The sequence below is a fragment of the Sediminibacterium sp. genome, assembly GCF_051860225.1.
Taxonomy (GTDB): Bacteria; Bacteroidota; Bacteroidia; order Chitinophagales; family Chitinophagaceae; genus Sediminibacterium.
Genome location: NZ_JBHYEI010000003.1, coordinates 346,029 through 537,571, shown reverse-complemented (window position 1 = coordinate 537,571; position 191,543 = coordinate 346,029). Strand labels below are relative to the sequence as shown.

At 35.9% G+C, this 191,543-nt stretch carries 167 protein-coding genes and 4 tRNA genes (1 of these 171 only partly in view); 82 read left to right on the top strand and 89 right to left on the bottom strand.

The window, feature by feature from the left end:
- Nucleotides 1–726: 726 nt before the first annotated feature.
- The 4 genes from ACTIEI_RS12940 to argS form a co-directional block, all read right to left on the bottom strand.
- Complete coding sequence (locus tag ACTIEI_RS12940) at nucleotides 727–1,908, bottom strand: tyrosine-type recombinase/integrase (RefSeq protein ID WP_439506713.1); 1,182 nt, start codon at nucleotides 1,906–1,908, stop codon at nucleotides 727–729.
- 193 nt (nucleotides 1,909–2,101) lie between these two features.
- Nucleotides 2,102–3,466, bottom strand: coding sequence for a M60 family metallopeptidase (locus ACTIEI_RS12935; protein WP_439506712.1), 1,365 nt, complete (start codon nucleotides 3,464–3,466; stop codon nucleotides 2,102–2,104).
- Between the two features lie 331 nt (nucleotides 3,467–3,797).
- Nucleotides 3,798–3,881, bottom strand: a tRNA-Leu gene (locus tag ACTIEI_RS12930).
- Between the two features lie 35 nt (nucleotides 3,882–3,916).
- Nucleotides 3,917–5,704, bottom strand: coding sequence for an arginine--tRNA ligase (gene argS / locus ACTIEI_RS12925; RefSeq protein WP_439506711.1), 1,788 nt, complete (start codon nucleotides 5,702–5,704; stop codon nucleotides 3,917–3,919).
- Between the two features lie 59 nt (nucleotides 5,705–5,763).
- Between argS and ACTIEI_RS12920 the strand changes: the two genes are divergently transcribed.
- Nucleotides 5,764–6,264 (top strand): GtrA family protein, encoded by a 501-nt coding sequence (locus ACTIEI_RS12920; RefSeq protein ID WP_439506710.1) that lies wholly within the window; start codon nucleotides 5,764–5,766, stop codon nucleotides 6,262–6,264.
- Between the two features lie 164 nt (nucleotides 6,265–6,428).
- The gene (gene dnaK / locus ACTIEI_RS12915) at nucleotides 6,429–8,324 is read left to right on the top strand and encodes a molecular chaperone DnaK (RefSeq protein WP_439506709.1); all 1,896 of its coding nucleotides are present in this window, start codon (nucleotides 6,429–6,431) and stop codon (nucleotides 8,322–8,324) included.
- A gap of 53 nt (nucleotides 8,325–8,377) precedes the next feature.
- On the opposite strand, the gene dnaG is transcribed toward dnaK, so the two are convergent.
- Complete coding sequence (gene dnaG, locus ACTIEI_RS12910; protein WP_439506708.1) at nucleotides 8,378–10,306, bottom strand: DNA primase; 1,929 nt, start codon at nucleotides 10,304–10,306, stop codon at nucleotides 8,378–8,380.
- Nucleotides 10,307–10,405: 99 nt separating this feature from the next.
- On the opposite strand from dnaG, the gene ACTIEI_RS12905 reads away from it, so the two are divergent.
- The 5 genes from ACTIEI_RS12905 (at nucleotide 10,406) to ACTIEI_RS12885 (ending at nucleotide 17,609) form a co-directional block, all read left to right on the top strand.
- A complete protein-coding gene (locus ACTIEI_RS12905) occupies nucleotides 10,406–11,152 on the top strand; it encodes a DeoR/GlpR family DNA-binding transcription regulator (RefSeq protein ID WP_439506707.1) in 747 nt (248 codons plus the stop codon).
- Nucleotides 11,153–11,334: 182 nt separating this feature from the next.
- Nucleotides 11,335–14,463, top strand: coding sequence for a SusC/RagA family TonB-linked outer membrane protein (locus tag ACTIEI_RS12900; protein WP_439506706.1), 3,129 nt, complete (start codon nucleotides 11,335–11,337; stop codon nucleotides 14,461–14,463).
- 18 nt (nucleotides 14,464–14,481) lie between these two features.
- Nucleotides 14,482–16,119: a SusD/RagB family nutrient-binding outer membrane lipoprotein gene (locus ACTIEI_RS12895; protein WP_439506705.1), complete on the top strand. Its 1,638-nt coding sequence runs from the start codon at nucleotides 14,482–14,484 to the stop codon at nucleotides 16,117–16,119.
- 23 nt (nucleotides 16,120–16,142) lie between these two features.
- Nucleotides 16,143–16,877 carry a hypothetical protein gene (locus ACTIEI_RS12890; RefSeq protein WP_439506704.1) on the top strand — a complete coding sequence of 245 codons (735 nt, stop codon included), beginning with the start codon at nucleotides 16,143–16,145 and terminating at the stop codon, nucleotides 16,875–16,877.
- A gap of 21 nt (nucleotides 16,878–16,898) precedes the next feature.
- Entirely contained in the window at nucleotides 16,899–17,609 is a 711-nt protein-coding gene (locus ACTIEI_RS12885; RefSeq protein WP_439506703.1) for a DUF4397 domain-containing protein, read from the top strand.
- A gap of 48 nt (nucleotides 17,610–17,657) precedes the next feature.
- Here ACTIEI_RS12885 and ACTIEI_RS12880 read toward each other — a convergent pair whose 3' ends face one another.
- Nucleotides 17,658–18,299: a J domain-containing protein gene (locus ACTIEI_RS12880; RefSeq protein ID WP_439506702.1), complete on the bottom strand. Its 642-nt coding sequence runs from the start codon at nucleotides 18,297–18,299 to the stop codon at nucleotides 17,658–17,660.
- 11 nt (nucleotides 18,300–18,310) lie between these two features.
- Nucleotides 18,311–18,724: an STAS domain-containing protein gene (locus ACTIEI_RS12875; RefSeq protein ID WP_439506701.1), complete on the bottom strand. Its 414-nt coding sequence runs from the start codon at nucleotides 18,722–18,724 to the stop codon at nucleotides 18,311–18,313.
- Nucleotides 18,725–18,811: 87 nt separating this feature from the next.
- On the opposite strand from ACTIEI_RS12875, the gene ACTIEI_RS12870 reads away from it, so the two are divergent.
- Nucleotides 18,812–21,367: an ATP-dependent Clp protease ATP-binding subunit gene (locus tag ACTIEI_RS12870; protein WP_439506700.1), complete on the top strand. Its 2,556-nt coding sequence runs from the start codon at nucleotides 18,812–18,814 to the stop codon at nucleotides 21,365–21,367.
- 79 nt (nucleotides 21,368–21,446) lie between these two features.
- Here the strand turns inward: ACTIEI_RS12870 and ACTIEI_RS12865 are convergent, their stop codons facing one another.
- The 3 genes from ACTIEI_RS12865 to ACTIEI_RS12855 form a co-directional block, all read right to left on the bottom strand.
- On the bottom strand, nucleotides 21,447–22,007 hold the full coding sequence (locus ACTIEI_RS12865; RefSeq protein ID WP_439506699.1) for a UbiX family flavin prenyltransferase: 561 nt from the start codon (nucleotides 22,005–22,007) through the stop codon (nucleotides 21,447–21,449).
- Between the two features lie 85 nt (nucleotides 22,008–22,092).
- On the bottom strand, nucleotides 22,093–23,745 hold the full coding sequence (glgP, locus tag ACTIEI_RS12860) for an alpha-glucan family phosphorylase (RefSeq protein ID WP_439506698.1): 1,653 nt from the start codon (nucleotides 23,743–23,745) through the stop codon (nucleotides 22,093–22,095).
- A gap of 71 nt (nucleotides 23,746–23,816) precedes the next feature.
- Nucleotides 23,817–24,782, bottom strand: a complete 966-nt coding sequence (locus ACTIEI_RS12855) for a hypothetical protein (RefSeq protein WP_439506697.1) — start codon at nucleotides 24,780–24,782, stop codon at nucleotides 23,817–23,819.
- Nucleotides 24,783–24,885: 103 nt separating this feature from the next.
- Here ACTIEI_RS12855 and ACTIEI_RS12850 point away from each other — a divergent pair, with 103 nt between their 5' ends.
- From ACTIEI_RS12850 to ACTIEI_RS12840, 3 genes are read left to right on the top strand one after another with little or no spacing between them, the layout of a single operon-like run.
- The gene (locus ACTIEI_RS12850) at nucleotides 24,886–25,566 is read left to right on the top strand and encodes a metal-dependent transcriptional regulator (RefSeq protein WP_439506696.1); all 681 of its coding nucleotides are present in this window, start codon (nucleotides 24,886–24,888) and stop codon (nucleotides 25,564–25,566) included.
- On the top strand, nucleotides 25,547–27,445 hold the full coding sequence (locus ACTIEI_RS12845; protein WP_439506695.1) for an Nramp family divalent metal transporter: 1,899 nt from the start codon (nucleotides 25,547–25,549) through the stop codon (nucleotides 27,443–27,445). Before ACTIEI_RS12850 ends, ACTIEI_RS12845 begins: the two co-directional genes overlap by 20 nt.
- 47 nt (nucleotides 27,446–27,492) lie before the next feature.
- Entirely contained in the window at nucleotides 27,493–28,725 is a 1,233-nt protein-coding gene (locus ACTIEI_RS12840) for an NADP-dependent isocitrate dehydrogenase (RefSeq protein ID WP_439506694.1), read from the top strand.
- Nucleotides 28,726–28,795: 70 nt separating this feature from the next.
- On the opposite strand, the gene ACTIEI_RS12835 is transcribed toward ACTIEI_RS12840, so the two are convergent.
- The 3 genes from ACTIEI_RS12835 to ACTIEI_RS12825 are packed head-to-tail and all read right to left on the bottom strand — an operon-like array spanning nucleotide 28,796 to nucleotide 31,961.
- The gene (locus ACTIEI_RS12835) at nucleotides 28,796–29,587 is read right to left on the bottom strand and encodes a DUF2452 domain-containing protein (protein ID WP_439506693.1); all 792 of its coding nucleotides are present in this window, start codon (nucleotides 29,585–29,587) and stop codon (nucleotides 28,796–28,798) included.
- A 6-nt stretch (nucleotides 29,588–29,593) separates the two neighbouring features.
- Entirely contained in the window at nucleotides 29,594–30,118 is a 525-nt protein-coding gene (locus tag ACTIEI_RS12830; RefSeq protein WP_439506692.1) for a DUF2911 domain-containing protein, read from the bottom strand.
- A gap of 40 nt (nucleotides 30,119–30,158) precedes the next feature.
- The gene (locus tag ACTIEI_RS12825) at nucleotides 30,159–31,961 is read right to left on the bottom strand and encodes a hypothetical protein (RefSeq protein ID WP_439506691.1); all 1,803 of its coding nucleotides are present in this window, start codon (nucleotides 31,959–31,961) and stop codon (nucleotides 30,159–30,161) included.
- Nucleotides 31,962–32,207: 246 nt separating this feature from the next.
- On the opposite strand from ACTIEI_RS12825, the gene ACTIEI_RS12820 reads away from it, so the two are divergent.
- Both ACTIEI_RS12820 and ACTIEI_RS12815 read left to right on the top strand, forming a co-directional pair.
- Nucleotides 32,208–35,489 carry a response regulator gene (locus ACTIEI_RS12820; RefSeq protein WP_439506690.1) on the top strand — a complete coding sequence of 1,094 codons (3,282 nt, stop codon included), beginning with the start codon at nucleotides 32,208–32,210 and terminating at the stop codon, nucleotides 35,487–35,489.
- A gap of 20 nt (nucleotides 35,490–35,509) precedes the next feature.
- On the top strand, nucleotides 35,510–36,619 hold the full coding sequence (locus ACTIEI_RS12815) for a sensor histidine kinase (RefSeq protein ID WP_439506689.1): 1,110 nt from the start codon (nucleotides 35,510–35,512) through the stop codon (nucleotides 36,617–36,619).
- A 6-nt stretch (nucleotides 36,620–36,625) separates the two neighbouring features.
- On the opposite strand, the gene nhaA is transcribed toward ACTIEI_RS12815, so the two are convergent.
- Genes nhaA through ACTIEI_RS12795 form a run of 4 tightly spaced genes read right to left on the bottom strand, consistent with a single transcriptional unit; the run spans nucleotide 36,626 to nucleotide 41,457 of the window.
- Entirely contained in the window at nucleotides 36,626–37,804 is a 1,179-nt protein-coding gene (gene nhaA / locus ACTIEI_RS12810; RefSeq protein ID WP_439506688.1) for a Na+/H+ antiporter NhaA, read from the bottom strand.
- A 6-nt stretch (nucleotides 37,805–37,810) separates the two neighbouring features.
- A complete protein-coding gene (locus ACTIEI_RS12805) occupies nucleotides 37,811–39,457 on the bottom strand; it encodes an OstA-like protein (protein ID WP_439506687.1) in 1,647 nt (548 codons plus the stop codon).
- A gap of 9 nt (nucleotides 39,458–39,466) precedes the next feature.
- The gene (locus tag ACTIEI_RS12800) at nucleotides 39,467–40,465 is read right to left on the bottom strand and encodes an MlaD family protein (RefSeq protein WP_439506686.1); all 999 of its coding nucleotides are present in this window, start codon (nucleotides 40,463–40,465) and stop codon (nucleotides 39,467–39,469) included.
- 50 nt (nucleotides 40,466–40,515) lie between these two features.
- Entirely contained in the window at nucleotides 40,516–41,457 is a 942-nt protein-coding gene (locus tag ACTIEI_RS12795) for an N-acetylmuramoyl-L-alanine amidase family protein (RefSeq protein ID WP_439506685.1), read from the bottom strand.
- A gap of 72 nt (nucleotides 41,458–41,529) precedes the next feature.
- On the opposite strand from ACTIEI_RS12795, the gene ACTIEI_RS12790 reads away from it, so the two are divergent.
- Nucleotides 41,530–44,172, top strand: coding sequence for a putative LPS assembly protein LptD (locus ACTIEI_RS12790; RefSeq protein WP_439506684.1), 2,643 nt, complete (start codon nucleotides 41,530–41,532; stop codon nucleotides 44,170–44,172).
- 5 nt (nucleotides 44,173–44,177) lie between these two features.
- Here ACTIEI_RS12790 and ACTIEI_RS12785 read toward each other — a convergent pair whose 3' ends face one another.
- Together ACTIEI_RS12785 and ung are read right to left on the bottom strand one after the other, a co-directional pair.
- Nucleotides 44,178–44,918 (bottom strand): lysophospholipid acyltransferase family protein, encoded by a 741-nt coding sequence (locus tag ACTIEI_RS12785; RefSeq protein ID WP_439506683.1) that lies wholly within the window; start codon nucleotides 44,916–44,918, stop codon nucleotides 44,178–44,180.
- 40 nt (nucleotides 44,919–44,958) lie between these two features.
- Complete coding sequence (gene ung, locus ACTIEI_RS12780) at nucleotides 44,959–45,630, bottom strand: uracil-DNA glycosylase (protein ID WP_439506682.1); 672 nt, start codon at nucleotides 45,628–45,630, stop codon at nucleotides 44,959–44,961.
- A gap of 110 nt (nucleotides 45,631–45,740) precedes the next feature.
- Here ung and ACTIEI_RS12775 point away from each other — a divergent pair, with 110 nt between their 5' ends.
- The 7 genes from ACTIEI_RS12775 to ACTIEI_RS12745 all read left to right on the top strand — a co-directional run bounded on the left by ACTIEI_RS12775 (nucleotide 45,741) and on the right by ACTIEI_RS12745 (nucleotide 51,521).
- Entirely contained in the window at nucleotides 45,741–46,190 is a 450-nt protein-coding gene (locus ACTIEI_RS12775; RefSeq protein WP_439506681.1) for a KTSC domain-containing protein, read from the top strand.
- 373 nt (nucleotides 46,191–46,563) lie between these two features.
- Entirely contained in the window at nucleotides 46,564–48,150 is a 1,587-nt protein-coding gene (locus ACTIEI_RS12770) for a hypothetical protein (RefSeq protein ID WP_439506680.1), read from the top strand.
- 8 nt (nucleotides 48,151–48,158) lie between these two features.
- A complete protein-coding gene (locus tag ACTIEI_RS12765) occupies nucleotides 48,159–48,341 on the top strand; it encodes a hypothetical protein (protein ID WP_439506679.1) in 183 nt (60 codons plus the stop codon).
- Between the two features lie 18 nt (nucleotides 48,342–48,359).
- Nucleotides 48,360–48,524: a hypothetical protein gene (locus ACTIEI_RS12760; RefSeq protein WP_439506678.1), complete on the top strand. Its 165-nt coding sequence runs from the start codon at nucleotides 48,360–48,362 to the stop codon at nucleotides 48,522–48,524.
- Between the two features lie 402 nt (nucleotides 48,525–48,926).
- The gene (locus ACTIEI_RS12755) at nucleotides 48,927–49,634 is read left to right on the top strand and encodes a PKD domain-containing protein (RefSeq protein WP_439506677.1); all 708 of its coding nucleotides are present in this window, start codon (nucleotides 48,927–48,929) and stop codon (nucleotides 49,632–49,634) included.
- A 23-nt stretch (nucleotides 49,635–49,657) separates the two neighbouring features.
- Nucleotides 49,658–50,296, top strand: coding sequence for a hypothetical protein (locus ACTIEI_RS12750; RefSeq protein WP_439506676.1), 639 nt, complete (start codon nucleotides 49,658–49,660; stop codon nucleotides 50,294–50,296).
- A gap of 19 nt (nucleotides 50,297–50,315) precedes the next feature.
- Nucleotides 50,316–51,521, top strand: a complete 1,206-nt coding sequence (locus ACTIEI_RS12745) for a thioredoxin family protein (protein WP_439506675.1) — start codon at nucleotides 50,316–50,318, stop codon at nucleotides 51,519–51,521.
- 85 nt (nucleotides 51,522–51,606) lie between these two features.
- Here ACTIEI_RS12745 and ACTIEI_RS12740 read toward each other — a convergent pair whose 3' ends face one another.
- The 9 genes from ACTIEI_RS12740 to ACTIEI_RS12700 form a co-directional block, all read right to left on the bottom strand.
- Nucleotides 51,607–51,879, bottom strand: coding sequence for an HIRAN domain-containing protein (locus ACTIEI_RS12740; RefSeq protein WP_439506674.1), 273 nt, complete (start codon nucleotides 51,877–51,879; stop codon nucleotides 51,607–51,609).
- 39 nt (nucleotides 51,880–51,918) lie between these two features.
- The gene (locus ACTIEI_RS12735; RefSeq protein ID WP_439506673.1) at nucleotides 51,919–52,593 is read right to left on the bottom strand and encodes a recombinase family protein; all 675 of its coding nucleotides are present in this window, start codon (nucleotides 52,591–52,593) and stop codon (nucleotides 51,919–51,921) included.
- A gap of 172 nt (nucleotides 52,594–52,765) precedes the next feature.
- Nucleotides 52,766–52,948, bottom strand: coding sequence for a hypothetical protein (locus ACTIEI_RS12730; protein WP_439506672.1), 183 nt, complete (start codon nucleotides 52,946–52,948; stop codon nucleotides 52,766–52,768).
- The gene (locus tag ACTIEI_RS12725; protein ID WP_439506671.1) at nucleotides 52,945–53,292 is read right to left on the bottom strand and encodes a hypothetical protein; all 348 of its coding nucleotides are present in this window, start codon (nucleotides 53,290–53,292) and stop codon (nucleotides 52,945–52,947) included. Before ACTIEI_RS12725 ends, ACTIEI_RS12730 begins: the two co-directional genes overlap by 4 nt.
- A 143-nt stretch (nucleotides 53,293–53,435) precedes the next feature.
- Nucleotides 53,436–54,014: a hypothetical protein gene (locus ACTIEI_RS12720; protein ID WP_439506670.1), complete on the bottom strand. Its 579-nt coding sequence runs from the start codon at nucleotides 54,012–54,014 to the stop codon at nucleotides 53,436–53,438.
- Complete coding sequence (locus tag ACTIEI_RS12715; RefSeq protein ID WP_439506669.1) at nucleotides 54,014–54,265, bottom strand: hypothetical protein; 252 nt, start codon at nucleotides 54,263–54,265, stop codon at nucleotides 54,014–54,016. Before ACTIEI_RS12715 ends, ACTIEI_RS12720 begins: the two co-directional genes overlap by 1 nt.
- Before the next feature lie 142 nt (nucleotides 54,266–54,407).
- Nucleotides 54,408–55,277 (bottom strand): hypothetical protein, encoded by an 870-nt coding sequence (locus ACTIEI_RS12710; protein ID WP_439506668.1) that lies wholly within the window; start codon nucleotides 55,275–55,277, stop codon nucleotides 54,408–54,410.
- Between the two features lie 8 nt (nucleotides 55,278–55,285).
- Complete coding sequence (locus ACTIEI_RS12705) at nucleotides 55,286–56,551, bottom strand: tyrosine-type recombinase/integrase (protein ID WP_439506667.1); 1,266 nt, start codon at nucleotides 56,549–56,551, stop codon at nucleotides 55,286–55,288.
- A gap of 171 nt (nucleotides 56,552–56,722) precedes the next feature.
- Nucleotides 56,723–56,796 (bottom strand) — tRNA-Arg (locus ACTIEI_RS12700).
- Between the two features lie 108 nt (nucleotides 56,797–56,904).
- Here ACTIEI_RS12700 and hutH point away from each other — a divergent pair.
- Genes hutH through ACTIEI_RS12685 form a run of 3 tightly spaced genes read left to right on the top strand, consistent with a single transcriptional unit; the run spans nucleotide 56,905 to nucleotide 60,618 of the window.
- Nucleotides 56,905–58,416 (top strand): histidine ammonia-lyase, encoded by a 1,512-nt coding sequence (gene hutH, locus ACTIEI_RS12695; protein WP_439506666.1) that lies wholly within the window; start codon nucleotides 56,905–56,907, stop codon nucleotides 58,414–58,416.
- The gene (locus ACTIEI_RS12690; protein WP_439506665.1) at nucleotides 58,413–58,934 is read left to right on the top strand and encodes a hypothetical protein; all 522 of its coding nucleotides are present in this window, start codon (nucleotides 58,413–58,415) and stop codon (nucleotides 58,932–58,934) included. The genes hutH and ACTIEI_RS12690 overlap by 4 nt, the downstream gene beginning before the upstream one ends.
- A gap of 19 nt (nucleotides 58,935–58,953) precedes the next feature.
- On the top strand, nucleotides 58,954–60,618 hold the full coding sequence (locus tag ACTIEI_RS12685; protein WP_439506664.1) for a glutamine--tRNA ligase/YqeY domain fusion protein: 1,665 nt from the start codon (nucleotides 58,954–58,956) through the stop codon (nucleotides 60,616–60,618).
- A gap of 3 nt (nucleotides 60,619–60,621) precedes the next feature.
- Here ACTIEI_RS12685 and ACTIEI_RS12680 read toward each other — a convergent pair whose 3' ends face one another.
- Nucleotides 60,622–60,843, bottom strand: coding sequence for a PspC domain-containing protein (locus ACTIEI_RS12680; RefSeq protein ID WP_439506663.1), 222 nt, complete (start codon nucleotides 60,841–60,843; stop codon nucleotides 60,622–60,624).
- A gap of 151 nt (nucleotides 60,844–60,994) precedes the next feature.
- Between ACTIEI_RS12680 and ACTIEI_RS12675 the strand changes: the two genes are divergently transcribed.
- The 6 genes from ACTIEI_RS12675 (at nucleotide 60,995) to ACTIEI_RS12650 (ending at nucleotide 67,646) form a co-directional block, all read left to right on the top strand.
- A complete protein-coding gene (locus tag ACTIEI_RS12675; protein WP_439506662.1) occupies nucleotides 60,995–63,262 on the top strand; it encodes an aconitate hydratase in 2,268 nt (755 codons plus the stop codon).
- 120 nt (nucleotides 63,263–63,382) lie between these two features.
- Entirely contained in the window at nucleotides 63,383–63,790 is a 408-nt protein-coding gene (locus tag ACTIEI_RS12670; protein WP_439506661.1) for a hypothetical protein, read from the top strand.
- 35 nt (nucleotides 63,791–63,825) lie between these two features.
- On the top strand, nucleotides 63,826–64,641 hold the full coding sequence (locus tag ACTIEI_RS12665; RefSeq protein WP_439506660.1) for an N-acetylmuramoyl-L-alanine amidase: 816 nt from the start codon (nucleotides 63,826–63,828) through the stop codon (nucleotides 64,639–64,641).
- Nucleotides 64,642–64,659: 18 nt separating this feature from the next.
- Nucleotides 64,660–65,724, top strand: a complete 1,065-nt coding sequence (locus ACTIEI_RS12660) for a hypothetical protein (protein ID WP_439506659.1) — start codon at nucleotides 64,660–64,662, stop codon at nucleotides 65,722–65,724.
- Between the two features lie 71 nt (nucleotides 65,725–65,795).
- Nucleotides 65,796–66,950, top strand: a complete 1,155-nt coding sequence (locus tag ACTIEI_RS12655; RefSeq protein ID WP_439506658.1) for an acyl-CoA dehydrogenase — start codon at nucleotides 65,796–65,798, stop codon at nucleotides 66,948–66,950.
- 24 nt (nucleotides 66,951–66,974) lie between these two features.
- Nucleotides 66,975–67,646: a YggS family pyridoxal phosphate-dependent enzyme gene (locus ACTIEI_RS12650; protein WP_439506657.1), complete on the top strand. Its 672-nt coding sequence runs from the start codon at nucleotides 66,975–66,977 to the stop codon at nucleotides 67,644–67,646.
- A gap of 32 nt (nucleotides 67,647–67,678) precedes the next feature.
- Here ACTIEI_RS12650 and ACTIEI_RS12645 read toward each other — a convergent pair whose 3' ends face one another.
- Nucleotides 67,679–69,589: an alpha/beta fold hydrolase gene (locus tag ACTIEI_RS12645; RefSeq protein WP_439506656.1), complete on the bottom strand. Its 1,911-nt coding sequence runs from the start codon at nucleotides 69,587–69,589 to the stop codon at nucleotides 67,679–67,681.
- 3 nt (nucleotides 69,590–69,592) lie between these two features.
- Nucleotides 69,593–70,888, bottom strand: a complete 1,296-nt coding sequence (locus tag ACTIEI_RS12640) for an amidohydrolase (RefSeq protein ID WP_439506655.1) — start codon at nucleotides 70,886–70,888, stop codon at nucleotides 69,593–69,595.
- Between the two features lie 122 nt (nucleotides 70,889–71,010).
- Between ACTIEI_RS12640 and ACTIEI_RS12635 the strand changes: the two genes are divergently transcribed.
- On the top strand, nucleotides 71,011–71,430 hold the full coding sequence (locus tag ACTIEI_RS12635; RefSeq protein WP_439506654.1) for a YqaE/Pmp3 family membrane protein: 420 nt from the start codon (nucleotides 71,011–71,013) through the stop codon (nucleotides 71,428–71,430).
- Nucleotide 71,431: 1 nt separating this feature from the next.
- Here the strand turns inward: ACTIEI_RS12635 and ACTIEI_RS12630 are convergent, their stop codons facing one another.
- Together ACTIEI_RS12630 and ACTIEI_RS12625 are read right to left on the bottom strand one after the other, a co-directional pair.
- Nucleotides 71,432–72,994 carry an acyl-CoA mutase large subunit family protein gene (locus tag ACTIEI_RS12630; protein WP_439506653.1) on the bottom strand — a complete coding sequence of 521 codons (1,563 nt, stop codon included), beginning with the start codon at nucleotides 72,992–72,994 and terminating at the stop codon, nucleotides 71,432–71,434.
- Between the two features lie 15 nt (nucleotides 72,995–73,009).
- Nucleotides 73,010–73,510, bottom strand: a complete 501-nt coding sequence (locus tag ACTIEI_RS12625) for a hypothetical protein (protein WP_439506652.1) — start codon at nucleotides 73,508–73,510, stop codon at nucleotides 73,010–73,012.
- A gap of 111 nt (nucleotides 73,511–73,621) precedes the next feature.
- On the opposite strand from ACTIEI_RS12625, the gene ACTIEI_RS12620 reads away from it, so the two are divergent.
- A complete protein-coding gene (locus ACTIEI_RS12620) occupies nucleotides 73,622–73,972 on the top strand; it encodes a HesB/IscA family protein (RefSeq protein WP_439506651.1) in 351 nt (116 codons plus the stop codon).
- A gap of 127 nt (nucleotides 73,973–74,099) precedes the next feature.
- On the opposite strand, the gene secDF is transcribed toward ACTIEI_RS12620, so the two are convergent.
- The 3 genes from secDF to ACTIEI_RS12605 all read right to left on the bottom strand — a co-directional run bounded on the left by secDF (nucleotide 74,100) and on the right by ACTIEI_RS12605 (nucleotide 78,050).
- Nucleotides 74,100–77,165, bottom strand: coding sequence for a protein translocase subunit SecDF (gene secDF / locus ACTIEI_RS12615; RefSeq protein ID WP_439506650.1), 3,066 nt, complete (start codon nucleotides 77,163–77,165; stop codon nucleotides 74,100–74,102).
- Nucleotides 77,166–77,232: 67 nt separating this feature from the next.
- Nucleotides 77,233–77,688, bottom strand: a complete 456-nt coding sequence (locus ACTIEI_RS12610) for an FKBP-type peptidyl-prolyl cis-trans isomerase (RefSeq protein ID WP_439506649.1) — start codon at nucleotides 77,686–77,688, stop codon at nucleotides 77,233–77,235.
- A 14-nt stretch (nucleotides 77,689–77,702) separates the two neighbouring features.
- On the bottom strand, nucleotides 77,703–78,050 hold the full coding sequence (locus ACTIEI_RS12605; protein WP_439506648.1) for a hypothetical protein: 348 nt from the start codon (nucleotides 78,048–78,050) through the stop codon (nucleotides 77,703–77,705).
- Between the two features lie 70 nt (nucleotides 78,051–78,120).
- Between ACTIEI_RS12605 and ACTIEI_RS12600 the strand changes: the two genes are divergently transcribed.
- Together ACTIEI_RS12600 and ACTIEI_RS12595 are read left to right on the top strand one after the other, a co-directional pair.
- The gene (locus tag ACTIEI_RS12600; RefSeq protein WP_439506647.1) at nucleotides 78,121–78,810 is read left to right on the top strand and encodes a lysoplasmalogenase; all 690 of its coding nucleotides are present in this window, start codon (nucleotides 78,121–78,123) and stop codon (nucleotides 78,808–78,810) included.
- 31 nt (nucleotides 78,811–78,841) lie between these two features.
- Entirely contained in the window at nucleotides 78,842–81,016 is a 2,175-nt protein-coding gene (locus ACTIEI_RS12595) for a TonB-dependent receptor (protein ID WP_439506646.1), read from the top strand.
- Nucleotides 81,017–81,070: 54 nt separating this feature from the next.
- On the opposite strand, the gene groL is transcribed toward ACTIEI_RS12595, so the two are convergent.
- Both groL and ACTIEI_RS12585 read right to left on the bottom strand, forming a co-directional pair.
- Nucleotides 81,071–82,705: a chaperonin GroEL gene (groL, locus tag ACTIEI_RS12590; protein ID WP_295189899.1), complete on the bottom strand. Its 1,635-nt coding sequence runs from the start codon at nucleotides 82,703–82,705 to the stop codon at nucleotides 81,071–81,073.
- 34 nt (nucleotides 82,706–82,739) lie between these two features.
- Nucleotides 82,740–83,021: a co-chaperone GroES gene (locus ACTIEI_RS12585; RefSeq protein WP_349254898.1), complete on the bottom strand. Its 282-nt coding sequence runs from the start codon at nucleotides 83,019–83,021 to the stop codon at nucleotides 82,740–82,742.
- Between the two features lie 254 nt (nucleotides 83,022–83,275).
- Here ACTIEI_RS12585 and nusB point away from each other — a divergent pair, with 254 nt between their 5' ends.
- From nusB to coaE, 3 genes are all read left to right on the top strand, one after another.
- Nucleotides 83,276–84,196 carry a transcription antitermination factor NusB gene (nusB, locus tag ACTIEI_RS12580; RefSeq protein ID WP_439506645.1) on the top strand — a complete coding sequence of 307 codons (921 nt, stop codon included), beginning with the start codon at nucleotides 83,276–83,278 and terminating at the stop codon, nucleotides 84,194–84,196.
- Between the two features lie 37 nt (nucleotides 84,197–84,233).
- Complete coding sequence (gene yajC, locus ACTIEI_RS12575; protein ID WP_439506644.1) at nucleotides 84,234–84,572, top strand: preprotein translocase subunit YajC; 339 nt, start codon at nucleotides 84,234–84,236, stop codon at nucleotides 84,570–84,572.
- 80 nt (nucleotides 84,573–84,652) lie between these two features.
- Nucleotides 84,653–85,234 (top strand): dephospho-CoA kinase, encoded by a 582-nt coding sequence (gene coaE, locus ACTIEI_RS12570; protein WP_439506643.1) that lies wholly within the window; start codon nucleotides 84,653–84,655, stop codon nucleotides 85,232–85,234.
- On the opposite strand, the gene ACTIEI_RS12565 is transcribed toward coaE, so the two are convergent.
- Nucleotides 85,224–86,174 carry a class I SAM-dependent methyltransferase gene (locus tag ACTIEI_RS12565; protein WP_439506642.1) on the bottom strand — a complete coding sequence of 317 codons (951 nt, stop codon included), beginning with the start codon at nucleotides 86,172–86,174 and terminating at the stop codon, nucleotides 85,224–85,226. The two genes, coaE and ACTIEI_RS12565, sit on opposite strands and share 11 nt — an antisense overlap.
- Before the next feature lie 94 nt (nucleotides 86,175–86,268).
- On the opposite strand from ACTIEI_RS12565, the gene ACTIEI_RS12560 reads away from it, so the two are divergent.
- Together ACTIEI_RS12560 and ACTIEI_RS12555 are read left to right on the top strand one after the other, a co-directional pair.
- Nucleotides 86,269–87,843 carry a M14 family metallopeptidase gene (locus ACTIEI_RS12560; RefSeq protein WP_439506641.1) on the top strand — a complete coding sequence of 525 codons (1,575 nt, stop codon included), beginning with the start codon at nucleotides 86,269–86,271 and terminating at the stop codon, nucleotides 87,841–87,843.
- Between the two features lie 10 nt (nucleotides 87,844–87,853).
- Nucleotides 87,854–89,587, top strand: coding sequence for a M14 family metallopeptidase (locus ACTIEI_RS12555; protein WP_439506640.1), 1,734 nt, complete (start codon nucleotides 87,854–87,856; stop codon nucleotides 89,585–89,587).
- Between the two features lie 82 nt (nucleotides 89,588–89,669).
- Here ACTIEI_RS12555 and ACTIEI_RS12550 read toward each other — a convergent pair whose 3' ends face one another.
- Both ACTIEI_RS12550 and ACTIEI_RS12545 read right to left on the bottom strand, forming a co-directional pair.
- Entirely contained in the window at nucleotides 89,670–90,860 is a 1,191-nt protein-coding gene (locus ACTIEI_RS12550; protein ID WP_439506639.1) for a pyridoxal phosphate-dependent aminotransferase, read from the bottom strand.
- 23 nt (nucleotides 90,861–90,883) lie between these two features.
- Entirely contained in the window at nucleotides 90,884–92,065 is a 1,182-nt protein-coding gene (locus ACTIEI_RS12545; protein ID WP_439506638.1) for a serine hydrolase, read from the bottom strand.
- A gap of 84 nt (nucleotides 92,066–92,149) precedes the next feature.
- Between ACTIEI_RS12545 and ACTIEI_RS12540 the strand changes: the two genes are divergently transcribed.
- The 4 genes from ACTIEI_RS12540 to ACTIEI_RS12525 are packed head-to-tail and all read left to right on the top strand — an operon-like array spanning nucleotide 92,150 to nucleotide 96,754.
- Nucleotides 92,150–93,580: an L-serine ammonia-lyase gene (locus tag ACTIEI_RS12540; RefSeq protein WP_439506637.1), complete on the top strand. Its 1,431-nt coding sequence runs from the start codon at nucleotides 92,150–92,152 to the stop codon at nucleotides 93,578–93,580.
- Nucleotides 93,581–93,623: 43 nt separating this feature from the next.
- Complete coding sequence (locus ACTIEI_RS12535; protein ID WP_439506636.1) at nucleotides 93,624–95,627, top strand: FAD-dependent oxidoreductase; 2,004 nt, start codon at nucleotides 93,624–93,626, stop codon at nucleotides 95,625–95,627.
- 8 nt (nucleotides 95,628–95,635) lie between these two features.
- Complete coding sequence (locus ACTIEI_RS12530) at nucleotides 95,636–95,998, top strand: glyoxalase (protein WP_439506635.1); 363 nt, start codon at nucleotides 95,636–95,638, stop codon at nucleotides 95,996–95,998.
- A gap of 51 nt (nucleotides 95,999–96,049) precedes the next feature.
- The gene (locus ACTIEI_RS12525; protein ID WP_439506634.1) at nucleotides 96,050–96,754 is read left to right on the top strand and encodes a hypothetical protein; all 705 of its coding nucleotides are present in this window, start codon (nucleotides 96,050–96,052) and stop codon (nucleotides 96,752–96,754) included.
- Here the strand turns inward: ACTIEI_RS12525 and mqnE are convergent.
- The 4 genes from mqnE to dnaE form a co-directional block, all read right to left on the bottom strand.
- Complete coding sequence (mqnE, locus tag ACTIEI_RS12520) at nucleotides 96,735–97,886, bottom strand: aminofutalosine synthase MqnE (RefSeq protein WP_439506633.1); 1,152 nt, start codon at nucleotides 97,884–97,886, stop codon at nucleotides 96,735–96,737. The two genes, ACTIEI_RS12525 and mqnE, sit on opposite strands and share 20 nt — an antisense overlap.
- Nucleotides 97,887–97,915: 29 nt before the next feature.
- Nucleotides 97,916–99,145: a NupC/NupG family nucleoside CNT transporter gene (locus tag ACTIEI_RS12515; protein WP_439506632.1), complete on the bottom strand. Its 1,230-nt coding sequence runs from the start codon at nucleotides 99,143–99,145 to the stop codon at nucleotides 97,916–97,918.
- 45 nt (nucleotides 99,146–99,190) lie between these two features.
- Nucleotides 99,191–99,508, bottom strand: a complete 318-nt coding sequence (gene trxA / locus ACTIEI_RS12510; RefSeq protein ID WP_439506631.1) for a thioredoxin — start codon at nucleotides 99,506–99,508, stop codon at nucleotides 99,191–99,193.
- Between the two features lie 133 nt (nucleotides 99,509–99,641).
- Entirely contained in the window at nucleotides 99,642–103,316 is a 3,675-nt protein-coding gene (gene dnaE / locus ACTIEI_RS12505) for a DNA polymerase III subunit alpha (RefSeq protein WP_439506630.1), read from the bottom strand.
- A gap of 94 nt (nucleotides 103,317–103,410) precedes the next feature.
- On the opposite strand from dnaE, the gene ACTIEI_RS12500 reads away from it, so the two are divergent.
- The gene (locus tag ACTIEI_RS12500) at nucleotides 103,411–104,106 is read left to right on the top strand and encodes a C40 family peptidase (protein ID WP_439506629.1); all 696 of its coding nucleotides are present in this window, start codon (nucleotides 103,411–103,413) and stop codon (nucleotides 104,104–104,106) included.
- On the opposite strand, the gene ACTIEI_RS12495 is transcribed toward ACTIEI_RS12500, so the two are convergent.
- From ACTIEI_RS12495 to msrA, 3 genes are read right to left on the bottom strand one after another with little or no spacing between them, the layout of a single operon-like run.
- On the bottom strand, nucleotides 104,107–105,597 hold the full coding sequence (locus ACTIEI_RS12495) for a lipopolysaccharide biosynthesis protein (RefSeq protein ID WP_439506628.1): 1,491 nt from the start codon (nucleotides 105,595–105,597) through the stop codon (nucleotides 104,107–104,109).
- Nucleotides 105,598–105,602: 5 nt separating this feature from the next.
- Nucleotides 105,603–107,303 (bottom strand): M1 family metallopeptidase, encoded by a 1,701-nt coding sequence (locus ACTIEI_RS12490; protein WP_439506627.1) that lies wholly within the window; start codon nucleotides 107,301–107,303, stop codon nucleotides 105,603–105,605.
- A gap of 32 nt (nucleotides 107,304–107,335) precedes the next feature.
- Entirely contained in the window at nucleotides 107,336–107,992 is a 657-nt protein-coding gene (gene msrA / locus ACTIEI_RS12485; protein ID WP_439506626.1) for a peptide-methionine (S)-S-oxide reductase MsrA, read from the bottom strand.
- Between the two features lie 194 nt (nucleotides 107,993–108,186).
- Between msrA and ACTIEI_RS12480 the strand changes: the two genes are divergently transcribed.
- From ACTIEI_RS12480 to ACTIEI_RS12460, 5 genes are read left to right on the top strand one after another with little or no spacing between them, the layout of a single operon-like run.
- Nucleotides 108,187–108,663, top strand: coding sequence for a hypothetical protein (locus ACTIEI_RS12480; protein ID WP_439506625.1), 477 nt, complete (start codon nucleotides 108,187–108,189; stop codon nucleotides 108,661–108,663).
- A 45-nt stretch (nucleotides 108,664–108,708) separates the two neighbouring features.
- A complete protein-coding gene (locus ACTIEI_RS12475; RefSeq protein ID WP_439506715.1) occupies nucleotides 108,709–110,817 on the top strand; it encodes an endonuclease MutS2 in 2,109 nt (702 codons plus the stop codon).
- A 42-nt stretch (nucleotides 110,818–110,859) separates the two neighbouring features.
- A complete protein-coding gene (locus ACTIEI_RS12470) occupies nucleotides 110,860–112,785 on the top strand; it encodes a gliding motility-associated C-terminal domain-containing protein (protein WP_439506624.1) in 1,926 nt (641 codons plus the stop codon).
- Between the two features lie 3 nt (nucleotides 112,786–112,788).
- The gene (locus ACTIEI_RS12465; RefSeq protein WP_439506623.1) at nucleotides 112,789–113,244 is read left to right on the top strand and encodes a YhcH/YjgK/YiaL family protein; all 456 of its coding nucleotides are present in this window, start codon (nucleotides 112,789–112,791) and stop codon (nucleotides 113,242–113,244) included.
- 42 nt (nucleotides 113,245–113,286) lie between these two features.
- On the top strand, nucleotides 113,287–114,807 hold the full coding sequence (locus tag ACTIEI_RS12460) for a sulfatase family protein (protein WP_439506622.1): 1,521 nt from the start codon (nucleotides 113,287–113,289) through the stop codon (nucleotides 114,805–114,807).
- A gap of 108 nt (nucleotides 114,808–114,915) precedes the next feature.
- Here the strand turns inward: ACTIEI_RS12460 and ACTIEI_RS12455 are convergent.
- Nucleotides 114,916–115,003: transfer RNA gene (locus ACTIEI_RS12455), tRNA-Ser, on the bottom strand.
- Nucleotides 115,004–115,086: 83 nt separating this feature from the next.
- On the opposite strand from ACTIEI_RS12455, the gene ACTIEI_RS12450 reads away from it, so the two are divergent.
- Nucleotides 115,087–116,913 carry an ABC transporter ATP-binding protein gene (locus tag ACTIEI_RS12450; protein ID WP_439506621.1) on the top strand — a complete coding sequence of 609 codons (1,827 nt, stop codon included), beginning with the start codon at nucleotides 115,087–115,089 and terminating at the stop codon, nucleotides 116,911–116,913.
- A 123-nt stretch (nucleotides 116,914–117,036) separates the two neighbouring features.
- Complete coding sequence (locus ACTIEI_RS12445; protein WP_439506620.1) at nucleotides 117,037–117,495, top strand: DUF3276 family protein; 459 nt, start codon at nucleotides 117,037–117,039, stop codon at nucleotides 117,493–117,495.
- 73 nt (nucleotides 117,496–117,568) lie between these two features.
- Here ACTIEI_RS12445 and ACTIEI_RS12440 read toward each other — a convergent pair whose 3' ends face one another.
- Together ACTIEI_RS12440 and ACTIEI_RS12435 are read right to left on the bottom strand one after the other, a co-directional pair.
- Nucleotides 117,569–120,004, bottom strand: coding sequence for a sodium-translocating pyrophosphatase (locus tag ACTIEI_RS12440; RefSeq protein ID WP_439506619.1), 2,436 nt, complete (start codon nucleotides 120,002–120,004; stop codon nucleotides 117,569–117,571).
- A gap of 96 nt (nucleotides 120,005–120,100) precedes the next feature.
- The gene (locus ACTIEI_RS12435) at nucleotides 120,101–121,306 is read right to left on the bottom strand and encodes a serine hydrolase domain-containing protein (RefSeq protein WP_439506618.1); all 1,206 of its coding nucleotides are present in this window, start codon (nucleotides 121,304–121,306) and stop codon (nucleotides 120,101–120,103) included.
- A 122-nt stretch (nucleotides 121,307–121,428) separates the two neighbouring features.
- On the opposite strand from ACTIEI_RS12435, the gene serA reads away from it, so the two are divergent.
- Nucleotides 121,429–122,667: a phosphoglycerate dehydrogenase gene (serA, locus tag ACTIEI_RS12430; protein ID WP_439506617.1), complete on the top strand. Its 1,239-nt coding sequence runs from the start codon at nucleotides 121,429–121,431 to the stop codon at nucleotides 122,665–122,667.
- Nucleotides 122,668–122,697: 30 nt separating this feature from the next.
- On the opposite strand, the gene ACTIEI_RS12425 is transcribed toward serA, so the two are convergent.
- Nucleotides 122,698–123,414, bottom strand: coding sequence for a copper homeostasis protein CutC (locus tag ACTIEI_RS12425; protein ID WP_439506616.1), 717 nt, complete (start codon nucleotides 123,412–123,414; stop codon nucleotides 122,698–122,700).
- Between the two features lie 2 nt (nucleotides 123,415–123,416).
- A complete protein-coding gene (locus ACTIEI_RS12420) occupies nucleotides 123,417–124,430 on the bottom strand; it encodes an isoaspartyl peptidase/L-asparaginase family protein (protein WP_439506615.1) in 1,014 nt (337 codons plus the stop codon).
- 159 nt (nucleotides 124,431–124,589) lie between these two features.
- On the opposite strand from ACTIEI_RS12420, the gene ACTIEI_RS12415 reads away from it, so the two are divergent.
- A complete protein-coding gene (locus tag ACTIEI_RS12415) occupies nucleotides 124,590–124,760 on the top strand; it encodes a hypothetical protein (RefSeq protein WP_439506614.1) in 171 nt (56 codons plus the stop codon).
- Nucleotides 124,761–124,766: 6 nt separating this feature from the next.
- Here the strand turns inward: ACTIEI_RS12415 and ACTIEI_RS12410 are convergent, their stop codons facing one another.
- Both ACTIEI_RS12410 and ACTIEI_RS12405 read right to left on the bottom strand, forming a co-directional pair.
- A complete protein-coding gene (locus ACTIEI_RS12410) occupies nucleotides 124,767–125,057 on the bottom strand; it encodes a GlsB/YeaQ/YmgE family stress response membrane protein (protein WP_439506613.1) in 291 nt (96 codons plus the stop codon).
- A 505-nt stretch (nucleotides 125,058–125,562) separates the two neighbouring features.
- Nucleotides 125,563–125,976 carry a hypothetical protein gene (locus tag ACTIEI_RS12405; protein WP_439506612.1) on the bottom strand — a complete coding sequence of 138 codons (414 nt, stop codon included), beginning with the start codon at nucleotides 125,974–125,976 and terminating at the stop codon, nucleotides 125,563–125,565.
- A 266-nt stretch (nucleotides 125,977–126,242) separates the two neighbouring features.
- Between ACTIEI_RS12405 and ACTIEI_RS12400 the strand changes: the two genes are divergently transcribed.
- A complete protein-coding gene (locus tag ACTIEI_RS12400; RefSeq protein WP_439506611.1) occupies nucleotides 126,243–126,821 on the top strand; it encodes a hypothetical protein in 579 nt (192 codons plus the stop codon).
- A gap of 2 nt (nucleotides 126,822–126,823) precedes the next feature.
- Here the strand turns inward: ACTIEI_RS12400 and ACTIEI_RS12395 are convergent, their stop codons facing one another.
- The 3 genes from ACTIEI_RS12395 to gyrA are packed head-to-tail and all read right to left on the bottom strand — an operon-like array spanning nucleotide 126,824 to nucleotide 132,074.
- Nucleotides 126,824–127,978 (bottom strand): PQQ-dependent sugar dehydrogenase, encoded by a 1,155-nt coding sequence (locus ACTIEI_RS12395; RefSeq protein ID WP_439506610.1) that lies wholly within the window; start codon nucleotides 127,976–127,978, stop codon nucleotides 126,824–126,826.
- Between the two features lie 21 nt (nucleotides 127,979–127,999).
- Nucleotides 128,000–129,367 carry a hypothetical protein gene (locus ACTIEI_RS12390; protein ID WP_439506609.1) on the bottom strand — a complete coding sequence of 456 codons (1,368 nt, stop codon included), beginning with the start codon at nucleotides 129,365–129,367 and terminating at the stop codon, nucleotides 128,000–128,002.
- Nucleotides 129,368–129,389: 22 nt separating this feature from the next.
- A complete protein-coding gene (gene gyrA, locus ACTIEI_RS12385; protein WP_439506608.1) occupies nucleotides 129,390–132,074 on the bottom strand; it encodes a DNA gyrase subunit A in 2,685 nt (894 codons plus the stop codon).
- A gap of 211 nt (nucleotides 132,075–132,285) precedes the next feature.
- On the opposite strand from gyrA, the gene ACTIEI_RS12380 reads away from it, so the two are divergent.
- Together ACTIEI_RS12380 and ACTIEI_RS12375 are read left to right on the top strand one after the other, a co-directional pair.
- A complete protein-coding gene (locus ACTIEI_RS12380; RefSeq protein ID WP_439506607.1) occupies nucleotides 132,286–133,578 on the top strand; it encodes a saccharopine dehydrogenase C-terminal domain-containing protein in 1,293 nt (430 codons plus the stop codon).
- The gene (locus tag ACTIEI_RS12375; protein ID WP_439506606.1) at nucleotides 133,578–133,991 is read left to right on the top strand and encodes an EVE domain-containing protein; all 414 of its coding nucleotides are present in this window, start codon (nucleotides 133,578–133,580) and stop codon (nucleotides 133,989–133,991) included. The genes ACTIEI_RS12380 and ACTIEI_RS12375 overlap by 1 nt, the downstream gene beginning before the upstream one ends.
- A 2-nt stretch (nucleotides 133,992–133,993) precedes the next feature.
- Here the strand turns inward: ACTIEI_RS12375 and ACTIEI_RS12370 are convergent, their stop codons facing one another.
- Entirely contained in the window at nucleotides 133,994–135,253 is a 1,260-nt protein-coding gene (locus ACTIEI_RS12370; protein ID WP_439506605.1) for a nucleoside recognition domain-containing protein, read from the bottom strand.
- A gap of 60 nt (nucleotides 135,254–135,313) precedes the next feature.
- On the opposite strand from ACTIEI_RS12370, the gene ychF reads away from it, so the two are divergent.
- Genes ychF through ACTIEI_RS12355 form a run of 3 tightly spaced genes read left to right on the top strand, consistent with a single transcriptional unit; the run spans nucleotide 135,314 to nucleotide 138,377 of the window.
- Nucleotides 135,314–136,417, top strand: a complete 1,104-nt coding sequence (gene ychF, locus ACTIEI_RS12365) for a redox-regulated ATPase YchF (RefSeq protein ID WP_439506604.1) — start codon at nucleotides 135,314–135,316, stop codon at nucleotides 136,415–136,417.
- A 2-nt stretch (nucleotides 136,418–136,419) separates the two neighbouring features.
- Nucleotides 136,420–137,553 carry an NAD(P)/FAD-dependent oxidoreductase gene (locus ACTIEI_RS12360; protein WP_439506603.1) on the top strand — a complete coding sequence of 378 codons (1,134 nt, stop codon included), beginning with the start codon at nucleotides 136,420–136,422 and terminating at the stop codon, nucleotides 137,551–137,553.
- A 20-nt stretch (nucleotides 137,554–137,573) separates the two neighbouring features.
- Entirely contained in the window at nucleotides 137,574–138,377 is an 804-nt protein-coding gene (locus ACTIEI_RS12355) for a glutaminyl-peptide cyclotransferase (protein ID WP_439506602.1), read from the top strand.
- Here ACTIEI_RS12355 and ACTIEI_RS12350 read toward each other — a convergent pair.
- The 4 genes from ACTIEI_RS12350 to ACTIEI_RS12335 are packed head-to-tail and all read right to left on the bottom strand — an operon-like array spanning nucleotide 138,374 to nucleotide 144,731.
- Nucleotides 138,374–139,273: a class I SAM-dependent methyltransferase gene (locus ACTIEI_RS12350; protein ID WP_439506601.1), complete on the bottom strand. Its 900-nt coding sequence runs from the start codon at nucleotides 139,271–139,273 to the stop codon at nucleotides 138,374–138,376. The genes ACTIEI_RS12355 and ACTIEI_RS12350 overlap by 4 nt on opposite strands.
- A gap of 15 nt (nucleotides 139,274–139,288) precedes the next feature.
- The gene (locus ACTIEI_RS12345; protein WP_439506600.1) at nucleotides 139,289–139,876 is read right to left on the bottom strand and encodes a hypothetical protein; all 588 of its coding nucleotides are present in this window, start codon (nucleotides 139,874–139,876) and stop codon (nucleotides 139,289–139,291) included.
- Nucleotides 139,877–139,887: 11 nt separating this feature from the next.
- Nucleotides 139,888–141,681: a hypothetical protein gene (locus ACTIEI_RS12340; RefSeq protein ID WP_439506599.1), complete on the bottom strand. Its 1,794-nt coding sequence runs from the start codon at nucleotides 141,679–141,681 to the stop codon at nucleotides 139,888–139,890.
- Between the two features lie 17 nt (nucleotides 141,682–141,698).
- The gene (locus ACTIEI_RS12335; RefSeq protein ID WP_439506598.1) at nucleotides 141,699–144,731 is read right to left on the bottom strand and encodes a tetratricopeptide repeat protein; all 3,033 of its coding nucleotides are present in this window, start codon (nucleotides 144,729–144,731) and stop codon (nucleotides 141,699–141,701) included.
- A 152-nt stretch (nucleotides 144,732–144,883) separates the two neighbouring features.
- Here ACTIEI_RS12335 and ACTIEI_RS12330 point away from each other — a divergent pair, with 152 nt between their 5' ends.
- From ACTIEI_RS12330 to ACTIEI_RS12315, 4 genes are all read left to right on the top strand, one after another.
- Nucleotides 144,884–145,300 (top strand): acyl-CoA thioesterase, encoded by a 417-nt coding sequence (locus ACTIEI_RS12330; RefSeq protein ID WP_439506597.1) that lies wholly within the window; start codon nucleotides 144,884–144,886, stop codon nucleotides 145,298–145,300.
- Between the two features lie 10 nt (nucleotides 145,301–145,310).
- Nucleotides 145,311–146,567, top strand: a complete 1,257-nt coding sequence (locus tag ACTIEI_RS12325; RefSeq protein WP_439506596.1) for a competence/damage-inducible protein A — start codon at nucleotides 145,311–145,313, stop codon at nucleotides 146,565–146,567.
- 95 nt (nucleotides 146,568–146,662) lie between these two features.
- Nucleotides 146,663–148,537 (top strand): dihydrolipoamide acetyltransferase family protein, encoded by a 1,875-nt coding sequence (locus tag ACTIEI_RS12320; protein WP_439506595.1) that lies wholly within the window; start codon nucleotides 146,663–146,665, stop codon nucleotides 148,535–148,537.
- Nucleotides 148,519–149,256 carry a DUF2490 domain-containing protein gene (locus ACTIEI_RS12315; RefSeq protein ID WP_439506594.1) on the top strand — a complete coding sequence of 246 codons (738 nt, stop codon included), beginning with the start codon at nucleotides 148,519–148,521 and terminating at the stop codon, nucleotides 149,254–149,256. The genes ACTIEI_RS12320 and ACTIEI_RS12315 overlap by 19 nt, the downstream gene beginning before the upstream one ends.
- Here the strand turns inward: ACTIEI_RS12315 and ACTIEI_RS12310 are convergent.
- On the bottom strand, nucleotides 149,253–149,795 hold the full coding sequence (locus tag ACTIEI_RS12310) for an RsmD family RNA methyltransferase (protein WP_439506593.1): 543 nt from the start codon (nucleotides 149,793–149,795) through the stop codon (nucleotides 149,253–149,255). The genes ACTIEI_RS12315 and ACTIEI_RS12310 overlap by 4 nt on opposite strands.
- A complete protein-coding gene (locus ACTIEI_RS12305) occupies nucleotides 149,792–150,634 on the bottom strand; it encodes a DUF3822 family protein (protein WP_439506592.1) in 843 nt (280 codons plus the stop codon). The genes ACTIEI_RS12310 and ACTIEI_RS12305 overlap by 4 nt, the downstream gene beginning before the upstream one ends.
- A gap of 92 nt (nucleotides 150,635–150,726) precedes the next feature.
- Here ACTIEI_RS12305 and ACTIEI_RS12300 point away from each other — a divergent pair, with 92 nt between their 5' ends.
- Nucleotides 150,727–152,082, top strand: coding sequence for an MATE family efflux transporter (locus tag ACTIEI_RS12300; protein ID WP_439506591.1), 1,356 nt, complete (start codon nucleotides 150,727–150,729; stop codon nucleotides 152,080–152,082).
- Here ACTIEI_RS12300 and ACTIEI_RS12295 read toward each other — a convergent pair.
- The 6 genes from ACTIEI_RS12295 to ACTIEI_RS12270 form a co-directional block, all read right to left on the bottom strand.
- Entirely contained in the window at nucleotides 152,079–152,336 is a 258-nt protein-coding gene (locus ACTIEI_RS12295; RefSeq protein ID WP_439506590.1) for an acyl-CoA-binding protein, read from the bottom strand. The two genes, ACTIEI_RS12300 and ACTIEI_RS12295, sit on opposite strands and share 4 nt — an antisense overlap.
- Nucleotides 152,337–152,345: 9 nt before the next feature.
- The gene (locus ACTIEI_RS12290) at nucleotides 152,346–153,107 is read right to left on the bottom strand and encodes a tetratricopeptide repeat protein (protein WP_439506589.1); all 762 of its coding nucleotides are present in this window, start codon (nucleotides 153,105–153,107) and stop codon (nucleotides 152,346–152,348) included.
- Nucleotide 153,108: 1 nt separating this feature from the next.
- The gene (folB, locus tag ACTIEI_RS12285; protein ID WP_439506588.1) at nucleotides 153,109–153,471 is read right to left on the bottom strand and encodes a dihydroneopterin aldolase; all 363 of its coding nucleotides are present in this window, start codon (nucleotides 153,469–153,471) and stop codon (nucleotides 153,109–153,111) included.
- A gap of 3 nt (nucleotides 153,472–153,474) precedes the next feature.
- The gene (trxB, locus tag ACTIEI_RS12280; protein ID WP_439506587.1) at nucleotides 153,475–154,419 is read right to left on the bottom strand and encodes a thioredoxin-disulfide reductase; all 945 of its coding nucleotides are present in this window, start codon (nucleotides 154,417–154,419) and stop codon (nucleotides 153,475–153,477) included.
- A gap of 9 nt (nucleotides 154,420–154,428) precedes the next feature.
- Complete coding sequence (locus ACTIEI_RS12275) at nucleotides 154,429–155,304, bottom strand: DUF4249 domain-containing protein (RefSeq protein ID WP_439506586.1); 876 nt, start codon at nucleotides 155,302–155,304, stop codon at nucleotides 154,429–154,431.
- Nucleotides 155,305–155,413: 109 nt separating this feature from the next.
- Nucleotides 155,414–156,271, bottom strand: a complete 858-nt coding sequence (locus ACTIEI_RS12270; protein WP_026751778.1) for a sigma-70 family RNA polymerase sigma factor — start codon at nucleotides 156,269–156,271, stop codon at nucleotides 155,414–155,416.
- A 188-nt stretch (nucleotides 156,272–156,459) separates the two neighbouring features.
- Here ACTIEI_RS12270 and ACTIEI_RS12265 point away from each other — a divergent pair, with 188 nt between their 5' ends.
- From ACTIEI_RS12265 to ACTIEI_RS12255, 3 genes are read left to right on the top strand one after another with little or no spacing between them, the layout of a single operon-like run.
- Complete coding sequence (locus ACTIEI_RS12265) at nucleotides 156,460–157,476, top strand: threonine aldolase family protein (RefSeq protein WP_439506585.1); 1,017 nt, start codon at nucleotides 156,460–156,462, stop codon at nucleotides 157,474–157,476.
- A 43-nt stretch (nucleotides 157,477–157,519) separates the two neighbouring features.
- Complete coding sequence (pgi, locus tag ACTIEI_RS12260) at nucleotides 157,520–159,187, top strand: glucose-6-phosphate isomerase (protein ID WP_439506584.1); 1,668 nt, start codon at nucleotides 157,520–157,522, stop codon at nucleotides 159,185–159,187.
- Nucleotide 159,188: 1 nt separating this feature from the next.
- The gene (locus ACTIEI_RS12255) at nucleotides 159,189–159,677 is read left to right on the top strand and encodes a GNAT family N-acetyltransferase (RefSeq protein WP_439506583.1); all 489 of its coding nucleotides are present in this window, start codon (nucleotides 159,189–159,191) and stop codon (nucleotides 159,675–159,677) included.
- A gap of 2 nt (nucleotides 159,678–159,679) precedes the next feature.
- Here ACTIEI_RS12255 and ACTIEI_RS12250 read toward each other — a convergent pair whose 3' ends face one another.
- From ACTIEI_RS12250 to ACTIEI_RS12240, 3 genes are all read right to left on the bottom strand, one after another.
- Nucleotides 159,680–160,705, bottom strand: coding sequence for a PorP/SprF family type IX secretion system membrane protein (locus tag ACTIEI_RS12250; RefSeq protein WP_439506582.1), 1,026 nt, complete (start codon nucleotides 160,703–160,705; stop codon nucleotides 159,680–159,682).
- Between the two features lies 1 nt (nucleotide 160,706).
- Nucleotides 160,707–165,176, bottom strand: coding sequence for a PKD domain-containing protein (locus ACTIEI_RS12245; protein WP_439506581.1), 4,470 nt, complete (start codon nucleotides 165,174–165,176; stop codon nucleotides 160,707–160,709).
- Between the two features lie 77 nt (nucleotides 165,177–165,253).
- Nucleotides 165,254–165,880, bottom strand: coding sequence for a WbqC family protein (locus ACTIEI_RS12240; RefSeq protein WP_439506580.1), 627 nt, complete (start codon nucleotides 165,878–165,880; stop codon nucleotides 165,254–165,256).
- A 263-nt stretch (nucleotides 165,881–166,143) separates the two neighbouring features.
- On the opposite strand from ACTIEI_RS12240, the gene ACTIEI_RS12235 reads away from it, so the two are divergent.
- Complete coding sequence (locus ACTIEI_RS12235) at nucleotides 166,144–166,593, top strand: LEA type 2 family protein (protein ID WP_439506579.1); 450 nt, start codon at nucleotides 166,144–166,146, stop codon at nucleotides 166,591–166,593.
- A gap of 2 nt (nucleotides 166,594–166,595) precedes the next feature.
- Here ACTIEI_RS12235 and ACTIEI_RS12230 read toward each other — a convergent pair whose 3' ends face one another.
- A complete protein-coding gene (locus tag ACTIEI_RS12230; RefSeq protein WP_439506578.1) occupies nucleotides 166,596–166,997 on the bottom strand; it encodes a hypothetical protein in 402 nt (133 codons plus the stop codon).
- 11 nt (nucleotides 166,998–167,008) lie between these two features.
- Nucleotides 167,009–167,638 (bottom strand): orotate phosphoribosyltransferase, encoded by a 630-nt coding sequence (gene pyrE, locus ACTIEI_RS12225; RefSeq protein ID WP_439506577.1) that lies wholly within the window; start codon nucleotides 167,636–167,638, stop codon nucleotides 167,009–167,011.
- A gap of 62 nt (nucleotides 167,639–167,700) precedes the next feature.
- On the opposite strand from pyrE, the gene ACTIEI_RS12220 reads away from it, so the two are divergent.
- Nucleotides 167,701–168,126: an NUDIX hydrolase gene (locus ACTIEI_RS12220; RefSeq protein ID WP_439506576.1), complete on the top strand. Its 426-nt coding sequence runs from the start codon at nucleotides 167,701–167,703 to the stop codon at nucleotides 168,124–168,126.
- Here ACTIEI_RS12220 and ACTIEI_RS12215 read toward each other — a convergent pair.
- Genes ACTIEI_RS12215 through pyrR form a run of 4 tightly spaced genes read right to left on the bottom strand, consistent with a single transcriptional unit; the run spans nucleotide 168,092 to nucleotide 170,484 of the window.
- On the bottom strand, nucleotides 168,092–168,523 hold the full coding sequence (locus ACTIEI_RS12215; RefSeq protein WP_439506575.1) for a hotdog fold thioesterase: 432 nt from the start codon (nucleotides 168,521–168,523) through the stop codon (nucleotides 168,092–168,094). The genes ACTIEI_RS12220 and ACTIEI_RS12215 overlap by 35 nt on opposite strands.
- Nucleotides 168,520–168,996: a pantetheine-phosphate adenylyltransferase gene (gene coaD / locus ACTIEI_RS12210; RefSeq protein ID WP_439506574.1), complete on the bottom strand. Its 477-nt coding sequence runs from the start codon at nucleotides 168,994–168,996 to the stop codon at nucleotides 168,520–168,522. Before coaD ends, ACTIEI_RS12215 begins: the two co-directional genes overlap by 4 nt.
- Nucleotides 168,997–169,015: 19 nt before the next feature.
- Nucleotides 169,016–169,942: an aspartate carbamoyltransferase catalytic subunit gene (locus ACTIEI_RS12205; protein ID WP_439506573.1), complete on the bottom strand. Its 927-nt coding sequence runs from the start codon at nucleotides 169,940–169,942 to the stop codon at nucleotides 169,016–169,018.
- Between the two features lie 20 nt (nucleotides 169,943–169,962).
- Nucleotides 169,963–170,484 (bottom strand): bifunctional pyr operon transcriptional regulator/uracil phosphoribosyltransferase PyrR, encoded by a 522-nt coding sequence (pyrR, locus tag ACTIEI_RS12200; RefSeq protein WP_439506572.1) that lies wholly within the window; start codon nucleotides 170,482–170,484, stop codon nucleotides 169,963–169,965.
- Between the two features lie 83 nt (nucleotides 170,485–170,567).
- Here pyrR and recF point away from each other — a divergent pair, with 83 nt between their 5' ends.
- Complete coding sequence (gene recF, locus ACTIEI_RS12195; RefSeq protein ID WP_439506571.1) at nucleotides 170,568–171,653, top strand: DNA replication/repair protein RecF; 1,086 nt, start codon at nucleotides 170,568–170,570, stop codon at nucleotides 171,651–171,653.
- 21 nt (nucleotides 171,654–171,674) lie between these two features.
- Nucleotides 171,675–171,956, top strand: a complete 282-nt coding sequence (locus ACTIEI_RS12190; RefSeq protein WP_439506570.1) for a DUF721 domain-containing protein — start codon at nucleotides 171,675–171,677, stop codon at nucleotides 171,954–171,956.
- Nucleotides 171,957–171,963: 7 nt separating this feature from the next.
- Here ACTIEI_RS12190 and ACTIEI_RS12185 read toward each other — a convergent pair whose 3' ends face one another.
- Genes ACTIEI_RS12185 through ACTIEI_RS12175 form a run of 3 tightly spaced genes read right to left on the bottom strand, consistent with a single transcriptional unit; the run spans nucleotide 171,964 to nucleotide 174,087 of the window.
- Nucleotides 171,964–172,377: a CBS domain-containing protein gene (locus ACTIEI_RS12185; RefSeq protein ID WP_439506569.1), complete on the bottom strand. Its 414-nt coding sequence runs from the start codon at nucleotides 172,375–172,377 to the stop codon at nucleotides 171,964–171,966.
- A 55-nt stretch (nucleotides 172,378–172,432) separates the two neighbouring features.
- Complete coding sequence (locus ACTIEI_RS12180) at nucleotides 172,433–173,539, bottom strand: BT_3928 family protein (RefSeq protein ID WP_439506568.1); 1,107 nt, start codon at nucleotides 173,537–173,539, stop codon at nucleotides 172,433–172,435.
- A 2-nt stretch (nucleotides 173,540–173,541) separates the two neighbouring features.
- Complete coding sequence (locus tag ACTIEI_RS12175) at nucleotides 173,542–174,087, bottom strand: DUF1599 domain-containing protein (protein WP_439506567.1); 546 nt, start codon at nucleotides 174,085–174,087, stop codon at nucleotides 173,542–173,544.
- 46 nt (nucleotides 174,088–174,133) lie between these two features.
- On the opposite strand from ACTIEI_RS12175, the gene folP reads away from it, so the two are divergent.
- Entirely contained in the window at nucleotides 174,134–174,958 is an 825-nt protein-coding gene (gene folP / locus ACTIEI_RS12170) for a dihydropteroate synthase (protein WP_439506566.1), read from the top strand.
- A 106-nt stretch (nucleotides 174,959–175,064) separates the two neighbouring features.
- Here folP and ACTIEI_RS12165 read toward each other — a convergent pair whose 3' ends face one another.
- Both ACTIEI_RS12165 and ACTIEI_RS12160 read right to left on the bottom strand, forming a co-directional pair.
- Complete coding sequence (locus ACTIEI_RS12165; RefSeq protein ID WP_439506565.1) at nucleotides 175,065–175,988, bottom strand: FKBP-type peptidyl-prolyl cis-trans isomerase; 924 nt, start codon at nucleotides 175,986–175,988, stop codon at nucleotides 175,065–175,067.
- 1 nt (nucleotide 175,989) lies between these two features.
- Complete coding sequence (locus tag ACTIEI_RS12160; protein ID WP_439506564.1) at nucleotides 175,990–176,997, bottom strand: DHH family phosphoesterase; 1,008 nt, start codon at nucleotides 176,995–176,997, stop codon at nucleotides 175,990–175,992.
- 129 nt (nucleotides 176,998–177,126) lie between these two features.
- On the opposite strand from ACTIEI_RS12160, the gene ACTIEI_RS12155 reads away from it, so the two are divergent.
- Both ACTIEI_RS12155 and ACTIEI_RS12150 read left to right on the top strand, forming a co-directional pair.
- On the top strand, nucleotides 177,127–177,543 hold the full coding sequence (locus ACTIEI_RS12155) for a nucleoside-diphosphate kinase (protein ID WP_439506563.1): 417 nt from the start codon (nucleotides 177,127–177,129) through the stop codon (nucleotides 177,541–177,543).
- 175 nt (nucleotides 177,544–177,718) lie between these two features.
- Nucleotides 177,719–180,976 (top strand): S41 family peptidase, encoded by a 3,258-nt coding sequence (locus ACTIEI_RS12150; protein ID WP_439506562.1) that lies wholly within the window; start codon nucleotides 177,719–177,721, stop codon nucleotides 180,974–180,976.
- Nucleotides 180,977–181,075: 99 nt separating this feature from the next.
- Here the strand turns inward: ACTIEI_RS12150 and ACTIEI_RS12145 are convergent.
- Nucleotides 181,076–181,149: transfer RNA gene (locus ACTIEI_RS12145), tRNA-Pro, on the bottom strand.
- Between the two features lie 86 nt (nucleotides 181,150–181,235).
- Here ACTIEI_RS12145 and ACTIEI_RS12140 point away from each other — a divergent pair.
- The 7 genes from ACTIEI_RS12140 to ACTIEI_RS12110 are packed head-to-tail and all read left to right on the top strand — an operon-like array spanning nucleotide 181,236 to nucleotide 187,218.
- Entirely contained in the window at nucleotides 181,236–182,498 is a 1,263-nt protein-coding gene (locus ACTIEI_RS12140; RefSeq protein ID WP_439506561.1) for a dihydroorotase, read from the top strand.
- A gap of 6 nt (nucleotides 182,499–182,504) precedes the next feature.
- A complete protein-coding gene (locus ACTIEI_RS12135; protein WP_439506560.1) occupies nucleotides 182,505–183,041 on the top strand; it encodes a DUF4199 domain-containing protein in 537 nt (178 codons plus the stop codon).
- Between the two features lie 6 nt (nucleotides 183,042–183,047).
- Nucleotides 183,048–183,998 (top strand): glycosyltransferase family 2 protein, encoded by a 951-nt coding sequence (locus ACTIEI_RS12130; protein WP_439506559.1) that lies wholly within the window; start codon nucleotides 183,048–183,050, stop codon nucleotides 183,996–183,998.
- A gap of 9 nt (nucleotides 183,999–184,007) precedes the next feature.
- A complete protein-coding gene (locus tag ACTIEI_RS12125; protein ID WP_439506558.1) occupies nucleotides 184,008–185,150 on the top strand; it encodes a glycosyltransferase in 1,143 nt (380 codons plus the stop codon).
- Between the two features lie 9 nt (nucleotides 185,151–185,159).
- Nucleotides 185,160–185,735, top strand: a complete 576-nt coding sequence (locus ACTIEI_RS12120) for a D-sedoheptulose-7-phosphate isomerase (protein ID WP_439506557.1) — start codon at nucleotides 185,160–185,162, stop codon at nucleotides 185,733–185,735.
- 1 nt (nucleotide 185,736) lies between these two features.
- Nucleotides 185,737–186,300 (top strand): D-glycero-alpha-D-manno-heptose-1,7-bisphosphate 7-phosphatase, encoded by a 564-nt coding sequence (locus tag ACTIEI_RS12115; protein WP_439506556.1) that lies wholly within the window; start codon nucleotides 185,737–185,739, stop codon nucleotides 186,298–186,300.
- 51 nt (nucleotides 186,301–186,351) lie between these two features.
- Entirely contained in the window at nucleotides 186,352–187,218 is an 867-nt protein-coding gene (locus tag ACTIEI_RS12110; RefSeq protein ID WP_439506555.1) for a hypothetical protein, read from the top strand.
- A gap of 19 nt (nucleotides 187,219–187,237) precedes the next feature.
- On the opposite strand, the gene lepA is transcribed toward ACTIEI_RS12110, so the two are convergent.
- Entirely contained in the window at nucleotides 187,238–189,022 is a 1,785-nt protein-coding gene (gene lepA, locus ACTIEI_RS12105) for a translation elongation factor 4 (protein WP_439506554.1), read from the bottom strand.
- A gap of 69 nt (nucleotides 189,023–189,091) precedes the next feature.
- Between lepA and ACTIEI_RS12100 the strand changes: the two genes are divergently transcribed.
- Entirely contained in the window at nucleotides 189,092–190,078 is a 987-nt protein-coding gene (locus ACTIEI_RS12100; RefSeq protein ID WP_439506553.1) for an L-threonylcarbamoyladenylate synthase, read from the top strand.
- On the opposite strand, the gene tpiA is transcribed toward ACTIEI_RS12100, so the two are convergent.
- Together tpiA and ACTIEI_RS12090 are read right to left on the bottom strand one after the other, a co-directional pair.
- The gene (tpiA, locus tag ACTIEI_RS12095) at nucleotides 190,062–190,823 is read right to left on the bottom strand and encodes a triose-phosphate isomerase (protein ID WP_439506552.1); all 762 of its coding nucleotides are present in this window, start codon (nucleotides 190,821–190,823) and stop codon (nucleotides 190,062–190,064) included. The two genes, ACTIEI_RS12100 and tpiA, sit on opposite strands and share 17 nt — an antisense overlap.
- 2 nt (nucleotides 190,824–190,825) lie before the next feature.
- On the bottom strand, nucleotides 190,826–191,543 hold the 3' portion of the coding sequence (locus ACTIEI_RS12090; RefSeq protein ID WP_439506551.1) for a putative sugar nucleotidyl transferase. It continues 467 nt past the right edge of the window; only the last 718 of its 1,185 coding nucleotides appear in the window; its start codon lies off the right edge, out of view; it ends in the stop codon at nucleotides 190,826–190,828.

The following is a 191,543-nucleotide window of genomic DNA, read 5'->3' as shown; positions in this document are numbered from 1 at the left end:
AAATGTTGTGTCATCAAGTTTTAATGAAAGCGTTTTCATATACATTTAAATTTATACAAAAGTATATACTAATTGTATATACTGCAAAATCTTTTTGAAATCAAGCTTAATCCCGTTACAGCTAACGTAGAGCATTGATGCTGTCGGCTAAAATTAGTTAATTGTTTTCTTTAGGCTTCGCCGATAGTATCAATGCATTGTTGAGCGAAGGTCGTTTGCGGCTGTTTATTTAGTTCATCTTATCTGACGACCGGAGTTCGTCAGCTGATTTACTGTTCTGTTTCTGCTAGTACTACTAAAGCAATGACGTAAAAGAAGTTTACGTTGTTGCTTTAGTAGATATGTGACATCGAATATCATTGGGTGAAAAAACATTAACTGCAAGTATTTTCCCATTCTAAAATTTCGGAATTCTAAAAATATATCTTGTAGCTTCATGCAAGCCTTTTTGCCTTCGGCGCTTCACTAGCAAGCTCGCGGCGCCTTCGCCTAAAGGCTTGCAGGTATAGTTCGTCTCGTTATTCGTTTTAACTCTTTGAATTTAAAAAAGTAAACAATTATCGTTACATTTTAATCAGCTGACGAATTTCGCCTCAACACTTAAATATACGCTACTCAATCATTGAAAACAAAAAATGGTGGCGTTATAAATGAGTGGTTTATCATTATAGTTTTTGAATTGTTGTTGCGGCAATGCACTTATACATTTTGAATTGTCGATTGAAATTACCAGTCAATTTGATTTCTTTTAAATAACTCATCCAAGGGGCTAATGATATTTACCAATTGATGTTTTGATACATGCAAGTATCTTTCTGTTGTTCTAATATCAAAATGTCCAAGAAGGTCTTTTATATAACGTATATCTGTACCCCTGTCTAATAGATGCGTTGCAAAACTATGCCTAAGACTATGTATTCCAACATCCTTTTGTATTCCAGCTGCATTTTTTGCATTAGAGAATATTTGTTGTGCTGTTCTAGTTGGGTAGGCATCTCCAGTTTGTTCTGACTCAAATAAATAAACTCTTGGTCTGGGAAAATATTGTTTAATATATGCCCTTAATATGTCTAGTAATATTGGACTTAAATTTACATATCGGTCTTTTTTTCCTTTTGCATTCTCTACCAAAATTTGCATCCGCTGACTATCAATATGAACTATTTTTAAAGCAACGATTTCGCTTACTCTTAAACCAGCACTATAAGCTGTAAATAACATTGCCTTGTGTTTTTTATTAGTCAAGGCATTAAATAGTCTACTTAATTCGTTTTCATTTAAAAGTTTGGGTAACTGCAATGGTTTTTTGGGTCTTGGTATCTCCCAGAAAAATCGATCCCGATTTAATACTTGCTCGTAATAAAATTTAAGTGCATTAATTCTGCTATGTAAAGTATTTTCAGACAATCGCAGTTTTTCAAAACAGAAAACTAAGTATTTTTTTAAATGTTCTGGTTTCAATTCATCTGCCGAAATATTTCCTAGCCTATATAAAAACTGATGCATTTCATTTAAATAAGTTTTCATTGTACTCTTACTATAAGCTTTGAGTATTAAATGATCCCTCATTAATTCAATAACATGAAGATTGATTGGGTTTATTATCTGTTGAAATGTACTATGCGCAATGACGGGCTGTTTCGGCAGTGTACTTATTTTGTTTGAATTCAAATGAAGCACTTCTTCTTTATCAAGATCTTCTACTTTAAAATGCTTATTTTCTAAACTCCTTTTAAGTTTGGTTTTAATTATTGAATCATAATATATATGCCAACATTTTAAAGATTGACTCCATAATGCATTGTACTCATTTTTTAAAAACAGATTCAAGCCTTTATTATGGTCGTAATAAAGACCAATCCTAATTTGCCCTTTATATTGCAGGGTTTTAATTCTTATTAATTGCATAACAACAGTTAGCCATTTTACGGGCTTGGTTTTTGTGGGGTTACTGTTGTTTTTCTAAAAGCAAAGCTAACTAAGTCCCATGCACTAGCTAAGATTAAGACTTTGTCAATTAAAAATTTAAATTACGGAAATTAATAATAAGTCTGCGCCGTTTTTTCACTTTTTTTATAATAAGATTGTTGGCCACTTTTCTTTAATCCTTCAATAATGTAAGATCTTGTGTAGGTGCCGGTAATCCTAAAGAAGCTATATCTGTGTGAACACCATCTGTTGCCGATTGCGAAGATAAATTCATACCCCATTTTTTAAAAAAGATAGATAGATTTTTACCACTTATACTACAAGCTTTTAGCATGAACCAACGCATTTTAGCATCTGTAGTGGTAGGCTTTATGGTTTCCCTTCTTGCTTGGCGATGTAGTTCTTGATAAAAATTTTCACCAAAAGCCAATTTTAATTGTTGAAACATACATAATCGTACCCAAACACTGGTACTTGATGCATTATAATTACGCACCCCTTCCGCACTTGCTAAATAAGTGGCAGTATTGTTCCATTCATTCTGACTGGTTAATCTTGTAGGAGTTATGCCAAATGCTTTTTCAACTGCAATACTATATATATTCACCGTTACCTCAGTTAATTCACTCCAAGTCCATGCACCTTGTTGGTGCATATGGCCAAGTTCATGCCATGGCCCCCAAGTTAAATTGTCTGCTTTTAAAATAGATGGAACGCCACCTGTTGTGCTTCCATACCAAGTTCTGTAAAAAGTTGCTGCCATAAAGTATCCAGGATGATCAGATTCAGTCATTAAATATTTATGAACATTTGGTTGATCAATCGGATCAGTTCCTATTAAACCACTAATGCTATCCTCAATAGCAATTACCCTATCTGCTTTTCTAATTAATGCTTCTTGATCATCATTTTTATACACTTTAGCATTGGCAAGTGAAAAAGTAATAATCGTTTTCTTTCCTACTAATTGTACATCTGGTACATCGGTTATATTATCAATCATTTTAACCCAATCAGCTTGTAAAGTTTTTCCTAATTGAAAATAGGGGATGGGCTTCATGCCTCTAATAAACTTAACTTTTACTTTGCTCGACGGATTGTCATTGTTGAAACGCAAATAGATGATGCCACCAGATGCATCCGTTATGGTGTTTATTCCATTATTTAATGTATGTGAAGTTGGGTCCCATTTGGATTGATACCTTGAGTAAGTGCCTACTAATAAAGTTGGCAGCCTGTTCCCATTTATTTGGGTTACTTCAATTTCCATAGGGGTAAATGCGGGTAGATAAAATCCAGTTGTGCTAAAGTCAGAAGCTCGAAAATTTTGAGCAAGTCGTTCAGCTTCTTTTGTACCAGAAACTGTTTCATTAATTTCTACTGTGCTATCGGCTGTTTTTAATTCTGGTTTTACTGTTGGTTGTACAGGAGTTACAGGAGCTACTGGTGTTACTGGAGTTACAGTTGCTGGTGCTGTTGTTTTTTTGCAAGAATTGAATAACAATAGGATCAATAAAAAACTAGAGAATGCTTTCATAGGTGCAAGAATATTTTTATATGTATTATGTATGACATAATAAAAATAGAAAGAAAATTATATTCGACAAAAAAATTAAAAAAAAAGTATAGTAGCTGTTGAATTTAATTTTTTTATGCTAATCGAATAATCGGAATTTTTGATTATTTGGGTTTAATAATCATGATTGTCGGCTCTGCTTCGCTGCGCCGACTTCCTTGGATGGGGGGGGCTTACCCAAAGACCCTGCCGCGCCTTCGGCGCTGCTGGGGTTTCCCATTTTCGAGCTTTCAAAAGCAAGCTTTTGACGCCCTCAAATAGAAAACCCCGACACTTCGTGTCAGGGTCTTTGTGCCCGAGACTGGATTCGAACCAGCACGCCGTTTCCAGCACCACCACCTCAAGGTGGCTTGTCTACCAATTTCAACACCCGGGCGCCTATAGATAGGATGCAATATTAAAATATTTTTCTTACATCCGCTCGGGTACTTGAATACCCAATACCTTCATTCCATTTTTAATGGCTGTTGCAGTAAATACCGATAACATAATGCGCAATTGTTGCTTTGTATTGCTTTCTGCATTAGCAATGGAATGTTCATTATAAAAGGAACTAAATGTCTTTGCTAAATTATATATATATATAGCCACTTTAGATGGATCTTGCTCCGTTCCTGCATCTTTTAATACGGTTGGAAACTGCTCCAACGTTACAATTAATTCTTTCTCTAATCGTAACCAGGTGTCATTCGCATCAACGGATAATTCCATAGAAGCTTGATAATTCAACTTCCTTAAAATACTGCTGATTCTTGCATAGGTATATTGAATGAATGGCCCCGTAAATCCATGAAAGTCGATACTCTCTGCTGGATTAAACACCATTTTTTTCTTTGGATCTACCCTTAACAAGAAAAATTTTAATGCGCCTAAACCAATGGTATCATACAATTCAGCCCTTTCATCTTCCGTAAAATCATTCACTTTACCCAATTCTTCTGTTTTTGCTCGAGCAATGGTGATCATTTCATCTACTAAATCATCTGCATCTACCACCGTTCCTTCTCTGCTCTTCATTTTACCTGTTGGCAATTCAACCATTCCATAACTCAAATGATCAATTCCATCTGCGGATGGAAGTTTTAGTTTTTGACAGATTAACTTCAATACTTTAAAATGATAATTCTGTTCATCGCCCACCACATAAATACTTTGATTGGCATTGAACTCTTTTTGCTTTTGTTCTGCCAATCCAATGTCTTGTGTGATGTAAACGGATGTTCCGTCTTTTCTTCTTACCAATTTTTCGTCTAGTCCATCGCCTGTCAAATCAATCCAAACACTATTGTCTTCCTTCTGATAAAATACTTTTTCATTTAACCCTTTATCTACTAAATCCTTACCCAACAAATAAGTATTGCTTTCATAATAAATTTTATCGAAGTCAGTACCGATTCGTTTATAAGTAGCATCAAATCCTTCATACACCCATCCATTCATATTCTTCCACAACTCCATTACCTCGGGGTCTCCAGCTTCCCAGTCCAACAACATTTGCTGGGCTTCTTTCATAATGGGGGCTTCTTTTTCTGCTTGTTCTGCTGTTAATCCTTTGGCCGTCAAATCAGCAATTTCTGCTTTATACGCATCATTAAATTTTACATAATAATCACCCACAAAATGATCGCCCTTCATTTGCGTACTAGCTGGGGTTGCTCCATTCGCATATCGCTTCCAGGCAATCATGCTTTTGCAAATATGGATGCCGCGATCGTTTACTATACAAGTTTTCACAACTTCATTTCCAGTCGCTTTTAAAATTTCGGCTATGCTTCTTCCCAAAAAATTATTTCTCAAATGCCCTAAATGCAAGGGCTTATTGGTATTGGGAGAAGAATATTCTACCATTACCGTATTACCGGTAGGAGCAGAGTGGCCAAATAAAGAGTCATTAAAATGATTCATTAAGAACCCCTTCCAATATGCGCCATCAATCGTTAAGTTCAGAAATCCCTTTACCACATTATAAGAAGTAAACAATTCAGGAAAACGCGCAACCATTTCAGTGCCCAATTCTTGTCCTAATTGTTCAGGTGATTTTTTAAGTTCTTTTACAAATGCGAATAAGACCACCGTGTAATCGCCTTCAAATTCTGGTTTGGTTTGATTCACCAACACTTGTTCGGGTTGTACCGAAGTGCCATATAATTGATGGATACTGCTTGCTGCTGCTTGTTTAATCCTATTTACCACGCTCATAATCTTAACAATTTCGGGATGCAAAACTAACTATTTATAAGCTACCTTCGCCGCCAGTTATGCAAAAGCTGCACAAATACATTCGTCATTTCATCCTTTCGGTGGTGGATTGGTTCTATCCAATGTTCCAAAAGCTAATGCCCAAACAAACTTATCGTTATGCGGCTTGTGGTGGTTTCAACACGGTTTTAGACATAAGTCTTTTTTTTGTTGCTTATAATTTTGTGCTTCATAAAAGCACTATAAACCTTGGATCACTCATTATTAGCCCCCATATTGCTTCCTTCATGATGAGCTTTGTTGTCACATTTCCAATCGGTTTTTATTTAAGTAGGTATGTCGTTTTTCAGGAAACTTCGGTTGCTAAAAGAGAACAATTGGGTAAATATTTTTTAGTGGTTTTTGGTTGCATTCTACTGAATTATATCTTCCTCAAAATTTTTGTAGACAGTTTTGGATGGTACCCAACACCCTCCAAAATGTTAACCACTGTTTTTGTAGTGATGTTTAGCTATTTCTCTCAAAAGAACTTTACTTTCAAGGCAAAGTCAATAAAATAATGTCATTGCAACCGCTAAAATGACCTTAAAATTGGGTTGAAACAGACTTTTTGGTAGCTAAAATGTCCCTAACAGTTCAATTTCCTCCATAGTATGACAATATTTCACGTTTACTACCCGTGGCATAATCATTGAATAATAAGCTGTAATAGAAAACAAATATTATGGCAAAAATTATTGGAATAGACCTCGGAACCACCAACAGCTGTGTATCCGTTATGGAAGGTAATGAGCCTGTAGTCATTGCAAATGACGAAGGACGTAGAACTACGCCATCGGTAGTAGCATTCTTAAAGAATGGAGAAAGAAAAGTGGGAGATCCTGCTAAAAGACAGGCTATCACTAACCCTCAGAACACTATTACCAGTGTTAAGCGTTTCATGGGTCGTCGTTTTGACGAAGTAACCGAAGAAATTAGCCATTGGAGCTATCAAGTTGCCAAAGGCGATAACAATACAGTGAGAGTACAAATTGAAGACCGTATGTACACTCCACAAGAAATTTCTGCGATGATTTTGCAGAAAATGAAAAAAACTGCTGAAGACTATTTAGGTCATGAAGTAAGCGAAGCAGTGATTACTGTTCCTGCTTATTTTAATGACGCACAACGTCAAGCAACCAAAGAAGCGGGTGAAATTGCTGGCTTAAATGTTAGAAGAATTGTGAATGAGCCTACTGCTGCGGCTTTGGCTTATGGTTTAGATAAAAAACATGCAGACCAAAAGATTGCCGTGTTCGACTTAGGGGGTGGTACTTTCGATATTTCTATCCTTGAACTAGGAGATGGCGTATTTGAAGTAAAATCTACCAATGGCGATACGCACTTAGGGGGTGATGATTTCGATAAAGTGATCATGGATTGGTTAGCTGATGAGTTTAAATCTCAAGAAGCAATTGATTTACGTAAAGACCCTATGGCTTTACAGCGTTTGAAAGAAGCTTCTGAAAAAGCAAAAGTAGAGTTGAGTTCTTCTTCTGAAACTGAAATCAACTTGCCTTATATCACTGCAGTAGACGGTGTTCCAAAGCACTTAGTTTTAAAATTAACTAGAGCTAAGTTTGAAGCTTTAGCAGACAACTTATTTGCTCGTTGCTTAAAGCCTTGCGAAGCTGCACTAAAAGATGCTGGTTACAGCAAATCTGAAATTGATGAAGTGATTTTAGTGGGTGGTTCTACTCGTATTCCTAAAGTGCAAGAAATTGTTGAAACCTTCTTTGGCAAAAAACCAAACAGAAGTGTAAACCCTGATGAAGTAGTTGCTTTAGGTGCTGCTATTCAAGGTGCGGTTTTAACTGGTGAAGTAAAAGATGTATTGTTATTAGATGTTACTCCTTTAAGCTTAGGTATTGAAACCATGGGTGGAGTAATGACTACAATGATTGCTTCAAACACGACTATTCCTACCAAGAAAACAGAAGTATATTCTACTGCTAGCGATAACCAACCGGGTGTACAAATCCATGTTTTACAAGGTGAGCGTCCAATGGCCAATCAGAATAAGAGCTTAGGTATGTTTAACTTAGATGGAATTCCTCCAGCTCCAAGAGGCGTACCTCAAATTGAAGTAACTTTTGATATTGATGCAAACGGTTTATTAAACGTAAGTGCAAAAGACAAAGGAACTGGTAAAGAGCAAAAAATCAGAATTGAAGCGGGTAGTGGCTTAAGCAAAGAAGAAGTAGAGAAAATGAAAGCTGAAGCTAAGGCCAACGAAGCAGCAGATAATGAAGCTAGAGCTCGTGTAGAGAAATTAAACCAAGCAGATAGCTTGATCTTCCAAACAGAGAAGCAATTCAAAGAATTTGGAGACAAGATTCCTGCTGATAAAAAAGGTGCAATTGAAACTGCTTTAGCTAAATTAAAAGAAGCGCACAAAAATCAGGATATCCCTGCAGTTGATGCTGCAATGGAAGAAATGAATACTGCTTGGACTGCAGCTAGCGAAGATATCTACAAAGCGCAACAAGCTGCTGGTGGTCAACCAGGTGCTGATGCGGGTGGAGCTGAACAGCCTAAGTCTGATACAGTAGAAGACGCTCAGTTTGAAGAAGTAAAATAAGCTGAATAATTAATCTAAAAGCCCTGAGTGAATTTATTTACTCAGGGCTTTTTTTATCGTATAATCACCGTACCTAATTGTTGTGTTATTGCAATTTCAAATTCTTTTAATTGCTTGTGCAATTGTATTAATTTAATTTGCTCTTCATAAGTAGCAAACTCCATATCGCGTTGATTTTGCTCAAACATTTTTTTGATCTTACGGAGTTTAAAATAATTTAAACTCATTTCTGTATCTGCAACAGAAATATCTTTATTTACAATATTCATATTGGGCAATATTTCATCCCAACGATTACTCAATTCAAAGGGGAACATCGAAATATTAATTAACAATTGTCTTACCTGTTCATCTTCATGATACAGCATCGACTTGGTAGTGGGCTCTAATCCTTTATTGTACCAATCCTTGTATAAATCAATTAGTTTTTCGTAGTCTGGATTTTCTAATGGATAATTTTCTAGTTGCTCAAATATATATGCAGCAATGGTTTGCGATTCGTTGTAGTTTTTTAATCCATACTCAAACAATACCCGAATCACATTTTTTTCTACCTGATCATCTTGTTGTAAAAGCAATTGCCCTTCATCAAAAGATTGATCTGTTTGAAATGAATCTTGTTGAATAAACGCCGCTTCATCAAAAGGTAATTTTTTCTCTTCCTTTGATATTTTATCGCGTTTAAATTTATTGACCAAGTTGGTAAACCCAGCTTCATCAACCTTCAACAATGAAGCGCATTGTTTTATATAATCTTGTTGACGAGTAAAATCTTCGGCCTTACTAATCTTACTAAGCGTTTCTGCAATTTGATTTACAATGCTGCTCTTTTTATTAACGTCATTGCCCGCTTCTTTTAATAACACTTCTAATTGAAAGAGGATAAAGTCTTTCTTAGATTGTGCAATAAATTCATTGAATGCAGTAGTACCCACTTTATTTACATAACTATCGGGGTCTTCTCCGTCAGGAATCAATACCAGCCGAACGTTGAGGCCTTCTTCAATAGCCAGGTCTAATCCACGCAGTGCTGCTTTGATTCCTGCACTATCACCATCATAAATAATCGTCAGATTATTGGTATATTTTTTTACCAACCTTAACTGATCCATGGTTAATGAAGTACCCCCGCTGGCCACCACATTTTCGATGCCTGCTTGGTGTAAGCTCACCACATCGGTATAACCCTCTACCAATAAACATTCATCTGCTTTATCAATCGCTTGCCTTGCAAAATAAGATCCATATAAAATTTTACTTTTACTATAAACTTCATTCTCAGGAGTATTGATGTACTTAGGCGCTCTATCTGCTTTACCAATCACGCGTGCGCCAAAGCCAATAATTTTGCCAGAATTATTATGGATCGGAAAAATAATTCTACCCCTATAATTATCTACCAACTCTTCGTTTCGTAAAGCAACCAATCCTGTTTTGGGTAAAAGCTCTTTATTGAATTGATTGGCCACCAAAGCCTTAGTTAATGCGTCTTTTCCTTCGGGATTATAACCAACTTGAAATTTTCGCAACACTTCTTCTCTAAAGCCTCTTTCTTTTAAGTAGGAGTGGGCAATCAGCTTCCCTTCCTCTGAATCAAATAACTGTTCAGCAAAAAACTTCTGAGCAAATGAATTAATCGCATGTAAACTCTCGGCCATTTGCACCTGCTGCAATTGTTCGGGTGATTGCTGCGTTTCTTCTACTTCTATATTATATCGAGTAGCCAACCATTTGAGCGCTTCTACATAACTGTATTTCTCGTGCTCCATTAAGAAAGTAATGGTGTTGCCACTTTTGCCGCATCCAAAACATTTATAAATTTCCTTTGCTGGGGAAACCGTAAAAGAGGGTGATTTTTCACCATGAAAAGGGCAGAGTCCTAAATAATTGGTGCCCCTTTTTTTGAGTTTTACAAATTCACCTACTACATCTATGATGTCTATTCTACTCGTAATCTGTTGTATGGTGTTGGGCGATATCATATTGCGGGCAACAAAATTAGGTAAGCGAGGTCGTAAAGGGATTATTGAGCCAAAATAAAAATTTTTGCGTGTTTATGCGGGAACTCATTAATTTTAGAGATGCTAAAAAAAGAACGCCAAGCTTTCATCATACAACAAATTAATATTCACAATAAGGTTCTTTCCTCCGATTTGTGTGCACAATTAGATGTTTCTGAAGATACAGTGCGCAGAGACCTGCAAGAATTAGCCGAAGAAGGAAAGTTGATGAAAGTGCATGGCGGCGCTTTGGCAAAGTCTTTCCATTTTACCATTGAAAGCAAGCAAGTATACTCTTTACCAGAGAAAAAAATAATTGCCCATAAAGCCATCGACCTCATCAAAGATGGTATGTTGGTGGTTATTTCTGGCGGTACCACTATGCGTGAGCTAGTGAATATGCTCCCCCAAGACCTTACGGCTACTTTTGTTACCACCAATGTTCCCATTGCATTAGAACTTTTAGAACACCCCAATGCGGAAGTCATTTTCTTGGGTAACAAACTATTAAAAAGTGCCCAAATGGCTGTTGGGGCAGAAGTAGTTCAACGTTTGGGACAAATTAAAGCAGATTTATGCCTTTTGGGCACCAATAGCATCGATTTAAACTTTGGCATATCAGATCTAGAATGGGAAATCATTGAAGTAAAGAAAGCCATGATTGCCTGCGCCCAAAAAACAGTTTCCCTTGCCATCTCCGAAAAACTCAATTCTACCCAACGTTTACAGGTTTGTACGCTAGATCAAGTAGACGTTTTAATCACTGAATTAGCGCCTACCGATGAGCTTTTATCCCCTTATGCAAAGAAGGGAATAACAATTCTTTAACATAATGTAAAGCATGCACTTAAATACCCGCAAAAAATTCTGCAATATTTTGCTGACTAATTTGTGGTTTTAACAGATGATTAACCATATATTTATACCACCAATTTATTAGACTAACGATTAGCTAAATTCATTTGCTGTTTTATGCAATAAATTTTGTTGATCAACCAAACACTGTAGTTATGAGAAAACTCGCTTATGCCTGGAGGATCGCGTTCATGCTATTCTTCCTTGTTATGAAAGTCTCTGCACAGGATATTACCGTTACTGGTAATGTATCTGATTTAGAAAAGGGCTCTGCTTTAGAGTCGGTTTCTATACGTGTAGCAGGCAAATCGGTTGCAACCAAAACGGATGCGAAAGGTAATTTTACCATTAAAGCAGCCAAGGGTCAAACTTTATTAATCACTTCGTTGGGGTTTGAATCGCAGCGAGTATTTGTAAAAGATGATCAAAAAATCATTGTCCGTTTAAAAGCGGAATCTTCTGAACTAGAAGATGTAGTGGTAGTTGCAATGGACCAGAAAAGAAAGCCTCGCGAATTGGGTTACTCTACTCAACAAGTAAAAGGAGCAGAGTTACAGGAAACTCAACGCGATAACTTTGTAAATAGTTTACAAGGTCGTGTTGCTGGTTTAACAGTGAACCCTACTTCCGGAACAGTAGGCGCTTCTTCTCAAATTGTACTTCGTGGATTTAACTCGCTGTCTTTGAGTAACCAACCGCTGTTTGTGGTGGATGGGGTAATCATGGATAACTCTTCTTTTGATGAAACTTCAGATGGAGGTAGAGGAATCGGGTTGGCTTCTGATAGACCTAATAGAGGTAGTGATTATAGTAATAGGGTTTCCGATTTAAACCCCAATGATATTGAAAATGTTACTGTATTGAAAGGGCCTGAAGCTACTGCATTATATGGTAGCCAAGCAAGCTCTGGGGCAATTGTTATTACCACTCGTAAAGCAAAGACCAGCAAATTAGCTATCCAATACGATAATGCTTTCAGAGTGCAAGTGTTGAATCGTTTTCCTCCAACTTTTGATGGATATACCAACGGTACCAACAATACGCCAAGCAATATCTTCCGCTATTTTGGCCCTGCTTATCCTGCCGGTACTAGATTATTCGATAATATCGGCTCTTTCTTTAGAAATGGAAAATCTCAAACACATAACCTTGGAGTAGATTTTGGTATTAAAAAATCAATATTCCGTTTCTCTGCTACTTACTTGAAGCAGGAGGGGGTAGTTCCCAATAATGATCAAGAAAAAATCAATTTGAGTTTAAGAAATACCACTAAAATTGGTAAGTATATTGAAATCACTCCGTCAATTGCCTATACCAGAACCAATACCGCGAAAGTATTGCGTTCTGCAGGAGGATATTTACTTGGTTTAATGCAATATCCTAATACTATTGATGTGAATAATTCCGAAGACGATGGTGGAAATAAACTACCATTATTTTCTGCGAACGCAAATGGAGAAGTAGACAATCCACTTTGGAATGTGGCCAATAACAGAGGTCGTGATCAAACAGATCGTTTATTCTCTTCTCTAGGAGTAAATATCAATCCTACTAAATGGTTAAGCATTACTGGAAGATTTGGTTATGATACCTACAAAACAATTGGATACCAAAACTACCACCCACAATCTTTCTTTGTATCTAGTGCGTTGAGAGGTTCCCAAGATAATTTCTGGAATACATATAAAGGATACAATCATACCATTAATGCTACCGCCAAGAAAACAGTTGGAGATTTTAGTTTAAGATTAATGGCTGGTACCATGTGGCAGGATTATAGAACAGAGGGATATGCGGTAAGTGGCAACAACGTGGCAGATCCTAATAGAACCGATTCAAATAATACCGCTCCTAATACAAGAGTTCGTTTGTTACGCAACAATTTTGGTGAACCGAACTTACGTTTATTAAGACAGATTGCTTTCTTCGGTGAATTTGCGGTGAGTTATAAGAATTTAATTTTCTTCAACTATTCACATCGTTTTGAATCTGCATCTACTCTACCGGCTCAAAATAGAAATTACAACTATCCTGGGATGAGCTTGAGTGCGATCATGACCGATATCTTACCAGGGTTAAAAAAAGGAGGTGTATTGAACTATTGGAAACTGAGAGGTTCTATGGCTAATACAGCTCGTTTAAATACCCCTTATTCAACACAGTCGGTATTTGTGAACAATTTCGGTAGTGCTAACGGTCCTGCTTATTCTTATGGTTTTACCAATAACAACCCAGACTTACAACCTGAGCGTCAAAGCACTTTTGAAATTGGTACCGAATTCAAATTCTTAAAGAACAGATTAAGCATTGATGCAACCTATTATAATACACTAACCAAAGGTCAAATCATAGAGAATATGCGTTTGAGTTATGGTACTGGATTTGTGTTGAATACACAAAATGCGGCCAGCACCAGAAACGAAGGTGTTGAAATTGCCATCGATTATCAAGTAGTACAAAAGAAAGATTTCGGTTGGAACACCCGTTTGAACTTTAATAAAATGTGGAATGCGGTAGTAGGTTTCCCTGCAAACGTTTCTGAATTTTATATTTCTGATACCTGGTTATATGGTAACGCTCGTGCAAGTGTATTGGGTATTGGTAGCCCTACTACAGGTATTGCGTCATGGGGGTATGCTAGAAACAATGCTGGTCAAATATTAATCAATCCTTCTAACGGCCTTCCTTTAACTGATGGTTTATTTAAATTAAGAGGGGATAGAAATCCAGCGTTTACGCTAGGTATTCAAAATTCATTCCGTTATAAAAACTGGCGCTTAAGCTTCTTATGGGATTTGAAAATTGGAGGAGATATATTTAATGCAAACGAAATGTTCTTGACTAGTATCGGTAGAAGTAATAGAACCATTGATCGTTTTGTTCCTAGAGTAATTGATGGGGTATTAAACGACGGATTTGCAAATACAGCAACACCAACTAGAAATACGATTTCAGTTATCCCAGCTTTCAATGATGCTTATTATACTGCATCTAATATGCCTGAAGAAGCGTTTATTCAAAAGAATGTTAACTGGCTAAGAATGCGTGACATTACTTTAAGCTATTCTTTAAACGAACGCGCTTTAAGAAATTTGAACGGCGTAAAATCTGCCAGCATTTTTATTACCGGAAACGACTTGTTCTTAATCACCAATTATATGGGTGCTGATCCTCAGGTAAGTGGTAACACTGCAGCAACTAGAGGCGTTGGTGCATTTGGTTTTGATTACGGTACCCTTGCTACCCCAATTGGTGTAAACTTTGGTGTTAGAGTAGGTTTTTAATTTGAAAAATTAGCTATCATGAAAAAATCATATATAAATATTAAAACACTGTTAAGCATTGCTTTTGCAGGTTTACTATTTTCTTCTTGTCAGAAGAAATTGGACGAAGCTTTTCCCAATCCAAATGCAGGTGTGCGAGTGCCTGTAGAAAGCTTATTGCCAGGTATCATAAGCAATATGGGCGGAAGTTCAGCCGCAGCAGGTTCTGCTTATGGCCTTCAAAATGATGGTATGCAAGTTGGACGTTATATTCAATTTTGGGCTACCAATACAACAGGTAATACATTCGACCAAATGGGGGGAGCTACAGGGGCAAGTGATTTAATGGGATCTATTTGGGCCATGCATTATTTTGGTATGGGTCAGAACCTTAAACGCATGATGGAATGGGCTGCTGTTGAAAAGAAATGGGACTATGTAGGGGTAGGGGAAGCTATTTCGGCATGGAGCTGGTTAACCACCGCTGAAATGTACGGGGATATTATAGTGCGCGAAGCTTTTAGAGCAGACCAATTGGTGTTTAAATACGATGAACAGTCTTTGGTTTACGATACAGTAAGACAAATTTGTAGAAGAGCCATCGTCAATTTAAACAATACCGGAGATAGTGCCAGCCCAGCTAATTTGGCCAGAGGAGATGCTTATTTTTACAATGGGGATGTTAATAAATGGAAGAAATTTGTTTATGCAGTAATGGCTCGTTCTTTCCATCATTTAAGTAATAAAGCATCTTATAACGCAGATTCTGTTATTTTCTATGCCAATTTGGCCATGAACGTGAATGAGGATAATGCTACGATGCGTTTTGCCAATACAGGTATAACAGGAACTTCTAATTTCTTTGGCCCTGTAAGAAATAATGTGGGCACAATGAGACAAACCGAATTTATCGCTAATTTATTAACTGGTGTTAATAGCAGATTTCCTGGCGCAGTTGATCCAAGAGCAGCTTATATTATACGCGAAAATCCAAATGGGAATTACAGAGGGATTAGACCTAATGGAGGCGCAAGCGGTTTAGTAGTTGCTGATCAACCCGCTAATTTCTGGGGGAGTGCATTTGCATCTACTGCTGCACCTACTTCAGATGCAGACGCAAGATATATCTTTAAAAATGGTTCTCCTTTCCCAATCATTACTGCAAGTGAAATCAAATTCATGATTGCAGAAGCACAATATAGAAAAGGAAATAAAGCAGCTGCTAGAACTGCGTATATAGATGGCATTCGATTAAGCTTTGATTTATTAATGAGTAATTATGGTTCAGCAGTTCCTTCGAATAGAGTTATTACAGATGCTGTAAGAGACAATTATTTGGCAAACCCAGTAGTAGTACCGGCTGCAAGTGATTTAACCCTATCTCATATTATGTTGCAGAAATATATTGCTCTTTATGGGTATGGTATTCAAGAGACTTGGACAGATATGAGAAGGTTCCATTACACTGATGTAGAAGCTGGGCAAACAACACCTGTTTATGCAGACTTAGTAGTTCCAACTGGTATTAACTTATTTGCCAATAATAACGGGAAATTGGTGCAAAGAGCTAGACCAAGATATAATTCTGAGTACTTATACAACGTAAGTGAATTAACCAGAATTGGAGCGATTGCTTTAGATTACCATACTTTAGAACAATGGTTTTCTAAACCCTAATTACTACTATTAAAATGAAAAATATGAAAATGAAATACTTATATATTTTGGCAGTAATTGGTTTATTCACTGCCTGTAAAAAAGACTTTGATGGCAGAACCACCGAGTCTGTTGGAACAGAAAACAAAGCATTTATTCGATTTGTTCCTGGCAGTGTAGGTGCAGCAAGGAATTTTATTTCTGTAGATGGAGCTTTATTAAATGGCACCCCTTTAGCAATGGGCGGAATTTTCCCTGGAGCATCTACGGTTACCGCTTTTGCAACAATCACCCCGGGCGCACGTACTTTACGTGTGTTTGATAGTGCAGCAGTGCCTATGCAAACGCCATTAAGTATATCTGCAACATTTGATGCAGGTAAATTCTATTCAGTTTATACTTATGATACCAGCAATGCGGTGAAAGCCTTAATTCAAAATGATGTATTTACCATTCCTTCTGACTCTACGGCCAATGTAAAGTTTGTAAATATTATTTACAGCTCTTCAGCCATTCCAAATGTGGATTTATATTCAAGAAGAAAGCGTGCAAATATTGCATCCAATATTGCACCATTAGGTTCTTCTAACTATATACCACATTTAACAGGTCTTACTGATACATTAGAAGTGAGGTCAACTGGTACAACTACAGCTTTGGCTGTATTCAATGGCCATACTTTTAATGCGAAACGTACTTATAATGTTGTATTCAGAGGCAGGTACCAATCTACAGCTGGAACAATGTCTAGAGGTATTACTATCATGGCTACTTATTAATTGATTTATCAAATGATTTTTATGAAAAAAAATATGCTATTCATAGTTGGGTTATTTTCAGCATTTCTTTTCACTAGCTGTGCAAAGGATCCTGCAAACCCAGGATATGCTCAATATATGTTTATCAATGCAGCACCTGATGTGGCTGCAGGATTAGACTTTTATGTGGGAGATTTAAAACAAAATATTTTGCCTATTGCATTTGGATCAAATACCATTTACAATAGTACTACACCAGGCGATAAACCAATAACAGTAAGAGTTGCAGGTCAACAAACGGTTTTTTCTGCAAATCGTTATAATGTGTCTGATTTAAGAGATCAACCTGCTCGTTATACTTTATTAGCTGTGAACAAGATTCAAAATGCTGAATTAGTTTGGATTCAAGATAATCTTACTATTCCTGCTAGTAATAAAGCACATTTGAGAATTATTCATGCAAGTGAAGATGCACCTGCTGTAAATGCTTTCGTTGGTACAGCCACAACCGCATTATTTCCAACAGCAATATCATTTAAAGGTTCAACCAATTTCATTGCACTGGACGCTACTTTGTTAGGTACTTCATATAGTATCCAAATTAGAAATGCTGCTACCAATGCAATCGTTAGAACACAACCTATGACTGCTGTTGCAGGTAAAATTTATACCATCGTAGTGAGAGGTTCCGTAACCCCTTCACCATGGGTGCCTAACAACACTGTTTCTTCAACATTGGTTGCCAATAACTAATATTGAATACCAATATATTAATCCTGGTTGCTTTGCAGCCAGGATTTTTTATTTAGATAGTAAATAAATTCCTAAACACAATAAGGCACTCAAAATACCAACTAAAGGAATGGTAAACTGATCCCAGATTGATTCAATTTTTTTCTCTTTAATCAATTGGTTGATATAGAAAATATGATGTTCTTCAAAAAAACAAAGCATTAATTTTTTTTGATAGGGTTGTATTTCATGATAGGGTAAAAAATGTAGAATATATCCTATCTGCTTCAATAACTTTTGTTGTACCTGAAAGTTTCCTGATTGTATTATTTCTTGAATAAGCGGTAAAAAAAGTGGGTAGTTGAGTTTCCATTTAATACGATCATAATTGATAAACCGAATATCAGTTTGCTGCATTTCCCTTTCAAACAAATGGAAATAGTTTACTAAATCCTCTACCGTTTGAATAGTTGGCTGTGAGGAGGTTGATTTCCCTTCAAGTTGAATACTTTTATCGTACAATCGCTTTGAATCTGAATTCCCTAGTATTTCATATGCTTTTTGAATCTGTTTAAACTGCTCAAAATAAACAGGATTATTGTGTTTATCTGGATGATAAATATGTGCCAGTTTTCTAAACGCACGTTTAATGTCAGTACTTGAGGCTGTTGCTGTTAATCCCAAAACTGCATACCAATTCTGCTCAACCATTCTTGACTATTTTATGCAGGCTCTTCTGGATGATTTTCAAAATTAATATCATCTCCATCCAACAATTCTCTTTCTATTTCTTCCATTTGCACAATGTCCCATGCTTCTGATTCGGTTGGGGTAATATTCCACATTTCTAATACTTCTAATTGATCTAAATAATCTTCTAATTTTTCATTAATGCCACAAATCACAAATGAAGCACTATTCTCATAAAAATTTTGTTGGGATGTTGTTAAAGCATTTACAATTTCTTCATCCATTGATTCTACATTAACCAGATTCAAAATCAAGTTTTTTTGTGGAGAATTCAAGACCGTTTTGCAATGATCGGTCAAACTTGCTGACATATTTGCAGTAATATCGGCCGTTTCCAGTGTTAGAACTGCGAATTTTTCCTTGGTATCAATTTTGACATTTAGCATATAGCATATATATTAACATACTGTGTACAATAACTGCACAACTTCACTCAAAAATATTCGTTATAATTGTATAAATCCAAATAAGATATGGATAATAATTTTTCAGCTCAGGTAAAAGAGATCATTTCCTTTAGTAGGGAAGAAGCGCTTAGATTAGGAAACGACTTTATTGGTACAGAGCATTTATTGCTAGGTCTCATTAGAGACGGGGACAATACGGCTATCAAAGTATTAAAACAGCTAGATATTGACCTTTACGAACTAAGAAAAGAAGTGGAATTGGCTGTTAAGGATAAAACAGGCAAGAACATTGCAAATATCAACAGTTTGCCTTTAACTAAACAGGCAGAAAAAGTGATTAGGGTAACTGTTTTAGAAGCCAAAGCTTTGAAAAGCCCATTGGTAGAAACAGAACACTTAATGTTGAGTATTCTTAAAAACAAGGAAAATATTGCAACGCAAATCCTGAATCAGTTCAATATTGATTACGATTTGTTCCGTAATGAATTGGGTATGGTAGGCACTTCTAATCCTCCACCCCGAAGTGAATTTCCTGAAGACAATGACGATGATTTTGATGAAGAGAAAAAGGGATCAGGATTCCAACAATCAAGAACAGGCAAACAAGCCACTGGTGCTGCAAAAAGCAAAACACCTGTATTAGATAATTTTGGAAGAGATATTACCAAAATTGCAGAAGCGGGTAATTTAGATCCGATTGTAGGTAGAGAAGCAGAAATTGAAAGAGTTAGCCAAATCCTTAGTAGAAGAAAGAAAAATAACCCCATATTAATTGGTGAGCCTGGTGTGGGTAAAACAGCCATTGTAGAAGGGTTGGCATTAAGAATTGTTCAACGCAAAGTAAGTCGGGTATTATTCGATAAAAGAGTCATTTCATTAGACTTAGCTGCTTTAGTTGCTGGTACCAAATACAGGGGCCAGTTTGAGGAACGGATGAAAGCCATCATGAACGAGCTAGAGAAAAATAGAGATGTAATCCTATTTATAGATGAAATCCATACGATTGTTGGTGCGGGAGGCGCAAGCGGCTCATTAGATGCTTCTAATATTTTTAAACCTGCATTAGCTAGAGGAGAGTTGCAATGCATTGGAGCTTCTACCTTAGATGAGTATCGCATGTACATTGAGAAAGATGGTGCTTTAGATCGTCGTTTCCAAAAAGTATTAATTGAGCCTCCTAGTGTAGAAGAAACGATTTTAATTTTAAATAATATCAAGTCTAAATATGAAGATTTCCATAATGTACATTATGGAGACGATGCTATTGATGCTTGCGTTAAATTAAGTGATCGCTACATGACTGATCGATTGTTGCCAGACAAAGCAATTGATGTAATGGACGAAGTAGGAGCTCGTGTTCACTTGAAAAACATAAATGTTCCTGATGCCATTGTAGAATTAGAAAAGCAAATAGAAGAAGTCAAAATTGAAAAGAATAAAGTTGTTAAAAGTCAACGATTCGAAGAAGCGGCTTCTTTAAGGGATACAGAGAAAAGATTGGGTGAAGAATTAGAAAGAGCTAAAATTCAATGGGAAGAAGAGAGTAAGAACAAACGTTACCCAATCACTGAGGAAAACATCGCAGAAGTCATTAGTATGATGACTGGTATTCCTGTAAAACGCATGGTTCAAGCAGAAACAGAGAAACTGCGTAGAATGAGCGAAGACATGAAAGGTATGGTGATTGGACAGGATGAAGCTATTCAAAAAGTAGTTAGGGCCATTCAAAGAAATAGGGTAGGATTAAAAGACCCTAAAAAACCTATTGGAACCTTTATTTTCTTAGGTCCTACAGGAGTTGGTAAAACAGAATTAGCCCGTTCTTTGGCGCGTTATATGTTCGATTCAGAAGATTCTTTAATTAGAATTGATATGAGCGAATACATGGAAAAATTTACCGTAAGTAGATTGATTGGAGCGCCTCCAGGATATGTAGGTTATGAAGAAGGTGGTCAATTGACCGAAAAAGTAAGAAGAAAGCCATACTCTGTTATCTTACTAGATGAAATTGAAAAAGCACATCCTGATATTTACAATATCTTATTGCAAGTATTAGATGATGGGCAATTAACGGATGGATTAGGGCGTAAAGTTGATTTCAAGAATACCATGATCATCATGACTTCTAATATTGGCGTAAGACAATTGAAAGAGTTTGGAGATGGGGTAGGATTTGCTACGGCAACGAGAATACAGAATGCAGAAGAAAACAATAAAGCTGTTATTGAGAAAGCTTTAAAGAAAACATTTTCTCCTGAATTTTTAAATAGAATCGATGATGTGGTAGTCTTTAATTCTTTAACAAAAGAAAACATCTTCAATATCATTGATATCTTGATGAAGGGTGTTTCTAAGCGATTACAAAACCTTGGATTTGAGTTAGAATTAACTGCTGAAGCCAAAGACTTTATTGCAGAGAAAGGCTACGATGTGCAATTTGGTGCAAGACCGCTCCATAGGGCCATTCAGAAATACTTGGAAGATCCTTTGGCTGAAGAAATCATGAAAATGGCTATCAAGCAAGGAGATATTTTGATAGCCGATTTAAATAAAGAAACCAGTTTGATTCAATTTAGTTTTAAATCAAGAATTGAAGAAGAAGAAGCAAAAGCTGAATCTTAAATTCATCTTTGTTTAACAAAATTAAAAGCCCGATAATATACTTTATCGGGCTTTTGAAATTTAGATATATAAATAATTGCTACTTTCCCCAACGATAACTTTTTACATTAATTCCTGCTAAATCTAATACGCGATCTACCACTGTAGCGGCAACTTCTTCTATGGTAGTTGGTTTACTATAGAATGAAGGTGTTGCTGGGCAAATAATACCACCCGCCAGTGTGATGGTTTCCATATTACGAATATGAATTAAACTATAGGGGGTTTCTCTAGCAACAAGAATCAATTTTCTTCTCTCTTTCAAAATAACATCGGCAGCTCTAGTGAGTAAATCATCACTTATTCCAGCAGCAATCCTACCCATAGTACCCATACTGCAAGGCACTACAATCATAGTTTTATACTGTGCTGATCCTGATGCAAATGGAGCAAAAAAGTCTTGTTTTTCGTAAAAAGAAAATGGATAGTTTTTATAGGACTGATTTTCCAATTCTGTTTCCCAAACATCTTTGGCATTTTTGCTCATAACAATTCCTACCGCTTCAATTTGATCCATGCAATGCACTAATTTATCCAATATACCTTTGGCATAAATGGATCCACTTGCTCCTGTTATGGCTAAAATTATTTTATGCTTCATCTAATACTAACAAAACTAAGTGGGAAAGGTTAAAAAAATACCCTCCGTTTTGGGGAGGGTATTTTTTTAACGTATAGGAAACGGATTATTTGTACATAATCTCATAGTACTCATGTGCCATTCGATTACTATCAAATTGGAAACGCACATCTCTCATACCATTTTTCATGATTTGTCTCCAAGTATCATGGTCTTCATAATACAATGGAATGATTTGTTGTTCAAGTATTTCATATGCTTTATTCAAATCATATTCATCCTGATCATGAGTAGTCATATTTGCATAATCTGCCTTTGGTACCACAAATCCATTGTTGCCATGGTTTACAAATTCTGGTATCCAACCATCATCTGTTGAAAAGTTAACCGCCCCATTCATTGCAGCAGTCATACCACTGGTTCCGGAAGCTTCTCTTGGTACTCGTGGATTATTTAACCAAATATCAGAAGCTTGTTTTAATCGCTTACTTAAGGCTAATTCGTACCCAATAACCACAGCAACATTTTTATAATTCTTACTTAAATGCACTAAGTTATTGAATTGAGAAATCGCTGGATAATCTACAGGATAAGGCTTTCCTGCCCAAATAATTTGAACAGGGTATTTGGTATTGCTTAACATTCTCTCAAAACGCTCCATATCATAGGTAAGCATGTCTGCACGTTTATAGCCAGCAAAACGTCTAGCCCATACTATGGTTAACACGTTAGGGTCAAATACTTTACCTGTTTGGTCTGCAACAATTTCAAAAGCACGCTTCTTTAAGAATTTTTTTCGATCATCATATACTTCGTCATTGCCTTCTTCCATTGCCTTATACATCTGCTTATCGGCCCAATAGCGCCAGTTTTGTGCATTGGTAATTGAAGTGATAGGGCAAATGCCTTCATAATTCTTCCACATTTCTCTACTTACTTCTCCATGTAAAGCAGATACTCCATTTGCTTTTCTTGCAAACCTTAAAGCTGCTAATGAGTGATTAAATTGGTCATCTGTTATACCAGTTAACTTTCTAACCTCATCAATACTTAATCCGCAGAAATAACTCATTTTATGACACAAATAAATATCATGTTTTTCATTACCTGCTTCTTCTGGAGTATGTGTCGTGAATACTAAATGTTCTTTTACTTTTTGTACACTTTTAAATTTATTCAACAAATAAAATGCGGAAGAAATACCATGCGCTTCGTTGAGGTGATAAACGTCTGGATTGAAGCCTAATTCATCTATCAGCTTTGCTCCACCCACACCCAATAAAATAAATTGTGCCACTTTAGTTGCAACGTTGGCATCATATAATCGATGGGTAATGGTTTGAGAAACATAATCGTTTTCAGGTAAATCTGTACTCAATAAAAATAGGGGAGCACTATTAAATGTTTCAGGATTTAAATAATACGCTTTAACCCAAACTGGATGTTCATGAATTAAAATTTGAAATTTAATGCCAGTGTCTTCTAGGAAACTATAAATTTTTTCCATAAAAGTAACTTGCAATGTTTGATCTTGATTTCTAGCTTGATCATAATAACCGTACTTCCATAAGATACCTACTCCAATCATGTTTTGACGAAGCTCGTAAGCACTGCGTAAATGAGAGCCGGCTAGGTATCCAAGACCTCCGCTGTATATTTTTAAAGGTTGATGTATGGCGAATTCCATAGAAAAATAAGCAGCTTTTTTAGCGTACTGCTCATTAATTTGATAAGGGACGTGGTAACTTCTAAAATTCATTTGTACTTGTTTAGTTAAAAATTGGTAAGGCAATATAAGGCTAAAATATGATAATGTAAATTTTACACTAACTAACGTTTATTCATTTTCTTTTTTTTGGGTTCCCGCTTTTTGGTATAACGATCATCAAAATAACATTTAATACCTCTGTGATTACCACAACTTCCTTGTTCTTTAATTTTTAATTGATTACTGGTAAAAAGGAAATCGATTAAACAGGGATCTCCATTTTTAGAATACAAGCCTTCTGCTGGTTTTATTAATTTAAATTCTCCTTTTAATTCTCCTTTGCAAGCGCCATTCGATTTTTCGAACAAAATAAAAAACTGATAGGTGTTTTGATCTTTCCCATCTCTTATGGAAACATAGTTATTTTTGTCTTTGACATAATCCCCACTGTATTTATTCATTTTTGGAAGGGTATCCAAGGGATTAATCACAGCTGTTTTTGTGGGGTCTTCATTTGAATCATTAATCACTACCATAAAAAATCCTGCATCATTATAAACCCATCCTGCACGTGTAAAAAGCATCTCACTTGCTTTGCCTATTTTCTCTCTACTAATTAAGAATGTGGGTTCTTTATTAATTGATAAAGAGCGATGATATTCATTTCCTTCATAATTATTTAATAGTTCTTTACTCGCTAAAAATTGATTGTTTTCATTTGTAACCAATACCACCAATCTTTTCTTTCGTTTATTCTCTTTTATAAGGAGTAATAAATATTTTTCTTTCTCCTTATCAATTAATCCAACCGGTTGTATAGTATACACTTTTGTTTTCCCCATGATATTACTGAATGCACTATCTGGATAGAATTGTTTAAATACTTCTTTTCCAATTAATAAAGTATCTGCTCTTGATTCAATATTGGTATCTGATACTGAAAAAGGCAAAGGCAAAGGCTTGAAAGCTGCAAGAAAATCCTTTTCCTTGACTGCTGTTTTACTAGACAAATCTACAGGTGACGAATTACAGGCCGATAATCCAATTGCCAACAAGCAGAAGATTACTACATAATTAGCAAGTTTCATTGCATTTATATTTTTATAAAAGTAAGTCTTTTGGTTATTAGGTCACTATTTGTTTGATAATACCCTGCTTATTTTTTAGATTTGTCTAAAATTTATTTTAAACATGGCTTTTAGTACTGCAGAAGAAAATTATATCAAAACCATTTACCAATTACAAGCCCATGATAAAATGGTTAATACCAATTCGGTAGCAGTAGCATTAAATACTTCAGCTGCATCTGTTACTGATATGTTGAAGAAATTAAAGTTGAAAAAATTACTAGTATACGAAAAGTACAAAGGATTTAAATTAAATCAGGAAGGGAAAAAAACAGCATTGAGCATCATACGAAAACATCGATTATGGGAAACTTTTTTAGTGAATATTCTACAATTTAAATGGGATGAAGTACACGAAGTGGCAGAGCAGCTTGAACATATTCAAAGTAATCAACTGATTAACCACCTTGATGACTTTTTAGGGAATCCAAAATTTGATCCACACGGTGATCCTATACCTGATGCCAACGGTAAAATGCCCGTTCAAGAACAAATTAACCTCACCAAATTTCCGATGCATACCATTGGGGAAATATCTGCGGTTGGAAGTCAATCTGCCGATATGCTTGCACTATTGAGGCATAAAAATATTGAATTGGGATCGAGCATTATAGTAGAGCAAATATTCCCTTTCGATGATTCAATTGAAGTAAAAATTAACAATAAAATTTTAGTAAATATTAGTGCTAAACTGGCACAGCATTTATTCGTAAAACAAACTAACTATGAGAGTAAGCAATGCTGAACAGTCGTTAAGTGAGGTTCACGAAACCGTTGATACCACTGTTCCTAGAAAAGGGTGGAGAAGAATACTGGCTTATATTGGGCCTGCATATTTGGTAAGTGTAGGATATATGGATCCCGGCAATTGGGCCACCGATTTGCAAGGTGGTGCTAAATTTGGATATCAATTAATTTGGGTGCTGTTAATGAGTAACTTAATGGCATTGCTATTACAGAGTTTGAGTGCTCGTTTAGGTATTGTAAGAAGAAGAGATTTAGCACAGGCCAATCGAGAAACCTACCCACCACTAGTAAATTTTTGTTTATACATTTTAGCCGAGCTGGCCATTGCGGCTTGTGATTTAGCTGAAGTATTGGGCATGGCCATTGGAATTCATTTATTAACTGGATTGCCCATTATTTGGGGTACGGCTATTACTGTATTAGACACATTTTTATTTCTTTTTTTACAACGCTGGGGTATTAGAAAATTAGAAGCGTTTATTATAGCATTGGTTGCAATCATTGGAATGTCTTTTTTAGTGCAAATATTAATTGCTAAGCCTGCAATGGGAGAGGTAGTTGGAGGTTTAGTTCCTGGAATGTTAGACAACGGGGCATTGTATATTGCAGTGGGGATTATTGGAGCAACCGTAATGCCACATAATTTGTATTTACATTCTGCACTTGTGCAGACCCGAAAGATTAATCCAGATAAACAAGGCATTAAGTCGGCTTTAAAATATAATCTGATCGATAGTACTATTGCACTAAATGCTGCGTTTTTAGTAAACACAGCTATATTAGTGTTGGCTGCTACTGTTTTTTACAAAACGGGTAACACTGAAGTAGCCAAAATTGAAGATGCGCATCGTTTATTAGAACCTTTATTGGGGTCTTCTCTTGCACCTATTTTATTTGCAGTAGCGCTCATTGCGGCAGGTCAAAGTTCAACTATAACGGGAACTATGGCTGGTCAAATAGTGATGGAAGGCTATTTACATTTAAGGATTAATCCATGGTTAAGAAGATTGCTAACCCGTTTAATTGCAATTGTTCCAGCAGTTTTTGTAATCTTAATTTACGGCGAAGACAAAGTAGATGATTTGTTGATTTTTAGTCAAGTTATTTTAAGCTTACAATTAGGATTTGCGGTGATTCCATTGATTCATTTTGTTAGTAATAAAGCCACAATGGGCGATTTTGCTATTGGTACTAAAACAAAAATTGCTTCTTGGTTAGTAGCCATTATCCTTGTTTTTTTAAATGTTAACCTGGTCGCAGATGAAACATTATCCATTTTTAATACCGATATTCATTGGATTGCCAAGGGTGCAATCATTATTGTTATACTGCTTTTTATTTGGTTGTTCTTAACAATGACTTTTTATCCGTTACTTAATCAAAAGAAAAAACAATCCACCGACACTTTATATGGAGAGGCTGTTTTATTAGAAAATTTATCAATTAATAAAGTACAAACAATTGCAGTTGCTTTAGATTTCACAAAAGCAGATGAAAAACTAATTGCGCATGCTTTGGCACAAGGGAACACAGCTGTTGAATATGTTCTAGTTCATATTGTTGAGAGCGTTTCCGCACGTTATTCAAATTATTCTAGCGATGATGCCGAAACAAGAAAGGACAAAGAAAGATTAGACAATTATGTGAATCAATTAACCCTAAAAGGATACAATGCCAAGGCAATGCTAGGGTATACCCATCGAGTGAAGGAAATCGTTCGATTAGTTACCGAATCCAAAGCTGAAATGTTAATTATGGGTGCCCATCGGCATAGTGGCTTAAAAGACTATGTTTTTGGCGAAACGATTGAAGATGTAAGACATCAATTAACAATTCCAGTTTTGATTGTGAATGTTTCTGAAAGGGTCATTCCCTAATAATGTAATATATTTGCCCTCTGAAATCAACAAATTAAAATCAAATTATGGCCCAAAAAATTAAAGTTGCTAATCCAGTAGTTGAACTAGATGGCGATGAAATGACTAGAATTATCTGGAAATTCATTAAAGACAAGTTGATCTTACCTTACCTAGAATTAGATATAAAGTATTATGATTTGGGTATGGAATACCGTGATCAAACTGATGACCAAGTAACAATAGATGCAGCACATGCAATAAAGCAATATGGTGTAGGTATAAAATGTGCAACCATCACTCCTGATGAACAGAGAGTAAAAGAATTTAAGTTAAAGCAAATGTGGAAAAGTCCAAATGGAACTATCCGCAATATTTTAGATGGTACTGTATTTAGAGAGCCAATCGTTTGTTCAAATGTTCCAAGATTAGTTCCAAATTGGACTGCACCAATCTGTATTGGAAGACATGCTTTTGGCGATCAATATCGTGCAACTGATTTTGTTACCAAAGGAAAGGGCAAATTAACTGTTAAATTTGAAGGGGAAGATGGAACAGTTCAAGAATTTGAAGTGTACAATTTTAAAGGTGACGGAGTTGCGCTAGCAATGTACAATACCGACGAAAGTATTAAAGGATTTGCAAGAGCTTGTTTTAACCAAGCATTGTCAAAAAAATGGCCTTTATATCTTTCTACTAAGAACACTATTTTAAAGAAATATGACGGTAGATTCAAGGATATTTTTGAAGATATCTACCAAGCTGAATTCAAGCAATTATTTACAGAAGCAGGTATTTCTTATGAGCACCGTTTAATTGATGATATGGTTGCCTCTGCTTTAAAGTGGAATGGTAATTTTGTTTGGGCTTGTAAAAATTACGATGGCGACGTACAAAGCGATACTGTTGCACAAGGGTTTGGTTCTTTAGGATTAATGACATCTACATTAGTGACCCCTGATGGTACCGTAATGGAGGCTGAAGCCGCACACGGTACGGTTACACGTCACTATAGAGAACATCAAAAAGGTAATCCAACTTCTACTAATCCAATTGCATCCATTTTTGCTTGGACCAGAGGATTGGAATTCCGCGGTAAATTAGACCAGAATCAAGCATTAATTAATTTCTGCACAACTTTAGAGAAAGTTTGTGTGGATGTAGTTGAATCTGGTAAAATGACTAAAGATTTAGCAGTTTGTATTTATGGTAACAAAGTAAATCATGGAGAACATTATTTATATACTGAAGAATTTTTAGACGCAATCGATAGTGAATTAAGCAAGCGATTAGCTAACTAATTTCTCTATAATCAAATAAAAATCCCGGACAGTTAAGAAAACTACCGGGATTTTTTTTAAATAATATTAATTAGGATACTTCAACCCAAGTATGATCGGCTAACAATTTAACTGACGATACAAACTGTTTAAATGGTCCATGTGTTCCCCATTCTTGAGGGGCTACTAAAGAGAGCAAATGGGTATTATCCTTTTTTTCATATAAATGATAAACTTGGCCAATTTGTGGTTTAAAATTCAACTTTGCCTCGTATATAATCATACTAAGCTCTTTTCGTTTTCTAATTTCTTGTGCTTGTCTTGCCAATAACTCAATCTGCTGCCTAATTTGGTCTAATTGCATATTGGTTTGGTCTTCCATTGCGCTAAGGGCTTTATGCTTAATAACGCCTTCTTTAGTAGGCCTTATTGCAACCCCGGCAACTGAAGCGGAATAGGGAAGTACACTGAGTTGCTTATGGTATACTTCTATATTCTTAAACTCCTTACTATGATTATCGAACCCTTCTTGTGTGATTTTCATGTACCCATTGGGCATAATTTCATGAACTACTCGAAGTACTTGTAAATTATCCTTGTAAAAAACAGCTACCAAGGTTGAAGCATTTGTAATACTCGCTTGTACTTGATTGGCTAATTCATTATTTTCTAAACTGAGCAATTCGTCATTAGGAATGATTCGATATTGCGTATAAAATGCTTCGTTTTCTAAACTGACCCAATTGATACTGATACTTAATGCTTGGCCATTTTCAATGCTTTCAATCTTGTAATTACCACTTTTAGGTGCTAGGCCATTCTCAAAAACACATTTCTCTGGAAACAATTGCCAACTAGCTAAAAAATTATACGCTTGTACCATTCAACATTATTCTACAGTAAATTCAATATTGATCGTGCCCCACTTTAGATTCACCAAGCCTTTGTTTGAGATAGTATAAGTTAGCTTCTCAGAAGGTTCAGTAGAAACAGTTTGTTTAGCGGAAATTCTTAAAGCATCTTCTGCTTCTTTATATTGAAATGCTCCCCATTGTTTCCAAGTTTTGTTAAAAATCAGGGTAGTACCTTTTTCATTTTGTAGTGTAAAAAAAGCATATTTTCCGGCAGCTAGGCTTTGTCCATTAATTTTTACATCTTTGCTGATTTCAAATACCGTAGCATCGTTAGCGCCAGCTCTCCATATTTTACCCATCATCGGCTCTATATCTTTCCCAGGAGTTCTTCCCTTTAAAGAGGGTTGGCTATATTTAATACTCACTGAAGTGCCATTATATAAAACTGAATTGGTTTCAGTTAATGGGCTTGGCTTTGGTTTTGGCGCATCTTGTGCAAATGAAATGCTACTAACTAGTAGACTTGTTGCAACAAAAATTGCAGTAGATAAATTTTTCATAATATTATTCTTTAACGTTTAATGGAAAAAATTGTTCATTCTAATTTACAACAACAAAATCTGGTTTTCGGATTAAATCAGTCTGAAACCTGAATCTTAAATTAGAAGAAATACTTATATTAAAGCTACTCATATTTTCAACTACTTTAGGAAAATAATAGGCTTTTAGTTCTATGGTACCAAATACTAGATTCTCATTTCGAGTTCTTAAACCTGCACCTAAAGCACTATATACAGCACCTTCTGCAGGATCAGCAGCGGAAAGCTTTAGATATGAAATATTGCTAAAAACAAAAGGAGCGAAATTAAAGCCAACTAGTTTAAAGGTATTGTATAAAACCGATTCAGCATTAATAGTAATTCTTGCAGTTCCATCAATTCGAGTATTTCTTATTTTAGGAATACCATATATACTAGATACCTGCAGTGGATCGTTCAAGCGTATTGATTTTTGTAATGTTATACTGCCACTCAAAAAATGTCTTATAAACCAATTACGTTTTTGTAACCTTTTCAAAGGAGTAATCAACTCTACACTTGCTAAAGCAGAAATATCTTCTGGATTTTTTTTATTTAAATAACCGCCTGCTTTTAAAGTGTAATTCAAAAATGCCTTTTTGCTATTAAAATAACTTCGCTGATATTCAGCCCCTATGTAGAATCGAGCAACATCTTGTCTATCTGCCCATCCACCTGTTATAGAAAAACTAAAGCCCTCTGGCAGATCTTCATTTCGTCCAAACCCATAAATAAAATTAGTATGATAAAAATCTCGTTCAAATAAAGTATACGAAAATAAAATACCAGTTATATCATTATATCTACTATCGTATAAAGTTTTCAATGTATCTGGTCTTGCAGTGAAATATTTGTTCACCAATCTTGCAGAAAGAATCTCACGCTTTCTAGTACCTAAATTATCTAGCATCCTTTCTTTTGCTCCTAAACTATAACCCATCCAAAGATCTGCATTATAATAGCCATAACGAAGTTGTTGATTATATAGTGAGTCTGAAGAATAAGTATTTTGTGTGCTATTGATTGATAAATCGAAACCACCCGTATAAGGGTGATAGGGGCTTACGAGTGGCAAATCGCCTTTTATAAAATAAGATTTTTCTTCTCTTTTAGCAGCATTGAATGTTGGTCTTTCCAAATTAATTCCTGCGGCAATATTCAAAAAACTCCCTGCAATATTTCTAGATAAGAATTCAATACCATAAGCATAAGTTGGATTTCTTCTTGTGTCGAAAAATTGTCTGATTCTAAACCTATTTCCAGATCCAAACAAATTATCATTGTTTACTTCAAGGTCTAATAAATTGGCATTTACCTCTGAAACACTTCCTCCAATAGGAAAAACATCTTTTACTAAAACAATCACATCAACTTCATCCTCATTATTAGCAATCGGTTGAATTATAATTCTTGCGTCTTGAAGAAAAGTGAGGTCTCGCAAAAACTTTTCATTATCAGAAAATAAATTTGGTTCAACACGATCTCCCGACTTAAAAAATAGATTTTTAAAAATCACTGAATGCCTCGTCTTAGAATGCAATTTATTACCTAACTGATTAAAAAAATTAGAATTATTTACGGAAGTGTCATTTACTAAATTATTAAAAGCAATTTTAGAGACACTTATATTACGAATAAATCTTCCTTCGTAAGGTTCAAATTCAATGGTATTCTTTTCAGCTGAATTATGGGGTATTCCTGAAGTTGGATTTGATACAGAAATGGATTTGACAATAGAGTTAAATATTTTATTAGCCGTTTTAGAAATGGTACTTGTATCGTTTTGTTGCTTTTGCGAAAAACAAAAACTGGGTAATCCAATCATTGTGATAAAAAACAAATGGCAGCAAAAAACATTTATTTTATTGCACCTTTTCATTACATACATATTACTTAAAATAATCAACAATTCACTTTCTATCTATCTCACATCAAATTTGTAGCATTATGCATAGGATGCTTGTAGTATTTATACTACAAATTACAAATAACTAAACATAAATCAGTACTCAATTATTAATTATAATAACTTAGGAACAATATACTGTTATAATTCAATTATAAGTTGGCAATGAAGAAAAATATCCCCTTTAAGCTCTATTCAGGATTAGCCATTTCAATCATTTTAGTTTTATTAGTTGGTTTTTTTTCTATCGAAACACTAAATACTCAGGTGGATAAAACCAACCACTTAATTAAGTTAAAAAAATCAATTACAGATGTTCAAGACTTACAGTACAATGTATCGCGTATGCGAAATAACCGACTAAATTATTGGATTACTAGAAATGATACGGCCATTGCAAATTTCTCCATTTCAGCGGCAAGTATTAAACCAATAATGACAAAATTACATTTAGAACTACCAGAAAACCCAGCATTAATTGATCGGATTTCCTCACTAGATACTGCCATTACTAGATTGGTATTGTTTTGGGAAAAAGATCAAATCAAAATGAATACCAATGAAAATACTAACCCGAATGAAGAGATTAGAGCAGAAGGGAAATTGGTAAATGCAGTATTGCTTATAATTGATCAAGTAAAACGTGTTTTACTCTATGATTTGGATTCAACTGAAAAAAGTATTCAAGATTCATTTTCATCATCAACTAAAATTATTTTAGGGGGAGTTGTTTTACTCATTGTTATTGTATTGATTTTAGTAAACGCAGTTGTAGCAACACTCAAAAGCAGGTTTAGATCAGAGAAACGCCTGAAAGAAACTGTTGTTAAAATGGAAGAAATTAATCAGGTGGCATCTGAAAAAAATAAACTATTAGAAGGAGTTAGTTTTATTAACGACCAAATACAAAAATCCAATTCATTGGCAACTCTTTCTAACAATGTAATCAGATCTGTGGTAAGTTATTTAGAAGTACCTGCTGGAGTAATTTATATTAAAAATGAAACGGCAGATTTATTAGAAATGACTGCTGGTGTTGCAGTATCTTCAGATGCAAAAATTGGTTTTAAAATAGGGGAAGGTATTATTGGAAATGCAGCATTACAAAAATCAGCTGTTAGTATTTCAGATGTTCCAGCTGATTATTGGCATGTCGAAACATCATTAGGTGATATGAGGGGTAGGGGAGAAATCCTTTGTATGCCATTGTGGTTAGACAATGAATTGAAAGGATTAATTGAGTTAGGCATTTTTGGAGAGTTTTCTACCCACCAGAAAAATCTATTAGAAAATATTTCACATAATGTAGCATCTGCTATTCAGGCACAGCAGGCTAGGGCTAAAATCAATACATTATTGGATGAGGTTCAAGAACACAAAGAAAGTTTAGTTAAACAACAAGAAGAACTTCGCCAAACAAATAATGAGTTAAGTAGGCAGGCACAGGAATTACAAGAAACGAGCAAATACAAGTCTGAATTCTTGGCAAATATGTCGCATGAATTAAGAACTCCATTGAATAGTGTATTAATTCTAGCAAAGTTATTATCTGATAATAACCCTAAAAATTTAACACCTAAGCAAATTGAATATGCCACCATTATTCACCGATCAGGATCAGATTTATTAAAATTAATTAATGATATACTAGACCTCTCAAAAATTGAGGCAGGAAAGATTGATTTAACAATTGAAGAGATAAAGCCAGATACCATTATCGCAGATTTACAACAATTATTTTCAGTGGTTGCAACTCAAAAAAATATTGAATTCAAAATCATAAAAGATCCTAAGATTCCAAGTTTCATTAAAACAGATATTCAGAGATTGGAACAAATTATTAAAAACCTTTTATCTAATGCATTTAAGTTTACACCAGAGGGAGGCAAAGTAATTGTCCAGTTTACATTGAATAATAAAAACCCTAATAAATTAAGTATATCAGTAAAAGATAGCGGAATTGGAATCTCCTTAGAAAAACAACAATTAATATTTGAGGCTTTCCAACAAGCGGATGGGTCTACTAGTAGGAAATTTGGTGGTACTGGTTTAGGGTTGTCTATTAGCAAACATCTTTCTAAATTATTAGGCGGAGAAATTGATGTTCAGAGCATTGAAGGTGAAGGAAGTGAATTCACGCTAACTATTCCTATAGAAATAATTGAAATTACTGAAGTAAAAAAAGAGGCATTAAAAATAACTGCCGCACCTTCTCTAAATGATGTTGAAGAACAAAATAAAGTAATTGACGACCGAAATAATATCAATGAAACCGACGAAGTAGTATTGATTATTGAAGATGATATCAATTTTGCTACAATTGTTCGAGACTTTGCAAGAAATAAAAAATTCAAGACCATTGTTGCGCTACAAGGTGACGAAGGTTTATTATACGCCAAGAAGTTTCGATTGAATGCCATTATTTTAGATGTTCAGCTTCCTATTCTTGATGGATGGTCTTTATTGAAAATTCTTAAAGAAGATGCTAATACCAAACATATACCTGTACACATTATATCTGCATTTGATGATAATCGATTTAATGGAGGGGGAGCTTTGGCCTATGTTAAAAAACCAATCAATCTTGAAGGGCTAGACCTCGCATTTAGTAAAATAAGTCATTACTTAAAACAACACTTCAAAAATGTACTGCTTATTTCTAATGAACACTTAAAACATATACATATTCAGGAATTACTACAGCAGAAGTACAAGGAAGTTTCTTTTATAAGTGCATCTTCCGTTGAAGAGGGAAAATTAAAAGCTAGTCAAGTTAGAGTAGACTGTATCATAATTGATTTGACCGAAAACAATTTCATTCATAGTGCGGCTTTTGATGCTTGGAAGACTGAATTAAACACACAAAAAACACCTATTATATTACTTGCCAATAGCCATATTTCTACTGATGAAGAAACATATTTAAAAACGATATCTGAAAGTATTGTCAAAAACTCTTCTTCTGCTGATATCAAATTAATAAGTGAAATAGAACAGTTTCTCTACAAACTTAAACAGCACGAGAATCAATCCAATCATCCTATTGATCATCATAAACCCACTATTAAAAACCTTGCAGGTAGAAAGATTTTGATTGTTGACGATGACATGCGTAATGTTTATGCTTTAAGCACTGCGTTGGAAGCAGAACAAGCAGAAATTGTTAGTGCATCAGATGGCAAAGAAGCTTTAGAGATATTGAAACAAAATCTAGATACACAATTGGTATTAATGGACATTATGATGCCTGAAATGGACGGCTATGATGCAATGAAACATATTAGGCAAACCCTCAACCTAACACAGCTACCAATTATCGCTTTAACAGCGAAAGCAATGGCTGGTGATCGTGAAAAATGTATTGCAGCAGGAGCTTCCGATTATATTACAAAACCTGTTGATATACAAAAACTACTTACTTTAATCAAATTGTGGTTATCCCAATAAAGTAATTCAACTTTACGAATATGCAGCAAGATTATCAAAAAGACCCATTTTTAATATTATTGGTAGACGATAGACCAGAAAATTTAATTGCTTTAGAAGAAATATTAGAGAAACCAGGCCGTCGATTTTTAAAAGCTAATTCAGGAAATGAAGCTTTAAAATTGGCGCTCAAACATGAAGATATTGGGCTAGTCTTATTGGACGTTCAAATGCCTGATATGGATGGCTTTGAAGTAGCTAAAATGCTTAAACTAAATAAAAAAACACAACACTTATCAGTCATATTTGTAACGGCCATTAGTAAGGAAGAAAAGTTTGTTTTACAAGGTTTTGAAGAAGGCGCAGTAGATTATTTACAAAAACCACTTGATATTAATATAACAAGAGCCAAGGTAAACGTGTTTGAAAGACTTTATTTAGCACAACAGAAACTAAAAGTTAGTTTACAAGAAATTGAAATGGTAAATAAACAACTAGAACGATTTGTCTTTACTGTTTCTCATGACTTGAAATCACCTATTGCAACTATAGCAATGTTAGCAGATATGATGCAGAAGGATGAATTAATCATTAAAGAACCTGAATTACTTGAAAATGCTAGTATCATTTATAATGCTTCTAGTAAACTCACTGGAATGATAGAATCAATTTTAGATTATTCTAGAAAGAGTTTAAATGAACAAACAATTGAAGAAGTAGACAGTTTCGAACTAGTTAATGAAATAATTCAAATATTAGTTCTTCCTAAACGAATTAACATTACTGTTGATAATAATTTACCTAAGTTAAAGACTAAAAAAATCAAATTACAACAGGTATTTCAAAATTTAATTACGAATGCAATAAAATATAATAATAAACAAAATCCTGAGGTTCATATCGGCATAAACAACAACACAAATGAGTTTTATGAATTTTACGTAAAAGATAATGGGCAAGGAATATCAAAAGCTGATCATGGTAAAATTTTCAAACTTTTTGAAACAACTGATAATAAATCTTCTGCAGATTCAAGCACTGGTGTTGGTTTAAATTTATTGAAAATGTTAGTAGAAGAGCAGGGGGGTAAAATAAGGGTTGAAAGCACTGTTGATGTAGGGAGTACTTTCTTTTTTGAATGGCGTAAATAATAAAATTCACTTTTTTGCAGCTAACCACAAATACCCTACAATCATAGAAAGTACTGAACTAATTAAGACTGCAATCTTAGCGATATCTTGCGTTATTGTATCTTGAAATGCAAGAATGGAAATAAATATACTCATCGTGAATCCTATACCCGCTAAAATACCTGCACCCAAAAGCTGATGCCAATTTGTATTCGATGGTAGTGTTGCCCATTTCTTTTTTACCATCCAATAACATGCTATAACAATTCCTAGCGGCTTCCCAATAAATAATCCAGCCATAATCCCCCAAGAAAAAGAATTATTTAACGCACTAAATCCCGCTTCTGGTAATATAATGGCTGTATTGGCTAAAGCGAAAATAGGCATTATAATAAAATAAACTGGCGTATGAAATTTCAATTCTAAATCTGCTAGTTTCGTAACTGGAATTGTAAAAGCAAATAAAACTCCTGCAACTGTTGCATGTATACCTGAATTAAACATGGTATACCATAATGCTAATCCCAATACCCAAGTATACCATCCCAATTTTGTTCTATTTTTTTTGAGAGCAAGTAATGTTAGTATAATTAAGCCACTCAATAATAAATACAAGAACTTTAATTGACCTCCATAAAAGAGCGCTATTACAACAATAGCACCTAAATCGTCTATAATTGCCAAAGCTGTAATGAATATTTTTAAAGCAACGGGAACTCTATTCCCTAATAATGAAGCAATACCTAGTGTAAAAGCTATATCTGTTGCCATTGGTATGGCCCATCCATTCATATATTCAGTACCCCGATTAAACTGGCTGTAAATCAAAGCTGGCACTAACATTCCGCCTATAGCAGCTACAACGGGTAGCAATGATTGTTTAAAAGATGCCAATTCGCCAGTAATTAATTCTCTTTTGATTTCCATACCCGCTAAAAAAAAGAAAGCGGTCATAAGTAAATCATTTATTATCACGATCAATGAATTAGGAAAATGAAAAATTCCCCATTCAATTGCATGTTCCGAAGACCCATCAATACTCCAATGAAATAGGGAAATATAGGAATTGGAAATGGAAGAAATATTGGCTAACAAAATAGATACTGCTGTAGCAAATAATAAAACGATACCTATTGATCTACTATCATGTATAAATGTGATCAATGGATTAATTATAACCCTTCTTACCAACTTTCTTGCTGCCATAAAAATCTATTTAAACATCAGTAGATCAAATTTTGATTTGGGCCTTAATGCTTCTTGCCATTTAAAACCCCTAATTTTTAATTCCTCATGATTGGTCAATCGCATAGGATAAGTTGTTCCATCAAGATTTCTTAGAAAAATAACTTTTTGTGGTTTACTATCTTCAAAAAAGACATCAATAATATCAGCCGTGGACTTATTTACACCAATGAAACTTTTATCTTCATCAGTTGCGTAATAAACATTTTCAGCGTTCCCCTTTGCGCGCATAGAATTAATCTTGCCATCAATAAACAAGGCATTAATGGTTGTTCCCCTTAATTGATTAAAATAAACAGAACTATCAACTTTGTTGATGGCCATGCTATTTTCAAAAACATACAATCTTTCAGGTTTCTTATTTTGTATGTATAAGTAAATAGTATCTCCAGAAATTTGATTCTCTTGGGCCCAAACAATTGGTTTTTTAAATAGTCTAAAAACAGAATCCTTAAGTGAATAAAACAAACTATCGCCAACTGCTTGTAAAGAATCAGAAAAAATTTTTACATTGTAATATGCCTCAAAAAATTTGTCAGAACTATCTTCAACTTCTTTATTGGAAGTGTTGATTTTTCTTTTAATAGAGTCAACGGCGGAAGAATCTCTAATAGTAGGAACAAGACGCGACTTTTTTAAATCTGATAACTTAGCTGAATACAAAGTATCTGCAGTAATGTAAATAGTATCAACCCCCTGTTTAATTAAAAGCAATGGTTTTTGGGTAGCTACCATTGAGTTATTTTTTTTATTCGTTCTGATATTATTTGCAATCATATCAAATCCTTGAGCAGTGTCTTTACTCTTATACACCGCATTACCCCTAAATTCTCCTAATCCAGTAGAATCATCAAAAGCCATATCATCTGCTGTAAATACTGCGGAACTATCTTCAATTACAGAACGTTTATATAATTCAGCTCTTTTATTCTTCATATCATAAAAACCGTCTCTGGTTTTTATAGTTCTCTTATCCTTAATATTATAAACTAAAGTAGGGGAGGTAAAAGTTGCAATTTCTGTGCTTGTATTATATTGTAAAGTATCCCCAGTAATTTTATTATCTGGGTCAACCATGACTACTTTTCGCTTGAAAATAACATCTTTTGTATCACCATAATAGTAACCTTCAATACTAGTTAAGGTAGATTTTTTATTTACTAACTTACCCCCTTTTAAATAAGTACCTATTTTAACTGTTGCATCATATTCTAATTCTTCTGTTGTAAGTATCCCATTGCCATCTGTTAGTTTAACTTTTTTTTGCAAAAAAGCTTTTTTTTCTTTCCCTAAGTATCGCAGATATTGGGCATAGGTATGAATACTATCTGCATCATTAATATGAACATTCCCAAAAGCTTCCAAAATATTGAGTTGTCTATTTAATACTGCACTGTCAGCATAGAAAATCACTTTGTCTTGTTGTACTTTTACTTTACCAGCAAGTGATACAAACTCATTTAATGAATCTAACTTTTGGTAATTATATCGATCTGCAAAAAGTATATCAATCCGTTTACCTTCTGGGGAAGTTGTATCATTGGGTAATCTTTGGGCAATACAAATTTTAGTAAAAAGAAATAGTAAAATCAATAAAAAATATTTCCCAGACATTTATTGATTCTATTTAATTGTATCAGCTATAGGAGCCATCAATGGTCCAGATTTATCTTTTTTACCAAATACCGAAATGTTCACATAGCGCTTGGGATGAATTCTTAAATCATCTACTAAAATATTAGCACTGCGTATGGTATTATTTAAATTATTGTAAAGTGTCTTATCATTAATTAGTTTTCCTAAGCTTCCTTCGTCAGAATTTATTTTAGCTACTAAAGCATTTAAGTTTCCAATGGCAGTTTTTAATTGATCCACCGAACCTACTAAATCGGCTTTTGAAAAATTTTCAGTAGCCTTAGTTACGTTATTGATAGATTGATTTATACGATCATTGTTTTCACTTAAGTTCTTGGTAAACTTATTGACATTATTCATGCTCTGTGCAATAGAACCAGTTTGTTGATTCAACATTTGTTGTAAAGAGGCAGAAGATACCACTAAGCTTTCCGTCGTTTTATTTACATTCGCTATGACAGACTGTAAGTTGTTTTTTGTATGGGGATCAAATACAGAATTCAAGTTTTTTAAAACTGTATCTAAAGTAGCAATTGTTTTTTCGAGTTGCTGGGTTACTGGTCCTAATTTGTCCATAACCCCACTTAATAAGCCTTTGCTTTCTGCAGTTAAGAGTGTATCTCCTTGCTGCAAATAAGCTTTATTGTCCCCCAATCTGATTTCAATACTCGGTGTTCCAAGAGGGTTTTCATTGATAACCGCAACAGAGTTGGAGGGTATATTGTAGGTATCTGTTAATTTAATTGCGACAATGATTGATGCTAGATTTGGGTCTGCATTTTCAATATCAGCAACAGCACCGACTTGAAACCCTTTAACATATACAGGATTAGAGATCTTAATTCCTTTTGTATCAGTATACTTAGCGTATAAATAATTACCTGTTTTTAATAAGGTCTTTCCTTTTAAAAAATTAAAGCTCAATATGAGTAAGGTGATGGCTATTGCGGTAAGCGCACCTACTTTTGTTTCATTCGATACAGTCATTACGTTGACATTAATTTGAGTCTAGAACAAATTTAAGGTAGTTCAACCGTTTATTGCTTATTCGATTCCACTGAATTGGTTAATTGCTTTTCTAAGGAGTATTTATACCTTTTTACGGCCTTAATGATTACTTCACAAATCTCCTTCTGGCCTTCTTCACTATTTAAATAGTCTTCTTCTTCTGGATTAGATATAAAGCCTGTTTCAACCAAAACAGCGGGCATATTCACCGCATGTAAAACAAAAATACCTTCATTACGCTGCTTAGCCTCTCTACTAATTCTTCCCACTTTTTTAAATTCATCTTCAATTGTCAATGCTAAATCTGCACTTCTTTGAAAATAGGTCTGGGTTTTCATACTCAGCAACATCATTTTTGCTGGATCATTTTGCTCAAATAATTTCATTTCTTGTTGGGTAGCACTGTCCATGCTTAAATCATCATCTTGACTAAGCGCTTTCATTCTACCGCTCGTTTTGTTTACATTGTAAATAAAGGTTTCTGTACCTTTTGCCGGATTGGGTATATACCAGGTTCTATAATCCTTTACTTTTTTTGATACTTTTTTTCTTTTTTTCCCTTTGCCTTTATAAGAAGTAACGGTTTTGTAGCCAATAAATTCAGTTTGCTTAATAGGTCTAGCACTGTTTACGTGTATACAAAGAAATAAATCTCCTTTTGCCTGATTAGCAATTTCCGCTTTTCTTACCACATCATCATACACATCCGTTCTTCTTGTCATTACTAATTCAACATCAGGTATTTCCTGTTGCATCATTTTTTCTAACTTGAGTGAAATAGCCAAGCAAAGATCTTTTTCAGTAGAATATCTTCCCTTTGCCCCAACATCAGTACCACCATGACCTGCGTCAATAATAATTCTCTTTAGGGGCTGTTTCGGCTGCTGAATAGGATGTGGTTCTGTATAAGAAGTAGACAGTAGGAATGTTAAACTTAACAGTAAGAAAGCAGCAATATGTCTTGTAATCATATCATTTCATTAAGGAATCAAACCTAAAATTCTATTTACACGGTTTTAGACCTTAATTTTGCCTATAGTACCATGAACAGAATTAGTAAAATTAACGTAAAAACAAGGCTGGCTATTGTTCTGTTCCTTTATTTGGGGATATTAACATTATGGTTGCCAAAAGCAAATGCGCAAAGCCAGCCAAACAAATCAGTTCAAACACTTAAGGACACTACATTTAAGCCAATTCTCAAAGACAGTATACGAATTAAAACTGATACGTTAAAAATTTCCAAAGATTCGATTGACGCCCCTATAAAATACAATGCGGAGGACTCAGGGGTACTTATTATCTCAACCAGAGAGTTTTTCTTATACGGAAAAGCCAAAGTAGACTATACAGACCTTAAACTAGACGCAGCAACTATCAAATATGATCAGCGATCACAAATGGTACAGTCTTATGGGTCAAAAGACTCTACTGGTAATCCGGCAAGCAAGCCACAGTTTATTCAGGGTGAAATGAAATCGATTAGTGATACCATTTTCTACAATATGAAATCTGGTAAAGGATTAACAAAGAATACATTTTTTCAGGAAGGAGAAATTTATGTTAATGCAATAGACTTAAAAAAGATCAGTTCCACAGAAGTTTACGCTAAAAGAGCTCGATTTACAACGTGTAATTTAGATGTTCCACATTACAATTTTCGAACCAGCAAAATGAAAATCATCAATAATAAAATGGGGATTGCTGGTCCTTCTTTTCCTGAATTCGAAGGGGTACCAATGCCAATAGGCATTCCATTTGGAATTTTTCCTTTAAATAAAGGTAGGCATGGGGGATTATTACCGCCGGCATTTACAGGCAGTCCCGATTTTGGCCTTGGATTAGAGGGATTAGGCTATTATTTTGTTTTGAGCGAGAATATGGATGTTACCCTACGTTCTAATTTATACTCATTTGGTGGCTGGAATTTGAATATAAACTCAAAATACATTAAACGTTACGCTTATACAGGCAACCTAAATATCACTTTTCAGAATACTAAGAGTTTAAACAGAAGTACTTTATCTAAAGATGAGTTTAATTCGAGCCGGTCTTTTATGATCAATTGGTCGCATAGTAGAGATTCAAGAGCAAGGCCTGGAACTAATTTTTCTGCTAATGTAAATTTTGGTAGCAGCAGATTCAATCAAACACTTTTGAATAATCCTTTTGTGAATTTTCAAAACCAATTGAGTTCTTCTGTTAGTTATAGTAAAGATTGGAAAGGAAAATATAATTTATCTGTTAACCTAAACCATAATCAAAATAACAACCTAAGATTGGTGAACATGAATTTACCAACGGTAAATTTTAACGTAGTTACTTTTTATCCTTTCCAACCAAAAGAACAAGTAGGAGCTGGTAAATGGTATGAAAAAATAGGTATAGGTTACAGTGGGAACTTCCAAAATCAGGTTTCTTTTTATGATACCGCATTTAGTGTAAGAAGAATTTTGGATACCATTCAATATGGTGCACAACATAATATTCCCATAACATTATCATTGCCCTCATTAGGGCCAATTACTATAGCGCCCAGTATTTCTTATTCTGAAAGATGGTATGGGCAGCGAAACTTTAGGTCTTGGAACAATAACACTAATAAAGTGGATACAGTTATACAGCGTGGATTTTATACTGCAAGACAAATGAGTTTTGGCCTTGCTGCAAATACTCGAATTTTTGGTACTTATAAATTTAAACCCACTAGTAATGTAATTGCAATCCGACACGAAATCAGGCCTACGATATCTTTTAATTATCAACCTGATATGAATGCAAAATATTATTACAATTTAAAAGTTGATACAAGTAATAGAACAATTAGGGTATCTCAATTTGACGGCGGTATTATTGGTGCATACGGGGAAGGTGCTTTTGGTGGGATAGGTTTTGGAATTGACAATTTGTTGGAAATGAAAACCAAAAACAAACAAGACACAGCAGACAAGGCAGGTAAAAAAATTAAATTAATAGACGGATTTGGATTTAATTCTAATTACAATTTTTTAGCAGATAGTTTTCAATTGGGTAATTTTAATTTCTATGCAAGAAGTACGCTTTTTGAAAAAGTCAATATCACTGCAAGTGCTAATTTAGACCCTTACGATATTGATAATAAAGGTTTTAGATTAAAGCAAATACTTTTTGATCCCGCTAAATTTAAATTTGGGCGCATCACTAGCGGAAACGTAGCTATTTCAACTTCTTTCAGAAGTAAATCTAAGGATGGCAAAGACGACAAGGCAAAAGAATTGCCAGTTGATCCCTTTATGACGCCTGATGAACAACAAAGACAATTACAATTTGCCAGAGCAAATCCCGCAGAGTTTACCGATTTTAATATTCCTTGGAATTTATCTATTGCATACTCCTTCAACTTTACAAGGGTATTAGCCCCAGATTACAGCGGATTTATTACACAAACATTCTCGACTTTTAATTTTAATGGAGATTTTAGCTTAACAGATAAATGGAAGGTAGGGGCTACTGGATTTTATGATATTACAAAAGGGAATCTACAACAGCTTAGTACTTTTATAACAAGAGAAATGCATTGTTGGCAATTATCTATAAATGTTACCCCTATTGGATTGTTCAGGTCTTTCAATATTACTGTAAATCCAAAATCTGGCATATTAAGAGACCTACGAATAAATAGAAGTAGAACTTTCTCTAATTTTTAGCCCTACTAAGATTGGGTATGCTTTAAATAATGATCAGCCATTCTGTTATAAACAATTTCCTTTAATACGGCTGATGATTGTCCATTAATCGGAACCGGCTCAAGAAAATGAATAGATAAAGCATGGGGAATTAAATAAAAAAATCTATTTGCTGGCAATGCTTTCTTTGTATTTAAAATCACCGCTGGTATAATAGAATAACCTGAATCTGCAGCCAATTTGAACGCACCATCATAAAACTGTTTTAAAGGCGCATTAGATCTATTCCTTGTTCCTTCTGGATAAATACACATATGAAATCCCTTTTCTAAAGCTGCTTTCATAAGATCATAGCTTTTTCTTCTACTCGCATCGCTTTTACGATCTACAATAACAGAGCCTCTTTCATAATACCAGCCAAACAAAGGGATTTTGGTAAACTCTTTTTTTGCAATGGTTTGGTTAGCACCAGGTATGAAAGGGGAGGAAAGGGGAATATCCAATAATGAGTTGTGGTTGCAAGTCACAATATAAGTTTCCCCTTTTTTAAAATGGTTTTTACCTCTAACTGTAACTGGGCATCCAATCATAAACAACCAAGTATTCATCCATATTCTAGCCAACTTGATAAAATAACCCATGCCTTTAGGATCAGGAATTAAAGCGGTTAACAAAGAGGGAATTAGGATAATTAAAAAAGTGCCTGCAAAACTGATTAACCCCCAAAAGGCCCAGATTCTAGCGAAAATATCTTTAAAAATTTTCATTCTTATTTTTTTAATAACTAATCAATATAAAATGCGCCTTCTATAAAAGCCAATCTATGGGATCTAATCCTTGCTGAGCAAGTAATTCATTGGTTTTACTAAAATGCTTACAACCAAAAAAACCTTTGTCTGCACTAAATGGCGAAGGATGTGCTGCCTTCAGTACATAATGTTTTGTTTCATCTATTAGGGCTTGCTTTTCGTGTGCAAATTTACCCCATAACAAAAAAACAATACCTGTTTTTTCTTGTGAAATTTTCCTGATAACTGAATCGGTAAACTCCATCCATCCAATTTTAGCATGACTTGCTGGTTCATTCGCTCTCACCGTTAAAACTGCATTTAGCAGTAATACCCCTTGTTGAGCCCAAGGTATTAAGTTGCCAGTGCTAGGGATTGGCATTCCAATATCTTTATGTAATTCCTTATAGATATTAACTAATGAAGGCGGCGGTTTTACTCCATCAGGAACAGAAAAACTTAAACCATGTGCCTGGCCTGGTCCATGATAAGGATCCTGACCAAGTATTACCACTTTTAACTGATTTAGTGGCGTTGTATTAAATGCATTAAAAATAAGTGGCCCTGGTGGGAAAATGATGGCATTGGTTGCTTTCTCTGTTCTTAAGTGTGCAACAACTTGTAAAAAAAATGGCTTTTCAAATTCCTTTGCTAACAATTTCTTCCAGCCTTCTTCCATTTGAACATTCATATGGCAAATTAACTAAAAAACAACGGATGGGTAGGTTTTGAATAAGGCAATAGCGCTATTTATGGTACCTTTGCAAAAAAAAGCAGGAAATATAACCGCATAAACTATTTATGAGACAAATTTTGAGTTACAGAAAATTATTAGGGGCTACTGAATTATCCAGCCTAAAAGAGTTAAAATCCATTTACAGAGGTTTGATGAAAGAGTGGCATCCAGACAAGTTTTCTGATAACCCTGATTTAAAATTAGATGCTGAGGAAAAAAGCAAAAAAATCATTCAAGCCTATCATTTTCTGGTAAGTATTGCACCTGAAACAAGAGAATCAACTTTAGCTGATTATACAGAAACCACCAATAATTCAAGTATTGTAGATTTTGACTATAAATCTGAAGTACTGAAAATAGTTTTTGAAGATGGAAACGAATATGAATATTTTGGTGTACCAAAAGCCATTTATGTTAAACTAATCAATGCTGAAACTCCAGGCAGATTTGCAAGAAGGCATATTTACACTAATTATTTGTACAGAAGTACCAGTAAATTGGTTTCAGCCGACTAAAAAATAAAACCCTACAAAAATTTGTAGGGTTTTATTTTAGCACAATTTACTGTGATTCGGATTGGATTGTCAAATCACGAAATACATTATTCTTTAATACTGATAATCAACAACTTACAAAAACTGGACTTTTGTCGGTGTCAAACTAGAGTTTGAATCACATTTTTTGACAATCTTGAACATTTTTTTACAAGAACTAGCGTAAATGTATAGAATTGTCACGTTTCAACACAATTTATCAAGTTTTTTTTCATAGATAGTACTGAAAATAGGTTTATTGAATCTTGTACATAAACAAACCATGAACACTTAATGCAATTGATGAATATTTAGAGCACTATTGAATGTTTATGCAGTTTGTAAAATTGAATCATTGTCAGGCACTCCATTTCGTGCAATCAGTTCAGGCGAATTTATAGAAGAGCAAATTTTCAATTGGACGTATTCTGACGAACAAAGAGAAAAAGAAAATTGGGACAATTCAAAAGGGGCAAATCCTTATGCAGCTCTGCCAAGAATGGTAATGCTCACGTATCAATTGCCTGATTCCATTCGCCAAATTGCAATGCAAGGCGAGTTTGACGGTTTTGATTTAAACATATTCTTTTCAGCCGAAGGCGAAGGGCGAAAAGCCCGTTTCAAATATGAAGATGAAGTACAAAAATGGTTGGATTTAATTCGGGGTTCTTTTAGTGAAACTACCGTTGACCATTTGAAAATGGGAGCAAAAAAGCCTCCTTTGCCGTTTTCACACGCTCCATTGCTCAAAGTGCTGAATCATACTTTTTGGTTTTTGCCAACCGTTGCAGCGTGTAACGCAATGGCATTATTGCTTGAAAGACGACAAAACACATTTTACCACGATTACAAAGTGGTAGTTGCAGCAGGAACACAAGCAGGAATAGGGATAGAAGCATTGCCCCGAGTTTTGGATGCAATGACCGACAATCCATTGGAATCAAAAACCATTACACTTTCGTGCGGTAAACTCACCACAGGCGTATCGGTAAAACCGTGGACAGGCATTTTTATGCTTCGTAATTCTTCAAGTCCTGAAACCTATTTTCAAGCGGCATTCCGTGTGCAAACGCCTTGGGTTATTAAAAACCCTGACAGCAAATCGCCCAATAAAGAAGAAATTCTAAAAGAGGAATGTTATGTTTTTGACTTTGCTCCAGACCGTGCATTAAGACAAATTGCAGATTACAGTTGCCGACTGAATGTAAATGAATCGAACCCAGAAGCAAAAGTTGCCGAGTTTATAAACTTCCTGCCAGTATTGGCTTATGACGGAAGTTCAATGAAGCAAGTAGATGCAGCAGGTATTTTGGATATGGCAATGAGTGGTACAACTGCAACGCTTTTGGCAAGACGCTGGGAAAGTGCATTGCTCGTGAATGTGGACAACAATACACTTGCTCGATTGATGGCAAACAAAGAAGCAATGAAAGCTTTAATGAGCATTGAAGGTTTCAGGAATTTGAATCAGGACATTGAAACTATAATTAATAAATCGGAAGCAGTAAAAAAAGCAAAGAAAGAAGCCAATGACAGAGAACTGACCAAAAAAGAGAAAAAAGACCTTTCGGATGAGGAAAAAGAATACAAAAGTCTTAGAAAGCAAATCCAAGAAAAGCTAATCAAGTTCGCAACACGAGTGCCTGTATTTATGTATTTAACAGATTATAGAGAACGAAGTTTGAAAGATGTCATTACACAATTAGAGCCATCATTATTTAAAAAAGTGACAGGTTTAAATGTGAAAGACTTTGAATTACTCATGAGTATTGGGGTTTTCAATTCTGCATTAATGAATGATGCTGTATACAAATTCAAACGGTATGAGGATGCAAGTTTGGAGTATACGGGAATAAATAGGCATAAAGGGGAAGATGTAGGATTGTTTGACACTGTATTAAGTAGAAAGGATTACGAGGACACTTTTACCAATGAAAATTAGTAGTAAACATGAGCAAAGACCCTAAAAAAGCGACTTTAGCAGAAAGGTTTAAAAGCCTTAGTCCAGAAGCCAAGAAAGAAGTATTAGAAATATTAAATGAATTAAGACTAGAGAGGCAGAAAGAAGAACAAGGTAAGAACATAATTAGGAAACTTATGGAAGAGCAACACAAAAACAAAAAAGCTGAATAAATATAATTGTACAATATTATGAATCAGAATCCAAACCCCGATAAGCCGAATGAGGAAAGCAAAGGCAAGCTGACAGATTTACAGAAAAAGGTTATAATTCTGAAGTTAAGCCAAAAGCGTAAAGAACTAGAAAAGTTGAAATCAATTGATGATGGGTCAGAAAAGCAAAAGAAGAATAAATAAAACATTAATATTTCTAAACTCTTATTCTTTCAATAACATTTTGATATTTCAAAATAAAAGGGGAGACTAAGGATACAAAAACTATGATTTTTTTATATCAAACCCTTAAAAAGTCTCTAATTCAAAGTATAAAAGAAACTATCTTTAAATTGTTTAAAATATGAAATATGAACTAAAGAAATAAAATAATTACACAGCGTTCTTGTTTGCTACCCAAACCGACCAAGTAAAATAAAGCATATAGACGCCAGAATAAGTAAGTGCTGTCACGTGAAGGCGTGGGGCATTCTTATTTGGCGTATACGCTCTTGGTCGGGCGTGGGTAGCGATTAAGCAATTGTCTCACGCTGATTTTTTTCTGCCAATTAGAGGGGACACTAAGGCTACCAAAATCGACCAAAAATGTTAAAAAAATCCTTATCACCTATCATTGCTCTATTGCTCTTTACAGTAGTGAGCTGTTCCAAAAAAGAAGCTCCTGCCCCTGCTAATCCGGCACCTTCGGCTAATTTCAACTACACAATTTCAAAACCTTTTGCTCCGACAACAGTTGTTTTCTCAAATCTATCAACTTATGCTACGGATTATAGATGGGATTTTGGCGACAACAATAATTCACTATTAATAAGTCCAACCAACTTGTATACAAGGGGAGGGACTTATACTGTTAGACTGACAGCAACTGGTCTTGGAGGCAGTAATAGTGTAACTAAAACTGTAAACATACCAAATCCTGCCACCAGACTACAAATAGATAAAATAACACTCGGTTCCCTGACTAATACTCCAACAGGAAACTTTGATTTTTACTTCCGTGTTATCAATTCAAACAACCAAGAAGTATGGAAATCAGGAAATGTTAAAGACTTCAACTCAACTAAATTCCCAACCACTTTCACAGTTAGTGGCAGCCTTATTTTACTGAACCTAGCTCTTGACTTCCAAGTTGAAGTTTGGCGTGTGGGACTATTTACAGATACCAGATTAGGCTTCGCACCATTGGTTCCGTCTTTATATAATACAGGTACAAACGCTTATCCAGCGTTTATAACTATACCCAATAACCTAAATGGCACAGGTATGTTATTTGACATCACTTGGCTCAAATAAAATAATCAACCCAGAATTAGAATATGAAACTAAAATTTTTATTGATATTCATTCTTTCCCTGTCATGTTATCTTCTCGAAGCACAGGGAACAAAGCAAACCTACTCCGCTCCTAATTTGAAAGAGGTAATCAAAAGAGCTAAAACAGCAGCTATCCTCCCATTCAATGTCACTATTTCCTATAAAAAAATGCCGAAGAGTGTTACGGTGGAAAACATCAAAGAGGATGAAAAGAAAGAGGGTCCACAGATGCAACAAGGAATGTATACCTATATGCTAAGAAAGATGGATGACTATACAGTTAGCTTTCAAGATGTTGACAGAACAAACGCCCTACTGAAAAAAGCAGGGATTTATGATAATTACAATGAGATTTTACCCGATTCTATATGTAAAATTTTGGGAGTTGATATCGTAATTAAGTCAAACTGGAATTATTCAAAAACAGGTAGTGAGGCGGGGGCAATTGCCAGTGCTCTTTTACTTGGATTTGCCAAAGGAACAGGCAGTGGACAGCTAATTATGCAAATATATGATGGTAAAACAGGCGATGTTATATGGCGGATGGCAAAGGAAATGGATGAAGGAACATTTTCCAGTGCAAATGAACTTATGGAACGTATGATGCGGAAAGTTGGTAGAAATTTCCCATTTGATAAATAGAAATTCTAAAAAAAATAATATGAAAATCAAGTATCAATTTTTAAGAAATAGCTTACTCATAGGAATGGTTGTGCTATTACAGATTTCAGCTAAATCACAAAACAGCAAGATTGACTTTAAGCCTATAAACTTTTCAACTGCTCTTGAAAATGCTAAAAAACTAAATAGATATATATTCATAGACGTAGCAACCGAGTGGTGCGGACCATGCAAGAAGCTAGATTCAGAGGTGTTTACAAATGACTCTGTTGCAACTTATTTTAATTCAGCATTTGTTAACATTAAAATTGATGCAGAAAAAGGGGAAGGAATAGAAATTAAGAAAAACTATAAGGTAAGTTGGTATCCTACACTTTTAATTATTAATTCCGACGGAAATTTAGTCCATCGGACTTCAGGTTTCAAAACCCCTGATGCCTTGATTAATTTTGGAAAAGATTCATACATTCCAGAAAAAACATTCACTTACTTGGATTCTTTTTACAAAGCTAATTACATTGACCCGAAATACGTTTTTAAGCACCTAGAATTAAGAAAATACACACTCTCTAATAAAGACATATTAGAAAATTATTTTAGTAGTCAATCTGAACAGGACAAGTTCAATCAAGTCAGCTGGAATATCATTAGAGACTACACTGATTTTTATAGAAACGAGTTCTTTCAATTTCTTGTAAAAAATGAAAAACAGTTTGCACAATTATATTCCCAAGATTCAGTTAGGGTAAAAATTTATGATGTAGTGATGTCCAACTTTATGGATTTTGATAAAAAAGACCATTTAAAATACAGGCAAGAAATAGCAAAACTAAACTTCCCTAGTAGAGAATATATTCTTTATCACATGGATATGTTCCTTTATCAAAATGAAAATGGGAACAGACTTGTAAAACTTGCGTTAGAGAAAGGTGATAAGTATAATGACTCTGAATTCCATTATACAAGTTATGCGGGGAGCATAATTAATCATTCAAATGATAAAAATGCATTACTCAAAGCAGAAAAATGGCTCAAATATGCACAGGTGAAGTGGGAAAATGAATTTATGTCAAGGGACTGGTTTAATTATACAAAAGTCTTGTATAAGCTGAATAAATTGTCACAAGCAAAAACTGCTGCCTTAAAAACGATTGAGACTAATAAGGCAGAGGGTTTGGATTTGAAGAAGCGTTTTGAACCAAATGATTACAAACTATTGATTAAAATGGCAAACTTAAAAAGGTAGCAGAAACGTTTGGTCATCACAAAGACGACCAAAGAATATTCAATTTAAAGAAAGCGTTATGATTCCGAGAATTTTTGATAATCTACTAAAGCTTAGGTAGGTCAATCTCAACAAGTATCTGATTTTTGCCAATTGACCATATATGCCCCCTGATAGATTCCTCTAACATTCTTTTATATACTTTTTCGTTTTGGTTGCTCTGGGCACTAATATAGCCTATCTGCTGCTTGGACTTATTGTAAGCAGCAATTGCCATTGGGTCAAATAAGTTTTCTCTTTCTTTAATCAAGATAACTTCATCGCCAATTCTGGGATGCTTGAACTTATGGTACTTTAAACCATGTATTGGAATTATCATAAAGGTGTCTTTTAATTATTTAATTTTTGGACAGAGGCATTAACTATGTTTTTCAGCTTTATGTTCAAGGATTAATTTATGGACAGCTGATTTTGAAATATTCCTTCCATTATTGTTCTTGTCGTACACCTTCACCTTTTCAGCAATACGCCTAATAGAGAAACCCTCTTTATACAAATCAAGTACTCTGTTAACCGTATTAGTCGGAAAGGACTTCCTGCCCCATTTATTTCCCTTGTAAGAATAAGTACAATCTTTCTGTTTCCTAGTAGCCATCTTGATGCGTTGGGATTTTGTAGTAGATTCTGTCTCTGCCATCCAACCTAATATTTGCAGAAAAAAATCCATACACACCTCATTAAATGGCTCTGGCATATCTGCTATTGTACTCAACCATTGCTGCGAATAGCTTTTAACAATGACATTTTTAGATTTACATAGTCGGAAAAATGATATTAATCGTTTGCGATTACGAGAGATTCTATCTAAATGCCAGACATATAATATAGCAATCTTTCCACGTAAAATATCCTTTTCAAGTTGATTAAAAACTGGTCGATTAACAGTCTCATCCCATGCTGAAAGATTTTCTTTTCTAATTTCAATTTGATGAGGAGAATTAGCATAGGAAATGATGTCACGAATCTGCAACTCTGGCTCCTGTTCATCTGTGGAACAACGTATATACATTGCTTCAATACCCTTTACATTCATAACTTAGGATTTTAATGCATTTCTAAACTCTTTATAGCACAATATGGTTCGTGCGGACAATTTTAATACCAGACCAGCTGTTACGACAACAACTAATCCTACCGCTATGTAAGAAATTGTCTTAATTGGCTTTGAATCCTTAAAATCCTCAAAGTCAAAACTATCTATCCAATTATTCTTCGCCATCAGCTTTCTTATTTGATATATAAATAATCGTAAACCCAAGTGTTACGAATCCGACCAACAATCCAATTTTCACTATTTTCTTCATTGGATTTTCATAAGTCTCAGGAATAATACCACCAAGTTGTAAGTGATGGATTGTGCATCTGGTTAAATCAATAGGCTCTCTCATAACCTTACAAATTTTACTTCTGTTTCACCGAGCGGAATCATAACAAAATTGTAGATGGCATAATAGTTTTGATTTTCATATTTTTCAACATGAGTGAAATTAGAAAAAGAGAAACCCTTACCTAGCAAATATTCTTTATGATATGAAACGCTTTTGCTTTTCCCTAGTAATTCATTGAGTAATAGAAAATTCTTATGTAATCTCAAATCAATGCCCCGTTTAGAGTGGCGAATCTGATTTGCCTTTTTATTGTAGTACAGAATACGATTCTTAGAATTTTTGAAATTTTGATTAATCCTTCCATAGAAGTCTTCTCCAGTAAGTAAATCTTTACGCTGTAACATAAGTTTTCTTTTAAAATTAGGAATCAGACTTATTACTAATGCGAAGTAGTATAAAATAGTGCTACATTGGTGTAAATTGTGAATATATCAATGCATAATGAGGTGCTAGAATGTAAAATGCTTACCCTTTAATGTACATTAATTCACTTTGGAATTATAAAAGAACGAGATGAGCCATAACTTCTACTTTTTAATGGACTATACATTTCTTTAGCAATTAAATACTCGACAGATGCCTTTAAGTTATTACAAAAAATATGGTCAGCATCCTTAGTATTTAACTTTTCAAAAAGAGTTGAGGAAAGACTGTTTTTGATTCGTGATGTAACGATAATAAAATGATAATGCCTTTTAAATTCTTTGTCCCCTATATCTCTTAGCCAAATATATCCATGTATGTCGATTGATTTAGCTTTACAACGGTCCTTTAGTAAATCAACATAAGCCTTAGGGGAGGGATACGCATCTATATCAACAACACTCAATAAGACAGAAATATCCTTTTTCTTAAATGCATTTTTATAGGTCTTCAAAAATTTTAGAAACCTCCGATTTCTCCTCTGCTTTGCTAATACGACATCATCTACTTTTATATATTGTAAAGTCTCGGAATTATGGAATGTTATTATTGTTTTAGGTGTTCTTGCAATTTCACCCCTATTATCAATAACCATAGACCCCCTTTCAATTAAATTAGTTGTGTAGCAAAAAAACCAGCCCATTACTTAATTATTTTTTCTTTTAAAAGTGCTAAAACGCTCCTTGTAGAATAAAACCGTTGTTTACCAAACATTGTGACAACTAGGTTGTACTCACGCTCTAGTTGTTTCATTCGATTACTCTTTAAACCGAAGAACTCTAAAACTTCACGTTTAGGCATCCACTCACGCCTTAATTCGGGACAAGGATTTTGATTATCCACTTTAGATAATAATTGTTCAAGCAAATTTTTAATTTCTTTTAGCTCTTCCATTTTGTATTGTTTTAAACAAAACTATTTTTTATCAAATTCTAAAAAAGTTCCAGTTTGAAACAAAAAAGGCAACCATTATGGTTGCCTTGAATCAATAGTAACAAAAATTAACTTCCAACTTAAAACATTGCAATTTTTAACATTATTGCTTAAAAATGAATTTATACATCTTTTGAAATACTATTTCCCTATCTAGCTCGCCAATTTTATCTCCAAATTTAAATGTATTGTCGCCCCAATTCTTATCCTTACTCACTAGCTTAAATAGTGGATACAATGCATGAAGTTTTTCTTTTAATTTAGGTTCTTTTGGATATGCAGGATGGAAATGTATGTTGTTAAAAATTGTGATTAAATGCTTATCCCACCGAGAAGAATTTATATTTTGCATGTATGTGAATAGAGAAACATCATTATCGAATAACTCTGAAAGTTTAGGCCCAAATTCGATATTTAAGCTATCCCACAAAAAGTCAAATACTTCAACTTTTTTAGTCCTTCTCTCATGTTTGCCTATCGTTTGCATTAATAACTTATATTCAGATTGATTTTTTGATTTAGGAAAATTTAGTCTTATTCTTTCTACCAAAGCACAAAAAAACTTTCCAGACAGGTAAATATTAAGAATCGAATAAATATCAATTCTTGTGTCTATAAACATGTTATTCGCAAAAATATTATCTATGACTTCTTCAAGTTCGGTGCTGGGTATTATCCACCGTGCTTCCTTTTCAGTCAATACTTCTTGCTTTAGTTTTTCTATGACTCTAGGCTCATTTAAGATAAGTATCTTACCAACCATTACATAAATGGTCAAGATTAAATTTCTAGCCCTCATTTTTCTTTCTTCAGGTAGTTTAATATCATCCAGAGCAATAAATTCCGATTTAAAGTCTGACTCCATAATTGAATTTATGTCAATGTCTGCTTGTTGCCTTAGCATGTTCAACTGATTCGCATTGAATTTATTTAGTTTATCCAACTCTGAATTTAAAACACTTTCTGTTGACATTTTTTTGATTATATTCTATTTAAATAATCATTTCCTAAGGAATTTAATAAATAATCATCAATATTTGATGTATACTTTAGCAAGACATTTTCTTCCAAGCTTGTGTATAAATCTTGAATGTTACTTGAACTAGACCAGCCCATGTATGCATTTTTATAAATCGGGTCAATTCCCCCGACATTTATAAGCATTTGGTTACAAGTTGTACGACTAATTTTAGTCGTCAAATTGATATTTAATTTAGCATAAGCAGCAATTAACTTTAATTTTTCTCTAAAATCATCTGCACTGAAACTTGGGAAAACTTTTCCGTCAGTTTGATTGTTTTTTGTACCATAACGTTCGATAATCTTTTGAGCGGCAGTAGGTATAATTTGCACTATTATCACATTTGTTTTAACCCTAGACGTATCCAATTTTATTCTGTCATTAAATATCTTAAAAAGTGCGCCATAGGAGAGAGACGAGATATTACTTACAGATAGTCCAGTAAGACAACCAAAAAAGAACAAATCGCAATAAAACTTTAGTCTATTATCATTTTGGATTTGAACGTTACTAATAATGTCTTTAAGCTGGTCAATTGTAATGCTAGGTGTTTTCTTCATCCCTTTGTAAGTCAATTTCAAATCCTTAAACGGATTTTTAGTAATCAAATCCTCTTTAATTGCCTCGTAAAAAATAGTTCTTAGCCTAATTATATTAGTGCTAGTCGAGCTATGTATATTTTTGGCTACGTTTCCCATATACATCTCAAAATCGACTGCCTCTTTATATTTAAACGAATCAATTGGTAATTGACTTAAATTGTTGACTAATAGGAATTTTTTTAAGTGATTAACAGCTTTTATGTAATTATTTTGAGTCCCCTTAACTCTGTTAACATTTCCTATAACCCTGTTTTTGATATAGTAATCGCAATAAGATTCAACAGTCCAATTTTTATACAAATTGGCTTTATCTAGCACAATCGACATTAGTTCTTTAAGTGGGTGCCTCAATGTATTGTTATTATTTCTCATGTATTTATCAAATCTTACTTGCAGCTCCATTAAATCTGTATTCCTAACATCTTTTTGTTTATGCGTAAATTGAGCAGTATGTTTATCCCAGTAAAAAAGGTCTTTATCGGTAGCATCAAAGGTTTCAGGCAATCTGATTTCAACTTTTTTACCACAATAGACCAATTTCAGATACATCGGGTATTTCTGGGTTACTTTACTTTTTTTAAGTGTGTTGATGTAGATACGCATGGAGCAAAATTTCTGTTTCATTTTCTTTTTTTGATTTTGAGTTAAGGATTGAGGTGTGAAATTCCTGTTCTTGGTGTCAAAAAAGAGTTCCAGTTTGAAACAAATAATGCTAGAAATCGTGCAATAGTAATAATGACAAAACCTTACAAGTCAATATTTGTAAGGTTTTGTGCAATATTGTGAGAATAAGAGTGATTCGGATTGGATTCGAACCAATGACCTACTGCTTAGAAGGCAGTTGCTCTATCCAGCTGAGCTACCGAACCTTATTTGGAGGTGCAAAATAAAGGATTTTTTTTTACTAAATCAAACAAGCAGGTAAAATGGTTTGATAAATATTAAAACTGTTTACTTTGCACTAAACGATTGCCTTCATGAGCTATAATTATTTGCCCCTAGATAGTAAGCCATTACAGTTTCAGCAAATCAAGGATTTATTGGATTATAATCAATTGGTTTCTATCACTTTTGATGCCCATGAAAAAATCATGATTTGTAGGGACTTTTTAGACCAGAAGATGAAAGAAGTTGGGAACATGTATTATGGCGTAAACACTGGATTTGGATTTCTACAAAATGTTCAAATTAGCCACGATCAAATTGAGCAATTACAGTATAACCTGATTGTATCACATGCTTGTGGATTGGGTGAAGAAGTCCCGAAAGATATCATCAAACTAATGATGATGCTAAAAATTAAGCAATTAAGTTATGGGCATAGTGGTGTTCAAATTAATACGGTCATTAGGTTAATGGATATGTATAACCATAATATTTTACCCGTTATTTATACGCAGGGCTCACTTGGTGCTTCAGGTGATTTAGCTCCCTTGAGCCATTTAAGTTTGCCTTTACTTGGACTAGGCGAAGTGTATTATCAGGATAAAAAATGGCCTGCAATTGAAGTGTTGAAAATAATGAATTGGGAGCCTATTCATTTGCAAAGTAAAGAAGGGCTAGCATTAATTAATGGTACCCAATTTATGAATGCTTATGGATTGATCTGTTTAAAAAAAGCTGAACAACTATTAAAGATGGCCGATTTAATTGCAGCGCTATCCATTGATGCATTCGATTGTTTAACGGAACCTTATCACCCTGCAATCCACCTAATAAGAGGGCATCATGGACAGATAGATACAGCAGCTACACTTCGTTGTTTTTTGGCAGGCAGTGAAATTGCAGCGCATCCCAAACAACAAGTACAGGATCCTTATTCTTTTAGATGTATACCACAAGTTCATGGGGCAAGTAAAGATGCTTTCAAACATGTGCTCAACATTTTTATGCAAGAAGTGAATTCAGTAACTGATAATCCCAATATTTTCCCTAAGGAAGACCTAATTGTTAGTGGGGGCAACTTTCACGGACAGCCATTGGCCATTAATTTAGACTTTTTATGCATCGCCATGAGCGAGATAGCTAGTATTTCGGAAAGAAGAACTTACCAACTAATTTCAGGGCAAAGAGGATTACCCCTTTTCTTAGTTAAAAATGCTGGGTTGAATTCTGGATTTATGATACCACAATATACAGCTGCAGGTATTGTGAGTGAAAATAAACAATTATGTACTCCTGCCTCTGTAGATAGTATTTCGAGCAGCAACAATCAGGAAGACCATGTTAGTATGGGTGCTAATGCTGCAACAAAATGTTACAGACTAATGCAAAATGTAGAAAAAGTTTTAGGAATAGAACTATTAACCGCAGCTCAGGCTCTCGACTTTAGAAGGCCAGCAAAAACCTCCATGGTGTTAGAAGAATTAATGACAGAATTTAGAAAACAGGTGGCTTTTAATGACGCTGACAGAATTTTACATACTGACATGATAAATTCAATTAATTTTATAGCGGATTATTCAATAAACAGTCCAACAGTACAATGAAAAAAATAGTATTATCCCTTGTTTTAGTTATTGGTGCAGCATCAGTTCATGCCCAAAATATTGCACAGAAACTATCTGAAAAAGTAACTGTTCAGTTTCCTGCTAAACCCTCTGAAAAAACAATGAATGGAGCAACTATTTTTTATGTAGCAGATAAAGATACTAGCAAAGGTTTTGGCGCATTGGTATTCGATTTAAGTGCTATGGGATTGATGGGTGACCCTATTGAAATGATGGGAGATTCTTTTTGGGATCAATTAAAAGCTGGCATGAGCAGTCAAATGGCGGGTGCCAATATTAGCAAAGACCTTATCACTAGGTTTAAGGAAAAAAATAGCTTATATGTGGAAATTGATGGGACTAACTCATCAGATGATAATTTAAAAGGAAAAAAAGCATTTGGATATATCTTTTTTATTGGTCCAGTTCTACACCAAGTGCTATTTTATTCGACCAACCCATCCGCAAAAGCAGCAGATGGTCAGGCTTTTTTTGACAGTGTAGAAATAGGAAAATAATTCAACAAATAAATAGGGAATGAGCAGCGAAGAGAAAAGTTTGAATTTCATTGAAGAGATTATTGAAGCGGATTTAGCAAGTGGAAAACACCAAAGTATTACCACTCGATTTCCTCCAGAACCCAATGGATACCTACATATTGGACATGCCAAAAGTATAGTCCTGAATTTTGGACTGGCAAAGAAATATGGTGGATCAACCAATCTGCGATTTGATGATACCAACCCGGTTACAGAAGACACTGAGTATGTAGAAAGCATCAAGAATGATGTAAAGTGGTTAGGGTTTGAGTGGGCTAAAGAACTATATGCTTCCGATTATTTTGAACAGTTGTATGCAATGGCATTAAAACTGATTGATCTAGGTCTGGCTTATGTAGATGATAGTACCAGTGAAGAAATTGCTGCTCAAAAAGGCACCCCAACTATTCCAGGAAAAAGAAATGAATATGCCAATAGAACTCCGGCTGAAAATCGGGTTTTATTTGAAGAGATGAAGGCTGGGAAGTATCCTGATGGGTCAAAAGTAGTTAGGGCAAAAATAGATATGGAGTCTCCCAATATGCTACTAAGAGATCCCATTATTTATAGAATCAAACATGCACATCATCATAGAACAGGAGACAAATGGTGTGTCTATCCTATGTACGATTTTGCTCATGGACAAAGTGATTCCATTGAAAAAATAACGCACTCAATTTGTACTTTGGAATTTGTTCCACATAGACCATTATATAATTGGTGTATTGAAAAATTAGCCACTTTCCCCTCACAACAATATGAATTTGCACGTTTAAACATGACATATACCGTTATGAGTAAACGTAAATTATTGCAATTAGTGAACGAGGAGATGGTAAATGGTTGGGATGATCCAAGAATGAGCACGATAAGTGGAATGAGAAGAAGAGGATATCCAGCTGCCGCTATCAGAGAATTTTGCGACAGAATTGGGGTTGCAAAGAGAGACAATCTCATAGATGTAGGATTACTTGAGTTTTGCGTGAGAGAACAATTAAATAAAACGGCTCTTCGTAGAATGGTGGTGTTCGATCCCCTCAAAGTAATCATAACCAATTATGATAAGGTTGAAGAAGAACTCACTAGTGAAAATAATCCTGAAGACCCCAATGGGGGAGTAAGAACGGTTCCTTTCAGCAAAGAAATTTGGATAGAGAAGGACGATTTTATGGAAAACCCATCCAAAAAATACTTCCGTTTAGCTCCCGGTCAAATGGTACGTTTAAAAAGTGCCTATATCATCAAATGCGAAGATGTTGTTAAAGATGAGGATGGAAATATAACTGCTGTGCATTGTACTTATATACCTGAAAGCAGAAGCGGTAATGACACATCAGGAATTCATGTAAAAGGAACATTGCATTGGGTGAGTGCTGCGCATGCCATTCATGCTGAAGTTAGATTATATGATCGATTGTTTAAAGTAGAAGATGTAGCCAATGCTGAAGGCGATTTTAAAGATCATATTAATGCTGAATCATTAACCGTATTGCCAAATGTATACGCAGAACCAGCTTTAGGAAACGATGCTACAGATCAAGCTTTTCAATTTATACGCAAAGGATACTTCGTGTATGATCAAGATAGTAGTTCCACAAAAATGGTTTTCAATAGAACTGTTACGCTAAAAGATACCTGGGCTAAAGAAGTGAAAAAAGGATAAAAATTAATAATACTTCAGTGGGTTTCGCTTTGCATCAAAAACATAGTTTTTGATGTTTTTCCAAAAAGCTAATATCATATAAATGATGACGGGCGATCCCATGGTTAGGAATGAGATATAAATAAACCACATTCTAATTTTTGTTGATGCAATACCTAGCCTGACCCCAATAGAAGAACAAACCCCAAAAGCTTGTAATTCTAAAAATTCTCTGATTTTTTGCATGACTATGGATTCTTTATACACTTAAAGGTAAGTACAAAAATATCAATATTGTGCATATTAATATTGAATTGCATTTCAACCTAAGCGCGTTTTTTAGTAAATTTGCTTTGCTTACGCAAAAGATTCAATTAATCTAAAAAATTACTTCTTTATGGCTTTTGACATTGACATGATAAAGAAAGTGTATGCAGAAATGCCTGCCAAAGTTGATAATGCTAGAAAAGCATTAGGTAGACCACTCACTTTATCTGAAAAAATCCTTTTTGCACACTTACATGCAGACCAGCCGCTTGCCAATTTTGAGAGAGGCAATAGCTATGTAGATTTTGCTCCAGACCGTGTTGCTATGCAAGATGCAACTGCTCAAATGGCATTGCTACAATTCATGCAAGCAGGACGCAAACAAGCGGCAGTTCCTTCTACTGTGCATTGCGATCACTTAATCACTGCCAAAAATGAAGCAAAAAAAGACTTAGAAGTTGCTAATGCAGAAAGTAAAGAAGTTTACGACTTCTTAGCTTCTGTATCAAATAAATACGGTATTGGATTCTGGAAGCCAGGTGCTGGAATTATTCACCAAGTGGTATTAGAAAACTATGCATTCCCAGGTGGCATGATGATTGGAACTGATTCACATACAGTAAATGCAGGTGGATTAGGCATGATTGCTGTGGGTGTTGGCGGTGCAGATGCTTGCGATGTAATGGCAGGATTACCTTGGGAACTAAAATGGCCTAAACTAATTGGGGTAAAGTTAACCGGTAAATTAAGTGGTTGGACAGCTCCAAAAGACGTGATCTTAAAAGTAGCTGGGATTTTAACGGTAAAAGGTGGAACTGGTGCTATTGTAGAATATTTTGGAGAAGGTGCAGTTGCAATGAGTTGTACTGGTAAAGGTACAATCTGTAATATGGGTGCCGAAATTGGTGCAACCACTTCAACTTTTGGATATGACGATAGCATGAGCCGTTATTTGAAAGCTACCGGAAGAGAAGAAGTAGCCAATCTTGCTGATGGAATTCGTGCTTACTTAAATGCAGACGCAGAAGTATATGAATCTCCTGAGAAATATTTTGATCAAGTAATAGAAATTAATTTAAGTGAATTAGAGCCACATTTAAATGGGCCATTTACTCCAGATTTAGCTACGCCAATTTCAAAAATGAAAGAAGTCGCAGCAGCAAATGGCTGGCCTACAAAAGTAGAAGTAGGTTTAATTGGTAGCTGTACCAATAGCTCTTATGAAGATATCAGTAGAGCGGTAAGTTTAGCGCGTCAAGCAGCTGAAAAGGGATTAAAACCAAAAGCTCAATACACCATTACTCCAGGTAGTGAGCAAGTTCGTTATACCATTGAGCGTGATGGATTCTTAGAAGTGTTTGATAAAATAGGCGCAACAGTATTTGCAAATGCTTGTGGACCTTGTATTGGAATGTGGGATAGAGTAGGTGCTGAAAAACAAGAACGTAATACCATTGTACATAGCTTCAATAGAAATTTTGCAAAACGTGCAGATGGAAATCCAAATACCATGGCTTTTGTTGCCAGCCCTGAATTAGTAACAGCATTGGCTATCGCTGGTGATCTTACTTTTAATCCGCTAACGGATACCCTTACGAATGAAAAAGGAGAGCAAGTAAAGCTAGATGAGCCAACTGGAATGGAATTACCTCCAAGAGGCTTTGCAGTTGAAGACGCAGGATATCAAGCACCAGCGGAAGACGGCAGTACAGTTAATGTTCAGGTTGAGCCAACAAGTAAACGATTACAATTATTAGACCCATTTGCTGCTTGGGAAGGCACTGATCTAAAGGGATTAAAATTGTTAATTAAGGCCAAGGGTAAGTGTACCACAGATCATATTTCTATGGCAGGCCCATGGTTAAAATTCCGTGGACACTTAGATAATATTTCAAACAACATGTTGATTGGAGCGGTGAATTTCTTCAATGAAAAAACCGATAATGTAAAAAATCAGTTGACTGGCGAATATGGTCCTGTTCCTGCAACTCAACGCGCTTATAAAGCAGCAGGTATTGGATCAATTGTTGTTGGTGATGAAAACTATGGTGAAGGTAGTTCAAGAGAGCATGCTGCGATGGAACCACGTCATTTAGGTGTTCGTGCAATTTTAGTAAAGTCTTTTGCACGTATTCACGAAACCAACTTAAAGAAGCAAGGAATGTTGGCATTAACTTTTAATGACAAATCAGACTATGATAAAATTCAAGAAGATGATGTAATCAATATTGAAGGATTAACATCATTTGCTCCTGAAACTCCTTTAAACATTGTTTTACAGCACAAAGATGGTTCTGAAGACAAGATTGTTGTGAATCATACTTACAATGCACAGCAAATTGAATGGTTTAAAGCTGGTGGTGCATTGAATATTATTCGCAAGCAAGTTGCTGGATAATTAAAGTAATATTTGAAAAACAAATTTCATGTAAAGTCCTGCTGGATAAGAACTAGCAGGACTTTTATTTTTTGAAGCATTAATTCATTTGTTCTGACAAGATCACTCATCATATTATATTTGATTATTTTTGGGTCCTATATACTCTGGACTAGGCAACCCGACTACTTTGATGGAGAAAAATATCCTGCAACAATTCAATTGGTCAAAGACAGTGCTACCAATCAAATTGTTCCTAAAGCATTTTATTCAATTGGGGTAGATCAATATTCGATAGAAGTATCCTATCCACTATTGAATTATTTAGCTAATGAAAAAGTGACCGTTATTTTTGAAACAGAGCACCCATCAAAAGCAAGTGTATACCGATTTTGGGGCTATTGGCTACATTGGGAAGAACTAATCGGTTCAATTATTGCAGCCGTCTTATTATTTCAAATTGCTGTATCGATTACCAATAATCCAACAGAAGCAGCAATGAAAGAACAACTAGATTATACGCCAGAAAAGAAAACCAAGTACGATTAAAGGGATTCAATAACTTAGCTTTTTATTAGTTGAATATGAAAAAAAATGTCCTCATTGCACTTAGTTTAATTACGATAGGATTAGCTTGTAATAAGAACCCATATAGCGCTACCAATAAAGTTTATAAAAAACAAGTAAAAAATTATTTAGCCACTATAGGATCAATCCCTGAACAATCAATTGTAAACGATACTATTCCGCCCTCGCCTTATTGGGTGGGTACTACTAATTTTGGAATTCGCAAACCAAGTTATGTAATCATCCATCATACAGCACAACACTCCACAGATCAAACTTTAAAAACATTTACACTGCCAAGAACTGCAGTTAGTGCGCATTATGTAATTGGGAGAGATGGTAAAGTATTTCAGATGTTAAACGACTATTTTAGAGGTCAACATGCAGGGGTAAGTAGATGGGGCAATCAATTGGATATGAATTCAGCATCAATTGGTATTGAATTGGACAATAATGGATTTGAATATTTTGAACAAGCTCAAATCAATAGTTTATTGGTGGTATTAGGTAAACTTAAAAAAGCATATAATATTCCTACGGCTAATTTTATTGGTCATGGAGATATTGCCCCAACTAGAAAAAATGATCCAAATTGGCGTTTTCCATGGAAGCTATTAGCAGAAAAAGGATTTGGACTTTGGTATGATGAAATAAGAGATACAGTACCAACTAATTTTAATCATATAACTGGCTTAAGAATTGTAGGGTATGATATAAAAGATACAACTGCCGCAATTGTTGCTTTTAAAAGACATTTTTTACAAGATACAACCAAAGGGATGAGCCCATTTGGCAGAGAGATTTTATTTAATCTTCATAAGAAATATTTCTAATGGAGTAAATCAACAAATATGAAAAGGAGATATTGGCTAATTGCGTTTTTAATTTTGCAATTAGCAAATACAGAGGTAGCTGGACAATTATTACCCAATATTGAAATATTAAATGCTTTAAAGGAAAGCGATCGCCATATTGTTAAAGGCAAATCACATCTTGCCTTGATTCAATTACATCAAGTATTACAAACCAAAGATCCTATAACAGACCAAAGCAAATTATCTCACTTATACAATAATTTAGCCATTGTACTTGCTCGCTACAATAACTTCCCTGCTGCGATGGCTTGCTTTTATAAGGCAGGTTCAATTGAAGCTAAATATAATGCTACTAAAAAAGGTAAACGATATATTTCATTCTACAGCACCAATAGCAATTATGAAAATAAAATCAAAGAAGATATTATTAATGATGAGATTTTAGAGTTGATGATTCAAGATCAAATTAACCAAAAAGAACTAGAAAGAACTGAGGAGTTTGAATCAGAATTAATACAAACAGCATCTATTGTAGAAGCATTCTTAGATCAAAAAGAAGCTACCCATTATGCTCTAGCACTGCTCATAAAACAACCAATTCCTGGTCAAAAAAATACAAACACCGGATTGGGTGAAGTTGGTCATTCATTTATTTCTTTAATTAAATACAACAAGGATCAATCAGCAGTTTGTAAAACATTTGGGTTTTATCCTGAAGAGGGGCAATTGATTCCAGTCAATCCAATAATGCCCAAAGCCAACTCTGTAATAAAGGATGATGCTTATCATTCTTGGGATCAGTTATTAGGGAAATTTGTTACGAAAGAACAATTTGAAAAAATACTAGAATATATTGACCACAATATTGATAATGAGTATCATTTAAGCGATTATAATTGCTCAGATTTTGCTTTAACTATTGCTGAATTAAGTAATATAAAAATTGAGAATACAGTAGGTTCTTGGCCTCTTGGAAAAGGGGATAATCCAGGCTATATTGGGCAAAGCATTTTAGCAGGCAAATACCTTAATCTAGATACAAAAACCAAAGATGGGCTATTTACCTGCTCAAATAATTTATTTACAAAAACAAAGAAGTAGCCATTTTTTTGTAAAACATCGTACTTCCTAACGCTTGTTAGCTTATTTTTGCGCCATAAAATTTTACAACCATGCATTTTCAGTTGAGTGAAGAACATTTGATGATTCAGAAAGCGGCAAGAGATTTTGCCCAAAATGAGTGTAAACCTGGAGTTATTGAGAGAGATGAGCACCAGAAATATCCTCGCGAACAGGTAATGAAATTGGCTGAATTGGGTTTTATGGGTATGATGGTAAGCCCAGATTATGGTGGAGCGGGTATGGATACACTCAGTTATGTATTGGCCATGGAAGAAATTAGCAAGGTTGATGCTAGTACGAGTGTAAGTATGAGTGTTAATAATAGTTTAGTTTGTTGGGGTTTAGAAACTTTTGGTAATGAAGAACAAAAGAAAAAATATTTAACCCCATTAGCACAAGGTAGAAAAGACAATGAATTATATATTGGTGCATTTTTATTGAGTGAACCAGAAGCTGGTAGTGATGCTACCAGTCAACAAACAACTGCTGAAGATAAAGGTGATCATTATTTATTAAACGGAACCAAAAACTGGATTACTAATGGATCTTCTGCATCTGTTTACTTAGTAATTGCTCAAACAGATCCTGCAAAAGGAAGCAAAGGGATCAACGCATTTATCGTTGAAAAAAACTGGGCGGGTGTAACAGTTGCTGCAAAAGAAAATAAATTAGGTATTAGAGGTAGTGATACCCATACTATTTTATTTAATGACGTGAAAGTTCCAAAAGAAAACCGAATAGGTGAAGATGGATTCGGCTTCAAATTTGCCATGAAAACACTTGCTGGAGGTAGAATTGGTATTGCTTCACAGGCTTTGGGAATTGCTAGCGGAGCGTATGAATTAGCTTTGGCATATAGTAAGCAAAGAAAGGCTTTCGGAAAAGAAATCATGCACCATCAAGCCATTCAATTTAAGTTAGCTGATATGGCTACCAAAATTGAAGCTGCTCGTTTACTTTGTTTAAAAGCTGCTTGGGAAAAAGACAATGGTCTTGATTATACCTTAAGTTCATCAATGGCTAAAGTATTTGCTAGTGAAGCGGCTATGTGGATTACAACTGAAGCGGTTCAAATACATGGTGGATATGGATTTGTAAAAGAGTATCATGTTGAGCGCTTAATGCGTGATGCAAAAATCACTCAGATTTATGAAGGTACTAGTGAGGTTCAAAGAATTGTTATTAGTAGAAGTATACTAAAATAGTTGCCTTTAAATTTTAAACTAAAAATGCCGGTAAATACAACAGCTTATCTACAAATTACAAATGAACTGTCAAGTACTAAAACTACACTTGTTGCAGTAAGTAAAACAAAACCCAACGAAGATTTAATTTCACTATACGAATTAGGTCAAAGGGATTTTGGAGAAAACTATGTTCAAGAGTTAGTAGATAAAGCAGCAAGTTTACCGAAAGATATTCGCTGGCATTTTATTGGACATTTACAAAGTAATAAAGTAAAATACATTGCTCCATTCGTACACTTGATACATGGCGTAGATAGTTTGAAATTATTACAAGAGATTAATAAACAAGCAATCAAAAACAATCGGGTAATTGATTGCTTGTTACAAATTCATATTGCGGAGGAAGAAACCAAGTTTGGGTTAGACGAATCTGAGTTGGGGCAAATAATTATTCAAATTGACCAATTACCCAATGTAAGAATCTGCGGCTTAATGGGTATGGCTTCTTTTAGTGAGGATGAACATAAAGTTCGCAATGAATTCAATTATTTAAATAGTTTATTCACCCAACATAAATCTTGGTTCTTAGCACATACAGGCAAAGAACCCATCTTATCTATGGGCATGAGTGGTGATTATGCATTGGCAATTAAAGAGGGTAGTACCTTGGTCAGAATCGGTAGTCTATTGTTTGGTGCAAGAAATTATGCATAATAAAAAAGCGAATCAATTGATTCGCTTTTTTATTATAAAGTTTCCTTTAGCCACTTGAAAAATTCTCTTTGCCAAACCAATCCATTTTGTGCAGTAGACACCCAATGATTTTCGCCAGGCAAATACAATAATTTACTTTTAATGCCTCGCAACTGTGCAGCCTGAAATGCTTGTAACCCTTGTTCAATAGGCACTCTAAAGTCTATACCTCCTTGAACTATCATAATAGGGGTATTCCATTTAGCTACCTGATTGATAGGATTTTGAACACCGTATGTTTTTTGTGCAGCAGGGTTTTTATCCCAATAGGCACCACCATAATCAAAATTCACAAACCACAATTCTTCTGTTGTGCCATACATACTTTTAGTGTCAAATATTCCATCGTGCGAGATAAATGTTTTGAAACGATTGTTGTGTATTCCAGCTAACATAAATACAGAATAACCTCCATAACTTGCCCCTACACATCCCAATCTATTTTTGTCTACAAATGGTTCTTTGCTTATTGCGTCAATGGCTGATAAATAATCATTCATCACCTGACCGCCGTGGTCTTTACTAATGGATTCATTCCATTTAGTACCATGACCCGGCATTCCTCTTCGATTAGGCGCCACTACTATATATCCTTGTGAAGCCATTAACTGAAAATTCCATCTAAAAGAATAAAACTGCGTTAATGGGCTTTGTGGCCCACCCTGGCAATACAATAAGGTTGGATATTTTTTTGTTGCATCAAAGCCTGGAGGATAAATTACCCATACTAACATTTTTTTCCCATCTGTGGTAGGCACCCATTTTCTTTCTGTTTTACATTTTGCAATACTGCTGTAGAATGAATCATTCACATGCGTCAGTTGCACCATTTGATTATTCTGCAAATTCAATGTGTATAATTCTGTAGCAGTATTCATATCTGTTCTAGAAAGAATTAAGCTATTGCCTTTTTGTGCAACTATTCCAGTAATATCAAAATCTCCTGAAGTTAATTGTTTAATCACCGGCATCATTTTAGTTAGCCCTGGATTATTTACTTGAAATAATTGAAGCGTACCATTGATAGGTGCCCAAAAAAACAAAGTAAGACCGTCTTCACTCCACTTAAATCCCTCTACATGAATATCATCTCTATGTGCGGTAAGATTAACAGGAAACTTGTCTTTAACGAATACTATAAGGTCTTGTTTGTCGGCTTCAAATCCATCTCTTTTCATTTGTAACCAAGCAAGTACCCCATTTTGATTGTACTGTGGTGCTAAATCATAACCCTTATTGGCTTCTGTTAAATTAACAGTAAGTCCTGTCTCTAAATTGTATTGATAAAGATCAGTATTAGTGCTTACTGCATAATCAGTTCCATATTTTTTCTTTGCTACATAAACAATTTGCTTGCTGTTTGGATGCCAAATAAAATCTTCATCCCCTCCAAAAGGCTTGGTAGGTGCATCATAAGGTTCATTTGGCATGATGTCTTTACCTGGTAAAGATTTACCATTGTCATAAGGGGCTACGAATACATGATTATATGCGCCATCTTCCCATGTATCCCAGTGTCTGTAGTTTAATGAAGTATAAACAAAAGCATCCGATTTGGGCAAGTCTGGATACAATTCCTTTCCCGTTACTTTATTTATTTTGACTTCATCTGAATACAAAATGAATTTACTATCCGGAGAAACACGATCATTAATAATCAACTCTTCATTATTAGCTAATTCAACTGAAGCTCCACCCGATATTGGAATTTTATACTTCTTACGAATATTTTTATTAGCTGCTACATCAGGAGTTGCAACAGAATATACTATATGTTGCTTGTCTTTACTAATACCTAATGCAGCAACTCTTTGGACTTGCCATAACTTTTCCGGAGATAAAAAATCTTGAGCAGGAGCAAACTTTAAAAAAAATAACGCTACCAAAAGCAATAATTTATTCATAACTTATTTTTTTCCTGTTTTAGCAAAGTCTAAAACAAGGTGAACAAATGCTTTCATTCCTACATCTAATTTAGAATCGTTTATGATAAAACCAGGCGTATGATGATCAGGTGCCGAAGACATAGTTGGAAATTGTGTATCTCTCGCTCCTAAAAAGAAAAAGAATGATGGTGCTTTTGTACCAAAAAAGGAGAAATCCTCTGCACCTGTAACCCAATTAGTTAGTTTTACATTAGATGCCCCACCAGCAGCAGCTTGCAAAGAGGGTAGGGATCTCTCAACCAATTCAGGATCACTAAAAGTGACCAAGGTTTTAGTATCAATTATTACTTCTGCAGTAGTGCCATTTGCTTCTGCAATATTCTCCGCTATTAATCTGATTTTTTCATGAACCTTTTTTTGGACTTCACTATCTAATGTTCGGATGGTTCCTTCCATCATAGCTTCTTCTGGTATGATATTCGCTCTAACTCCTGATTGAATTCTACCCACTGAAACTACAACTGGAGCTTGCGTAATATCAATATTCCTACTTACTATTGTTTGTAATGCCTGAACAATTTCAGCACTAACAACAATTGGATCAATAGCGTTCCAAGGGTAAGCACCGTGACTTTGTTTTCCTTTTACTTTAATAGTAAACCAATCCGATGAAGCCATTGTAGCGCCTGGCTTATAATAGATTTTTCCTAAATCGTATTTTGAATTGATATGAATACCAAATACGGCATCTACTTTAGGATTATCCATTGCACCTTCTTTTATCATCAATGGAGCACCACCTTCTTCTGTTCCTGGAGGACCTTCTTCAGCAGGCTGAAATAAAAACACAACAGTGCCGTTAATATCATTCTTTATTTTACTTAGCACTTCTGCAGCGCCCAATAACATGGCCACATGAGAATCATGACCACAAGCATGCATTACTGGAACTGTCGCTCCATTGTATTCTCCTTTTGCTTTAGATGCAAATGATAATCCATTTCTTTCTTCTACTGGTAAACCATCCATATCGGCTCTTAAAGCAACCACAGGTCCTGGCTTACCGCCTTTTAAGATTCCTACTACACCCGTTTTAGCAACAATACGGGTACTAATACCAAAGCTTTTTAAAGTTTCTTCAACCTTCTTGCATGTATTAAATTCTCTATTCCCCAATTCTGGGAATTCATGAAAATACCTACGCCAATTAATTATTTTAGTATTCTCCTCTTTAAACAATTGTTCTAAAGTTGCTTGTGAGGGTTGAGCTTCAGCAGATCCTGATAACAATAAAAGGAATGCAATTATTTTTTTCATATGGTGCAATTAAATAAGTATTTCTAAGGTACTGAATACTACTATTAAATCTTGAAGAACTATTTAATTAAAAAAAGAGATTTAGTGAAACTTAATGTAACTTCAAATAAACCAGCACACTTATGAAAAAAATATCCTATCTAATTGCAACAGCAATTATGTTAAATGTAAGCCCTGTAGTTGCCTCATCTGTTGGCACAACTGCTACTGCAACAAACAAAACCACTGAAGCCAATTCAAATATAAGGATGGATGATGCAGTGGTAACTGATGCCATGAGCCAATTTAAAAGCTTATCTAGAGTAGATAGAAAAGCAAAATTAAAAGAAGTCAAATCTTTGATGAAAGAGTACAAAGCCAATAAAACCTCGGCTTCTCCTTCTAATGACAAAGTATTATTGGCTATTTTGGCTATTTTATTACCTCCCTTAGCGGTTTATTTGCACGAAGGAACAACCAACACTACTTTTTGGATTAGTGTTCTTTTAACATTATTGTTTTGGATACCAGGGGTAATTTTTGCGTTAATTACCGTTTTATAAGTTACCTATGTTCACCGTATACTTGGCGAAGTGTATCTGCAATTTCGCCAAGTGTACAATAGGTTTCAACAGCTTCTACTACCAATGGCATCAAGTTGCTAGAACCAGCAGCGGCTGCTTTAATTGCGCTTAAGCATTGATCAACTTTTGTTTGATTTCTCTTGCTTTTCAACTCAGTCAATTTAGCAGTTTGCAATTGACGAATACTGTCATCAATTTTAAATCCGGGTACTGGATTTTCTTTATCAATCGTAAATTTATTTACCCCTACAATAATTTTGTCACCACTTTCAATGTTTCGTTGATATTCAAATGCACTGCGGGCAATCTCTTCTTGCATGAATCCTTCTTCGATAGCACTAACACTTCCACCCATCGCATTAATTTTATTGAGTAACTCCCAAGCTTTATTTTCTACTTCAGCTGTAAGTGATTCAACAAAATAACTTCCAGCTAAAGGATCTACAGTATCAGGTGCACCACTTTCAAAAGCAACAATCTGTTGTGTTCTCAATGCTATTCTAGCAGCTTCTTCTGTTGGCAAACTTAATGCTTCGTCATATCCATTGGTATGTAAGCTTTGTGTACCGCCCAATACTGCAGCAAGAGTTTGAATAGTAACCCTACTAATATTATTTAACGGTTGTTGAGCAGTTAAAGTAGCACCCCCTGTTTGGGTATGAAAACGCAACATCATCGCTTTTTCATCAGTTGCACCTAGGTCTTTCATTATACGTGCCCACATTTTTCGAGCTGCACGAAACTTAGCTACTTCTTCAAACAAATTATTATGCGCATTAAAAAAGAAAGACAACCGCTTTCCAAATACATTTATGTCTAACCCTTTTGCTAGTGCAGCTTCTACATAAGCTTTACCATTGCTTAATGTAAATGCAATTTCCTGAACTGCGGTACTACCCGCTTCACGAATATGGTAACCAGAAATAGAAATCGTATTCCATTTAGGTAAAGAAGTACTGCACCATTCAAAAATATCAGTTATGATTCGCATAGATGGCTTTGGAGGATAAATATAAGTGCCTCGTGCTGCGTACTCTTTTAAAATATCATTTTGTATGGTTCCTGTTATTTTATTTAAATCTGCACCTTGCTTTTTTGCTAATGCAACATACATAGCTAATAAAATAAACCCGGTAGCATTAATGGTCATAGAAGTACTCACCTGTTCTAACTGAATCCCCTTAAACAATAGCTCCATATCTTCTAGACTATCAATTGCTACACCTACTTTACCCACTTCCCCTTCTGATAAAGCATGGTCACTATCATACCCAATTTGAGTAGGCAAATCAAAAGCAACACTTAACCCCATTACACCTTGGCTTAATAAATAGTGATACCTTTTATTGCTTTCTTCTGCAGTGGAAAAACCAGCATACTGACGCATGGTCCATAACTTACCCCTATACATATCAGGTTGTACACCCCTTGTATAAGGAAACTGTCCAGGCATTTCATTCTTCAATTTTAATGCTTCAAGATCATCAGCGGTATAACAAGCTTTAATCTCGATTTCACTATCAGTCATTTTTTTTACAGGCATGTTGCTCGTTTTATTTTATAATAATTGCTTGGCTTCATAACTCAAAGCTTCCGACACCAAATCATGCAAGGCAGATGTAGGATTGGCAACTAAATATTGCATGATGGCTTTTTGTAAATCTAATCCAGACGATTCGGGGGGTAATTGCTGCCCGATTTGGTTGATGATTTGTAAATTTTTTTCTTTTAAATTTTTAACAGCCTTCCAAGATGCAGGGCTGATATACATTTGTTGGGTAACATTAAAATCAAATTCTTCTCGAATAATTTTAGTATACATCAATTGTAGTTCAGCCGCTGAAATAGCATTAGCCGCATTACGATTGATTAAGTTGGGTAAAGCAATTCTATCTGTCAATAAAAGAAGGCGTTCATAGGCTTGTAAAGGGAGTGAACTCGCTACTTTACTCTGTTGTTTTTCGTAAATGACTAAACGTCGTTGCAGATAAATTAAATAACCAGCCATGGAAGCAATAAAAACAGCCACTATTACCGTAATTAACACCGAATTATCCATTCTAAAAAGCTTTGTACAAAGGTAGGGGATCAACAAGGAATTCCTTCTATCGTAAACACAAACAGTGATGGGTTCAGGCAAATTGGTAACTTTGTGTTCTAAATAATATTTATGGAAACAGCAATTACAACTCAAATTCCTGTAACCCTAACAGAAGGAGCTATTGTAGAAATTAAGCGATTAATGGCTGAGCCCAACTTTGATACTACGCAACGTTTAAGAGTGGGTGTAAAAGGCGGAGGATGCAGCGGTATGACTTATGTGTTAGGTTTTGATCAAACTGAAGAAGGCGATGAATTTTTTGAGATTGAAGGAATACCATGTATTATGAATAAAAGCCATAGCCTTTATTTATATGGTATGGAAATAGATTGGCAAGGAGGATTGAATAGTAGAGGATTTACTTTTAGTAACCCAAACGCCAGTAAAACTTGTGGTTGTGGAACTTCGTTTGCTGTATAAGTCCAAGAAAAAGTATTTTCATTTACTTTAGCTGCTAATCAATCAACTGCAATTAATCTCACCATAATTGATTTAAATTAAAATGCCCCGATTTACATCGAGGCATTTTTGTTATCAATCTATTTGCTTATTTAGCTTTTGAGCCCAATGCTCTACCTTTCCCGAAGTCTACTAAGAAAGGAGCAGCTACGAAAATTGAAGAGTATGTACCAGTGGCAACACCAATTAACATAGCGAATGCAAATCCTCTAGTTACTTCACCACCAAAAATGAATAGGATTAGGATGGTTAAGAAAACTGTTACAGAAGTCATGATGGTTCTACTCAATGTTTCATTGATTGCTCTGTTAATTACCGCAGCATTAGGGGCACCCTTCATCATTCCGGAGTCTTCTCTAATACGATCATAAACAATTACGGTATCATTCATAGAGAAACCAATTACTGTAAGAATTGCAGCTATGAAGTGTTGGTCAATTTCTAATGGGAAAGGAACAAAATCCTTTAAGAAACTGAATACAATCAATGTTACAAATACGTCGTGCATTAATGCAACAATTGAACCTAAAGAGTATCTCCAATCACGGAAACGGATAAATATGTATAAACAGATTACCAACACTGCAAACAAAGTTGCTTTGGTTGCACCAGCTTTTAAATCATCGGAGATGGTCGGTAAAACAGTTTGTGATCCTTGCTTATAAGTGTTCTCAAAAGTATCAAAGCTTGTTCCTGCTGGTAAATACTTGGTTAAACCCTCATATAACTTACGTTCAACTTCAGCATCAACATTGTTTCCTGTTTCTTTGATTTTATAAGAAGTAGTGATATTTACTTGATTCTTAACGTCAACCGTTTTAATAATTGGTGCTTCACCAAACACCGTTTTTAAATCTTGACGAATCATTTCAGGATCTACTGGCTTATCAAACTTTACCGTGTAGCTTCTACCACCAGCAAATTCAACTCCTTCATCAAAACCGTGGAAGAAAGAGGCAATACCCATTACAAAAATTACTGCAGATAGCATGTATGCATACTTTCTGTATTCAATAAATTTGAAATTAGCGTGGTTGAATATTTTTTTAGATATACTAGTAAAGTACTCAAAGTGTCTGTTCTTATTGGTATACCAATCAGAGATTAAACGAGATACTAAAATTCCACAGAACAATGATAATAAGATACCAATGATTTGTGTGGTTGCAAATCCTAATACAGGGCCTAATCCAAAGTAAGCAAGTATAATAGCCGTCAATAGGGTAGTGATATGACCATCTAAAACAGGAGCAAGAGAACGCTTATATCCCTCATTTACTGCAGCTGAATAGTTTTTACCCTTGGTTAATTCTTCTTTGATACGCTCAAAGATGATTACGTTAGTGTCTACGGCCATACCAATCGTCAATACTAAACCGGCAATTCCAGGAGCTGTTAACGTAAATCCTAAGGCGCTTAATACTCCAATGGTGAATAACAAGTTTAAGATTAAGGCAATATTGGCAACCCAACCACCAGTATTAAAGTATAATAACATCAAGGCAAAAATTACCAAGAAAGAAATTCCAAAAGATAATGCACCACCTTTGATAGATTCACTACCCAAAGTTGGTCCTACTGTTTGGCTCTGAACAATTTTAGCAGGAGCAGGTAATTTACCACTCTCTAAAATTTCAGACAAATCTTGCGCTTCTTTAATAGTATAGTTTCCACTGATTTGAGAATTACCAGTAGTGATAGGGTCATTAACATTAGGAGCAGAGTAAACAAAATTGTCTAATACAATGGCGATAGGTTTTCCCACATTTCTGGTGGTCATTTTAGCCCAAATATTAGAACCCACTTTGTCCATATTCATTTTAATGGCAATTCTACCGCGCTCATCATAATCCTGAGAAGCACCTGCAATACGGTCACCTTCTAATTCCGCTTGACCATTGTCTAAGGTTTTGATTGCGTATAAAGTAAGAATATCTTTTGCCTTTGGATCATCTAATTCAGCTTTACCATACATGAATACCAAGTTAGAAGGGAACTTGCTTTTTACAGATTCCATTGCTAAGTAATCATTTAAAGTACCAGTATCTTTAGATTGAATATAACCTAAAGCAGCAGGATAAACTGGACGACCATTTTCAGCTTGGTAAGGCTGAGTTAACTGCATTAAACGAAGAATAGGATTCTCTGTTGCTTTAATAGCTGCAGAATCTGTTTTAGCTGCGGTTGTCTTAGCTGCCATTGAAGAAATGGTAGCAGTTTTACTCGTATCACCTTTAGGTTGAACTGATGCAGAAGCTTTAGTTGTATCAACAACAGCTGCAACTTTATCGGCACCAGTTAAATAATCTTGAACAGCTTTATCAGCAGCAATAATACCTGTTTGAACATCTTTGTTCTCCCAAGTGTAAACTTCAAAAAATTGAAGATTGGCTGTAGATTGTAAGTAATTTCTTACTCGATCTTTATCGTTCACACCAGCCAATTCGATATTGATTCTTCCTTTTGCAGGATCTGGGTTGATATTATTTGATGATACACCAAAACGATCAATCCTAGTTCTTAGAATTCTAAATGTATTATTGAAAGCAGCTTCTGCTTGCTTGCGTAGGTAGTTTTCAACTTTTGCATTTGAATCTTCAATCTTTACTGCAGAAGCACTTTTAGTTGCAAAAAATGGAGCTAATTTGCCTTCAGGGCTAACTTTCTTGAACTCTTCCAAGAATAAAGTAATTAAATCTGCACCACTATTGGCCTTTCTTGCTACAGCAGCATCTAATGCCTTATTGAAGTTAGCGTCTTTAGTATAGTTGCTTAAAGACTTAATCAAGCCATCTAAGCCTACTTCCATGGTAACACTCATACCACCTTGTAAGTCTAGACCCAACATTAATTCCTTTTCTTTAGCACTACGGTAAGTAGTTAAACCAAAAGCCAGCTTAGTGTCTTTGGTGCTGTCTAATAAACGAAGTAATCTAGCCTTCTTTAGGTCTTCTAAAGAATCTGTGTAGGCAGCTTGCAATTCCTTGTTGCCAGGATATTGCTGTTCAGCTGTTGGAAAACGCTTTAACCACTCTGTGGCCTTCTTTTCCATTGCAGATTCATGGCTGTTTACAAACCAAGTGAATGATAATTGGTAAAGACAAATCAATGTAAGTGCTATGGCAAAAAAACGCACTAAACCTTTCAGTTGCATATTAGTAACGGTTTACGAAGTTTTATTCCTGATTTTTTCAGGACGGCAAAGATAGGGGAATGAGCGATTAATTCACAGTTACATCAAAGTAAAGCGGTGTATTAGGTGGAATCGATCGATTACCGACACAAGAATAGGCTAGTGCCGAGGGGATAACTAACTGAATTCTGCCCCCTCTTCTCACCAAAGGGATTCCAATAGTCCAACCTTCAATCACACCACTTAAAGAGAAAGAGACAGGTGTTGCCGCAGCATCAAATACGACTCCATTCAATAATTTCCCTGTATAAACTGCATTTACTTGAGAAGTAGCATTTAAAGGAGCACCTGCTCCTTGATTCATAATTTGATACAAAATTCCACTAGGATGTTCGGTATAAGTGATATTATTATCGGTACAAAACTTGACCATCGCAGCTTTTTCAGAGGCTACGGGTGCAGGCGTACAGCCCGTACTACCTGTTTTACCACAAGATATTGCCAATATGGCAAATAAACCCAATACGAACAGTGATTTTTTCATTCTCAGTTTTCTTTTTAAGACGCAGAACTATTGTTTATGGCTGCATCTGGTGTATTTAATTTTCGTTTTTTAGCCAAAATTTCTTGGTATCGTTGGTCATTCATTTCCCATTTAAACTTACGATACATAAAAGCGATAAAAATGGAAATGCCTAAAATGGCCATAAATAAAACAAAAGCGCTCATTTTACTATTGGCTTCCATAGTAGCACGCTGATACCAACCAGATAGGATAACCGCAATTACGGTTCCGCCTATGGCAAACCCTGAAGATAGGCCTAACATAAAAGCTTTCCGGCTACTTTTTTCTTTTTCACTGTTCTCTTGCCAAAAGGCAAAAAAAACATCGTCATCCATTTGCATGGCGCAAATTTAGGTCAGTTTGAGGTAAAAATCGTAGATTACTACAACCGCTTGTTTTAACTAAATAATTATGCATTTAAAAAAATTTATCCCCTCCATTTATATATTGGTCTTATTGGTTCATTGTTTTCTATTATGGGTAGAAGAATCTGAAACTGCCAGTATTACAAAAATTTTATTAATGCCTTTATTGCTTTTGTATTTATCGGAAGTACTGGCTCCAACAAAAATCAAATCTTTTCTTCCCAAAAAATTGATTGCACTTGCATTTTTAGCCTCCTGGGGTGGAGATATCTTTTTGCTGTGCGAAGGAAATCTATTTTTTATTGCTGGCATGCTCTGTTTTATTGTAGCTCATTTTTGTTATATCATTCTATTTATCAAAATTCAACCACTCAAAATCAGTAATGCCTTCTTACCCATTTTAGGGGGGATTGTAGTGCTTATCATTGGAGCAATCATCATTAATCATTTGGCACCCAAATTGGGGGATTTATATGCCCCTGTGGTGGTTTATATGATTGTAATTGCAACAATGTTCAGTAGTGCAATGATGATTTCGTCGAATACGAATACCAAACGGTATGGTGTAAATTATTTTGTTCCTGGAGCTGCATTATTTGTATTATCCGATTCTGTATTATCACTGAATATCTTTGCTTATAAAAATGTTTTTTTAGGGGTGATTGTAATGTTTACCTATGGATTTGCCCAATTTCTTTTGGCAAGAGGATTCAAAAATTACTTGATGAACAAGTAGCATTTACTTTGAATAACTGCTATTTTTACAAATGAAATTTTTTGTAACTATTATTACAATCTTATTCAGCTGTTACTTACAAGCTCAAGAGAAATTACCTGCCAATAACCTGTCTATAAAAATATTCATTAGAGATGCCGAAGAAAAAAAGCCTTTGGCCGGTGCTTCAGTAATGATCCCATCGTTAAAAAAAATGGTAGTAGCAGATAGCAACGGAGCTGCAATATTTACACAAATACCTGCTGGAAAATATGCATTTAAGATCAGTTATATTGGATACGCTGATCAAGAAATCATCATTGAGCTGCCTCAAAATGAAGACTATTATGAAGTTTTATTAAGCCATGACGAAGAACACGATGAGGAAGAAGAAGTAATTGTCACTGCAACTAGAATGAGTAGATCTATTGCAGATATTGTAACAAGAGTCGAAACTATTTCAGGAGAAGAATTGACAGAGAAAGGGAATATGAAACCTGGAGATATTAGGATGTTATTAAATGAAAGTACAGGAATTCAAACACAACAAACATCGGCAACTTCCTATAATTCGAGCATTCGTATTCAAGGTTTAGATGGGAGGTATACCCAAATACTCAGAGATGGATTTCCTTTGTACGCGGGCTTTTCAGGTGGCTTAAGTCTTATGCAAGTAGCTCCCTTAGATTTAAAACAAATTGAAGTAATTAAAGGATCTTCCTCTACTTTATATGGTGGAGGAGCGATTGCGGGATTAGTCAATTTGGTTTCTAAAACTCCCACAAATGAAAAGGAATTAAGTTTCTTGGCAAATGCTACAACTGCTGGCGGACTAGACTTAAGTAGTTTTTATAGTAAAAAATTCAATAAAATAGGTCTTACCGTTTTTGGATCAAGAAATACTTCCAATGCATACGATCCAGCTGCATTAGGATTGTCTGCTATTCCTAAATTTGCGCGTTATACCATTCATCCAAGGTTGTTTTTTTATGGCAATAAAACCAATGCAAATTTTGGTGTCAATTATATTACTGAGAAAAGGCTAGGAGGGAGTATGGATTATATTAAGAATGGCAGTCTAGGCTATTTTGAAAATAATCAAACCAACAGATTGACTACTCAATTTCAATTGACACATCAAATAAACGAGCAATCTAATTTCGTATTTAAAAACAGCTATAGCCGATTCAACAGATCCATTCAAATTCCTTCTTATGAATTTAAAGGGCTTCAGCAAACCAACTTTTCTGAAGCTACTTATCAATATAAAGCAACAAATCAGGATTGGATCATTGGGGCCAATTTTATCAGTGATCATTTTAAAGAAATGAGTCAAATGGTTGCTAACCCTAAAGATTATCAATTTAACACTTGGGGAATCTTTATTCAAAATACCTGGCAGGCAAGCGAAAAGGTAAGCATAGAAACAGGATTAAGAGGAGATTATGTAAAGCAATTTGGATTTGAATTATTACCCAGAATTGCATTCATGCTAAAAGCAAATTCGCAATTTACTTTTAGATTAGGAGGGGGCATGGGCTATAAAACACCTACTGTTTTTAATGAGGAAGCAGAGAAATTGCATTTTCGATTTATACGCCCGATTGACCAATTGGTTGCCACCAATGAACGATCGATTGGAGGAAATTTTGATATTAATTTTCGTACAAGAATTGGAGAGATTGGCCTTACGCTGAATCATCTATTTTTTTATACTAGGTTAAATTCCCCCCTGCTATTAGTAAACAGTGGCACTAGTTCATCTTTTGTAAACGCCAATGGGTTTATCAGTACCAAAGGAATGGAAACCAATATGAGGTTGAGTTACAACGACTTTAAATTATTTATAGGCTACACTTATGCCGATGTAAATACCCATTTTAACAATGTAAAAAACTGGTCCCCATTAACGTCTAAACACAGGGTCAACAATGTGCTGATGTATGAAAAAGAAGGTAAATTCAAAATGGGTGCTGAAGCCTACTTTTTTAGCCCTCAACAATTAAACGATGGAGCATTGGGAAAATCTTATTGGATTTTTGGACTAATGGCCGAAAAAATCTGGAACAACTTCTCCCTGTTCATCAACTTAGAAAATTTCACAGATACTAGACAAACCAGATTTGATACCATTTTTACTGGGTCAATGAATAACCCCAACTTTAGAGATATTTATGCTCCTGTAGATGGATTTGTGGTAAATGGTGGGCTCAAATTGAAATTATAAAAAAGCCTCACCTGAATTTCAGGTGAGGCCGTATAACTATTGATTGAAATAGTATTAATAACCCATTCCGCCCATATCAGGAGCACCACCGTGCGCATGAGGAGCTTCAGGCTTTGGCTTATCTGCAATCACACACTCTGTTGTTAACAACATTGCAGCAATTGAAGCAGCATTTTCTAAAGCAACACGAGTTACTTTGGTAGGATCAATTACACCTGCTTTAAACAAGTTCTCGTAAACTTCAGTACGAGCGTTGAAACCAAAATCTCCCTTGCCTTCTTTAATTTTTTGAACTACAATAGAACCTTCGATTCCGCTGTTGATTACAATTTGACGCAATGGCTCTTCAATGGCTCTTTTCACAATTTGAATACCAGTTAATTCGTCTTCGTTAGCACCTTTCAACTTCTCTAAGCTTTCTACCGCGCGAATGTAAGCAACACCACCACCTGGTACAATACCTTCTTCAACAGCAGCTCTTGTAGCATGTAAAGCATCGTCTACACGGTCTTTCTTTTCCTTCATTTCAACTTCTGTTGCAGCACCTACATAAAGAACTGCTACACCACCGCTTAATTTAGCTAAACGCTCTTGTAATTTCTCGCGATCGTAGTCTGAAGTGGTATTTTCTACCTGAGCTTTAATTTGATTTACTCTTGCAGTGATATCAGCTTTTTTACCTTTACCGCCTACAACAATGGTATTATCCTTGTCAATAGTGATAGAAGCAGCTTGGCCTAAATAAGTAAGGTCTGCATTTTCTAATTTGAAGCCTTGCTCTTCGCTAATTACAGTACCTGCAGTTAGGATCGCAATATCAGTTAACATTTCTTTTCTACGGTCACCAAAACCAGGTGCTTTAACAGCTGCCACTTTAATGGTACCACGTAATTTATTTACTACTAAAGTAGCCAATGCTTCCCCTTCTAAATCTTCAGCAATAATTACCAAAGGACGTCCGGTTTGAGCTACTTTCTCAAGAATATGTAAGATATCTTTCATAGCGCTGATCTTCTTATCGTAGATCAAAATGTATGGATTCTGCATTTCAGCTTCCATTTTTTCGCTATTGGTTACAAAATAAGGAGAGATATAACCGCGATCGAATTGCATACCTTCTACTACATCAACTGTAGTATCAGTTCCTTTCGCTTCTTCTACAGTAATTACCCCTTCTTTACCCACTTTAGCCATTGCTGTAGCAATTAACTTACCAATTTCGCTATCACTGTTTGCAGAAATGGTCGCTACTTGCTCAATCTTTTTAGAATCGTTGCCTACAGCTTGAGATTGTGCTCTTAAGCTATCCACCACTTTAGCAACAGCTTTATCAATACCACGCTTTAAATCCATTGGATTTGCACCAGCAGCAACGTTCTTTAACCCTTCGCTGATGATTGCCTGAGCCAATACAGTTGCAGTAGTAGTTCCATCACCTGCAATGTCTGCAGTTTTAGAAGCTACTTCCTTAACCATTTGAGCACCCATATTTTCAATTGCATCTTCTAATTCAATTTCTTTTGCAACAGAAACACCATCTTTAGTAACTGAAGGTGCGCCAAATTTTTTCTCAATAACCACATTACGACCTTTTGGTCCTAAGGTTACTTTAACAGCGTTGGCAAGGGTGTCAACGCCTTTCTTCATTTTATTTCTAGCTTCAATATCAAAGAAAATTTGCTTAGCCATATTTGTAGTTTTACAATTTTAGAAATGATAATAATTAAAGAATCGCCAAAAGATCACTTTCTCTCATGATCAATAAGTCTTGTCCCTCAATTTGAACTTCAGTACCTGCGTACTTGCCATACAATACAGTGTCACCTACTTTTACGGTCATTGGCTCATCTGTTTTACCTTTTCCGGCAGCAACGATTACACCACGTTGTGGCTTTTCTTTTGCAGTATCAGGGATAATGATTCCACCGGCTGTTTTTTCTTCAGCAGCAGCAGGCTTTACAAGAACTCTGTCGTGCAGAGGAGTAACGTTGATTTTCTTAGCCATACGTTATTGATTTTGGTTAGTTGTTTAAAATTTACTGAGTGATTGCTATAATTATGCCAGAGCGTCATTTCAGCCAATTTTTCAGTTATTGGTTTAAAAAACATAGTTAAAACGCTGTTGTTGACAGAATTATCATACTAAGAAAGTCAAGCCTAGTATCAAGAGTGCCAAAATTTCACCAGAATCAACAATTATCAAGTCAAAATAAACGATAAATCCCTACCTTCGCGCTGCTCAAAAAAAGTTCTTGTTTAATGATTAGCAGAAGAAATATCCGCGTAAAAGTGATGCAGTTGCTCTATATGATTGAAGCCGCGGATTCCACTAATACGTTTCAGCATCCCGTTCAAACTCTAGAGAAACAAATGGATAAAAGCAGGGAACTTTTTGTTTACCTGATTTATTTTATTGCCGAAGTAGCCCGTTATGCAGAAACTAGTGCACAAAAAAGGGCTTCCAAAAACCTTCCCAGCTCTGCAGACCTCAATGTAAATATCAAAATTGCAGGCAACGATTTCATTTGGAATCTTTTAGAAGACAAAGGGTTTCAACAATGTTTAGAAAAAGATCATCCTGAAAAATTATTAGATAAAGAATTAGTAAGTAAAGTGTATAAAGCATTAACAGAAAATGCTGTATACCAAGTTTACATTACTGAAGAGAGCAGAGACAAAGGAAAGGAAAGGGAAATTATAAAATTGATATTCAGTGAGTTAATGCTACCTAATGAGCATTTTATTTCGCATATTGAAGAGCATTTTAATAACTGGGACGACGATGCTGAAATGATGGAGCAATTGGTATTGACTTATATTCAAAAGCCAAAATCGGTTCAATTTAACGAAATCATGAGTCCTGATAAATGGGAGTTTGCAAAAACCCTATTAAAGACAGCGATCGACAAAAAAGAATATTGCGCTGAATTAATCAAACCAAAATTAAAAAATTGGGATGCCGAGCGAATTGCTCAATTAGATATGGTATTGATGCGTATGGGCTTATGTGAATTGTTGTATTTTGACACAATTCCTACCAAAGTGACCATCAATGAATATATCGACTTAGCAAAAGAATACAGTACTGCACAAAGCGGACAGTTCGTAAATGGAATTTTAGATAATATTCACAAAGAATTGGTAGCAGAAGGCAAGATTCAGAAAGTAAGTTTCAAGTAATTCCTTTTAATTTGTAAATTATTTAAACAGAGAATATATGTTATTGAACGCGTTAACTATTTTAGCTGCCGACCCTAAGCAGGGTGGTACTGTACAATTGATCATGATGGGAGCCATTATTTTGGTATTCTGGTTATTCATGATTAGACCTCAAGCAAAAAAAGCAAAAGAACAAAAGAAGTTCATAGATAATTTATCTAAGGGTGATAAAATTGTAACCATTGCTGGTATACATGGTGTAGTAAATAAAATTAACGAGGACGGTACTTTACAATTAGAAGTTACTCCTGGTAGTTATTTAAAAATTGAGAAATCTGCTTTAAGCATGGAGTGGACTGCAGCAATCAACAAGCCTGCTGTTGAAGAGAAAAAATAAATTGATTACATGGCTTTCTAGTAACAATCAATTATACCTTAATTTTATGTCCTGCAAGATTCAAACTTGCAGGATTTTTTATGCGCAGTATAGGACTTACCGGCGGAATAGGAAGTGGCAAATCAATCGTTGCAAAAATATTCAGAACACTTGGGGTTCCTGTATTAGATGCAGATGCATTGGCTAAAAAAATAATGTTGGAAAACGAAGCGGTTAAAGCGCAAATACTCGCTGCATTTGGTACTGAATCTTACAATGATCAAGGTCTCAATCGATCTTTTATTTCCAATATTGTCTTTAATGACCCATTCCAATTAGAGGTTTTAAATTCGATTGTACACCCCGCTACCATTGAAGCGGGAAAGAAATGGGCATTGGAACAAAATGCACCTTATACCATAAAAGAAGCAGCATTATTTTTTGAATCAGGCTCAGCTGATGGAATGGATTTAATTATTGGAGTATACGCCCCTGATGCGTTACGCATTCAACGGGTAATGCATAGAGACCAAACGAGTAGGGAGGAAGTCTTGAACAGAATGAAACATCAAATCAGTCAAACGATTAAAATGAAGCTTTGCGATAAAGTAATTGTAAACGACGAGCAATCTCTATTGATACCACAAGTATTGGCATTGCATAATGAATTAATTACTTTGTAATTAAATAGCACCAACGCTTTAATTTTCCTTCAAAATCAAATGGGGTAGTGGCCTTGGTAATATCTTTTATTTGGGTAGAATGTATGGATGCAGCATCCAATTGAAATCGAACAAAATTGGTACTAAAATACAATTGCCCTCCAGGAGCTAAGGCTGCTAATGCATCGTTAATCAATTCTGCATGGTCTCGCTGAATATCCAATATATCTTTCATTCGCTTGCTATTGCTAAATGTAGGTGGGTCCATGATGACCAAATCAAAACTATTGGGCTGCAAGGTTTTCAAGTATTGCTTTACATCAGCATGAATAAATTGAAAAGCTTTTTTATCCTTGAATAAGTTGATGGTCAAATTATCTTCTGCCCAAGCCAAATAGGTCTTAGACAAATCTACCGATACAACACTTGAAGCCCCACCGGCAGCAGCATACACAGAAAAAGAACCTGTGTAACAAAAAAGGTTTAATACCCGTTTATTGGTGCAGGTATCACGCACCATTTTCCTAGTAATTCGATGATCTAAAAATAAACCTGTATCTAAATAATCAGTAAGATTTACCAGAAATTTCAACCCATCTTCTAATACCGTACTATATTGTTTTTCAGTACTAATTTTTTCATACTGCTCATCTTTATGACTCATCCTTTTGCGCAGTTTAAAATTCATGCGCTCGATAGGGATGCCAACAACTTCTTCAATGATTGACTTGCATGCTTCCATCCATGCATCGTGTACTTCATCTTCCATACCATGCCTTCTTAAATATTCGGCAATGTATAATTGGTCTTCGTATAACTCAATACTAAATGGAAATTCTGGCAAATCATGATCATACACACGGTAACAAGGAATATTTTGTCTACGGGCCAATTTGCTTTTGTGTTTAAACACTTTGCTTAGCCTGTTTCTAAACATTTCAGCTTTTACCGGATCAATCATATGCTTATTTTGGCAGGTAAAGGTACAAGCCATTTATCCATATTGTAAATTTTGAAGTAGCATTTCAATTATATTTATGTCTTAAAGCTTGCACATGAAAAAAATTTTCCTGATGGCTTGTTTATTGCCTTTGATTGGGCAAATAAAAGCACAACAGTATCCAACCTTTCAAGAACAACAAAATCGGCTAACACAGTTGGCTAAGAACAATTCCAAATGGGCATCCCTTCAATCACTCGCCAAAACAGCAGGCGGTAAAGATATTTGGGTCATGACATTGGGCAGTGGTAAAACCGAAACCAAACCAGCTATTGCAGTGGTGGGCGGAGTAGAAGGCACTCATTTATTGGGCACCGAACTAGTCATTCAATTTGCAGAAAATCTATTAAAGCAAATAGATAAAGACAGCGTTCAAAAACTCTTAAACGAAAACACTTACTACTTGTTTCCGAATATGAGCCCCGATGCTATGGAGACTTATTTTAGTAAACTGCCATTTGAGCGTTTGGGCAATGCCACAAATACTGATGATGATAGAGATGGCAAAACAAATGAAGACGCTTTTGATGATTTAGACGGAAATGGAAAAATCACCATGATGCGTGTAGAAAGCCCTGTTGGAATTTATAAACTACACCCAGAAGACCCAAGAGTATTAATCAAGGCAGATATTGCAAAAGGCGAAAAAGGAAAATATTTATTGTTGTCTGAAGGAATAGATAATGATAAGGATGGGCAGTATAATGAAGATGGAGTTGGGGGAATTCATTTCAATAAAAACCTAACCTACAAGCATAAAACATTCGGAGCAGGTGCTGGAGAATTTCCAGCTAGTGAAATAGAAACAAGAGCAATCCTTGATTTCTTGTATGACGCATTCAACGTTTATGCTGTAGTGAGCTTTAATAGTTTAAATAATTTAAGTACAAATGACGATAAAGTAACAACCGTTGTTAGTGATTTGTATAATAAAACTTTGGGGGCAAAAGACGCTCCTAGAACAAATGCTGATGGAGGAGACTTCATGAGTTGGGCATACCAACATTATGGTCGTTTTAGTTTTAGTACACCAGGATGGTGGGTTCCTAAAGCCAAGCCAGATACGGCAAAGAAAGAAAAAGCATTTACAGTAGAAGATGCAACGGCTAATTATTTGAGATGGAGTGCACAGCAAGGATTAAATCATTTTACTGAATGGAAAACAGTGCAACACCCCGACTTTCCAGGACAAGTTGTTCAAGTAGGTGGTGTTGATCCCTATGTAATGATAAATCCCCCTTACAAAATGGTCAATGAAATTGCACAAAAGCATACCGATTTTTTAACCAAGTTGACTTATTTAAAACCACAAGTAGTCGTACAAAAAGTAGATACACAAAAACTAAGTAATGGCTTAACAAAAATCACTATCGATGTAGCCAATACGGGTATGCTACCTACTCATAGCAAATTTGCTGACCGTAATTATTTTGTAAAACGCTTGAAAGTTGCGTTACAATTAACGGATAAGCAACAATTGATTGGTGGCCAAAAATTAGCGTTAATCAACAATATGGAGCCGCATACGATGCAACAGTTTAGTTGGATTGTAAAGGGGACAGGAAGCATCACTGTTGAAACTGGTTCACCTGCAATAGGTTTAACTACTAAAGCCATCACGTTACAATAAAAAATCAATTATGAAAAAAATATATTCATTTATCATAGCAGTTTTGTTGAGTGCAAGCATGATGGCTCAGGACGCCAATCAGGTATTTAAAGCTGCTGGAACCCCCGTAAATCCTAAGGTTCAGGCAAGTTGGAACCGCTATTATGATCACGCAGGAATAACTGCACTTTGTAAAAAAATTGCTGCCGCTTACCCTGACTTGGCTAAATTAACTTCATTGGGTAAATCTTATGCAGGTAGGGATTTATGGTGTTTAACGATTACCGATTTCAAAAAGGGAAATGAATTACAAAAGCCTGGTATGTATATTGATGGCAATATTCACTCGAATGAAATTCAAGGTGCTGAATTTGCCTTGTACACAGCTTGGTATTTAACAGAGAGTTTTGGTGATACCAAATTCATTCAAGAATTATTAGAAGACAAAGTATTCTACATTGTTCCGAGTATTAACCCGGACGGCAGAGATAGTTATATGCACCAACCCAATACTTCCAGTTCACCTAGATCAGGAGTTAAGCCGGTTGACAATGATGGAGATGGTTTGGTAAACGAAGATTGGTATGATGATTTAGATGGCGACGGGCATATTACTATGATGCGTAGAAAAAATGTAAATGGTCGTTATAAATTAGATCCACGTGATCCTAGAAATATGGTTATGGTAGGCGCAGATGAACAGGGGGATTACGAACTCCTTGGAATGGAAGGCATTGATAATGATGGTGATGGCCGTGTAAACGAAGATGGCTATGCTTTTGAATACGATCCAAATAGAGATTGGGGTTGGGGATGGCAACCAAACTACATTCAGAACGGCGCCTATAAATATCCGTTCTCTATTCCAGAAAATAGAGCAGTCATGGAGTTTGTGATGAAACACCCGAATATTGCTGCAGCGCAGTCTTACCACAATGCAGGTGGAATGATTTTAAGAGGACCTGGCGCTTCTGCAGATGTGACCACTTACAATTCTCAAGATGTAGCCATTTACGATGCGATTGCAAAAAAAGGTGAGGAGTTAATGCCTGGCTATAAATACTTAATAGTTTATAAAGATTTGTATTCTGCCTATGGCGGAGAATTGGATTGGTTTTATGCTGGTAGAGGCATTTACACCTATTCAAATGAATTGTGGACTCCGTATTTAATGTTCATGAAAGAAAGTACTAGAAGTCCTTTTGACAATAGCTCCTATAATTTTGATAAATATTTATTGTTTAAAGATGGATTTGTTGATTGGAAAGAATACGATCATCCACAATATGGCAAAGTAGAAATTGGCGGATTTAAAAAGAACTTTGGCCGAGCACATCCGGGATTTTTATTAGAGTCTGATGCGCATAGAAATATGGCATTCAGTATTTATCATAGTTACCATACACCTAAACTATCTGTTTCAGAAGTGAAAGAAAAGGATTTAGGTGGTGGATTAACAGAAGTAACTGCTGTAATTGCCAATGAGAGATTAATGCCTACGCACAGTAGTCAAGACGTGAAGAATAAGATAGAAAGACCCGATTACATTACATTAAGCACTTCAGCTAAAATTGTAGCAGGAATGATTATGACAGACAAAGACTTGAATCTTTCTAAAATTCAAAACAACAATCCTGGTACCATTGAAATAGACAATATACCTGGATTGGGAACGGTTACTGTTAAATGGATTGTGGAAGGAAAGGGGAAATACACAGTAAATGTAGACAGTAAAAAAGGAGGAATTGCTAGCGCTTCAAAATAAAGACTCTTTAAAAAGAACGCCCACTTATCAATTGAAAAGGCTGGCACTTTAAAAGTACCAGCCTTTTCAATTTTAAAAAACTTTAAGAAAGTTTACTGAGCGAATCGGCTATTCTAGCCCAAGCTTTTTCAATATTAGGCATACTATTGGCAAATGAAAAACGAACACAATTAGGTTCTCCAAATGCATCTCCCATAACTGAACTAACATGGGCGGTATTCAATAAATACATGCTAAAATCAGCTGCATTTTTAATAGTTTCTGTACCATTTGATTTACCAAAATAGTAACTCACATCTGGAAATACATAGAATGCGCCTTCTGGGGCAAAGCATTTGAACCCAGGAATAGCATTCACCAATTCCAAGGTTTTCGTTCTCCTTCTAGTAAACTCTTCTGTCATTTCAATAGATGGTTTCAAATCTCCTGTAAGCGCTGCCACCGCTGCTTTTTGTGCAATAGAGCAAGTTCCACTAGTAAACTGTCCTTGTAATTTCTCACAAGCTTTTGAGATGGATGTATTTGCAGCAATGTAGCCTAAGCGCCAACCAGTCATGGCAAATCCTTTACTTAATCCATTAATAATAACTACCTGATCTTTTATGCTATCAAATTGAGCAATGCTCTCGTGTTTTCCCATGAAATTGATGTACTCATAAATTTCATCTGAAAGTATAATAATCTCAGGATGCTTCTCAAATACTTTGACCAATGCAGCCAACTCCTCTTTACTATACACCGCTCCTGAAGGATTACAAGGTGAAGAAAACATAAAGACCTTGGTCTTTGGTGTTATGGCTGCTTCTAGTTCTGCCGGAGTTGTTTTGAATTTATTTTCGACTGTAGTTCTAATTTCCACTACTTTTCCACGAGCAATTTTTACCAACTCAGAATAAGTAACCCAATATGGAGTGGGTATAATCACTTCGTCGTCTTCATCCACTAAGGCTAATATGGAGTTAGCCAAACTTTGCTTAGCTCCAGTAGACACCACTATATGCTCAGGCTTATAGTCTAAGTTATTATCCCGTTTTAATTTAGTACAAACGGCTTCTCTTAAATCTAAGAAACCGGGCACTGGAGTATAATGACTCCAGTTGTCGTTAATTGCTTTAATTGCTGCATCTTTAATATGCTGAGGTGTATCAAAATCGGGCTCACCCAAACTAAGATCAATTACATCAATTCCTTGAGCACGCAATTCACGACCTAGTTTGGCCATTTTCAGTGTTTCAGGCTCACTAAACCTGTTTAATAGAGAAGACAATTCCATTCAAAAAAATTTAAGATGACAATTTACTTAATTATGGGCAATTTGCCCTTGCGCTTTAATTCATGTTGATAAATTACAATCCCTAAATCGCGCATAAAAGGAAAGCCTAATGCATCGTATTCGTATTGATCATCGTTGTAAATGCCATCGTTGTTGCAGGAAATAACAGCACTAAGCATGAATTCAATATTATTTGCAGGATCTGTTATGTAGGCAATATCTAATAAAAAACCATAAGCATCTCCTACTTTATTATAAATTTTCACATTGGGATACAAGGTTTTTCTTTCAGAACCTTGTAATAGAAATTTGCAATAAGTATCATAATAATAACTTGAATCATAAGAGGGAGACTCCGATTCACGGGGATAGCTGCTCATGTATTTTTTTACAAAAGCATAATCGTCTTCGGTTAAGTTAAATCGTTTTTTCCTAGGAAACTGCTCAGGGAAAATAACAGATTGCAAAATATGGTGTAGGTCATGTAAATAAATTCTATTCTTGTTTAAAAAAGAAAATGGTTCATTGATAATTTTTCCATCTCTCATATAACCCTTCCCCAACAATACATTGGTAGCTTCAAAAACTGCATTGCTTTTAATCGCAGGTTGCTCATAAATTAAATTACCAGCAGTGTCATAAAATTTTACTGGGTTGGTAATGGCCTGTTGTTCAACTGTACGATTCAATTGAAGTCTATGCCGAATTATCGCATCGGGATAGCCTTTCTCTTTTAGTTTACGCTGAATATATTCTTGACCTAAAAATTCATACAAGCGATTGAAGGCATCGTTGTCGCTGACTAAAAAAATTTGCTTGATATAATTTTCAATAGTGGGTGCACCATCATTTGCATTGGGTTGATTATAAACGTGGTCTTGCGCAACTGCTGCACTATCTGTAATCATGATGCTACTTCGGGTGAGCCCTTTAATGCCAAGTTCATTGATTTTTTCTAAAGCTAACAACGCAATAGGCATTTTTACCGTACTTGCTGGATAGAAATACTCCTGATTATTCAAACGATAACTAAACTCTTTAAATAAGGGTTTATTTCTTTTATTTCTATTGATTTGAGTATATATAATTTGTACCCTAAAACTATCTGGGTTACTGGTAATTCTATTGAAAAAAGTAGGATTATTGTTTAAAGCTTGATGAAGTGGATTATTGGAAGTAAGATCCAATGGCTGGGCATAGGACATAATTAATTGGGAACATGTCAATATTAGAAAAAAGAGATGCTTCATTTACCAAACTTAATGAAAATTGATAATTAACTTTACCAAATGCCACATGAAGCAATTTCTGTATTTGATATGTTTAAAATAGGGGTAGGACCTTCTAGTTCGCATACCCTAGGGCCTTGGCGCGCTGCACTACGTTGTTTAGAAAGCTTGACAAAGCAAAATCCCATTGCAACTGTTAAAGCAGTCACTGTATTGTTATATGGTTCTTTAGCCAAAACGGGAAAGGGGCACGGAACAGATATAGCTGTGCTAATGGGTTTAATGAAAGAAGACCCTGTAACGATTGATGTTAATAGCATTAACCCTAAAATTGCCCAGATTAAATCAACCCATACTTTATTACTAGGAGGCGAACATGCCATTCCATTCGATTTTAAAGAAGATTTGGTTTTCTTAACCAATGAATCCTTGCCTTTTCATCCAAATGGTTTGAGTTTTTTAATTACATTAAACAACGGAGCACAATTTAGCGAAACATACTTTTCAATTGGTGGTGGATTTGTAGTAAAAGAAGGTGAATCATCGGCTGGAAATAATGATAGTGTAGAGCTCCCTTTTCCAACAAATAATGCAGCGGATATTTTACATTGGTGTAGAAAAACCGGTATGGCCATTCATGAAATGGTTTTAGAAAATGAGACCAGTTGGCGTTCTGAAGCAGAAACCAAAAATGGCGTCCTTGCTATATGGCATGCTATGCGTGACTGCACCTACAGGGGTTGTCATTCAAAAGGAGAGTTACCAGGTGGCCTACAAGTGAGAAGAAGAGCATTTGAACTAAATAAAAAACTCATCAACAAACAACCTTACAATAATTATGAAGAATGGCTAAAGGCCATTCGTAATGGAGGACATTCCTTCAATTACATTTTAGATTGGGTAAGTTGTTTTGCATTAGCAGTAAATGAAGAAAATGCTTCATTTGGCAGAGTAGTAACTGCTCCAACTAACGGTGCTGCAGGTGTTATTCCAGCTGTATTACAGTATTATATTGCTTTTAGTGAAGGGGGAACTGAAGAAAAAATCATTCAATTTTTGTTAACTGCATCTGAAATAGGATCCATCTTTAAAAAAGGAGCTACTATTTCAGCAGCAATGGGTGGTTGTCAAGCAGAAATTGGCGTATCATCAGCTATGGCAGCAGGTGCCCTCACCGAATGTATGGGAGGTACCCAACAACAAACATTGATGGCTGCAGAAATAGCAATGGAACACCACTTAGGACTCACTTGCGACCCTATTGGTGGTTTGGTACAAATCCCTTGTATTGAGAGAAATACGATGGGTGCTATCAAAGCAATTACTGCTTCTCAATTGGCATTACAAAGTACACCTGATTTTGCATTAGTGAGCTTAGACAAAGTAATTGCGACCATGTGGAATACAGCACTAGATATGAACAGTAAATATAAAGAAACTGCAGATGGGGGATTAGCCGTTCAGGTTCCTTTAGGTTTAAGCGAGTGTTGAGAGAAATTATGGGATTTGAATAATCAATTATGAAATAAGAATCATGAATTACCCACATTTATTTGAGCCCTTAGATTTAGGTTTTACAACACTAAAGAATAGGATCCTGATGGGATCGATGCACACTGGTTTAGAAGAAAGTAAAAATGGTTTTGCCAAACAAGCAGCCTATTTTGCCGAGAGAGCCAAGGGTGGGGTTGGATTGATAGTAACTGGTGGGGTAGCCCCTAATAGAGCAGGATGGACATCTCCTTTTGGAAGTAAACTGTCCACAAGATCAGAAGCTAAACAACATCGATTAATTACAGAAGCCGTGCATGCAGAAGGGGGCAAAATATGCATGCAAATTTTACATACAGGCAGGTATGGCTATCATCCCATATGTGTTGCCCCATCTGCTATTAAATCTCCCATTTCTCCTTTCAAACCTTGGAAACTAAGCAGTGGTGGAATAAAGCGCACCATCAATGATTTTGTAAACTGTGCAAAATTGGCTCAAGAAGCTGGATACGATGGTGTTGAAATTATGGGGTCTGAAGGATATTTGATCAATCAATTTATCGTTTCAAAAACCAATCAAAGAACGGATGAATGGGGAGGATCTTATGAAAACAGAATTAAATTTCCGATAGAAATAGTTCGCCAAACTAGAGAAGCAGTTGGTAAAAATTTCATCATCATTTATAGATTGTCGATGTTGGATTTGGTGGAAGATGGCTCTAGTTGGGAAGAAGTAGAACAGTTGGCAAAAGCCATTGAAAAAGCAGGGGCTACTCTTATTAATACAGGAATAGGTTGGCATGAAGCAAGGGTTCCTACCATTGCAACCATGGTTCCGAGGGGAGGATTTAGTTGGGTTACCAAAAGATTGATGGGTAAATTATCTATTCCATTAATTACTACCAACAGAATCAATATGCCCGATGTGGCTGAAAAAATTTTAGCAGATGGTCATGCCAATATGGTTTCGATGGCCAGACCTTTTTTAGCAGATCCTGAATTTCCTAAAAAGGCCTTTGAAGGAAGAACTGATGAAATCAATACTTGCATTGCCTGTAATCAAGCTTGTTTAGATCATGTATTCGAAAGAAAAACAGCCAGTTGTTTAGTGAACCCTAGAGCATGTAAAGAATTATCAACAATCGTTTTACCAGCAACAACTAAAAAGAAAATTGCAGTTGTAGGAGCAGGGCCTGCAGGGCTTTCCGCATCCGTTACTTTGGCGCAACGCGGACATGAAGTGCATTTGTATGAAGCACAATCGGTAATTGGAGGGCAGTTTAATATTGCTAAAGAAATCTCTGGTAAAGAAGAATTTATAGAAACATTGCGATACTATAAAAAGCAGATGGAATTGCATAAAGTACAAATTCATTTGAATAGTGTTTTTAAAGAAGAGCAAGCAACTGATTTTGATGAAGTAGTTGTTTCAACAGGTGTGAGCGGTAGAACTTTAACCATTGAAGGAATAAATGATCCGAAAGTATTGACCTATACAGATGTTGTACTGCATAAAAAACCAGTAGGTAAAAAAGTGGCCATTATAGGAGCTGGCGGAATTGGTTTTGATGTTGCCGAATTTTTAACCAATGAAGAAAGTAATACCATTCCAACATTTATGGCAGAATGGGGGGTAGATATGAATTATACGGTAAGAGGTGCATTACAAAAAAACCATTCAACAAAATCTCCAAGAGAAGTTTATTTATTACAACGTTCAAAAGGCAAGCTGGGAGAGGGTTTAGGTAAAACAACCGGATGGATTCATCGTGCAGCATTAAAGATGAAAAAAGTGAAAATGATTGCAGAAGTAAGTTATGAAAAAATAGACCAGGATGGATTTCACATTAAGGTTGCAGGTGTCCCACAAGTGCTTGATGTAGACAATGTTGTTATTTGTGCAGGCCAGGTTTCTAATAACCAATTGTATCATTCTTTAAAAGTAAATCATACCAATGTCCATTTAATTGGAGGAGCGTTAGAAGCCGGAGATCTAGATGCAAAAAGAGCAATTGAACAAGGTTATCAAGTAGGAATTCGTTTATAAAAAACAAAATGAAACCAATCTCAATACGTCCTTTTTTTGGTGCCAAGCATTTTGATCTTAGTCGTGAATTTTATAAAGACTTAGGATTTAAAGAACATATCATTTCCCCTAATTTAAGTGTATTCCATTACCTAAGTATTTCGTTTTACTTACAGGATGCTTACGTTAAAGATTGGGTAGACAATACCATGGTTTTTGTGGAAGTAGAAAACGTAGATGATTTTTGGGCTGAGCTACTCTCCTTAAATTTAACGCATAAATATCCGATGGTTCGTTTAGTTCCACCCAAAACTTTAGATTGGGGAAAAGAGTGTTTTGTGCACGACCCTTCGGGTATACTTTGGCATTTTGGTACATTTAAAAATGATTAATTTATTTATACTAATCTATTTTCTTGAACGCATTAGTTTAAATTGTCCCTCATGAAAAATAGCATAGTATTAATTTTATTTACTTTAAGCGCTCATTTTGCCTTTGCACAGAATCAATGGTTTAAATTATACGAAGATTCAACTTCATTAGTTAATGATGGTAAAGCAATAACAGCAACTTTTACAAATGACATTCAAAAAATAAAACCAAGTATTACTTTTTCAGTTAACACAGTACTCAATACTACTCCTTATTTGATTTTTTATTGGGGTGAAAATGGTGAAAGAACTGCCAACTTACCCAAGTGGGATCAAGTGATAGAACCTCAAAAACAATTTTTTTATCAAGTAGCTGGAAGTGAAGCTGCTGGAAAAGATATGTTTAGACTATTCTTTAATGGTTTTTATTTACCACATGAATTAGGGCATGCTTTAGAACATATAACAAAAGGAAATTTAAAAGGATCTTATCAAGAAGAATATTTTGCTAATATAGTTGGAATGCTTTGGTGGAAGAAACATGGCAAGGCAAAAGAACTAAAGGACTGTTATGAAGTGGCCAAAAAGGTATGGGCAAAATTACCCAACCCAATTCCTGCAGGAAGCACCATGGAAGATTTTTATACTGCCAATTATCAGAAAGCAACAGAAGATCCCTTTATATATGGATATATGCAGTTTAAACAATTCATACAAGTGTATGAAGATAAATCTCTCCCAGACTTCGATACTTTTATTAAAACGTATCTAAAATAGCATCGCTGTAATCCTTAATTTCATTGTATAAGGTCCCACGTTCAATTGGTTGTCGTCTTACCTGTTTGATTAATTGAACCAAGTCGGCAGTACTCATGGTTGGTGTTTGTTCTTCGCTACCAGCCATTGCATAAATTTTGGTAGTATCATCAATGGTACCATCAATATCATTCACCCCAAACGATAAAGTTAATTGGGCATTTTTTCTTCCCAACATTGGCCAATAAGCTTTAATATGGTTGAAATTGTCTAAATACAATCTGGAAACTGCATACATTTTCATGTCTTCCACAATGGTACTTTCTTCAACATTGCTCATATCATTGTCTTTGTTGCGAAACTTAAGCGGAATAAAGGTATTGAACCCACCTGTTTCGTCTTGTAAGCTGCGCAAACGATCCATATGATGTATACGATGCCAATAAGATTCAATATGACCATAGAGTAGCGTAGCATTGCTGTGCATGCCTAATTCATGAGCTGCCTTATGTATAGCCAACCATCCATCAGCATCCACTTTGTCTTCACAGATTTTTTTGCGGATGTCCGGATGAAAAATTTCAGCGCCCCCACCTGGTAATGAATCTAATCCAGCTTCATGCGCTAAACGCATTCCTTCAGCTACAGACACTTTGGCCTTTCTGAACATATAATCTAACTCAACCGGGGTAAATGCTTTTATATGTAATTCAGGGCGATGGGCTTTGATTGTTCGCAGTAATTCTAAGAAGAATTCCATATTCATTTTAGGATGTACCCCTCCAACAATATGCACTTCTGTTACTGGCTTGCCATCGTAACTTTTAACAATATGCATCATTTGCTCTATGCTTAATTCCCAGCCTTCCTCACGATTTGCATATAGTTTAGAATAGGAGCAGAATGCACAAGAGAAAACACAAACATTAGTAGGTTCTATGTGAAAATTTCTATTAAAATAAGTTTTGTGTCCGTGTTTTTGTTCTCTTACCCAATTAGCAAGGGCACCCACAAAAGGAAGAGTGGCATGTTCAAATAAAGCAACACCTTCTTCAAAACTAATGCGCTCTTTGTTTAATATTTTGTATCCAATGGATTGTAATTGTTGATTTTTCTCGGCGTCTACCAATACCTTAACTGATGCTGTATTCATGGCTCCAAATTTTGTGCAAATTTACACTATTAGAACATCAGAATACCTGCAATTGTTGCAGATAAATATGAAGCGAGTGTTCCGCAAAGCAATGCTCTCAATCCTAACTTAGCTAAATCTGCCCTACGAGTAGGCGCCAACTCTCCAATTCCGCCGATTTGCATACCTACACTACTAAAATTGGCAAAACCACAAATAGCAATACTTACAATTAATAATCCTTTTTCAGAAACAATAGGAATAGCTTTGGTAGTTAAATTATTAAATGCCACAAACTCATTAATGGTTAATTTTTGCCCCAACAAAGAAGCCGCATTGGCTATATCTACTTGAGGAACACCCATTGCCCAAGTCATCGGATAAAATATTTTACTAAAAATGACATCTAAAGTAACTCCAGGTATAATTAAACCAATACAGTAGTTAATTAATGCAATCAATGCAATAAATCCAATCAACATAGCAATTACATTCAATGCTATTTTCATACCATCACTGGCTCCATGAGAAATTGCATCAATAATATTGCTATATGGGCTTTTTACTTCCAGCTTTACTTTGCCCATAGTTTGGGACTCTTCTGTTTCTGGAAAAACGATTTTAGAAATAACCAACGCCCCTGGTGCGGCCATTAAACTAGCAGTAAGTAAATATTCGGCTTTGGCTCCCATATTGGCGTAAACAATCAAAATACCACCTGCAATACAAGCCAAGCTACCACTCATACTAGCGAGTAATTCACTTTTGGTCATGGTACTTAAATAGGGACGTATCATTACCTGTGCTTCTACTTGACCAACAAAAGCCGAAGCAACATTACTGAGTGCTTCGGCTCCGCTTACGCGCATGATAAAATTCATGGCTTTGGCAATTACAGATACAATAAACTGCATTACCCCAAAATGATATAAGATGGCTACTAATACACAAACCAAAATAATGGTTGCAGTAACACTAAATGCAAATACAAAACCACCTTGACTAAAATTCTTTACTCCATCTGGTGCATTTACCATGATGCCACTGTAAACAAAAGCTACGCCTTCTCTTGCAAACCGTTCAATTTTTTCCATCCCATGACCGAGCATCTGAAAAAAGCGGGTGACAGGGGGAACTTTCAACACCATTACTGCAATAAAAATTTGTAGTAATATTCCGCTGAAAACTAGTCTGAAGTTAATTCTTCGCTTGTTATTAGAAAACAAAAATGCAATGCCCAGTATCAGTACAATCCCAATAATTCCTTGAAACCTTTCCATATACAATCAGTTAGTAATAGATTAGGTTTGAAAGATACGGAATCACTACATGTGTGCTTGAATTTTTTTATCTAAAACTGATTTTGGAACAGCTCCAATTTGTTTGTCAACAATTTGACCGCCTTTTATAAATAAGATAGCAGGGATTGAAGTTATACCGTAGTTCACACTCAAATTAGGGTTATGATCTACGTTAACTTTGCCAACATTGATTTTACCATCATACTCTTTAGATAGTTCTTCAATAACTGGTCCGATTGCTCTACATGGTCCACACCATTCTGCCCAGAAATCTACCACAGTTAATTTATCGCTATCCAATACGGTTGCTTGGAAATTCGCGTCTGTTAATTCTAATGCCATATTTATTGTTTTATATGTTTATTTTAATCAAATTTACTACCAAAGCCATGGAACTGCTCTTTTGACTTTTCCACCAATGTGATTAGTTTGTTTTGGCTGATTATGCTGCCATTGGGGCAGTAAAAAACACCAATTACCCAACCAGGCCTACTTTCACATCAACATCTAAGTTATTCATCAGGTATTCAGCCATTTCCTCATTCATCTGAAAACCACGTTCAATCGTATACATACTGATTTTTAAATTTTCCTTAGGCTCCATAATATTGATGCGTAGGGTACTTTTTCCGGGAAAACGCTTTAAATTATTTTCAATAAAACGAACCATTTCTGAATTTACTGCAGAAGGGTGCATATTAATTTCCACAGAGCGGGTCAACTGTTGCTTTGCTGTTTCTAGCAAAGACATACTGCTAATTTTGAATTCAAATAAATTGGGTTGATTATAACGATTCCTAAAATATCCATTTAACAGAATATTCTGCCCTTTTTCTAAATAGTCCTTATATTTTATATAATCTTCACTCCACAACATATATTCTGTCTTCCCGCTATAATCTTCAATTACGAAAGATCCAAAATTCTTACCCGTCTTGGTCATACGATGCTGCACATCGGTTACTAATCCTGCTATACGATACATTTTACCTAAACTTGCACCTTCAGTTAAAGCATCTTTGATTTCATTAAATATGGCAATACTGGTAATCTCGTAGTGCATTAATTCGAACTTGAAATGATCTAAAGGATGTCCACTCATGAACATACCAGTTACTTCTTTTTCATAATTCAATAACTCAGTTAATGTCCAAGGCTCACAAGGAGCTATTTTGGGTTTGGGAACATGCATGGCACCAGGCAAATCACCAAATAGGGTATTAGTTGTACCAGAGCTTAAACTCTGTTGAACTTGTCCATAGTTCACAATTTTTTCTAATCCATTAACTCTTTCTCCGTCTACTGTATTAAAATATTGCGCCCGATGCAATTCAGGAAAACAATCAAATGCACCTGAATACACTAAACTTTCTAGTGATTTTTTGTTGACCGACTTTTGTAGCACTCTTTGAACAAAATCAAAAATATCCAAATAGGGGCCGTTCTTTTGGCGCTCTGTGATGATTGATTCGATGGCCATTTCACCCACGCCCTTTAATCCCCCCAAACCAAATCGTATTTCTCCCTTAGCATTTACTGCAAAGCCTTTGAGTGATTCATTGATGTCTGGCCCAAGAACCTTTATACCCATGCGTTTACACTCCTCCATAAAGAATGTAATCTTCTCAATATTTCCTTGGTGGTTCAATACTGCCGACATGTATTCTCCTGGATAATGTGCTTTTAAATAAGCTGTTTGGTAGGCAACAAAAGCATAACAGGTAGAGTGCGATTTATTAAATGCGTATTGAGCAAACGCTTCCCAATCGGTCCAAATTTTTTCTAGTTTATCGGCTGGATGCCCCTTGGCTGTTGCACCAGAAATAAACTGTGCTTTCATTTTATCGAGTACCGATTTTTGCTTTTTACCCATTGCTTTACGCAACACATCGGCATCTCCTTTTGAGAAGCCTGCTAAACTTTGGCTCAACAACATTACTTGCTCTTGGTAAACAGTAATACCGTAGGTATCGCTTAGGTATTCCTTCATTTCATCAATATCATAGCTGATGGCTTCTCTACCATGTTTTCGATCAATGAAATTGGGAATATAAGCTATTGGCCCTGGTCTGTACAGGGCATTCATTGCAATCAAATCATTAAAATGATCGGGCTTTAATTCTCGAAGGTATTTTTGCATACCCACACTTTCAAACTGGAATGTTCCATTGGTTTGTCCACTCTGGTATAATTGAAAGGTTTTTTCGTCATCCAATGGAATGGTGTCTAAATCAATGGTTACCCCATGATTTAATTTAATTAATTCTAAAGCGGTCTTTAATATCGAAAGGGTTTTTAAACCCAAGAAGTCCATTTTAATTACGCCCGCATCTTCAATAATACTTCCTTCAATTTGGGTAACCCATAAATCGGAATCCTTAGCTGTTGCTACTGGAATTAAATCGGTTAAATCTCTTGGTGCAATAATGATTCCTGCTGCATGTATACCCGTATTTCGTACCGATCCTTCAAGTCGTTCAGCTTCTCTTAATACCTGAGCACGAATGTCAGAGCCTTTATAAATTTCTCTCAGTTTTTTTACATTATCTATATCTTCTTGCTGATACCCTTCTTTTTCTTCTAATGATTTAGGGCCCTCTTTTATGGTGAGGGGGGCCTTTAGAACCCTTGCTAATTCTGTTCCAGGTTTATCGGGTACCAACTTGGCCAGCATATTACTTTCTGCCAATGGCAAATCCAATACTCGAGCAACATCTTTAATGCTCATTTTAGCAGCCATCGTGCCGTAAGTAACAATTTGCGCTACCTGACTCTTACCATATTTCTGCACCACATAATCGATTACTTTCTGGCGGCCCTCGTCGTCAAAATCCGTATCAATATCGGGCATGCTCTTACGATCCGGATTTAAAAAACGCTCGAATAGTAAATTGTATTTAATAGGATCAATATTGGTAATTCCAATACAGAATGCAACAACCGAACCTGCTGCAGATCCACGACCGGGGCCAATAAATACCCCCATATCTCTACCAGCTTTTATGAAATCACTTACAATTAAGAAGTAACCGGCAAAACCCATGGTTTTGATCGTAAACAATTCAAAGTCTATGCGTTCTTGAATTTCAGGAGTAATCTCATTGTATCGATGTTTAGCTCCTTCATAAGTCAAATGCTTTAATAGTTCCCATTGATTTAAATTGGCATCTGTATGAATTTGAAATTCTTTGGGAATAGGGAAGGCGGGGAGGAGTATATCCTTTTTTAAATTCAAAACCTCTACTTTGTCTACAATGCGATTGGTATTATCTAATGACTCAGGAATATCATGAAATAGCTTGGCCATTTCATCTTGGGTCTTAAAATAGAATTGATCGTTAGGAAATTTGAAGCGACGATTTTTGATTTGTACTTCATCATTAACAAAGTCATCAAAACCAGGAGTGCTTTGTTTTTCACCTGTGTTAATACATAATAAAATATCATGCGCATTGGCATCATCTTGGTCTACATAATGACTATCATTGGTTGCAATGACGGGCACATTGTATTTTTTAGAAAACTTGAGAAGGGTATTATTGATTAGTTCCTGCTCCTTTATATTATGCCTTTGAATTTCAATATAATAGTCTTCTCCAAATAAATCTAACCACCATTTAAATTCTTGTTCCGCTTTTTCTTCACCATGGTTTAATATAGTTTGCGGTACATAAGCTCCAATACAACAAGTAGTTGCAATTAATCCTTCATGGTATTGAGTGATCAATTCTTTATCAATTCTAGGATATTTACTATACATTCCTTCAATATATCCGAGAGAAGTAAGTTTTACTAGATTTTGATAACCAATTGCGTTTTTAGCCAACAATACCTGATGAAATCTATTGTCTTTTGAATCTTTTGTAAATGTTTTAATATGTCGATCCTTAACCACATAAAATTCACAACCTACAATTGGCTTTACCACTGGTTCTAAAATATCTTTCCCGTTAGCATCTTTGCCAACTACCTTAGTATTTTTCCATGCTTGACTTACAAAGTCAAAAGCACCAAACATATTTCCATGATCTGTTATTGCCAATGCTGGCATATTATTAGCCGCTGCTTTTTTATACAACTCATCAATGGGTGCTGCCCCATCAAGTAGTGAATATTGTGTGTGTACATGTAAGTGAGAAAACTGCGACATAATTCAATAATAATTGACAAAGTTCGGTCATTGTATAGCCATTACAAAGCTGCAATTTTCCACATTAGCATAAAGGAGTTAAATTGCAGGCCGTATGAAATGTAAATCATATATCAATTTAATATTGTTACTCATTATAATTAGCAGTTGTAATACGGTTAGGAATATTGTTCATAAGGATCAATCTGCCAAAAAACCGTCGACCAAAGTATATTCTAACGAAAAAAGAACCTTTATTAATGGGATTGAAGTAACCCTGGGTACTGTTACAACCACCAAACACAAGACCACTAGTACCGCTACAACTGCCAATAAAAAGTGGAATACAAGTGGCGGAAATCCTCCCTCAAAAGCGGAGCTTGAAAAAGCCAATTGGTTGCAAATCAAATATGCTATCATAATGGATTTGCCAGCAGAAGAATTAACCAATATTCCATTATTGGAATTGATGGATAAATGGTGGGGAACCCGTTATTGTATTGGCGGAAGCACAATGAACTGTATTGACTGTTCGGCATTCACACAAGTAATCATGAAAGAAGTATATAATATCCAGTTGCCTCGAACTTCACAAGAGCAATTTAATATGATGCAACCAATTGCCATTGATGAATTACAAGAAGGTGATTTGGTTTTTTTTAATACAGGAGGAAGAGGAATTTCTCATGTTGGGATTTATATAAGAAACAATAAATTTTTACACGCATCTACTTCACAAGGTGTAACCATTACTGACTTGGGAGATAAATATTGGAATCCCAAGTTTAGGGGTGGAGGAAGAATGCGTTAACTATTTCTTGAACCGTTGAATGAAATTATGGTACAACTGTCCTGCATCTGGGGTTAGTTTTAATTTAAATATAGCTACTATCATTAACCCTGAAAATAATACACTACGTGAGACTATACCAGCCCAACCATGCATATTTTGAAAAATAAAATAGCTAATACCAAAAGCACCTATAGCAACTCCTAAGGCAAGAATTGTTTTTACATCAAAAGGTTGCATCTTAAATTTTTGCCTTAAAAATTCGAAGCGAATAAAATTATAAAAGCTGTAAGCGAATAATTCTGCGAATGCAGAACCTATAATACCATAGTGCATGATTAAATAATAGGTAAGAGGCAATCTAAAAGCCAATAAGATAACCCCACTAATAAAATCAAATTTCCAATAAGTAGAAGTATTAATCACCATTGCATTCAATCCTGTTCCTGCATCAATAATTCTTACCATACTTAGAATAAAAATAGTACCCAATCCCGCTTCATACTCTTTTTGAATATGTAAAACGCGCATTCCATCAGCCACATTTAACCAAAGATTGCCGAAAATGAATAAAGCCATGATTAACAAATTAATACAAGATCGTTTATAAATTCTCTTGATTTCATTTAAGTCTTTATCCTTCCATGCACGTGAAAGTACGCCTGCAGAAATTGCTTGTATACTACGTTGTGGCACTTGAATTAAATTGGCTGCATATTGAGCCAATCCAAAAACTCCCACAACGGCCAACCCTTGAAATTTAGCAATGATAAAACTATCAATTGTTGCTGCAATAGAAGCTATCACAGTACCGCTATAAATTAACACCTGCATCCCCAGCATTTTCTTCCAAAATTTTTTAGTAACCCTACTGATTGTAGTAGGAAAATGTAGCTGTTGGGTTGAGTACAAATAAGTGGCGAGAATTACAAAAATCAATAAATATAAAAAAGCAAAAAAGAAGATAAATGATTCAAAGGGGATTAACTTAAAATAATACAATGCAATTAATACACTAGTAAATATTCTTAAACCTGTCTCCTTTAAAAAATTAGAGAATACAGTTTTTTGTAATGCCCAACAAAATCCTTCTAGTACAGAAAAAAACAACATCCCTAAGGCAAAGGGAAACATTAAATAATAATAGTCTACTATCAACTTAGACTTTTCATAAAACTGGGCTTCAAATACTGGCCTAAAATACCATCCAGCCAATAAAACTAAAATGAATCCAAGCAATGCCGCTAGCATGCCCCAAGTCATTAAATCAATTTTATGCTTTTCTAAATTATCTTTATAATAAGGATAAAATTTATAGATAACAGGTATTACGCCTAATGCCCCAAAGGCATACATATTCTGGGCAAAATCAAAAAATATTCTGGTGAGTGCAAACTGCTCTAAAGTAAATGAACCATCCTTTGTATAAATATACATATTAATGGCGCCTATTAAGAATCCTATATAGACTAATAAACTAGAAATAATTGTTTGCTTCCGAATGGTTCCCATGCGCACTAATTCATTTTAATCTGTACTTCTTTTCTACCGTTGATATTTATGTAATAATAGTTCTCAATTTTTTCTAAATTCAAATTATCGATTTGCGAAGGAGTTAATTGAATGGTTTGCCATTGATCTACTTTTGGTTTTAAAACTAAAACTTCCTTGCCTGCTTTAATTTGTAAAGGAAGATAAAAATCTTTTACAGCATTTGAATAGCGATACTTCAACGTCTTGCCATCCATAGACGATATGTAATCAAAAGAGGGGACTTGAGTGGTTGTTAAATATTGCGCAAAAATTCCCTTTACTGAATAGCCTGCATACAAAGAGATTTCTTTTTCTATCATTGGAGTGGTAACAATTTGATGATAGAATTTTTTATTCAAGTGTCTTAACAGCTGTCTTAATTTTTCATCATTATTCATACTCATTCGAATGCTATGCAACATGGCAGAAGCCTTTGGATACATATCTCCACTACCAGTATTATGGACATTATAGACACCCAAAATAGGCTTATCATTTCGGATATTTTTTCTAGCACCTTTATTATAAGCTGAACCTGCTTCTTTTCCACTTAGCCATTCAGTAAACAATGTTTCAGAATAATTGGTAAAGCCTTCATGAATCCACATATCAGCTATATCCTTAGATGTAATATTATTTCCAAACCATTCATGCCCACTTTCATGAACAACAATAAAATCCCACTTTAATCCCCAACCAGTTCCTGATAAGTCTCTTCCTAAATAACCATTCATATATTTGTTTCCATAGGCGACATTACTTTGGTGTTCCATACCCAAATAAGGGACTTCAACTAATTTAAATCCATCTTGGTAAAAAGGATATTTTCCAAACCAATGTTCAAAACATTTTAACATTGGTTTTACTTGTGCAAACTGCCTTTCTGCTTCTTCCTTATTTTGGGGTAATATATAATAATTCAAATCGAGTTTACCCCCTTCACCAACAAACTCATCTTTTAAATGAATATATTTTCCAATATTCATACTTACACTATAATTATTGATGGGTTCTTTAACCTGCCATACCCAAGTTTTAGTAGCATCCTCGTGTTGAATGGTATTGATTAATCTTCCATTAGAAACATTCATTAAACTATCTGGTACCCTTACCGAAATGGTTACGCCTTTTTCAGGCTCATCATACTGGTGGTCTTTACAGGGCCACCATACACTGGCTCCCAAACCTTGGCATGAAGTTGCCACAAATGGGTTACCCAACTCATCTTTTGTCCAACTAATACCACCATCCCAAGGAGCCCTTATTGCTTCCCTAGGAACTCCATGATAATAAATCTGCACCAATCCCTCCGTATTGGCCTTCATTCCAAAAGGCATATTGATCATAGCCACATTGGCTTCTCTAGTATAATTGAGTGACTGACGCTTTTTCCCTAAATAAAAAACACTATCAATCAACAGAGGCTGTTGCAAATCAATTTGCATCCGTTTGCCCTGTCTGATAATTTTGAATTGTATCTTTACCGACCCTTCAATGGCCTTATTTACCAAGTTAGGGCGCACCTGAATATCATAGTGTTGTAAATTCCACCAGGCTCTTTCTGGGGTAATGGATCCCCTTAATGTATCAGCCTTAGTAAATTGGGGTTTGTTAGATTTTTGAGCCATCGTAGCAAAGGGCATCAAAAGGATCAAACAGATTTTTAGCAAAGGATTTCTATTCATTTGCTAAATGTAGCATATTCAGAAAAGAATCTTTACTGCTTCTTCAATTTGTCTTTAAACACTTTTTGAAATTTTTCCAATTTAGGGGCTATAACAAATCGGCAATACCCTTGATTTTGATTATTATTATAATAATTCTGGTGATAATTTTCGGCTGGATAAAAGTTTTTGAACGGTTCAATAATCGTTACAATTGGTTTAGACCAAGCACCACTTTTATCTAATTCAGCCTTATATTTTTCTGCTTTTTGCTTTTGTTCTAGGTTATGATAAAAAATAGCAGATCGATATTGAGGTCCAATATCATTTCCTTGCTGATCCATGGTAGTTGGGTCATGTGTTTTCCAAAACACTTCTAAAAGTTCATCATAAGAAATAACCTTGGGATCATAAACAATTCTAGCTAATTCAATATGTCCAGTATTTTTATCACAAACCTGCTCATATGTCGGATTTTCAATAAAACCGCCTCCATATCCACTGATAACTTCTTTAACTCCTTTTAAACGCTGGAAAAATGCCTCTGTACACCAGAAACAACCCTCTCCAAATGTTGCAGTATCAGTAATGGTATTCATCATTTTAGGATTTATTTGTTTGCTAATTATTGGTTTGTTTGAATCTTCTGCAGCTGCACAAGAAAATAACAGAATCGAAAAAGCAAATGCAATTGAATAATATTTTTTCATTATCTAATAATTGGCAATTTGATTATACTACAAACCGATTGGTATTTTTGTTGAAATATCAACTTTTTGGAGGCAAATAGGCCCATGATAGAGACAATATAGATTAAAAATTGATAATTTAAGTTAAATTTGTGATACCCTAATATGTCATACCCTAAAATTCTATGAGCTTTCAATCTCAATTCTGGAAATATATGTCTCTGCGCTTAGAGTCGCTACTGCTGGCCATGCCACTGATGCTATTCTTTGCCTTATACCATTTCTATGATGCGCTCAGTATTGATCCGTATTTTGGAGTTTCGGTGCCTTTTATCCTTAGCACCAATATTTTAGTTTTTCATATTCCGATTTTCTTAATTCCTTATCTGATGCACCGTTTCATGCGAGACCAAGATAAAGGACATATTTTGGTGAATATATTGCATGTAGCCCTTTCGATTTTTCTTCTAATTGCGTTGATGTTTACGTATCAAGTTATCCAAGGGGCTTCACCCAAAAGAAGTGAATCAGTATTTGATGTTCCAGCAAGTAAACTTTGGATGGAAGCAACAATGGCAACTTATATTATTTTAGGAGCCCAGATACTCATGCAAATTTCTTTTGTATTTTATTCAATTAATGTCTTGTTCCCTTCCAAACAAAAACAGCCAGTTCCGAGTTATTCATTTTAATTATTGGGCACAATGTAACTTTGCGCTCAGAAACTGGCTTTTATGATGCGATTATATCCCGAATCGGCTTTAACACAATTAGAATTTGACAAGATAAAAGAATTGTTGGCGGCCCTATGCAATACCGATTATTCTAAAAACAAAGCCAGTCAATTGCGCATTCATACCCGCAAAGATTTCATAGACAGAGAACTAAGACAGGCTTACGAGTACAAACTCATTCTTTTACAACAACAATATTTCCCCTCTGACTTTACAGCTAATATTAGTAAAGACATCAAACTATTGTCTATACCTGGTGCATTATTGGTGGGAGAACAATGGATGATGATTAAAAAACTAACAGAAAATATGGGCACCATTTTTCGTTGGTTTGATAATGAACGCCGAATGGCTTTTCCAGCACTAACACAGGTTTTAAGCGATAGCTATTACGAAAAGCTCATAGTAGAACTTATTAATGAAGTTTTAGACGATTCAGGAGTAGTGCTAGATAATGCATCCCCTGAATTACAAAAAATTCGGATGAGCCTTTATAAAAAAAGGAATGAGCTAAGGCGGGTTTTTGAAAAAATGGTTCAAAAAATGGCCAAAGCAGGATACACTGCAGATATTGACGAAAGTTTTAGCAACGGAAGAAGGGTAGTAGCCGTTTTCTCTGAATACAAAAGACAGGTGAAAGGAATTTTACATGGAGAAAGCGATAGTCGCAAAACGGCATTTATAGAACCAGAAGAAACTATAGAATTAAATAACGATGTATTTGCTTTAGAAAACGAAGAGATCAAAGAAGTTCAGAAGATATTACGCGCTTTAACTACTCGATTATCGGTATACGCACCGCTACTCCAACAATATATTCATATCATAGGAGAGTATGATTTTATACGAGCCAAAGCAAAACTGGCAATGAATATGAATGCACAATTACCCAATGTAATTGACAAAGCAGTAGTCCAATTGATTGAAGCATATCACCCTTTACTATTTTTATACAACAAGGAGTCAGGTAAAAAAACCATTCCTGTATCCATTCATTTAGACGATAAAAATAGAATACTCGTAATTAGTGGTCCGAATGCCGGTGGTAAAACAGTAACCATGAAAACCATCGGGCTTAACCAAATGATGTTACAAAGTGGATTGTTAGTTCCTGTACATCCAGATTCTCAAATGGGTATTTTTAAGCAACTTTATATACATATTGGCGATACGCAAAGTTTACAATTTGAATTAAGTACTTACTCAAGCCATTTAATGCATATGAAGCATTTTATGGAGAATGCCAATGGTAAAACACTTTTCTTTATTGACGAATTAGGAAGTGGTTCAGACCCTAATCTGGGCGGAGCTTTTGCAGAAGTGATTATGGAAGAATTAGGTCGTAAACATTCATTTGGTGTAGTTACAACTCACTACTTGAACTTAAAAGTAATGGCGAACCACACGCAAGGAATTTTAAATGGTGCCATGCAGTTTGACGAAGTAAATCTTCAACCAATGTATAAATTAATCATTGGCAAACCAGGTAGCTCATACACATTTGCTATTGCAGAAAGAATTGGCTTACCCAAACACTTGATTAGTCGGGCTAGGAAATTGGTAGAAGAAGATCATTTTAAATTAGACAGATTACTCAATCGAACAGAACAAGATTTGCAACATCTAGAAAAAGAGAAGAAAGAACTCAATCGATTAATGAAAGAAAATGAACGATTGAAAAAAGAAATGGAGCAGGTAATGAATAAGGAGCGCCATTTACAACAAGTTGAATTGCTTAAAAACCAAAATAAAATTACAGAAGAGCGATTGCAGTATTTAAAAGATATGGAGCGCAAACTAAAGCAAATTGTGCTTGATTGGAAAAAGTCAGAAAATAAGAATGAGGTAGTTAAGAACTTACAAAATTTGTTATTCAAACAAAAAGAGACTATCGTAGTAAATAAATTAGCCAAAAAAGTTGATAAAAAATATAAGGAACTAAATACATTAATCACATTAGGAACACTAGTGAAACTGAAGAAAAACTATCAAGTAGGAGAAGTAAAAGAAATCCGAGGAAAACGTGCAATTGTTCAAATAGGCGCATTGCCCATTAACGTTGAATTGGCAGATTTAATACCTGTTGAGAAATTACCCGAACCAGCTAGCTAATAGTTAAAAGGATTCTGTATTTTACAGACTGAAGTTTTAAGTGTGAGATATCTTTTCCTTTTTTTATTGTTATCCATTTTATCTAGTGCGCAATCTCAACTTTGCACTGGCACACTCGGCGACCCTGTGGTAAATATCACATTCGGCAATAAAAACACACTTGCCGGACCTTTAAGACCAGGGATTACCAATTTAGGATATGTAACAGGTTGTCCGATAGATGGCAATTATGCAATTACCAATTCAGCCTTTGGATGTTGGGGTAGCACTTGGCATGATATCACCAAAGACCATACTGGAGACGAAGAAGGAAGATTCATGTTGGTGAATGCAACCAATGCGCCAAGTGTATTTTATGTTGAAACCATTACTGGACTTTGTGGTAATACCACTTATGAATTTGGGGCATGGGTAGCCAATGTATTAAAGCCCTCTAGTTGTAGTGGAACTGGCACTAAGCCTAATTTAACTTTTACTATTGAAACAACAAATGGAGATGTATTGGCGACTTACAATACAGGTAATATTGGAGAAGATGCTCAATTAACTTTTAAGCAGTATGGTTTCTCATTTAAGCCACCTATAACCGCTTCATCCGTTGTACTCAAAATCACCAACAATGCTGGAATCGGTTGTGGAAATGATTTGGCAATTGATGATATTACATTTAGACCATGTGGTCCATCAATGAGTGCCAGTATTGATGGGGTGCTAGGCTTTTCAAAAAACAGTTGCTTTGATAGCCAATCCAATATTCTTTTGAATATGAGTATTGGTTCAGGCTATATCAATCCGAGCTTTCAATGGCAAATCAGTACTAATTTGGGCGCTACCTGGTCAGATATTACTGGAGCCAATAGTTCAAGCTATACGAGAATACCTAGTGCTGTAGGAAGGTTTCAATACCGATTATTAGCGAGTGAGTCAATATACGCAGGAGTAGCTTCTTGTAAAACTGCATCCCTACCGATAACTATTCAAATTAATAATAGCGCGCCAAGAATTGGCAACCAAACAATCAATCAATGTATTGGAGGCAAAGTTGATTTAATTGGTGCCTCTGGATCTGGGGGAAATCTTACTTATCAGTGGACTGGACCAAATGGATTTGCATCGAATGTAAAAAATCCAACACTACCTAGTATTCGATCAGGAGATTCAGGTACATATATCGTAAGAGCAATAACCACAGAAGGATGCTCTGCAAGCGATACAATATTGGTGAAAACCTTTAAAGCAATCAACGGATCGTACAATGGAAATAATATTATTTGTTTGGGAGATAGTTTGCTTTTAAATGCTCTTGGAACTTATCAGTTTGAATGGTATAATAATACAAGAGCAATATTGAGCACAAATAGTGTATTAAGAGCTAAACCAACTGATACAACTCAATATCAACTAGTATTTAGAGATATAGTAGGTTGTTTTGATTCAATCAACATTCCTGTTTATGTAATAAAACCACCAATAGTTGAAGCAGGCCCTAATAGGACAATCCTTAAAGGAAGCAATACAACATTATTGGGGAGTATAACCGGCCAAAATAGTGGATTTACTTGGTTCCCTGTATTCAACATGCAAAATCCAAGCAGTTTAACCCCTTTGGTCAATCCAATCAATACCACAACTTATTCTTTGATGGCTTTTGGTATTAATGGATGCTCAATTGTACAAGATACTGTTCAGGTCAGGGTATTTGTAAGTTTAAGCCCACCCAATTCTTTTTCGCCTAATGGAGATGGCATCCATGACATTTGGCTGGTTGGGGGATTAGAAACCTATCCTAATTCGGAGTTAACGATTTTTAATCGAGCTGGTCAAATAATGTATCAATCAAAGCCCTATTTTGAAGGTTGGGATGGAAAATTTCAAGGTAAAGATGTACCCATTGGGGTATATTACTATATCATCAATAGAGGAAATGGAGAACCCTTATTATCGGGAAGTATTTATTTAATGAGATAAATTATGATTTTAGATTCCATTGATCGCTTACACTCGTATGTTACACTTCATCCAAGATTTGCAAAAGTGATGGAATGTTTTGCAGCATTTGATTATGAGGCTTTAGCACCCGGAGAAATTAAATGGGATGGCGAAGAAATTCAAGCCATCATCATACACGATCAATTGGTCAGTGAAAAGGAATCTACCGATTATTTCGAATGCCATAATACTTATATAGATATTCAAATTGTATATGAAGGGGTAGAACGAGTAGGATGGAAGTCTCGTTCTAATTGTTTGATGCCTCGGGGTGAATACAGTACAGAAAAAGATGTATTATTTTATGAGGATTCTCCTGAACTATTTTTTGAATTGAGGCCAGGTCATTTCGCGATCTATTTCCCCAATGATGTGCATGCACCCATGATAGGAGAAGGGGCAATTAAAAAAATGGTCATTAAAGTAAAAGTGGGATAAAATTAGGGGCAATTCAGTAGCTTCAAATCTTAACAACTGCATATGAAAAATCTAATTTTATTAGGAATATTGACCTTATTCGTATTATCAACCAATGCCCAACGCCCCAATATTGTATTAATCATTTCAGACGACCATTCTTATCAAACTATTAGCGCTTATGGTAGTAAGTTCATGCAAACACCTAATATAGATCGTATTGCTAAAAATGGGGTTCGTTTTGATAAAGCTTATGTTACCAATAGTATTTGTGGGCCAAGTAGAGCGGTAATTTTAACGGGAAAATACAGTCATAAAAATGGTTTTAAAGACAATGCCAATTCTAGTTTTGATGGGTCACAAAATACATTCATTAAAGAATTAACAAATACAGGATATCAAACTGCTTGGATAGGTAAATGGCATTTACAAACCAACCCACAAGGATTTTCTTATTGGCAAGTTCTGCCTGGACAGGGCAGCTATTTTAATCCAGATTTTTTGTTGATGAATGGAGAAAGAAAACAAGTGGAAGGCTATGTAGCTGATGTGGTAGAAGATGCTGCTGAAAAATGGCTAAACGAAAGAGATACAAGCCAACCTTTTTGTTTGGTGATTGGACATAAAAATACCCATCGTACTTGGATGCCAGATATAAAGGATTTACGGATGTTTAATCAAACTACGATTCCTCTTCCTGCTAACTTTTACGACAGTTATGAAACACGGGCTGCCGCTGCGGTGCAAGACATGACAATTGACAAAACGATGCGCATGGGGTATGACTTAAAAATGTTTGAAAATAAGGAGGAGGAAAGCAAAGAATTGTCAATTAAAAGAATGACGTCAACCCAAAGGCAAGCTTATATGGCATTTTATGATTCAGTAAATCTTGATTTAAAATCGAAAAATTTAAGTGGTAAAGCTTTGATTGAATGGAAATACCAACGCTATATGCAAGATTATTTAGCTACTGCTGCCTCTTTAGATAGAAATATTGGCCGCACGTTGGATTATTTGGACAAACATCAGTTGTCTAACAATACTATTGTTATTTATGTTAGCGATCAAGGATTTTACATGGGCGAACATGGTTGGTTCGACAAAAGATTCATGTATGAAGAATCTTTTAGAACACCCATGGTAATGCGATATCCGGGTGTTATAAAATCGGGAACGATAAATGACCAAATGGTGATGAACTTAGACCTTGGTCCTACATTACTAGATGCTGCAGGCATTAAGGTACCTAGCGATATGCAGGGGAAATCATTTTTGCCTCTTGTTAAAGGCACTTTTAAAAAGGGAAGAAATGCTATGTATTATCACTATTATGAAAATGGGGAACATGCCGTTTCGCCTCATTTTGGTATAAGTACGGGGCGTTATAAATTAATTCGATTTTATACGCGTGTAAGTGGTTGGGAACTGTTTGATTTGGAAAAAGATCCTAGTGAAATGACCAATATTTATGGACAAAAAGGATTTGAAAAAATCACGGCAAATTTGAAAAAGCAATTGGCAGAATTGATTGATCAATATGAAGATTTAGAAGCCAGCACTATAATGAAAGCAGGAAATTAGCTTCGCCACACCGCTCACTTTCATTTTTATTTAGTTCGCTCTGCAAAGCAAGCTTTGCTCGCTCCCTAAAACAAAAATGCCAGCCTATGGCTGGACATCTGTTTGTTTTGGCGGAGAGCGAGGGATTCGAACCCCCGGACCTGTTACAGTCAACAGTTTTCAAGACTGCCGCAATCGACCACTCTGCCAGCTCTCCGCGGCAAAAGTAAGGGCTGATTTTTTTTTATCCAAAACTTATTTTAATACAAGGTTATATTTGTAAAAATAATTTTGATTGGATTGAAAGAACTGGCATCGTTAAATCATTATTTCTGGAAGTATCGTAAGCGTTTCTTTATTGGGATCTTCTTTGTTATTACCTCCAATTACTTTGCGGTTTTAGCACCACAGATAACGGGATACGTTATTAGCCTCGTACAACAAAAATTACCAGGAGCTAAGCCTCCACTGCCATATAATGCGCATGACGGCATTGTAAATAGTTTTATCCAACTAATCAATGGCTTTGAATTTAGTTTTGGCTGGTTGATTGCCATTTGTAGCTTATGTATTTTACTTATCGCAATTATTAGGGGAATTCTTATGTTTTTTATGCGACAGACTATTATTGTAATGAGTAGGCATATTGAATTTGACCAAAAAAATGAAGTATATAATCAGTATCAGCGCTTGAATACTGCTTTTTATAAACAAAATAGCACGGGCGATTTAATGAATCGTATTTCGGAAGACGTGAGTAGGGTTAGAATGTATACAGGTCCGGCAGTCATGTACTTGATTAACCTCGTTACACTAATTGGATTTTGCCTAGTGAATATGCTGAGCAAAGATATTAATCTGACATTGTTGGTATTGGCCCCGCTCCCCTTATTAGCTATCACTATTTACAAGGTTAACAGCATTATCAATAAAAAAAGTGAATCTATTCAGGAAAATTTATCCATTTTAACAACCAACGCGCAAGAATCTTATTCAGGCATAAGGGTGATCAAATCATTTGTTCAAGAAAAAGCAATGTTGGGCTTTTTTAATCAGAATAGCGAAAAATATAAAGCCAATGCCATTAGCTTGGCCAAAGTAGAAGCATTGTATTTTCCAAGTATGGCCTTGATGATTGGAATAAGTACGCTAATTACCATATTAATAGGGGGTATGCAAGCAATGGAAGATCCAACAAAAGTGGGTACAATAGTAGAGTTTGTTATATACATTAATATGCTAACCTTTCCGGTAAGTGCCATTGGATGGACTGCAAGTATGATACAAAGAGCAGCAGCATCACAGAAAAGATTGAATGAATTTTTAGAAATTGAACCTGCAATAAAAGATCATCCAACCATATTAGAAGTGGAACCTGTTTCAGGAACTATTGAATTTAACAATGTAAGTTTCACCTATCCGCATACTGGTATAAAAGCATTACAAGAATTGAATTTGCGGATTGAAAGAGGACAGAAAGTACTGATTTTAGGTAAAACGGGAAGTGGCAAATCTACACTCGCACAATTACTTTTAAGATTTTATGAACCAAACAAAGGGTCTATTTATATTGGATCTAAACCGCTGCACTTATTTAGTTTAAAACAATTGAGAAGCAGTATCAGTTATGTACAACAAGATGTGTTTTTATTTAGTGATACGGTAGCCAATAATATTCGTTTTGGAGTAAGTGAACACACAACCATTGAGCGAGTGCAAGAAGCAGCTAAAAACGCAAGTATTCATGAGGAGATCATGGGTTTTGAAAACGGATATGAAACATTGATTGGCGAAAGAGGGGTAACATTAAGCGGCGGACAAAAGCAAAGAATTTCAATTGCTCGATCCCTGATTAAAGAACCAGAAATTGTTTTATTTGACGACTGTTTAAGTGCCGTAGATGCAAAAACGGAAAAACATATTATTGGACATTTATACGAATATTTAAAAGCAAAAACAGCATTAATCATTACACATAGGATATTTGCTGGGTTTAAATTTGATCAGATTATCGTTCTTGAAGATGGAATAATTATTGAACAAGGAACCCATGAACAACTGATGGATATTAATGGCTACTATGCTGAATTGTATAAATTGCAATTAGAATCTTCCCATCGGCAATAGTTCAACGTTCAAACTTTAATAAAAGCTAATTATTTTGTTTGATTATTTCTTCATTTTTTTTGGTAATTCGGAAACAACTCCTATTTTTATTCATTAACAAACTGTTAACCAAATAAATAAACTGTGGCGTACGAGAACAACGAAAAAAAAATGGAGAGTGTGTATAGCACCCGCATCCGTGCAGGAAAGAGAAGAACTTACTTTTTTGATGTAAGATCAACACGTGGCAATGATTATTTCTTAACCATTACTGAGAGCCGTAAGCGCTTTGATAATAATGGTTATGACCGTCACAAAATCTTTCTGTACAAAGAAGATTTTAACAAGTTTATTAAAGCATTGGGCGAAGCGGTAGACTTTGTGAAAACAGACTTAATGCCTGACTTTGATTTTGATGCATTTAACCATGAGTATCCAGAAGGAGAAGGTGATGGTGATCAATATACACCAGAACAAACTGATGTAGCTGCACCATCTGTTGCTGAAGAAGCTGCTGAATACACTTCAGCTCCTACAAACACAGCTAGTTCGGAAACTCCAGTTGTGAATACTACTGCTACAGAAGAAGTAGACAAGTGGTAATAGAAAACACACGATTGCTTGCTTAAATAAAAAACCCCCGAAATTTCGGGGGTTTTTACATATCAATCTGTTTTTATTTTCTGATTTCTGAGGCTTTAATTTCAATGCCTTTATCACTCATACTCATATAGAACTTTTCGTATTTTTTGTATACATCGTCGGTAACTGCAGAGCCATTGATCAACAATTTACCCCCTTCAATTTTAATAGAAACATTTTCAGCAGATTCAATCACACCATCTGTTTTTAATGCTTCAACTAAACCAGTCAAACCGTCTGCATTCGTTTGAGCATTCATACTAGTTGTTGAATCTTGAGTATTAACCCTGATCTCAATCTTCTTTTCTACTTTACTTTCAGCAGGTGTACCTGTTGGGTGCAAATGCGCCAAAGTAGGTGCAATAACCAATGAAACAATAGACATTAATTTGATCAAGATATTCATAGAAGGACCTGAAGTATCTTTAAATGGATCACCCACTGTATCACCAGTTACAGAAGCCTTATGTGGTTCTGATTTCTTGTAATACATTTCACCATTGATTTCAACTCCTTTCTCAAATGATTTCTTGGCATTATCCCAAGCACCACCCGCATTATTTTGGAATATTCCCATCAATACACCACTAACGGTTGCACCAGCTAAGAATCCACCTAATGCTTCTGGTCCTAATAAGAAACCAATTAAAATAGGAGAGATAATCGTAATAGCACCAGGCAACATCATCTTCTTTAAAGAAGCTTCAGTTGAAATCGCCACACACTTATCATACTCTGGCTTACCAGTACCTTCCATGATTCCAGGGATGGTTCTAAACTGGCGACGAACTTCTTCTACCATTGCCATAGCAGCTTCACCTACCGCTCTAATAGCAAGAGAAGAGAAGATGAATGGAATCATTCCACCAATAAATAAAGCAGCTAAAACATCCGCTTTATAAATATCAATATGTTGATTATCTGGCATAGCAACACCCACAAAAGCAGCAAATAGAGCTAATGCAGTTAATGCAGCAGATGCAATAGCGAATCCTTTACCACTTGCAGCAGTGGTATTACCTACCGCATCTAAAATATCAGTCTTCTCACGAACTTCCCCAGGTAATTCACTCATTTCAGCAATACCACCAGCGTTATCCGCAATCGGACCAAATGCATCAATAGCTAATTGCATACCTGTGGTTGCCATCATACCAGCAGCAGCAATTGCTACTCCATATAAACCAGCACAAAGGAATGAGCCATAAATACCACCAGCTAAAACAAGAATTGGTAAGAAAGTACTTTCCATACCAATTGCCAAGCCACCAATAATATTAGTAGCATGACCAGTAGCAGACTGACGGATAATGCTCATTACCGGACGCTTACCCATTGCTGTATAATATTCAGTGATAATACTCATTAAAGTACCAACAACTAAACCAACCACAATTGCACCATAAACACCATTTCTAGTGAATTCAGCACCTCTTAAAGTCATGGTTTCTGGTAATACATTTCCAACTAAGAAATAACAAACAATAGCAGTCAAAATCATTGAACCATAGTTACCCATATTTAATGCTTTTTGTACAACTGCAGTATTTAAACCCGCGTTTTCACCAATGCGAACAAAGAGTGTTCCTATAATAGATAAGATGATACCAATACCAGCAATTAACATTGGTAAAAGGATTGGAGATAATCCACCAAACGCATCAACTAATCTTGATCCATCAGCAGCAGTTACTTCGTTACCCAATACCATTGTAGCTAATACAGTTGCAACATAAGAACCAAATAAATCGGCTCCCATACCTGCAACGTCACCAACGTTATCACCCACGTTATCTGCAATAGTAGCAGGGTTACGAGGATCATCTTCAGGAATTCCAGCTTCTACTTTACCCACTAAGTCTGCACCTACGTCAGCAGCCTTGGTATAAATACCACCACCAACACGCGCAAATAAGGCAATACTTTCAGCACCTAAAGAGAAACCTGTTAACACTTCAATGGTTCGAAGCATCCCTTCTACATCCCCATCAGGAGAGAAGTATTGCTTTAATACTAAGAACAAACCACCTAAACCTAATACAGCTAAACCAGATACTCCCAAGCCCATTACCGCACCGCCTGTAAATGAAACATTTAAGGCTTTGCTTAAGCTTGTTTTAGCAGCTTCTGCAGTACGAACGTTGGCTTTAGTAGCCACTTTCATACCAATATAGCCTGCAGTAGCACTGAATACAGCTCCAATAAAAAAGGAAATGGCAATGCTCCAATGGCTGTCTTCATTAGACTGCGCCATAAATCCTAACAGGATGGCAACAATTACCACAAAATAAGCTAAGATCTTCCACTCAGCTTTTAAGAATGCCATCGCACCTTCGGCAATGTAGGTGCTGATTTCTTTCATTCTTGCATTACCAGCATCCTGTTTGGACACCCAGTTAAATTTAATTAATGTGTAAAGAAGTCCAATGACTCCCATCGCCGGAACGGCATAAAACAATAGATTGTTCATAAGCAATTGTGTGTCAAATGTTAAATTGTTTAAGGATGGCAAAAATAAGGGTTATAGCCCTTTGGTGCTTCAATAAACGTTGTATATGTATAATTATTATTCTGTATCCATTTCAGGAAGCTCCATATCAGTGAAAACGGCGCTCAATTTGCCGGCTTGCCAGATATTACTGTTAAATTTATTTCCAAGAATGATAATAGTGGCAGTATCCCCAATTAATCGTCTGAAAACGGCATTATTTCCATGCCACCAGCCATTGTGATATACTATAGTAGGATTGGGAGGATCAACATATAAATGCCAGCCAAAACCATAATTCTTTTTTCCTCGAGTTTCATTACTCAACGGCTCATACGCCAATTGCTGAGACTGCATACTTACAAACTTACCTTGGTACAGCGCTTTATCCCATTGAAGTAAATCTCTAACCGTACTGTAAACATTCTTATCACCATAAATACAATCCAGTTTTTCTAAAGGATAAGCTTTTTTACCGGGGGTATAAGAGGGTATATAATTGGCAGTATCCTTTAAACTAAAAACATAAGTGTCTTTCATCCCAAGGGGATTAAACACGCTGTCTTTCATGTATTGAGGATAGGTTTGGCCAGTAATTTTTTCGATTACCAAGGCCAATAAGGCAAAATTAGTATTGTTGTAGCTATATCTTCTATTAGGCTGAGACTCAGGAGCAGGGCGGGTTCCAGCCAAAAATTTCAACACGTCATAATTGCTGCTCAATCCTGTAACACTAACTGGATCTTTAACATAAACCGTTTGTTTAACCCATCTACCTCTTCTGTTTTTTCTTTTGGTAATATATGATCTAGTACCAGCCATTAACTGATCATATTTAGGTAAACCAGACCGATGAGACAATAACAATTCTATTGTAATGCCTTGATATGGAAAGGAGGGTAGGTATTGCTCTACAGGGTCTGTTAACTCAAGACGGCCTTGCTCCATCAACCTTAAAATGGTCATGGCAGTAAAGGTTTTGCTAACAGAAGCAACATGAAAAGTAGAAGAGGGGGTAATTGGATCTTTGGTTGAAAAATTAATCATACCCTGATAATCTTCAAAAATCACTTCCCCATTTTTTGCTATCAAAATGGCGCCATTAAAACCCGTTTTCAACAATTGTTTTTCGTAAATGGGCTTGATGGCATTGATATATATTTCTTTTTCACTCGATTTTAAACCAGCATACACCAATGGCTTCCCTTCGTTTATCGTATCATTGGTAGGGGTGGGGGAACCACTACAAGCCATCATTAATAAAGGGATTACAGAAACTATCATTAATCTCAACATTTAATCAGTAGGGTTAGAATAAGTACAAAGATAGCCAGGATGGCTTCTTATACTACCAACGTGGAAAACTATGCGTATGGTATAAGAATAGATAACATTATTTTGCATTTATGAGCAAGCAAGCAATCACCAGCTATCCGAAAGAGCGCATTAATATTCTATTTTTAGAGAATATCAGCGAAAAAGCCGTTCAACAGTTTAAGCAAAATGGCTATACGAATATTCGAAAATTGAGTGGGGCATTAAGCGAAGAAGAATTAATAAAAGAAATTAAAGATGTTCATCTCATTGGCATCCGTTCAAAAACATTGATTACCAAAAAAGTTTTAGACGCTGCTACCAAACTACAAGCGATTGGCTGTTTTTGTATTGGCGTAAATCAGGTGGATTTAAAAGCGGCCACGCAAAAAGGGGTTGCTGTTTTCAACGCTCCTTATAGCAATACTAGAAGTGTGGCCGAGCTCGTGATTGGTGCAAGTGTTATGTTGATTAGACGAATCCCCGACAAAAATATAGCTGCACATCAAGGTATTTGGATGAAAGAAGCCAAAGGCAGTTATGAATTAAGAGGCAAAACCCTTGGATTAATTGGATACGGAAATATAGGTTCTCAAGTAAGTGTTTTGGCCGAAGCGCTTGGTATGAAAGTATTGTTTTATGATACCGAAACCAAGCTACCCTTGGGCAATGCAACTGCTGCAAAGAATATGAAGGAAGTGTTGAACAATGCCGATATAGTTTCATTGCATGTGCCTGAAACGCCACAAACTAAATTGTTGATTAATAAAAATGCCATCAAGCAAATGAAGCCGGGTGCTATTTTAATTAACTATGCAAGGGGAGAAGTAGTAGACTTAAAAGCATTGTCTATAGCAATCGAAGAAAAGCATATTAGTGGTGCTGCCATTGACGTATTTCCATGGGAGCCTGAAAAAAATGGAGATCATTTTGAAAGCCCTATGCAGGGATTGAAAAATGTATTATTAACCCCACATATTGGGGGATCAACCGAAGAAGCACAACAAAATATTGGGGAAGATGTAAGCATCAAATTATTTCAATATTTAGAGCGGGGCATTACCAATGGTTCACATACCGTACCTGCGATTGGATTGCCACCAATAGAAGGCACACACCGCATTTTACATGTACACCACAATGTGCCAGGTGTATTAAGTGCCATCAATACCGCATTGTCTAAAAACAATATCAATATTGTTGGTCAGTACCTCAAAACCAATGAAGATATAGGCTACGTTGTATTAGATATTGATAAAAAATTATCTAGAAAAGCTGTTGAACTTTTAAAATTAGTAAAGCATACTATCAAAGTCAGAATGCTTTATTAAAAAAATTTAACTCAAATAATTTAAAGTTCATCAGTTGTTTATGATGGACTTTATTTTTTTTATTTCATTGGCATCAACAAAATCAATATCAAAATCTTCTGGCAGTAAGGGATTTCTAAATTCAGTAGAGCTCGGTATTCTGATTCTAGCAGAAGTATGTACTTCTGAAACCCCAGCAGTATCGATAATATGTTTCACATTGCTGCTATTTAATCCACTGCCTGGCATAATGATGATTCGATCATTGGCTTGCTCAACCAATGTTTTTACAAGTGCTAAACCATCGGTTACTTTTGGATATTGACCACTGGTTAATACTCGTGTACAGCCGCATTGGATAATGGTTTCAAGAGATTCTAAAGGATCTTTACAACGATCAAAAGCTCTATGAAAAGTTACGTCTAATGGGTAAGCGGCTTCTACTAATCTTGCAGTATTTTCTTGATCAATGCTTCCATCTTGATTTAATAAACCAAATACAACACCCTCAAATTGCAATTCTTTGCAAAGCAAAATGTCTTTACGAATAATTTCTATTTCATCTTGTGTATGAAAATAATCTCCACCGCGAGGACGTATCATTGGGAATACAGGAATTCCAATTTTTTCTCTAACTGTTTTTAAATAACCATAGGAAGGCGTAGTTCCGCCATTGGCATAGTTCTCACATAATTCAATTCTATCAGCACCAGCATTTTCAGCAGCAATGGCTGTTGCAGTATTAAACACACATATTTCTAACAACATGGTTAAATCAAAAATTTACTATCTACTAAAATATTTTTATCGTCTGCATAACAAACTGCATAATTAAATCCTTTCTGTAAAGCATATCCACCATAAGCTCCTTGTTTATTAATGGCAATCATACAGGCTTGAATATCCTTTGCCTTGCTGCCTTTAATTTTCAACAGTCTTTCAATAGCTTTTTTACAAGCCATTTCTGGGGATAATCCTTGACGCATAAATTCCATTACGGTATGCGCTCCGCCCATGCGAATAATGTCTTCGCCTTGACCTGTTGCAACAACAGCACCCACTTCATTGTCTACAAATAATCCAGCACCAATAATAGGAGAATCACCTACGCGACCGCGCATTTTAAAACCCATACCACTGGTTGTGCAACTGCCACTTAAATTACCATTGGCATCCAAAGCAATCATGCCGATGGTATCATGGTTCCAAGAACCGTCTGATAAACGGGCAGGAGCAGCAGCTATTTGATTTTCTTTATTTTCTCGATTAATTCCAGGCTTATATTCACTTTTTTGCAACCATTTTTTATACTCTTTTTCAGCACCTTCAGATAAACCTTCCTTTTCTAAGGTAAAGCCTTGAGACAATGCAAATTGTTGTGCCCCTTGACCCACCAACATTACATGCGGGGTATTTTCCATTACTTTACGTGCAACTGAAATAGGATGTTTAATTCTTTCTAAACATGCAACGCTACCACAATTTGCAAACTCATCCATAATGGATGCGTCTAGCGTAACGAAGCCGTCTCTGTCTGGATTAGCTCCTAAACCCACGCAACAGTTTTGTTCATTCTCTGTAACCATTACACCTTGCTCAACAGCATCTAACGCACGACCATTATTTTTTAATACATTCCAGGCGGCTTTATTAGCCCTGATACCAGCATCCCAAGTTGACAATACAATCGGCTTTTTCCCAGCATATTTTGGTGTAAAACCAGCTATAGAAAAACTACCAATTCCAAGGCTACCAACTTGTAAAAATTTCCTTCTAGAAAACATGAATTATCAATTTTAAGATTAGCGTTTTTAAATGTATGCATTGTTTTATTCTTATCCCAAGAATTAAAGACCAAATTATCTAACGCTATACCAATATACAATCTAATCAATTGATAATCAACAAATTCAAATCATATATTTGTTCTTATAATTAATATTATGTTAAATAGCGCACAACAGAATGGGAAGAAAAAAGCCAACGCTTCTATTTTTTTTGAACGTAGCGAAAATGGGGAATTAATAGCTACTGATTTAGGCTTATTCGCACTAGCTGTTATAGGTGGGATTTTAGGAAGTCTAATAGTAAAGGTGCTAATCCGCCAAATGTAGCACGTATTAAATCCATCCTAACTTATATAAAATATAACCCGCAATGACACTTATGGCAATACCTAATATTGTATTAATGATCACTGAAAACCCATTTTTAAGCAAAGAATATTGGCTATTAGTATTAGCCGTTTTTGTTGGGCTTTGTATCGGTAGATTATCATCTAAAAGACGCTGATTAGTTAAATCTATAATAGCTTTTTTGGCTGCTAAATCTAACTCTCTATCGGTTTTTTCTGCAATTCTCTGCTTATTTTCTTGCTCAAAATACCTTTCTTCTGGAGTCTTTTTACCCATGCGTTTAGTTTGTTCCTACAATATACATTAACTGCTCGTTCCCCTCGCTTGCCCTTGTTTTTTTTTCTTCCCATTCTTCCCGCATCGGGGCGGCGTACCGCTTCGCTAAACTTACGCCTTCCCCTACACATCGGGCTACCTAAGTAACATAATATTACAGTTATAATTGTTTTCAATAATTTCCTAGTGAGTTCACTTCGTGAACGTTTGGGCGTCGGTTATTGCGAATTTAAAGCAGTCAAATCGTTAGCACTTATTGCCATTAAATTCGCAATAACCGACGCCAAGGAAATTGAAAACACTTATAACTAACTTTTATGTTAAATAGCGCACAACAGAATGGTATGAAAAAAGCTACCAACTTTGTTGTGCTAAGGGCATTTGATTTATGCGAAAGATTATAGACAAGTACCTTGAGGTAGAAAATAGACTACTCATAAAATTTGAAATAATTTTATGCAAAATTATAATTACCCTTCTTGGGGTAATTATCGTTCTGTTGTTTTTAATTGCATGCCCTATATAATAATGCAATTACCATAATAATTACGATTAAAATAATCTTTATTAAGTGTTCCCCTAGTTTATTTCCAATTGATTCCCAAAATCCGTTTGATATTTTATCAATTGCAGTGATTGTGCTTATTTCTAATTTTTTAGACTTAATATATTCTTTTATCCCGCCTTTTATTTTACTCGCCTTGTAGCCATTAACGGTAAGTACTATTACAGAGCTTTTTCTATTTGCCGATAGAAATGTTATTAATTCGTATTCTTCAAGAAGTTTTATTACGGCAACTTCAATTATATCTGAATCCTCTATACTATCATCAATAAAATGACTTGACGAGTTCCCTTTATTTGTTACACAATGCGCAATCCATTCATCAGCGTATTTATATACGGTTTCTTTCTCCATCCCCTAACTTACGCATTTCTTCCCATTCTTCCCGCTTCGGGGCGGCGTGCCGCTTCACTAAACTTACGCCTTCCCCCTACACAATACTACCTACCTAATTAGCAAAAGATTACAATGAATTGATCATTAAGTTATCGTTTTGAAATTGAGTTAAACTAAATGTCAAACATAAAACTGATTTCTATAAACGTACTACTTGTTTAGAAAATACATAACAATTATTTATTGCAACTGGCACAAAGTGTGTATGGGTATCTTTAAAAAATATGAGATTATTAATTTCATTGTTTTGCCTACCCTTACTTAGTTTTAGTCAATCTAATATCCACAAAGAAACTTTTAACAATCTATTGGAGAATACAAAACAAAAGTTCAAAGATAGTGGATATATCACATTGTTAAAATCTAATGAACGAGTATACGAATTATCCCAAAATGGCATTGACTCATTAAAAATAAATGGGAAGAAAAAAATAATATTTATTCTATCAGGCTGGTGCGATACAGAAGGATTTCCCAATCTGCGGTCTTTTGATAGCTTAGCTTTAGCACCCGAAGAATATGAAAAAATATTTGTTTCGATTGGTCATGATGGTTATGTCTTCCAGAATATAGATAGCTTACTCACTATAAGAGCGGACAAAATATTTGTACCGAGCAATCAAGAATTTGGAACAGGTACTTGGCAAAAACCTACTAATTTTACTTCCTATTTATTAAGCAGAAAACTAAATAAATCGAAAGATATACTATCTGTTATGTGGGTTGTTTTAGATGAAAAGGGCAAAGAAATTTACTTTAGTGGCCAGAACCCTTCATTTAGGAATTTATTGCTAAAGCTTTAAATTTACTCCGCCACCAACCTTACAATCCTACCCGGTCCTTCAATCGAAACATAAATAGATCCATCGGGTGCCTGGCGCACATGACGAATACGGCCAACTTTATCAAGGAGTTTGTGCTCTTTGATTATTTTATTGTCTTTAATTTCAAGACGAGCTAAATATTGTAAAGCCAATCCACCCACCAATAAATTGCCGGTCCAGCTTTTGAATTTTTTATCGGTGATAAATGCCATTCCACATGCACCAATAGATGGAATCCATTTGTAAACAGGGTCTGTTACGCCTGCCATGGTTGGACTTGCAGAAACGGGTTTATCATCGTAATTAACTCCGTATGATACCAAGGGCCAACCATAATTATTTCCCGCCTTAATGATATTCACCTCATCTCCACCTTTGGGTCCATGTTCGGCTTCCCAAAAATCTTTGGTGAATGGATTAAAGACCAAACCTTGTGGATTGCGGTGTCCGTAACTATAAACGGTTGTTGGCGCTGAATTACCTGGTAATATTGGGTTTCCAGCTGGTATACCTCCATCTTGTGTAATGCGATGGACTTTACCCCATGTGCTATTTACATCTTGTGCATTTTTATTGGGCGAATTTGCTCCGCCATAACTGGTAGCGCCTCCCTCCCCAATACTCACCAATAAATTACCTGCTTCATCAAAATCAATCCTACTTCCATAATGGCCGGTCATCGTGTTGGCCGAATTAGAAGTCAATAATATTTTAGGCTCAGTAATTTGATCGTTCACTAATTTAAAACGCATTAAGTTAAAACTTCCACCTCCACCAGGATAATTGCCAGCATAGCTAATGAATACCCATCCATTGCTATTGAATTGAGGTGAAACGCGAACGTCTAATAAACCTCCTTGTCCACTGGTATTTATTGTGGGAAGACCAGTGATTTCGGTAATTTTATCACCGCTTTTGCGATGCAACTTCCCCTTCTTTTCAGTGAATAGTAAATCACCATTGGGTAAAAAATCCATACCCCATATTATCTCATAGCCTGTAATTAACTGTTCAATCTTAACGGAAGGTTCAGTAGTCATTTGCGGAGTATCTTCAATGGCTCCTTCTTTTTTATTAGAGGAACAAGAAAAGATACCTGTAAATGCAAGGGATAGTATTAGGGTACGGATCGTCATAAAAAAATGAGCTTGTTTAGCTTATTTAAAAGTTCCATGTAAAGCATCAAACTCTTTATATTTTGCTTCATATTGGTCAAATAACTTAGCATCTTTACCTCTCACACGACCCATTTTGTAATAGTAGATATTAGCAATAAAGTCAACTGACTTGTTTACCACGCTTTTCTCGGTATTTGAACGAGGAGACTTATCTTTCAAAATCATATAAGACTTAGTTAACCACTCAGCTGCTACATCAGTAATTTCCATAGAAGTTTTCTCAATAGCCGCATTCGCATTCTTAATTTCATCCACTTTAGCTTTGTGTTCTGCATCAGCTGCAGCTTTCTTCTTTGGATCTTTGATTACTGGTTTATTGGCATTAATTTCTTGTAATTTTTTAATATTAGCAGCATATTTATCATCTTCTAAATTGAAGAAATTATAATAAGTAACCCCTACATTAAAAGCAGCAATTGCATTATTATTATTCTTACCGTAAGCTTTTTTAAATGCATCAATTGCTTTGCGATTATACTTATCAATGGTTAAACTATCTACACCATCATTGTTACGAACGGAAACAAATACATCACCAAACTGTAGATACTTATTTTCAGTTAACTTACCTGCTGCATCTAATTCATCGTATAGTGCAGTTTTACCAGCTAAATCATAATTCTGATCAATATATTCAATTTCAAAATCTTCCCAATTTTCAGCAGGATAAACTTCTTTACCTAACGCTAGATATTTTTCAAAACCTTCTTTATCTTTTTTCTTCGTGTTAAAATCTATTAGGTATTTATAAATATCTACAAAACCTTCACCGGTAACTTTACTTTCTGCTAACCGTGTGTAGTATTTAACTGCATCATCCGGCTTTTGCGCATTTTGAAATGAGTATGCACAATATAAGATGGAAGTGGTGTCAAAAGGTTGTTGAGAACTAGCCCATTTATTTTTAAAAATGTAGTCGCTATAGATAACCGCTTTTTCAAATTCTTTTGAAGCAACATCGTATTTTTTATCTTTGAAGCTATTGATCCCAAGATTAAAAGAGGTAGAATACATATCGAAATAACCATCTGGCCCCTTATCTTTCGCTTTTGCTAAACTAGGTTCCAGCTCTGCAAATTTTTGAAATGCAATATGTGCATCTTCTGCAGCATTTGGATACTTTGCTCTAGTAGCTTCATTCTTAAATAAAGCTGCATATATTCTAGACTTCCAATAATAGCCCTCTGCTTTTGATTGATTTTTAGGATCAGCCAAAGATTTATCAATCTCTGTTTTAGCCTCTTCAAATTTGTTTAATAAAACAGTGGTTTCAACTTTCTTGAAATCCTGAGCAGTTGCAATTGAAATGAATGCAACGCTTAACAACAAGGAGAAAAAATACTTCATATGGTTGTTTTTAATCGTGTACTTAAATAATTGGTTCTTCGTTTTCGTTAATATTTAAACCAGCATCTTCATTTGTATTTCCGTTATCGGAAGTGTCGCCAATTTCAGTGGCTTCAGCTAGTTGATCGCCTTCCCCCACTTCCTCAATTACCTCTTCAGCCACTTGTTCTTCAATTTGAGAAATAGCTGCAATTTCATCCCCTTCATCCAAGCGAATTAATTTTACACCTTGTGTGGCTCTTCCAGCTTCTCGAATATCCACAATACCCGTTCTAATGGTAATGCCCGATTTACAAGTAATGATTAAGTCTTCTACTTCTTTTACATAAAGTATGCCAACTAAACTTCCTGTTTTCTCGGTAACATTAATGGTTTTGACCCCTTTACCGCCTCTATTGGTAATTCGATAATCTTCAATAGCTGTTCTTTTGCCATACCCTTTTTCACTCACTACCAAAATGGTTCTTTCCGTATCGTCCTTATTTACACAAATCATGCCAACCACTTCATCGGTAGTATCATCTACTTCAATACCTGCTACACCAATGGCTCCTCTACCAGTTGGTCTAACTTTTTCTTCAGGAAAACGAATAGCACGTCCACTTTTTACAGCTAACATGATTTCGCTAGAACCGTTGGTTAATCTAGCTTCCAATAATTCATCTCCTTCTACAATAGTTATCGCATTTACTCCATTGGCTCTCGGTCTACTGAAATCTTCTAATGAAGTTTTCTTGATAATACCTTGTTTAGTACAAAGTACGATATAATGGTTTTGAACAAAATCAGTGTCTGCAATATTCTTTACATTGATGATTGCTTTCACTTTATCATCACCCGGTAATTGAATCAAATTCTGAATAGCCCTTCCTTTACTTTGCTTCTCTCCTTCTGGTATTTCATAAACTCTCATCCAATAACACCTACCCTTTTCAGTAAAGAATAAAATGGTATCGTGCGTTGAGGCCACAAATAAATGTTCTACAAAATCTTCTTCTCGGGTTTTTGATCCAACTGCTCCCCTGCCTCCTCTTTTTTGTTGGCGGTATTCGGTTGCAGAAGTACGCTTAATATACCCTAAATGCGAAATGGTAATGACCACGTCCTCATCTTCAATTAAGTCTTCAATACGCATTTCATCTGCTAAGTATTGAATTTCACTTTTACGCGCATCCCCAAATTTATCTTTTACTTCCAATAACTCTTTTCTAATTAATGCATAACGTAAATCTTCATTCGCCAACAATGCTTTCAAATCTTTGATGGTTGCAATTAAGCCATTGAACTCTTCAATAATTTTATCGCGCTCCATTCCAGTTAATCGCTGTAAACGCAATTCTAGTATGGCTTTCGCTTGAATTTCCGATAATCCTTCTGCTTGTTTGTACAACTCATCGGTCAAATCGGAGAACATTGCAGAATTCAAGTACCATTTTTCTTGGCTACTCTTGGTCATCAACGCTTCCTTCGCTTCATCAGGTGTTCTACTTGCACGAATCAGACGAATCACTTCGTCTAAATGATCCAATGCTTTTAAATAACCTTCTAATACATGCGCTCTTTCCTCTGCTTTTCTTAATTCAAATTTGGCTCTTCTAATTACCACTTCCATTCTAAACTCAATGAAAGCTTTAATTAGATCGTGTAGGTTCATAATACCTGGACGGCCTTTGCTTAACGCTACATTATTGATACCATAACTGGTTTGTAATTCGGTATGTTTGTACAGTTGGTTAATCACGACTTGCGCAACTGCATCTTTCTTTAATTCAACTACTATACGAGTACCATCTTTATTACTTTGGTTACCTACATCGGATATTCCATCTACAATTTTATTGATGGCCAATTGTCCAATTCTATCCGTTAAAGTATCACGACTTACCTGATAAGGTACTTCCGTAATAACAATCATTTCTCTGCCATTAGGCTTGGTTTCTACGTTGCATCTACCTCTAACCACAACTCTCCCCCTACCAGTCATTAATGCTTGCCTAACGCCTTCCATACCATAGATTATTCCTCCGGTTGGAAAATCTGGCGCTTTAACATAATTCATTAACTCTTCTATCGTAATGTCTCTGTTATCTACATAAGCAACACATCCATCAATTACTTCACTTAGGTTATGGGGCATCATATTAGTAGCCATACCTACTGCAATACCCGAAGAACCATTTACCAATAATTGCGGAATTCTTGCTGGTAAAACAGTGGGCTCTTCCAAAGAATCATCAAAATTCAGTTGAAAGTCTACCGTTTCTTTTTCAATATCATCTAACATGGCTTCAGCAATCTTTTGCAATCTTGCCTCAGTATAACGCATAGCAGCTGGTGGATCACCATCTTGGTTACCAAAGTTACCCTGGCGATCTACCAACGTGTAACGCATGGTCCATTCTTGAGCCATCCTCACCAAAGTATCATAAATAGCACTATCACCATGTGGGTGATACTTACCCATCACCTCACCCACAATACGGGCAGATTTCTTAAAAGGCTTATTGCTATTGTTTCCCAACTCATTCATTGCATATAGCACCCTGCGGTGTACGGGCTTAAATCCATCCCTAACATCAGGTAATGCACGTCCCACAATAACTGACATTGAATAGTCAATGTAAGCGGTTTTCATTTGCTCTTCAATATTGACCTGTATAATGCGGTCGTTGTCGTTGGTTTGTTCTGGTATTAAGTTCTCTTCCATGTATCTTGCTGGTTCTACTTTTAATTCATTTTCAGGGGGAAAAATAGCCTCCTGAATGAAGGTTTGCGAAGATAGCTTTTTTAGGGGTTAAAAAGGCTTTAAAACACTGTTTTTTTAAGGGTTTTATCCACAGTTTACACCCTATCTAAATGCTTGATTTTCATCGGTAGACGTCATTTGTTCTATCTTTATTTTTTTTAAGTAATTCAATATGCAAATTTTAGTATTTGGCGCAGGCAAATCTGCTACAGTTTTAATCAAGTATTTAGGAGGTATTACTGCTCAAAAAAATTGGATTTGCACGGTTGCAGACCAAGACTTAAATACGTTAAATAACAAAATAAATGGGTATCCCAATTTGCGTGCAGCTGCCCTTTCCATAGAAGATGAAAAAGCCAGACAGGGGTTGATTAAAGCCGCCGATATAGTGATTTCACTATTACCACCCAGCTTGCATTTTTTAGTAGCTAAAGATTGCCTTGCCCTTAAAAAAAATTTATTAACAGCTTCTTATTTGGACACCCAGATAAAAAGTCTGGAAAATGATATCAATGAAGCTGGTTTATTGTTCATTGGAGAAATGGGTTTAGACCCAGGCATTGACCATATGAGTGCCATGCAAATCATTCATGGTATCAAAGCAAACGGAGGGCAAATAAGCTCGTTTAAATCGCATTGTGGAGGATTGATTGCCCCTGAATCTGACAACAATCCATGGCATTACAAAATCAGTTGGAATCCGCGAAATATTGTGACAGCCGGAAAGGCGGGTGCCATTTATCAAGAAAATGGAGAAATCATTACGAAGCCTTATGAGCAAATATTTGCGGATTGTGTGCAATTAAACATCCCTCAGGTAGGAAGCTTAGCCTATTATCCCAACAGAGATTCATTGTCTTATATTCCATTGTATCAGTTAGAAACAGCGGAAACTTTTATCAGAACTACTTTGCGTTATGCTCCTTTTTGTTTGGGATGGGAAAAAATAGTGCAAGCGCAATTAACCAGTGACGATGAAATGGTTGATACGAGTGAATTAAGCTATTCCCGATTTTTTCAAGATCACTTTAATAAAAATCAAGTGGAGTTAAATAGCCCCGAATTAATGGAGCAATTCATTTTTTTAGGGCTTAATGATCCCACCATCATTAACAAAGGAATTTTATCGGTTGCAAAAATTTTACAAGAGATACTTGAAGCAAAATGGAAATTACAGGAGGGCGATAAAGATCTTATTGTCATGTTGCATGAACTAGAATATAAAATGAACAATCAGCAATATGCGCTAAAAAGCACATTGGTAGTGAAGGGCGACGATGAATTGCATACCGCAATGGCAAAAACAGTTGGTTTGCCTTTGGGGATTGCAGCTGTTTTAATTTTAGAGAACAAAATTGCCCTTAAAGGGTTACATATACCAATCATTAAAGAAATCTACGAACCAGTTTTAGCGGAATTAAAAAAAGAGGGCATTGCCTTTGAAGAAACAAAAACGGAATTATAATGAACTATTGGTTAATTAAGTCAGAGCCATTCAAATACAGTTGGGATCAGTTTGTAAATGACAAAGAAACTTTTTGGGATGGGGTTAGAAATTATCAAGCCCGCAATAATTTAAGGGCAATGAAAAAAGGCGATTTGGCTTTTTGGTATCATAGCAATGAAGGAATGGAAATCGTGGGCATTGCCAAGGTAACCAAAGAGTCTTATCAAGATCCTACCACGGATGATACCGCTTGGTTGGTGGTTAATTTTAAGCCAGTAAAAAAATTAAAAAAGCCCGTTAGCTTAGCTACTGTTAAAGCAGATATTCGATTAGAAAAAATGGCATTAGTAAAAGCACAAAGATTATCTGTTCAGCCTGTAACTCCCGAAGAATGGGAAATTATTTTGGAATTAGCTGAAACCAAATTGTAATACTATTTGAAAAAAATATAAGCAATTCCAATTGCAGCAATTACACCAATTAAATCAGCTAGCATTCCTGCCCAAATAGCATATCGTACTTTCTTAATCCCTACACTACCAAAGTACAGCGCTATGATGTAAAAAGTAGTATCTGCACTTCCCTGAAAGGTACTAGCCAATTGCCCTACAAAACTATCGGGGCCATGTGTTTTGAATATATCCAACATCAACCCTCTTGCCCCACCCCCACTAAAAGGACGCATGATGGCAACGGGTAATGCAGGAACAAATTCACCACTAGACCCTACTGCTGTGAAGCACCAAGTAATGCCACTAATAATCGCTTCCAATGCACCACTTTCTCTAAATACTCGAATGCCTACTAACATTCCCACCAAATAAGGAATCACTTTCAAAATCACTTCCCATCCTTGTTTAGCACCTTCAATAAACGCATCAAATACATTTACTTTCTTTAAGTGCCCACCTATAATAAAAGTACAGATGATCAAGAATAAAATAATGTTTCCCAATACATTACTAAAAGTCTCCTTGGTTAATAATGTTGGTACCGGAATATCTTTTTGTGAAGGCAATTGTTGAATAAACCAAGCGAATAAAAAGATAGCGGTAACAATGGTTCCTAACCATGCTATCAATACCCGATCAAATTTTAATCGTTGGTAAATTCCTGTGATTAAAATACTTGCAATTGTTGCTACCGAAGTGGCCAACATGAGTGGTACAAATACACTAGTGGGGTTCACACTTCCAGCACCTGCTCGATAGGCAATAATAGATAAAGGAATTAAAGTAAGTCCACTAGTATGCAACACCAAAAACATGATTTGTGCATTACTAGCTGTTTCTTTTTGCGGATTCAAAGTTTGTAAACTCTCCATTGCTTTTAATCCAAAGGGAGTTGCTGCATTATCTAAACCCAACATATTGGCACTAAAATTCATAACCATTTGCCCCATGGCTGGGTGTTTATCGGGTACACCCGGAAACAATCTTTTCATAAATGGATTAAGTAGTCTGGCCAAAAAATTGATGGCTCCTGCTTTTTCGCCAATATTCATCAACCCCATAAAAAATACCATTACACCCGTTAATGGCAAGGCAATATCCATTACACTAGACTTACTAGCATCAAAAATGCCCTCTACCATTTTCTTGAATATTTCGTAGTCTTGAAAAAGAATGAGCTTAATTAAAGCAATCACCAATCCAATTACAAAAAAAAGTATCCAAACATAATTTAGTGCCATAAGTCTAAGATAAAGCTAATGGCGGTTATTCCTTACCTTTGCGCCTCAAATTTTTATATAATGGCTTTACAAGCAGGTATCGTAGGTCTTCCAAACGTTGGTAAATCAACTCTTTTTAATGCAGTAAGTAATAGTGCGAAAGCACAAGCAAGCAATTATCGTTTCTGCACCATTGAACCCAATGTAGGTTTAGTAGATGTACCCGATGAGCGGTTAACCAAATTAGCAGAATTGGTTTTACCCAATAAAGTGATTCCCACCCAAATGGAAATTGTTGACATTGCTGGCTTAGTAAAAGGCGCCAGCAAGGGCGAAGGATTGGGTAATAAATTCTTGGGGAATATTAGAGAAGTAGATGCAATCATACATGTAATCCGTTGTTTTGAAGATGAGAATGTATTGCGTGAAGAAGGTGCCATTAATCCTGTTGCAGATAAAGAAATTATTGAAACAGAATTACAATTAAAAGATTTAGAAAGTGTAGAAAAGAAATTACAAAGAGTAGAGAAAATGGCTCGTGTGGGTTCTGATACCAAAGCCAAAGCCGAATTTGAAATTTTACAGCGTTGCCAAAACCATTTAATGGAGGGCAAAAGTATTCACTCATTGGGTTTAAGCAAAGAAGACAAAGCTGCTGTAGCAGATTTGTTCTTACTAACCGACAAACCAGTTTTATATGTTGCCAATGTAGATGAAGCATCTATGCACACAGGTAATTCTTTTTCAGAACAACTGAAAAAAGCGGTTGAAGCGGAAGGCGCGCAAGTGATTGTGATGTGTAATAATATTGAAGCACAAATTGCTGAAATGGACAATGCAGAAGATAAGCAAATGTTCATGGAAGAATATAAAATGACTGAACCTGCATTAAATAGATTGATTCAATCTGCTTATAAACTCTTGAACTTAGACACTTATTTTACAGCAGGGGTGCAAGAAGTGCGCGCATGGACGATCCATAAAGGTTGGAAAGCCCCACAAGCGGCAAGTGTAATCCATACCGATTTTGAAAAAGGATTTATTAAAGCGGAAGTGATTGCCTACGAAGATTTTGTGAAATACGGTAGTGAAGCCGCTTGTAGAGACAATGGCAGACTACGCATAGAAGGTAAAGAATACTTAGTAAAAGATGGAGACATCATGCACTTCCGATTCAACGTATAACTATGTTATCCTATTGGGAAAAAGACAGCTATTATGCCGATACAGATATCGTGATTATCGGTGCCGGCCTAATGGGTCTTTGGTCTGCTTATGAATTAAAAAAAGCAGCTCCTTCTCTATCGATTACCATACTAGAAAAAAATGCAACCCCATTAGGCGCATCAACCAGAAATGCGGGTTTCGCTTGCTTTGGAAGTTTAACCGAATTAATTAGTGATGAATCTACCATGGGTACTGCTGCTATGTTGTCCATTGTAGAGAGTAGGTTTAAAGGAATACAAAAAATTCGCGCAAACTTTTCAGATGAAGCCATTCAGTACGATGCTTGTGGTGGTTTTGAAGCAATTCAAAACGACCATTCAATTGCCCCGAATTTAGATGGGCATATTCATTATTTAAATGAATTATTAGCTCCTGTTACAGGTAAACAGCAAACCTTTTGTAATGCTACCAAACAAATGAATCGGTATGGGGTAAAAGGGTTTGATCATTTGGTTTACAATTCATTTGAAGCCGGCATTCACAGCGGTAAATTAGTGAATGAACTCACTAGCAAAATATTGGCATTGGGCGTTCGCATCATCAATGGTGTAGAAGTTAAAGGTTGGATTAAAACCGCCGAATCACTGGAGATAATGACCCAGTTTGGACAAACCATCAAAACCAAGCAGTTGATTGCCTGTATGAATGGATTTACCCAAAACCTATTACCTCAATTAAATATTCAACCAGCAAGAGGGCAAATACTCTTGACCAAACCCATTGAGGGATTAAAATTAAAAGGCACTTTTCATTTTGATGAAGGGTTTTATTATTGGAGAAATATTGGCAATCGAATATTAATTGGTGGTGCTCGCAATTTAGCTATCGCTGAAGAACAAACTACCGACTTAGCTGGTTCTGACAAAATCCGGAACCACTTAACTCAATTTCTAGGAAGCTATATTGATACAGACCAATCCATTGAAATAGAACAATATTGGAGTGGTATCATGGGCTTTACTCCGACAAAAGAACCGCTTTGCACTTGGGCAGAACCCAACCTATTAGCAGTAATTGCTTGCAATGGAATGGGCGTTGCACTTACGCCTATTATAGCTGAAAAAGTTGCAGCCATGGTACTTGCGAATGATTAACTTTACATTCAATTTAAACCATGAGAAAGCTATTTTATTTTTTGGTTCTAGCAATGCTTATTATCGGATGCAACTCAAATGCGGAGTCGGATAATGTAGAACAAAATAATGTACAAGCTGTACAAGTACCTTCGAATATTCCTTTTCAAGTATTGAATATATTTCCACATGATACTTCTTCCTATACGCAAGGATTAATTTGGCATGAAGGAAAATTGTGGGAGGGCACTGGCTGGAAAACAGAAAGTAAATTATTATTAACCGATCTTAAAACAGGAAAAGCGATCAAGTCGGTTAAGCTTCCTGATAATGAATTTGGAGAAGGGATTACCATTTTAAATAACAAGATTTATCAACTAACCTGGGAGGATCATAAGGTATATGTATATGACCTTAAAACATTAAAACAAGAAAAGGTTTTCGATTGGACTTATGAAGGTTGGGGAATTACGACAGATGGAAAGTCTTTGTTAGTATCAACAGGAGAAAGCAACTTATATTGGGTGGATCCAGCTACATTTAAAATCACCAAAACTTTAGGCGTTTCAGACAACAACGGATATGTGAGTAATCTCAATGAATTAGAGTGGGTTAATGGTTACATATATGCTAATCAATATTTAACCGACTTTATTTTGAAAATTGACCCTACATCAGGACAAGTACTGGGTAGAATAAACTTATCAGGGTTATTGCAACAAAGTAATCAGCCTATTGTAGCAAATACAGATGTATTAAATGGCATTGCATTTAACCCTACAACAGGAAACCTATTGATAACAGGAAAGCGTTGGCCGGCTTTATATGAAATAAAGCTGAATTAATTTTTTTGTAAAATATAAATGACTGAACTACATCTATTGCGATTATTTAATGCAGCTAAATTAGATTTCAATCCTTGCCAGAATGCAGCTAAATAGCGAGATACACCGTGCTGGTATTGTTCACTCAACATAGATACATAAAAAGAATCAAACCACATTGGTTGAGTTGCTATAACATTGAATCCATGTATGCCAGCCAACTGAGCGATTGAAGCTGGAGAAAAATGATACAAATGCCTTGGCACGTCATAAGCTGCCCAAAAAGCCCCGTAATACCTGGCATCCACTGAAGTATAATTTGGAACCGCAATCACCAACTTACCTCCTACTGGTAAAATTTGATTGAAAATTTTCCAATATCCTTGTAAGTCATGAACATGTTCTAATACATGCCACAATGTAATTACATCAAAATACTCCGGTTCAAATGAATATAATTCATTGGGCAACAACAAATCTATACCATATTGATTTTTAGCTTCCGCTCTTGCACTTGAATCTGGTTCTAAAGCAGTTGTATCCCAGCCTTGCGCTTTCATAGTTGCCGCAAAAGCCCCTACCCCTGCACCAATATCCAGTAATCTACCAGTTGATTTGCCTGTATAACGCTTAACTAACCTTGCCTTTGATCCTAATGTATAATTTCTAACAATATGATAAAGTTGATTAATGAATCCTTTTTTTGTATTAGAATGTGAGATATAATTTTCAGAATGATAATAGGGCCCAATTTGATCTATGGTTGGCACATCTTGTGTAAACTGTAAATCACATTGACTACAATGCCAAATATCAAAATTTTCCTTACTAACTGTATGATCTTTAGCAGTTAATTTATATTGTATTTTATCAGAATTGCAGCTAGGACAAGTGTAATAATGTAAGGGTGTAAACATAAATCATCAAATACTTTAAACATAATAAAACAGCAATGCCCCTATAGCAATCATCAAAAGTATAATTGCATAAACCCACCAATTGTCACCTGATTTATTTTGACTTTCTTTACCTAATAGCTCGCGTATATCCTCCTCTTCTTGTTGGGTAAAATTCCTTTCTTCGTCTAAATTGTTTTTTTCTACATCGTTATTAAACTGCGCAATTCCATCTGTTACTTTAACCTGAGGCAATAAATCTAAAAGATTTTTTTCAGGGGTAAACAAAATATACCCATTCTCTTCTTTACGTAAAGTACCAATACCGGTAATAACAGCTCCTTCTGGAGTTGTTAAAGCCGTTTTAATCTTATATACATAATCATGAAACTGTTTAATCGCGGTCATTTGATCAACTCCTATCTCATCGGAAATAAAATCAAATAAGAATTTATCGGAAGGCGGTGTTTGTTCCTGTTTAAATTTAATTGCTGGGGCAGGTGCAAACAAGAAGCCATTGGCATTATCTAATTTAGCAGTATTAGATTCAATCACAAAGCTACCTAGGTCTGGAATACTTAGTCTTTTATTCAGTACAAGGTATTTATGAAGGTATAGATACATGAAAATAGCATTTATTGGAACGAATATACAACTCCTCCCATAACATTAAAACCAAAAACAGGGTATTGGTTCCAACGTTGGTAAGTATTGTTAAAAAGATTGTTCATTTGAAGCCATAAATTTAGCTTTGGTAAAATGCCAAATTCAAAGCCCAAATTCATATCCAAAGCTGGTGCAAGCCTTTTTGCAGTAAAGGAAAATGAATCTTGATACAAAGAACCAGCGCGATAAAACAGGTCGGCTTTTACCTGTAAATCGCCAATAGGTTTCCAAATTAATCCGGTGGTTGCTTCTAAAGGAATTAAACCAAACGCATCCGTAACAGCATTAAGTTTGCTAAACTTACTATAACTAACACTAGCTAAAAAAGATAACTTTTCTTGAAAAGTATAATTGATTTCTCCGCTTAATTTAAAGGCATTCATATTGGTATATAAAATATCAAAAGCTTTGCCATCTCCCAATTGGTTAATGAAAATTGGTTGGTCTTTCATTTGCATTAAAGTCAGCTGGGCATTAAAGGAGAAATGATTGTTTGTACTACCATTCAAGCCTATATATTGCTCAATAGAACGGGTATTTCTAAGTTGGTTAGGTATAGCAATCCATGGATTAAACTGAACAAGCGAACGAAAACTATTTTTTTGAAAAGAACCTTTAAATCCTGCTTCTACAGATAAATTGGAATTGGGCATTCTAGTATTAAAGGTGAAATTGGGTAAAAGGTTAAATACACCATTATTCCAAGTAGGTTTTATACCAAGGTTCAATTTTACATTGGGGGTTTTAAGCAATATACTTGGGTCAATGCTGTACAAATTATTATTAATGGCACTACTCATTGAACTTGGAGTACTTAATTTGGCTATGTCTGCATTAGCAGTAATACTTATGCCAACCATTTTTCCAAAAGATTTTTCAATAGGTGCTTTTATAATGATATTGTTTTCACCAGCATTATTGGTATTGGTAAACCGATTAAACTGAATGATAGGATGAAAATCAATACCAGATTGAGTAGTTTGTTTATTCTTCACTCCAACTTCTAAAAACAACCCATTATACACTAATTGTAATTCATCTTTTGGGTATACAAGTGTATTAGGCATGAATCCGTAGCGGTATCTTGTTGTACTATTAAATTTTGCATTTGAAGTCCATTCTAGGTTGTTGTTAGAATTAATTACAGACAAAATATCTAAATCAAACTTGCTGAATTGCTGCGCGTACAATTTCCCCCTTGACCCAATAAAACTCGTTTGAACCTGTGTAATGGAATGTTTGCCATCACCAAAAGAGAAGCGTCCTTCCCCCATAAACGAACTTAAGTTTCCTACCCCTACTTTAACTCGCTGAGTGTTTTTCCAAACTTGAGGTGAATCAGGTGGCAATGCCAATGGCTTTAACGGAATAGGCTGGTATAAAAAGAATAAATTAGAAGAAGGAACTTTATAAGTTAATGGCAATCGAGAAGAATCAATTATACTAGTTGCTGCGGTAAAATTGATTTTGGCTGCATTTTGTAAAGATGGTTTAAACGCTGATGTAATTACAACAGTTCTAGTAACACCCGTATCGGTATTAGATGAATTAGCAACCGTATAGGATACAGACAAATCGCTTACTTTATCCGTTTTAAGCTTGGTTGACTCATTGCTTTTATTCGATTTTTTAGCTTTTGCTTTCTTTTTTGTAACCTTAGTTTGTTTGGCTTTATTCTTTTTGCTTTTACGCTGTTGCGCAAAAGTATCCATAGACCATCCCGTGAATAACAATAATATAATTAGTGCAATTTTTGTTTTCATAATACCCTTTATTTATACTATTGTACTTTATTATTTTTTTCTTTTTCGGCAATCACTATTGCTAGTTTAGCAGCAGCTTCTTTTTTGAGTTCATCCATTTCAGCGTTTTCAGCTACACTTTTAAATGTTGCTTCAGCATTGAAATAATCTTTTTGATTCAGATAAATATCTCCCACTAATAGGTAACTCTTGGTTACCCAGTAAGTATAAGATCCATACTTTTTAATCACTTCAAAAGAAGCTTTTTCAGCTTCATCTAATTTGCCCAATTGAAATAATAGTTCTGCAATACGGTATTGCGACTCTGCAGTTATTTCAGATTTACCCAATGTTAATAGCGATTGATATCCTTGCAAAGCCTGCTGATATTTTTTATTCAATTGATCATTCTTTGCAATAACAAAGCCTGCCATCAAACGATCATCAGTAGCAATTCCTTTTTGCAGTAATAATTCAGCAGCATTAGGACTTGCTTGTTCAAATTGCTGAGTTTTAAATTGGCAACGTAATAGACCACGCATTGCTTCCAATTTATTTTCTTGCTGTAAGGCAATTGTTTTTAACAACGTATAGTAAGTCGCAGCATTAGTGTAATCTTGATAATCAAAGTAATAAATCCTTCCCGCTTGCAATGCAGCACGTTCAGCATATTTATTAGGAGATAATGCAGCTACTGCCTTATAGTAATTTAAAGCTTCTTTATTTTTTTTCTGGACTAAATTAATTTCAGCCAAAAAATAATTTGCTTCTACTGCATATTTCCCCTTAGAAAAATTTTCTAAGTAGGCTTTAAAACCAGCTTCTGCACCAATATTATCTTTTAACTCAAAGCGAATCATTGCCGATTTATACGTTATAGAGTCTGCCTCATTTCCGGCAATCTTCTTTCCATTTGCTTCCATAAAACTGATAAACGCTAGTGGAGCTTGCTGGTCAATGAAGATATTTCGAATATACTCAACAGATGATTCTGCCTCAGCACTATTGGGATATTTACTCACTAGCTGCTTAAATTGAGTGAGAGAAGCTTCATTATTATTCAAATTAAAATACGCGATACCCATCTTTTGATAGGCAATAGGATAAAGTGCTGCTGCCTCCTTTTGATTAAGTAAAGCCTGCAAAGGCACAAGTGCTTTTTCAAATGCTTCATCTGCCAAATACGTATTGGCTATTTCTAATCTGGCTTGAGCTATCAAATTTGATTGTGGATATATATCTGGAATCGATTGCAATAATGATAGCTTTTGCAATTGATTATTTGTGGCACCAGCAATAATGGCTTTTTGATACGTAGCATAATCGGCAGAAGTCCATCTCAATTGGATAATTTGATCATATAAGTTTGTGGCTGCTCTATATTCCTTCAACATAAACCAACAATCAGCAGCTCTAACTACAGCATCTTTCTCTACATTATTTAATGCAGACTGCGGGTTCTTATTTACCAATTCAAATTGTTCCCTGGCTGGTTTATAGAGTTCCTTTTTTAAATAAGCGTAGGCTAAATTATATCTGGCATTACTTGGGTTAACTTCGCCATTTCTCACTGGAGACTTTAGGTATTGAGATAAAAACTGAATAGCATCATCCATTTTACCAGCACGGTAACTCAACTCTCCTTTCCAAAAATAGACAAAAGGCAACTGTAGCGTATTATTAGGCGTAACCAATATTCTATCTAATAGTAATTCAGCTCCATCTAGTTTTTGATCATTAATTAATTCAACTGTTCTCCCATATAATAATCTAGGCAAAAGTGCAGTTACATTTGAAGATTTATTAGGCAAGGATTCATATAAAGTTAATGCATCTTTAAAGCTATTGGTATTTGCAAGTGTGCTAACTAATAATTCTTTGGCTTCATTTGTATAATCAGACCCTGTATAATTAGCTATAAATTGTTGAAACCCTTTTACAGCAATATCAAAATATCCTAACTCGTAAGAAAGTTTTGCATAATGAAAGCTAGAAACTTCTTTTTGTACTTTATTGCTATTATTGGCTGCGCAAAACTGAAAGGCATTTCTTGCATTCTGCAAATCATTGGTTTTCAAATAAGCGTCTGCTAATAAATACATACTATTCTGCTCTAAAGAGTCTAATGATCCCCCAATTTGTTTAAACCCTTGAATAGCTTTACTCCAATTTTTTGCCTCATAATAACAATAAGACAATTCATATAAATCTTCTCTTCTAACTTTTTCACTAGCTGCAACATAAGCTTCCAAATAAGGAAGCGCCCTATCAAAAGCTCTTTTTTCAAATAATAAATGTCCAACTAATTGTTTTAATTGTAAATCGTAATATTGTCCATTTTTTTTAATCGCATTTTCTCCGTAGGTCAATGCTTTCTCTCTATTACCACTAAAATAGTACAACTCTGTTAAGTAAAAGGGCACTACATGTTGATAGTCGGGATGAGATTCAGCAATTAAAAAGCATTCAATAGCAGTATCATACGCTTGATCATTAAAAGCCAAGAAGCCAAAATAATAATTTGCATCAACATAGTTCGGGTCTGCAGGCAATTGTCTTATTGCATTAAACAATGGCTTGGCTTTTGCAAAATCTTTATTCACAAAATAGGAATATGCCTGATGAAACTTCATTGTAGCAATCTGGCGATTGTTCAAATTGGCAATATTACATTTTGCGTAATATGCTAAAGCTTCATTATATTCTTTTCTTTGGTAATAATACTCTCCCAAATAAAAAGAAACCATTTGCGTGTGTGCAAGGTGATTGTCTAATGCAATAAATGTTTTAGCCATTTCAGTTGCACCTTTTTCATCTAGCTGCAATCCACATACTATATAATAATATTGAGCATCTGCCATAATTTGAAAAGGCATATTGCTTTGTTTAATTCCATTATTAAATAATCTTTTAAAAATGGGGAATGCCAAACTAAATTGATCTTGTTGATAAAATTGCTTTGCCGATTTAAAAGCGGCATCAGGATTAGACAATTCAAAAGTTTCCTGCGCTTCAATATTGGAAGAAAAAGCAAAAATGGCAAAAGATATGATCGTAAAATATTTAAACATGGGAGGAATATATATTGCAAATATTTTTTTATTTATTGGTATTAAGTGGCAAAGCATTGTTAAAGATAAGCTGAGTGCTTGTTAAGCTTGTTTAAACATCGCATTTGTGGAAAAACAGGATTAGGTCGTAAGTTTGTCAACAAATCGGAAAAATGTACGAACATTTCACCACAGTTAGAGTTAGATATGCAGAGACTGATCAAATGGATATTGTATATTATGGTAATTACGCCCAATATTTTGAAGTTGGTAGAGCAGAATGTATAAGAGCATTGGGTTTTACTTATAAGAAAATGGAAGAAATGGGAGTAAGAATGCCCGTAGTGGCTATGGAAGCAAAATTTTTAAGGCCTGCGCATTATGATGAGTTGATTACCATCAAAACCATTTTAAGGACCCTACCCAGTAGTCATGAAATTTGTTTTGAACACGAAGTGTTTAATGAAAAGAAAAAGTTGCTCACCACTGGAAAGGTAACACTCTATTTCATTGATAACTTAACCAATAAGCGAACCTGCATGCCAGCAGATTTATTGGCAACATTCGCACCCTATTTTGGAAATAAATAAGCCCCTTTGAATGAAAAAAATTCATGCATCTATCATAACCATCGGCGACGAATTACTGATTGGTCAAGTAATTGATACCAATAGTAGTTGGATTGCTCAATCACTTAATAAAGTTGGCATACAAGTGAAAAACAGAATCGCAGTTGGCGACAACAGAGAGGATATTTGGCAGGCATTAGATGAAACCATTGAAAAATCAGATTTAGTATTAATTACAGGGGGATTAGGCCCTACTGCAGATGATATCACCAAGCCACTTTTATGCGATTATTTTGGCGGGAAAATGGTCATGGATCAAGACACCCTAGCCCATGTAACCTATATATTTGAGCATATTTTAAAAAGGCCAATGATTGAGCGAAATACTTTACAAGCTCAAGTTCCAGATATATGTACCGTTTTAAAAAATGAAAAGGGAACTGCTCCAGGTATGTTATTCACCAAGAAAAATACCCATATCATTGCTATGCCTGGTGTACCGCATGAAATGAAATGGATCATGCAAAACCATGTTTTGCCATTAACTTCAAAATGGTTCAGCAGTGGATTTATTGAACACAGAACACTATTAACTGCGGGAATCGGCGAATCTTTTTTGGCCGAAAAAATAAAAGATTTCGAAGAATCATTACCTCTTCATATTAAATTGGCATATTTACCCAATTACGGGATGGTAAGGCTTAGATTAAGCGCTTGGGGCACCGACCTTGAAGCCTTAAATAATGATTTAAATAATCATTTTAATGAACTGAAAAACAATGTTTTAGAATATTTAATTACTGACAAAGACGAACCATTAGAGGTGGTAGTTGGTAATTTATTAAAACTTAAAAAACAAACTATTGCAACAGCGGAAAGTTGCACTGGAGGGTATATTGCTCATTTATTAAGTAAACATGCAGGCTCATCGGTATTTTACACCGGATCAATTATCGCTTACGCGAACATTATAAAAGAACAACTATTAGATGTTTCCCACGAGACATTAACGACCGTTGGTGCAGTTAGCAAAGAAGCGGTTTCCCAAATGGCAGTTGCCGTTATGAAAAAAATGAATACCGATTATGCAATTGCAGTAAGTGGAATTATGGGACCAGGTGGCGCTACAGAAGAAAAAGCAGTAGGCTTGGTTTGGATTGCAGTAGCATCTAATAACAATGTTATTGCTAAAGACTTTCAATTTCAATTTGACAGGGAGCGTAATATCAACCTAACTGCAGTCAACGCATTGAATATGATAAGAACTATGATTGTGGATAATAGTTGATAACTTAATCGTAATCAACTACTATATTTGTTAATTAGTAGTGGATAGTGTATTTGAACTATACCTTATTAACCCGTTTTAAATAGTAGTACAATATGGCAATAGCTGAATTGGTGATGCCCAAACTGGGTGAAAGTATAATGGAAGCTACCATTCTTAAATGGCATAAGAAAGTAGGCGACCAAGTAAAATTAGATGAAACCGTATTGGATATTGCTACGGACAAAGTAGACAGTGAGGTACCGTCTACAGTAGAAGGGACCATTACTGAAATCCTCTACAATGTTAACGATGTGGTACCGATAGGCACAGTAATTGTGCGAGTAGAAACCGCAGCAAATATTACTGCTCCAGTTGCTGCTCCCACCCCTGCTCCTGTTATTGAAGCTCCAGCACCTACTATTGAAGCCCATGCGCCAGTAATTGAAACTCCCGTTGAAGTACCAGTTGCTGTTGCTCCACCTCCTGTTCAACAATATGTTGAACCAACCCCTGCTCCTACACCAGTAGCAGCAGCTACACCCATTCAAGAAGTCCCATACACGCCATCAGCTCCTATGATAGACTTCATGAATAAACCCGCATCAAACCGATTTTATTCGCCACTAGTATTAAATATTGCCAATAGTGAAGGCATTAGTTTAAGTGAATTAGAAAGAATTCCTGGTACAGGCAATGATGGACGTGTCTCCAAAAAAGATATTTTACAATACGTAGCTGATAAGAAAGCTGGAAGGGTTCCAACCTACCAACCAGCTCCAATGTATGCCTCAGCACCACAACCTGTGGCGCCACCTCAACCTCAACCGGTTGCGTCACCGTCACCTGTATCACAACAACCAATTGTAGCACCAGTTGCAGCTCATGTTGCACAAGCAATACCATCGACACAACCAATAGCTACACCAGAACCTATTGTTACAGCGGCACCACAACCAATTGAAGTTCCACAACCAGTGGCAGCTCCTGTGGCACAACCAGTGGCAGCTCCTGTGGCACAACCTATAGCAGCGCCACAACCAATTGTTCCACCGCAACCCATCTCACAGCCTGTACCACAGCCAGTTGTTCCTGTTTACCAAGAACCCATTGTGCCCATTGTACCTGTTGAGCCACTTATAAAGAGCAATTCTAGATTTCCCGAACAAGCTGCTGCAGTTTATTCGGCACCTGTACCCCCTGCACCTCAAGCAATTTTTGCACCATCCGTAGGGAAATATTCAGATCCTGCGATGGTCAGCGTTTCTGGCGCTACAGAAATAATAGAAATGGATCGTATGCGCAAGCTAATTGCGAAGCATATGGTGGACAGTAAACATACTAGCCCACACGTTACCAGTTTTGCGGAAGCAGATGTTACAAATATGGTACAGTGGAGAAACAAAGTGAAAGGTGATTTTGAGCACCGTGAAGGGACTAAACTTACATTCACCCCAATGTTCGTAGAATGTATTGCAAGCGTAATAAAACGTTTCCCATATATCAATTGCTCTTTGGATGGAGATAAAATCATTTTAAAGAAAGACATTAATATTGGCATGGCTACCGCCCTTCCTTCTGGCAATTTGATTGTCCCTGTTATTAAAGGTGCAGACCAATTGAACATTGTAGGATTAAGTAAGTCAGTTAATAGCCTAGCTGATGCTGCAAGAAATGCTAAATTAAAACCAGAAGATACCACAGGTGGTACCTTTACTTTAACCAATGTAGGTACATTTGGTAGCTTAATGGGAACACCAATTATTAGTCAGCCACAAGTAGCCATCCTTGCAGTTGGTGCAATCAAAAAACGACCAATGGTAATGGAAGGTCCTGAAGGAGATTTCATTGCAATAAGGCATATGATGTACTTGTCTTTGAGTTATGACCATCGAATAGTAGATGGCAGTATTGGTGCCAGCTTCCTCACTGAAGTGGCTAAAGAGTTTGAAAAATGGGATATTAATAAACAATGGTTCCACTACATATAAACTTAAAAAAAGCCCTGATTTTAATCGGGGCTTTTTTATACAGCACGCTTTTATTTTCACAAACACCAGGCTTAGGTACTTGGAATGTGCTTACCGGACGTTTTAATTACAATAGCAAATGGCACGGATTTGTAGAACTTCAATTGCGTTCTCAACAAACTTATGATCACTTTAATTACCATGAAGTGAAAGGTGGTATTGGATATATGATTACTCCCTCTTTATCTGCTTTAGTAGGAACAGGCCGATACGTCACTTATCAAGTTAATGATAATTTTAAATTACCCTTCTTGGTTTCGGAAAATCGGATATGGCAACAATTGATTTATAATCAAACATTTCCCTCGCTTAGGATAGAACATCGATTGAGAGCAGAACAACGATATACTTCAGCTGGATATAGAAATAGATTTAGGTACAGACTTAGTGCTGTGATACCAATCAATAAAAAAACAATAACGAATAAAACATTTTTTTTAAATACATCTAACGAATTTCACTTTAATAATGAAAATGTATTTTATGAGCAAAACCGTTTCTATTTAGGCGGAGGATATAATTTCAGCAATAAGCTAAGCTTACAGATGGGTTGGATTTATCGTTCAGACTTTTTTAGTCAGAACAGGGCACAATACAAGAATTTTTTACAAACAAGCCTACAATTCACTTTTAGTAAAAGCAAATCGACGGCTATAAGAAATATAGGTTCAGTTGATTAAACTACCGCTACAAAAAAAGAAAATAATGTAGTACCGTAGTTTCTTACAAAAGAAAATCCTTCCATTTTTTCATAAGCGTTTCGAGGCGTATGTTCTAAAACAAAGAACCCACCCGGAGCAATCATTTTTTTTGCCACAATAATTTTAGGAATTTCATCAATGGCACCCAACGCATAAGGTGGCCCAGCAAAAATAAAATCAAATTGTTTCGTACAACTTTGTAAAAAAGCAAATACATCCATTTTAAGCAATTGTACATTTTCCATCCCCAACATAGTGACATTTTTGCCAATAAATCCATGCATAATAGGGTCTTTCTCTACAATAGTTAAATGTTCAGCGCCCCTAGAAGCCAATTCATAACTGATGCAACCTGTTCCTCCAAACAAATCAAGCGTTTCAATCCCATCGAAACTCATTCTATTTTGTAAAATATTGAACAAGCCCTCTTTTGCTATATCGGTAGTAGGTCTAGTATGGGGCATATTAGCTGGAGGATTAATGCGCCTCCCACCCCATTTCCCAGATATTATTCTCATAAAGCCAATTTAAAAAATGGCGCAAAATAATGAGCCGGATATTCTTTATTTACATCTAACATAATACCAGAAGCTTCCGTTGTATTTAATTCGATATGACTAAATACTTTAAATAAATTATCATACAGCTCAGTATTTAAATCAATCATCCCATTCAATTCAACAATGGTTTTTTTAGCATCTATACCAAACTGTTGATTACACCTAAGTATATAGTACAATGCGTCTTCTGCCAACTTGTAAGGGAAGGTTTGAATCATCTGAATAACTGAATCCTTGAAAATTGCAATGATAAAATGCCCATGATAAAATTGCAATTTCACCAATTGCTCTTCATTTTTTCTCCTATTCATCACATCGTTTAACAAAGATGTGTAAACATGCGCTGTTTGAAATATGATAAATTGTCGGGTAAATAATTCGGCGAGAGATTTCTTAATGCGATAGGTATTGATCAAGCTTTTGGTAGAATTTAGCTTTTCATATTTCACATCCATCCTATTACTTTCCCCATAAATTAGGTTCAAATAATCTTCAGCTGAAGTGGCAGTTAAAAACTTCTCTGGCACCAAAATTGACTCGGGTGTACAGAAAAAACAGGTAACCAGTTTATAGGTTTTATTGAACAATTTAGAAATAGTTTTGATTTCGTAAAAGATATCATTCCAATCTTCTGTTTGGTCTTTATCTAAACTAAAATATTCAAATGCAACAATAGTTCCGCTGTCAATTGATTTAGACATACAACGCAGCTCTTGCTCATCCAATTCTATTATGAGCTGAAATGCAGATCCGCTTATAGGATCATCTTTATAAAATCCTGCTTTTTTCCTAGCCATTCAAAGTAATTACGCTGCAATAATATATAAAAAAGCATTAACGGAGAGCGAAGATATTATCAGACTTCATTTTACTAACTTCGCAACCCAATATGAATGTCCATTCACCACTCAATCTTAAGGTTAATACAGGAAACAAAGCTATCCTGCGAATAGCTTTGCCCATATCTGCATCTATTGTAGTTCCTCAAATCAACTTTATTACCAATAATATTTTTTTGGGGGGATTAGGGCAGAAAGAATTAGGAATTGCAGGCATTACCGGGGTATACTACCTCATGTTTGCAGTTATTGGGCATGGATTGAATAATGGATTACAAGCATTAATTTCTAGAAGAGCAGGCGAAAATAAAATTGATGAAATAGGAAGTCTTTTTTGGCATGGAGTTAGAATAGCTATGTTCTTCGCCAGTTTTGGTATTTTAATGACCTGGTTTGTAGCCCCCATGATTTTAAAATGGTCCCTACATGATCAAGAAGGCATCAACATGGCGGTAAGTTTTTTATCTATACGGATTTGGGGCTTACCCCTACTCTATATTTATCAAATGCGCAATGCGTTATTGGTAGGAATAAATCAAAGCAAACTTCTTGTATTAGGGACTGCAAGTGAAGCCATCGTTAATATCATTTTTGACTATGGATTAATTTATGGCAAACTAGGTATGCCTAATTTGGGATTTAATGGGGCCGCCTATGCATCAATTATAGCGGAGGGGGCAGGTTTGTTAGCTGTATTTTTTGTTATTAGATTCAATGGGATTAGCCAAAAAATCAATTTGTTTAAAAAAGTTGCCTATCAATATTCTTATATAAAACTAATTTTAAATCAATCATACCCGCTCATACTTCAACATGTAATCAGTATTATGAGTTGGGAATATTTTTATATTTTGATTGAACATCACGGCGCAAGAGATCTAGCTGTTTCAAATACGATGCGAAACCTATTTGGATTCTTTGGTTGTTTTACATGGGCATTCGCTGCTACAACTAATACTATGGTTAGTAATGTGATTGGACAAGGAAGAAAAGAAGAAGTACTCCCATTAATTTATAGAATATTAAAGTGGAGCATGGGTTTTGCATTCATTGTATTTATACTCCTGAATGCTTTTCCAAGGGCCTTCCTTGGTATTTATGGACAAGGTGAAGACTTTATACAGGCTGGCATTCCAGTTATAAGAGTAGTATCTATTGCAATGATTATGATGTCTGCCGCAACAGTTTGGGTTAATGCAGTAACAGGAACTGGAAATTCTAAAATGAATTTATTTACAGAAATCGCAACGATAATTTTTTACTTAGTATATGTCTACATTGTATTAGAAAAAATGAACTTGCCCATCACATGGGGATGGGCAAGCGAATGGGTTTATTGGACTATTATGTTTATTCCATCATTTTGGTATATTACCAGCAATCGTTGGAAAAAAATCAATATTTAGCCCTTCAATTCCTTCACTAAGTCGATATATTGTTGCATAGCAGATTCTTTGGCAAGACCTTGCAATTTTACCCAAGCTTCGTGTTTAAACTTAGCTACAAAGTCGAACATATTGGAAGGACCTTCTTCCTTGTTATCACCTTCTGTAGCTTGCTTGTATAATGCATAAAGCTTTAATAGGGTGTCATTATCTGGTTTTTCTGACAACGTTTTGCTGTTAGCAACAGCTTCTAAAAATAATTCTTGTAAGCTCATATGATGGTTTTATTGTAATGATGCCAATAGTTTAGCACCCTCTGCTTTTAATGCAATATCATTAAAAGAACGATTGGGCATTTTTACTAATCGCTCTAAAATTTCAATGGCTTTAGCAGGCTGCCTATTTTCTTTATATGCTTTGGCCAAATCTAATTGATTGGTAACAAAATATGGTTCTATTGTTCTAGATTTCTCCATGTATGAAATGGCTTTATCTAAGTCTCCATTAGGTAAACCACCGTAAAATAATTTAACCGCGGCTTTTTTGATACCAGATAAAGTAACCATTTCATAATGCCATTTACCTAAAGTATAGTTAGCTCTGCCATGATTGGGATTAATACTTAATGCCTTGTCTGCATAATCCTTTACGTCTTTAACGTAGGCCACTATTTTTTTATTTTCAATATCTAAGTCGGTCATTTTACCAGATACTGTTGCCATAGCATAATTGGCATCAGCACTATTGGTATCTGCTTTTAATGCTCTTTGAGCATAAGCCATTGCAGATTCAAAAAATAAGCGTTTGCTTTTTTCTTCCTTTTCTCTGCTTCCTATAGCTACCTCTAATTCTGCAGCTTTCACCAAATACTTTATGTTGTTGGGCTCTAATACAATGATTTGCTTGTATTTTGCCAAGGCTTCTGGTTCTTTTAATTGTCGTTCAAAATTTTCGGCCTCTTTGGCTAAAAGACCAATGTCTTGTGAAAAAACAGTTCCCATCCAACTACAAAAAAATGCGATGAGTAAAGTAAGTCTGATTTTCATGTTATATTCTATTCACTTTTAATGAAACCCCTAAACTGCCCACGAACTGCACAATAGGTGGCTTTAATTTGTTAATGGAAATATGTACATAATCAGCTAGAGAAAACTGTGCCAAAATTTCATTTGCAATATCTGATGCAAGGGTTTCTAATAATGGAGTTGCAATTTGCATGCGCTTTTTAACCATTTCATATACCAAGGCATAATTAATGGTATCAGCGATATGCAATATGGGAAAGGATTTAGGTGAAAACCCAACCTCTATATTAATCGCAAACTCATTCCCTAAAACCTGCTCCTCTTTGTATAATCCATGGTAAGCAAAGAACCTCAAATCATTTAAATGAATGCTTGCGTTGCTCATATTTTAGTGTCCAATAGAAGTTAAATAGCGCTCTGCATCCAATGCTGCCATGCAGCCACTACCAGCAGCAGTTACTGCTTGACGATAGTTTTTATCTTGCACATCTCCTGCTGCAAAAACTCCAGCCACATTGGTTTTGGTAGTACCAGGCACGGTTAAGATATAACCCGTTTCATCCATTTCTACATAGTCCTTAAATATGGTGCTATTGGGTTCATGACCAATTGCCACAAAGAATGCACTCACTGGAATTTCCTCTGTGTCACCTGTTTTATTATTCTTGATTCTGACAGCTTCTACTTTTTTCTCCCCTAAGATTTCATCGGTTTCCGAATTCCAATACACTTTAATATTGGGGGTGTTCAACACTCTGTCTTGCATTATTTTACTTGCACGCATTTGATCTCTACGAACAATCATGTGTACTTGTGTACATAACTTACTTAAATAAATTGCTTCTTCTGCTGCAGTATCACCCGCACCAACAATAGCTACTTCTTTTCCTTTAAAGAAAAATCCATCACAAACAGCGCAGGCGCTAACACCATATCCATTCAAACGTTCTTCACTCGGAATACCTAGCCATTTTGCAGAAGCACCAGTACTAATAATTACGGCATCTGCATGAATTTCTTTTTCTTCATCTATCCAAATCTTGTGTGGGGTGCTACTGAAATCTACTTTTGTAGCCAATCCATAACGAATATCAGCCCCCATTCTACTAGCTTGTTTTTCAAAATGAAGCATCATTTCAGGTCCTTGAATGCCGTCTGGATAACCAGGATAATTCTCTACTTCTGTTGTGATTGTTAACTGTCCACCCGGCTGGATTCCCTGATATAAAACAGGTTTCATATTTGCTCTAGCAGCATAAATTGCTGCAGTGTAGCCAGCAGGACCAGATCCTATTATTAATACCGATACTTTCTCTATAGCTGATTGTTCCATATTCAATTTTTAATCTTTGCAAATGTAAGTTTTGTATTGAGAACCATATCCACAAAAAGCACCCAATGCACCATTACTGATATTTCCCTTTACCACTCCTGGTGAAGAGAAAGGATTTCCGATTGATTGAAAAGCAAATTCCCATGTACGCCAAAAGTCATAGGTAGCTTTATCAATATTTGCGAGGCGAACGGTAACAGTGTCCCCCAATTTAAAAAAACCATAGTTTTCTCTCTCAAATGGCTGGTTCCTATCTACCCCTTTGTCAATATCAATATTATATGTTTTACCGTCTATAATGGCATCATCAAAAGCGCTGTTAAACCCAGGATAAAACGGTTGGCTATTTACTTTAGTAAAATAACGTATGTAGTTTCCTAAACCAGGAGGGTCAAAAATACGTGCCATCAATACCCTAAAACTATCGGTACTTGGTCTATTAGTAACTCTTTTAGTCCAAACACTATCAATGGTTTTTGAAATTATTGGTATGGTAGTTGTAGACTGGTATTGCTTACCATTATGTTCAATTGTTAATTGATACGTTTTCCCCGTTTCACCCAACATACGATCAGTAAGGGGTGTAGTGTAAAATACATATCGCCCACCTTGTGGAAAACGCAATTCATTCGCCTGTAACGTTACCGTTCTAGTGCCATTATTGAGCAGTACTTTAGCATCTTTGATAAATGAAGCAAAAAGTGTTGCGGTATCAATAGTAGAGAAATAATTGAGTGAATTAGAAAGTACCACCACTGGTGCTTGTCCATTCTCAATTTCGGCATCTACTACCAATTTCGGTTCGTTTTGTAAGGGCTCAATTTGAATGTCTTTTTCACAAGCCAATAAAAACAGCATCAATAATATAAAAGGTATTTGGCGCATTATATAATAACAACATTTAGGAAAAAAAGATTAAAAAAAACGCCCCGATATTTCGGAGCGTTTTCAAAAAACGTAGCCTCTCGAATATCCCTACTCGGAGGCTGAAATATTAACCCAAATATGCTTTAAGTGCATTACTATAACGCGCTTTCTGTAAACGCTTTATTGCACGCTCTTTAATTTGTCTGATTCGCTCTTTAGTAAGATCATACTTCATTCCTATTTGTTCAATAGTTACTCCGTTCTCCCCATCTAATCCAAAATAAGCATTTACAATTTCAGCTTCTCTTGGGCTTAATGATTTTAATACCCTACGAATTTCTTCCCTTAATGAGTCTTTCATTACATCTTCGTCAGTATCATCAGAACCTTCTAATAAATCTCCCATAGCAACATCTTCTGCTTCATGCACAGGCGCATCTAAAGAAGTATGTCTGGTATTACTTTGGAAAATATTATTGATTTCAGTTTCGCTCATTTCTAAAATCTCAGCCAATTCCTCGGTAGATGGCTCACGCTCATGTTCTTGTTCAAATGCCATGTAGGCTTTGTTGGCTTTATTGTAGGTGCCAATTTTATTTTGGGGCAAACGCACTAAACGACCTTGTTCCGCTAATGCTTGTAATATAGATTGACGAATCCACCATACTGCATAGGAAATAAATTTGAACCCCTTGGTTTCATCAAAACGTTGTGCGGCTTTAATCAAGCCTAAGTTTCCTTCGTTAATAAGGTCGCTTAATGATAAACCTTGGTGTTGATATTGTTTTGCTACAGATACGACGAAACGTAAGTTGGCTTGTACCAATTTATCCAAAGCTCTTTGATCACCCATTTTAATTTTCTGCGCCAAAGTAGTTTCCTCTTCGGGGTTGATCATTGGGATTTTGGAAATCTCTTGTAAATACTTCTCTACTGCTTGCGAATCTCTGTTGGTAATCTGGGTTGCGATCTTGAGTTGCCTCATGTTGTACTGTTGCTTTTTTATATAACGAGAAGAATACCCAATTTGTTATAAATCGACACAAAAAGGTATAATTCTCCAAAAATTACGGAAACTACAAAGATACTATTTTACAATGAATTTCAACCTTTTAAGTGTAAAAAACTTGGTAATTTACTCAAATTCAAGCTTATTTGTGCAAATTGCTGAATATGATAGATTTTAGATCGGATACCGTTACCAGACCTACCCCCCCTATGTTGGCTGCTATGCATGCAGCAGTGGTTGGAGATGATGTTTTTGGAGAAGACCCTACGATTAATGAGTTAGAGCAATATAGTGCTGAGTTATTTGGAATGGAAGCAGCGCTTTTTTGCCCAAGTGGAACTATGACCAATCAAATTGCCATTAAATGTCATACTCAGCCTGGTGATGAAATTATTTGTGATGCCCTTTCCCATGTTTATTTGTACGAAGGGGGTGGAATTGCCGCTAATTCAGGGGCTTCAGTTCAATTATTGCAGGGCAATTTTGGCAGACTAACTGCTAGCCAAGTGGCTGCTGCTATCAATCATAAAGACGATGTCCATCGACCTTTAAGTCGATTAGTAAGTTTGGAAAACACCGCTAACAGAGGCGGTGGAACATGTTATAACTTCAATGATATTCAATCAATTAAAGAGGTTTGCTTAAATAATAATTTAAGCCTTCATTTAGATGGTGCCCGATTATTTAATGCCATTGTTGCTAAAAAAGAGCATCCAGTGCAATATGGTAACATCTTTGATTCTATCTCTGTTTGTTTGAGCAAGGGATTGGGTGCACCGGTCGGCAGTGTACTTTTGGGCAACAAGGATTTTATTAGAAAAGCAAGAAGAATCAGAAAGGTTTTTGGTGGAGGGATGAGACAAGCTGGTTATTTAGCCGCAGGCGCATTATATGCCCTTCGCCATCAAGTGACCCGATTAGAACAGGACCACGAACATGCTTCCCTAATTGTTGAAGCGCTGCAGAAAAAAGACTTTGTGGGTATGATCCCACCTGTGGAAACCAATATTATTTTATTTGAAGTTAAGGGAAGGTTTAGTGCAAAAGAATTAGTTGGGATGCTTGCCAATAAAGGAATATTAACTATAGCTATGAGTCCTACCCAAGTAAGAATTGTTACTCATCTAGATATTACAACAGAAATGGTAAAGCAAACTATTAGGGAGATTGAATCCCTTTAGGTAACTTTATACCCCAAAAATCCAATTGCAGATATAAGAAATTATGCTACCAAGAATTAATCCTACGACTACACAAGCCTGGTTTTTATTAAAAAAACATCACGAAGACGAAATGAGCAGAAGGCATATGAGAGACCTTTTTGCTGCAGATCCGGAGAGATTTCAAAAATTCTCACTTTGTTTAGACCAATTAGTTTTTGATTATTCTAAAAATATCATCAATCCAAGAACCATGCAATTATTGTTGCAATTGGCCGAGGAATGCAAATTAACAGATGCCATTCACGATCAGTTTGCAGGAATAAAAATCAATGAAACAGAAGGTCGTGCTGTTTTACATACTGCCTTAAGGAATTTTTCGGACACCCCTATATTAGTGGACGGCAAAGATATTATGCCCAAGATAAAAAAAGTGCAGGGGCAAATGGCTGCATTTTGTAAGACCATACATAGTGGAAATTGGAAAGGTTATACAGGAAAACCCATTAAATATATCGTCAATATTGGTATTGGTGGTAGCGATTTAGGTCCAGTAATGGTAACTGAAGCGCTAAAGCCATATTGGGTAGAAGGGATTCAAACTTATTTTGTGAGCAATGTTGATGGAACCCATATTGCAGAGACTTTGAAAAAAGTAAACGCAGAAGAAACCTTATTTCTAGTGGCGTCTAAAACTTTTACTACACAAGAAACAATGACCAATGCTCATTCTGCTAGGGATTGGTTTTTAGCATTTGCCAAAGATGAATCCCATATTGCTAAGCACTTTGCTGCTTTAAGTACCAATGAAAAAGCGGTCACTGCATTTGGGATAGATAAGGCCAATATGTTTGAATTTTGGGACTGGGTTGGTGGCAGGTATTCTTTATGGAGTGCTATTGGACTGTCCATTGCCCTAACTATTGGATACGAGAATTTTGAAAATTTACTCAAGGGTGCATATACGGCTGATGAGCATTTTAGAAATGAAAAACACAATAAAAATATACCTGTAATAATGGCTTTATTGGGCATTTGGTACACCAATTTTTTTGGTGCACAGAGTGAAGCAATACTACCCTATGACCAATATATGCATCGGTTTGCAGCCTATTTTCAACAAGGAAATATGGAGAGCAATGGGAAGAGTATTGACAGAAATGGAAATCTTGTTAACTATGCTACGGGACCCGTTATTTGGGGAGAACCTGGTACCAATGGGCAACATGCATTTTATCAGTTAATACACCAAGGAACTCCTTTGATTCCTTGTGATTTTATAGCTCCTGCCCTTTCTCAAAATCCAATTAGCGATCATCATGTGAAATTGATGTCGAACTTTTTTGCTCAAACCGAAGCCTTAATGAATGGGAAGAGTGAAAATGAAGTGAAAGTAGAATTAATGAAAGCAGAAAAAAAGGATGAGGAAATAAAGAAACTAAGTCCCTTCAAGGTATTTGCTGGTAATAAACCTACTAATTCAATTTTGGTGAAACAAATTGATCCACATACGTTGGGATTATTGATTGCATTGTACGAACATAAAATATTTGTTCAAGGAGTTATCTGGAATATATTTAGTTATGATCAATGGGGTGTTGAGCTAGGCAAAGAATTGGCAAATCAAATTTTACCTGAATTAACTAGTGAAAGTGCAATAGCCAGCCACGATTCCTCTACTAATGGACTAATCAATAGCTTCAAAATATTTAGAAAAGCAGCAGAGGCATAATATGAATCAAATCATTATAAGGCCAATAGAACCAACAGATAATAAAGCGATTGCCACAATTATCAGAACTGCATTAACCGAATTTGGTGCTAATAAGCCAGGTACTGTATTTTATGATGATACAACCGATCATTTGTATGAGTTATTTACAGCCGAACCGCAAAGTGGTTATTTCATTGCATTGCAAGATGGGATAATTGTTGGAGGAGCAGGGTATTATCCTACTGAAGGATTGCCAAATAATACTTGTGAATTGGTAAAAATGTATTTGACCGCAGCAGCAAGGGGCATTGGGCTAGGAAGAAAAATGATTGATTATGTGCTTGCAGCTGCTAAGCAAAAAGGTTATACGCAAGTGTATTTAGAAACAATGCCAGAGTTGAACAAAGCAGTTAAGGTATATGAGCAGTTTGGTTTCACTTATCTTGATGGCCCAATGGGCAATTCAGGTCATAATGGTTGCGATATCTGGATGATTAGACCACTATAAGTCTACCATAATTTGGTAGGACACCAATCTCCGTACTTATTTCCAATCATAAATCCTATCAGGATTTCATGGGTTCCTCTACTAATGGTATTTAAACGGGAAGTTTGAATATCATATGAATAGCCAATATTAAGGGTGTTGCTCAAATTCAATCCTACCATTGCAGCAAATCCGTCTTTATAACGATAAGAAGCACCTGCCCACAATAAATCAAGGTATTGCACTTTAGCATTTAAATCGAATCCCATGGGCAAAGGGCTTATATACCGGATGAGCATAGATGGCAATAAATTAAAATCTTCTGAAATGGGAATACGATAGCCAGCACTTAAAAATAGATGAGGCACCAATCTACCCTTGGTTAATGATACGGTGTTATCTGAAAAAGCCACATTTTGCGGTATAATTTGCTGAGCAGCTAATCCAATAAAATAATCTTTAGAATACAACCATAAGCCAGCACTGATATCTGGTTTGATTCTATTGATTACACCACTTGATGCCACTGCCGGATCAACGGTGGTACTTCCAAAATTTAACTTAGAAGCATCCAAACTTAAATTAGTAAACCCTGCAGAAACCCCTGCAGACAAATTGGTCGTTGGTGATAATCCAATATGGTAAGAATAAGTTCCGTAGGCTGCAAAACGATTTAAAGGCCCTGTCTTGTCATTAAGCATCGTAAATCCTATTCCATGATGTGGTTCAGCGGCTTGGTAATCTCTCCAATAAGCTTGCCCCCTCGGATTCATGCCTTTGGCCCTAAATCCTGTAGCGGTAGCAGTTTGGTAGGGATCTTTTTTTAGTGGACCATGCGCAGTAATATAAGTGGTAACTGGAGCATCTTGTAATCCAACCCATTGCATGCGATGACTGGCTTTTACATCCCAATAATTTTCAATACCAGCAACCGCAGGATTGATGATATAATTGTTCATAATGTATTGGGTATAATAAGGGCGTTGCTGTGCAATAGTTATCAATGACAGAAACACGCCAAACAAGAAAAGAAATCCTTTATGCCTCATTTTATTTAATTATTGTAACAGAACCAGTTATTATTTTTCTGCCATTTTTGGGATTAATCACATAATAATACGTTCCAATTGGTAAAGGTTTCCCGTTACGGGTTCCATCCCAATCTACTGCATATTCAATACTACTGTACACCAGCATTCCATATCGATCGTAAACATCCACTGTTGCACCAGGATAACTTTCAAGGTACTGGATTCTCCAACGATCATGAATACCATCTCCATTAGGGGAAAAAACATTCGGAATAATTGGGTTTAATAATAGTTTTACAAAAATCGTATCAGTCACCATACAACCTCCTATTCCAGTGAGGTTTAGCCGATAAGTGATGTCTCCAAGTGGAGTGGTTTTCGGAATTGAATCGGTATCATTATTCAAATACAAGGAAGGCGTCCATTGGTAAATTAAATTAGTCCCATATACAAATTGAGGTTGGAGTGCTTTTGTTCCACCTTCGAGCACTACAATATTAGGACCTAATTCTAAAACAGGATAAGGATGAACGACTACCGTTTGACTCACAGTATCACTTACACATCCTTGAGAATTATAAAAATAATAACTGATGGTATAACTTCCAGAATCAGTAAACACTTTATTAGGATTTTGCAAGTTGGAAGTGATGCCACCGCCCAAGTTCCACTCCCAGCGTATTGGGGCGCTGGTAAAGCCATTACCTAAGCCAGTAAACTGAATTGGATCGCCCTGGCATACTTCAGATTGGCTTACAGAGAAATCGGCTTTAGGCCATGGGTAAATAGTATTAAGCACCCTAGTTAAAGAGTCTACACATCCATCTTTACTAGTGATTTTTAATTGAACATTATTGGGACCTACAGCGGTGTATTTATGGGTAGGCTCTTTTAAAGTGGAAGCACTAGGATCGTTCGGGTCTCCAAAATTCCAAGCATAACTAAACAAAGCCTCAGAACCATCAGCGATAGTGCTTTGATTCAAGAAAGTACCTCTTCCATCTGGTAAACAAATTTCAGGCAAACTAAATGCCGGTTTGGGCAAATGATTAATGCGGATAATTTGTTGGTTGTTAGTACTTACACAACCGCTATCTGTTACCACTTGTAACGATGCAGTATAATTTTGTGCGGTATCAAAAACATGAGTGAATGCGGCACCATTAGTTCTATTTTCTGTTTTGCCATCACCAAAGTTCCAATTCCATTGGGCAATATTGCTAAAATTAGCTACTGAACTATCTGTAAATAATAAATTATTTTTTTCGCAAGCGGGATCAGCAATTCCCCATTTTGCTACCGGCGAAGGCCAAACTGTAATTGGCTGATGGGCAGAGTCTTTGCAACCTGCATTATTTTGCACAAAATATTTAAGCGTATCATTACCCACCCCGGTGGTAATGGGATTTAACAACCCTGCAGTACTGATACCCTTACCTGAATAAGTTTGCGTTGTAGGTAACGCGGAAATAAATGTTCCTTGAGTAATTAAACGTGGCGTTGCATCGTAACAAATGTCTCTGATATCGGTAAAAGAGACCGCTGGTGCATAAGTAACGGTTACAATTTTTGTTAGTGTTTTGGAACAAGATTCAGCTTGACCAGAGAATGCCCTTATTCTAACCGAATAATCTTTAGTTGCAGGAGTTGAAAGGGTCGTTGGAATACCATACCGTATGCTATACTGCTTATTTATCGTTGGGGACTGATCCGTCACAATAGTGTTGGGAGCACTTAATAAATCCCAGACTACTTCTAATTTGGTTACATCCCCAAAATCTACAGTAGATTGATTGATAATTTTAATGGAGTCGTTGGTACAAAGTGGAATTCCATTTAATAAATTTGCCACTTCAAATTTAGGAATTGGCGTACTCCCATTAACTGTAAATGATTTATTATCAGTAGCTATACAACCGTTACTTGAAGTAACTTGTAAAGAGACCGTATAATTTCCGAATGTTTTATAGCTAGCTGCAGTAGATTTTGAGTTGGTATTTGCAGTTAAAGGAACTGGACGTTTGGTAGGGTCTACTGTTGACACCCCATCATCAAATTTCCATAAATAACTAAAACCAGCTTCGGTGCCATCCGCAATTTTAGAGGTATCCGTAAAAGTTGCAGTAGCATCATTTAAACAAACTTCTGGTAAAACAAACCCAACCGCAGGTAAAGGATTTATTTTAAAACCACTGGCCATTCTGAATGTGTCGCTTGTGCAACCTGTATTTGAAACGGTATTTAAATAAACATCCTTGGGTCCCCAAGTAGCGTAAGTTTGGGTTTGAGTTGCATTTGTATTGAATGTTGCCGTGCCAGCCCCATTATCCAAATTCCATTTCCATTGAGTAATAGTATTATTAGCGGCACCAGGTACAATAGTAGATGCATCCGTAAAATTGATGGCACTGTTTTCACAAGTAATAGCAGGAACAGTAAACGTTGCAACAGGTTTATTAGATAAACTAATTGGAACAGTTTTAGTTGCAACGCAACCAAAATCGGAAATAGCAGTAAGTTTAACAGAATAATTTCCAGCTGAAATATACGTTTTAGACGGATTCTGAAGGGTGTTGCTTGCTCCATCCCCAAAATCCCAAATCCATCCGACTACTGATCTTCCTGATCCACTCGACAAATCCCTAAAAGCAATTGGAGCATTCACGCAACCGGAATCGAGTGAGCTAAAAGAAAAATCAGCAATCGGGGCATCACTTACCACAATATTATCGCTAATTTCTTGTTCATTATTGTTACTACAACCGTCTGATTGAGGCAATAATGATGTGGTGGTGAATTTAATGGGAAAAGTTCCAGCTGTTCCAAAAATATATGCTTGAGGAATTTTATATACATAAAAAGGCTTCCCATTTGATGTATAAGTAGAGTCAAAACCTGTTGGGTTGTAAGTAAATACAGGAGGACCATTTAAGTTACTTGCTCCTAAAAAGTCAAGTACAATTTTACTTGGTTGATAGCTTAGAGCCAGTTTTAAATTAAAAGTAGTATTTACACAAGTGGCAGAATAACTAACAGTAGCTACATTAGGGAATTGATTTTGTACAGTTATTGGAGGATTTAGGTCTACAATATTTGTACCTGCATTGTATCCATATGATTCGGCATTTCCAAAACCATAAGCAATTGCATTAAAACCACTGTCAGCACTTAATGAATGGGAACCATTGGTTACTTGGAGTATAGCATAGGAGTATTGAGGATCTTCTGGGTGAGGAGAAAAACTACCTGCTGCAGGGGCATTTCCATCTATTTTAAAATTGGCAACACCTTCTTTTTTGATTACCACATTTATATAACTTCGGACGATTTGAAACTGTGCGGCAGAATACAAGGTAATTTTATTGATGGTTTGTTCAACCGGACTCAAGTAAATCATTTCTGGATCCCCGCCAATTCCATTTCCTGTAGCACCAGCAAAATTAGGATTGCCTTCAACCCCCTGAGTGGTCATATACTGCGAAACTAAAATAGGTTGATCCGCTTCAATCACATTTGGTTTAGGAGCTGATACTCCCCCAGCATTCTTAAACTCATAATAAAATCCATTTTGTAATGCCGATTTAGGTAAATCTACCCCATTCAATTTTACATTGGTTGTAGGATCTTTAACACAAACCCTATAAAAATTATTAGGTTGTGTACCAGTAGGTACAGTTAAATACTTTAGCCCCCATGCTTTTGACGGGAACGCTTGAGCAAATAAATTATCAGCACTCCCGTTTCCATTACCACCGATACTGATTTTACCTGATCCTGAAAAAACGGCAATGGGCTTACATGGGGCTCCTGATGCTGATATAGACCTAATTTTAGAACCTGTCAAGTCGCTACCTGTACTCCCAATCAACGTCCCCATTACATGATATATTTCTCCTTTCTTTAGCGTAATCGGAGCTGATGGCACCCCAACGGCTAATCCATTTAAATTAGATGCACTTGGTGTAATCTCTATTTGTGTTCCGTCTTCTGTAGCAACAACAAAAAAGAAAGAATTCGATGCACCTTCATTAGACCGTTGCGTATAGTTCACAGAGTAATATTCTTTACCCAAAGTATTAGTTGGAAAAAGTAGTGATGCCCCTGAAACTGAAGCGTTATAAATATGAGCATATGCAACAATCGGCTTATCACTGGTAATATGAATTCCCTTATTAGAGATTCCTGGTACAGTTAATCTGGCGTCTTGAGCGCCAATTTTGGGAAGAGGAGCACTAGAGGTTATCTGATTTGCGACAACCTGATAGGTTGTTGCAAAACCGATATTAGGAATCTCGACTGTTACCGTTGCATTTTGATCAGAAGTAAAATACAATATCATTTCTTGTTGGTTCACAGGAGCTCCAGTAACATAGCGAACATGGTACCCATATCCCAACCAAAAATCCTTCCCTTTATTAGAAAAATCCTGCGCAATCAAAAAACTAATCGGAAGGAAAAACAATAGTAGCAGCAAACAAGATTTCTTCATTCGTTTAGGGGCTTTCTCTAATCATTAATTCTTTAACAATAATAGTTCATTAACCGCAAATTCAACTCAAAGACACACTAAAATCGGTTACTGTTGTCTCGCAATAGACCAGCAGCGGAAGGGCCGCAACAGAATAATAAATCCAAAATACTCATATTGGGCTGAAATCCATTCCGATCCTCAAATACTTGGGCATATTTAACAGGCCGGTTCAAAGCGCTAAATTGATTAGGTAAAAAAATATTTCTAGCATCTTTACTATCCTCATTCATATTCATTTCATAACTGCTTGAATAGGAAATTTCAAATTGGGCTTTCATCATTTTAAGGACCCATAAAATGAGTTTTCTATCTAAATCCATCAAAAATTCTTCTTGGCTTTTCAATATTGAAAAAAGCGAGTCTCTGTAAAAATCATAGAATGGTGCGCGCATGAAACATGCATCTAAAGCTCGGGTATGCTGTAAAACCCAGTTGTCTTTGTAAGCAATTTTAATGTCCCGAAAAAGGGATCGTTGATCTCTTCCATTTTGCAAAGGAACTGAAAGAGTAATCAATCCATTAGCTCCTGGAATGATGGTACGGTTGCGAAAACTGCCTTTTTGGTAGCGTTCATATTCTTCAAATTCAATATGCTTGAAGTCAAACAACATTTTATAGTAATTAACTGTTCCAAAATATTGATAATCAATTAATAATTTCATAATTTTTACTTTTGTTGAAGCATGGTTAAAAATGGATAGATTTATCAACCATAATGGTAAAATAACCAATATTTTAATATTAAATAAATTTCATAAAATATTTATAATCAATTAATTAATAACATTTACTATTGCTAAAAAATTGAGTTCTAAATTCTTACTCATCATAAAGCCAATTTGCTAAATACATTAGCATACAAGGTACGAAAAATAATTGCTCAATAGAGCGAATATTTCAACTACTTTTGATAAAACATTAAACCGTGAGACCCCTCCTATCCTTGGCCTTTATTTCGCTAATTTTCAGTTCTTGCCAGGCTCCAAAAGAGTTAGAATACCGTGAAGTAAGAAAATTGGAATTGAAACAGTTGGGCTTTAATCAGTCTGCAGTCAATTTTGAGTTGGTCTATTTTAACCCCAATAAATTTGGTCTCGATCTCAAAAAAGTGGACAGCGATGTTTATATAGATAATATTTATTTAGGAAAATTTCAGCTAGACACTTTAATGCATATCCCTAAAAACGCTGAATTTGTTTTACCCTCTACGATTAATATAGACATGCAAAACCTAATGAAAAATGCTGCTCAGCTGATGTTCAAGAAGGAAATTTTGGTTCGGGCGAAGGGTAATGTAAAAATTGGAAAGGGAAGAATCTTTAAGACCCTTCCCTTCACGTATGAATCAAGACAACAAGTTAATTTGTTTAAATAACCCTATTGAACAGGGGGAATATGGCAAGGCTTGGGTGGTTTAGGGCCACCTCCATCCTCTGCTCTTTTGCATATTGGGGGCAACTTTGCATACGCTTCTGGTTCAGCTTTATCATCATCTGCATCAAAACCTGCATTATTTAAAGCGGCTTTAATTAATGAAGCATCTGCTCGATCTGGCCAAAATTGAACTTTAATTTCTCCTTGCAACAGATTGATTTTCCATTGAATAAGTCCTGACTCCATGGTAGACTTATTTGCTTGAATTAGGTATTTTTCCAATTTATCCTTGCATTCCCAGCACTTTAAATTAGCAGACTTAATGGTTACCCATTGTTGTTTTGGCTGCTGCCCAAATGCACTGAATGCAACTGTTAAACTCAGTATCAATAATATTTTACGCATTTTTGACTGATTTATTTTCCCCAATTTGCTGGATCCTTGCTCCAATTCAGCAGCGTTTCTTTGGTTTCAGCGGTAACTAATCCTTTTTCAATTGCCAATTCTATCATGGTTGGATAGTTGGTTAAGCTGCTGGTTTTTATACCTGCATTGGCACAAGCACTAGCAGCCGCTTCAAATCCGTAATTAAATATAGAAATCATTCCTACAATTTCCGCCCCTGCAGCTTTCAATACATCTACTACTTGTAAACTACTTTTACCAGTAGAAATAAGATCCTCTATCACCAAAACACGCTGTCCAGGCTCCAATGCCCCCTCAATTTGGTTGCCCAAACCATGTTCTTTGGGTTTAGGTCTTACATAAATAAAAGGGAGTTTTAGCTGATCGGCTGCCATTGCTCCCCAAGGAATACCCGCAGTTGCAACACCAGCCAACACGGTTGCTTCAGGATATTGCTCAAATATTACACTACACAATTCACTTTTGATAAAATCTCTAACATAGGGAAAGGACAAGACTTTTCTATTGTCACAATAAATAGGACTTTTCCATCCACTGGCCCAGGTAAAAGGTTGATCAGGGCTCAATTTGACAGCCTGAACTTGTAATAATTTTTCTGCAACTGCTTTTTCATTTGTCATATCACAAAAGTAAATCCTATTTTCCAATGGATTATTATGGAAATTTGCACATTAAGTATTTTATGCAATTAAAAATTATAAAAGCTGGGGGTGGATTAGTACTGAACGAACAGCATGAATTGCTCTTCATTTTCAGAAGGGGTTATTGGGATTTGCCCAAGGGAAAGGTAGACCCCGGTGAAACCATTGAAGCCTGCGCTTTGCGAGAAGTAGAAGAAGAAACCGGAGTTGGAAATTTAAGTATAATTGATTTTTTAGGTATAACCAACCATCAATATTTTGACCCTTATTTAAAAGAAGAAGTCATTAAAGAAAGTCATTGGTATATCATGTCTACTAAAGGGGTGCCAATTTTGATTCCTCAAACAGAAGAGGATATTACTGATATAAAATGGATTCCATTAGCTGATGTGAATGTCTTCATTGAACATTCTTTTGCAAGTATTAAAGAAATTATCGGTCTTTTCTTTTTAAGACAGCCACAGTAAGTCTGCTGATACAAACCAAGTGGTCTCTTTCATCATGTATCTTGATTTCCCAAACCTGAGAACTTGATCCTATATGAATAGGTTTTGCTGTGCCCGTTACCATTCCGGATCTAACACTTCTTAAATGATTGGCATTTATTTCTTGACCAACGCAAATGTATTCAGTATGATCCACTACCATAGCTGCACCTACACTTCCTAATGTTTCTGCTAAAGCAACTGAAGCCCCTCCGTGCAATAATCCATAGGGTTGTTTGGTGCGATGGTCTACGGGCATAGTCCCTTTAATATAATCCGGCCCTATTTCAGTAAACTCCATTCCCAAATGTTCGCCCATATTCCCCTTGCCTATTTCTGAAAACTGAGCAACAGTAAGGCTTTTATTGAACCAAATCATAATTTACTTTTTAGCGTATTAATAACCGCTTGAGGAAGAAATGGTGAAGCATCCCCACCATTCTTGATGATATCCCGAACAATTGTTGATGCAACGGATGTATACTTAGGTTCTCCTGTCAAAAAGATGGTCTCAATTTGATTGTCGAGTGTTCTATTAGCATCTGCAATTGTTTTCTCATATTCAAAATCACTAACGTATCGAATACCTCTTAAGATAAAATGAGCGCCAATTTTTTTACAAAATTGAACAGTCAATCCATCGTAAGCAATGCTCTCTACCCTTGGTTCATCTTTATATATTTCTCTAAACCACTGCATTCTTTGCTCAGCACTAAACATAGGATTCTTAGATGAGTTAATACCAACTCCAACAACTATTCTATCAAACAAAGGAAGTGCCCTATTGATGATATCAGTGTGTCCCAATGTAACAGGATCAAATGTACCTGGGAATAGACATATTCTTTGCATGATAACGATTTGGTTATTTTTAGTCGGCTCTACCAGCTAATAAATATAAGGCCGCCATTCTAACTGCAACCCCATTTTCTACTTGATTTAAAATAATGGAATGTGGGCCATCAGCAACATCGCTATCTAACTCTACGCCTCTATTGATGGGGCCAGGATGCATAATTACAATTTCTTTCCCTAATTTATCAAGCATTTTTTGCTTGATTCCGTAAGCCAAATTATATTCTCTTAGTGAGGAAAATAGGGGTTGATTTTGTCTTTCTAACTGAATACGCAAGACATTGGCCACATCGCACCATTGTAATGCGTCTTGAACATTATAAGTAACCCTCACCCCTAAGGCCTCTTCCAAATATTTAGGAATTAATGTAGGTGGCCCTACAACAGTTATTTCTGCACCCATTTTTTTCAATAGATACATATTGCTGAGTGCAACCCTACTATGCATAATGTCTCCTATAATCGCTACTTTTAATCCCTCAATCCTGCCTGTTTTTTCTTGCATTGAAAATGCATCTAATAATGCTTGTGTAGGATGTTCGTTAATACCATCCCCTGCGTTAACAATAGCGGCTGGAATATGCTTGGCTAAAAAATGTGGTGCACCAGATGCACTATGTCTCATCACCACCAAGTCTACTTTCATGCTCAAAATATTGTTGACGGTATCCAACAATGTTTCGCCCTTTGCAGCAGAAGAACTGCTTGCTGTAAAATTAAGTACATCTGCAGAAAGTCTTCGCTCGGCCAATTCAAACGACATTCTAGTACGAGTAGAATTTTCATAAAATAAATTCACAATCGTAACATCTCTTAAGGAAGGAACTTTCTTTACTGGTCTTTGTAAAACTTCTTTAAACTGACCTGCAGTAGATAAAATTAATTGGATATCGGCTTTGGTGAGGTCCTTGATACCAAGTAAATGTTTGGTAGATAGTTTCATTAAAAAGCAAAATTAATCATTTAGACTAAAACAACTTCGTCTTTTTCATCCTTTTCTTTCCAATTCACTTTTACCTTATCGGTAAATATGGTATCAATGGCTTTTCCAGCATAATCTGGTTGAATGGGTAATTCTCTGCTGAACCTTCGATCAATCAACACACATAAGGAAACTTTAGAAGGTCTTCCAAAATCTAATAATGCATCCAAAGCAGCCCGAATGGTTCTTCCAGTATACAATACATCATCTACCAATATGACCGACTTGCCTTCAATACTAAACGGAATATCTGTTTCATTGGCTATATGTAATGTTTTTCTAACATCATCCCTATAAAAAGTAATATCCAGCTTTCCATAATGAAAAGGATGATTAGGAATGATCCCTTTCAATGCAGCAACAATACGGTCACTCATAAAGATACCTCTTGGTTGTAACCCAATAATTACCGTATTGGCCATGTCTTTATTGTTCTCTAACATTTGGTGTGCGAGTCTTTGAATACTCAACTCCATCTGTTCTTCTGATAATATAGTTTTCAAATGCCCAATTTTTAATAAAATTAAATGCTTTCTTCCATACCAAAAGGGAATAATTCAAGTCGTTCTTCTTTACTTTGTATTACATGCTTCAGCTAAAGGAAATAAACCTTGTTCAGTTTAGGAATTACAGCAATTACGATCCAGTTTTTAAGGAAAGAATTGTGGCGATTTGTGGGTCGAATGGAACGGGCAAAACCAATTTATTAGATGCCATTTATTATTTAGGATTTTCGAGAAGTTATTTTGCTAGAACTGATGCCCAAAATGTGCAGCATGGCAAACTAGGCATGCGTCTTTCTGGAAATTTTATTAAAAATGCAAAAGAAGAAGAAGAAGTCGTATTTATTTTAAGAGAGAACAATAAAAAGGAATTATTGGTAAATGCCGAATCTTATAAAAAGATTTCAGACCATATTGGTAAATTCCCTTGTGTGATGATTGCCCCTGATGATGTGGAACTGATTACTGGTTCCAGCGAAGAAAGAAGAAAACTAATGGATAGTATTCTATCACAAACCAACAGAGACTATCTTACTCAATTAATAGCCTACAATAAACTATTGCAACAACGCAATAGTTTATTAAAACAAATGGCTGAACAACCTCAAATGAGTAATGACTTATTGGAGGTTTACAATGAGCAACTCATTCATAGTGGGAATCAAATACACCAGGATCGCAAAAAATTCTTACATATTTTTTTACCGATGGTTGGCGAAAATTATGCAACTATTGCAGGAAAACAAGAGGACTTACAATTGGCTTATGAAAGTCAATTACTCAGTTCTACTTTTAATGAAATTCTTGCAGAAAATACAGTAAAAGATAAAGCCCTGCAAAGAACTACCAGAGGAGTTCATAGAGATGACATAGGTATTTACTTAAATGATTGTCCTTTTAAATCAGAAGCATCGCAAGGCCAAAGAAAGAGTCTATTATTTGCATTAAAGTTAGCAGAATGGGCGTATTTAAAAAATACAATAGGCATTCCGCCTATTTTATTATTAGATGATGTATTTGAAAAACTAGATGAAAGCAGAATGGCCCATTTATTAGAACAAGTATGTAGTAATGAGTTTGGACAAGTATTTATCACTGATACACATGCAGATAGAATCAAAGCCAAATTAGACGAAACGGGTAGCCCATATCAATTAATTCTTTTGTGAAATTACGCTTAACTTTATCGCATGGCAGAGATGAAAATTGGAGATGCATTGAAAAACCTTAAAGGCATGAGTCACCTTAAGAAAGGTATCCGTGCTGCACAAATTGAAGATATTTGGGAGCAATTAATGGGAAAAACAGTTGCTAAATACACCGACAAAATTCAAATCATACAGAAAAAACTATTCATCCATACCAATATTGGTCCTTTGAAGAACGAGTTGTCTTTTCAAAAGCCTCAAATCATTAGCAGAATTAATGAAGCTTTCGGCGAAGAATTAATTGAAGAAGTGATTATTCAATAAACGAACACTAATAGATAGGATCAGAAAATTCATCCCCAGCTTCTAAGCTATTTCGCATTAAATCATGTATGGTGATAATTCCCTTGAATTCAAAGCCATCAAAAACTACCAGATAACGAGTCTTGTGTTGATTCATTAGCTTCATACATTCTTCGGCAGTAGTATCTAATGAAACTGTTGGCAATCCAGTGGTCATGATTTCTTGAACAGTTGTGTCTGTAGAGTTTTTGTGTAATAAGACTACTTTTTGCGCATAGTCACGCTCTGTCATGATCCCTTTAAAATCTTCACCATCTTTTACGATTACATAGCTCAAATTTTCTGCCTTCATCAATGATAAAGCCTCAATTACTTTTAATGAAGAAGCAACTCCATTAAAATAAGGACCTTTTTTATCTAATATATTTTTTACGGTATTCATGATTGTGTTGTTATTACACTAAGTTCGGTCAATCACCCCAAATAAAAAAATGGAATTAATACAAGGCGTTCATATCATCTTCAACATCTAAATAACTCAATTTTTTCTTTATTGTAGCGCCTTCCATAAATAGGAAAGTAGGATTGACTCTAGCTGCAGTTTTCAGCACTGTAGCATCACAGTTAAGCACAGTATGATCAGGAAAAGCTGCTTTTATTTTTGCTCCCTCTGCTGAAACAAAAATAACCCGGTAGCTTACTTTTTCAGCAAATACATAGTTATTTACTATGTTAGATACTTTCTTTTTCCATAAAGGTAGATTACTAGCATCTTTAGCCAATATCAATACAAATTTACCCTTATTAGCCAATACTGCTTGTGTTGTATCTACCCCATCAAGGGTTTTCAATGAGAAATCTACAATGGCTGGTTTTAACCCATTCCCCTTTTTAACCAACTTATCTTTACGGCTGACGAAAATATAACTATCATCGAAATTTTCGGGGAAATTTTCCTGATCAAATTCAATGGTTTTACCCTCTTTTTGGTATTCAAAAACAATCTGCATACTATCCAATGTAGCTCCAGCAGGCAGTTCCATTTTCTGCAATATATTATTGCCCACTTTATATGGCAAGCAATCTACCCAGGGTAAATGTCTTAAAACATAAAATTGAGCAATAGTAGACAATACCAGGGTTAATGCAACCAAACTAAAAGCCCAGAGATTGGATAAAGTAGATTTAATGTATTGCTGAAAGCCAACCAACAATAAAATTAGCGCTAATAGAAATAAATCTTTATAAAAAGATTGAGCGGCTGTTAAAGGAAGACAATCCCCAAAGCAACCACAGGTTTTTATTTTACCAGAATAGTGTGCATAGCCGGTTAAAAAAGTGAAGAAAACAATTAATAACAATAATAACCAACTGAATAATTTAATGCGCCACCCTATTATGATTGCCACCCCTGCTAAGACTTCAAAACTATTCATTGCAATGGAAAAGAACAATGCATAATCATTCAAGAAATGCATATTCCAAACCTCAAAAAATTCTTGCATTTTATAGCTCAACCCTATTGGATCATTCACTTTTATTAAACCAGAAAAAATGAACAACAAGCCCACAATCCAACGAACCAACAAGAGCATTTTTTTCATAATTAGTGTTTTCCCTCATGAATTAATATCAGCGCAAAAGCAGCGTAGTTGATGATGTCAACATAGTTGGCATCAATGCCTTCACTAATTAAAGTCTTCCCATCATTTTGTAAAATCTGTTTAATTCGAAGCAGTTTTACTAAGATTAAATCGGCAAAACTTTCTTGACTCATCTCTCTCCAAGCTTCCCCATAATCATGATTCTTAGATAGCATGGTGTCATGTGCAAACTGAACTTGCTGTTGGTACAAGCTTTCAGTTTGGTCAACCGCTAATTCTTCCACCGTTGAATTGCCCAACTCTAATTGTATTAATCCAATAATGGCATAATTCAAAATTCCAATGAATTCAGAACTAATATCATCCCCAACTTTTTGGGTTTTGAGTTCTTGAATGGTACGAATACGCAGTGCCTTAATAAAAATTTGATCCACCACCGAAATGGTTCTTAAAACCCGCCAGGCAGTTCCATAATCTTTGGTTTTTTTAATAAATATTTCTTTACAAGATGCAACAGCCTGGTGGTATTGTGTATTGGTATCCAACATTTTCAGAATATCTTTGAATTGATTGCAATTTAATTGAATCGAAGCTATGTTTACACTAAACTGCAAAGGAACTTTAATTTCTCTAGATCAACCCATTGTTATGGGCATTATTAATGCAACCCCAGATTCTTTTTATGGGAGGAGCAGGGCCGCTACCCTATCAGCTGCTTTAGAGAAGGCAAATACCATGATTCAGGAAGGCGCTTTCATTTTAGATATTGGTGGACAAAGTACCCGACCTGGCAGTATTCAAATTGGGGCTAATGAAGAAATGGATCGAGTGGTGCCTGTTATTGAATCGGTGAAGAAAGCATTTCCAAGCATTCTAATTTCTGTAGACACTTATCATCCAACTGTTGTAATGGCTGCAGTTAATGCTGGAGCCGATATCGTTAATGATATCAGTGGGGGAAGATTCTTTGAAGACATGTTGTCTGCTGTGGCTTCTTTAAATGTTCCCTATATCTGTATGCATAGCAGAGGAACCATTGAAACCATGCATGAAAAACCTTCTAGCAATAATATTATTACTGAACTATTAGACTATTTTATTGAACGTATTGACGCATGCAACCAAGCAGGAATTAAAGATATCATTATTGATCCTGGATTTGGATTTGGGAAAACCATCGAAGATAATTTTGCTTTAATAAAAGAAATGGAAGCCTTGCAGATACTCCGTAAGCCCTTACTATTAGGGGTTTCTAGAAAGTCATCCATTTACCAAACTTTAAAAATTACACCAGAAGAATCTTTAAACGGAACCACTGTTTTAAATACCGTTGGATTAATGAATAAGGCAATGATACTGAGAGTTCACGATGTGAAAGAAGCTGCTCAAGCTATTCAGCTTTACCAGCATTTAAAATAAAAACGGATTTTTATTCTTTGTGTCCTCTATTTTATCTTTTTTATAAAGGCGATGTAAATAAAAATGCCCCGAATAATCGAGGCACTTTTATTATTGCTAAACAATCTTATCGTTGTTGCATTTGTTGCTGTGGTTGACCAGGCATAGCTGGTGGCGGTGGAGGTGCAATTTTTACATCCAACACTTCAATATCAAATACCAATGAAGCATAAGGAGGGATTACTGGCGCACTTCCATTAGGGCCATAGCCCAACATAGCAGGGATAAATACTTTACCTCTTCCACCTTTATTGAACATTTTCAACCCATCTTCTAAGCCCTTGATAACGCCACCTTGTCCTATTACAAACTCTAATGGTTGTTTATTTTGAGCATCTGCATCCATATTGCCATCAAACTTTTTACCATCTAAGAAAGTTCCTCTGTACATCACAGACACTTGCTTTCCTGAGTCTGCTTTTGCAGTAGCATCTCCTACATTGGTAATTTGAACAAAAACACCAGAAGCAATTTCTTGTGCTTTAATATTCTTTTTAGCTAAATGATCCTTTAACTCTTTGGTTTCTCTCTGCTTTTCATTTTCCATTTCCGCTTTGTAGTCGGCCATCATCAACTCTTGTGTTGCAAAAGTTTTAATAACATCTACTTTACCATTAATCTGGTCTTTCTCTTTAAAGATATTGTTGTACTCTAACATGCCAAATTTCTTTAAAGAATCTACACTCATCACAAATTCAACCTTGTCTCCAGGAGCACACTGATTGATAATTTCAATGAAACTGTGCTTGGCTTTTTGGGCTGAATCTACCATGAAATAAACGGGGATTCTACCAAAAGAGCTACTCAACAAACTATCCTTTGCAGGTAATTTATACTCCACATGCATTTTTACAAATTGACCTTGCTTTAGCAAGTCTTTACTGCTACCCTTACTGATTTTGTAAGAAAGACCAGTAGGTGTTTTTTCATATTGATTACAACTTGCAAGCAATACAACCGCTGACATGAGCGGGGCGATGATTCTCCTCATTTTATTGTAGTTGGTTTTTATACTCTTGAATAACTTGTTTAAAATGTGCTACTGTTTTTTCTACCGAATCGCTGCTTCTACCACCTGAAGCATTGGCATGGCCACCGCCCTCAAAATGATTTCTCGCAAATTGATTTACATCAAACCCACCTTTGCTTCTGAAACTCCATTTACGCTCTTCTGTTCTATCAATAACGATAGCACCAAAACGAATGCCCTTGATGGTTAGTAAATAATTGACCAACCCTTCGGTATCGCCTGTTTTAATATGGTATTTCTGCAAATCGGCTTGGTGAATATACATGATAGCTGTATTGTATTCATACAATACTTCCATTCTGTTTAACAAAGCAAAGCCAATGAATCGTAGTCTGCTCTCTAAGAAATTATCATAAATATGATTATGTACTTGAGAATGATCAAAACCGGTTTCTTTTAACTCGGCCACCATCCGATGTACACTTGCCTTAGTAGAAGGGAATCTGAAAGACCCTGTATCGGTCATCGTTCCTGTGTATAAACAAGTAGCAATATCTTGCGTAAGCTCTTCTCTACCGCCAGCTTCCACTATAAAATCATATACCATTTCGCAGGTAGAACTTTTTCCAGTATCACTAATTCCAAAATTAAAATTGGGCTCATCAGGTTGTTCATGATGATCTATCAAAACTTTAATGGCTTTGGATGATGCTAAAAATGGGGCTAGATGTTTGGTCCGATGAAAAATATTAAAGTCTAAACAAAATAGAATATCTGCTTGGTCTAAAACGCCCAAAGATTTTTCTCTTTGCCCTTCAAAATTGATTACAGTCTCAATTCCTGGCAACCACTCTAAAAAATCAGCCCAATTAGTGGGTGAAATAACTGTTACCTGATGACCCCGATTGTGTAGAAAATGATACAAGCCTAATGTAGAACCCATTGCATCGCCATCGGGCTTCTGGTGCATGGTAATCACAATTTGCTTTGGCTCAGATAATAATGGGTAGAATTCGTTAATCAGTTGCATATAATCGGGCAAAAATGCAGCTTCTTCATTAGTCTGTCAAAAGATTTTGAATAATTTATTGAAATTTTAGCGATTGAATACTACTCAACCCCTTGCTATTCCTTACTTTTGCGCCGAAATTAAACAAATATGAGCAATAGAACATTTACCATGATTAAGCCTGATGCTACCCAAAAAGGGTACACAGGAGCCATTTTAGACCAGATAATTAAGGCTGGCTTTTCTATTAAAGCAATGAAATGGACCCGCTTAACTCCTGAGCAAGCAGGTCTTTTCTATGATATTCACAGAGAGCGTCCTTTTTACCAGGAACTAGTTGATTTCATGAGCAGTGGTCCAATTGTAGCAGCTGTTTTAGAAAAAGAAAATGCAGTAGCAGATTTCAGGACTTTGATTGGAGCTACCAACCCAGCTCAGGCTGCTGAAGGAACCATCCGCAAATTATTTGCAGCATCTGTTGGTGAAAACGCCGTTCACGGAAGTGATAGCGATGAAAATGCAATCATTGAAGCAGACTTTTTCTTCTCTAAATTAGAAAGATTCTAAGTGTAAGCCGCTTATTGAAAGTCTTTGATCAGCATTAAATATTGTTGAACCCGACCCCTAGTGGTCGGGTTTTTTATTTACTAATCATTTCCCCTACATTTCATCCTTTTGATTTGCTTTCTTTAAAAGTCCATTGTATCTTTTACCACTCAATCAAGCTTAAAACTTAAACTACATGAATAAACCTTTTATCATTGGAAAAATTTTCCTTTGTTTTTTATTGGGTCTAAGTGCAGAAAATAACTATGCACAGGGTACTATGTTACTTAGGCAACCCAATGCGAGCAAAGACCATATTGTATTTGTGCATGCAGACGATTTATGGGTGGTTGACCACAAAGGAGGTGATGCCAGAAGACTTACCAGTGCTATTGGCGCAGAAACTTCCCCAAAAATTAGCCCTAATGGAAAATGGGTTGCATTTAGTGGTCAGTATGATGGCAATACAGATGTGTATATAGTTCCTATTGAAGGAGGAGATCCAAAAAGATTAACCTGGCACCCTGGCCCCGATATTACACAAGGTTGGATGCCCGATGGCAATTCCGTTTACTTTACTTCTAGCAGAGAAGGCTATCCTACGGTGAATACTAAATTTTTCAAAGTATCTGTAAATGGAGGCACACCTGAAGCATTACCATTACCATTTGGATTTGTAGGGAGTATTTCGAATGATGGAGCTACCATGGCTTTTCAACCCTACAGCTTTTGGGATCCAGAGTGGCGCAACTATCGCGGCGGCCAAGCTCAACCTATATGGCTTTTTAATTTAAAAACATTTGAAACAACTAAAACGGTACAGGGCAATAAAGAAAGACATACCGCTCCTACTTGGAACAATGGTATTTTGTATTTTTTATCGGAGCAAGATTTCATTAACAATATTTGGTCTTACGATCCTAAAACCAAAACACAAAAACAAATTACCTTCTTTAAAGACTTTGATATTAAAAATGTATCGGCCAGCAACAACAAATTGATTTTTGAGCAAGCGGGGTATTTACATAGTTATGATATTGCTACACAAAAAACCACTCAATTAAATATTGCTGTAAAAGCAGATTTAAATTGGGGAAGACCAAGATGGAATAATTTAACAGCAGCCAATTTATCCAACCCACAATTATCTCCTTCTGGTAAACGTGCCGTATTTGAAAGCAGGGGTGAAATTTTTACCGTACCAAAAGAAAATGGTGATTGGAAAAACATCAGCAACTCTACTGGTACAGCAGATAGAGCGCCAATATGGTCGCCTGATGGTCAAAAAATTGCTTGGTTCTCCGATGAAAATGGAGAATACCAATTAACGGTAAAAGACCAATTTGGATTGCAAACAGCGCAAACATTTGCGATGCCGAATAAGAAATTTTATTTCACACCAGCATGGTCTCCAGACAATAAATACATTGCTTTTGTAGACACTGATTATACCATTTGGTACATCGATTTAAAAACAGGTGCCTATAAAAAAGTAGATACCGATAAATATGCGCATCCTAATAGAACGATGAAACCTGTTTGGTCTCCAGACAGTAAATGGATAGCATATGTACAACAACAAAACAATCAATTCAAAGCAGTAAAAGTTTTTCAAATTGAAACAGGCCAAAGCAAATTAATTACGGATGGCTTGGCTGATGCCATTGACCCACAATGGGACGAAAGTGGAAAATACTTGTACTTTTTAGCTAGTACCGATTATGGTTTGGCTTCTGGTTGGTTAGACATGAGTAGTTATAATTATCCAGTAAATAGGGCTTTGTATATTGCGGTGTTGAGCAAAGACGCCCCCTCTCCTTTTGAACCTAAAAGTGATGATGAACCCGTAAAAAATCCTGCTGATAGTACTACTAAAACAGCAAAGCCTGCTAGTGCTTCAACAGTTTCAGTAAAAATTGATTTTGATGGATTAGCGCAGCGAATTGTGGCAGCCAACTTACCGCTGCGCAGCTATTCTTCCTTAATTGCTGGACCTGATGGTTCGGTATTTTATACGGAAGAAATGGCCAACCAAGGATCAACTTTATATAAGTACACTACAAAGGATCAAAAGAGTGTTGAGTTTGCCAAATCAGTCAGCAATGTAGTAAGCAGTGCAGATAGAAAAAATATTTTATACCGTTCTGGAGCCAACTGGTTTTTGAATGGAACCCTTGCTGCGCCTAGACCTGGGGATGGAAGATTAGCTACAGAAGGCATGCGCGTTTATGTAGATCCAGCAAAAGAAGCAGAACAAATATTCAAAGAAGGCTGGCGTTTACAACGCGACTTTTTATATGTGAACAATGTACACGGTGCTCCTTGGAATAAAATTTTTGAATGGTATCAACCTTGGGTAAAACACGTGAAGCATCGTTCCGATTTAAACTATATCATCGATATCATAAGTGGTGAAGTATCAGTAGGACATTCCTATGTAAGCGGTGGCGATTATCCCTCCGTACCTTCTATTCCTGTTGGATTATTGGGGGCAGATTATTCTGTTGAAAATGGCTTCTTTAAAATCAAGAAAATTTATACTGGTGAAAACTGGAATCCTGAATTAAAGTCTCCATTAAGTGGCCCTGGCATTAAAGTAAAAGAAGGGGATTATTTAGTAGAAGTTGAAGGCAAAAAATTAGATGCTTCCATGAATTTATACAGTTTGTTTGAGGGTACTGCTAACAAACAAATCAAGATCAAAGTAAATAGCCAACCGAGTGTAGAAGGTGCTCAATTAATCACTGTTGTGCCTATTGCCAACGAAGCGGGATTGCGCTCTAGACATTGGGTGGAAAGCAATCGCAAAAAAGTAGATGAATTATCTGGAGGCAAATTAGCTTATGTATATGTACCAAATACGGGTGACCCTGGGTACACTTCTTTTAATCGTTATTATTTTTCTCAGCAAGACAAAAAAGGAGCCATCATTGATGAAAGAAACAACGGCGGTGGATCTGCGGCGGATTATATGATAGATGTGATGAGCAGAAAATTGCAGGGCTATTTTAATAATCGCGTGGAAGGCAATAAAGTATCTACAACACCAATGGCTGGTATTTGGGGACCTAAAGTGATGATCATTAATGAGAATGCTGGTTCGGGTGGAGACTTACTCCCCTATATGTTTAAGAAAATGAATATTGGACCATTGGTAGGCACCAGAACCTGGGGTGGCTTAGTGGGCACTTGGGATACACCTCCATTTATTGACGGAGGCAGAATGGTTGCACCTAGAGGTGGATTCTTTGATACCGATGGTAAATGGGCAGTAGAAGCAGAAGGTGTTGCACCAGATATTGAAGTATTTCATGACCCCAAAGCCATCATTGAAGGCCGTGATCCACAGTTAGAAAAAGCAGTGCAAGAAGCTTTGCGTTTAATGCCAACACAAGGCATTGAATTGAAGAAGGAACCAGCACCACCGATTCGTTCGTTTAGGCCGAAGAACTAGATTTCAGATGTATCGTTTTTGCCGATTTAAAAGGCAACAAAAGTATTGAAGATGGCTTAAAATAAAAGCTCCGATCTATATTGATCGGAGCTTTTTTAGTCGGGACGACAAGATTTGAACTTGCGACCCCACGCCCCCCAGACGTGTGCGCTACCGGGCTGCGCTACGTCCCGAACTATATCCCATTAAATGAATGGGGTGCAAATATAGGGTGAAAAGAAATTTTCAGGCTATATTGCATAAAATTTTCAACTACTGCATGAACATTCTACTGAAGCAGGTGCTGATTAACGACCCCCAATCCCCTCACAACGGACAAGTACTGGATCTATTAATTGAGAACAACCGCATTAAACAAATAGGCACTCATTTATCGCATGAAAATGCCACTATTATTGACCAAGAAGGGTTGCAAGTATCAATAGGTTGGGTAGATTGTTTTGCGCATTTTGGTGACCCTGGTTTTGAATTCAATGAAAGCTTTGCTTCGGGTGCTGCAGCTGCTGCTGCAGGCGGGTTCACCAGGGTATTTACCTTACCGAATACTAAACCTATTACCGATAATAAATCCTTAGTAGAATATGCTGCTGGTCAGTCTAAACACTTACCTATTCATATTCATCCTTTGGGTGCCATTACGCAAAAAACAGAAGGCAAAGAATTGGCCGAAATGTATGATATGCGCAATAGCGGTGCCATTGCATTTTCGGATGGATTATTGCCGGTTCAATCGGCTGGCTTATTTGTAAAAGCATTGCAGTATGTGAAAGCATTCGACGGTGTGCTGATTCAACTGCCTATTGATAGAAGTATCGGCAGTGCTGGTTTAATCAATGAGGGTGTTATCTCTACCCAATTGGGCTTGCCGGGTTTACCATCAATAGCTGAAATCAGCATTTTAAAAAGAGACTTAGATTTATTAAAATACAGTGGTTCTAAAATTCATTTCACTGGTATTACGACCAAGGAATCTTTAGACTTAATTGCAGCTGCAAAAGCAGCAGGACTAAATGTAACCTGTAGTGTTACCCCCTACCATTTGTATTTTTGCGACGAAGACTTACAAGACTACAATACTTATTTAAAAGTAAACCCACCATTAAGGTCTAGAACAGATATGTTAGCTTTACGTGAAGGCGTAATGAATGGAACTGTTGATTGTATTGCATCGCATCATTTTCCGCAAGATTGGGACCACAAGATTTGCGAATTTGAATATGCTTCTTTTGGAATGAATGCCTTAGAAAGTTCTTTTAGTGTAGTAAACCATTTACTAGATGGTCTTAGCAATCAACGCTTGATTGAATTATTTTCTTTGAATGCCCGTAATATTTTTGGCCTTCCTAATACTCATATTGTTGAAAACGAAGTGGCAGAATTAACCATTTACCATCGCAATCAGGTTGCAGAATTAAAGAAAGAACATATAAAAAGTAAATCATTTAATAATGCGTTTACCAACATTGAATTAACTGGTAAAGTGTATGCCACTATTAACAACGGTCAATTAACCATTAACTAAACAAACATGAAAGCAAATTTAATCAACGAAGGAGTCAAGTACGGGGTGATCTGCGGATTAACAGCAGTTTTAATTATGTACGGAAGCTGGGCAGTAGATATAACCACATTCACTAGTGTCATGTTTGCCTCTACATTTATTCCGTACATGATCATCATTTTATTGGTGGGAGGATTTGCTGTTAGAAAACTAAACGGCGGATACCTTAATTTTCAAGAGGGTTTAAAATTCAACTTCCTAGCATACGCAGTTGCTGCTGTAATCATTGCAGTTGCAACCTATATACTTTATAATATAATCGACGAAACACTAACAGAAAAATCTGCTCAAATTGGTTTAGAAAAAACCAGGGCAATGATGGAAAAGTTTGGAGCATCAGAGGAAGATATTGAAAAAACAATGACCTCTTCTGCAGAGAGCATGAAAAAAACCGGATTGAAGGAAATCTTAATGGGTACTGGTTTAGGACTTATTTGGGATTTTGTAAAATCATTGTTGCTTACCTTAGTGATTCGTAAAGAAGAAAAATTTGAAGATCAATAATATTGCATGAATTTATCTATAGTAGTACCCTTATATAACGAAGAAGAATCACTGCCTGAATTATGTAGTTGGATTAAATCGGTTGTTGATCAACACGGTTATACCTATGAGGTATTACTAATAGACGATGGAAGCCGAGATGATAGTTGGAAAGTTATTCAAACCATTGCAGCTGCAAATCCCAATGTTAAAGGGATTAAATTTCAAAGAAACTATGGAAAGTCTGCTGCATTAAACGAAGGCTTTAAAGCAGCCCAAGGTGATGTAGTCATTACTATGGATGCAGATATGCAAGATTCTCCTGATGAAATTCCTGCTTTGTATCAAATGATTGTTGAAGATGGATTTGATATGGTAAGTGGTTGGAAGAAAAAACGTTTCGATAATACGCTTACTAAAAATATTCCTTCCAAATTGTTTAATGCCGTTGCCAGAAAAAGTTCTGGGATTAAACTACATGATTTTAATTGTGGATTAAAAGCCTACAAAAGAAAAGTGGTCAAATGCATTGAAGTATTTGGTGAAATGCACCGCTATATTCCAGTGTTAGCTAAATGGAGTGGCTTTAGAAAAATTGGGGAGAAAATAGTAGAACATAGACCTAGAAAATACGGCACTACTAAATTTGGTTGGGACCGTTTCATCAATGGTTTCCTCGATTTAGGCACTATTATGTTCTTAGGCAAATTTGGTAAGAAGCCTATGCAATTTTTTGGCTTGTATGGCACATTGGCCTTCTTAATTGGTTTCTTAACCAGTGGCTATTTAATGGTAGCAAAAATACTAGACCCTGAAGTGGGTATCACCAATAAGCCTGCTTTTTATATTGCATTGGCTGTGATGATTATTGGCATGCAATTGTTCTTAACGGGTTTCGTAGCTGAATTAGTAGCTAGAAACGCATCAGAAAGAAATGTCTACTTAATAGAAGAGAAATTAGGACTGGAAGAAGCTTAATTGTTTAGCATGGAAAAAGAGCTGATTGTAATTGGAACCACTTGGCCATTTAGAAGTGGAGGCATTGCTTCTTTTAATGAAAGATTAGCCAGACAATTTCAGCAACAAGGTTTTAAAGTAACGATTTATACTTTTTCGCTACAGTATCCGTCCTTCCTGTTCCCTGGCAAATCGCAATACAGTTCAGATCCAGCCCCTACCGATTTGACGATTCATGTGAGCATCAATTCGATCAATCCATTCAACTGGATTTGGATGGGACTCAAAATTGCAAAAGCAAAAGCACCCATTGTACTAGTTCGATTCTGGCTTCCATTCATGGGGCCTTGCTTGGGTACTATTTTACGAATCATTCGATGGAATGGGTTGTCTAAAGTGATTTGCATTGCAGACAATATTATTCCGCACGAAAAAAGATTCGGAGACTATTGGTTCACAAAATATTTTATTGGAGCGGTGGATAGTTTCATTACTATGAGTAAAAAAGTACAGCAAGACCTGAGAAGCTTCACGCAAAAAAAAGCGATTACCTGTTCACATCCTTTGTATGATAACTTTGGGAACATCATGCCAAAAGAAGCCGCCAGAAAGCATTTGGGGCTGCCAGCTAATGAAAATATCATTTTGTTTTTTGGTTTTATTAGAAAGTATAAGGGCTTAGACTTATTGCTTGAAGCCATGAAAATAGTGGCAACAAAAAATCAAGCATCCCAGAAAGCGCCAATTAAATTATTGATTGCGGGTGAATTTTATGAAGGAGAAGAAAACTATAAAGCCCTAATTAATTCACTAGGAATTCAGCATCTAATTTATTCCTTCACCGAATTTATCCCACATGACCAAGTGCAGTATTATTTAAATGCTTGTGATTTTGTAATTCAACCCTATCGCAATGCAACACAAAGCGGTGTTACCCCCCTGGCCTATCATTTTGAAAAACCGATGTTGGTGACCAATGTAGGTGCATTGCCCGATATGATTATTGCTGATCAAACCGGTTTGGTTGCCAATCCCACCCCAGAAAGTATTGCAGCAGGTATTGAAGCGTTATATTTACAAGGTGAGGATTATTTTATTGATCATCTTCGCAAGGAAAAGAAAAAATACCAATGGGATCAGTTGGTGCATACCATTGCTGATCTGGCAAAATAATTTATCAGTATGTTGAATCGAATCAGTGATATTATACAAGAGTCCATAGCGGTAAAACAAAGCCTGCTGAGTAACCCAGTACTGTTAGAACAATTATCCTTGGTAGTTGAGTCGGTTACTACTGCATTTAAAAATGGGCATAAAGTACAGTTTTGTGGTAACGGAGGGAGCGCTGCTGATGCACAACACTTAGCCGCTGAATTCTCTGGCAGGTTCTATAAAAACAGACAAGCATTGCCTTCTGATGCGCTGCATTGCAATAGCTCTTACTTAACCGCAGTAGCCAATGATTATGGGTATGATGAAGTATACAGTAGATTAGTAGAAGGCACTATGCAAGAAGGAGATATTTTAATTGGATTAAGCACTTCAGGCAATTCGCCCAATATTGTAAAAGCGTTTGAAACCGCAAAAGTCAAGAATATTACTACCGTTGGATTTACAGGGAACGGCGGTGGCAAACTGGGCGAACTTTCCCAATTTTTATTAGACATTCCCTCCAACAATACGCCTAGAATTCAAGAGAGCCATATCATGCTAGGCCATATCATTTGCGAACTGGTAGAAGCCAATTTATTCCCTTAGTATGTTTTCATTAAATCAGATTGATTTTAGTTGGACCCTTTTTTTAGATAGAGACGGGGTAATAAACTATGAAAAAAAAGAAGATTATATCCGTAACTGGGCGGAATTTAAATTTTATTCAGGAGTGCCTGAAGCCATTGCATCATTAAATGGGCTATTTGGTAAAATAATAATTGTAACCAATCAAAAAGGCATAGGCAAAGGATTAATGACTGCTGCTGATTTAGAAAGCATACACAACCCTATGTTGCAATCGATTGAAAAAGCAGAAGGCAAAATTGACCAAATCTATTATTGCCCAGATTTGGCAGATGATTCGCCAAATCGAAAACCTCAGCCTGGTATGGCTTTTCAAGCAAAGGCGGATTATCCTGAAATTGATTTAACCAGATCAATCATAGTAGGAAACAGAATGAGTGATATGAAATTTGGCAGAAATGCAGGCATGCATACCGTTTTCTTGGCTACTACTCATCCAGAAACGCCCTTTCCTGATCCATATATAGATTTTCGATTTAATCATTTAGTGTCTTTTGCGGAAGCTTGCGTAGATGCAAAAAAATGATAAAATTTTACGGAACCGTATATACCCATTTATTTACTTGTAATTTGCCGTATGTTTTCGCGTAAAATATTTTTGTTCCTAATAGTGGCTTTGTTATTCAGCATTAATAAATCAGTGTATGCTCAAACGCCAGCAAACAAAAGCGTTTTAGCGGAAGCGGAAAAAGTATTGGCAGCATCTGCTTTTGCCATACTAAATGCAGATGACACCGAAGAACGACTTAGAGCAGATAGTTTTTTTACCAGACAATTGGTTCAAGCTTTAAAAACCCCTTATTCTTTTCATTACGGATTCGATTCTTTAAAAACCATTTCAAGGTTGTATGCACCAGACAGTAGTTTCAGAATCATTACCTGGCAATTAATGAAAGACTTTAGTTATTACCGATACAAGGGAGCAATACAAATGAATACCAAGGATGGCTCATTAAAATTAATTCCTTTATACGACGGTGCAGATTTTACCGAGAACCCTTATGATTCCATTAGAACCAATCAAAATTGGATTGGTGCAGTCTATTATAATATTATTCAAAAGGAATACAACAACAAGAAATACTATACCCTACTAGGCTATGATGAAAACGATGCGAGAAGCACTAAAAAGTGGATAGAAGTATTACATTTTGATTTAGAAGGAAAGCCCTTATTTGGTGGAAAATTTTTCAATTATCCTAACGACATCAATAAGCCAAAACAACCGGTAAGTAGGTTTTGTTTGGAGTTTAAGAAACAAGCCAACGCCAAATTAAACTACGATGCTAAATTAGATCGTATTGTTTTTGTGAAGTTGATTAGCGAGTCTAATGAACCCAATAAAAAACATACCCTAGTGCCTTATGGTACTGTAGAGGGCTTTAAATGGGAGTTTGGCCGCTGGGTATATATTCCAGAATACGAAGCAGTAGAGCCCGAATAATCAGTAAATCCAGCTGGTATTAATCTAGTTTTAATACAGCCAAGAAAGCTTCCTGCGGAATTTCCACGTTACCAATTTGGCGCATGCGTTTCTTTCCTTCTTTCTGCTTTTCTAATAGCTTTCTTTTACGGCTGATATCACCACCATAACACTTGGCAGTAACGTCTTTACGGATAGCACTAATATTTTCTCTAGCAACTACCTTAGCTCCAATGGCTGCTTGAATAGCAATCTGGAATTGTTGACGTGGCAATAATTCTTTTAATTTTTCACACAATTTTCTTCCAAAATCGGTAGCCCTACCCCTATGAATAAGTGCACTTAAGGCATCTACTTTTTCATTGTTCAACAGGATATCCATCTTAACAATATCTGCTTCACGATGATCAATCGGGGTATAATCAAAAGAAGCATACCCTCTGGTAGAGCTCTTTAATTTGTCGTAGAAATCAAATACAATCTCCGTTAAAGGCATTTCAAAAATCAACTCAACCCTGGTAGGCGTTAAATAGCTTTGATTCAATAATATACCCCGTTTACCTAAGCAAAGGGTCATGATATTGCCAATATAATCGGGTAATGTAATGATCTGCGCTTTAATAAATGGTTCTTCAATGCGATCAATTTTTACTTGATCTGGCATTTCTACAGGATTATTAACTAAGATTTTTTCCCCTCTGGTAGTATAGGCATTAAAGCTAACGTTAGGAACGGTAGTAATTACCGTTTGATTAAACTCTCGTTCTAATCTTTCTTGAATAATTTCCATATGCAAGAGCCCTAGGAATCCACAACGGAAACCAAAGCCCAATGCTTGTGAGGTTTCTAATTCAAAAGTTAAAGAAGCGTCATTCAATTGTAGCTTGTCCATACAATCTCTTAACTCTTCAAACTCATCGGTGTTCACAGGGAAAATACCCGCAAAAACCATTGGTTTTACTTCTTCAAAACCATTGATCATTTCACCCGGATTATTCGCCAATGTAAGGGTATCCCCTACTTTTACTTCCTTGGCGTTTTTTATACCGGTAATAATATATCCAACATCACCCGCACTTACTTGGTCTTTGGGTGTCATTGTAAATTTGAGCACGCCCACTTCGTCGGCAATATAATCTTTCCCAGTTGCCACAAATCGGATTTTATCTCCCTTTTTCAAAGTGCCATTCATTATTCTATAATAAATAATGATTCCTCTGAAACTATTGTAAACACTATCAAAAATCAATGCTTGCAATGGAGCATCCACGCTACCTGATGGAGCAGGGATGCGTTCTACAATGGCTTGTAGTATTTCATCAATACCAATTCCAGACTTTCCACTAGCCAATAAAATATCTTCTTGCTTGCATCCAATTAAATCAATAATCTGATCGGTTACTTCCGGAATTTTAGCTCCATCCATATCAATCTTATTAATCACCGGAATGATTTCTAAATCGTTATCGATGGCTAGGTATAAGTTACTAATCGTTTGTGCTTGAATACCCTGCGAAGCATCTACCAATAACAATGCCCCTTCACAAGCAGCCAACGCACGGCTCACTTCGTAGCTAAAATCTACGTGACCGGGCGTATCAATTAAGTTGAGGGTATATACTTCCCCTTTATGAGTATAATTAATTTGAATGGCATGGCTCTTAATAGTGATACCCTTCTCACGTTCCAAATCCATATCGTCTAAGACCTGGTTCATCATATCTCTCTCACCCACCGATTTAGTATGTTCTAATAAACGATCGGCCAATGTGCTCTTACCATGATCTATATGTGCGATAATACAAAAGTTCCTAATATGCTTCATAAGGCTGCAAAGATAGGTCTGAGAAGCTTAATTAAATGACAATTCAAGTACAAGTTGTTAATTTTGCTTATGCAAACGGCCATCGGCACAGATATCAATATAGCTGCTGCTTTTTTAAAAGCAGGAGAACTGGTTGCCATACCTACGGAAACGGTTTATGGATTGGCCGGAAATGCAATGTCAGAAGAGAGTGTAGCAAAAATTTACGCTGCTAAAAATAGACCCAGCTTTAATCCTCTTATATTACATATTGCCAACATAGCTCAAATGCAGGAATATGCTTTTGTGGATGAAACTAGTTTACAATTAGCCCAATATTTTATGCCTGGTCCGCTCACTTTATTGTTGCCCAAAAAGCCAACTGTTCCAGATATTACCACTGCTGGTAGTAATAAAGTGGCTATTAGAATTCCCAATCAACCACTTGCCCTAGCACTATTAGCGCAACTTGATTTTCCATTGGCAGCTCCGAGTGCGAACCCTTCAGGCTATATTAGTCCAACCAATGCGAGTCATGTAATGGAAGGTTTACATGGAAAAATTCCCTATATATTAGATGGTGGTAACACAACGGTGGGATTGGAATCGACCATTTGCGAAGTGGCCAACAATATCATTATTTTACATAGAGCGGGAAGTGTAACTGCAGCAGAACTTTCAGCAATTAGCAACATGGAAGTCATAGATGCAGCAGCCTATCATGCACCCGTTTTATCTGACCATAGCACTGATAGTCCTGCAACACCAGGCCAATTGAAAAGCCATTATGCACCCCATACCCCTTTGTATATGGGCAATATTGCAGAACTAATTGAATCACATGCTGGCAAAAAAATAGCGGTCATCAGTTTTGATAACCGCTACGAAAATGTGGACAATTTTATATTGGCACCCGACCATCAATTAACGACTGCAGCCAGTAAACTTTTTGCAACCTTAAGATTAATTGATCAAAGTGATTATGATCTAATCCTATCTGAACAATTCCCTAATGAAGGGATTGGCATTGCCATCAACGACCGAATCAGTAGAGCACAGTTTATTTTAAAGCATTAATAATGGCTGCAAACTCATCTGCAATTAATGAAGCGCCTCCTACTAATCCACCGTCTACATCAGGTTGAGCAAACAACTCAACTGCATTGTTTGCTTTTACACTTCCACCATATAAAATAGAAATTTGATCGGCTGTTTCTTTCCCATAAACATGGGCTAATTCAGCACGAATAAATGCATGCATTTCTTGTGCTTGATCACTGCTGGCTGTTTTACCGGTTCCGATTGCCCAGATTGGCTCGTAAGCAATCACCACATTTACCAATTGTGCGGAGGTTAAATGAAATAAGGATTCTTTCAATTGTGCCGCTACATAAGCATTCTGTGTGCCGTCCTCTCTTATTTGTAATGGTTCTCCACAACAAAAAATTGGTGTGATATGATGGCTTAAACAGATATCAATTTTTTCTGCTAAAAATTGATTGCTCTCATTAAAATATTCTCTTCTTTCAGAGTGGCCTAATACCACATACTTTACACCAATTGAGTTGAGCATCTCCACAGAAGTTTCACCAGTATATGCACCACTTTTTTTACTGTAACAGTTTTGGGCAGCAACTGCTACCCTATTTTTATTACCTAATTTTTCTTGTGCCATCATTAAATACGGAGCTGGTACTGCAAATATGGCTAATTGATTTGCTTTTAATTCGTGCGGCTTACTTAATAAATCATTGATTAATTGTTCACCTTGTTGTACAGTCAAATTCATTTTCCAATTCGCTGCGGCTATTTGTTTTCTCATAATTACTTGTTATTAGTGAATATATATTGAAGTATATTTATTTCTGTTGTTGAAAGTTCCATCCCTTTTAAGCCTTTCCAATTATTAATGTCTTTGATGGCTGTATTTAAATCGTATTGTTTGCCTTTTACACCAAAACTAAAATGCGGAATATTATTGTGTAACAATCCTTCGCCAAATACATTGCAACTTACCCCAATCATGGATCCTGTATTTAAACTGGAATTAATGGCCACTCTTGAATAGTCGCCCATGATGACGCCACATTTTTGTCCAACAGCTACATAATCATTTAGCCCCATGCTGAATATTTTTATGGTACCAGCAGAGTTCTTTAAATTACTATTACTGCTACCTGCGCCTAAATTACACCATTCCCCAATGACGGCATCCCCTAAATAACCATCATGGGCTTTATTGGAATAACCCATCATTACCGCATTTTTAATTTCTCCTCCACCCATACAATAAGGTCCTAATGAAGTACCACCATATATTCGACTATTCATTTTAATCACCGAATTATACCCTATCCCAAATGGTCCTCTGATACAAGAACCTTCCATGATTTCTGCTTTGTGGCCTATATAAATAGGCCCTGTTGTGGCATTTAGTGTACAAAACTGCAGTTTAGCTCCTTCCTCAATAAAAATTTGATTCGCACCAATAATATTAACTGATGATGGCAAGGGCTGTGAAGTTCTATTAGCAGTGACTAAT

What these genes read in the sequence shown, in the direction of transcription:
- ACTIEI_RS12720 (WP_439506670.1), bottom strand. Translation starts at nt 54,014, where the DNA reads ATGGGCTGGTTTTTTTGCTACACAACTAATTTAATTGAAAGGGGGTCT.
- ACTIEI_RS12820 (WP_439506690.1), top strand. Translation starts at nt 32,208, where the DNA reads ATGAAGAAAAATATCCCCTTTAAGCTCTATTCAGGATTAGCCATTTCA.
- ACTIEI_RS12785 (WP_439506683.1), bottom strand. Translation starts at nt 44,918, where the DNA reads ATGAAAATTTTTAAAGATATTTTCGCTAGAATCTGGGCCTTTTGGGGG.
- ACTIEI_RS12765 (WP_439506679.1), top strand. Translation starts at nt 48,159, where the DNA reads ATGAGCAAAGACCCTAAAAAAGCGACTTTAGCAGAAAGGTTTAAAAGC.
- ACTIEI_RS12740 (WP_439506674.1), bottom strand. Translation starts at nt 51,879, where the DNA reads ATGATAATTCCAATACATGGTTTAAAGTACCATAAGTTCAAGCATCCC.
- ACTIEI_RS12725 (WP_439506671.1), bottom strand. Translation starts at nt 53,292, where the DNA reads ATGTTACAGCGTAAAGATTTACTTACTGGAGAAGACTTCTATGGAAGG.
- ACTIEI_RS12880 (WP_439506702.1), bottom strand. Translation starts at nt 18,299, where the DNA reads ATGGTTGAGCAGAATTGGTATGCAGTTTTGGGATTAACAGCAACAGCC.
- trxB (WP_439506587.1), bottom strand. Translation starts at nt 154,419, where the DNA reads ATGGAACAATCAGCTATAGAGAAAGTATCGGTATTAATAATAGGATCT.
- ACTIEI_RS12800 (WP_439506686.1), bottom strand. Translation starts at nt 40,465, where the DNA reads ATGACTGTATCGAATGAAACAAAAGTAGGTGCGCTTACCGCAATAGCC.
- ACTIEI_RS12640 (WP_439506655.1), bottom strand. Translation starts at nt 70,888, where the DNA reads ATGAAAAAAATAATTGCATTCCTTTTATTGTTATCAGGATCTGCTGAA.
- ACTIEI_RS12185 (WP_439506569.1), bottom strand. Translation starts at nt 172,377, where the DNA reads ATGAATACCGTAAAAAATATATTAGATAAAAAAGGTCCTTATTTTAAT.
- ACTIEI_RS12805 (WP_439506687.1), bottom strand. Translation starts at nt 39,457, where the DNA reads ATGTCTGGGAAATATTTTTTATTGATTTTACTATTTCTTTTTACTAAA.
- ACTIEI_RS12865 (WP_439506699.1), bottom strand. Translation starts at nt 22,007, where the DNA reads ATGAAGCATAAAATAATTTTAGCCATAACAGGAGCAAGTGGATCCATT.
- ACTIEI_RS12665 (WP_439506660.1), top strand. Translation starts at nt 63,826, where the DNA reads ATGAAAAAAAATGTCCTCATTGCACTTAGTTTAATTACGATAGGATTA.
- ACTIEI_RS12165 (WP_439506565.1), bottom strand. Translation starts at nt 175,988, where the DNA reads ATGAGGAGAATCATCGCCCCGCTCATGTCAGCGGTTGTATTGCTTGCA.
- serA (WP_439506617.1), top strand. Translation starts at nt 121,429, where the DNA reads ATGAGCAAGCAAGCAATCACCAGCTATCCGAAAGAGCGCATTAATATT.
- ACTIEI_RS12755 (WP_439506677.1), top strand. Translation starts at nt 48,927, where the DNA reads ATGTTAAAAAAATCCTTATCACCTATCATTGCTCTATTGCTCTTTACA.
- pyrE (WP_439506577.1), bottom strand. Translation starts at nt 167,638, where the DNA reads ATGACAAATGAAAAAGCAGTTGCAGAAAAATTATTACAAGTTCAGGCT.
- ACTIEI_RS12400 (WP_439506611.1), top strand. Translation starts at nt 126,243, where the DNA reads ATGAGATTATTAATTTCATTGTTTTGCCTACCCTTACTTAGTTTTAGT.
- ACTIEI_RS12315 (WP_439506594.1), top strand. Translation starts at nt 148,519, where the DNA reads ATGGTTCCACTACATATAAACTTAAAAAAAGCCCTGATTTTAATCGGG.
- ACTIEI_RS12300 (WP_439506591.1), top strand. Translation starts at nt 150,727, where the DNA reads ATGAATGTCCATTCACCACTCAATCTTAAGGTTAATACAGGAAACAAA.
- ACTIEI_RS12215 (WP_439506575.1), bottom strand. Translation starts at nt 168,523, where the DNA reads ATGATTTGGTTCAATAAAAGCCTTACTGTTGCTCAGTTTTCAGAAATA.
- ACTIEI_RS12415 (WP_439506614.1), top strand. Translation starts at nt 124,590, where the DNA reads ATGTTAAATAGCGCACAACAGAATGGGAAGAAAAAAGCCAACGCTTCT.
- glgP (WP_439506698.1), bottom strand. Translation starts at nt 23,745, where the DNA reads ATGAATTTTAGAAGTTACCACGTCCCTTATCAAATTAATGAGCAGTAC.
- ACTIEI_RS12100 (WP_439506553.1), top strand. Translation starts at nt 189,092, where the DNA reads ATGCAAACGGCCATCGGCACAGATATCAATATAGCTGCTGCTTTTTTA.
- mqnE (WP_439506633.1), bottom strand. Translation starts at nt 97,886, where the DNA reads ATGAATACAGCATCAGTTAAGGTATTGGTAGACGCCGAGAAAAATCAA.
- ACTIEI_RS12495 (WP_439506628.1), bottom strand. Translation starts at nt 105,597, where the DNA reads ATGGGAACCATTCGGAAGCAAACAATTATTTCTAGTTTATTAGTCTAT.
- ACTIEI_RS12620 (WP_439506651.1), top strand. Translation starts at nt 73,622, where the DNA reads ATGGAAACAGCAATTACAACTCAAATTCCTGTAACCCTAACAGAAGGA.
- ACTIEI_RS12345 (WP_439506600.1), bottom strand. Translation starts at nt 139,876, where the DNA reads ATGTATCTATACCTTCATAAATACCTTGTACTGAATAAAAGACTAAGT.
- ACTIEI_RS12875 (WP_439506701.1), bottom strand. Translation starts at nt 18,724, where the DNA reads ATGCTAAATGTCAAAATTGATACCAAGGAAAAATTCGCAGTTCTAACA.
- ACTIEI_RS12585 (WP_349254898.1), bottom strand. Translation starts at nt 83,021, where the DNA reads ATGGCTAAGAAAATCAACGTTACTCCTCTGCACGACAGAGTTCTTGTA.
- ACTIEI_RS12155 (WP_439506563.1), top strand. Translation starts at nt 177,127, where the DNA reads ATGAGCAATAGAACATTTACCATGATTAAGCCTGATGCTACCCAAAAA.
- ACTIEI_RS12605 (WP_439506648.1), bottom strand. Translation starts at nt 78,050, where the DNA reads ATGCAAATGGATGACGATGTTTTTTTTGCCTTTTGGCAAGAGAACAGT.
- ACTIEI_RS12675 (WP_439506662.1), top strand. Translation starts at nt 60,995, where the DNA reads ATGGCTTTTGACATTGACATGATAAAGAAAGTGTATGCAGAAATGCCT.
- ACTIEI_RS12180 (WP_439506568.1), bottom strand. Translation starts at nt 173,539, where the DNA reads ATGAAAAAAATGCTCTTGTTGGTTCGTTGGATTGTGGGCTTGTTGTTC.
- ACTIEI_RS12610 (WP_439506649.1), bottom strand. Translation starts at nt 77,688, where the DNA reads ATGAAAAAATCACTGTTCGTATTGGGTTTATTTGCCATATTGGCAATA.
- ACTIEI_RS12545 (WP_439506638.1), bottom strand. Translation starts at nt 92,065, where the DNA reads ATGTCCTATGCCCAGCCATTGGATCTTACTTCCAATAATCCACTTCAT.
- ACTIEI_RS12120 (WP_439506557.1), top strand. Translation starts at nt 185,160, where the DNA reads ATGTTGAATCGAATCAGTGATATTATACAAGAGTCCATAGCGGTAAAA.
- coaD (WP_439506574.1), bottom strand. Translation starts at nt 168,996, where the DNA reads ATGCAAAGAATATGTCTATTCCCAGGTACATTTGATCCTGTTACATTG.
- ACTIEI_RS12370 (WP_439506605.1), bottom strand. Translation starts at nt 135,253, where the DNA reads ATGGCACTAAATTATGTTTGGATACTTTTTTTTGTAATTGGATTGGTG.
- ACTIEI_RS12530 (WP_439506635.1), top strand. Translation starts at nt 95,636, where the DNA reads ATGAAACCAATCTCAATACGTCCTTTTTTTGGTGCCAAGCATTTTGAT.
- ACTIEI_RS12340 (WP_439506599.1), bottom strand. Translation starts at nt 141,681, where the DNA reads ATGAAAACAAAAATTGCACTAATTATATTATTGTTATTCACGGGATGG.
- ACTIEI_RS12205 (WP_439506573.1), bottom strand. Translation starts at nt 169,942, where the DNA reads ATGAAACTATCTACCAAACATTTACTTGGTATCAAGGACCTCACCAAA.
- ACTIEI_RS12525 (WP_439506634.1), top strand. Translation starts at nt 96,050, where the DNA reads ATGAAAAATAGCATAGTATTAATTTTATTTACTTTAAGCGCTCATTTT.
- ACTIEI_RS12330 (WP_439506597.1), top strand. Translation starts at nt 144,884, where the DNA reads ATGTACGAACATTTCACCACAGTTAGAGTTAGATATGCAGAGACTGAT.
- tpiA (WP_439506552.1), bottom strand. Translation starts at nt 190,823, where the DNA reads ATGAGAAAACAAATAGCCGCAGCGAATTGGAAAATGAATTTGACTGTA.
- ACTIEI_RS12790 (WP_439506684.1), top strand. Translation starts at nt 41,530, where the DNA reads ATGAACAGAATTAGTAAAATTAACGTAAAAACAAGGCTGGCTATTGTT.
- pgi (WP_439506584.1), top strand. Translation starts at nt 157,520, where the DNA reads ATGCTACCAAGAATTAATCCTACGACTACACAAGCCTGGTTTTTATTA.
- ACTIEI_RS12150 (WP_439506562.1), top strand. Translation starts at nt 177,719, where the DNA reads ATGAATAAACCTTTTATCATTGGAAAAATTTTCCTTTGTTTTTTATTG.
- ACTIEI_RS12630 (WP_439506653.1), bottom strand. Translation starts at nt 72,994, where the DNA reads ATGCCTGTAAAAAAAATGACTGATAGTGAAATCGAGATTAAAGCTTGT.
- ACTIEI_RS12705 (WP_439506667.1), bottom strand. Translation starts at nt 56,551, where the DNA reads ATGAAACAGAAATTTTGCTCCATGCGTATCTACATCAACACACTTAAA.
- ACTIEI_RS12175 (WP_439506567.1), bottom strand. Translation starts at nt 174,087, where the DNA reads ATGTTGGATACCAATACACAATACCACCAGGCTGTTGCATCTTGTAAA.
- ACTIEI_RS12310 (WP_439506593.1), bottom strand. Translation starts at nt 149,795, where the DNA reads ATGAGAATAATATCTGGGAAATGGGGTGGGAGGCGCATTAATCCTCCA.
- ACTIEI_RS12110 (WP_439506555.1), top strand. Translation starts at nt 186,352, where the DNA reads ATGTTTTCGCGTAAAATATTTTTGTTCCTAATAGTGGCTTTGTTATTC.
- dnaK (WP_439506709.1), top strand. Translation starts at nt 6,429, where the DNA reads ATGGCAAAAATTATTGGAATAGACCTCGGAACCACCAACAGCTGTGTA.
- ACTIEI_RS12885 (WP_439506703.1), top strand. Translation starts at nt 16,899, where the DNA reads ATGAAAAAAAATATGCTATTCATAGTTGGGTTATTTTCAGCATTTCTT.
- ACTIEI_RS12355 (WP_439506602.1), top strand. Translation starts at nt 137,574, where the DNA reads ATGAGAAAGCTATTTTATTTTTTGGTTCTAGCAATGCTTATTATCGGA.
- folB (WP_439506588.1), bottom strand. Translation starts at nt 153,471, where the DNA reads ATGAGCAACGCAAGCATTCATTTAAATGATTTGAGGTTCTTTGCTTAC.
- ACTIEI_RS12830 (WP_439506692.1), bottom strand. Translation starts at nt 30,118, where the DNA reads ATGAAAAATTTATCTACTGCAATTTTTGTTGCAACAAGTCTACTAGTT.
- ACTIEI_RS12350 (WP_439506601.1), bottom strand. Translation starts at nt 139,273, where the DNA reads ATGTTTACACCCTTACATTATTACACTTGTCCTAGCTGCAATTCTGAT.
- ACTIEI_RS12815 (WP_439506689.1), top strand. Translation starts at nt 35,510, where the DNA reads ATGCAGCAAGATTATCAAAAAGACCCATTTTTAATATTATTGGTAGAC.
- dnaG (WP_439506708.1), bottom strand. Translation starts at nt 10,306, where the DNA reads ATGATATCGCCCAACACCATACAACAGATTACGAGTAGAATAGACATC.
- ACTIEI_RS12655 (WP_439506658.1), top strand. Translation starts at nt 65,796, where the DNA reads ATGCATTTTCAGTTGAGTGAAGAACATTTGATGATTCAGAAAGCGGCA.
- ACTIEI_RS12255 (WP_439506583.1), top strand. Translation starts at nt 159,189, where the DNA reads ATGAATCAAATCATTATAAGGCCAATAGAACCAACAGATAATAAAGCG.
- ACTIEI_RS12425 (WP_439506616.1), bottom strand. Translation starts at nt 123,414, where the DNA reads ATGTTGTTAGAAATATGTGTGTTTAATACTGCAACAGCCATTGCTGCT.
- ACTIEI_RS12715 (WP_439506669.1), bottom strand. Translation starts at nt 54,265, where the DNA reads ATGGAAGAGCTAAAAGAAATTAAAAATTTGCTTGAACAATTATTATCT.
- ACTIEI_RS12245 (WP_439506581.1), bottom strand. Translation starts at nt 165,176, where the DNA reads ATGAAGAAATCTTGTTTGCTGCTACTATTGTTTTTCCTTCCGATTAGT.
- ACTIEI_RS12435 (WP_439506618.1), bottom strand. Translation starts at nt 121,306, where the DNA reads ATGATAGTTTCTGTAATCCCTTTATTAATGATGGCTTGTAGTGGTTCC.
- ACTIEI_RS12645 (WP_439506656.1), bottom strand. Translation starts at nt 69,589, where the DNA reads ATGAATAAATTATTGCTTTTGGTAGCGTTATTTTTTTTAAAGTTTGCT.
- ACTIEI_RS12275 (WP_439506586.1), bottom strand. Translation starts at nt 155,304, where the DNA reads ATGCGCCAAATACCTTTTATATTATTGATGCTGTTTTTATTGGCTTGT.
- ACTIEI_RS12600 (WP_439506647.1), top strand. Translation starts at nt 78,121, where the DNA reads ATGCATTTAAAAAAATTTATCCCCTCCATTTATATATTGGTCTTATTG.
- ACTIEI_RS12890 (WP_439506704.1), top strand. Translation starts at nt 16,143, where the DNA reads ATGAAAATGAAATACTTATATATTTTGGCAGTAATTGGTTTATTCACT.
- ACTIEI_RS12220 (WP_439506576.1), top strand. Translation starts at nt 167,701, where the DNA reads ATGCAATTAAAAATTATAAAAGCTGGGGGTGGATTAGTACTGAACGAA.
- ung (WP_439506682.1), bottom strand. Translation starts at nt 45,630, where the DNA reads ATGAATGTTCAAATGGAAGAAGGCTGGAAGAAATTGTTAGCAAAGGAA.
- nusB (WP_439506645.1), top strand. Translation starts at nt 83,276, where the DNA reads ATGATTAGCAGAAGAAATATCCGCGTAAAAGTGATGCAGTTGCTCTAT.
- ACTIEI_RS12265 (WP_439506585.1), top strand. Translation starts at nt 156,460, where the DNA reads ATGATAGATTTTAGATCGGATACCGTTACCAGACCTACCCCCCCTATG.
- dnaE (WP_439506630.1), bottom strand. Translation starts at nt 103,316, where the DNA reads ATGTCGCAGTTTTCTCACTTACATGTACACACACAATATTCACTACTT.
- ACTIEI_RS12825 (WP_439506691.1), bottom strand. Translation starts at nt 31,961, where the DNA reads ATGATTGGATTACCCAGTTTTTGTTTTTCGCAAAAGCAACAAAACGAT.
- ACTIEI_RS12140 (WP_439506561.1), top strand. Translation starts at nt 181,236, where the DNA reads ATGAACATTCTACTGAAGCAGGTGCTGATTAACGACCCCCAATCCCCT.
- ACTIEI_RS12565 (WP_439506642.1), bottom strand. Translation starts at nt 86,174, where the DNA reads ATGATTGATCCGGTAAAAGCTGAAATGTTTAGAAACAGGCTAAGCAAA.
- coaE (WP_439506643.1), top strand. Translation starts at nt 84,653, where the DNA reads ATGCGCAGTATAGGACTTACCGGCGGAATAGGAAGTGGCAAATCAATC.
- ACTIEI_RS12555 (WP_439506640.1), top strand. Translation starts at nt 87,854, where the DNA reads ATGAAAAAAATATATTCATTTATCATAGCAGTTTTGTTGAGTGCAAGC.
- yajC (WP_439506644.1), top strand. Translation starts at nt 84,234, where the DNA reads ATGTTATTGAACGCGTTAACTATTTTAGCTGCCGACCCTAAGCAGGGT.
- ACTIEI_RS12870 (WP_439506700.1), top strand. Translation starts at nt 18,812, where the DNA reads ATGGATAATAATTTTTCAGCTCAGGTAAAAGAGATCATTTCCTTTAGT.
- ACTIEI_RS12375 (WP_439506606.1), top strand. Translation starts at nt 133,578, where the DNA reads ATGAACTATTGGTTAATTAAGTCAGAGCCATTCAAATACAGTTGGGAT.
- ACTIEI_RS12130 (WP_439506559.1), top strand. Translation starts at nt 183,048, where the DNA reads ATGAATTTATCTATAGTAGTACCCTTATATAACGAAGAAGAATCACTG.
- ACTIEI_RS12405 (WP_439506612.1), bottom strand. Translation starts at nt 125,976, where the DNA reads ATGGAGAAAGAAACCGTATATAAATACGCTGATGAATGGATTGCGCAT.
- gyrA (WP_439506608.1), bottom strand. Translation starts at nt 132,074, where the DNA reads ATGGAAGAGAACTTAATACCAGAACAAACCAACGACAACGACCGCATT.
- ACTIEI_RS12500 (WP_439506629.1), top strand. Translation starts at nt 103,411, where the DNA reads ATGAAATGTAAATCATATATCAATTTAATATTGTTACTCATTATAATT.
- ACTIEI_RS12680 (WP_439506663.1), bottom strand. Translation starts at nt 60,843, where the DNA reads ATGCAAAAAATCAGAGAATTTTTAGAATTACAAGCTTTTGGGGTTTGT.
- ACTIEI_RS12115 (WP_439506556.1), top strand. Translation starts at nt 185,737, where the DNA reads ATGTTTTCATTAAATCAGATTGATTTTAGTTGGACCCTTTTTTTAGAT.
- ACTIEI_RS12775 (WP_439506681.1), top strand. Translation starts at nt 45,741, where the DNA reads ATGAGACAAATTTTGAGTTACAGAAAATTATTAGGGGCTACTGAATTA.
- ACTIEI_RS12335 (WP_439506598.1), bottom strand. Translation starts at nt 144,731, where the DNA reads ATGTTTAAATATTTTACGATCATATCTTTTGCCATTTTTGCTTTTTCT.
- ACTIEI_RS12905 (WP_439506707.1), top strand. Translation starts at nt 10,406, where the DNA reads ATGCTAAAAAAAGAACGCCAAGCTTTCATCATACAACAAATTAATATT.
- ACTIEI_RS12390 (WP_439506609.1), bottom strand. Translation starts at nt 129,367, where the DNA reads ATGAAGTATTTTTTCTCCTTGTTGTTAAGCGTTGCATTCATTTCAATT.
- ACTIEI_RS12840 (WP_439506694.1), top strand. Translation starts at nt 27,493, where the DNA reads ATGGCCCAAAAAATTAAAGTTGCTAATCCAGTAGTTGAACTAGATGGC.
- ACTIEI_RS12940 (WP_439506713.1), bottom strand. Translation starts at nt 1,908, where the DNA reads ATGCAATTAATAAGAATTAAAACCCTGCAATATAAAGGGCAAATTAGG.
- ACTIEI_RS12550 (WP_439506639.1), bottom strand. Translation starts at nt 90,860, where the DNA reads ATGGAATTGTCTTCTCTATTAAACAGGTTTAGTGAGCCTGAAACACTG.
- ACTIEI_RS12845 (WP_439506695.1), top strand. Translation starts at nt 25,547, where the DNA reads ATGAGAGTAAGCAATGCTGAACAGTCGTTAAGTGAGGTTCACGAAACC.
- ACTIEI_RS12635 (WP_439506654.1), top strand. Translation starts at nt 71,011, where the DNA reads ATGAAAAAAATATCCTATCTAATTGCAACAGCAATTATGTTAAATGTA.
- ACTIEI_RS12395 (WP_439506610.1), bottom strand. Translation starts at nt 127,978, where the DNA reads ATGACGATCCGTACCCTAATACTATCCCTTGCATTTACAGGTATCTTT.
- ACTIEI_RS12190 (WP_439506570.1), top strand. Translation starts at nt 171,675, where the DNA reads ATGGCAGAGATGAAAATTGGAGATGCATTGAAAAACCTTAAAGGCATG.
- secDF (WP_439506650.1), bottom strand. Translation starts at nt 77,165, where the DNA reads ATGCAACTGAAAGGTTTAGTGCGTTTTTTTGCCATAGCACTTACATTG.
- ACTIEI_RS12290 (WP_439506589.1), bottom strand. Translation starts at nt 153,107, where the DNA reads ATGAAAATCAGACTTACTTTACTCATCGCATTTTTTTGTAGTTGGATG.
- ACTIEI_RS12410 (WP_439506613.1), bottom strand. Translation starts at nt 125,057, where the DNA reads ATGGGTAAAAAGACTCCAGAAGAAAGGTATTTTGAGCAAGAAAATAAG.
- ACTIEI_RS12650 (WP_439506657.1), top strand. Translation starts at nt 66,975, where the DNA reads ATGCCGGTAAATACAACAGCTTATCTACAAATTACAAATGAACTGTCA.
- argS (WP_439506711.1), bottom strand. Translation starts at nt 5,704, where the DNA reads ATGAGCGTGGTAAATAGGATTAAACAAGCAGCAGCAAGCAGTATCCAT.
- ACTIEI_RS12735 (WP_439506673.1), bottom strand. Translation starts at nt 52,593, where the DNA reads ATGAATGTAAAGGGTATTGAAGCAATGTATATACGTTGTTCCACAGAT.
- ACTIEI_RS12935 (WP_439506712.1), bottom strand. Translation starts at nt 3,466, where the DNA reads ATGAAAGCATTCTCTAGTTTTTTATTGATCCTATTGTTATTCAATTCT.
- ACTIEI_RS12490 (WP_439506627.1), bottom strand. Translation starts at nt 107,303, where the DNA reads ATGAATAGAAATCCTTTGCTAAAAATCTGTTTGATCCTTTTGATGCCC.
- ACTIEI_RS12475 (WP_439506715.1), top strand. Translation starts at nt 108,709, where the DNA reads ATGCGATTATATCCCGAATCGGCTTTAACACAATTAGAATTTGACAAG.
- ACTIEI_RS12240 (WP_439506580.1), bottom strand. Translation starts at nt 165,880, where the DNA reads ATGAAATTATTAATTGATTATCAATATTTTGGAACAGTTAATTACTAT.
- ACTIEI_RS12750 (WP_439506676.1), top strand. Translation starts at nt 49,658, where the DNA reads ATGAAACTAAAATTTTTATTGATATTCATTCTTTCCCTGTCATGTTAT.
- ACTIEI_RS12230 (WP_439506578.1), bottom strand. Translation starts at nt 166,997, where the DNA reads ATGCGTAAAATATTATTGATACTGAGTTTAACAGTTGCATTCAGTGCA.
- ACTIEI_RS12480 (WP_439506625.1), top strand. Translation starts at nt 108,187, where the DNA reads ATGTCTCTGCGCTTAGAGTCGCTACTGCTGGCCATGCCACTGATGCTA.
- ACTIEI_RS12730 (WP_439506672.1), bottom strand. Translation starts at nt 52,948, where the DNA reads ATGAGAGAGCCTATTGATTTAACCAGATGCACAATCCATCACTTACAA.
- ACTIEI_RS12745 (WP_439506675.1), top strand. Translation starts at nt 50,316, where the DNA reads ATGAAAATCAAGTATCAATTTTTAAGAAATAGCTTACTCATAGGAATG.
- ACTIEI_RS12135 (WP_439506560.1), top strand. Translation starts at nt 182,505, where the DNA reads ATGAAAGCAAATTTAATCAACGAAGGAGTCAAGTACGGGGTGATCTGC.
- recF (WP_439506571.1), top strand. Translation starts at nt 170,568, where the DNA reads ATGCTTCAGCTAAAGGAAATAAACCTTGTTCAGTTTAGGAATTACAGC.
- ACTIEI_RS12660 (WP_439506659.1), top strand. Translation starts at nt 64,660, where the DNA reads ATGAAAAGGAGATATTGGCTAATTGCGTTTTTAATTTTGCAATTAGCA.
- msrA (WP_439506626.1), bottom strand. Translation starts at nt 107,992, where the DNA reads ATGAAAAAATATTATTCAATTGCATTTGCTTTTTCGATTCTGTTATTT.
- ACTIEI_RS12595 (WP_439506646.1), top strand. Translation starts at nt 78,842, where the DNA reads ATGAAATTTTTTGTAACTATTATTACAATCTTATTCAGCTGTTACTTA.
- ACTIEI_RS12125 (WP_439506558.1), top strand. Translation starts at nt 184,008, where the DNA reads ATGGAAAAAGAGCTGATTGTAATTGGAACCACTTGGCCATTTAGAAGT.
- ACTIEI_RS12850 (WP_439506696.1), top strand. Translation starts at nt 24,886, where the DNA reads ATGGCTTTTAGTACTGCAGAAGAAAATTATATCAAAACCATTTACCAA.
- ACTIEI_RS12320 (WP_439506595.1), top strand. Translation starts at nt 146,663, where the DNA reads ATGGCAATAGCTGAATTGGTGATGCCCAAACTGGGTGAAAGTATAATG.
- ACTIEI_RS12460 (WP_439506622.1), top strand. Translation starts at nt 113,287, where the DNA reads ATGAAAAATCTAATTTTATTAGGAATATTGACCTTATTCGTATTATCA.
- ACTIEI_RS12685 (WP_439506664.1), top strand. Translation starts at nt 58,954, where the DNA reads ATGAGCAGCGAAGAGAAAAGTTTGAATTTCATTGAAGAGATTATTGAA.
- ACTIEI_RS12380 (WP_439506607.1), top strand. Translation starts at nt 132,286, where the DNA reads ATGCAAATTTTAGTATTTGGCGCAGGCAAATCTGCTACAGTTTTAATC.
- ACTIEI_RS12710 (WP_439506668.1), bottom strand. Translation starts at nt 55,277, where the DNA reads ATGTCAACAGAAAGTGTTTTAAATTCAGAGTTGGATAAACTAAATAAA.
- ACTIEI_RS12465 (WP_439506623.1), top strand. Translation starts at nt 112,789, where the DNA reads ATGATTTTAGATTCCATTGATCGCTTACACTCGTATGTTACACTTCAT.
- ychF (WP_439506604.1), top strand. Translation starts at nt 135,314, where the DNA reads ATGGCTTTACAAGCAGGTATCGTAGGTCTTCCAAACGTTGGTAAATCA.
- ACTIEI_RS12270 (WP_026751778.1), bottom strand. Translation starts at nt 156,271, where the DNA reads ATGAGGCAACTCAAGATCGCAACCCAGATTACCAACAGAGATTCGCAA.
- ACTIEI_RS12690 (WP_439506665.1), top strand. Translation starts at nt 58,413, where the DNA reads ATGAAAAAAATAGTATTATCCCTTGTTTTAGTTATTGGTGCAGCATCA.
- lepA (WP_439506554.1), bottom strand. Translation starts at nt 189,022, where the DNA reads ATGAAGCATATTAGGAACTTTTGTATTATCGCACATATAGATCATGGT.
- ACTIEI_RS12440 (WP_439506619.1), bottom strand. Translation starts at nt 120,004, where the DNA reads ATGAACAATCTATTGTTTTATGCCGTTCCGGCGATGGGAGTCATTGGA.
- ACTIEI_RS12835 (WP_439506693.1), bottom strand. Translation starts at nt 29,587, where the DNA reads ATGGTACAAGCGTATAATTTTTTAGCTAGTTGGCAATTGTTTCCAGAG.
- ACTIEI_RS12760 (WP_439506678.1), top strand. Translation starts at nt 48,360, where the DNA reads ATGAATCAGAATCCAAACCCCGATAAGCCGAATGAGGAAAGCAAAGGC.
- ACTIEI_RS12795 (WP_439506685.1), bottom strand. Translation starts at nt 41,457, where the DNA reads ATGATTACAAGACATATTGCTGCTTTCTTACTGTTAAGTTTAACATTC.
- nhaA (WP_439506688.1), bottom strand. Translation starts at nt 37,804, where the DNA reads ATGGCAGCAAGAAAGTTGGTAAGAAGGGTTATAATTAATCCATTGATC.
- trxA (WP_439506631.1), bottom strand. Translation starts at nt 99,508, where the DNA reads ATGGCATTAGAATTAACAGACGCGAATTTCCAAGCAACCGTATTGGAT.
- ACTIEI_RS12560 (WP_439506641.1), top strand. Translation starts at nt 86,269, where the DNA reads ATGAAAAAAATTTTCCTGATGGCTTGTTTATTGCCTTTGATTGGGCAA.
- ACTIEI_RS12360 (WP_439506603.1), top strand. Translation starts at nt 136,420, where the DNA reads ATGTTATCCTATTGGGAAAAAGACAGCTATTATGCCGATACAGATATC.
- hutH (WP_439506666.1), top strand. Translation starts at nt 56,905, where the DNA reads ATGAGCTATAATTATTTGCCCCTAGATAGTAAGCCATTACAGTTTCAG.
- ACTIEI_RS12540 (WP_439506637.1), top strand. Translation starts at nt 92,150, where the DNA reads ATGCCACATGAAGCAATTTCTGTATTTGATATGTTTAAAATAGGGGTA.
- ACTIEI_RS12515 (WP_439506632.1), bottom strand. Translation starts at nt 99,145, where the DNA reads ATGGAAAGGTTTCAAGGAATTATTGGGATTGTACTGATACTGGGCATT.
- ACTIEI_RS12625 (WP_439506652.1), bottom strand. Translation starts at nt 73,510, where the DNA reads ATGGATAATTCGGTGTTAATTACGGTAATAGTGGCTGTTTTTATTGCT.
- ACTIEI_RS12895 (WP_439506705.1), top strand. Translation starts at nt 14,482, where the DNA reads ATGAAAAAATCATATATAAATATTAAAACACTGTTAAGCATTGCTTTT.
- ACTIEI_RS12920 (WP_439506710.1), top strand. Translation starts at nt 5,764, where the DNA reads ATGCAAAAGCTGCACAAATACATTCGTCATTTCATCCTTTCGGTGGTG.
- ACTIEI_RS12535 (WP_439506636.1), top strand. Translation starts at nt 93,624, where the DNA reads ATGAATTACCCACATTTATTTGAGCCCTTAGATTTAGGTTTTACAACA.
- groL (WP_295189899.1), bottom strand. Translation starts at nt 82,705, where the DNA reads ATGGCTAAGCAAATTTTCTTTGATATTGAAGCTAGAAATAAAATGAAG.
- ACTIEI_RS12900 (WP_439506706.1), top strand. Translation starts at nt 11,335, where the DNA reads ATGAGAAAACTCGCTTATGCCTGGAGGATCGCGTTCATGCTATTCTTC.
- ACTIEI_RS12420 (WP_439506615.1), bottom strand. Translation starts at nt 124,430, where the DNA reads ATGTTTTCTAGAAGGAAATTTTTACAAGTTGGTAGCCTTGGAATTGGT.
- ACTIEI_RS12325 (WP_439506596.1), top strand. Translation starts at nt 145,311, where the DNA reads ATGAAAAAAATTCATGCATCTATCATAACCATCGGCGACGAATTACTG.
- ACTIEI_RS12250 (WP_439506582.1), bottom strand. Translation starts at nt 160,705, where the DNA reads ATGAGGCATAAAGGATTTCTTTTCTTGTTTGGCGTGTTTCTGTCATTG.
- ACTIEI_RS12305 (WP_439506592.1), bottom strand. Translation starts at nt 150,634, where the DNA reads ATGGCTAGGAAAAAAGCAGGATTTTATAAAGATGATCCTATAAGCGGA.
- ACTIEI_RS12295 (WP_439506590.1), bottom strand. Translation starts at nt 152,336, where the DNA reads ATGAGCTTACAAGAATTATTTTTAGAAGCTGTTGCTAACAGCAAAACG.
- ACTIEI_RS12855 (WP_439506697.1), bottom strand. Translation starts at nt 24,782, where the DNA reads ATGAAACTTGCTAATTATGTAGTAATCTTCTGCTTGTTGGCAATTGGA.
- folP (WP_439506566.1), top strand. Translation starts at nt 174,134, where the DNA reads ATGTTTACACTAAACTGCAAAGGAACTTTAATTTCTCTAGATCAACCC.
- ACTIEI_RS12160 (WP_439506564.1), bottom strand. Translation starts at nt 176,997, where the DNA reads ATGCAACTGATTAACGAATTCTACCCATTATTATCTGAGCCAAAGCAA.